This window comes from Flavobacterium crassostreae, assembly GCF_001831475.1.
In the GTDB taxonomy this organism is placed as follows: domain Bacteria; phylum Bacteroidota; class Bacteroidia; order Flavobacteriales; family Flavobacteriaceae; genus Flavobacterium; species Flavobacterium crassostreae.
Window position 1 is genome coordinate 2249184 of sequence record NZ_CP017688.1, and the last position, 230686, is coordinate 2479869.

Sequence of the window (230686 nt, forward strand, 5' to 3'; positions counted from 1 at the left end):
TAATTTCCTTTGACGAAAATACAGACGTCTCTATATTTAAAAAAGAATTATCTGATTTGGGATATGCAACAGATATTAAAATAGTTAAAAACATAGAAGAAGTTGAAGAATATTTATTTGAAGGTTTTTTTATAAAAACTCCGTTAGGAAATGAATTAAAAAATAGATATAAAAATTTTGTACGTAAACAACTTTTAAATTTACCAGAAAAAAGCCACTATAAATATATTGATAGTGATTTTGATTTTATTATGCAGAATAAACTTGGAGAAGTTACGGAGGCAAAATCATACTCTTCAAAAGATAAAAGCATTATAACAAAAATAAACGAATTATTTACTGAAACTAAAGGTGCATTATTTATTATTATTGAAGCACCTGCGGGCTTTGGTAAAACTTGTACAGCAAATGAAATATTAAATAGCATAACAGTTGAAAATTCTAAGAAATTACCGTTTTTTACAGAACTTTCAAGAAATAGAGAAGCAAGAGTTTTTAAACATATACTTTTAAATGAAATTGACGACCAATTTCCAAATGGAATAAAACAAAATGTTGTACTTGAACAAATTTACAAAGGGAGAATTCCTTTAATAATTGATGGTTTTGATGAATTAATTACCAAAGATAGTAACAAAAAAGATGTTGAAAGTATGCTTTCAACAATAGTAGATTTACTTCAAAATGACGCAAAAATTGTAATCACTTCAAGAAAAACTGCAATTTTAAATAGTGAGGAATTTATAGAAACAATTAATTCTTCTATAGAAGATTTTTCATTAGCGAGATTTGAAATAAAAGAACCAACTATTGAAAATTGGTTACATTCAGAAAGAATGAAATTTATTGAAGATAATGGCTTTCCAATAAATCAAATTTCTAATCCTGTTCTTCTTTCATATTTAAGAAATATTCCATTGGAAAAATTAAAAGAATTTCTAACATCAAAAGAAAGTACTTTAATTGATAAATACTTTGATTATCTATTGACTAGAGAAAGGACTAGACAAAATTTAAAACTAGATAATCAAACACAGTTCAGAATCTTTAGAAAGTTAAATAGATTTATGTCTGAATATAACTTTACAGCAGAAACAAAAGAAACTATCAAAGACTTTATTAAGGATTACAATCCAAAAATATTACAAGAAAGTTTAAAAAAATATAAACCTGAAGAAAAACCATCCATAGAAGAATTAACTGAAACATTGTCTAATCACGTATTTTTAGATAGAAAATCAGATGGAAATGTTGGTTTTATTAATGATTTTATTTTTGGTTTTTTAATAAGCGAGAATTTAATCTTGAATAAATTTCAAGAACATTATAAAGATAATTTCACGAAAATTATCCCTCAAGATTTTGCTCAAAAATCAATTGAAGCATCAAGAATTCAAAGCAAAGAAAATAAAATAAAATTATGGACAGTTTATAACAATCATAATTTTGGTTATGATTCTGAATTTTATTTTGATTCTGATTATTTGTTAATGAATAAGATATCTCGTAATTATAATCAATTATTCTTGTCAGATAGAATTATAAAAGATTTAAAATTTGAAAAATATAATTTTGAAAACTGCGTTTTTGCAGGTGTAACTTTTGAAAATTGTATTTTTTCAATTACTTCTTTTCAAAAATCCTCTTTTCAAAATTGTAAATTTTACAATTGCAATTTACTAAACAAAACATCAATAATTTATGATGATTTTGGTATTTACGTTTGTCAAGATAATAATGATTTCATTAAGGATATTAATTCATTATATTCTAAAGATAATGATATAGATGAAGTTTTAGATAAAAAAGTATTAACAGAACAACAAGTATTACAACAATTTTTACAAGTAGATATTAAAAGACCTAAGCCAAGAAAATTTTCAGTTATTAAAATGCGTTTAAATGAATATTCTGACAGAGAGATTAATGCTGTAATTGATTCTCTAATTAGAAAAGAGTTTCTTCACTTCAAAGATGACGTTGGATTTATTACAAGAGAAGCAATGAACTATTTAAACCACAATAATAACTAATGAATAGAGATTTACAACTTATAGAAAAAGATATTTGTTCTAAAATATATGAAAGACTTGATAAAGTAGGTCTATTATATAGAACATTCAGTCGTGTTAAAGATAATAACTCTATAACTGAAAAAATTGAAAGAAAAAAGGAAGAAGGAAAACCATATTCAGTAAATGGAAAAAAAATACAAGATATTATTGGAATTAGAATTGTAACTTACTTTCACGATGATGTAAATCTAGTTAAAGAAATTCTTTCAAGTGTTTTTAAATTCATTGATGAAGAAATTGATGAAATAGAATTAACAGTATTTAAACCCAAAAGAACAAACATTATTTGCTCATTTGATGAAAAACAAAAGGAAATTTTTGAAGATATAATTAATGTAACTAACAGTGAAACACTCTGTTTGTCAGATAATACTTTTGAACTTCAGTTAAGAACTATACTATCTGAAGGTTGGCACGAAATTGATCATAGTTTAAGGTATAAAACTAAAGAAGAATGGTCTAAACATTCTGAAAAAGAACGATTACTAAATGGTATTTATGCAAATTTAGAAGTAAATGACTTAGCTATGAAATCATTATTTAGTGAGCTAGCTTATCAACACTTTAAAGAAAAAAATTGGGAAGCAATGCTCCGAAATAAATATAGACTGAAGTTTCAATTAAGTCCTTTAAAAGATGAATTAAGGCAATTGCTTAATGAAGATTCAAATCTAGCAAAACAATTATTAAAAGCAGATAGAAGTCTTATTTTGGACAAACTTTCAAAGATTGACATACCATTACCAATAAATTTTAATAATATTATTTTTTTCATAAATCAAGTTGAAATTAAAAATGAAAAAATAAGTGATTTAACACCGAGCTTCATAAAAAACAACACCTAACAGCCGTTTGTAGCAATTGGGGTTTTTGGCTTAATTTAAAGATAGTTTTGTATTTGGAAAATTTGTGTTTAATGGAGAAAACTCGCATCTTTATTCCCCAACTGCTACAAGCGCCAGAACGTTACCTGTAACCTTACCAGAAATAATCATATAACAAGAAAATAAATGGCAATATTCAATATTTCAAAAGATGGAATTTATGAAGTCAATGAAACTAGTTTTCATGCAAATGGAATACTTGAAAGAACTCATTTGCAAAATTATCTGAGAGATAAAATTCACATACTTTGTCCAAATACTTTAATTATTTCCGAAGAGTTTTCAGATTGGGATGAAAGTAGAAGAAGAATTGATTTGCTTGGAATTGATAAAGACGCAAATCTCATAGTAATCGAACTAAAAAGAACTGATACAGGAGATCATATGGAACTCCAAGCGTTACGATATGCATCAATGATTTCAACTTTGAATTTTGAAAAATGTGTTTCTATATATCAAAATTATATCGACAAAAGAGATTTCCAAACAAATGCAAAAGATGAATTGATGAATTTTTTGGAATGGGAAACTCCTTTAGAAAATGAATTTGCTTCAAATGTAAAAATAGTTCTTGCATCAAGAGACTTTTCAAAAGAACTAACGACTTCAGTTATGTGGTTAATAAGCAAAGGAATTGATATTACTTGCGTAAAATTAACTCCATATAATTTTAAAGATGATTTACTATTAGATATTAACCAAATTATTCCTCTTCCAGAAGCCGAAAGTTATCTAATTAAAATCAAAGAAAAAACAATCGAAAGACAGATTGCAATTCAGAATTCAAGAGATAATACTAAGTATTTGTTTAATGAAATGAAACTTGGAAAAGGGCGATTAGTTTATGAGGTTGTTAAAGCATACTTGAAAAGAAATCCAAACTCAACTTTTGAAGAATTATATAAAAAATTCCCTCCAAATATGCAAGGCTCAACAGGTGTTATAAATACTTTGGATCATATTAAAACTAAATATGAAAACGCTCCAAAAAAACGTCATTTTGTTGAAAATGATTATATTTTGATAAGTGGAGATAACATTCCATTCGCAGTTTCAACAGAATGGGGAATAGGAAATATTCACAATTTACTTGAATTAGCAAAAAAGGAAAATTTTCAGATAGAAGAAGTTTAAGAATATTAATCAAAAGGCTACAGGTAACAGCTAGTAAGCAATAGTCGGGAATTAGGCTTAATGGAAAAATGGTTTTGTATTTGGGAAATTTGTGATTATCCGAAAATAATTGCTTTATTTAGCCCGACCATCGCCTACTAGCGGGACGTTATGGGCTATTTTTGCCCATTTTGCGCAGATAAAGCCGTTTTTATAAGAAAAAACTGTTTATAATTTTAAGGTTTAGAGTTCTTAATTCCTAAAAAAACGCAAAAAAATGGATTCTTAAAATCAAAAAAAAAAAGATTTTGTTGTTTAAAGAATATTATTTCCAACCTGAAAATAATTCAAAACAAAATAATGACATAAAACAGCGTGATTTGCGGTTTACAGAGTGATTTTTCAAACAAGAAAATCCCAAAAGTTGAAGCGCAAACGGCATTTTACCCACTTGACGAAAAATTAAATGAGTGTAATTTGTGTTTTACAAAGTGATTTTACAAATAAGAAAAATCTCGGATTTAAATCTTAAAACAGGATTTTACCAGCGTTACGAGAAAAATTAAAAAAGAGTGATTTGTTCTTTAGAAAGTGAAAATCTAAATAAAAAAAATCTCGAATTTAAAGCCAAAAATATTTGCGTTTTTAGGTTTGTGAAGAAAAAACCAGCCCATAACAATCGTCTTAACTAATTTGCAGATTCTGTGGAATTACCGTTTTTAATTGTATATTGGTTATGAAGAAAAACATCCGAATCCAAAGCCTGCAAACTAGTTAAGGCGGGAACGTTATGTGGCATAGCTCCGAAAATTCGTTTTTTAAATAGAAAATTAACGTTTTTAAGTATATATTTTTTTAAAAGTAATGTAAGTCAAAACTCCCCTCCTTTTCTCTTAGAAACGGCTTTTTATCACCGAAAAATCGGGCGAATTAGTATAATTTTTCACCAAATAATATTTAAGGAAAATAAAGTATAAAAGGAATAAATGTTGCAATTTAAAACAGAAAAAATCAATCAAAATAAGTTGCATAAAAGAGAGTGAACAGAAATTTAAGCCCAAAAGCGAAAAAGGTTAAACGGAATTGAAACGGATTTTTTTTGCGACGTCAAAAGTGTGTAATGGTATTTTCAGAGTGTTTATTTTACAAAATAAAACCTTTAATTTTATAAGGAAAACCACTCAATAATGTATTTTTTAAATGGAAAATGTTTATCTTTTTAAAGAGAATTTCCGCCAATAAAAGCTAGATAGAAGTACTTTGTGGCTATTGCTACGCCACATAACACACGTCTCAAGCAATTTGCAGATTCTGTGGAATTACCGTTTTTAATTGTATATTCGTAATGAAGAAAATAATCGCATCCAAAAGCTGCAAACTGCATGAGGCGCGAGGACGTTGTGCGTCAGTTTGAAGCGCCCAGAAATCCGAAATAAACCTGAAATTTTACAGAAAGAAAAGTGAATATAAAAATTGAGACTGAAAGATTTATTTTAAGAGAAATAACTGAAAATGATGAAAATGGTTTATTTGAACTAGATAGCAACCATTTAGTTCATAGATATTTAGGAAAGGAACCCGTAAAAAATATTACAGAAGTTCAAAAAAATATTAAAATAATCAAACAACAATATGTTGAAAACGGAATTGGGCGTTGGGCAATAATTGATAAAGTTACTGGCGAATTTATCGGTTGGTCAGGAATCAAACTTATAAAAGAAACAATGAATAATCATATTAATTTTTATGAAATTGGATATAGATTAATAGAAAAATATTGGGGAAAAGGAATTGCAACTGAAACAAGTATTGCGTTGGTGAAATATGCATTTGAAAACTTAAAAACGGAAAAGATTTATGCAATTTGTGACATAGAAAATTCCGACTCAAAAAATGTGCTTTTGAAAAGTGGTTTAAAATTAGTTGAAACATTTGATTACAACGGAATTGAACACAATTGGTTTGAATTAAATAAAAGTGATTGGAATAATTAATAATAATAAAAAACCGAACGCACAACAGCGGTTTGCAAAAATGGCGAAATATGTGGTAAATTCACGTTTATCTTTCGTAAGAAATTTTATCTTAACGGAAAATAATCGGTTCCGAAGTTCGCCACTTCTGCAAGCCGCAAGACGTTATGCCTCAGTTTAAACCGAAACACAGAAAATATGACAGAAACAGAATTTGAAAAATCATTCCAAAAATCTAAACAAATTTTGTTTTTTAAAGCGGAAGATTATAGCATTGAACCACCAGTAGTATCTATTGTATTTGATAAATATACCGACGGAATGGAAGCTTACGAATATTTACTTAAAAACTTAACTAAAGACGAAATAAGTCTTGTGTTTAGAGTTATTAGTAATACCAAAATCAGCCTAACTTTAATCGACAAAAAAGAATCAAAAGTTTATAATATAGATAATTTAAACTTCAATAAAACCGAATATGATGATTTTAGAAATAATGGCGATTTTGGAAAATATTGCGTATTCTGTATTTCTGAAATAGTTAAAAATCAAGTTGTGTTTAGGTTGACTGAAGGAACTTCGCCATTAATGGTTTCTGAACTTAATTTCTCGCAATAAGATTGATATTCTTCTTCCGAGACTATTTTGACTTCTGTTTTTTCTTCATTCGCCCAAATAATTCGAGGTCTTAAATATGAAACATCCATAATGATTATTTTTAAAAATACTTCCGACTTGAACGGTGCGGAAGCGAAACCGAAAATTGAAACTTGAATATTGGAATAAATAAAAAACCGAAGGCATAACAGCCAGTTTGATATAGCCGGAGTTTAGTGGAATTACCGTATCGCATCAAGTTTTCGTTAAGCAGAAAATTGAGAGATTACGAACTTCCAGCCATCTCAAACTGGCAGGACGTTATGTGGCATAGCTCCGAAAATTCGTTTTTAAAATAGAAAATTAACGTTTTTAAGCATATATTTTTTAAAAGTAATGTAAGTTAAAACCTCCCTCCTTTTCTCTTAGAAACGGCTTTTTATTGCCGAAAAATCGGGCGAATTAGTATAATTTTTCACCAAATAATATATTTAAGGAAAATAAAGTATAAAAGGAATAAATGTTGCGATTTAAAACCGAAAAAATCAATCAAAATAAGTTGCATAAAAGAGAGTGACCAGAAATTTAAGCCCAAAAGGGAAAAAGGTTTGATGGAATTGAAACGGATTTTTTTTGCGACTTCAAAAGTGTGTAATGATATTTTCAGAGTGTTTATTTTATAAAAGACAATCTTTAATTTTATAAGAAAAACTACTTAATAATGTGTTTTTTAAATGGAAAATGTTTCTGTTTTTAAAGAGAATTCGTGCCAAAAAAAGCAAGATAGAAGTACTTTGTGGCTATTGCTACGCCACATAACACACGTCTCAAGCAATTTGCAGATTCGGTGGAATTACCGTTTTTAATTGTATATTCGTTACGCAGAAAATAATCGCATCCAAAAGCTGCAAACTGCATGAGGCGCGAGGACGTTAGTGGCAACCGCTTCTGTTTGCGATTAAATCAGCGTTATCAAAAATATTTCCTACAACTTCAAATGTATGTTTGGCAGTTGAAAAAGTATGATGCGATTCAAATCGAGAACACTTAAAATGAAATCCATTTTGCCAAAAATCAACAATATGCAGCTTAAAATAATTGGCATTACAAATATCATTTTCATAAATGTCAACTCCGTTTTTGTCAATTTTCCCTGTAAACTGCGATACCGTTTTTGGAATTACAAAATAGTGATTCATAAAATCTCCAATAATATCTTTTCCCATTAAATAACCATAAACCCATTCGTTTGTATCAGTTGTTTTTCCTTTAAATTTTATTAGTCTTGTCATAATAGTTAAGTATTCGTGGTGTGCCGCTAACAACCGCTATATTTCAGCGTTGTTTTAGTGGAATTACCGTTTATAATTGTTTTTTGTTTTTTAAATCTAGTTCAGTTTTCACAATTCCACGCCGAAATTATAGCGGTGAACCGTTATGGGCTAGTTTTGCCCATTTTGCGCAGATAAAGCCGTTTTTATAAGAAAAAACTGTTTAAAATTTTAAGGTTTGGAGTTCTAAATTCCTAAAAAAAAGCGCAAAAAAACTGGATTCTTAAAAGCCAAAAAAAATATTTTGTTGTTTAAAGAGTATTACTAAAAAACAGAAAATAATCCAAAACAAAATAATGACATAAACAGCGTGATTTGTGGTTTGCAGAGTGATTTTTCAAACAATAAAATCCCCAAGTTGAAGCGCAAACGGCATTTTATCAGCTTGACGGGAAAGAATAAATGAGTATAATTTGTTCCTTACAAAGTGATTATCCAAATAAGAAAAATCTCGGATTTAAATCTTAAAACGGGATTTTATCAGCGTTACGTGAAAAATTAAAAAAGAGTGATTTGTTCTTTAGAAAGTGAAAATCTAAATAAAAAAAATCTCGAATTTAAAGCCAAAAATATTTGCGTTTTTAGGTTTGGGGAGAAAAAACCAGCCCATAACAATCGTCTTAACTAATTTGCAGATTCTGTGGAATTACCGTTTTTAATTGTATATTCGTTATAAAGAAAAACACCCGTATCCAAAACCTGCAAACTAGTTAAGGCGGGAACGTTGGCGGTCAGTTTGGAGAACCGAAACAGAAAGTATAACCAAACTAAATATTATAGTAAATGAAAATAACTAATTTTATAGATTTAGAATATGGTTTGTTGAAATATCTGCTCAAAAATGGCGGGAGGCCAGACGAAATAGATATATCTCCTTTTTTAAAAAAAAATATAAAAACAGATTTTCAATTTGTTTATTCCAGATTAGAGCATAATCTAAATACTTCGGGTCTTGCTAAAATTAGAGTTTTTCAGAAAAAAGATGAAAAAAATTTACCTTATTCGATGTTTCTAGGAACTCTAACAGAAAATGGAAAGATTTATTTATATAGAAGCTTTGAAAACATAGAAAATAGATGGATTAAAATTGGAACATTTGCTACCGTAATTATAAGTGTTTTTATTTCTGCATTATCACTTTATGTTTCTTACCGCATTTCCGACAATAATACTGATTTGGAAAATAGAGTGTATCAATTAGAGAAGAATGCCAAAGATTTGAATGATAATAAAGATTCTTTAATTTTTCACAGTCAGAATTCATCTTATTTTGTCTATCCAAAAGAGCATAGTGGTTTTTCAGTACAAGTAAAAAACAAATTATTGAAAATAAAAGACCACAAAGAGAAATGAAAAATAATGTTTTTGTTTTTAGAAATGATATTCGCATAATTTTTAAGTATTATTAATTAGAATTGAAAGTTGAACCGCCCATAAAACCGAACCGCCAACACACAGTTGTGGTTATTGCTGGCATTTTTGGAATTAATTTTTTAGTTTATGTTTTGTGGTTACAGATAATTTACGCTTTTCAAATCCGCAACAACCACAACTGCGGGAACGTTATGGGCAAGGCTAACAAAAGACAACGATGAAACTAAAAGACATTTTTTCTGATATTAATACAAAGGTTTTTGTTGTAACAGACCAAAACGATGAGAACGAACTTAATTGGACTATTGAGCCAACAAACTTTCATTTATTACCAGAAGAAGATAATTATTATTTCGTAAAAGCAAAGCAAGTTTCTACCAATAAAACAACCGACTGTTTCATTGGAATAATGACACCTGAAAGAATTGCAGAAATAATAATAAAAAGAAATATAATTAGACAGACAAAAGTTGAGAGTATTTATGACCAAAAACAGACAATAATTCCAGCAGTTGCATCTGAATGTTATGGTAATTATGAATTGTTTTACGCAAAAGAAAACCCTCAAATTGGCATTGACATATTGAAAGACGGGCTTACCAAATCGACAAATAAAAACGTTGTTTCAGAAGACCTTGGTTATATTCTTCGTGACGAAAAACGAACAGAAGAAGCTATTGAAGCATTTAAAATAAGTGAAGAATTTGGACCTTCTTCTGAATATACTTTTTGGGAACTATCTGAACTATATGCCGAAATAGGACTAATTGAAAAGCAAAGTGAATACAAACAAAAGTTTAAAGACAGCGGTGGAATTGAACTTTAGGCGAATAAGCCCTGCCCATAACACACGCTACAAGCAAGCTGGGCAATTGGCTTAATTTGAAGATGGTTTTGTATTTGAAAAATTAGTTTTAAACCGAAAGATTACGCATTTTTAATCCCAGCCTGCATGTAGCGCGGGAACGTTATGGGCTAGTTTTGCCCATTTTGTGCAGATAAAGCCGTTTTTATAAGAAAAAACTGTTTATAATTTTAAGGTTTAGGGTTCTTAATTCCTAAAAAAGCGTAAAAAAACTGGATTCTTAAAAGCCAAAAAAAACATTTTGTTGTTTAAAGAATATATTTCTAACCTGAAAATAATCCAAAACAAAATAATGACATAAAACAGCGTGATTTGTAGTTTACAGAGTGATTTTTTAAAATAAGAAAACCCCCAAGTTGAAGCGCAAACGGCATTTTATCAGCTTGACTAAAAAAATAAATAAGTGTAGTTTGTGTTTTACAAAGTGATTTTACAAATAAGAAAAATCTCGGATTTAAATCTTAAAACGGGATTTTATCAGCGAAAATTAAAAACTAAAATAGAGTGATTTGTTCTTTAGAAAGTGAGAATCTAAATAAAAAAATCTCGAATTTAAAACCAAAAAATATTTGCGTTTTTAGGTTTGTGAAGAAAAAACCAGCCCATAACAATCGTCTTAACTAATTTGCAGATTCTGTGGAATTATCGTTTTTAATTGTATATTCGTTACAGCAAAGGTAATCGTATCCAAAGCCTGCAAACTAGTTAAGGCGGGAACGTTGTAGGCAAGTTGCGCCCAAATCGCGCATAATTAACCTTTTAATTAAGAAAAAACTGTTTATAATTTTAAAGTTTAGGTTTCTTAATTCCTAAAAAAACGCAAAAAAATGTATTCTTAAAATACAAAAAAAAGATTTTGTTGTTTAAAGAATATTATTTCCAACCTGAAAATAATTCAAAACAAAATAATGACCTAAAACAGCGTGATTTGTGGTTTACAGAGTGATTTTTCAAACAAGAAAATCCCAAAGTTGAAGCGCAAACGGCATTTTATCAGCGTGACGGAAAAAATTAAATGAGTGTGATTTGTGTTTTACAAAGTGATTTAGCAAATAAGAAAAATCTCGGATTTAAATCTTAAAAAAAATCAACAACGAAAATAAAAAAACTGAAATAGAGTGATTTGTTCTTTAGAAAGTGAGAATCTAAATAAAAAAATCTCGAATTTAAAGTAGGAATTTGTTTGTGTTTTTAGGTTTATGAAGAAAACAACCAGCCTACAACAATCGCCTTAACTAATTTGCAGATTCTGTGGAATTATCGTTTTTAATTGTATATTCGTTATGAAGAAAAACATCCGTATCCAAAGCCTGCAAACTAGTTAAGGCGGGAACGTTAGTGCCAATGCTAAAAGACAACCCTAACACGGTGGGCATATTTTTAAAAAATGACCCCAATAAGCTCCTTCGACAAAACTCTGAGACAGGCTCGCCACGACATTTTGCAATTTATTTGAATTTTTAGCCGACAGTAATTCATTTATATTCAGTATGTTAAAAAATAATTTAAAAAAACATTTTGTGGTTCAATTAAATAATTAGACATTTGTCTAAATATTTAATTATCGTATTCAACAAACAAACAAAAAAATGAACGATGTATTTAAAGCCCTGAACGACCCTACACGAAGGGAAATTCTAAAAATGTTACGCAAACGAGACATGACAGCAGGAGACATTGCTGCCAAGTTTGACATGACTGCACCTAGTATTTCGCATCATCTTGAGAAGCTAAAACGTGCTGGACTTGTAACAACCGTAAAACAAGGACAATACGTACTTTATTCAATTAACACAACAATTGTGGACGACTTACTTCAATATGTATTAACACTTAAAAAAAAAATATGAACAAGTATCTTAAAGAATCAATATTATGGGCTTTTGTAGCATTGCCCTATGTTTACCTTACAACAATCTGGAACAAATTGCCAGAACAAGTACCAACGCATTTTAACATCGAAGGCATTGCGAACGATTGGTCAAGTAAAACCACTTTGTTATTTATTCCAGGAGCGTTAGGAATTGGGATTTACTTTTTAATGCTTATTATTCCAATTCTTGACCCAAAAAAGAAAATTCAGCAAATGGGAGACAAGTATTACACCTTGCGTTTTATGCTAACAATTTTCTTTTCACTCTTAGCAACCTATCTTTTATATGCAAGTGACACAGGTAGTTTAAAAAACCCAAATATGTTATTTGCTTTAATTGGTGTTTTGTTTGCTATGCTTGGCAATTACTTCCAAACCGTAAGACCAAATTATTTCATTGGAATTCGCACTCCATGGACACTTGAAAATGAGCAAGTCTGGAAAAGCACACATCGTTTAGGTGGTCGAATTTGGATAGTAGGTGGTGTCCTTATAGCCATTCTTGCTTTTTTTATTAACAACAACCATCTGTTCGCTATTATATTCGGTGTAATAATATCCCTAATCATAATTGTACCAGTGGTTTTTTCCTACACTGAATTCAAAAAAGAAAAGAACACTCTAGATCAATAAATAATTACAAAAACAAAAAAATAATCCACATGAAAAAAATAAACATATTTATAGCACTTTTATTGTTTGCAACGCTAACAGTAAAGGCTTCAATAATTAAAGACACTATATCTATTGAATCAAAAATCATATTACAAACTAAAACAGGAGAAATCTACGGGACTTTAACAACCCCCGAAAAGTTTGACAAAATTCCTGTTGCATTAATCATTGCAGGGTCTGGGCCGACAGACAGAGACGGAAATAACCCAATGATGAAAAATAATTCGTTGAAAATATTAGCATCTGAATTATCAAAAAATGGCATCGCAACATTGAGGTATGATAAAAGAGGCATTGCAGAAAGTAAGGGCGCAGGAAAAAGTGAATCAGACCTTCGTTTTGACGACTATGTTAACGATGCAAAAGAATGGATACAATTATTAAAAAAAGATAAACGGTTTTCAATAGTTATTGTCATCGGACACAGCGAAGGTTCGCTAATCGGAATGATTGCAGGAACATCAGTAGACAAATTTATTTCTATTGCAGGTGCAGGTCAATCAGCTGACAAAATTATAAAAGAGCAATTGAGTTCTCAACCAAAAGTAGTTCAGGACTTATCATTCCCAATTATTGACAGCTTAAAAAGCGGAAAAACTATTGATAATGTTCCTCCAATGCTTAACTCACTTTTCAGACCGACTGTTCAACCTTATATGATTTCATGGTTTAAATATGATCCTCAAAATGAAATTAAGAAACTATTCATTCCGACACTTGTTTTACAAGGCACGAATGATATTCAAGTATCAATTGAAGATGCCAAACGGCTTTCAAATGCAAACCCCAAAGCCGAACTGGTGCTTATTAATAACATGAATCACATATTCAGAATTATAGACGGAGACAAACAAGCAAACATAGCAACGTATAATAAGGGTGATTTACCGATTTCAAATGAATTAGTAAAAAGTATTACTACCTTTATTCTCAAGGACTGACCGAATGTTATACAAAATCATAATTGGGAAGAGACGGACGAATAGCACTGGCACTAACACGGGTTTGGCAAAAGTGGCGGTTCAGTGCTCCGCAGACACATTTGTGGTTAATCAAAGTTTGGTTCTCCGCATCAACATTTGTGGTGAAAATCGCCACCTTCGCCAAGCCCGAAACCGTTATGGGCTAGTTTTGCCCATTTTGCGCAGATAAAGCCGTTTTTATAAGAAAAAGCTGTTTATAATTTTAAAGTTTAGAGTTCTTAATTCTTAAAAAAACGCAAAAAAAATGGATTCTTAAAAGCCAAAAAAAATATTTTGTTGTTTAAAGAGTATTACTAAAAAACTGAAAATAATCCAAAACAAAATAATGACATAAAACAGCGTGATTTGTTGTTTAAAGAGTAAATCCGATAATAAGAAAACTCCCAAAGTTGAATCGCAAACGGCATTTTATCAGCTTTACGGAAAAAATTAAATGAGTGTAATTTGTGTTTTACAAAGTGATTATTCAAATAAGAAAAATCTCGGATTTAAATTTTAAAACGGGATTTTATCAGCGTTACGGGAAAAATTAAAAAAGAGTGATTTGTTCTTTAGAAAGTGAAAATCTAAATAAAAAAAATCTCGAATTTAAAGCCAAAAATATTTGCGTTTTTAGGTTTGGGGAGAAAAAACCAGCCCATAACAATCGTCTTAACTAATTTGCAGATTCTGTGGAATTACCGTTTTTAATTGTATATTCGTTATGAAGAAAAACATCCGTATCCAAAGTCTGCAAACTAGTTAAGGCGGGAACGTTGTGCACAAGCTTAACCCAAAAAGGAAGAAAATGTCATTTATAAATAATTTAGCAAAAGGATTTGTTCGTTCAGCCGTTAACCAAGTTGGTCGTGATGGTGGAAAAGTAATAAAGTTTATGGAAGTTCTCATTCAACTCCAATAAACATTACAGAAAATAATAATATAAATGTTTCCGAAAATCTAATTGAGGAGAAAGAATATGTTTTTATAAAATTTTTATGGGCAATTTTATTATCCGCATTAATTCCTTTAATTGGAAGTTTAATAGTTATATATCGTGGTTATGTAAATATCAAAAAAAACAATATTAAAATGTATAAAATTGAGAAACAACCTGTCTATTCAATTGACCGAAGATACACAACAGGAAAAAGATTCGACGGTTATAAAGAAATAAAAGTACCCGTTTATATTGAAATAGATGAAAAACAAAAAGCTAAAAACAAATTTAAATCAATTGGTTATTTTACAATCGGTTTTTTAATTTTAATTATATATATCATTTCCCAAAATAAATATTTTAACAACTAAATTAAAAAAAATGAAAAAAGTCCTTATTGCAATTTTTTGCTTCGCTACATTGGTTTCTTGTGAGAAAAAAGAAGATAAAATGAAAGAGAATATTACTTTAAAATTAAAAGAACAGCTAAAAAATCCAGATAGTTTTGAATTTGTTAGTATGAATATATCAAAAACTTTTACCGTTAAAGAAAGAAAGCAAACTACAACATTAAAAAGTTTGAATGAAATAAAAGAGATAAATAAACAACTTCCATCAGAAGATTTATTAAAACATATTGAAACTGAATATAATTTTTTAGAAAAACAAACTGATGAAAATAAAGAAGCTGTTTATTATGTTGATTTTGTTGCAAAAGGAACAAACAGTTTTGGTGGAATCATACAATCGAAATATTCAGCAACTGTTCTAAATGATGAAAATCTAACAGTTTTAAGTATCAGTAAAAACGACTAAAAAGCCAGTGCACAACAGCTGTTTTGAGCTAGCTGGAGTTTAGTGGAATTACCGCTTCGCATCAAGTTTTCGTTAAGCCGTAAATTGAGCGATTACGAACTTCCAGCCATCTCAAAGCAGCAAAACGTTGTGCGTCACTTTGGAGCAACAGAAGTAGAAAAGAGAACATAAAATAACAAGAAATAAACTATAGTGATTTCAGAGAACATAATTGCAGAAAAATTTTATGGATTAGATCATCTAAGAGCATTAGCAATTTTGTTAGTTTTCTTTTTTCATTATTTCATATTAAGCGGAGGAGAACCTAAATGGTTACCAGATTATGCGAAATTTGGTTGGACAGGAGTTGATTTATTTTTCGTGTTAAGTGGTTTTTTAATTTCATCCCAATTGTTTTTAAAAATTAAACAAGAAAAGAAAATTTCATACAAAGAATTCTTTTTAAAAAGATTTTTTAGAATTATTCCAGCATATCTAGTTGTTGTTGGAATTTATTTTATTGTTCCTCTTTTTCGAGAAAAAGAAAGTTTACCACCAGTTTGGAAATTTCTGACGTTTACTCAAAACTTTGGAACTAACTTGAAAGATTTTGGAACATTTTCTCACGCTTGGTCGTTATGTGTAGAAGAGCATTTTTACTTTTTCTTACCAATTATCTTAATAATATTGAAAGCCAAAAATCTTTTTAAAAAATCATATTGGTTATTAGTGATTCTCTTTTTAATCGGTTTTATAGTTAGATTTTATAGTTGGAATAACTTTTACATTCCAAAAATAAACGATGAAAACTCATGGCTATATTGGTACAAATTTATTTATTATCCAACTTACAATAGACTTGACGGACTTTTAGTTGGAGTTTCAATTGCAGGTATTTATCAGTTTCTTCCAAATTTATGGGACAAAATTTCAAAATTTGGAAATCTGAACCTAATTGTGAGCTTCTTGATTTTGACTTGTGCATATTTCTTGTGTTATGAAGAACGAACGTTTTACGCTTCCATTTTTGGCTTTCCATTGGTTGCAATTGGTTACGGATTTTTAGTAATTGGAGCAATTAGCCCAAATAGTTTTCTTTTTAAATGGAAATCAAAAACAACAACATTTATTGCATCATTATCATTTGCAATTTACTTAACTCACAAAGGAATAATTCACATAACTCAAAATTTATTTGAAAATATAAACGTAGAAAGTAATTTAATGATGTTTATTTGTATTGTAACTTGCATAATTGGAGCATATTTTCTGAATTTAGCAATCGAAAAACCATTTATGAAATTGCGAAACCGAATAATTAAAAATAAAAAAAGCGAACGCACAACAACCATTTTGAGCTAGCTGGAGTTTAGTGGAATTACCGTTTCGCATCAAGTTTTCATTAAGCCGAAAATTGAGCGGTTACGAACTTCCAGCCATCTCAAAGTGGCATAACGTTGGCAGTAATACTAAAAATCCGAGGAGAATTCAATAACCTAGCGCAACAAATGATAAATTTTATCTTTGTTGAATTATGGAAAAAAAGTACAAGCGATTATCCTTAGAAGAACGTATTATAATTGAGACATTACTTAAGGAAAACAGGACCGAAAACTACATTGGAAAGCAATTAAATCGAAATCGATCTACCATAACCCGAGAAGTAAATCTTTGGGTAAGAAACCCAACCGATATTTACAAGGCTGATTTAGCACATTGGTATGCTTTAGAAACCAATAAAAACAAAAGAACTCAAGACAAAATAAATTCATATCCTAAACTTAAGATATTCGTTTACAGAAGCTTATTAAAAGGAACGAGCCCTGAATTAATGGCTGGACAAATCAAGTTATTATATCCAAATGACCCTATCATGTCTATTTCTTATGAATCTATATATAAACATATTTATAGGTCTAGGCAGTCTACTTTAGGCAAAAAACTAATCAAACTCCTCCCCTATCATCATCACAAAAGACGAGACAAAAGAAAATTTGGTAAAAAAAGAACACGGATCAAAGACCAAGTCAGTATTGACCTAAGACCTATTGAAATTGAAAAACGTCTGGAAGCAGGGCACTTAGAAGGTGATTTGATGATTGGTGTCGGACACAAAAGTGCCATTGGAACCATCGTAGATAGAAAAACTAGATATGTTATTATTGTACCAATCAGCAACAGAAAATCAAAAACAGTAACTCATGAATTTGCAAAGCTGTTAAATAAACATCCTCAATACCTCAGAAAAACAATGACTTACGATAACGGAATGGAAATGGCTAATCATAAATGGCTCTCTGAAAAGACTGGAATGGATATTTATTTTGCACATCCTTACTCCTCATGGGAAAGAGGCACAAATGAAAATACTAATGGACTAATTAGAAGGTTTTTACCCAAAGGAACCGACTTTAACACAATAACTACTGAAGAGCTGAAACGAATAGAAAACAACCTAAATAACAGACCTAGAAAGGTTTTAGGTTTCAAAACACCTAATGAAATGAGGAACCAAGAAATTAATAAAATCAGTAACACACAGGCTTAATTTTGGAAATAACTTTTGGCTCCTTAAAAAGCCAAAAAAGTTATTCTAAAATTAAGCACATTATCTAAGAAAAATACTAAATTTGATTTATTAAAAATAACTAACGATGTTGCGCTAGACCCTTGAATCCGCCCGAAATAGAAATGACGAAAGTAGTTTTTAAAGAAATTGAAATTAATAATTGGATTGAATATATCGAACTTAAATTTGCTGACAAAAATTACTTCGAAATTGAAAAAAACACAAAAGAAGAACAAGAAGAGTTTATAAAAATTAACAGTAAAACAAATAAAACGAAAATATGGTTTAATGGACTTCATGGTGAAAATTTAATACTTTATGATTGTCAATATTCAAGTGAAGAAACTCAAAGTTGGAGCGGAGAAAGTTGTGCTGCCGACCCAGAAAAGTATGGGGTTTTTAATCAAGAAAACTTAAATAAAATAAATGACATTTTAGAAATTCCAATTTACAAAGGTTGGTATTGTTTTGACCCCTATAAAACAAGAGTATTATTGTAAATTTCGATTATTATTTATGCGGTTAATTTTTTCATCAAAATTAGATGCTTATCCTGGTTCCATTTCTCTATTGGGGTAATGCGTCCTAAAAGTCCATGTAGCCTAGTATTATTATAGAAAATCACATATCTTTTTAGTATTAGTTCAATTTCTCCAAAAGTTCTATAATCAACTCTTTGGAACACTTCTTTTTTTAGTATTCCATGATAGGCTTCAATATGTGCATTTTCTTCTGGTGTTGCTACATGGGTAAATTCTTGCTGAACTCCAATGAGTCCAAGGTATTCCCGAACTCTTTTGGCAATAAATTGACTTCCATTATCACTTCTTATCACAACATTTTCAGGGTATTGGTATTCTAAAAATAAATCAGAAAGCAAAGCGATTACTTTGTTTTGTTTTATAGAAAAAGAGAAAAAATCCTTTAATATTCTGCGAGTATGAACGTCTATTATAGATAGTAAATAAGCGTTTTTACCTACCTTTGGGATCCAAACCATCTTAATATCCATTTCTAAACATTCAAAAGGTTTAGTGGTTTTAACTTTTCTATATTTTACAAATTTACGACCAGAACCACTCCTGTTTATTCGGTTTTCTAGTTTCAACAAACCCTCTTCTCTCATAATTCGATACAACTTTTTAGGATTAATTAAGTACCCCTCTCGTTGTAAATAGGAAGTCATTAAACGGTAACCGCAGTCAATAAACTCATTACTTAAAACATCTTTAACAGATTCAACAACAGTATCTTGACTTACATATCCTTGATGTTTATTAAAGGTAAATTCACTAGGTTTAATACCTTTCTTACCTGAGCTTGGTCTTCTATAATAACTACTTTGAACCATGCCTACCATAGCAATAATTTTAGTTTTACTAATCTTATGTTTACTATAAAAACTATCTACTAAATCTTTCTTGGATCGGATGTCCCAAACTTTTTTTTTAAAAGTTCACGCCCGATTTCTAATTCGATTTCCTTGTTAGCTAATAATTTGCGTAGAATTCTGTTTTCTTCCTCAGCTTGCTTTAGCTCTTTACTACTAGTGTCATAAGTTACTTTTAAACCTGCTTCTCCCTGCTTCTCGTGTTTCTTCTTCCAGCTATACAAAGTGCCAGTGCTAAGGCTGTATTTACGGCAGGTTTCAACGGCTCCTAATTCTTCTGAAAAGGATAGGATTTCTAGCTTTTCTTCTAAACTCCATTTCTTGTATTTCATATCTCAAATGTACTATTTGAAATTTAAAATATCACTCCGAACTATTAAGGGGCTAAAATAGGTATTCCGAAGAATACTATTTATTTGGTGATTTTTACAAAGCAATTAGTTACAAAGACAAAACTAAAAAAGAAAAAATTCTAACTTATTATGGTTCAAATTATGGTTGTATATCAATAATCTTATTTCCTATTTTTATCCTTATTAACTTACTAACGAGATTTGGATTATTTGGAAATAAGATTGTGAAAAATATAAAACCAATAATTGAAATCTAAAAAGTACTACTGCCAACAGCCGTTTCTCGCAATTGCGAATTTTGTGGTAAGTTCACGTTTTCGTTTCGCAAGAATTTTTATCTTTAACAGAAAATATAAAGTTCCGAAGTTCGCAACTGACGAGAAGCGGCGGAACGTTGGTGGCAAGCTCAAAACAGAAGAAACTCAAACGATTGAAAAACAGTAATTTAAATTAAATTTTACATTCAAAATGTGACTTTCAGTTATGAAGCTTTGAAATTAAAAATATTAAAATAGATGTTTATCTATAGAGATTTGAGAAGCGAAACTTGACAAACAAACTGAAGAAAAAAGCTGAATAAACGAAACTTGAAAAGCAAAACTTGAGAAACAAAACTGACGAAAAAGCTGAATAAATGAAACTTGAAAAGTATAAACGTAAAAATTGGAATGAATAAAGAGCCAGCCACCAACACACGTCTGCAACAATTTGCGAATTTATTGGAATTAGCGTTTTTTATCATATCTTCGTTCAGCCGAAAATACTCGTCTTCGTAAATCGCAAACTGCGCGGGGCGCGAGAACGCTGTAACCAATTAAACCGAACCACTAAATAATGATAGATTTTAAGAAAAACATCCATTCTGAAAGGGTTATTTTAAGACCAATGGAACTGAATGATTTTGAGCAAATGAAAAATTTGACAAAAAATTCACAAATGTGGTATTATTTCACATCTGACCTTTCAAATGAAGAAACCTTAAAAAAATGGATTGAAAGTGCTGTAATGGATTTAAAAGAACATAAATCTTTACCATTTACAATCACTAACGCAGTAAATAACGAAATTATTGGTACAACTCGAATAGGAAATCTATCCGAAGTAGATAATCGAGTTGAGATTGGTTGGACTTGGATTTCTGAAAAGTATCAAGGAACTGGAATTAATGGACACGTGAAAAATTTATTATTTGAGTTTTTATTTAAGGAAACAAAAATTTTGAGAATTGAATTCAAAACTGATGTACTGAATATTCCTGCAAAAAAAGGAATGGAAAAAGTAGGACTTGTTGAAGAAGGAGTTTTAAGAAGTCATACATTAATGACTAATAATCGTAGACGTGATACTGTTTATTATAGTATTTTAAGAAATGAATGGAAAAACAAATAACTGGTTACAACACCGTATAAAAATAATTCCGGTTTTAGTGCTTAATCAAAGGGCGTTGCGTGTTTGTAATGTCTGATTTTCCGAAGGAAAATCAGACATTACAAAGCATAGCTCCTTAGATTCACGAGAATTCAAGAATCTAACGTAATTTTTAACTTACATTATTTTATAATTTTATGGCAAACATATTTGAATATTATTTAGTTGACTGGCTCGGAATATCGCTTAGTCTTTTATCAGTTTATCTGTTAGGTAATAAAAATAAATGGGGATTTATAATTTTTGCTATTTCAAATGTGGTATGGATTTTTCTAGGATTTGTTTTAATGAACAGTTTAGGTACAGCAATTGGAAATGCCGTATTTCTAGTAATCAATATTCGTGGATACATAAACTGGAAAAATTTACCCGAAGAAAAAAGTTGTTGATTATTAGACATAGCTGATGAATTCGGATTTTAGCAGAAGATATTCTTTAATGAATTTTAGAATTTCATCTAAAATCTTCTCCAATATTTTGAAATGTAGAAATCTTAAAATAAAAATTGAGTTGAATTTACATTGCCGAAAAAAAGAAACTTTAACTGAACTATTGATGCAAAAAAGTTTTGTCAAAAATTAAATTTAACTTTGATAAAAGTCAAAAAAGAAGCTGTTTTAAAAGTAGAAAACACTAAAATAAATCTTTGTCTAAATTAAAATACAGACCAAAATTAACACAAACTGACAAGTTTGAGACATATTGCTACGCGCTGTAACACACGTTTCTAAACATTTGCGAATTTAGTGGAATTAGCGTTTTTTATCATATCTTTGTTCAGCCGAAAATACTCGTCTTCGTAAATCGCAAACTGCTGCAAGCGCGAAAACGTTGGTGGCAAACTCAAAACAGAAAAACTCAAAATACTGAAAAACAGTAATTTAAATTAAATTTTACATTCAAAATGTGACTTTGAATTGCGAAGCTGTGAAATTTGAAAAAATATTAAAGTTGATGTTTATCTGTAGAAACTTGACAAACAAACTTGAGAAAAGAAACTTGAGAAAAGAAACTTGAAAAGCGAAACTTGAAAAGCGAAACTTGAAAAGCGAAACTTGAAAAGTATAAACGTAAAAATTAGAATGAATAAAGAGCCAGCCACCAACACACGTCTTGCACCATTTGCGAATTTAGTGGAATTAGCGTTTTTTATCGTATTTTCGTTCAGCCGAAAATACTCGTCTTCTTAAGTCGCAAACGGCGCAAGGCGCGAGAACGTTAGCACCAATTTTAGAAAACCGAAAAATGACGAAAATAACAACACTTTTTTTAATATTTTTTATTTCATTTTGCACATTCGGACAATCAATTGATGAGCGGTTTACCCAGAAGAAAATGAAACAAGATTTTGAAATTTTTAAACAAATATCAAAGCAAACAAATTCAGGGCTTTATAAATACCGAACCAAACAACAGATTGATAGTATTTATAATTGGGGAAATCTTCAAATTGAAAAGTTAATAACTTACAGAGATTTTTATAATCTAATTTGCACAATTTCAAATTTTGAAGGAAGTGTACACAATAATGTTTCTTTGCCTAAAAAATATGCCGAAAATTTGAAAAATGAAATTTACGGCTATTTTCCATATCCTATTAAATGGATTGATGACAAGTGGCTTATAAATATTGATAGTGAACAAATTCCTTTGGGTGCAGAAATTATTGAACTAAACGACACAAAAATAGAAAAAATTATTCCTGAACTTTATAAATATTATTCGACCGATGGAAATAATCTAACAGGTAAAAGAATAGGTTTAATGACTAGTTTTTCAAAGTATTACAGACTTCATTTTGGCTTAACTCAAAACTTCAAAATAAATTATGTAAATCCAATTTCAAAACAGTTAGAAACAAAAAATGTAGAAGGTGTTGATTACAAAACATATATAGAAAACTTTCGTAAAATGCATTCAATGTCTGTTGACCAATATTATTATGCAGATTTAAAAGAAAATCAAAAGTATAAATACAAACAGTTGGATTCAATTACTGGAATTCTAACTATTCAAACTTTCGATATGGGAAATGAAACAACAAAAGAACATTTAAAATACAATCAATTTTTAGACAGTATTTTTGCAGATATTAAAACAGAAGGATTGAAAAACTTAATCGTTGATGTTCGTAACAATGGTGGCGGAACAGACCCAAATGATTTGATAACATATTCATATTTAACAAATAGAAAATTTCAAGAAAATATTCAAGCGTGGATAAGCTTTAACAAAATTCCAATGTTAAAATACATCGACCATAAAGTTCCGAGTTTTATAAGACCTTTATTCATTGGTAAATTTAATAAAGAATTTCAACAAATTTTCCCACAAGAAAAAAATGGTAAGTTTTATCAAGATGAAAATTCGGACGACCATAAAATTAGAACCCCAAATCAAAATGCCTTTACAGGCAATGTTTATCTTTTAACAAGTCCAAGAATTGCATCAGCAGGAAGTCTTTTTGCAGCAATGCTAGCGGGTAATGAAAATACAACAACAATTGGAGAAGAAACAATGGGAGGTTATTACGGACACAACGGACATACATCATTAGAATATAAATTACCAAAATCAAAAATCATTATACAATTTTCAGTAGTAAATTTAGAACAAGATGTTCCGAAAAAAGAAAATCAAAAATACAACAGAGGTATTATTCCAGATTATAATATTACTCAAACTTTTAGTGACTTCCTAAATAATACAGACACGCAAATTAATTTTACTTTGAAACTAATTAAGAAAAAATAAAAACTGGTGCTAACAGCAGTTTGGCAAAATGGCGGGTTCGGTGCTATATTGAACATTTGGTTTTCAAATAAACATTAGTGCTAAAATGAAAGTAAGTGCTTCTAAATCCGCCACTTCGCCAAGCAGCGAAACGTTGCAAGAAACCTTATGACAACAAAACGTAAAATTAATAACAAAAAAACAATTATGAAAAAAACAATTATTTTGACTATCATTATTTTATTTTCAATCAATTTGCATTCACAGAATGTTAAAGCCACATTAGAAATGAAAAATAATATTACACAAACAGGTTATGTTAGTTTAGTAAGTATGTTTGATAAAACAGTTTTATTTAAAAAAAATGAAGATTCAAAAAAGGAAAAAATAAATTCCGAAGATGTTTTGAAAATTATATATGAAATTGATGGAACAAAAATAACTGCTGAGAAAAAAAATATAATTGATTTGAAAAAAAATGGCGAAAAGAAAATTATTACAAAACTGCATTGGTTATATAAAGTTTATGATAAAGGATTGGTTGTATATACAACTTCTTTATCTTGGGGTGATGTAAATAAACATGTTGGATACATAAATGAAACTGACCAGTTTTTTTATTTAAGTAAAAAAGATAGTGATGAAATTTTTTACATATATTACAAATCGGGTATGCAAAGTATTAGTTTGACAAGTTTAGAAGGATATATTAATAAAGTATCAAAATATTTATTTAATGAAAGTTGTAACTCATTTTGTCAAAATATTGAAAAAAATGATTTTAAAAGAAAAAATGCAATTTTTGAAATTGTAAAAATATACGAAGAAAGTTGTAAATAGAAAGGCTTCTTGCAACAGCAGTTTGCAGAAATGGCGGGTTTTGGGCTTAATTTAAAGTTGGTTTTATAATTGCAAAATCAATGTTTAACCGAAAGTTTAGGCTTACTTAATCCGCCACTTCTGCAAGCTGCAAAACGTTGTAGGCAAGTTGCGCCCAAATCGCACATAATTAACCTTTTAATTAAGAAAAAACTGTTTATAATTTTAAAGTTTAGAGTTCTTAATTCCTAAAAAAGCGTATAAAAATGGATTCTTAAAATCCAAAAAAAAGGTTCTGTTGTAGTATTGCTTAAAAACAGAAAATAATCCAAAACAAAATAATGACATAAACAGCTTGATTTGCGGTTTACAGAGTGATTTTTAAAACAAGAAAATCCCAAATTTGAAACGCAAACGGCATTTTACCAGCTTGACGGAAAGATTAAATGAGTATAATTTGTTCCTTACAAAGTGATTATTCAAATAAGAAAAACCTCGGATTTAAATCTTAAAAAAAAATCAACAACGAAAATTAAAAAACTGAAATAGAGTAATTTGCTCTTTAAATAGTGAGAATCTAAATAAAAAAATATCGAATTTAAAACCAAAAAATGTTAGCGTTTTTAGGTTTGGGAAGAAAACAACCAGCCTACAACAATCGTCTTAACTAATTTGCAGATTCTCTGGAATTACCGTTTTTAATTGTATATTCGTTTCGAAGAAAAACACCCGTATCCAAAGCCTGCAAACTAGTTAAGGCGGGAACGTTAACTGTTATCTTACAAAAAAAAAGTTCCGCTATGAAACGATATTTAACCTTACTTCTATTCTTATTGACTCTCAATTTATTTTCACAGACTGAAAATAAAATCTTTATGGGTGCTGAAACAGGAATTAATATAAATCAATCGGACTATGTTAATGACACTCAAAATATCACGATGCAAATAGGAATTTTAGGCGAATATCTTTTAAATAAAAATTTTAGCATAATGGGAAAATTAAAATATTATGAAAGTACCGTAAAGTTTAATTATTCACGAATTACAGGAACTAATTGGTTGGGGAATCAATATCAATTTATTGATGCGGAATATAACGGGAAGATACTAAGTATTCCATTAACTTTAAATTACAATTTTAAAATTCACAATAAGTTATCGGGCAGTTTAAGAATTGGACCTTCGTTAAATTATGAATTATCAAGTAATTACAATTATCCAACAGAAGTGAATAAAGATTATAGTACAACTTTTATAGGATTAAACGGTGGTTTTAACCTCAATTATGACATTGGGAAATCTATCATTTTTTTTGGATTTGAACCATATTTTGGAGCAAAAAGAGGTTCAACTTCAGGAACAGATTTTAACGCAGTTATGCAAACTCAAAACTATAAAATGGAAAATATTCTATTAAATATTGGAATAAAATATAAACTCAAATAAAGACAACAGTTAACCGCCGTTTAGCAATATGGCGGGTTTAGGCTTAATTTAAAGATGGTTTTGTACTTGATAAATTAGTCATTAACCGAAAGTTTAGGCTTCCTTAATCCGCCACATCGCCAAGCGGCCAAACGTTAGCGGTAATGCGTAGAAAAATGAGAAAATTCAGCTATTAAAAAGTTAATAATCCAGTTGGAATTGTGAAAACATTAATGCAAAAAAAATTAAGAATATATACTCCAAACAGTTCATTTAAAGTTGATAGACGCTTATTAAGTCTATTGCTTTTATGGACAATTGTGTTTATACTTTATACAGTGAAATCAAAATTTCCTTCATCTGAAGAGAACTTGGAAACTCTGGGACTTTTCTTTGTAATAATTGCTTTTCTATATTCTCTTTTTTTTATTACAAGTAACTTTTTTTTACGTGAAACTACAAATGGAAAATTTGAGGGCTATTTAATAATAGATTCTGAAAAAATTATTTGTAATCTTGATGTTTATACACTTTACGAAATTGAAAAAATAAGTATTTTAAGTGATTATTTTTACGGAAAATTTAACGGCAACACTATAGCTTGGCAACGCAAAAAATCAAATGGAGTTAAAAATTATATTGAGATACATAAAAAAGATGGAAAATATAAGAAATACTTTTTCCTTCAAACAAAGACAGAAAATATAGAAATGTTTACAGATGAACTTAGAACTTATTATCGATTTGGAAAACTAGGAGAACAAAATTATAAAAATATAGTAGAATAAAGCACTACCGCTAACACACGTCTCAAGCAATTTGCAGATTCTGTGGAATTACCGTTTTTAATTGTATATTCGTTATGAAGAAAATAATCGCATCTAAAAGCTGCAAACTGCATGAGGCGCGAGGACGTTAGCAAATATTAAAAATAAACTATGAAAATATTCAAAATTTTATTCTTTTTTTTATTAAGTTTTAACCTTCATTCCCAATGTTGGTTTAATAATATGTTAGTAGATGTTGCGAATGGTTCTAATGATTTTAAGCTTTTTTTTAAAGATGCTACAACTAGTCATTATGATGCTTACAAATATTTATACAATGGGAATTTAGAAAAAACAAAAGTTGATTTATTAACTTCCTTAGTTAATGATTTAAACAATACTAAATACGAGCTAAAAAAAATATTTGATAGCGACATTTCTGAGATTGAAATATGGAAAAAAATTAAAGACGACCCTTTTTATGCTGGTGAATTCATAAAAGAATCAACAGACACTAGATGGCTAAAATGGAAAGACCGAGAATTTTTTAAGGTAGTCACTAAAAAAGGAAACTATTTTGAAATAGCTATGCTAAACAAAGTTAAAACAAAAACTGGTCCAGAATATGAAAAACTTCTAAAAGAAATTCCAGATATTGGAGAACGAAAACTTATTAGTCAAATGCAGTTTTGTTTACCAGGTTTTAAAATTCCATGCAAAAAAAAAGGAGAATATTTTATAGCTGACCAAGTTTGGATAAAATATGATAATCGTGGTAGAATTCAAGATATGGTTGTTGTCGATGCTAAACTAAGCGAAGGTACTGCATTAACAAGTGGACAAACTGCTGCAAAGAATCAATCTGGAAAAGGAAGTTTGGCTTATAAACCAATAGATTCAAAAATTAAAGATGAAACTTCAAATCTAGACCTTCCTGATGAAATAAATCAAGGAATTCTTATTGAAATAAAGAGTTTTTATAAATTATTTGGAGATGGAAACAGTAATTTTGTAGGTTTAAAAAAGTTATAAATATGGAACTAAGCAAAAAATTCCTTAAAAGCTTAATTTTAGGTAAAATAAAGCAAAAATATAATGTTAGTTATGGAGACACAGACTATTTAATTTATAATTTTAAAGATAAGTTTTATTCTGTTGAATTTAGATTTAGAATTCAATATAGAAGGTTACTAACTTTTGAAGGGTTTTCGATTTTCTCGTCAAAAGAAATTGAGAATGAAGTATCAAATATTATAATTGAAGAATTGAAAAAATATTATATTCAATATTTCTATTTTAACTCTAAGAAATTCTACAAAACTGACTATGATTTTTCTCAAGAAATTTTATCCGAAATACATCTAGAAGAATTTTTAAACGAATTCGTAAAATGCTTAGAATATCACGAACAAAAAGTCTTCCCAAAACTTTTAGATATTAATTTTTTAGCAGAATATGTTGGTTCCGTTTCATTTGAAAATCAATTAGATATTCCTGTTGGTGGTCAATATCCAGTTAGTGTTTTTAAAAAACTTGCTATTTTAAAATGGGGAAATCAAGATGAAAAATATTTAGAATATAAAAAAGGTCTATATGATTTCATTTTAGAAGATTTAGAAAACCCTAAATACAAAGGAGAAGCAAAATTTTACTTAACAGGTTTTAATAAATTAGTTAATCATTTAGAAAATGAAAAAAATCCATTTATAGAAAATAACATTTGCTAACACCGTATATAATTTATTGCTAGTTCCAACTTACTTACGAAAATTATCACGGATTTTCTATTCGGTTTTTATTTACTAAATTAGGTACTTAAACCACGCAACAAACCATATACAAACACGTTATGGGCTAGTTTTGCCCATTTTGCGCAGATAAAGCCGTTTTTATAAGAAAAAACTGTTTATAATTTTAAGGTTTAGAGTTCTAAATTCTTTAAAAAGCGTAAAAAAACTGGATTCTTAAAAGCCAAAAAAAATATTTTGTTGTTTAAAGAGTGTTATTTAAAAACAGAAAATTATCCAAAACAAAATAATGACATAAAACAGCGTGATTTGCGGTTTACAGAGTGATTTTTAAAACAAGAAAATCCCCAAGTTGAAGCGCAAACGGCATTTTATCCACTTGACGAAAAATTAAACGAGTGTAATTTGTTCCTTACAAAGTGATTTTGCAAATAAGAAAAATCTCGGATTTAAATCTTAAAAAGGGATTTTATCAGCGTCACTTAAAAATTAAAAAAGAGTGATTTGTTCTTTACAAAGTGAGAATCTAAATAAAAATAATTTCGAATTTAAAGCCAAAAAATATTTGCGTTTTTAGGTTTGTGAAGAAAAAACCAGCCCATAACAATCGTCTTAACTAATTTGCAGATTCTGTGGAATTACCGTTTTTAATTGTATATTCGTTATGAAGAAAAACATCCGTATCCAAAGCCTGCAAACTAGTTAAGGCGGGAACGTTATGGGCTAGTTTTGCCCATTTTGCGCAGATAAAGCCGTTTTTATAAGAAAAAGCTGTTTATAATTTTAAAGTTTAGAGTTCTTAATTCTTAAAAAAACGCAAAAAAAATGGATTCTTAAAAGCCAAAAAAAATATTTTGTTGTTTAAAGAGTATTACTAAAAAACTGAAAATAATCCAAAACAAAATAATGACATAAAACAGCGTGATTTGTTGTTTAAAGAGTAAATCCGATAATAAGAAAACTCCCAAAGTTGAATCGCAAACGGCATTTTGTTTTGACCCCTATAAAACAAGAGTATTATTGTAAATTTCGATTATTATTTATGCGGTTAATTTTTTCATCAAAATTAGATGCTTATCCTGGTTCCATTTCTCTATTGGGGTAATGCGTCCTAAAAGTCCATGTAGCCTAGTATTATTATAGAAAATCACATATCTTTTTAGTATTAGTTCAATTTCTCCAAAAGTTCTATAATCAACTCTTTGGAACACTTCTTTTTTTAGTATTCCATGATAGGCTTCAATATGTGCATTTTCTTCTGGTGTTGCTACATGGGTAAATTCTTGCTGAACTCCAATGAGTCCAAGGTATTCCCGAACTCTTTTGGCAATAAATTGACTTCCATTATCACTTCTTATCACAACATTTTCAGGGTATTGGTATTCTAAAAATAAATCAGAAAGCAAAGCGATTACTTTGTTTTGTTTTATAGAAAAAGAGAAAAAATCCTTTAATATTCTGCGAGTATGAACGTCTATTATAGATAGTAAATAAGCGTTTTTACCTACCTTTGGGATCCAAACCATCTTAATATCCATTTCTAAACATTCAAAAGGTTTAGTGGTTTTAACTTTTCTATATTTTACAAATTTACGACCAGAACCACTCCTGTTTATTCGGTTTTCTAGTTTCAACAAACCCTCTTCTCTCATAATTCGATACAACTTTTTAGGATTAATTAAGTACCCCTCTCGTTGTAAATAGGAAGTCATTAAACGGTAACCGCAGTCAATAAACTCATTACTTAAAACATCTTTAACAGATTCAACAACAGTATCTTGACTTACATATCCTTGATGTTTATTAAAGGTAAATTCACTAGGTTTAATACCTTTCTTACCTGAGCTTGGTCTTCTATAATAACTACTTTGAACCATGCCTACCATAGCAATAATTTTAGTTTTACTAATCTTATGTTTACTATAAAAACTATCTACTAAATCTTTCTTGGATCGGATGTCCCAAACTTTTTTTTTAAAAGTTCACGCCCGATTTCTAATTCGATTTCCTTGTTAGCTAATAATTTGCGTAGAATTCTGTTTTCTTCCTCAGCTTGCTTTAGCTCTTTACTACTAGTGTCATAAGTTACTTTTAAACCTGCTTCTCCCTGCTTCTCGTGTTTCTTCTTCCAGCTATACAAAGTGCCAGTGCTAAGGCTGTATTTACGGCAGGTTTCAACGGCTCCTAATTCTTCTGAAAAGGATAGGATTTCTAGCTTTTCTTCTAAACTCCATTTCTTGTATTTCATATCTCAAATGTACTATTTGAAATTTAAAATATCACTCCGAACTATTAAGGGGCTAAAATACATTTTATCCGCTTTACGGAAAAAATTAAATGAGTGTAATTTGTGTTTTACAAAGTGATTATTCAAATAAGAAAAATCTCGGATTTAAATCTTAAAAAAAATCAATAAGGAAAATTAAAAAGCTGAAATAGAGTGATTTGTTTTTTAAAGAGTGAGAATCTAAATAAAAAAATCTCGAATTTAAAGTAGGAATTTGTTTGTGTTTTTAGGTTTATGAAGAAAACAACCAGCCTACAACAATCGCCTTAACTAATTTGCAGATTCTGTGGTATTATCGTTTTTAATTGTATATTCGTTATGAAGAAAAACATCCGTATCCAAAGCCTGCAAACTAGTTAAGGCGGGAACGTTATGGGCTAGTTTTGCCCATTTTGCGCAGATAAAGCCGTTTTTATAAGAAAAAACTGTTTATAATTTTAAAGTTTAGGGTTCTTAATTCCTAAAAAAACGCAAAAAAATGGATTCTTAAAATCCAAAAAAAAAGATTTTGTTGTTTAAAGAATATTATTTCCAACCTGAAAATAATTCAAAACAAAATAATGACATAAAACAGCGTGATTTGCGGTTTACAGAGTGATTTTTCAAACAAGAAAATCCCAAAAGTTGAAGCGCAAACGGCATTTTATCAGCTTTACGAAAAAATTAAATGAGTGTAATTTGTGTTTTACAAAGTGATTATCCAAATAAGAAAAATCTCGGATTTAAATCTTAAAAAAAATCAATAAGGAAAATTAAAAAGCTGAAATTGAGCGATTTGTTGTTTAAATAGTAAGTCAAAAAAATAAAAAATCTCGAATTTAAACCTAAAAAATGTTTGCTTTTTTTAGGTTTGTGAAGAAAAAACCAGCCCATAACAATCGTCTTAACTAATTTGCAGATTCTGTGGAATTATCGTTTTTAATTGTATATTCGTTATGAAGAAAAACATCCGTATCTAAAGCCTGCAAACTAGTTAAGGCGGGAACGTTAGTGGCTATTTTACTGCAAAAAAAACACATAAAAATAAAATGGAAATAATAGATTTGAATAAAACGGTAGGAAAATCAATCCAAGAATTTTATGAAGAAAATGACTTTGGAGAAGACGGCGGAATTAATTCGAAATTCGCCTGGATAAAGTTTGGTTTCTTTTCAATTCCAATTCCAAACTTTGAAAGCAGAAAAAATAATGTCTATTTGCACGACATTCACCACATAATTACTGACAACAATACATCTTGGAAAGGCGAAAGTGCTGTATCTGCTTGGGAAATTGCCTCAGGAGGATGGGGTAACTTTTTAACACCTTGGCTTTTGACTCTTTGGGCAATGGGTCTAGGAATTTTATTTCACAGAAAATCTACCTTAAAAGCATTTGCAAATGGACTCACTATGAGAAATTCGATAACTTGTGGAATGACAAAAGCAGAAATAAGTAATTTAACCGTTGCAGAAATTAGAGTAAAAGTTAGCAATCAAAATAGTACTAACAAAAGTCCATTATTTTGGTCAATAATTAGTTTAATCATCTTTTTTCTACCATTTTTTCTTGGCGGAATATTATTAATTGGAATAATAAACTTATTTTAGAAGTAAAATTGAAACAAAAACTGAAACAGAAATAGAAAAAAACAGCCACTAACAGCGGTTTGCAAAAATGGCGAAATATGTGGTTAATTCACGTTTATCTTTCGCAAGAAATTTTATTTTAGCCGAAAGATCTCGGTTACGAAATTCGCCACTTCTGCAAGCCGCGACACGTTGCAAGAAACCTTATGACAACAAAACGTAAAATTAATAACAAAAAAACAATTATGAAAAAAACAATTATTTTGACTATCATTATTTTATTTTCAATCAATTTGCATTCACAGAATGTTAAAGCCACATTAGAAATGAAAAATAATATTACACAAACAGGTTATGTTAGTTTAGTAAGTATGTTTGATAAAACAGTTTTATTTAAAAAAAATGAAGATTCAAAAAAGGAAAAAATAAATTCCGAAGATGTTTTGAAAATTATATATGAAATTGATGGAACAAAAATAACTGCTGAGAAAAAAAATATAATTGATTTGAAAAAAAATGGCGAAAAGAAAATTATTACAAAACTGCATTGGTTATATAAAGTTTATGATAAAGGATTGGTTGTATATACAACTTCTTTATCTTGGGGTGATGTAAATAAACATGTTGGATACATAAATGAAACTGACCAGTTTTTTTATTTAAGTAAAAAAGATAGTGATGAAATTTTTTACATATATTACAAATCGGGTATGCAAAGTATTAGTTTGACAAGTTTAGAAGGATATATTAATAAAGTATCAAAATATTTATTTAATGAAAGTTGTAACTCATTTTGTCAAAATATTAAAAAAAATGATTTTAAAAGAAAAAATGCAATTTTTGAAATTGTAAAAATATACGAAGAAAGTTGTAAATAGAAAGGCTTCTTGCAACAGCAGTTTGCAGAAATGGCGGGTTTTGGGCTTAATTTAAAGTTGGTTTTATAATTGCAAAGTCAGTGTTTAACCGAAAGTTTAGGCTTACTTAATCCGCCACTTCTGCAAGCTGCAAAACGTTAGCTGTTATTTTAGAAAACCGAGATCATGAACTATAACGACAAAATATTTAGACCAATAAGTAATACTGAAAATGGGGAAACTTCAATCGAAACCATTTTTCATTACAAACAAATTGAAAATGTTTTGACTTCCGAATACTCGGGTGGAAAAATTAAATATGGACATCTAATTGGTTTGGTTGACAAAAACGGAAATATAGAAATGCGTTATCATCAAGTAAACGACAAATGCGAAATTATGACAGGAATTTGTTATTCAATACCAGAAATTCTTGAAAATGGGAAAATTAGACTTCACGAAAGTTGGGAATGGACTTCAGGTGACAAATCAAAAGGACAATCAATAATTGAAGAAATATGATTTTAGAAGTAGCTATATTAAATGTAAAAAGTGGACAAGAAGATAACTTTGAAAAAGACTTTTTGATAGCAGGACAATATATTAGTTCTATTAAAGGGTATTTGAGACACTCACTGCGAAAATGTTTGGAACAGAAAAATAAATACATTTTACTTGTAGATTGGGAAAATTTGGAGGACCATACAATTGGATTTAGACAATCAGCAGAATATTTGGAATGGAAAAAGATTTTACATCACTATTACGATCCGTTTCCGATAGTTGAACATTACGATATAATAATTGAAAACGAAAATAAAAACAACAGCTAACAGCCATTTTGAGCTAGCTGGAATTTAGTGGAATTACCGTTTCGCATCAAGTTTCGTTAAGCAGAAAATTGAGAGATTACGAACTTCCAGCCATCTCAAACTGGCGAAACGTTGGCGGATATTTTGAAAAAAAAAATCGTAAACACAAGAAAATCAATTAAATAATGAAAAGTTTATTATTAATATTATTAGTTTCTTTATCATTTACGAAATGTAAAAATATTTCAGATGAACCAGAGTTTAATTCTTCTAAAATTAAAGACATAAGTGAAATTGTCAAAACCGTGATTTTAGAAGACAGTTTAAATGTTTTAAAAAATGATAAAAAAACTAAAATGTTTTGCGAAGATTTAATTAAACTTGACATATATATTCCTGAAAAAAGAAAAGACAACGAACCCATTCCTCCTCCACCTCCGCCTTCTTTCAATAACATTTCAATTCAAAATTTATTGAATAATAAAATAGAAAATCAAATATTTTTTACATCTAAAGATTCCTTGTATTTACTTAAACAAAATCTAAATCCGCAAAAACTGAAAATAGAAAAAGAAATAGTTGAGAAAATTAATTTAACGTCAAAAGAAAAAGAGATTAATAAAAAGGGAAAAGGCGAATTTTATAATTTCTATGAAATGACAATACCAATTTTTTCATCTGATAACCAAAAAGCTTATGTAGAATTGAATCATTATTGTGGAAGATTATGCGGAAGTGGAAAATCTATATACTTGAAAAAAATAAATGGAAAATGGAAAATAGTAGATAAATGGAGAACTTGGATAAGTTAAAAAAACATCCGCCAACACACGTTTGTGGCTATTGCGGAATTTAGTGGAATTATCGTTTTTAAATCGTATTTTCGTTCAGCCGAAAATACTCGTCTTCGAAGTCCGCAACAGCCACAAGCGCGAGAACGTTGGCAGAAATGGCAAAAAAACGGGGAGAATTCAAATAATAAATACATTAAATGACAAAATTTAAATTTTCAATACTATTAATTTTATTTTCACTTTCATTAATGTATTCACAACATAAAATAAGAGAAACGTTTTCAGAAAAGTTCGTCCCATTTGTTGAAATTTATTCGGAAAAAGGTGATTTAATTGGTATCACTGATATAAAAGGTGTAATTTCTTCGGACTTAGAAGATAAAATTCGAACTTCCAAAACAACTAATCTATCTTTTGTAAATAGTTTGTACGTAACAACTGCGTTAAGTATTGAAGAATATAATAACACACAAATTATATCTTTGAACAAAGTTTCCATAGAATTAAGGGAAGTTGTAATAACTAAACCTAAAATCTATAAATATTTGAAATTAAAAGGATATTTTAGAAGTCTACAAATTAATGAAGATAGACCACATTATTTTATTGATGGAATTGCTGAAATATATATTTCATTGAAGTCAGGAAAAGCAAAATTGAAAATTATTTCTAATCGTTCATTTGAGAACAAGTCAGTAAAGCAATTAAGTAAGACTTTCTTTTTTATGGTTGCAGGTGTTCCAACATTTAATAAATTTTCAAATTTTGAAAATCTAAACGCTGAATATAATATAAAAACAGTAAACAATTTACAAACAAATATTTTAGACCAAGAAACAAGCCTTAAAAAAGGAACAATTGCAACAGAAAATAATAAATCTAACTTACAATTAGAAATCATTTCACAATCAAAACCTAAAATAATGAAAGCATTGGGAATGGAAACGGATTATAATAATTACACCATAAATTCGATTTATGAAAACAATGAAGTCAAAAAAATAAATTTAGAAAATATTATTTACTATAAAGAAATGAGAAGTTATAATATTAAAAGAAAGAAAAATGACAAATTTCAAAAAGTAGAAGCGACACACGAATTTTTCTTAATTGAAAAAGAAAACGTAAATGAATTAGGAACAAAACAGTTTGATAACTTTTACTATTTTAAAAGACCAAGTAAATTTGAAGAAAATTATTGGGAGAAAGTCGATAATCCGTATTTTCAATCTTTACCGAAATCAATAGAGAAATATATTGAAGAAAATTTAATGCTAATTGAAAAGTAAATAAAGCCACTATCTGCCAACAGCCATTTTGAGCTAGCTGGAATTTAGTGGAATTACCGTTTCGCATCAAGTTTTTGTTAAGCAGAAAATTGAGCAGTTACAAATTTCCAGCCATCTCAAAGTGGCGAAACGTTGGTGGCAAGTGTAAAAAAAAATGGAGAATTCAATAACCTAGCGCAACAAATGATAAATTTTATCTTTGTTGAATTATGGAAAAAAAGTACAAGCGATTATCCTTAGAAGAACGTATTATAATTGAGACATTACTTAAGGAAAACAGGACCGAAAACTACATTGGAAAGCAATTAAATCGAAATCGATCTACCATAACCCGAGAAGTAAATCTTTGGGTAAGAAACCCAACCGATATTTACAAGGCTGATTTAGCACATTGGTATGCTTTAGAAACCAATAAAAACAAAAGAACTCAAGACAAAATAAATTCATATCCTAAACTTAAGATATTCGTTTACAGAAGCTTATTAAAAGGAACGAGCCCTGAATTAATGGCTGGACAAATCAAGTTATTATATCCAAATGACCCTATCATGTCTATTTCTTATGAATCTATATATAAACATATTTATAGGTCTAGGCAGTCTACTTTAGGCAAAAAACTAATCAAACTCCTCCCCTATCATCATCACAAAAGACGAGACAAAAGAAAATTTGGTAAAAAAAGAACACGGATCAAAGACCAAGTCAGTATTGACCTAAGACCTATTGAAATTGAAAAACGTCTGGAAGCAGGGCACTTAGAAGGTGATTTGATGATTGGTGTCGGACACAAAAGTGCCATTGGAACCATCGTAGATAGAAAAACTAGATATGTTATTATTGTACCAATCAGCAACAGAAAATCAAAAACAGTAACTCATGAATTTGCAAAGCTGTTAAATAAACATCCTCAATACCTCAGAAAAACAATGACTTACGATAACGGAATGGAAATGGCTAATCATAAATGGCTCTCTGAAAAGACTGGAATGGATATTTATTTTGCACATCCTTACTCCTCATGGGAAAGAGGCACAAATGAAAATACTAATGGACTAATTAGAAGGTTTTTACCCAAAGGAACCGACTTTAACACAATAACTACTGAAGAGCTGAAACGAATAGAAAACAACCTAAATAACAGACCTAGAAAGGTTTTAGGTTTCAAAACACCTAATGAAATGAGGAACCAAGAAATTAATAAAATCAGTAACACACAGGCTTAATTTTGGAAATAACTTTTGGCTCCTTAAAAAGCCAAAAAAGTTATTCTAAAATTAAGCACATTATCTAAGAAAAATACTAAATTTGATTTATTAAAAATAACTAACGATGTTGCGCTAGACCCTTGAATCCGCCTAATTCAGAAATTTTAAAAGGTCTTTCAATTGAAGAATTGCAAGAAAGAAATGAATTTACAGCAGCAGGTGCAGCAGGTGCTGAAGGCGCTGCTTGTGTAATTTGTTCTTGCTAAGAAATTAGTGATTTTACACAAAAATTTAAGGGCGAGAATACTCTCGTCCTTATTTTATAAATTTACAATAATTAAAATGTACAGTAAAATAGAAATATATGATACCGATTTTAAAGATAAATATCTTCTAAAGCTAGAAGATAAAACAATGTATGTTGGATTTTTAATAAAAGAGATTGTTGAACTTCTAAAAGAAAGCAAAACAATAAACCAAATAATTAATATACTAAATAAGAAGTATCAAATAACATTAAATGAAGAAGACATAAATGAAATCATTACAAATAAAATCAATAATTTTCTTTCACAGAAGCAACCAACAACATTAGTAAAACTTTTTAAAATACTTGAACCAAGTAAATTTATATTTCCTTCATTTGTAACCACAATTTTTGATAAAAAAATATTTTATTCTTTTTTTTCTATAGTCTTACTCATAAATTTATTCTTTTTCTTTACAAAAAAAAACCAACCACTTACAACTACAATAGATTGGTTAATTTGGAGTTTTTTGTTAATCATTGTCTTGATACTTCACGAATTAGGACATACAGTTTCTGCTCAAAAATTCAATGTAAAAGTTCACGAACTTGGTTTTGGTATTTATTCCATTTTTCCTGTTTTTTATGTAGATTTAGGAGAGTCTTGGAAATTAAACATTGAAAAAAGAACAATTATTAATTTTTCAGGGATTTTTATTCAATTAATTTTAGGGTGTTTTTTCTACATATTATATCTTATCCAACCTGAAGATCCAATTTTTACACACATATTTCACGCAAATTTTTTCATAATTATATTAAATCTAAATCCATTTCTAAAATTTGATGGATATTGGATAATTTCAGATTTATTAAATGAGAAAAATTTGATGGAGAAATCAAATAATATTCTAAAAAAAATTATTGCTTTTAAAAAAGTAAAAGAAAAACAAACAGTAATTTTTTATTCAGTATTTAGATTATTATTTATAATTTGGTTAATATATATTATCGCAAATAGCACGTTCAAATTTATACTTAAACTGATAAACAACGATAGCATAAAATGGAATGACTTTATTCCAATTGTATTATTAACATATTTCATTTATAGAATGCTAAAAAATAAATTTAAAAAATCATAATGAACTTACTAAACGAAAAAATAATAATAAAAGAAAAAATTCATAATCCAAGTAAACAAGAAATAGATGATAAAACATATGGTTTCTCATTGTTTTCTGCAAATATTAACAAGTTTATACCTAATATAAAACGAGAGAATTATAAAATTCTATTTGAAAAATTCATATACCATAAGGCATTATCTGGTTTAGAACAATATTGTATGGATTATTTAAAATCTGTAAATATTGTAAATCACAGTAACATCTCGCTTTCTGAAATTACACAAAGCTCGCCATTAATTTTTGCTTCTTTTCATTTTGGTTCATTCAGATTATATAATTCAATTTTATATGAATTAGGTCATAAAATTGTTATAATTATTGATGAAACAATAATGAATTTGCAAAAAGATGATTTATTATTCAAAGTTAAACCTCTTTTAAAATCAAAGAAGAGTTCTGATTTCATTATTTTGAGTGTTCATGATAAAACTTCTATTTTTAAATTAAAACAATTAATTTCAGATGGTTATATAATGAGTGTCTATCTTGATGGAAATACTGGAATTAATGTTAAAAGTCAAAATTTTGACAAAAGCTTTATTTCAATAAAATTTTTAAATCAAAAAATTTATGTTAAAAATGGCATTTCAAAATTAGCATTATTACTTGGTGCACATATTATTCCTGTAATTTCATATAGAGATAATAATGAAAATAGTTTTATTGAATTTCACAACGAAATTAAAATTGAAAATTTTAAAAATAAAGAAGAATTTATATCAAAATCTATTGAAATTTCATATAAATATTTAGAAAATAAAATTTATCAATTCCCTGAACAATGGACTTCTTGGCTAACTATTCATAATTTGTTCATGAGGAATATAACAACACCATATACAAAAAATGAAAAAGACAGAAATGAATTTAATGCTAATAGGTTTACAATATTTGTTGTGAAAAGTTCTTATTTCATTTTTGATTTATTTGATTATCAATCATATCCTATAACTCTGGAATTATCAAAAGCATTAGAAAATAATAATTTTTCAGAGATTGATGGAACATTGTTAGAAGAACTAAAAAATAAAACTATCATTCATTGAAAAACATATTCTTTACATTATTCGTCTTATTTTCTATAAAATCATTTTCACAAAACAATATTGTAATTGGTTCTAAAATTAGAACCGAGAGTGCTTGCGATACTGAAAATACCGAAAAAATAGTTTTACTTGAAATGAAAACAGGTGATAATTACAGAACCGTAAAAAAGTTTGTAATAAAAAATTGCTTAAATTATTATACTTTTTCCAAATTTTTAGGAAGTTTTAAAGTTACAATCAATTCCGAAAATTACCAATCTAAATCTTTAGCCTTTGAAATTCAAGCCACTTCTAAAGATACATTAATGCTAGACGAAGTCGTATTACAAAAACAAGTTGTAACAAATTTAGAGGAAGTTACAATTATGGGAATACGAAAAGATTTTATTAAAGTAGAAGCAGACAAAACAACCATTGCAGTAAAAGACAATGTTATGCTTTCAGAAGGTAGTGCATACGATGCAATGCTCAAACTTCCAAGCGTATTACTTGACCCAAATGGGAATGTTATGTTAAATGGCAAAGCAACAACAATATGGATTGACGGACAACCAAGTGGATTGTCAGGACAAGATTTGGTTAATTTTCTAAATAATCTACCCGCAAATATTATCGAAAAAATAGAAATTATATCCAATCCCGGAGCTTCGTATGATGCCGATACATCTGGAGGGATTATAAATATTATTACATCTGCAAAATCAATGAAAGGTTTAAGTGGAACTATAAATACTTATTACAGTAGAAGCAGATATAATAAATTTGGAACTTCAATTACCTTAAACGGAAGAGTAAAAAAAATAGGTTGGCAACTTTCTAGTGGCATTAGTGGAAACAATAGTGATGAGAATAAAAAAATGACAAATCAATTTTTAGATTACAATCCTAATGTAATTTTAAATCAAAATTATTTTACCAAAAGTAATAACAAACCATTTTTTTTAAGAACATCCTTTGATTACAATATGAATAAAAAAACTACTATTGGATTTAAATACAACTTAAACACCAATAAAAATAATCCACAAACTACAGGAGATTTAACAAGTAACAATGTCGTACCAAATTTTAATTTCAACAGTTATAGTATTCCGTCTGAAAAAAATAATCAAAATGAAATAATACTTTACTACAAACAGAAATTAGACACATTGGGTCGAGAATTAAATATTTCAACTAACTGGACACGATTTGAAAAAAGCAAATTCAATGCGGTAACACAAACTACAACAATATTACCGTCAACAAATTCAAATTCATATAGCATTAATAATAATGATTTGAATATAGAAACTAAATATTTAAAAGCAGACTTAACCTTACCATATATTAAAAGTAACTTCACATTAAATACAGGTGTGAAATTATCACATAGTAAAGTTAATTCAAATGGGGTGTACAATCTAAATAACACAAATAGTAGTATTTTAAACAATCCCATTTATAATGATGAACTGCGTTTTAATTTCAATCAATCTAATTATGCAGTGTATGTCGAAGCAAGAAAAAAAATAAATAAATTAAGTTTAAATGCTGGCTTGCGTTTTGAAAATTATGTTATAAAAAGTGAAATCGAAGACAAGAATTCAAATTATGACAGAACTTTTACAAATTTATTTCCAAGTGCAAGTTTGTTATATGAAGTTAATAAAGCAACCGATTTTACACTCTCGTATACTAGAAAAATAGAACAGCCAGGTTATACAGAACTTGACCCAAATTTGAATGGTTTTTTTGATAATTTTACAAGTATTCAAGGTAATCCAAACTTGCAACCTAATTTTTATAATAATTTTGAAACAAAATTATCACTCTTAAAATACGCATATATAGGTTATAATTATAGTTATGCAAAAACAGAAAATTTATTAATTGTAGAAAATATAGGAAATCTTAAAACAACACAAACTTATAAAAGCTTTGAAGGATTAAGAAACTCCAATTTATCAATTGGATTACCCATTCCGTATGCTATTTTTACCGAGGGTACTAAATTCTTCAAAAAAAGAATAAACATTGATAAAACAAGTTTTTTATATCTAACAACAGGATACAATTTTTATAAAATCAATAATGCTGAAGAATATATAAGCGAATTTAAACCCAACTTTTATTTTATGAGTTATTCGCAAATAATATTACCGTTTGAAGTTAAACTAGGTCTTAATTATTCCTATGTATCAAAAGGGACATATCAAATTTATCAAATAAACAATCCTATTCAAAAATTAGATTTAACACTGAATAAATCATTTTTTAATAACGCATTGAAAGTTACATTTAGTGCAAGAGATGTTTTCAATACTTTCAAAACAAATGCACTTACCCAGTCAAAAAACATCAATGTTGATTATTTATTAACTAGAGATAATCAAAATTTTAGAATTGGTTTAAGTTACAATTTTGGAAAATTTTCTGCATTACATAAACAAAAAGAAACACAAGATGAAGAAGAGTTGAAAAGAATTGAAAAGAAAATTGATATTGGACCAAAAAATAATTAATAAAATAAAAAATAGAAGTGCTGAAAACAGATAATCGAAAACAAAAGAAAAATAAAGGCATCACATAACCGCCCTTTGGCAATATGGCGGGTTTAGTGGAATTGCCATTTTAAATAACGTTTACGTTCAACCGAAAGTACTCGTTTTCAAAAGTCCATAACCTCGCTAAGTGGTATTACGTTAGCAACAATTAAAACCTCGCGTCCTAAAATAGGTTGACTAAAACTTAAACACCTTTAGCAACCAATGGAAACACCCGAAAATCAGCCCGTCCGAAGAAGAAACGGAAAACAAGTAAGTTTTGAATACAAACTTTCTGTAATTCAACAAATCAACAATGGACAAATTTCTTTAAATTACGCTTCTAAAAAATACGCTATTTCTAAAAGCACAATCGAATACTGGATGAAGAAACTAACCAATTACGAGCAAACCAATAAATCTATTAGTAAAGACGATGAAATTCGTTTGCTAAAAAATAAAATCGAAGATTTAGAGGGAATTAAAGCATTTCAACAAGAGGTAATCATTGAATTTGAGTCTGTTACTGGGGAGGAACTTTCAAAAAAGTACTTGCCCGATTGGTTAGCAAACGAAATTCAGAAAAAGAAGAAAAAGCTTTTAAAATAAAATGGATTTACGAATCAATCGGGATAAGTAAACAAGCTTATTATCAAAGAATTGAATCCTATAAAATCAAAGAAATACGCAATAACATTGTGATTGATTTTGTGTTGGAAATACGCGAAAGAATGCCAGGAACAGGAACAAGAAAGCTCTTAGATCACTTACAAGAAAAGTTTGTTCAAAACGACATAAAAATGGGAAGAGATGCGCTATTTGACTTGCTTAGAGTTAGAGGATTATTCATAAAGAGAACCAAACGTTTTCATATCACAACGGACTCTAAACACTATTTTTACAAGTCTCCTAACCTACTCTATAACTTAGCAATAACACACGCTGAACAAGTTTTTGTTGCAGATATAACTTATGTTAAAACCGATGTAGGACATGCTTATTTAGCCTTGGTAACAGATGCCTATTCTAGAAAAATAATGGGCTGGGCATTAGAGAACAATATGCGGGTAGAAATGGTTAAAAACGCACTTAATATGGCTTATAAAAATTGTGTTTTTAACCATAAAAACATCATTCATCATAGCGATAGAGGCATACAATATTGCTGTCCTGACCATAGTGAATTTGCTGAAAATAAAGGTTTTATATTAAGTACAACGCAAAAATATGACCCTTACGAAAATGCAATTGCAGAACGTATTAACGGAATTTTAAAATATGAATTTGGATTAAAAAAAACAATTAAATCGATTCAAATAGCAAAAGCAATGACCAAAGAAGCTGTAGAAATATACAATAACGAAAGGACTCATTGGAGTTTAGACTTAAAAACACCACAATCTGTTCATTTACAATACAATAAACAGAAAAATAAATCTTATAAAAAGACAAAAAAAATTGCTATTTAAACACCGATTTACTACTATTGTAATGCTATGTGAGGATGGAAACGAGCAATGCTGAGGAGCAACTCGAAGAGTGCCAAAACCATAGTCAAAGAAAATGAAGATGGCATTTTCAAAATGACACTTCTTTAATCTTCATTTTTTTTGAAGAAAAAACTAAAAAAACCTAAACCAAAATTGGCAAACCGATTTGGTCATTTTTAACCTAATTTTTAACAAAAAAAAGGTCAACATAGGCTAGGACAAGACAAAAAAACAGAAGAAACAGAAATTATAAATCAACAACTTAACAAATTAATTAACAACAAAAATGAGATTATTAAAATTAACTGTCGGAATCTTTTTAGCATTAACTTTAACAAGTTGCGTAACAACATTACCATTAAATCAACAATTCTATAACACCAAAAAAGTTGGTGTAATTTTACAAGTTGACAGTATCGGAATGGCAAAAGCTGGCGGACAAGGATTATTAGATATGGCTTTGACACCAGGAAATAGATTTACAGAACCTTTAAAAAAAGTTGAACCAAAATTAAAAATGAACGAAACAATTCAAACTGAAATTACAAACATTCTCAAAAGTAAAAACAAAACATTTGAATTTATTACAGAAAAGTTTGATTATTCAACTCTGAATAAATTTGAAAAGCCAAACTCAAATAAAAAGTATAGCAAAAAAGACTTTCGAAACTTTAAATCGAAAAATAATGTTGACGAAATAATGTTCGTGAAAGTGAAATACGGTATATTAGTAAGTTATTACGGAATGATTGAATTGGATAAACAAGGCTATGTAAATATTGGAACTGAAGTTATTGACTTAACTGATAATTCTCTTTTACAACAAGAAACTTTTCAAACTGCTGCAAAAATGAATGGAAATTGGAAAAAAGGTGATGATTATGGAAATCTAACAAATTCAATTCAAGAAGCAATAAATAGTTCAATTACAACATTGAAAACAAAATTCTAAAAAAAACAACGATCTGCCAACAGCGGTTTTGCAAGATTGCGAATTTTGTGGTTTTATCACGTTTTCGTTTCGCAAGAAATTTTATCTTAGCCGAAAGTTCTCGTTTACGAAGTTCGCAACCTCGCAAAGCCGCGAGACGTTGTGAGCAATTAAAACAAACATAGGGAGAATTTAATAACTTAATATAACAAATGAGAATACTTATTCTACTTTTATTTTTCATAAATTTTTTATTTTCACAAGAAATTGATGAAAACAAATATTATGCTGAAACCAAAACTGTGTATCTAAATTCTTTAGTTTTTAATAAATCAAGAGAGTTACAAATATTTTTGCCTGACGAATACTTTAAGCAACCAGAGAAAAAATTTAAAACTATATATTTATTTGACTCACAGAACCAACGAATTTTTAATTATGTAAAAGGTAATATTGAATTATTATCAATGAATCATATTGAACCTTTGATAATTGTTGGTATAGTAACAGAAGATAGATGGTTTGAATTTTTGCCTGTGAATAATAATCCTGAAACGTTAAAAGAATACGAACCACCAATAGGTGGAGCTGATACTTTAATTATTCATATTAAAAATGAAGTTGAACCATATTTAAAAGAAAAATATAGAATTGAAAATTCAAAACTTGGAATTGGTCATTCATTAGGCGGAACTTTTTTGATGTATTTTAACATAAAAGAACCCTCTTTTTTTGAATCAAATATACTATTAAGTCCCAACTTCACTTATGATAACGAACAACTAATTAAACATACAAAAAAATTCTATATTAAAAATAGAACAGTAAGTAAAGAGTTTTTTGTTTTTAGTGGCTATAAAGATAGTTATGAAGAAAAATTTAATAAATCTTTATTTAAAATAAACAATTGGATTAGAAAAAATGAAAATGAAAACATAAAATGGGAATATGAAAAACTAAAGATTGATAATCATGGTAAAATATGGTTAGAAGGAATTTATAAAGGATTATTAAAAATAAAAAGTATAAAAACCTAACAGCCAACAGCGGTTTACAAAAATGGCGAAATATGTGGTAAATTAAGGTTTATCTTTAGTAAGAAATTTTATCTTAGCTGAAAGATCTCGGTCACGAAGTTCGCCACTTCTGCAAGCCGCGAGACGTTGGGCGATATTTTGACCGAAAAAGGAGAATTCAATAACCTAGCGCAACAAATGATAAATTTTATCTTTGTTGAATTATGGAAAAAAAGTACAAGCGATTATCCTTAGAAGAACGTATTATAATTGAGACATTACTTAAGGAAAATAGGACCGAAAACTACATTGGAAAGCAATTAAATCGAAATCGATCTACCATAACCCGAGAAGTAAATCTTTGGGTAAGAAACCCAACCGATATTTACAAGGCTGATTTAGCACATTGGTATGCTTTAGAAACCAATAAAAACAAAAGAACTCAAGACAAAATAAATTCATATCCTAAACTTAAGATATTCGTTTACAGAAGCTTATTAAAAGGAACGAGCCCTGAATTAATGGCTGGCCAAATCAAGTTATTATATCCAAATGACCCTATCATGTCTATTTCTTATGAATCTATATATAAGCATATTTATAGGTCTAGGCAGTCTACTTTAGGCAAAAAACTAATCAAACTTCTCCCCTATCATCATCACAAAAGACGAGACAAAAGAAAATTTGGTAAAAAAAGAACACGGATCAAAGACCAAGTCAGTATTGACCTAAGACCTATTGAAATTGAAAAACGTCTGGAAGCAGGGCACTTAGAAGGTGATTTGATGATTGGTGTCGGACACAAAAGTGCCATTGGAACCATCGTAGATAGGAAAACTAGATATGTTATTATTGTACCAATCAGCAACAGAAAATCAAAAACAGTAACTCATGAATTTGCAAAGCTGTTAAATAAACATCCTCAATACCTCAGAAAACCAATGACTTACGATAACGGAATGGAAATGGCTAATCATAAATGGCTCTCTGAAAAGACTGGAATGGATATTTATTTTGCACATCCTTACTCCTCATGGGAAAGAGGCACAAATGAAAATACTAATGGACTAATTAGAAGGTTTTTACCCAAAGGAACCGACTTTAACACAATAACTACTGAAGAGCTGAAACGAATAGAAAACAACCTAAATAACAGACCTAGAAAGGTTTTAGGTTTCAAAACACCTAATGAAATGAGGAACCAAGAAATTAATAAAATCAGTAACACACAGACTTAATTTTGGAAATAACTTTTGGCTCCTTAAAAAGCCAAAAAAGTTATTCTAAAATTAAGTACATTATCTAAGAAAAATACTAAATTTGATTTATTAAAAATAACTAACGATGTTGCGCTAGACCCTTGAATCCGCCAAAATGAGAAATATGAAAATAATTTATTTGATGTTACTTTTTGCATTTATTAGTTGCGGAAAATCAACTTATCAAAATCAAGCATTAAAAGAACAAAGAGTTGAACTTGATTCTGAAAATAAATATTGGGATTCGATTTGCAAAGTAGAAACTAAAAATGCTGAAAAAGATATTAAACAAAATAAGTTAACGTATTTTCATTCTTTCGGAATGGTAGTTCAATATCGAAGTAATGAGGAAATGAATAAGTTGCTTTCAAAATACAATATTAGAATCGATTCTGCTTTGTATTATTGTACAGTTCCAGGTGAATTACAGAATTGTTACGCAAATAAAATGGCACAAGAAATAGACAAACGATTTGGAAAAAATTTTATCGACTCATTGCGTATTGTTGCGGAAAAACAATTTGTAAAAAATAATCCGAATAAAATCTATGACTTTGAGGAATGCGATACATTATCCAGATATCCAAATGATAAAAGTTATTCAGACTTTTTTAAAAATTATAAAAATGACTTTTTTAAAATTGCTGAATATCCGAAAGATTTTGAGTTTAGAAAGGAAAAGGATTCTTATTCTTGGATTTCAGCTGATTTCATTTTGCACAAAGACGGAACTGTTACAGACATAGATATTGAATTAACTTTTCAAAATAAAAAAAATTATAAATATTCTTCATACTTTACGAGTAAGTTAAAAGAATTTATATTAAAAACTAAATGGATTCCTGCTAAAAGTATGGGAGAAATTGTCAATAGCAAAGTACCGTTAACAATTCATTTTAAATAAAAACTTATGAAAAAATTATTATTAATTGCTTTTTTTGGAATAATGGCCATTTCAAATGCACAAGAAAAAGATTCTAAAGTTAACAAACTAGACAATAAAATGTTTGGTAGTTGGAAAGGATCAGAAAATGACAATCAAAGAAAAGGTCTCGTAAAATATTGGATTCAGCATAGATTTGAGGATGGCACGTTTTTACTTTTATTTACAGCAATTGAAAATGGTGAAGTTGAAAGCTTTGTTGAAAAAGGTCAATGGTGGGTTGAAAACGGAGAATTTCACGAATTGCATTTTGATTCAGGGAAAACTGATGTTTACACCTATACTTTTATAGATGAAAACCACGTTAAATTTAAAGCAAAACAAATTGGAATAAGTTTTGAAAATTCTGAATATGAATTTATTGATACAAAAATAGAAGACGAATAAAAAACATCGCCCAACAGCAGTTTGGCAATATGGCGGGTTTTGGGCTTAATTTGAAATTGGTTTTATACTTGAAAGTCAGTGCTTAACCGAAAGTTTATGCTTCCTTAATCCGCCACATCGCCAAGCCACGAGACGTTAGCAGATAGCTTAAAAAATGTCGAGTCCTAAAATAGGTTGACTAAAACTTAAACACCTTTAGCAACCAATGGAAACACCCGAAAATCAGCCCGTCCGAAGAAGAAACGGAAAACAAGTAAGTTTTGAATACAAACTTTCTGTAATTCAACAAATCAATAATGGACAAATTTCTTTAAATTACGCTTCTAAAAAATACGCTATTTCAAAAAGCACAATCGAATACTGGATGAAGAAACTAACCAATTACGAGCAAACCAATAAATCTATAAGTAAAGACGATGAAATTCGTTTGCTAAAAAATAAAATAGAAGATTTAGAGGGAATTAAAGCATTTCAACAAGAGGTAATCATTGAATTTGAGTCTGTTACTGGGGAGGAACTTTCAAAAAAGTACTTGCCCGATTGGTTAGCAAACGAAATTCAGAAAAAGAAGAAAAAGCTTTTAAAATAAAATGGATTTACGAATCAATCGGGATTAGTAAACAAGCTTATTATCAAAGAATTGAATCCTATAAAATCAAAGAAATACGCAATAACATTGTGATTGATTTGGTCTTGGAAATACGCGAAAGAATGCCAGGAACAGGAACAAGAAAACTCTTAAATCACTTAAAAGAAAAGTTTGTTCAACATAACATAAAAATGGGCAGAGATGCGCTGTTTGATTTGCTCAGAGTTAGAGGTTTATTCATAAAGAGAACCAAACGTTTTCACATCACAACGGACTCTAAACACTATTTTTACAAGTCTCCTAACCTACTCTATAACTTAGCAATAACACACGCTGAACAAGTTTTTGTTGCAGATATAACTTATGTAAAAACCGATGCAGGACACGCTTATTTAGCCTTGGTAACAGATGCCTATTCTCGAAAAATAATGGGTTGGTCATTAGAGAACAATATGCGGGTAGAAATGGTTAAAAACGCACTTAATATGGCTTATAAAAATTGTATTTTTAACCATAAAAACATAATTCATCGTTTTTGGGCTTGGCGAAGGTGGGGGTTAAAAAGTACTAAAGTTCAAATTTAGCACAAAAGTTAATAGAAAGCACAAATGCTCAATTTAGCACAAAAGCCCCACTTTTGCCAAACCCATGTTGTGCGTTCGCTTTTTTATTTTTCGTAATACATTTTAATTTCACTGTCTGTCTTTTCATTTAAACCGTATAATTTATTTCTGAGATATGAAATTAGTTCATTTTCGTTGGAAATTTCAAATCCGTTTAAGTTAGCTTTTCCAATCTTTAAACTTTCAAGAATTTCTCCAATAGAATTTTTAAACCAAGTTTCACCTGAACTTATATCTGCTGCAAAAATCATATATAGTATAAATTGAAAATCAAAAAAAGTAAAATTGTAATTTAATTCTTTTTTAAGTTTTTCATTTAATTCTTGACTTTTTAAAGAGTCTACAAGAAAATCAATTCCTACAGATACAATTTTATCTTCAAACTCTACGGCATACATAATCTCCGATTTAAAATCATAACTTGTTCCTTCAGTTTTACCTTTGTCAAGTTTTCTAAATTCTAATTTTTTGGTAGCATTATACTTAAAGTCGGTTTTGGATTTTAAAGAGTTTATTGCCTCGGCTAATAAATCGTTTTTTATTGTTTTGACCCCTATAAAACAAGAGTATTATTGTAAATTTCGATTATTATTTATGCGGTTAATTTTTTCATCAAAATTAGATGCTTATCCTGGTTCCATTTCTCTATTGGGGTAATGCGTCCTAAAAGTCCATGTAGCCTAGTATTATTATAGAAAATCACATATCTTTTTAGTATTAGTTCAATTTCTCCAAAAGTTCTATAATCAACTCTTTGGAACACTTCTTTTTTTAGTATTCCATGATAGGCTTCAATATGTGCATTTTCTTCTGGTGTTGCTACATGGGTAAATTCTTGCTGAACTCCAATGAGTCCAAGGTATTCCCGAACTCTTTTGGCAATAAATTGACTTCCATTATCACTTCTTATCACAACATTTTCAGGGTATTGGTATTCTAAAAATAAATCAGAAAGCAAAGCGATTACTTTGTTTTGTTTTATAGAAAAAGAGAAAAAATCCTTTAATATTCTGCGAGTATGAACGTCTATTATAGATAGTAAATAAGCGTTTTTACCTACCTTTGGGATCCAAACCATCTTAATATCCATTTCTAAACATTCAAAAGGTTTAGTGGTTTTAACTTTTCTATATTTTACAAATTTACGACCAGAACCACTCCTGTTTATTCGGTTTTCTAGTTTCAACAAACCCTCTTCTCTCATAATTCGATACAACTTTTTAGGATTAATTAAGTACCCCTCTCGTTGTAAATAGGAAGTCATTAAACGGTAACCGCAGTCAATAAACTCATTACTTAAAACATCTTTAACAGATTCAACAACAGTATCTTGACTTACATATCCTTGATGTTTATTAAAGGTAAATTCACTAGGTTTAATACCTTTCTTACCTGAGCTTGGTCTTCTATAATAACTACTTTGAACCATGCCTACCATAGCAATAATTTTAGTTTTACTAATCTTATGTTTACTATAAAAACTATCTACTAAATCTTTCTTGGATCGGATGTCCCAAACTTTTTTTTTAAAAGTTCACGCCCGATTTCTAATTCGATTTCCTTGTTAGCTAATAATTTGCGTAGAATTCTGTTTTCTTCCTCAGCTTGCTTTAGCTCTTTACTACTAGTGTCATAAGTTACTTTTAAACCTGCTTCTCCCTGCTTCTCGTGTTTCTTCTTCCAGCTATACAAAGTGCCAGTGCTAAGGCTGTATTTACGGCAGGTTTCAACGGCTCCTAATTCTTCTGAAAAGGATAGGATTTCTAGCTTTTCTTCTAAACTCCATTTCTTGTATTTCATATCTCAAATGTACTATTTGAAATTTAAAATATCACTCCGAACTATTAAGGGGCTAAAATATATCAGCGTGACGTAAAAAATTAAATGAGTGTAATTTGTTCCTTACAAAGTGATTATCCAAATAAGAAAAATCTCGGATTTAAATCTTAAAAAAAATCAATAAGGAAAATTAAAAAGCTGAAATAGAGTGATTTGTTTTTTAAAGAGTGAGTATCTAAATAAAAAAAATCTCGTATTTAAAGCCAAAAAATGTTTGCATTTTTAGGTTTGGGGAGAAAAAACCAGCCCATAACAATCGTCTTAACTAATTTGCAGATTCTGTGGAATTACCGTTTTTAATTGTATATTCGTTATGAAGAAAAACATCCGTATCCAAAGCCTGCAAACTAGTTAAGGCGAGAACGTTGGTGGCAATTTTAGACCGCGTCGCATCAACAAACAAAATTTTACATTAAAAGATGAAACATTTTTTTCTAATACTTTTTTCATTTCTGACAACCCTTTCATTTGGACAAATTCCAAACAAACTAACACCAACAGACAAAGTTTTTGGCCTTTCAAAATTTTGGCAAGAAGTGAATTATAACTTTGTTTATCTTGATAAAGTTGATAGAACAATGTGGGACAATCGCTATCGTGAACTAATTCCTATTGTGCAAAACACCAAAAATGATTATGAATATTATCGTGAACTTCAAAAATTCTGTGCTTTATTGAAAGATGGACACACGAATGTGTACTTTCCAAAGGGTATTGAACAAATGAATACAATGTTTGGAGAGTATCGTATTTTTATTGAAAACATTGATGGAAAAGCAATTATAGTAAGAACAAATTTTAGTAAAAAAGATGAAATCCCTTTTGGAAGTGAAGTAATAGAAGTTAACGGAATAGCAACCAAAAAATATATTGAGGAAAATTTAGCACCTTATATTTCTTCTTCAACAGACTATGTATTAAAAGATTGGAGTATCGGAAGATTACTAACGGGTTTAGATGGAGAAACTTTCAAGATAAAAATAAAAAAGCCAAACAATAAAATCTTAGAACTTAATCTTACCCATAAAAAGACAGAAGAAAAAGAAGTTTATCCAGCATTTGAACCTGACAGACAACTTTTAGACTTTAAATGGATTAATAATCAAATTGCTTATATGTCTTTAAATTCTTTTGAGGAAGTGAAAATTGACAGTTTATTTATTCAAAAATTACCTGAACTCTATAAAGCAAAAGCTCTTATAGTTGATTTAAGATATAATGGTGGCGGAAATACAGATATTGGAGGTATCATTTTACAATACTTAACAAATGACAAAGTCCTTTATGGTTCTAAAAGCTCAAGCAGACTTCATATTCCAACATTCAAAGCTTGGGGAAAGTTTGTAGAACCCAAAGACAGTTTAAAAAATGATTGGAATAAAAAAACATATTTAAATTTCAAAGATAAATTTATGTATAACTTTGACTATAAGGCAGATACAATAAAATTAGATGCGAAAAGAATTGTTGTCCCAACTGTTTTATTAATGGGACACAATACTGCTTCAGCTGCAGAAGATTTTTTGATTTATGCAGACAATCAAAAACATATGACAAAAATTGGAGAAAATTCATTCGGAAGCACAGGACAACCATTTGTTTTTGATTTACCAGGTGGTGGCTCGGCTCGTATTTGCACAAAGAAAGACACTTATCCAGACGGGAGAGAATTTGTGGGATATGGAATAAAGCCAGACATAATCGTAAAAAGAACACTCAACGATTATTTATCAAAAAAAGACCCAGTTATGGAAAAAGCAATTGAACATTTAAAACAGAAGCTAAAATAAAAACTGCCACCAACAGCGGTTTCAAAAAATGGCAAGTTTTGTGGTAAATTCACGTTCTCGTTCCGCAAGAAATATTTTCTTTAACAGAAAATAATCAGTTCCGAAGTTCGCAACTGATGCCAAGCGTGGGAACGTTGGTGGCAATTTTAGACCGCGTCGCATCAACAAACAAAATTTTACATTAAAAGATGAAACATTTTTTTCTAATACTTTTTTTATTTCTGACAACCCTTTCATTTGGACAAATTCCAAACAAACTAACACCAACAGACAAAGTTTTTGGCCTTTCAAAATTTTGGCAAGAAGTGAATTACAACTTTGTTTATCTTGATAAAGTTGATAGAACAATGTGGGACAATCGCTATCGTGAACTAATTCCTATTGTGCAAAACACCAAAAACGATTATGAATATTATCGTGAACTTCAAAAATTCTGTGCTTTATTGAAAGATGGACACACGAATGTGTACTTTCCAAAGGGTATTGAACAAATGAATACAATGTTTGGAGAGTATCGTATTTTTATTGAAAACATTGATGGAAAAGCAATTATAGTAAGAACAAATTTTAGTAAAAAAGATGAAATCCCTTTTGGAAGTGAAGTAATAGAAGTTAACGGAATAGCAACCAAACAATATATTGAGGAAAATTTAGCACCTTATATTTCTTCTTCAACAGACTATGTATTAAAAGATTGGAGTATCGGAAGATTACTAACGGGTTTAGATGGAGAAACTTTCAAGATAAAAATAAAAAAGCCAAACAATAAAATCTTAGAACTTAATCTTACCCATAAAAAGACAGAAGAAAAAGAAGTTTATCCAGCATTTGAACCTGACAGACAACTTTTAGACTTTAAATGGATTAATAACCAAATTGCTTATATGTCTTTAAATTCTTTTGAGGAAGTAAAAATTGACAGTTTATTTATTCAAAAATTACCTGAACTCTATAAAGCAAAAGCACTTATAGTTGATTTAAGATATAATGGTGGCGGAAATACAGATATTGGAGGTATCATTTTACAATACTTAACAAATGACAAAGTCCTTTATGGTTCTAAAAGCTCAAGCAGACTTCATATTCCAACATTCAAAGCTTGGGGAAAGTTTGTAGAACCCAAAGACAGTTTAAAAAATGATTGGAATAAAAAAACATATTTAAATTTCAAAGATAAATTTATGTATAACTTTGACTATAAGGTAGATACAATAGAATTAGATGCAAAAAGAATTGTTGTCCCAACTGTTTTATTAATGGGACACAATACTGCTTCAGCTGCAGAAGATTTTTTGATTTATGCAGACAATCAAAAACATATGACAAAAATTGGAGAAAATTCATTCGGAAGCACAGGACAACCATTTGTTTTTGATTTACCAGGTGGTGGCTCGGCTCGTATTTGCACAAAGAAAGACACTTATCCAGACGGGAGAGAATTTGTGGGATATGGAATAAAGCCAGACATAATCGTAAAAAGAACACTCAACGATTATTTATCAAAAAAAGACCCAGTTATGGAAAAAGCAATTGAACATTTAAAACAGAAGCTAAAATAAAAACTGCCACCAACAGCGGTTTCAAAAAATGGCAAGTTTTGTGGTAAATTCACGTTCTCGTTCCGCAAGAAATTTTATCTTAGTCGAAAGTTCGCAGTTACGAAATTCGCCACTTCTTGAAGCCGCGAAACGTTATGGGCTAGTTTTGCCCATTTTGCGCAGATAAAGCCGTTTTTATAAGAAAAAACTGTTTATAATTTTAAGGTTTAGAGTTCTAAATTCTTAAAAAAACGCAAAAAAAATGGATTCTTAAAAGCCAAAAAAAAATATTTTGTTGTTTAAAGAGTGTTATTTAAAAACAGAAAATACTGAAAAACAAAATAATGACATAAAACAGCGTGATTTGTGGTTTACAGAGTGATTTTTCAAACAATAAAATCCCCAAGTTGAAGCGCAAACGGCATTTTATTAGCTTGACGGGAAAGAATAAATGAGTATAATTTGTTCCTTACAAAGTGATTATCCAAATAAGAAAAATCTCGAATTTAAATCTTAAAACAGGATTTTATCAGCGTTACGAGAAAAATTAAAAAAGAGTGATTTGTTCTTTAGAAAGTGAAAATCTAAATAAAAAAATCTCGAATTTAAAACCAAAAAATGTTTGCGTTTTTAGGTTTGTGAAGAAAAAACCAGCCCATAACAATCGTCTTAACTAATTTGCAGATTCTGTGGAATTATCGTTTTTAATTGTATATTCGTTATGAAGAAAAACATCCATATCCAAAGCCTGCAAACTAGTTAAGGCGGGAACGTTATGGGCTAGTTTTGCCCATTTTGCGCAGATAAAGCCGTTTTTATAAGAAAAAACTGTTTATAATTTTAAGGTTTAGGGTTCTTAATTCCTAAAAAAGCGTAAAAAAACTGGATTCTTAAAAGCCAAAAAAAACATTTTGTTGTTTAAAGAATATATTTCTAACCTGAAAATAATCCAAAACAAAATAATGACATAAAACAGCGTGATTTGTAGTTTACAGAGTGATTTTTTAAAATAAGAAAACCCCCAAGTTGAAGCGCAAACGGCATTTTACCAGCTTGACGGAAAAAATTAAATGAGTGTAATTTGTATTTTACAAAGTGATTTTGCAAATAAGAAAAATCTCGGTTTTAAATCTTAAAACAGGATTTTATCAGCGTTACGAGAAAAATTAAAAAAGTGTGATTTGTTCTTTACAAAATGAGAATCTAAATAAAAAAATCTCGAATTTAAAACCAAAAAATGTTTGCGTTTTTAGGTTTGGGGAGAAAAAACCAGCCCATAACAATCGTCTTAACTAATTTGCAGATTCTGTGGAATTATCGTTTTTAATTGTATATTCGTTACAGCGAAGGTAATCGTATCCAAAGCCTGCAAACTAGTTAAGGCGGGAACGTTGTAGGCAAGTTGCGCCCAAATCGCGCATAATTAACCTTTTAATTAAGAAAAAACTGTTTATAATTTTAAAGTTTAGGGTTCTTAATTCCTAAAAAAACGCAAAAAAATGGATTCTTAAAATCCAAAAAAAAAGATTTTGTTGTTTAAAGAATATTATTTCCAACCTGAAAATAATTCAAAACAAAATAATGACCTAAAACAGCGTGATTTGTAGTTTACAGAGTGATTTTTTAAAACAATAAAATCCCCAAGTTGAAGCGCAAACGGCATTTTATCAGCTTTACGGAAAAAATTAAATGAGTGTAATTTGTTCCTTACAAAGTGATTATTCAAATAAGAAAAATCTCGGATTTAAATCTTAAAAAAAATCAACAACGAAAATTAAAAAACTGAAATAGAGTAATTTTTTCTTTAAATAGTGAGAATCTAAATAAAAAAATATCGAATTTAAAGTAGGAATTTGTTTGTGTTCTTAGGTTTATAAAGAAAACAACCAGCCTACAACAATCGTCTTAACTAATTTGCAGATTCTGTGGAATTACCGTTTTTAATTGTATATTCGTTATGAAGAAAAACACCCGTATCCAAAGCCTGCAAACTAGTTAAGGCGGGAACGTTATGGGCTAGTTTTGCCCATTTTGCGCAGATAAAGCCGTTTTTATAAGAAAAAACTGTCTATAATTTTAAGGTTTAGCGTTCTAAATTCTTAAAAAAGCGCAATAAAAATGGACTCTTAAAAGCCAAAAAAAAAGATTTTGTTGTTTAAAGAATATTATTTCCAACCTGAAAATAATTCAAAACAAAATAATGACATAAAACAGCGTGATTTGTTGTTTAAAGAGTAAATTCGATAATAAGAAAACCCCCAAGTTGAAGCGCAAACGGCATTTTACCAGCTTGACGAAGAAATTAAATGAGTGTTATTTGTGTTTTACAAAGTGATTATTCAAATAAGAAAAATCTCGGTTTTAAATCTTAAAACGGGATTTTATCAGCGTTACGGGAAAAATTAAAAAAGAGTGATTTATTCTTTACAAAGTGAGAATCTAAATAAAAAAATCTCGAATTTAAAGCCAAAAAATGTTTGCTTTTTTTAGGTTTGTGAAGAAAAAACCAGCCCATAACAATCGTCTTAACTAATTTGCAGATTCTCTGGAATTACCGTTTTTAATTGTATATTCGTTATGAAGAAAAACACCCGTATCCAAAACCTGCAAACTAGTTAAGGCGGGAACGTTAGGCGTCAGTTGACCGCAAAACTGAAAAAAAACTAAAATGATATGATAGAAAATTTACCTGATTTTATTTCTATAAGTTTTGCAATTATTACAATTGTAACTCTATATTTTTTTTACGATATATTGAAAAAACCTAATTCAGAAAATATTCGAAATAAATCAAATTTAATTTTATTTGGGTTATTTATTTGGCTAATAATCCAGGGAATTTTAACTTTAAAAAATATTTATAATTCCGACGGTAATTCAATTCCACCTAAAATTTTAATTTTTGGAATTGCTCCACCTATTTTTACAATTATGTTACTTTTTATCACAAAGAATGGAAGAGATTTTATTGACTCTTTAGATTTGGCAAAAATAACCTATTTAAATATAGTAAGAATTCCTGTCGAAATAGTCCTATTTTATTTATCTGTATATAATCTTATTCCTGAGCTTATGACTTTTGAAGGGAGAAATTATGACATATTAGCAGGAATTTCAGCTCCGTTCATTGCTTATTATGGAATTAAAACCCAAAAATTAAGTCGAAATGGAATTTTAATTTGGAATTTTATTTGTCTCGGTCTTTTAATTAATATAATTATAAATGCATTACTATCTACTCCTTCCCCGTTTCAAAAATTTGCATTTGAGCAACCAAATATTGCAATATTAAATTTTCCATTCAGTTGGCTACCAACTTTTATAGTTCCTATTATTATATTTGGCCATTTAGTATCAATAAGAAAACTAACTAAAAAATAAAAATCTTAAGTAATAATAAATAAACAACCGAACGCCTAACACACGTTTGTGGCTATTGCGGAATTTGGTGGAATTATCGTTTTTAAATTGTATTTTCGTTTAACCAAAAAAACTCGTCTTTGAAGTCCGCAACAGCCACAAGCGTGGGAACGTTGTGCGACAGTCAAAACCAAAATGGAGAATTCAATAACCTAGCGCAACAAATGATAAATTTTATCTTTGTTGAATTATGGAAAAAAAGTACAAGCGATTATCCTTAGAAGAACGTATTATAATTGAGACATTACTTAAGGAAAACAGGACCGAAAACTACATTGGAAAGCAATTAAATCGAAATCGATCTACCATAACCCGAGAAGTAAATCTTTGGGTAAGAAACCCAACCGATATTTACAAGGCTGATTTAGCACATTGGTATGCTTTAGAAACCAATAAAAACAAAAGAACTCAAGACAAAATAAATTCATATCCTAAACTTAAGATATTCGTTTACAGAAGCTTATTAAAAGGAACGAGCCCTGAATTAATGGCTGGACAAATCAAGTTATTATATCCAAATGACCCTATCATGTCTATTTCTTATGAATCTATTTATAAGCATATTTATAGGTCTAGGCAGTCTACTTTAGGCAAAAAACTAATCAAACTCCTCCCCTATCATCATCACAAAAGACGTGACAAAAGAAAATTTGGTAACAAAAGAACACGGATCAAAGACCAAGTCAGTATTGACCTAAGACCTATTGAAATTGAAAAACGTCTGGAAGCAGGGCACTTAGAAGGAGATTTGATGATTGGTGTCGGACACAAAAGTGCCATTGGAACCATCGTAGATAGAAAAACTAGATATGTTATTATTGTACCAATCAGCAACAGAAAATCAAAAACAGTAACTCATGAATTTGCAAAGCTGTTAAATAAACATCCTCAATACCTCAGAAAAACAATGACTTACGATAACGGAATGGAAATGGCTAATCATAAATGGCTCTCTGAAAAGACTGGAATGGATATTTATTTTGCACATCCTTACTCCTCATGGGAAAGAGGCACAAATGAAAATACTAATGGACTAATTAGAAGGTTTTTACCCAAAGGAACCGACTTTAACACAATAACTACTGAAGAGCTGAAACGAATAGAAAACAACCTAAATAACAGACCTAGAAAGGTTTTAGGTTTCAAAACACCTAATGAAATGAGGAACCAAGAAATTAATAAAATCAGTAACACACAGGCTTAATTTTGGAAATAACTTTTGGCTCCTTAAAAAGCCAAAAAAGTTATTCTAAAATTAAGCACATTATCTAAGAAAAATACTAAATTTGATGTTTTGACCCCTATAAAACAAGAGTATTATTGTAAATTTCGATTATTATTTATGCGGTTAATTTTTTCATCAAAATTAGATGCTTATCCTGGTTCCATTTCTCTATTGGGGTAATGCGTCCTAAAAGTCCATGTAGCCTAGTATTATTATAGAAAATCACATATCTTTTTAGTATTAGTTCAATTTCTCCAAAAGTTCTATAATCAACTCTTTGGAACACTTCTTTTTTTAGTATTCCATGATAGGCTTCAATATGTGCATTTTCTTCTGGTGTTGCTACATGGGTAAATTCTTGCTGAACTCCAATGAGTCCAAGGTATTCCCGAACTCTTTTGGCAATAAATTGACTTCCATTATCACTTCTTATCACAACATTTTCAGGGTATTGGTATTCTAAAAATAAATCAGAAAGCAAAGCGATTACTTTGTTTTGTTTTATAGAAAAAGAGAAAAAATCCTTTAATATTCTGCGAGTATGAACGTCTATTATAGATAGTAAATAAGCGTTTTTACCTACCTTTGGGATCCAAACCATCTTAATATCCATTTCTAAACATTCAAAAGGTTTAGTGGTTTTAACTTTTCTATATTTTACAAATTTACGACCAGAACCACTCCTGTTTATTCGGTTTTCTAGTTTCAACAAACCCTCTTCTCTCATAATTCGATACAACTTTTTAGGATTAATTAAGTACCCCTCTCGTTGTAAATAGGAAGTCATTAAACGGTAACCGCAGTCAATAAACTCATTACTTAAAACATCTTTAACAGATTCAACAACAGTATCTTGACTTACATATCCTTGATGTTTATTAAAGGTAAATTCACTAGGTTTAATACCTTTCTTACCTGAGCTTGGTCTTCTATAATAACTACTTTGAACCATGCCTACCATAGCAATAATTTTAGTTTTACTAATCTTATGTTTACTATAAAAACTATCTACTAAATCTTTCTTGGATCGGATGTCCCAAACTTTTTTTTTAAAAGTTCACGCCCGATTTCTAATTCGATTTCCTTGTTAGCTAATAATTTGCGTAGAATTCTGTTTTCTTCCTCAGCTTGCTTTAGCTCTTTACTACTAGTGTCATAAGTTACTTTTAAACCTGCTTCTCCCTGCTTCTCGTGTTTCTTCTTCCAGCTATACAAAGTGCCAGTGCTAAGGCTGTATTTACGGCAGGTTTCAACGGCTCCTAATTCTTCTGAAAAGGATAGGATTTCTAGCTTTTCTTCTAAACTCCATTTCTTGTATTTCATATCTCAAATGTACTATTTGAAATTTAAAATATCACTCCGAACTATTAAGGGGCTAAAATATTTGATTTATTAAAAATAACTAACGATGTTGCGCTAGACCCTTGAATCCGCCGGAATAAATGTTGCAATTTAAAACCGAAAAAATCAATCAAAATAAGTTGCATAAAAGAGAGTGACCAGAAATTTAAGCCCAAAAGGGAAAAAGGTTAGACGGAATTGAAACGGATTTTTTTTGCGACGTCAAAAGTGTATAATGGTATTTTCAGAAAGTTTATTTTACAAAAGAAAATTTTTTAATTTTATAAGGAAAACCACTCAATAATGTATTTTTTAAATGGAAAATGTTTCTCTTTTTAAAGAGAATTCCCGCCAAAAAAAGCAAGATGGAAATGTTTTGTGGCTATTGCTACGCCCTGTAACACACGTCTCAAGCAATTTGCAGATTCTGTGGAATTACCGTTTTTAATTGTATATTCGTAATGAAGAAAATAATCGCATCCAAAAGCTGCAAACTGCATGAGGCGCGAGGACGTTATGGGCTAGTTTTGCCCATTTTGCGCAGATAAAGTCGTTTTTGTAAGAAAAAACTGTTTGTAATTTTAAGGTTTAGAGTTCTAAATTCTTAAAAAAACGCAAAAAAACTGGATTCTTAAAATCTAAAAAAACAGGCTTTGTTGTTTTAAAGAGTATTATTTAAAAACAGAAAATACTGAAAAACAAAATAATGACATAAAACAGCGTGATTTGTGGTTTACAGAGTGATTTTTCAAACAAGAAAATCCTCAAGTTGAAGCGCAAACGGCATTTTATCAGCTTGACGGGAAAGAATAAATGAGTATAATTTGTGTTTTACAAAGTGATTTTGCAAATAAGAAAAATCTCGGATTTAAATCTTAAAACGGGATTTTATCAGCGTTACGTGAAAAATTAAAAAAGTGTGATTTGTTCTTTACAAAGTGAGTATCTAAATACAAAAATCTCGAATTTGAAGCAGAAATTTGTTTGTGTTTTTAGGTTTGTGAAGAAAAAACCAGCCCATAACAATCGTCTTAACTAATTTGCAGATTCTGTGGAATTACCGTTTTTAATTGTATATTCGTTTCGAAGAAAAATATCCGTATCTAAAGCCTGCAAACTGCATGAGGCGCGAAGACGTTGTATGCTATAATAATTCACAGGATGAAAATACTGCGAAATAATATAGTATTTATTTGTTATTTGTTAACTTTTAAGATAACTTTGTGCAATGGGCAGACAAATTATATTTTACGAAAATCATTTTATTAATTTCTTCCAAAAACAAGATGGAAAAGTCCAAGAGAAAATAAAATATGTTCTAGAGTTAATTAAACAAGTTGAAAAGGTTCCTGAGAAATTTTTAAAACATTTAACTGGAACAAATGGGCTTTATGAAATTAGAATTGAATATCAGTCAAATATTTATAGAATATTTTGCTGTTTTGACAAAGGAAAATTGGTTGTGCTTTTTAATGGTTTTCAAAAGAAAACTCAAAAAACGCCAAAAAATGAATTGGATAAAGCATTGATTTTAATGAATGAATATTTTCAACATAAAAACTAACAAAATGGAAAAATATAAAGGAATAACAACTTTTGACCAACTTATTGAGGTTGAACACGGAAAAATCGGAACTGAAAGTAGAAATAGTTACGAAGAAAAAACGCAGATGTTTATTATCAGTGAAATGCTGAAAGATGCTAGAAAAGAAGCAAAAATAACTCAAGAGCAATTAGCAGAAAAAACAGGAACTAAAAAAAGTTACATCTCGAGAATTGAAAACGGAAAAGGTAATATTCAACTTTCTACTTTAATTAGAATTTTTGAATTAGGACTAAATAAACGTATTGGGCTGACTTTTTTATAAATAAAATTACAGCATACAACAGCCATTTTGATATAGCTGGAATTTAGTGGAATTACCGTTTCGCATAAAATTTTCGTTAGGCATAAAATTTAGCGGTTACGAATTTCCAACCATCTCAAACTGGCGAAACGTTAGCCGTCAGTTTACCCAACGTCGCGTCCTAAAATAGGTTGACTAAAACTTAAACACCTTTAGCAACCAATGGAAACACCCGAAAATCAGCCCGTCCGAAGAAGAAACGGAAAACAAGTAAGTTTTGAATACAAACTTTCTGTAATTCAACAAATCAACAATGGACAAATTTCTTTAAATTACGCTTCTAAAAAATACGCTATTTCAAAAAGCACAATCGAATACTGGATGAAGAAACTAACCAATTACGAGCAAACCAATAAATCTATTAGCAAAGACGATGAAATTCGTTTGCTAAAAAATAAAATAGAAGATTTAGAGGGAATTAAAGCATTTCAACAAGAGGTAATCATTGAATTTGAGTCTGTTACTGGGGAGGAACTTTCAAAAAAGTACTTGCCCGATTGGTTAGCAAACGAAATTCAGAAAAAGAAGAAAAAGCTTTTAAAATAAAATGGATTTACGAATCAATCGGGATTAGTAAACAAGCTTATTATCAAAGAATTGAATCCTATAAAATCAAAGAAATACGCAATAACATTGTGATTGATTTGGTCTTGGAAATACGCGAAAGAATGCCAGGAACAGGAACAAGAAAACTCTTAGATCACTTAAAAGAAAAGTTTGTTCAACATAACATAAAAATGGGCAGAGATGCGCTGTTTGATTTGCTCAGAGTTAGAGGTTTATTCATAAAGAGAACCAAACGTTTTCACATCACAACGGACTCTAAACACTATTTTTACAAGTCTCCTAACCTACTCTATAACTTAGCAATAACACACGCTGAACAAGTTTTTGTTGCAGATATAACTTATGTAAAAACCGATGCAGGACATGCTTATTTAGCCTTGGTTACAGATGCCTATTCTCGAAAAATAATGGGTTGGTCATTAGAGAACAATATGCGGGTAGAAATGGTTAAAAACGCACTTAATATGGCTTATAAAAATTGTATTTTTAATCCTAAAAACATCATTCATCATAGCGATAGAGGCATACAATATTGCTGTCCAGACCATAGTGAATTTGCTGAAAACAAGGGGTTTATATTAAGTACAACGCACAAATATGACCCTTACGAAAATGCAATTGCAGAGCGTATTAACGGAATTTTAAAATATGAATTTGGACTAAAAAAAACAATTAAATCCATTCAAATAGCAAAAGCAATGACCAAAGAAGCTGTAGAAATTTACAATAACGAAAGAACTCATTGGAGTTTAGACTTAAAAACACCACAATCTGTTCATTTACAATACAATAAACAGAAAAATAAATCTTATAAAAAGACAAAAAAAATTGCTATTTAAACACCGATTTACTACTATTGTAATGCTATGTGAGGATGGAAACGAGCAATGCTGAGGAGCAACTCGAAGAGTGCCAAAACCATAGTCCAAGAAAATGAAGATGGCATTTTCAAAATGCCACTTCTTTAATCTTCATTTTTTTTGAAGAAAAAACTAAAAAAGTTATTCTAAAATTAAGCACATTATCTATGAAAAATACTAAATTTGATTTATTAAAAATAACTAACGATGTTGCGCTAGACCCTTGAATCCGCCTAAAAAGTTGATGAAATATACAATTAAAATCCCTAAACCTTGTAATGAAAATTGGAGTAAAATGACTCCAACAGAACGAGGTATGTTTTGTTTAAATTGTAGAAAAGAAGTAATCAATTACCAATATTATTCCGACAATCAACTTTTAAAAAGTTTAAATGAAAATGAAAAAATTTGTGGAAGGTTTTCACCCAATCAGATTGATAAAGAGTTAAGCTCATTACAAACAAATCGTTTTCGTCGAATTGGATTACTACTTGGTTTTTCATCTTTGTTTTTATCAATACCTGTTTATTCACAAAATGAAAAGTCAAAAACAGAAATTGTTGAAAATAAAACAGATGATGAACCGAAACAAAAAAGCTCAGACGAATATATTGAGTTTTACGGTAAAATAATGGATAAACCTAGAAATGACAATGAGAATAGCTACCCTATTCCAGGAGTTAACATTGTTCAAAAAGGCACAAAAAATATTGTACAATCAAATTTTGATGGAGACTTTAAAATCAAAATTCCAATTGAAGATTTTAAAGATAAAGTTGTTCTTGTCTTTAGTTATATTGGAATGGAAACAAAAGAAGAAGAAGTTTTTAAAACAAAAAACAACTTAAAAATAGAAATGATTTTAAGTGATGCTTTAATGGGAGAAGTTGTAATTTTCAAATATAAAAAAAGAAATATTTTTACAAGAATTGAAAATCTATTCAAGAAGAATACCAGCCACTAACACACGCTACAAGCAATTTGGGTATTAGGCTTAATTTGAAATTGGTTTTGTATTTGGAAGATTTGGCAAATCCGAATAATGGGCTTAATTTAGTCCCAAACTACTTGTAGCGCGGGGACGTTAGCGGCAACCTTAAGAAATGTAGCGTCCTAAAATAGGTTGCCTAAAATTTAAACACCTTTAGTAAACTATCAAACCCACCAAAAAAGAAAATGAAAAAAAACATTAAAATTCTATTATTAATTTTAGTAATGACAAAAGGGTTTAGTCAAAAAACGGAACTGAAAATTTGTCTGAATTCTGGATTGTTTCATTTTAGCGGAGAATCCGCCGAAGCGATTTCTCAATTTAATCTATCTAGTGATTCAAATTTAGGGTATACAAACAATCCATATGGAACAAAAAGTGGATTTAGTTATGGTTTATCGTTAAATTTACAAAGAGTAAATAAAATAAATTTAATTTTTGGAGTTAATACTGGCTTTCAGGCGAATAAGAGTAAAATAATAATAAATTCAGTATTTGGTTATGATGGGACTAATGCCTATAATAAATCTGTTATTGGACAAACATTTATTATAAATAGGTCGCTATTTACCAATCCATTTATTGGATATAGGTTTGAAATAAACAAAATTCCAATCGATATTGTAGGTGGAATAAATTTTGATTATATATTAAATACAAAAGAAATTGGAAATGCTAGAGATTCAAATAATATAAAATATTCAACATCAATCGACAGAAAAACAATAACTATTGACGTAAGTCCAAAAATTCAATTAGCAACCGAATTTAAAAAATTTGGGTTCATAATTGGTTATTCGACTGGTTTAGTTAATTATAGAGAAGGATTTGTTGGTGGAACCAATAATGTACATTCCAAAAATAGTAATTTTGGGATTACATACAAATTAAAATAAAAAGCCGCAAATAACAGCAATATGCAAGGTTTTGGGCTTAAAGCCAAAAAAACAAAACCCATGAAAAAATACATCCATTTTATAGTAGTACTAATTACAATAACGGCTTGTAATGCCCAAAGTCCGGTGTATGATATATCAGAACCTAGAAGAGGTAAGCCTCAAGGAACATATTACAAAGATATTAGTAGTGTACTCAATGGTTATGATGGTACTTACTTATACACCAACGGAAATACTTCTTTGAAAATCATTTTAAAAGAAAAAATAAAATCCTATGGCTACTATTATGAAGACCTTATAGTAGGAGAATTTCAATTTATAAAAAATGGTGTAGAACTCAACAATACACTGGCTAATATGAATGTAAACTATACTGACGAAGATGCAAATCATCTGATTACAGGTAATATGATTCTAACAGGAACTGAACTAGGATGTCCAGATTGTTCTCCTACAGAAAAACGACTTAGACTTAGTTTTGTAGATAACAAATCACCTAATATTGCGAGTATAGATATAAGAAAAACAATTGTAAATGGTAAAGAGGCTCTAAAAGTAGAAATTTGGTGGGACGGTATTGGTTCTCGCAAAGAGGGAGAAACACCTATTCCGGCAAGTTTGCACGCAGGTACCTATCTTATGATAAAACAATAATTTTGTAAAAGCCTACAAAAAAAATTAAAACTCATGACAAATAAAATAGCAGTATTCCTTTTTAATGGGTTTTCGGACTGGGAGATTTCCTATTTAACACCAGAGATTACAAAAAGTAAAAAATTAGAATTAATTTATTTTTCTAAAGATGGAAATCCAGTAACCTCCATGGGAGGGTTACAAATTATACCAACCACATCCTTAGGCGAATTAAAAAGCAAAGAGATTGGTATGTTAATTCTACCAGGCGGAATGGCTTGGGAAAAAGCAGAAAATAATGAACTAGAGAAATTAACGCTTGAATTTTTTAACGCAGGCAAATCCATTGCGGCAATTTGCGCAGCAACAACTTTTTTAGGACAGCTAGGCATATTGAATCACTTAAAACATACCAGTAATGATTTAAGCTATTTAAAAGCTATTTCTCCTAAATACAAAGGAAGCGATAAGTATCAGAATGTATTAGCCCAAACAGATCTTAATATTATTACTGCAAATGGCATTGCACCCATTGAATTTGCAGCGGCAATCTTCAAGAAAACACAACTAAAATCCGAAAATGAAATAGAAAAATGGTTCCAATTGTTTAAAAATGGAATCTGGAGCCAATAATTAAAGTTACCCAAAACTTAAATACAATTGGATCTAATGCCGTTTTTCAATACTACTTTAAGTGTTATACCCATTAGTAACTATGCTAGACACTCTAAAAACACCATTAAATGACACTAGAAAATATCGTTAAACAAATTAAAACCTATTATACGTTTTCAGAAACTGAGCTAGAAATTATCCAATCAAAGTTTCAGTACAATATCTTTAAAACAAAAGAATTTATACTTAACAAAGGACAAGTAGCAACTCATATACACTTTATTGAAGTAGGTCTAGTAAGGGTTTTTTATCTAAAGAATGCTAAAGAAATAACAACCTACCTATCTAGTGATAATGGCTTTGTTTCATCCTACTCAAGTTTTATAAATCAAAAAAAATCATATGAGAGTATCCAGTGTTTAGAAAGTACAGAAACATTCTCTATCAGTTACAAAGATATGCAGGAACTATACAAGATTGTTCCTCAATGGCAAAGAATAGGACGCTATTTAGCAGAGCAAAACGTAATTTGCTTGGCGGATAGGCTTTTAAGTTTACAATCCATATCTGCAAAGGAAAAATATGATAACTTTTTAAAAACTGCACCTAGCAAAATTGTAAAACGGACTCCCTTAATTCATGTTGCTTCTTATTTAGGAATTACCCCAGAATCACTTAGTCGATTACGAAAATTAAAATATTAACATTTGTCAAGAGTAAATTAATTATCAATCAGCAACTTTGTTATCTAAAATAGATAAAAATGAAAGAAATAACAAAAAATGTATTCCAAATTCCGCTGATGCCCAGAAATAGTATTAATTGCTATGTTATTGATGATATACTTGTTGATTCAGGAATTAAAAGTTCGGCAAATAAAATACTAAATTCAATAAAAAATATTGATATTACCAAACATGTTTTAACGCATGCCCATGCCGACCATCAAGGAAGTAGTGAGTTTATATGTACTACCTTAAATATACCTCTTTGGACCTCTGCCCTTGAAAAAGACAATGCAGAAACCGGAAACGTTACTTCAGAATATGCTAACAAAGAGCATCCAATAGCACGATTTCAACAGCACTTTTGGGCAGGAAAAGGTCATAAAGTTTCTCGTATTCTTAAAGAAGGGGACAGTGTAGGTAGCTTTACTGTTATTGAAACTCCAGGTCACTCCATGGGGCATATTTCTTTTTTCAGAGAAAGAGATAAAGTCTTAATTATTGGAGACACCCTAGTAAACATGAATTTAGTAACCACAATTGTTGGGTTAAAACAACCTCCAAGTCTATTTACAACAAATAAAAAGATTAATAGAGAATCTATTCAAAAAATACATGACTTAAAACCAAAGATTATTTGTTTTGGACACGGGCCAGTTTTATACAACAAAGGAGAGTTAGATACATTTATGCATACACTAAATGCAACAACTCCTTGAAAAATTTAGGTAAAAAAAGCTCTATTCTGGTACTAATTCAGCAATAATAAGGCCATTAAAGCATTTTATACATCATAAAAATACCCCCAAAAAAGCTTAACTTCTTGGGGGTATATATATCGAAATAACTATTTTAAATAGCCGTACTACGTAGCCAAGTTACGCATCCAAATCAACTTTAGTTTTGGCTGCAATTTCTTTATAAGTACCATTCTCTAATTTTTCACGAATCGCTTCAAAAGCAACAAGAGTTTCCTCAATATCCGATAAAGTATGAGAAGCCGTAGGAATCATTCGTAACAAAATTATTCCCTTAGGGATCACAGGATAAATCACAATAGACAAGAAAATACCATAGTTTTCTCTCAAATCATTCACCATAACCATAGCCTCAGGCACACTTCCCTCTAAATAAACAGGAGTAATACACGTATTGGTGTCTCCAATATTAAAATTTCTAGAACGCAAACCATTTTGCAATGCATTCACATTTTCCCATAATTTTTGTTTCAATTCTGGGTGGTTACGCAACAATTCCAAACGCTTTAAAGAACCAATAGTTTGGATCATTGGCAACGCCTTAGCAAACATTTGCGAACGCAAGTTGTATTTCAAATAATCAATAATTTCTTTATCTGCCGCCACAAAAGCACCAATATTGGCCATAGACTTAGCAAACGTAGAAAAATAAACATCAATATCATCTTGTACATCCTGCTCCTCACCTGCTCCAGCTCCAGTTTTACCCAAAGTACCAAAACCATGTGCATCATCCACCAACAAACGGAAATTGTATTTTTGCTTCATAGCAACTATCTCTTTCAATTTTCCTTGTTGGCCACGCATACCAAAAACCCCTTCGGTAATAAACAAAATACCACCCCCTGTTTCGGTAGCCATTTTAGTGGCACGTTGCAGGTTTTTTTCCATACTCTCTAAATCATTGTGTTTATACGTAAAACGTTTACCCATATGCAAACGCACCCCGTCAATAATACACGCATGCGAGTCCACATCATAAACAATAATATCATTTTTAGTAACCAAAGCATCAATAATAGACACCATCCCTTGGTAACCAAAATTCAATAAATAAGCAGATTCTTTCATCACAAAAGCAGCCAATTCTTGCTCCAATTGCTCATGGTATTTGGTGTGCCCACTCATCATACGAGCACCCATTGGGTAAGCAGCTCCAAACTGAATCGCTGCATCCGTATCGGCTTGTCTCACCTCAGGATGATTTGCCAAACCTAAATAGTCATTCAAACTCCAGTTCAAAATATTTTTTCCGCCAAACTGCATTCTTGGTCCCAATTCTCCTTCTAATTTAGGAAAAACAAAATACCCTTCTGCCTGCGAAGCCCATTTTCCTAGAGGACCTTTATTGTTTTGAATTCTTTCGAATAAATCCTTTACCATAATATATTTAAGTAATAATTTTAATTTTAAGACGTTGCAAAAATAAATATTTATATTTTATAAAAGTCTTGAAACTACAATTATTTTTTTGTAGCCACTCCCGCTATCCACTATATCTTTTGCTTTTTTAAAGAAAAAAAGCAAAAGGATGCCGTTCCTATCGGGGCTAAAACCATATTCCTAAATAAACTTTGTATCTTTGAACCATCATACCAAGCAACCCAATTACTATGTCACAACACAGCAAAGAACTCAAACTAGCAGTCTTAATTGATGCCGATAACGTACCCTACAGCAACGTCAAAGGCATGATGGAAGAAATAACCAAATACGGCACCCCAACCACCAAACGTATCTACGCAGATTGGACCCGCCCCAACGCCAGCGGATGGAAAGCCGTATTATTAGAACACGCCATCACACCAATCCAGCAATACAGCTACACCTCAGGCAAAAACTCCTCCGACTCCGCCTTGATTATAGACGCCATGGACCTATTATACTCCGGCAAACTAGATGGTTTTTGCATCGTATCTAGCGATAGCGATTTTACCCGCTTGGCCATCCGATTGCGAGAATCCGGCATGAAAGTAATTGGTATCGGCGAACAAAAAACCCCAAAACCATTTATCAGCGCCTGTGACCGTTTTGTGTTTATAGAAGTTCTAGACGGAGCCATCAAGAAAAACGCCCCAAAAAGAACCACCGCTACCACCACAACCGAAACCAAAAAAGCCGTAGAAAAAACCATCGGAAAAACACCCGAAAAAACCATACAAAAGCCTCTCAATAAAATTGACGAACCAACAATTGACCTAATCGAAGACTCCATAGATGACATAGCAGATGACAGCGGATGGGCATTTTTAGGAGATGTAGGCAACCTAATCGTAAAGAAAAAACCAGAATTTGACCCCCGGAATTATGGCTTTACAAAACTAACACCCATGCTAAAATCCCTATCTGACATACTCGAAATTGACGAAAGAGACTCAGACAAAAAAGGCATCAAACACGTATATGTACGCCTGCGTTTTAGTTAATCCGCCAGCAATAAATCAAAACCAATACTGGACGTACTAACTTAGCTATCCAGAAAGATTAAGTAATAATCTTAATTCTAAACTATCAAACAAGTCCGCAAAATTTATGACATAGCTTTTAAATAAAAAATGAAAATTTTCAATATATTTAAGTTTACTACAACAACAAAAAAAGACATTCGGCTTTAAATTATGCAACTATTGAAGAATTTAATAATCCAATTAATTACAAAAATGTAGCTTAACTTAATATGTAGTTTTTATTTGCATATCCAAAAATTAGAAGTAAATCCCTGATGGGAACGTATAAGAAAAACGAGAATAGTGTAAAAAATCATCCCATAATCACAAGCAACAACAAAGCGTATAAAATACAAGCCGAAACCATTGATGGCAAAAACAAAATACCATACTTTGCCATTCATTTTATTTCCAATGCAGGACGAATAAATTTTGTCTGAATTGGTCTAAAATAGTGTTTAAAGATATTTAAATAGTGTTTTTTGTAGCTTAAAATGACACAATACGCCCGCACGGGAGAACAAACTAAAAGTTTATTATGACTCTATTTTAAACTACTTCGATAACAGAAGTACAAATGCTTCAGCAGAATCTTTTAATGCTAAAATAAAAACTTTTAGAAATCAATTTAGAGGAGTAAGAAAAGTAGATTTCTTCCTGTTTAGATTAACTAAATTATTTGCATAGTCCCCAAATTTTGCACTTGATCCCTCAACAACCCTAAAAGACAACTAAATTGGGATCAAGTCTAAATGTTGTGGGGAAATATTAAATTTAGATATTTGCATTTTAAAATTTAATACAAATGCAAGATTCTTTTGTCGACCTTCTCAAGTTGTTACTTCCTGAAATTATAGTTGAATACTTTGAACTGACTTCCTATAAAAAAGAGGAAGAGATACTTCATCTTTACTTAAAGGAGATTAATTCAATTCCTAAAGAACATCGACAATCAAAATTGAGCTCAAAAGGATTCTTTGATGAAATAACAGTTCAGGATTTCCCTATTCGTGGGCATCAGGTATATCTTCATATCACTCGAAGAAGATGGCTGAATGAAGATACTGGAAAAGTAGTTTTTAGAGATTGGAATTTAGTAGCAGACGGAACTCGGGTGACACAGGAGTTTGCGTCTTTTTTAAAAGAGATCCATAGATTCCAAGCCTAATGATTGCAATGCTATCGCCTCTTTCTATGGCGTTAGCGGTAAGAATCTACAACATCAATACAAAGATTTCTTAAGTGATTTCAAAATATGGGATCAAAAACTACACGCAAAACAATGGCTTATATTTCCAGAAAACATAGGCAAACGCTTATCAATTGACGAAACCTCCTTGTCCAATGGCGAACTCTATACTATTTTGACCAACAAAGCTGGAAAGGGAAAGAAAGGAACTATAGTCGCTATGATTGCTGGAACCAAAGCAGAAACAGTAATTGCTATTATCGAAAAAATACCGCTTAAACTACGAAATTCTGTTACCGAAATAACTCTTGACATGGCGGCAAACATGGGATTGATTGCTAAAAAATGTTTCCCTAATGCTACTCGCGTCATCGACCGGTTCCATGTTCAAAAATTGGCGACAGAAGCTTTACAGGAAATAAGAATTAAATACCGTTGGCAAGCTATAGACCAAGAAAATCAGGCAATAGAAAAAGCGAAGAAAAACAAGAAAAGGTTTGAGCCTGAAGTATTGACTAATGGAGATACTATTAAGCAGTTACTTGCTAGAAGTAGGTATTTCTTATACAAGAATAAATCAAAATGGACGGCGAATCAATTACAACGAGCATTATTGTTGTTTGAATTATATCCCGACATAAAAGAAGCTTACAATCTATCTCAAGGATTACGGAACATTTTTGAAAACACAACTGACAAAATCATTGGTTTTGCCAGGCTAGCTAAATGGCATGAAAAAGTAAATCAATCAGGATTTAAGTCTTTCAATACAATATCTCGAACCATAATCAATCATTATCAAAGCATATTAAACTATTTTGATAACAGAAGTACTAATGCATCAGCAGAATCCTTTAACGCCAAAATAAAAGCTTTTAGATCTCAGTTTAGAGGTGTTAGAAACATTGAGTTTTTCCTTTTTAGGCTAACTAATATTTATGCCTAATTCTTGTCGCTCCACAGGTTTTGGGATTGATCCCTAAATTGGCAATGGTAAACAAAAAAACCCTCATAATCAAAAGATTATAAGGGTTTTTGTGAAGGCAGAAGGATTCGAACCTTCGACCGCCTGCTTAGAAGGCAGGTGCTCTATCCAGCTGAGCTATGCCTCCATTGCTCCATAAAAAAGTCGGGGTGGCAGGATTCGAACCTGCGGCCTCCTGCTCCCAAAGCAGGCGCGATAACCGAGCTACGCTACACCCCGAGGCAAAAAATAAGCGGAGGGACAGGGACTCGAACCCTGGCACCGATTACTCGGTGACAGTTTAGCAAACTGCTCCATTACCACTCTGGCACCCCTCCAAGCTCAGAGAAACTTGTCTCGTTTTGCGGTTGCAAATTTAAGACATCTTCACGTTTCCCACAAGTATTTTTGAGTTTATTTTTATTTTTTTTTGAAGATTTTTTCAAATAGCTTCACTATCAAATAAATAGCTTCATTCTTTTTTTATGACTTAATATAAAATGCTCGTTAAAATTAAAAACTGTTTAAAAAACCTTAGATTTGCTATACAAACCAACAGTATACGTATCATGAATAAAAAAGTTGTCATTGTTTCTGGAGTTAGAACGCCTATTGGTAGTTTTATGGGAGGATTATCTACTGTTTCTGCACCAAGATTAGGTGCTGTTGCTATTAAAGGAGCTTTAGATAAAGTACATTTAGACCCTAAATTAGTAGATGAAGTATTCATGGGTAATGTAGTTTCTGCAGCAACAGGACAAGCGCCTGCGCGTCAAGCAGCTCTATATGCAGGCTTACCAGAGAGCATACCGTGTACCACTGTAAATAAAGTTTGTGCCTCCGGAATGAAGGCCGTAATGCTTGCCGCACAAGCCATACAGTGTGGAGATGCAAATATCGTAATTGCCGGAGGAATGGAAAACATGAGTTTAATACCCCATTATATACACTTAAGGACTGCTACTAAATTTGGTCCCGCCACGATGGTAGATGGCATGCAGATAGACGGCCTTGTGGACGCTTATGACCATAATGCGATGGGAGTTTGTGCAGATTTGTGCGCCAGCACCTACAAATTTACCCGAGAAGACCAAGATAATTACGCCATAGAATCGTACCGTCGTTCTGCCCAAGCATGGGATTCTGGCAAATTTGATTCCGAAATAGTTCCAGTGGCTGTACCCCAAAGAAAAGGAGATCCAATTATTATTTCCAAAGATGAGGAGTACACTAATGTAAAAATAGATAAAATTCCGACGCTGAATCCTGCTTTTACAAAAGAAGGAACCGTAACTGCCGCAAATGCCTCTACCATTAATGATGGTGCAGCAGCACTACTATTGATGAGTGAAGAAAAAGCTTTAGAATTGGGTTTAAAACCCCTAGCCTACATCAAAGGCTATGCAGATGCGGCCCAAGAACCCAAATGGTTTACCACAAGCCCTGCAAAAGCATTACCAAAAGCGCTAGATAAAGCAGGAATTAGTTTGGAAGATGTAGATTATTTTGAATTTAATGAAGCCTTTGCGGTTGTAGGATTAGCTAATGCTAAAATTTTAGAGCTAGACACTACTAAAATCAATGTTAATGGAGGTGCCGTTTCATTAGGGCATCCATTGGGTTGTTCTGGAGCAAGAATATTGGTAACTTTGCTGCATGTATTAGAACAAAACAAAAGTAATATAGGTGCCGCAGCAATATGCAATGGCGGTGGTGGCGCTTCGGCCGTAGTTATAGAACGAATGTAGTTTTACAAAAAGTAAAAAACAGCAGCTAAATTTAAGGAGAAATCTCCTTTTTAGACTGTATAAATAATAAACCATAATAGCATATAAATGTTCGGAATTTGCAATCTGGCTATCATCCCCCTTCGTTTAGAACCAAGTGACAAGAGCGAAATTGTTTCGCAATTGTTGTTTGGTGAACATTTTGAAATTTTAGAATCTGATAAACAATGGAGCAAAATCAAAGTGCATTATGATGGGTACGAAGGTTGGGTAGATACCAAACAATACCAATCCATTACAGAAGCTGATTTTGAACAACTAGGCAACCAAAAACGTATTTTGAGTGCCGATTTGATTGAATACATCACGGGCCCACACAATTTATTGATGCCCGTTCCGCTCGGTTGTTCGTTATCGTTTTTAGAAAAAGACCAAATTAATACCGCCGCATATCGGTATGAAGGCAATACCATAGACCACGTTAAAGCCAAAAAACACCTAATTGAAACCTCTTTTTTATACCTTAACGCACCTTATTTATGGGGCGGAAAAACACCTTTTGGGATTGATTGCTCTGGTTTTACACAAATGGTTTACAAGCTAAATGGCTACAAATTATTAAGAGATGCTTCACAACAAGCCACACAAGGAGAGGCTTTAAGTTTTATTGAAGAAAGCGAACCTGGTGATTTGGCTTTTTTTGACAACGAAGAAGGAAACATCATTCATGTTGGAATCATAATGGAAAACAACTATATCATTCACGCTAGTGGCAAAGTACGTATAGATAGATTGGACCACCTAGGGATATACAACGCCGAGGCAAACAGACACACACACAAATTACGAGTTATCAAAAAAATTATATAACTCCTTTTTTTGGGGATCAACAAATTCCATATAACTCCTAAGCATATAGAATATTATTTGTTTTTACTTAAGTGTTTTTAAATGGTATGTGGTTTACACAAAAGGTTTTAAAATCAACTAAAAAAATCAGAACTAAAAAATTTCAGAATCCTGGTTGGGTGCATTTAATTAAAGAAAAAAAGAAAGAAATAATCTAATTTAAAACAGTAGTCACAATTCTATTCAAGATCCATCGATAATAAAGGACTGTATTCCTGGCTACCAATTTATAATGAAAATAAATAATTGTCACAATTCGTTTCTAAATTGATCCTAAGTGCTATTTTTAATTTGTATTTTCGTTTGGCTAAAAACTAATTTTAGTTACTATTTTATAAATTAGAACAATGAAAAAAAAAATATTACTGACCGTAATTTTACATCTTTTATTTGTGGGTACCGCTAAGAGTCAAACTAATGTAACCATTTCTGGAATTTTAAAAGATCAAAACACCAAAACAGTAGTACCTTTTGTAAATGTAGTTTTAAAAACCGAAAAAGACAGTAGCTTTGTAACTGGGACCATTACCAATGATAAAGGTGCTTTTTCTGTATCTAAAATAAAACCCGGAAATTACTACTTAGAATTTTCGTACCTGGGGTATACCACCAAAAAACAAGCTTTGTTTGTAGGCAATTTAACCCAATATTTAGACCTCAATACCATCGAAATAGAAGAAAAATCTACCGCACTAAATGAAGTAGTGATACTCCAGAAAGCACAGACCATCTCTTCCAAAATGGATAAAAAAACATTTTCTTTAAAAGACAATAGTAGCCAAAGTGGTGGTTCTGTACTGCAAGCCATGCAAAATTTGCCTAGTGTTACGGTTCAAGATGGCAAAGTACAACTTCGTGGTAGCGAAAAAGTAACCGTGCTAATTGATGGCAAACAAACCGCCTTAACTGGTTTTGGCAATCAGACAGGTTTAGACAACATCCCTGCTTCTGCCATCGAAAAAATTGAAATCATCAACAATCCCTCTGCAAAATACGATGCTAATGGTACTGCCGGAATTATCAATATTATTTATAAAAAAAACAAGCAAAATAGCTTTAACGGCAAGGCTGGATTCACCACTGGTCTGGGTTCTCTCTGGGTCCGAAAAGAAAATCTACCCAATATAAGGCCACAATACACCCTTACGCCCAAAATAAATCCGAGTATTTCTCTTAATTATAAAAAAAACAAAGCAAATATTTTTTTTCAAGGAGATTATCTATACACCGAAACACTAAATAAAAATGAATTTGTAACCCGAACCTATACCCCATCTACGGTTATTAACTCGCAACTAAAACGCAACCGAAATACCCATTTTACCACCCTAAAAACGGGAGTGGATTATACCCTGGACGAACAAAATTCGTGGACAATTTCTGGACTTTTTGGAACAGAGAAAATTATAGATCGAGGAGACCAACCTTTTTTTAACGGCGATTTATCCCAACAAAAAAGACTTTGGCAGTTTTTAGAAGACGAACTAAAAACAACCATCATGGCATCTGCCAGTTACCAACACAAGTTTTCGCAAGCGGGTCATTTATTAAATTTTGGGTTTAACTACACGTTTCATAGAGAAGACGAAAAATATTTTTATACTAATTATTTACCTAATACTACCGGGTCTGACGCTTTTAAATTGCTGTCTGATGAGCAAGTCTATGATTTTAATCTAGATTATATCAAGCCGCTCCAATACGGAAGAATAGAAGTCGGAATTAAATTTAGAAACCGAGACATTCCAACCAATATGCAATTTATGCCTGGTGCAAACTCTGTTTTAGACTATAATGCAGGAGGCTGGGCAACCTATAAAGAATTAATTCCTGCACTGTATGAAAACTATATTTTTGAAAACAAAAAATGGGAAGCAGAATTAGGTCTCCGAGTCGAATACGTCAAAATACAATACGACGTAAATCCAAATCATGTTGTTTACAAGAGTGATGGCTATAACTACACCCAACCCTTTCCAAATTTGCGTTTGGCATACAAAATAAATGACAACAACAAGCTTTCTGTTTTTTATAACCGAAGAGTAGACAGACCCAACGAAGTGGATATTCGTATATTTCCAAAATACGACGATGCCGAAATTATTAAAGTAGGAAACCCTGCTTTGCGGCCACAATTTACTAACACGCTAGAGATGGGTTACAAAAAAAACTGGGAAAAAGCAAGCCTCTACACTGCACTCTACCACCGATTTGCTAATGGTACCATTACCAGAATATCCAGCACCGTATCACCTAGCAAACTAATTTATGCTACATTTCAGAACGTAGACAAAAGCTTTAATACCGGATTAGAGACCGTTATAACACAAGAAGTGTCCAAAAAATATTCTTTTAATGTCAATCTAAACGCTTATAGAAATCAAATTGATGCCTTTAGAGTAGAAAACAAATACCCAACTACGCATTTGTTTTCGGCAGAGCAACAAACTATTTTCTCCGGAAATGTAAAATTGAATAACAATTTTCATTTTTCTAAAAATATAGAAGCCCAACTAACGGCTATTTATTTGGCACCTGATATTATTCCGCAAGGAAAAATACAATCGCGTTTTTCATTAGATGCAGGGGTCAAAAAAACAATTCAAAAAGGCAAAGGAGAACTCTTTTGTAACGCCACAGATTTATTGCATTCTATGGTTATCCAAAAAGAAATCCATGGACAAGATTTTAACTACACCAGCAGAGATTATTACGAGACGCAGCTCATTCGACTTGGATATAACTACAAATTTTAAATCCCAAACAGGAGTATTGGTATGTTATCAGTAAAATCGTACGCTATAGTGCTCCTAATTTAGGATTTTGTAAAATAAAAGTATCGTATAACTCCCAATTTTTTCAAAAAAGAATTACTTTAGTATCTTACGGATTTAGGGGCAATCGTTTTTTTTGTTTTGTACTCCAAAAAACCTGTAAACACCGCCATGGCTATAAAAACAACCATTTAAAAACAAACAATAAATGAGATTAGAAGATTTTGATAATGACGAAGAAAAAGTAATTCATGACCGATTAAAACAAAAAACTTGGAACGAAATTAGAACCAATGACAGTTGGGCTATTTTTAAGATTATGGCCGAGTTTGTAAATGGCTACGAAACCATGGGCCGTATTGGTCCTTGTGTCACCATTTTTGGGTCTGCTAGAACCAAAGCAGATCATGAATTTTATTTATTGGCCGAAAAAATTGCTTATAAAATCAGTAAAGCGGGTTATGGGATTATCACTGGTGGAGGCCCCGGAATTATGGAAGCCGGAAACAAAGGTGCACATTTAGGTGGTGGTAACTCTGTAGGTTTAAATATTGTTTTGCCTTTTGAACAACATTTTAACCCCTATATTGATAGCGATAAGAATTTAAATTTTGACTATTTTTTTGTTAGAAAAGTAATCTTTGTCAAATATTCGCAAGGGTTTGTAGTAATGCCTGGAGGTTTTGGTACTTTAGATGAATTATTTGAGGCAATAACCCTCATTCAAACCAAAAAAATCGCCAAATTTCCTATTATATTAGTGGGTAGTAGTTTTTGGAATGGCTTAATAGAATGGATCAAAACCGAATTAATTGAGCTCCACCAAACCGTTAGTCCTGAAGATTTAGATTTGATTAAAATTGTAGATCATGAAGACGAAGTAGTTACAATATTGGATAACTTTTATAGAAAATACAATTTAAAACCTAATTTTTAAAAACAAAAGAGCTGTCTTGGTGCAGCTCTTTTATTTTTAAAAATGTACCCTACAAGGATGCCAGTATCTTGAGAAAATGCTATTAATCTACGCTGAGTTTGAAATCAAATTACTTCTTTTTGCTTTGCCTTTTTGTTTTAATGATTCCGCTAAAACAACACGCCCAACACCAATCTAATATGGTAGTTGTGTTGCATACCGATACCAAAACACTCGATGTTCAACAAAAACTCACCTTTGTAAATAATTCCGAAGAGGTGCTAACCACTCTGGTTTTGAACGACTGGAACACTGCCTACTCAAGTGTGCAAACACCACTATCAAAACGCTTTTCGGATGAATTTTATCGTGGTTTTCATTTGGCGAAAGCCTACCAAAGAGGCAAAACCACACTAGAGAGCATGGTAGATACGGATGGTTTTTTTTTAAATTGGAGCAGGTCAGAGAACCATCCGGACTTAGTGTGCATAAAATTGAGAGAATCCTTAGCGGCACACCAAAAAATAACACTAAATCTTAAGTATACCGTCAAAATCCCTAGTGCCGAATTTACTAAATATGGTTTTGAAGCTGGTGGTTCTTTCTTGCTGAAAGACTGGTTTCTAACTCCTTCCCGCTTTGCTAATGGTGCTTTTGTAAGGTATAGCAATGAAAATTTAGACGATATTGTAAATGCAACCTCTGATTTTAACATAGAGCTCCAAATACCTTCTGGATATGCGGTAACCTCAGACTTAACAACACAATGCCTTGCCACCGATTCTGTTTCTTCGGTTTGGAAACTCACCGGAAAAAACCACACCAATTGGACGCTATTTGTAGAGCCTAAACTTTCTTTTTATAGTTTTAAAAAAGACAGCCTCACGGTACTAACCAATCTTAAAGATGAAAAAATTAGTTTGGAACAACAAAAACGCAGTATCGATTGCGTAGTAGATTTTGTAACCCAAAAAATAGGCCACTACCCTCACCAACAGATCGTGGTTTCGCAAACGGATTATGAGCGCAATCCTTTTTATGGATTAAATCAATTGCCTGCTTTTATAAGTCCTTTTACTAATGCGTTTAGTTATGAAATTCGGTTTTTAAAAACCTATCTAAATGCTTATTTAAAAAACAGTTTGGGTTTAGACCACCGTAAAGATGCTTGGATTTATGATGCTATACAAGTATTTACGATGATGCAATACATAGAGACCAACCACCCTAAAACCAAAATGCTGGGTAGTGCCTCTAGTTTTAAACTCCTAAAGAGCTACCATCTGACTACTCTGGATTTTAATGAGCAATACAGTTATTTTTATATGCTTATGGCTCGCAGAAATCTAGACCAAGCCTTAATAAATCCCAAAAACACCTTAATTAAATTTAACGAACAAATTGCCAGCAAGTATAGAGCCGGATTAAGTTTGCGTTTTTTAGATACTTATTTGGCAAATAATCGTGTTTCTAAGGCAGTCGCCTCTTTTTATAAATCCAGTCAATTGCAACAACAAACCAGTGCCGACTTTGAAACCCTATTAAAATCTAGCTCCCAAAAAAATATAGATTGGTTTTTTGAAACCATTATTAACTCCAGAGATTTGGTAGACTATAAATTTGGATCGGCTACTAAAACCAAAGACAGTGTGTCTTTTAGTATAAAAAACAAAACAGGCGTTGCGGTTCCAGTTCCGGTTTACGGAATTTATAAAAATGAGATTGTTTTTAAAAAATGGTTGGAACCCAAAACAAACGATAGTGTTTTTAGGCTAGCCAGAAATGGTGCCAACAAATTAGTACTCAACTACAAAAATGAAGTGCCAGAATACAATTTGAGAAACAACTGGAAAGCTTTGAATGGGTTTTTTCCAAACAACAGACCCATAAAATTTGCTTTTATGAAAGATCTTGAGGATCCGTATTACAATCAAATACTCTATGTGCCAACCTTGGACTACAATTTATACGATGGCTTGTTGCCCGGAATGCGTTTACACAACAAAACCCTCTTAGAAAAACCATTTGTATTTGATGTTAACCCAGCCTACGCCATCAATACAAAAACCTTCTCTGGGTCTGGATCCGTTGTAGTGAATCAAAATTATAGACACGGCGCACTTTATAACGTGCGATACTCCTGCAATGGCTCCTATTTTCATTATGCACCAGATGCGGCGTATTTAAAAATCAATCCCATGGTGCAATTTCGCTTTAGAGAAAATGATTTTAGAGACAACAAGAAACAACTGCTCTTGTTAAGGCAAGTATTGGTCAATAAAGAACAAAGTACGCTTTTGGCCAACACTACAGCCGAGAAGTATACGGTATTTAATGCCAAATATTTTAATAGCAAAACCGAGGTTACAAATCATTTTAGTTTTGTAACAGACCTACAAATATCTGGAAAATTTGGCAAATTAGCCACAGAGTTAGAGTACAATCATTTGTTTTTAAACAACCAACGAATCAATTTGCGCTGGTATGCAGGACGTTTTTTGTACAACAAAACCCAGTCCGATTATTTTAGCTTTGCCCTGGACCGCCCAACAGATTATTTATTTGACTACAATTATTACGGAAGATCCGAGAGCACCGGTTTTTTTAGCCAACAATTGATCATTGCCGAAGGAGGTTTTAAGTCCAAGCTATCCACTGCGTATGCCAACCAATGGATTACTACATTAAATGCCGGTTGTTCCCTATACAAATGGATAGAGGTCTACGGGGATGTGGGGTTTATAAAAAATCACTTCCAACCACATCGCTTGGTGTTCGACACCGGAATTAGACTCAATATTGTGCCCGATTATTTTGAAATGTATCTACCGGTTTATTCCTCCAATAATTGGGAAATAACCCAAAATAATTACTCCGAGAAAATTCGTTTTATTGTTATTTTGTCCCCCAGAGGATTTATAAACTTATTTAACCGAAAATGGTTTTGAAATATAGTTTTAAAAGCTATTAAATTATATTATAAATAATTAAAAGGAATTAAAATTACATATAATTTAATTATATAAAAAATTACTGAAAATTATACACCAAAAATTAATTTGTATTTCTTTTATACAATTATGAAAAGTAGTAGTTTTTGAGTAAATTTGTCCACTTAAGTTATACCTTTGAATTATGATAAAAGAAAACCCACATACTACCTTGACCTTTGAAGACTTCAAAATAGAAGTTTTGGAAGATTACAAGACCGCTATGATTAGCCGAGAGTGTAGTTTGTTAGGCCGAAGAGAGGTTTTGACAGGAAAAGCAAAGTTTGGAATTTTTGGAGATGGTAAAGAGGTGCCTCAATTGGCAATGGCTAAATTTTTCAAAGATGGAGACTTTCGTTCTGGTTATTATAGAGACCAAACCTTTATGATGGCTATAGGCAAATTGTCGGCAAGAGAGTTTTTTGCTGGATTATATGGTACTACAGATATTATACAAGAACCCATGTCTGCTGGCAGGCAAATGGGAGGACACTTTGCTACCCATAGTTTAGACCAAAATGGACAATGGAATGTGTTGACCAAACAAAAAAACTCTAGTGCAGATATCTCACCTACTGCTGGGCAAATGCCCCGTTTGTTAGGATTAGCACAAGCTTCTAAAATGTATAGAGAAGTGCCTGGACTTCAGGATAAAACTAATTTTTCTGTAGGTGGTAACGAAATTGCTTGGGGCACAATAGGGAATGCCAGTACCTCTGAAGGTTTGTTTTTTGAAACTATAAATGCCGCTGGAGTACTACAAGTACCCATGCTTATAAGTGTTTGGGATGATGAATACGGAATTTCAGTCCATGCCAAACACCAAACCACCAAAGAAAACATATCCGAAATACTCCAAGGATACCAACGAGACGAAAAAGCAAATGGCTTAGAAATACTACGTGTAAAAGGCTGGGACTACACCGATTTAATTGCCACCTACGAAAAAGCATCGATTATAGCCCGCAAAGAACACGTTCCTGTTTTGGTACATGTAAATGAATTAACCCAGCCACAAGGCCACTCTACCTCCGGATCACATGAGAGGTACAAAAGTGCCGAGCGTTTGGCTTGGGAAAAAGAGTTTGATTGTATTCGTCAAATGCGTTTGTGGATGCTTGCCATAAATATAGCTTCTGCAGAAGAACTTGCCATAATTGATGCCAACGCCAAAAAAGAAGTACTAGAAGCCAAAAAAGCCGCTTGGGCTGATTTTATTAACCCAATAACACAAGAGCAAAAAGAACTTGTTGTTTTATTGGAACAAGTAGCCCAGGATAGCGCTAACAAAGAAGCCGTTTTGAAACAAGCTGTAGAGCTCCAAAAAAATAGCGATCCACTAAAAAGACAAGTTTTAGTAGTAGCCCGCAAAGCATTGCGATGGGTACATCAGGAACCTGGACAAGCCAAATTATCGCAGTGGATTACTGCTTATTTGGCCAAAAACCAACCTAATTTTAGCAGTCATTTACACTCCCAATCTAGCAGCAATATTAGTAGCATAAAAGAGGTTTTGCCAACCTATTCTCAAGATACTAAAGCCGTAACGGATGGTAGAATGATCCTTAGAGACAATTTTGATGCTATTTTTACCAAACATCCCGAAGCATTGATTTTTGGCGAAGACTCCGGAAATATTGGCGATGTTAATCAAGGCCTAGAAGGAATGCAAGAAAAATACGGTGCTCTTAGAGTAGCCGATGTCGGAATTAGAGAAGCCACCATTATAGGTCAGGGTATTGGTATGGCTATGCGTGGCTTGCGTCCCATTGCCGAAATTCAATACTTAGATTATTTATTGTACGCCATTCAGATTTTAAGCGATGATTTGGCAACGTTACATTACAGAACCTTAGGCAGACAAAAAGCGCCTTTAATCATTCGTACACGGGGCCATCGTTTAGAAGGTATCTGGCACTCTGGATCGCCTATGGGTATGATTATCAATGCCATTAGAGGAATCCATGTATTGGTGCCTAGAAACATGACCAAAGCCGCTGGATTTTATAACAGCTTGCTAGAATGTGACGAGCCTGCTCTGGTAATAGAATGCCTAAATGGCTACCGCCTAAAAGAAAGTATACCCACCAATTACGGAGAATTTAAAACACCAATTGGTGTGGTCGAGACCATAAAACAAGGTACCGATATCACCCTAGTCTCTTACGGTTCTACTTTACGATTGGTGCAACAAGCTGCTACAGAGCTTTTGGAGGTTGGTATTGATTGCGAGATAATAGATATACAATCTCTATTACCTTTTGATATTACCAAAGATATTGTCAAGAGTTTGCACAAAACCAATCGGTTATTAATTATTGACGAAGACGTTCCGGGTGGTGCTTCGGCTTACATTTTACAACAAATTATTGAAGTCCAAGATAGCTACCTGCACTTGGATAGCAAACCACAAACCCTAACAGCCAAAGCACACCGACCAGCTTATGGTTCTGACGGGGATTATTTTTCGAAACCCTCTACAGAGGATATTTATGAAAAAGTATACGAAATAATGCACGAAGTAAATCCTAAGAAGTTTCCTAGTTTGTACTAAAAAATTGTATTTTCGATGTTTTATAAAGGTTGCTTTTTGTCAAAATAAATAGCAACCTTTTTTATTTGCTTCTTTTCTAAGTTTTGGAAAGTAGGTATTTTTGGAAAGATTACCACCATCTTTAAAACAAATTTTTTGGAAAGCAATCTCTAAATTACCATTAAATATTTCGTCCCAATAGGATTTGTATCGTATTTGTAGTAGCTTTAAATTTTATATTAAAATAGCTATAATTTAAATACTGTCATGAACCGTTTAGAAACCTTATTGAGCCAAACCAAAAATGTTTTTGTACTTCCGGAATCTATCCCTTTGGATCAGTACACGCCATTAAATTTAGCTACATCCAATCCTAAATTGCATAATCTGGCAATTAATAATGCTGCTGAATTTGAAAATTTCATAGAAAAACATATCGCAGATCATCATGCAAAAGTGGCCTATGGCGGCTATAACGAAGAGCGAAATATATACCAACGTAGCACTATTTTTAAGACCAACGACCAGTTAGAACGCAACATACATATTGGTATGGATTTCTGGATAAATGCAAGTACTCCTATCCTATCTGCTCTGGATGGTGTGGTACACAGTTTTAAAAACAATTCAGAACTAGGAGATTATGGCCCTACCATAATATTACAGCACCAACTAGAAGAGCGGTCATTTTATACCTTATACGGGCATTTATCTCTAGAAAGCTTAGAGAATCTCCATGTGGGCACTTTTTTTAAAAAAGGACAACAGTTAGGCACCTTAGGTTGTGCTGCAGTAAATGGAGATTATGCCCCGCATTTGCATTTTCAGATTATAAAAGATATTGCAAATCATGAAGGAGACTATCCCGGAGTTTGTAACAAAGAGACATTAAATTACTATTTAGAAAATTGTCCTGATCCTAATTTATTATTAAAAATCAAAACCTAAATAAAAATGAAAAAAAGTACCATTATCCTAATTTTATTAGTGTTCGCATCCTGTAACACCACCAAAAAAGCAACCAACCAACCTAGTATAGCAAAAGAAGGCATTCAAAAATTAGCAATAACCGACGTAAATGCAAAGAATAAAATGCGCGCCTATGATTTAGGTAAACGGATTTTAATGACCTGTAATACCTCTAAATTTCAACCATTTACTCCCGAGGAAGCCACCCAAAGTGTAATTAACAACATTACTCTAGAAAAACTATCTGCTACCTGCAACCGATACCGACAATTTTACGGTGATTTTAAAGATCTAGAATTAACCGAAATCTATAAAGATGATGCGGATACCACTACCATATTCCGATACAAAGCATTGTACACAAAAGAAGTAGCCAACAAAGAGCTTCGGGTTTATATGAACTCGGATAACAAAGTCTCCGGAATTAAATCAATGGATTGGGAACCTAATTTTGAAAGAAAAAAATAAGTAAATTAGCGGCTATATTTAAAATTATTTAGCCTACCAACAACAATATACTGCATCCAAGGCCAATTACCTATACTATCATTAGGGGTAATTGGCCTTTATTATTTTATATAAAAAACGAAATAGTAACTGCTTAGATAAGCAGTAACACGGTAATTGGATAGCAAAACTGAAAATGCTATAACATAACACGGCAATTCCATAAAACATGCTCTAACAGAAGTACATAAATTTGCATAGTGATTCGTTACTAAAGCAGAGACAATAGCAATTGTCCATTATGTACTGCTTGTTACACGCAAAGTAGTAAGTTCTATTTATAAATCTAACCAAAAAACTATGAAAACAATAGGAATTGTAACCATTGTAGTGGGAGCTTTAATGGTATTTTATACCGGATTTAATTATGTAACCAAAGAAAAAGTAGTAGACTTAGGACCCATAGAAATCAATAAAGAACAAAACAACCCCGTACAGTGGTCTCCGATAGTAGCCGTTGTGTTGGTTATTGGCGGAGTGGTATTGGTAGCTGCAGACAAAAGAAAATAAGTATTTAATAATTAAAATAAAAAAAGATGAAACCAACAATTGGAATTACAGACAAAAACCTCAAAAACAACATTACGATACTCGAATCAACCCTTGCAGATGCAGTAACTCTGTATACTAAAACAAGAAAATTTCATTGGAATGTTTCTGGACAAAGTTTTATGGAAATTCATAAATTGTTTGAAAATCAATACAAAGAACTAGAAGCAAACATTGATGAAATTGCCGAGAGAATCAATAAATTGGGTGGTAAAACCATAGGAACTATGGCAGAGTTTAAAGAATTAACCCGATTAAAAGAATCTCCAAATGTATATCCAGATCAAAAAGAAATGCTAAAAGAATTGTTAGCAGACAACGAGACTATAGTGGTCCAATTACGCAAAGATATTGAAACCATTGAAGATGAAACTAAAGATATTGGAACTGCAGATTTCATGACTGGCTTATTGCAAGATCACGAAACAACTGCTTGGATTTTAAGAAGATACTTGAGCTAAAATCCAATTACAAGTACCTGTGCGTTGTGTTACAGTCCAAGGTAGCTTGTACTCGTTTTTTAGTATACTGGAAGGGTTGTTTTTAAGTAAACAGCCCTTTTTTTATAAAAAAAACTATGTTGTTACTAAACAAACAGTTATATACATAATAGTACCTTTAAAAACTGCCATTTATTGCAAACATGAAAATCCCGTAACTTTTGACGAAAGTACCATAACACAAAACCTCTCAAATATATAGACCTTTGAATTGTTAAGTAAATCATTAATATTTAAAAAAAAACAAAATGAAAAAATCAAGAAAAATAGTTTTAGCAAGTTTCTTATTTAGCTGTCTGGCTTTTACTACCGCAAAGGCACAATATACATCCTCAGACCAACCAAAAATTGGTTTCAAAGGAGGTGTAAACTTCTCTAATATGTATGCCGAAGACGTAGATGACCAAAATGTGCTCACGGGTTTTAATGCAGGACTTTTTGCCAAGTTGCCTATTGCTAAATCTCTTGCAATACAACCAGAGGTGTATTATACTACCAAAGGTGCAGAGGTGACTTATGACAATGCTTTTATAAAAGGAAATTCTAAATTTAAAGTAAATTATGTAGAAGTTCCGGTATTGTTGGTGGTAAATCTGACCGAAAAATTTAATATTCATGCTGGACCTTATGCGGCTTATATGGTAAGCGGTAAAGCAACAACCGAATCTTCTGTTTTAGACGTAGATCAAGACTTAGATACCAATGACTTTAATAAATTTGATGCAGGTATAGCCGCTGGAGTTGGTATTGACTTAGAATTATTGAGTTTTGGTGTACGTTACAACTATGGTTTGACCAAAGTGGGTAAAGAAAGAAGTTTTGCGGGTACCAACTACACTTTTCCAGATGCAAAAAACAGTGTCTTAAATGTATACGTAGGACTTAATTTAAACTAATTGTAGTTTCTATTTTTAATAATCTTTAAAAACCAAAATCATGAGCAACTTATTATATACTATAGCCGTAATTTTAATTATTTTTTGGGCAATCGGGTTTTTTGCATATAGCGCAGGAGCCATCATACATATCTTATTGGTTATAGCCATTATCGCTATCCTTTTAAGATTAATTCAAGGAAAAAGTTTGTAATAAATAAACCATAAAGTACTAATAACATATAAAAAAAACATGAAAACAGATAACGTAATTTTAGGAGTTTTAGGCGGTTTAGCTGCAGGAGCAATTTTAGGAATATTATACGCTCCAGACAAAGGCGAAAAAACCAGAAAAAGAATTAAGGATAAGAGCATGGATTGTGCAGACGATCTGAAATGCAAGTTGGATGCTGTAGTAGAAAATATTTCAGAAAAATACAACGACTTAAAAAAAGAGAGTAAAGAAATGTATGCGGAAGGAAAATCCAAAATAGAGCAAGCGCACCAAGATTTAGAGAACCAAGCCAAAAATTTGAAAGCATAAATTAAAAAAGGGAATTATGGACAGCAAAACAACCTCAATAGAACTTCTTATTGAAAAATTTGAAACCTATGCTAAAACCACTATAGAACTAACAAAGTTGACTACTATTGCAAAATCTGCAGATGTTTTATCTTCTTTCCTATCCAGAATAGTTGTTTCTATTGCTGTTGTTGCGTTTGTTCTATTTTTTAGTTTTGGAGCTTCTTTTATGATTGGAGAACAATTGGGTAACGTGTACTGGGGTTTCTTTATAGTAGCATTGTTTTATTTGCTGTTATCTTTGTTTTTATATCTCTACAGAACACCATGGATTAAAACACCTATAAGCGACAAAATCATCACCAAAATTTTAAAAAAATAAATAAGGTATGAAAAATAAAACCCAAACAGCTGCTTTGCATGATTCTATAGCTATTTTAAAACAGCAACAATCTCAAGAGTTGGCACTGCTTAAAGAAGACTTTCAGGAACTTTATCAAAGTGTTAAGCCTGCTAATTTGCTCCAAACGGTAGTGAACCAAATTGTAAAAATTCCAGACTTAAAAAACAATTTATTAAATAGTTTTATAGGTCTCTCTACAGGCTATTTGTCCAAAAAAATAATGTTTGGTACAACCAAAGGACCGATCAAAAAAATAGTAGGAACAGTAGTACAATTTTTAGTAACCAATTTTGTCTCTAAACAAACAGACACGGTACTGCACAAAACCAAAAGGACTTAATTATCCTGCTAAACGATCCAATTTTGGATAACTATCTTAAAATCGAGAAAGCAATTTCTCGATTTTTTTTGTGCTTATTTACCTAAAAAAATAAGGCTGTTCTACTTATAAATGTTACGATTCTATTTTTTGATACTCTATCTGTAGTGAGAATATTAAATACCTATTTTGAACTCAAAATACTACCCCCAAAGAGTAAAAAACGAGTAGGTTTTTCAATGTAAACGGAATGCCTTGTTGAAAATAAGTATATAAATGTAATACAAATAGGATATAATTATAAACTACTGTCCAAATTTTAAAAAGAAAAATTGTAAATAAGTTATTGCTATTCAAATCCTTAAAAAGCATTCGTTTGTATCCTCAAAAATAATCCATAAATGGTAAGGATATAAAAAACAACGGTATTTTGTAATTCTGTTTTTGAATTGCTATCTTGCAATCCTAAAAAAATGTTAAAAAAAATATAAAGCAAGCAATCAAAATGAAAGAAATTGTACACAAAAAACTGAATGAATTACAAGCAACAGCAATTTGCGGAAACGATATTAGTTCTTCCTGTTTGTATGTTTCTGCACTTACGATTATGTATGCAGGACAATATGCTTGGATTTCCTTATTATTTGTTGCAATAGTACTGTTTTTATTTAGAAAAATATACGGCGAAGTAGTTGGTGCGCTTCCATTAAATGGAGGTGCTTATAATGTACTATTGAACACCTCTTCTAAAAGACTTGCGTCAATAGCAGCCACTTTGACGGTTTTATCCTATATGGCAACTGCCGTAATTTCGGCCTCAGAAGGAATGCATTACTTACATAATATAGCTCCTGGGATTAACATACCGATTGCAACGATAATTGTATTGTTAATCTTTACGGCATTAGCCATTGTAGGTATCGGCGAATCTGCTATTGTGGCAGTAGGTATTTTTATAACCCATTTAACCACATTAAGTTTATTGGTTATAGCCTCGGTTTGGTTTATTTTCAGGAATGGACTTGAGGTATTTGACCTAAATTGGAGTCTACCCATTAGTTCTGGAACTATTGTGAACGCCTTGTTTTTAGGATTCTCTGCAGCAATGTTAGGAATATCGGGTTTTGAAAGTTCGGCAAATTTTGTAGAAGAGCAAGAAGCCGGTGTTTTTCCAAAAACACTACGTAATATGTGGGCAATTGTTAGTTTTTTCAATCCCGTAATCGCTTTATTACTGATATGTATCATACCACTAGCTCAAGTTGGCGAACACCAAGAATCTTTGCTTGCCTTTTTGGGCCAGACTACAGGTGGTTCATGGTTGGCTTACTTAATTTCTATAGATGCTGTTTTAGTACTCTGTGGTGCAGTATTAACCTCTTTTGTTGGGGTTTCTGGTTTATTAAACCGCATGACTTTGGATCGAATTTTGCCAAACTACTTTTTGAAACAAAATAAAAGAGGCTCTAATTATAGAATTATTATTAGTTTTTTAATACTCTGTATTTCGGTATTGCTTGTTACCAAAGGAAACATTATTGCCCTTGCAGGGGTATATACTTTTTCGTTTTTGGCAGTAATGGGCTTATTCGGGATTGGAAATTTATTATTAAAATTTAAAAGAAAAAAATTACCAAGACCAGAGAAAGCCCGTGGTATCTCTGTTGTAGTAGCCGTTACATTTATCATTGTAGCATTTATTGGCAATATGAAGTTAAACATTGATTCGTTTTATACTTTTTTACAATACCTAATTCCAGCATTTGGTTTTGTAGCCATTATGCTCAACCGCTCTCTTTTAATCCGACTTTTAATTGAAGCTTTAGAGTATTTTTATAAACCTTTACGCAAGATGGTTATTTTTAGTAACCGATACTTATTGAAGATGCATCTAAAGATAAACTCACAAGAATTTGTGTTTTTTACAAAAGGAGATGACGTTGCAATTATTAACAAAGTAATGCAATACGTTCAGAATAACGAGACCACCAAAAAATTAAAAATTGTAAACATCAATAAAGATCATGATGATAATGAATTATTGATAAAAGACCTTAGAGTACTGGATCGTGCCTATCCAGATATTGATATTGAGTTTATTGAACTAGACGGCGTTTTTGGGCCTGAAATTATTGATACCCTATCCAAAGAATGGAATATTCCCAAAAACTTTATGTTTATTGGTTCTCCTGGAGACCGTTTTTCTTATCGTGTTTCAGAGCTTGGTGGCGTACGTCTAATTATGTAATCCATTGGATTATTTTACCCAAAAATCATGAAAGAAATTTTAGAGTACACGCTATTTCAGATAGGAAATTATGACCTAAAAATTATAACTATATTTAAACTTATTGCTTTTATATTAATTGTTCTTATTTTTCTAAAAGTAGTTCGAAAAACTATTTATAAAATAGATAAAATAGATATTGGCAAAAAATATTCTATTTATAATTTAGTCAAATACCTAATTATTGTTATTGCCATAATTGTAGGTTTAGAAATGTTTGGTTTTAACCTATCGGTACTCGTGGCAGGATCTGCGGCATTATTGGTAGGTGTTGGTTTGGGTTTACAAAACTTGTTTAGTGATTTTGTTTCCGGAATCATTTTATTGGTAGACTCATCCGTAAAAGTAAATGATGTTTTAGAATCCAATGGTCTTGTTTGTACCGTTAAAGAAATCAATTTAAGAACCACTACCGTACTAACCAGAGATGACAAATACATCATTTTACCAAATTCGGATCTTACCAAAAACCAATTAATCAACTGGACTCACAGTGATTTGACCTCTAGATTTGACGTTTCTGTTGGAGTAGATTATAGCTCCAACGTAAACCAAGTAATGCAATTACTACACCAAGCCGTTACCGAACAAGAAGGCATTCTGCAAGACCCTAAACCCTTTGTTCGGTTTAATGAATTTGGAGATTCTTCCTTAAATTTTGCTATTTATTTTTGGTCTGAAGATGTTTTTAGAGTAGAAAATCGTAAAAGCGAACTCCGCATCAGAATTTTTGAATTATTCCAACAAAACAACATCACCATTCCGTTTCCGCAACGAGTGGTACACTTAAACCAATAAAAAATGGAAGAACAAATTCAGGAATACCTCTACAATCCAACCGTTGGAAAAATAGTAACACTTAGTGTCGGTGTAGCTCTAATTTGGTCTTTTATCAAAATAATTCAAAAAAGACTGCTCACAAAAATAAAAGATAACAGCAACCATTACAAAGCAAAAAAAATTAGTAGTTTTATTGGATATGTATTATCCATACTGTTACTCACCATTGTTTTTAGTGATAAATTAGGAGGCGTTACCGTTGCCCTAGGAGTTGCAGGAGCTGGAGTAGCCTTTGCTTTACAAGAAGTTATAGCTTCTTTTGCCGGTTGGCTAGCTATAATGCTTGGCGGATTTTATGACACTGGAGATCGGGTACAATTGGGTGGTATCAAAGGAGATGTAATGGATATTGGGGTATTAAGAACTACCATTATGGAAACCGGACAATGGGTTGATGGAGATCTCTACAATGGCCGTATTGTACTTATTGCCAATAGTTACGTATTCAAAGAGCCTGTTTTTAACTACTCTGGAGAATTCCCTTTTTTGTGGGACGAAATAAAAATTCCTATTCAGTACGGAAGTAATTACAAAAAAGCACAAGAAATAATTTTAAATGCAGGCAAAGCAGTTGCAGAAGAACTCCCAGCAACCTCTAAAGAAAAATGGCACTCTTTACAGAACAAATACCGCCTAGAAGAAGCTCAGACAAAACCAATGGTATCTTTGGTAGCCAATGATAATTGGGCAGAATATACTCTACGTTACGTGGTGGATTACAAAAAAAGAAGAGTTACCAAAACTATTTTATTTACCAAAATAATGACCGAGATAGACGCAACCAATGGGTTGGTAAAAATGGCCTCAGCAACCTTTCAGCTGGTTCAAGCACCCGATTTCAATATTAACATTAAAAAATAACTAATGGATTTTTTTCATCTTTTCTCAATACTTATTGTACTATCGGCAGGCTTTGCCTACATTAATTTTAGAGTTTTAAAATTACCCAATGCCATTGGACTGATGTTTGTTTCCTTAATTTTTTCTTTTTTTATACTACTTATTGGGTATTATTTTCCTGGCTTTAAAGAAAATGTTGCTTCCAAAATGAATAACATTAATTTTAGTGAATTATTACTCGAAGGCATGCTAAGTTTTATGCTTTTTGCGGGAGCAATACATATTAAATTTAAAGATTTAAATAATGAAAAACTCAGCATATTATTGTTCTCTACCATAAGTGTATTGATTAGTACCTTTGTTATTGGCTTTGCAAGTTATTATATACTAAACCTAATCGGAATTCCGGTAGAATTGATCCATGCCATGCTATTTGGAGCGTTAATATCTCCTACAGATCCCATTGCAGTACTAAGTATTTTAAAGAGCGCAGGAGTCAGTAAATCATTAGAGACCAAAATCGCTGGAGAATCTTTATTCAATGATGGTGTAGCGGTAGTGGTTTTTATAACCATCCTAAAGTTAGCCAAACCAGGAACTAATCTAGATATCAGTAGCATCTTACTGTTGTTTGGGCAAGAAGCCATAGGTGGTCTAATTTTAGGTATTGCCATTGGTTATATTGGATACAAACTCATAGCCAGTATTGATAACTACCAGGTAGAAGTACTAATCACCCTTGCCATTGTTATGGGTGGATACACTCTAGCACATTATACCCATGTTTCTGGACCATTAGCCATGGTTGCGGCAGGATTAATAACCGGTAATCAAGGTAAAAGTTTAGGAATGTCTGATGTAACTAGTGAATATATTGATAAATTCTGGGAATTAATTGACGAGATATTAAATGCTGTCTTATTTGTTTTAATAGGTTTAGAGCTGTTAATTATACAAACCAATCCAAAAATATTTATTGCTGCCGTAATCCTATTATTTGTAACCCTAATTACAAGATACATTTCTGTTTATATTCCTTCTATTGCAGTACGTCTAAAAGAACGAATCCACCAAAAAACATTGCTTATTTTGACTTGGGGTGGTTTAAGAGGCGGAATTTCTATTGCATTAGCCTTATCTATAGCGCCGGAATATAACAAAGATATATGGGTTACGATTACCTATGTGATTGTATGTTTTTCAATATTAGTACAAGGAATGACCATAGGAAAATTTGCCAAAAAAATGCAGTAAATTCTGTCTCAGAATAGCCAATTAAAACCAAAGCCTCTTTTTTACTTTCTATAAAAAAGGGGCTTATTTGTATCTAAATATCAAAGTGAATTTTAGTATTATTTTTGGTGTATCCAACCATGTAACACAAGTAGAGATTCAAAAATTAGTACAGAAAGGAATCCCAATCCAAATGCCAATCTATAGAGGAATCATACCACAATTGCCCGTTGCTAACCACCAATGGACTGTCCAAATTATTGGTATAAAGGGCGCCAGTTCCTAAACCTTGGGGCAATAAATTTTGTTTTAAAAAGGTCCATTGCGCAATAGCATTTAAACCAATATTGCTCTCTAAAGCAGAAGTAATCCACCACCCTATTTGGTGTTTTTCGGCTAAGGTTATCCACTCTTGTGTGCCTCTAAAACCACCTACAAAACTAGGTTTTAAAATAAGATATTGGGGCTTTATTTTGAGCAATAAAGCCTCCTTATCTTGGATCGTAAATACTCCAATTAGCTCTTCGTCTAAGGCTATAGGCAAAGGAGTGTTTTTGCACAACTCTGCCATAGTGTCAGTATGATTTTTAGCAATAGGCTGCTCTATACTATGTAGTTCTAAACCAGATAATTGTTCTAATTTACTTAAAGCATCACTAGTATCGAATGCACCGTTTGCATCTACTCTTATTTCTATCTGATTTGCCGTAAAGTTTTCTCGGATAAAGGCTATTAACTCCAGTTCTTTATCAAAATCTAGGGCACCAATTTTTAGTTTGATACAACGGAATCCATCTGCTAGTTTTTGTTGTATTTGTTGTTTCATAAATTGGGTATCTCCCATCCAAACCAATCCGTTGATTGCAATGGATTGGGTACCTTGCGAAAAGGCAGAAGGAAACAATAAAAAAGGCGTGTTGCTGGACCAGGATCGAAATGCCATTTCTACACCAAATTGTATGGATGGAAACTCTATCAAGGCTTCCCAAAGTGCTTTTTCGCCTAGGTGTATGTTTTGGCAGGTCCACGCTAATTTGGCTTCATAATCTGGTCTGTCATCGATACTCAAACCGCGTAACAAGCCACACTCGCCTATGGCTCTTTTGCCGTCTTTTTGTAGTTGTATAAACCAGGTTTCTTTTTGGACTAAAACTCCTCTGGAGGTTCCAGAGGGTTGTTTAAAATTTAGTATGTATTGGTGGTAGGTTGCTTTCACTATTTTTTTATTTAAACCTATGTGGCGGTGTGGTAAAATAGCATTTTGAGCGGTTGATTGTGTTAAACTAAAAACACCCAAAATACCATTGTGGGTTATTTTAGTAGTTTTAAAATTCTGTCAAAATCTTCGGTTGGTAATCCTGCATTTTTAAATATTTTAAAATCATTTTGGGTTTGTTCTGCCCAGCTTTGGGTACTGGTTACGTTTTGGTATTGGTAGGTTTTATGTAGCGCTTTGGCATTTTGGTATTGGTTGTTTAACAAGTAGGCATGGGCAAGACGTAGCTGAATTAGGAGTTCTGTGGGGTCTGCTTGCTGTCCTTGGTTTAAAAACTGGATGGCTTTGGCGTATTGTTTGGTCAAGATGTAATTGTAGCCTATGGCGCTATAATCTGATGTGTTTGCTTTTTGGGTGGCTATAATTTGGTGGTATTGGGCAATTGCGTTGCTGTAGTCTGCGTTTTTTTCAAAACGTTGTGCTGCTGCTCTAAGGGCATCGTTTTGGGTTTTGAGTGCACCGGTTTCTATAAAACAGTTCTCGCCAAAGGTTTTGTAATTTTTGGCTTGCTCGATGGGTAGTAGTTTTTGAAATTCTTGAAATTTGTATTTTTTTTCTATTTTTTCTTCGATGCAAATACAAAAATCATCCGAGTTTTGCATTTTTCTGGCCATTACCGAGGTTTTGCAGGATTGGATTATTGTTTTTCGGTTTTCTAAGGTCCAGCCTCGACTGGATTTGGTGTCTACCCAGGGTACTATTTCTAGAACTATTTTTTGGGACATAAACCAGTTGGAGCTTTCAAAGCCAAACCACAAATTGTTTTTGTTTGCTTGTATGCAACTGGATTGGTCCAAAACCAGACGCTTGGCATCTTTGCTTACGGGGGTTTCTTGGTGGTAGCAGGATTGGTCTGTGTTGCCGGTTTTTTGGTAGGATGTTGCTTGTTCTTTTTGAGTAAATAGAGCGTATTTGCATTTGTCTTGACCTGAAATTTTGGACATTAAAAATACGGCTCCTGCGGATCCTTGGCTGATGCCAGTGGGATCGGGTATGGCTTTTAGTAACGAAACTAAACTACTGGCTAGTTGTTGTTTGTCATCCAAAATGGTGATTCTGTAGAGGAGTTCTGTGGTTCCTACAGGAAGGTCTTCTACTTTAAAAAGTGCTCTCTCTCGGGCGGTGACTTGGATTTCTTGGGTGATGGACCGCTCTTTGTCCCAGTAGCCGTCTTGTTGTGCTTGTAGGGATTGCTGGAGCAAAAAAAGCCATAATAGGTAGTATATTTTTTTCACTTGGATGCTTTTGTTTAAATGGGTGGTTTAGCCCAGATGGTAGTGAAAATCCTTTGCTGCCAGGGTTTGGCAGTAAAGATTGTAACGTACAGCTGGAAATGGCTTCTAAATAATGAAATTGGTTTTTTGAGGATTTTTGTATTGGTTTTGGGGTGTTGCCACTGGGTTTATAGGCTGATGCTCTGCCCGATATCTAGCAGCATGAGGTCTTTTTGGGCGTCAAAAAAGGCTTTGATGGCTTGCTGGTGGTTGATTTTGATGTAATCAAAGGTGTCGTAATGGTATCCGAGAATTTTGTCACAGCCTACAAAATTGGAGGCTATTATGGCGTCTTGGATGTCCATGGTAAAGTTGTTGCCTATGGGTAGAACGGCTAGGTCTAACTTGGTGCGCATGGGGATTAATTGCATGTCCATGCTTAGGGCGGTATCTCCGGCTAGGTAGATGTTTTTGTGTTCACCTTCGATAACAAAACCGCCTGGATTGCCTCCGTAGGTTCCGTCTGGAAAGGAGCTGGAGTGGATGGCGTTGACAAATTTTAGTTTTCCGAAATCAAAATCCCAACTTCCTCCGTGGTTCATGGGGTGGGTTGTATATCCTTTGGCGCTATAATAGGCGGCTATTTCGGCATTGGATACTATAGTGGCATTGGTACGCTTGGCAATGGTTTCGACGTCTTGAATGTGGTCTGCGTGGGCATGGGTCAGTAATATATAGTCTGCTTTTATTGCGGCTATATCTATGGATGCTGCTAAGGGATTTTGGGATATAAAGGGATCTACTAGTAGGTGTTTTTGGCCTACTTCTATGCCTAAGGAGGCGTGTCCGTAATAGGTGATTTTCATGTGGTATGGTTTTATATGGGATTTATCTGCCTCCTAAGAAGGTGTTTACTATAATGTCTGAAATAAAATACACCATGCTCAAGGCAAGTAGTATGGAGAGTGCAAAGGTGCTTAGGGCTAGTTTTTTTAATTCTGGGTCTAATGCTTTTGGATCTTGGTTTTTATAGACGGTTATCAGGTGCTTGGTTAGTGGCAAGTAGGCTAGTAAAAACAGATACTGATCTAACTGAAAATGGCTTAATAGGGCAAAAAGCAATACCAATACCATGGCAGTGCTTATTAAGAAATAGTGGTATATTTTGGCTTTTTGACCGCCCATTTGTACCACTAAGGTATTTTTTGCTGCAGCTCTATCCGAGGCTTCGTCTCGCATGTTGTTTAGGTTTAGAACTCCTACACTCAATAAACCTATGGCGGTTGCGGGCATAAAAAGTGCTGGATCTAGTTGTTGGGCATACAAAAAATGTACTCCAAGGGTGCTCACTAGTCCAAAAAACACAAATACAAATAGGTCTCCAAATCCTTTGTAGCCATAAGCAGACGTACCAACTGTGTACCGAATTGCAGAGCCTATAGCCAACACGGTCAAAAACAGGTAAAATAGAGAGTAATAGAACTGGCTGTTTCCGAAGGCATAATAGATCAGCAATACTGCCGAGAGTAAGGTTAGTGCCGCGGTGAGTACAATGGCGCGTTTCATGGCTGCTGGCGTTATAACACCACTCTGTATGGCGCGCGCTGGTCCTACTCTACTGGCGTTATCTGTGCCTTTAATTCCGTCTCCGTAATCATTTGCAAAATTGGATAGTATTTGTAATCCAAGGGTGGTGAGTAGTGCAAAACCAAAGATGTTCCAGTTAAAAACTTCTGTGGGGGTTAATATAGTATCTGTGGGGTGCGCTAGGGCATAAATGCTCCCTACGATAATGCCAGAAACAGATAAGGGTAAGGTTCTTAATCGTGCTGCTTCAATCCAATGTTTCATTTTAAGGTATTTATTGATTAGTATTCTGCTTTTTTTGTTTTACATCCAATTGCTATTTGTTGTTTCAACGGTATACAACCAAAGGTTAACTTGTGCTTGTATGGTGCTGAAATTGCCTAATTGAAAAGACAATGTACCTCCTGCGGTATGTATCGTTATGGATCCAATATTTGCTTTTTTGTGCCAAAAAAACTGGGTGGTGGTTATGGCTTGTATTTTTTTGGGCTCTAGGATGGTGGTAGCCACATCCCAAGCGCCGCTTTGTTTGATTATAAAAGCATCTGTTATATAAAGTCTGTTGTTTTTAAATCCAAAAAACAACAGAATACTGCCTAGTACAGCAAAACCTACTGCAGCAAACCAGTATCTCGAAAATGTGGGATCGATGTAGGTTATCCATACTAAATAACCCATAAGAGGTACCAACAAGTAGACAAAAACAGAAAAAACTAATTTTCGGTAATTGGGTCTTAAAACCAATCCTTTGGTAGGCAAGGTATTGTATATTAGTTCTAGAACTGTTTGTTTTTCGGTTTCGTTACAGCCCGGAATTTCGATATGGTCCTTTTTTTGTTGATTTTGCGTACTGCTGGCTTGTTTAATTTTAAGCTCCAGAATATGCATTTTTTTCTGAAAATAATTTCTGGTGATGGTGACCAACTGTACTTTTTCTGGTTGGATAAGGGTACTTTTGGTGTTCCATAATCCATAGGAGAGCAACAAAGAATCTTTCTGTTTGGTTATGGTATACCGGTAATATTGAAAAACTACTCGTAGGGTATTGATTAGTAAAACTAAAACAAAAAGCAGTACCAATCCGGTAATAAGCATAGAACTTTGTGTAAACCAAGTGTTAATCTGTTGGTTTTGTGCCTCCAAATCGGATTCCGAAATCACGTTGCGGAGCGTGTCATAGACGGATACCAAAAAAGCCAAAATTAAACCAAAGGTTCGTACATAATTAGAGGTGATCCCAACTTTTAATAAACTCCAGAAACTAATTTTTAGAAACCATTTTGAGGCTATGGCTTCTTCTGGATTGGGATCCAAAGCATCTTCAGGGGAGGCAATAGTTAGCTCTTTTTTGTTTTTTAATAATTTTGCTCTTAGTGCGGTTGCTACTTCATGAGAGATGGCTTTTATCTGGACTTCTTTTTGGGCGCTTCCGGCGGTATCTACATTAATTTCATATACCTGAACCAAACGTTGCAAAAAGGATTGGTTGATGGTTACTTGCTGTATTTTATCTAATTGAATGCTTGTTTTGGTTTTGTTAAAAACACCCTCCTGGACTACAAATGCGTTATTGGGGGTGTCTAAAAAAAAACTAAAGTGCAGGTACCTCAAATATGCCGTTAGTGCTATAACCATCAAAACCAAAAAAAAGCCTAACCAGAGGTAGGTTTTATTTAAGGTATTGGTTTTAAAAAGATAGAGTACTATTACTGGCCCCAAAGCTCTTAGCCAACGTTGTAGACTATTTAGGAACAAGATCAAAATACCCAATGCGGACTGCCGCTGTGGTTGGCTAAATGGTGGTTCCATTAGAGTTTGTTTTGAATTTTGCCCATCAGTAATTGTTTAATACCCGCAGCTTGTTCTTTGGCAATACCCGGAATTGCAATATCACTAGAGCTTCCGCCAGCGGTATAGAGCGCAACGGTAGCCAAGCCAAAAAAACGAGCTATAAAACCTTCTTGCAACGCCACATGCTGGACTCGGTTGTACGGAATTACAATGGTATTGGTAGCCAAAATACCGTTTTTAAAAATCACGTCATGGGTTCTAAATGCAAATGCTTTTTTTTGAGCGCTTAGGTTTGAAATTCCCAGTACCAATACGCACAACAAGCCATAAAGTAGAGCAATAGTTGTGCTATAAATCTGTAATTCTGGTTGGTAATATAGCAAACACCCCAATCCGAGACCCAAAACCAAAAACGTTATAATAATAGAAATGGTAACTACTTTCCAATATTGTGGGTCCAATTTAGATAACACAACGGTTTCTAATTTAGGTAATTCTGTTTTGTCTATTACTTCATTGGTAAAATGCATCTTTTTTTTATTTAATTTTTAAGGCAACCATTTTTTTTCAAAATTAGGCTTGCGTTTTTCTAAAAAGGCATTCCTTCCTTCTTTGGCTTCTTCGGTCATGTAAGCCAAACGAGTTGCTTCGCCAGCAAAAACTTGTTGTCCTACCATACCATCATCGGTAAGGTTCATGGCAAATTTTAGCATTTTTATAGCCATCGGAGATTTGCCCAAAATTTCTTGCGCCCATGCATAAGCAGTGTCTTCTAATTCAGCATGCGGAATAACTGCATTTACCATACCCATATCCATGGCTTCTTGAGCAGAATAGTTCCTTCCTAAAAAGAAAATTTCTCTGGCTTTTTTTTGACCTACCATTTTAGCCAAATACGCGGAGCCATAACCGCCATCAAAGCTAGTTACGTCTGCATCCGTTTGCTTAAAGATCGCGTGTTCTTTGCTGGCCAAGGTCATATCACAAACTACATGCAAACTATGCCCACCACCAACTGCCCAACCCGGAACTACGGCAATAACAACTTTGGGCATAAACCGAATAAGACGTTGTACCTCTAATATATTCAAACGGTGCTGGCCATCATCGCCCACATATCCTTGGTGGCCTCGTGCATTTTGATCCCCACCGCTACAAAAAGAATAGATCCCGTCTTTTGAGGAAGGCCCCTCCGCAGATAGCAAAACAACCCCAATAGAAGTATCCTCTTGGGCATCATAAAAAGCTTGGTACAATTCGGCGGTAGTTTTGGGTCTAAATGCATTACGTACCTCGGGTCTGTTAAAAGCAATACGCGCAACTCCATTGCATTTTTTGTAGGTTATATCTTCAAATTCTCGAGCAGTTATCCAATCCATGATAGGTATTTTAAATTTATAGCGTAAAAATAAATCATTTTTTAGACTTTATACCATTTCGGCATACCCAAACCAAAAGTATTGTAGTTATTATGGGATTTAGTTGGTATGTAGTTCCGTAATTTTAAATATATCTTAAGGTATTTTTAGCATATAAATCTTTGGGCAAAACAAGTCCCAAAAAACGTTATTAAGAACATTACAAACCAAAAGAAGACTAACCCCAGCAGGATTAGTCTTCTTTTTTTATAGGTACTACAACGCTATAACTACTCCTTAATTAAGTAAATACCGTCTTCTTTGATTTCAATAATTTTTTCTCGGTACAAGGCACCAACAGCCTTTTTAAAGGTTTTTTTGCTCATTTTTAAAACCGTTTTAATATCCTCGGGATGCGAATTATCAGTAAGACGCAAAAAACCACGGCTGGCACGTAATTCTGCCAAAATCTTCTCTGCATTAGGCTCAATACTTTGATAGCCTTGTATTTGTAACGAAACATCAATCTTGTTATCCGGACGAATATTTTTAATATACCCACGCATACGGTCTCCGGTGCGTATGGCATCATCATAAACCTCATCTTTGTATAACAATCCTTTATGGCACTCATTGACAATCACATTAATCCCTAAGTCAGTAATGTGAGATACGATCAACGCAACTTCTTCCCCTTGCTCCACGGTAAGGGCATCATTTTTTAAAAACTGATTCGTCTTGCTTGATGCCACCAAACGATTGGTTTTTTCATCCATGTATAGATAAACCAAGTAACGCTTTCCTTTTTCCATAGGGCGGGCTTGTTCCTTAAAGGGAACCAAAATATCTTTTTCCATACCCCAATCCATAAAAGCACCTATTTGATTGGTATAATTAACACGCAAAAGCGCAAATTCATTCAATAAAATATAAGGCTCTAAAGTAGTTGCAACTGGACGTTCCTCATGATCTAGATACACAAAAACAACCAACTCCTCTCCTATTTCAAAGGCATTAGGAACGTATTTATTAGGCAACAAAATATCCTGAATTCCTTCTGGATCTTCATCTGGATTTCCTAAAAACAACCCAACTTTGGTGTCTCTTAAAATGGTGAGCGTATTGTATTTTCCTATTTCAATCATATTCTTTCAATTTCTAAGGCACAAAGGTACGAACTTTGAAAATAAGAATCCCACACTACCTTATAATTACTAGCTATTTTGTTTTACAATTATTGCAAGCATTTTATTATATAGCGCTACAATTATCTACCTTGCCTAAAATTTAAAGCCTATTTGATGAGTAGAATGTCGTATTTAAAATTGATATTAATTTTAGGATCCCTTACTGCACTTGGTCCCTTTTCAATAGATATGTATTTGCCCGGTTTTTCGAGCATTGCCAAAGATTTAAACACCACCGTTGCCAAGGTCGCCATGACCTTATCTAGCTATTTTATAGGGATTTCGGCTGGACAATTACTTTATGGCCCATTATTGGATCGTTTTGGAAGAAAAAAACCGTTGTTTTTAGGTCTTGTGGTCTATATATTGGCTTCTTTAGGCTGTGTTTTTGTGACAGATATTGATACTTTTATAGGATTGCGCTTTATACAAGCTGTGGGCAGTTGTGCTGCAACAGTTGCCTCTGTTGCAATGGTAAGAGATTTATTTGCCGTAAGAGAAATACCCAAAGTACTCTCATTATTGATGTTGGTAGTTGGGTTGTCTCCAATGCTTGCTCCAGCGGTTGGAGGATATGTAACTGCTTATTACAGCTGGCATACGGTGTTTTTTATTTTAATGTGTATTGGCATATTGGTTTTAATTGCTGCTCAGTTTGGTTTGCCCAGCACCTATGCTCCAGATGATTCTATTTCGTTAAAACCAAAGCCTATAATTGCTAATTTTTTGACGGTTCTCAAAGAGCCTCAATTTTATACCTATGCTTTAACGGGTGCTATTTCTTTTTCGGGACTTTTTACGTATGTAGCGGCTTCTCCGGTGTTGTTTATGACTATTTTTAGGGTAGATCCCAAAACCTATGGTTGGATATTTGCATTCATGTCTCTGAGTTTTATACTCGCTAGTCAGCTTAATTCTGTATTGCTTAAACGCTTTAGCAGCGAAAAATTAATTTATGGCGCTTTGCTTACTCAATCCATAATTGTTATTGTGTTTTTGATTGCCGCCATGAATGATCTTTTAGAACTTTACGAAACCATACTTTTGTTATTTTTGTTTTTGGCTTGTTTAGGAATTTCTAATCCCAATACCGCTGGATTAACGCTGGCTCCCTTTGTCAAAAATGCCGGAAGTGCATCGGCACTCATGGGAGCTATACAATTGGGCTTAGGCGCACTTGCTTCTTTTGCTGTGGGTGTTTTTTTAAAAGATACTGTATTGCCTATGGTGGTACTTCTTTTTGTATCCACTCTAACGGCTTTTTTGGTATTGAATATTGCAAAACCAAAAATAAAAACAAAATATTAAGCCTCTGGATTATTGGGCGTACGGGTGTTTTTATTCTTTTTTTCGGGCCTTATAATCATCCGTAAGGATTGGTCTTTGGCAAAATAAGCAATAGTCCAATTATAAAAAGTTTGAAAGCGATTTCGATAAGTAATCAACGAAATAAGGTGTACAAACAACCATATAGCCCAGGCAATAAAACCTTTAAAATGCATTTTGGGTTTAGGCAAATCTACTACCGCTTTATTTTTGCCAATTATGGCCATTGCACCTTTGTCCTTGTATTTAAAAGGTAGTAGAGGTTTGTTGTTTTGCAAGAGTTTAAAATTTTTGGCCAAATTAAGACCTTGCTGAATGGCTACTTGTGCTACTTGTGGATGTCCTTGCGGAAAAGCGGTATCATTGCGTTGCAAACAGGTATCTCCAATGGCATAAATACAATCTGTTGCGTTTACTTTATTGTAGGGATCGGTTAGCATTCTTTTGCCTTGGGCATAACTCTCAGCCGGAATTCCTTCAAAGGTTATTGCCGAAACTCCTGCCGCCCATATTAGATTTTTGGTCTGAATGGTTTGTCCATTGGATAAAAATACGGTATCCTGTTCGTAGTTTACTACTCTGTTGTTTAGTTTAACCACTACTCCCAAACTAGTCAAGGCCTCTAAGGTATCTTTTTGAGAATCTTTGCTCATGGGGGCTAATAATACTGGTCCTCCATCTACCAAATAAATATTACTGGCTGCTGTGGCTAACTCTGGATATTCTTTGAGAATGATACTTTTTTTCATCTCGGCAAACATTCCGGATACTTCTACTCCTGTAGGGCCGCCTCCAGCAACTACAATGGTCAATAGTTTGCGTCTCTCTCTGGTATCTTTGCAAATTGCCGCTTTTTCTAAGTTTTTTAGAATGGTATTTCGCATTGCAATAGCATCATTGAGCGTTTTCATCGGAATGGCATTTTTTTTGACATTCTCCATACCAAAATAACTTGTTTCTGCTCCGGTTGCAAAAACCAAGTAATCGTAATGCAACGTACCGTTATCAAGAATAATTTTTTTTTGCTCCGGAATTACTTTTTTTAATTCTCCTAATCTAAATTGTAAGTTTTTTTTTCCGGCAAAAAATTTCCTAAACGGATAGCTAATACTCGAGGGCTCCAAATAAGCTGTGGCCACTTGGTAAATTAATGGTGGAAAAAAATTGTAATTATTCTTGTCTACTAAAGTAACTTGAATGCCTTTTTGATTCAATAATTCTTTTGCGAGGTTCAAACCGGCAAACCCACCCCCTATGATAACAATATCCATATAGTTCTGATTTAATTTTTGAAATGCGAACTATAAATGTACCGCAATTATATGGGCTGCTGAAATAGAAATTATTAAAAAAGGGTTAAAAGTTTTCTTATAAAAATAGTTGTAAAAAATTGGTTGCAGTTATTCAGAAATTCAGCCAGCAACCATATACAAACAAAAAACCATTGCTTTGCTGTTAGTACTTACAATGCAATGGTTTTATTTTGTAAAAACAGTGTTTTATTACTGTTTTTTTTGTCTTTTTACCGGTTTTTCTGTGGGTTCGTTTTTGTTTTGTAACAGGTAGTTGGCCAATAGCTTTTCGATCAATTCGTCTTTGGTTAGGTGATGAAATACCGTTTTTATTTTGGTTTTCAATTCGGCATCTACATCGTGGTTGGGCTTGGTTTTGAATATTTGTTTAGCCCACAATAAGGTATTGTTATCTTCTATGCTGGATGTGCTTGGTTTTTTGAATTGGGTAAATTTAATCCCTAATTCTTTCTCAAAATCAGCTATTTCTTTTTCTTCTTCGGGTTGTAAAACAGTCAAAGATAGTCCCTTTGCTCCTGCTCTGGCTGTTCTACCAGAACGGTGTACATAAGCTTCATAGGCATCGGGTAAATGGTAGTTTACTACATACGAGATTTCTTTTACATCAATACCTCTAGCTGCAAGATCTGTAGCGACTAATATATTGATGTGTCCTTCGCGAAATTGCTCCATGATACGGTCCCGGATTCCTTGTGATAAACTCCCGTGTAGGGCTCCAGAAGAAAAACGGTTGATGGCCAAGTTTTTGGCTAGTTTGTTTACAGCTGCTTTGGTCTTGCAAAAGAGGATTCCGCGTTCGCCTTCTCTGGAGTTCAAGAAATGCATTAAAACATCTAATTTTTCGATAGGATCCACTACAATATATTGGTGATCGATGCCTTGATTTCCTACTGTTTCCATGTTGGCGCTTACTTGCACTACATTTTTGTTCAGGTAGTTTTGTACTAGTTGCTTGATGGTTCCGGGCAAGGTTGCCGAGAATAAAAAAGTACGGTGTTCTTTGGGTAGTTCGGCTACGATTTGGTCTAGGCTTTCTTTTAAGATAGAAACCATTTCATCGGCTTCGTCTAGAATTAGAAAGTTCGTTTGTTTTAGGTGGATTGCTTTGCGTTGTATCAAATCAATCAAACGTCCTGGTGTTGCCACTACGATATGTGTAGGGTCTGCTAGGCGCTCTATTTGTGGTTTGATGGGAATTCCGCCACAGCTTGCTGCAATGGAAACTTGGGGTACATACTTGGCAAAATCGTTTAGGTTTTTAAATATCTGCTGTCCGAGTTCTCTGGTTGGAACCAAAATTATGGCTTGGACATGCGTTGCATCGGTGTCTATTAGTTGCAAAAGTGGCAATCCAAAAGCAGCGGTCTTTCCGGTTCCTGTTTTGGCAAGTCCTACTAAATCGGTGTTGTTGGCTATTAATAGCGGAATTGCTTTTTGTTGGATTTCTGTGGGCGTAACAATTTTCAAATCGGTGAGCGCTTTTAAAATTGGGGCCGAGATTCCTAAGTCTGAGAATTGTTGGGACATGGTTTTGGAGGTGTTATTTTATAAAAAATAGTGTAGTATGTGGATTTTTTAGCCCTGATGGAAACGATATCCTCTTGTGGCGGGGTTCGCCACAAGAGATAAAGTGTACAGCAGGAAAGGGCTCCTTGTTTTACTCTTCGTCATCGGGTTCGTTCATGATTTTTTCACGATATTTTTTGCCGATTAGTAGGGTCATTTTTAATTTGTAATCGTCTATTAGCCATTCGCGGTAGTTTTTGCTGCACTGGCTCAGGCATTTGGAGTACCGTTTGATGCGGCAATCAATATCGTCGTCTAGTTCTTTGGATAACGATTTTGCTTCTTGCAGGGTTTCGGTATTGTCTACGCACATGGCGGCGTGTTGTTCTAGTGATTTTTCTAGAACTACTTTGGAGCGTAGGTTTTGGGCAATGGCTAGTTTGTGTTCTTCATCTACGTCAAAGGCTACTTCGGCTGTTTTGCTGAATTTGGCTCGTAGTTCTGGTGGCATGCTGTATTTAAAATACAGTTCGATCTCGGTGTCGTCTCTTAGGTTTTCTAAATAAAACTCTGGAGATTTAAAGATGTGTTGCCAGTTTACGGGTTCGCTCCATAGTCCAAATCTAGCGGCATTGTTCCCTAGATCAATTACGGTAAATAGATCTTTGTTGGGTAGTTTTCTGGACCCACGACCAATCATTTGGTAGTAGAGTGTCAGGGATTTGGTGGCTCGGTTTAGTATAATGGTTTCTACGGTGGGCTCATCAAATCCTGTGGTAAGTATTCCTACGGAGGTTAGAATGGCGTCTTGGGTATGTTTGAACCAGTGCAGGATTTCTTTTCTTTCTTCGGTGCTACTGGTGTTGTCTAAATGCCGAATGGGGTATCCTGCTTCTCTAAAGGTTTCGTAAACGTATAGAGAGGTGTTGATTCCGTTGTTAAAAATTAGGGTTTTTTTGCCTAAGGATTTCTCGGTGTAGGCATGCAATAGTTTTTCTTGCATGGCCATGTTGGTGTACAAATCATCGGATGATTTTACGGTATAATCTCCATTGATCCCTACCTTTAATGAGGTTAAACCTACGTCATAGCTATAGGTGACGGCTTTGGCCAAAAAACCATTGTCGATCAAAGAACTAATGGTATCTCCTACTATTAATTCGTCATAACTCTGATGCATGGGTAGTTTTATATTGGAGCTCAAAGGGGTTGCGGTAACTCCTAATATAAAGGCGTTCTTGAAGGAACTCAATAGTTTTCTAAAAGAGTTGTAATGGGCCTCATCAATGATCACTAAACCAATGTTGTCTAGGTGCAGTTTTTCGTCATTGATACGGTTTTTGAGGGTTTCTACCATGGCTACAAAACAAGAATATTCGTTTTGATCTGGGAGTTCTTTGACCTTGCTGTTGATGATTTTATTTTTTACATCAAACCCTTTTAGCATTTTGGAGGTTTGTTTGCATAACTCAATCCTATGGGTTAAGACTACTACTTTTTTATCGTTTTGGGATAAGTAGCGGCGTACAATTTCAGAAAAAATCACAGTTTTACCCCCACCTGTAGGAAGCTGGTATAATAAATGATGTTGTTTGGGGGCATTGTCTATACGTTCAAAAATGGCGTCAATATCCTGTTGTTGGTACGTATAAAGTTGTTTTTTGGCTTCTTTTTTGTCTTCTTTTTCTATTTCTATAGTATTTTCAAACATTTTTTTTGTTGGGTTTTTGCAAAAATACACCTAAAAAACAGTTTTTCTATAAAAATTTTGACAAAATATAATAGGATGTTTAAATAAATTTGATTTATGGCTTTTTTGTAGGTTAAATCCTTTCCATAATGGCTTCTAACTGGAATTGGTTTTGCCATTTTTGGGCAACAACCTCTTGAAAAATGGTATTAATCCTTGATTCAAAGTCTTTTAGAACACCATTTGCAACGGCATAATGCACGGCTTGCTCAAAGGAGTTGCCCATACTTTTGTAAAAAAGGGGCTGTTTGATGGGATTCTCTGAGGCAAAGGTTTGGGCTATCTCTAGGTTATAAAGCATAATATCCATCACTATATAGGGGTCTACGCCTAATAAAAGGAAGTGCTTGATGGTGTTTTGAGCTACTGAACGCCGCATTTTGGGCTTTTTTTTTCTGGAACTGGTTTGCAATGGGTAGTATTCTTGGCTGATTTTGAGCTTGGCTTGTTGCAATAAACTGGCTTCTTTGGGATCAAAAACAAAGTCATAGTATACCTTAACGGGACCAAATTTTTCATACAAGGCTATTATTTGGTCTTTTAGTTGGTCTTGGTTTAGTTGGTCTAAATATTTTTTTAAATCGCGTTTGCTCATAATTTTGTTTTTATGCGTGTACAAAAGTAAATTACTTTGCTCAAGAATACGGTTATAATCAAGGATAATACTTAATTTTGTGTTTTTTGAACCTTAAAAAATTACCATGCTCCGAATTTTTAAAATTACCGCTATTCTGGAAGGAATTTCCTATCTAGCCTTGTTCTGTAACATGCTTTTTATTAAACCATCGTATTTTGAATTGTACCACAGTTTATTGTATCCCATTGGTATGAGTCATGGGGTGTTGTTTATAGGGTATGTACTGTTGGCCTTTTTGTTGAAAAATAAAATGCGATGGTCATTATCTACTTTTGGGATTATTTTATTGGCCTCTTTGGTTCCTCTAGGGACTTTTTATGTAGACTATAAATATTTAAGAAATGTTTAAATTTATCGAAAAAGTATTTGGTTTTTTGTATCCTATATTTAGGAAATGGGGAATGGGATACAATTTTTCGTCTTATTTGAGTTTAATCCTAAACATTGCCTTGTTGTGCTTGCTGGCATACAGTATTTATGTGGTTTTTAGACTTGTTTTGGTCACTATCATTGTATTTGTTGCACAGCGTACCCACACCCAGTTTGATGATTTTTTGGTGAGTAATAAAACCGCCAAATATATTGCGCATTTAATTCCGCTGCTTTTTATTTATAAATCCGTGCCCGTTATTCTGGATAAATTTGAATATTGGGAAGGTGTTTTTGGCAAACTAGTTGGTATTTATATTGTATTTCTGGTTTTGTGGATTATCCGAACGGTATTTAATGCCCTACGGGATTATTTGAAACAAAAGCCACGATATAGTGACAAACCTATTGATAGCTTTATTCAGGTAATCATGATCGTGCTCTGGATAGTGGGTGTAATCGTTATTATATCCAAGCTATTTGATTTTGAGTTTAAAGAATTATTAACCACCTTAGGAGCCGTATCTGCTTTAATTATTTTGATATTTAGAGATATTATTCTGGGTTTTGTGGCCAGCGTACAGGTTTCTATCAATGATATGATCCGTATTGGAGACTGGATCACTATGGACAAATTTGGTGCCGATGGAGACGTTATCGAAATCAATTTGACCACCGTAAAGGTGCGTAACTTTGACAACACTACCACTACAATTCCAACCTATAGTTTGAGTTCGGATTCTTTTCAAAACTGGAGAGGCATGCTCAAATCAGACGGCAGACGAATCAAGAGACATGTTTTAATTAAAAGCAGTACTATTCGTTTTTTGACCGATACGGAACTAAATAATCTCAAAAAAATTAACCTTATAAGTGCCTATATTAGTACCCGAAAAACGGAAATTGACAAATACAATACAGACCACAAAATAGACAAATCCTTGGCCATAAATGGACGCAACATGACCAATTTAGGATTGTTTAGAAAATACATTACACAATATTTGCGCAATCATCCGGCATTAAATCAAGAAATGCTCCTAATGTGCAGGCAATTACAATCTACTTCCCATGGGGTGCCTATTGAGATTTATGTTTTTTCTAGCGATAAAAGATGGGAAAACTATGAGTATGTAATGTCGGATATTTTTGACCATATCTTTGCTTGTGTAGCTTATTTTGATTTAGAAATTTTTGAGCTCCCCTCTAAAGGCAACTTGGTAGACTAAAACAGTACTAAATAAAGGTATTAAATTTGCAAACCGAATATTTTTTTTTAGAATTTAATACCCCGAAAAAGAGGTTAGCAAGTATAATTTCTTTAATTTTAAAGAAAAAAAGATGACCAATCGAGCTGCTTTTATAAAAGAATTTAGAACTGAAACCATTGGGTCCGTTAGCGATCAATCGTCCAAAGAAGAACAATTTCAAAATCAAGTTCTTCGGCCTATCTTAAAACTACAGAACGAATTATTTATAGCTTCATTTGCTAATTATATTGCCAAAAACAAAGCCGATTTTGCTAATTATACTTTAGATAAAAAAAATAATTTTATAGAAAACAGCATTCAAAAAGACACCAAATACCGCAACACGCTAAAAGGAATGGTTGTGGGATGGTTCACTCTAGAAGAGTACCAAATATACGCCAACAACTCCTCTAACATTAACAAACGCATGATGCGCATGTTACAGGAGCGTCTAAAAAGTCAAATAGAGCTGTTGTAATAAACTACTTACCTAAAATAAAAAACGGTTTGCATTAATTTTGAACTAATGCAAACCGTTTTTGTTATTTATCGTGTTGCAGCCACAAATTTGCATACAAAACAGGACAAATTTGCTGCATGGTTTGTGGGTTTTCAATATTCCAAGAAAATTTTAAAATAGGATAATTTTCGTCATTTGTGGTAAAAGTCTCGTAATCAATAAAATTAAATAATTCTTTTTGGGTAGTGTTTTTAAAAGCATTTACAGCAACATACCAAAACCCTTCAAATTCGTATTCTTTTTTTTCTTTATCGAGCACTGCAAGCAAAGAGTCTGGGTTGGCTTTGGCATCATAAAAAACTTTTTTTCCTCTGGATAGCAACCAACATCTAAAATATTCAAAACCTCCATCCGAACATCCATGATTTATAATATAAGCCGCACACCACAACTCTGAATTATAGGTATCATAAAGCAATTGATCGGTTCTTAATCTAAATCCGATAATTTCTTCAGGAGTTAGTTTTTCAAGTTGGGATACCAAAAACAATTCTTGATCTTCTTGGTTGGATGTTTCTTTTAAGGAAGCAGCAATTATATTCCAATAGTGCGCTTCTTCTAACATTTTATTGGTTTTAGACACCGTCAAGGAATCTGGCTCAAAACAAGGGTCTGTAGCAATTGCATTACTGCTATAGAGGGCATTATTCGTTGCTGGGACTGCTTTTTTTTGTGCTAAAGTAGTGGTGTTTATTGCCAGAATACACCCCACTAAAATGGGAATTATTTTTTTCATAAGTCAACTAATCTATACCCTAATTTGGTCGTATTACGAAACAAAAGTAGCGCAAATTATTCGGTAATTTCGTGCCCTTTTATATAAAAATTAGAATCTATTTGTAATTTAAAGTTCTGGGTTGAATGGGCTACTTTGTTCCAGTTAGTAGTCGGATACAACCATTTTTCTTGATCCTGGAGCGTTATTTTTACAGGCATATTAAAATTGGTCACACAATTGGACCAGCGGTAATTTAATTGGTTTTGTTTCCAAAAGTATTCTAGAACTGGAATTTTAATTCCTCTTAAATATTGGTCAAAAACTGGAGTCAAATCTATGGCAGCAGCGGTACTGATATAATCCTCAATTTGTTTGCTGGTTACGGTTTGGTGGTAAAAGCTACGGTTTAATCCTCTTAAAATAGTACGCCACTTTTGGTCATTATTGACTAGTTGTCTAATGGTATGCAGCATATTAGCTCCTTTAAAATACATATCTCCAGATCCTTCGTGATTGACGTTCAGTTGTCCAATAATGGGTTTGTCATTGGCTATGTTTTTTCTGAGACCACGCACGTATTGATAACCGGCTTCTTTGCCATAGTGGTACTCTACAAAAAGGCTCTCTGAATAATTGGTAAAACTCTCATGGATCCACATATCGGCAATATCTTTGTAAGTAATGCTGTTAGCAAACCACTCGTGTCCAGACTCATGAATAATAATAAAATCAAAGGTAAGCCCCCAACCGCTGCCGCTCAAATCCCGACCGAGATAGCCGTTCTTGTAGCCATTTCCATAAGTTACAGCGCTTTGGTGTTCCATGCCTAGATAGGGCGCCTCTACCAATTTATAACTATCTTCGTAAAAAGGATACGGCCCAAACCAATATTCAAAGGCTTTTAGCATTCTAGAGACATCTTTGAATTGTTTTATGGCTTTGGTCAAATTATCTCTCAAAACATAGTAGTTGCAATCCAAAATCCCTTTTTCGCCTTGGTATTTTTCTGAAAACAAAACATAATCCCCTATGTTTATAGCAACGCCATAATTATTAATCGGATTGGTTACAACCCAAGTATAGGTCTTGGTTGCGTCTTTTAGTTTTTGAACGCTTTGCAAGCGACCGTTAGAAACATTCATTACATCCTCAGGAACATTTACACGTATAGTCATGTTTTCAACTTCATCATACATATGGTCTTTGTTAGGCCACCAAACACTAGCCCCCAGACCTTGACAAGAAGACGCAATAAACGGCTTTCCGTTGGCATCTTTTTTCCAAGTAATTCCGCCATCCCAAGGTGGGTTTACGGCTACTTTTGGTTTTCCGGTATAAAAAACAACTAATTCTCTAATGCTACCAACTTGCTGTAGCGAAGCTAGGTTTACCCAAAAAACATTTCCTTCTCTGGTATACTCCAAAGACACACCATCTTGCGTGATTTTGGTAATTTCCATTGGATACTGCAAATCTATTTGCATTTTGTGGTGTGCCGTTAGTACTTGGTACACTATCGTATTGGAACCAGTGATGGTACTATCTGCAGGATGTACTTTTATATCTAGATGGTACTTTTTTACATCCCACCAAGCACGTTCTTTGGTAATGCTCCCTCTAAGGGTATCTTGCCTGGTAAATGCTACTTGGGATGTTTTTAGTAACCCCTGTGCCAATACAACATTAGCAGTCAAAAAGGCAATCAAAAAGAAGTATCGGTTGTTTTTCATGGATTACAATCTTAAACTATTTTGTTTTTAATGGGTTTGACGCTTTAAAAACACTATAGATTTTCTGCAAATTTAGTCAGCAAATGGACTCCATATGCCGTGGCGTGCTTGCTTTTGGCAAATTCATCATTTCCGTATGCAACTCCTGCAATATCCAAATGAGCCCAAGCAGGGTGTTTTTGAGTAAAATATTCTAAAAACTTTGCTGCTGTAATAGCTCCTGCCATTGGTTTGCCACTATAGTTGCGTACATCTGCAATTTCGCTGGTTATATCTGTATCATAGGCCTCCCACAATGGCAACGGCCACATGCGCTCCCCAATGCTGTCTCCTGCTTGTTGCAGGCTTGCCGAAACTAAAGAATTGTTTGTAAACAAGGCGGCACATTCGTGCCCAAATGTACCTATGCTGCTTCCGGTTAGTGTGGCAATGTCTACCACATAATCCGGATGGAAGTTTTTAATCAAATACGATAATCCATCAGCCAACAGCAATCGGCCTTCAGCATCTGTATCTATAATTTCGATAGAATTACCGCTGTAGCTCTTGATAACATCACTAGGCAAAAAAGACGTGCTACTCACTGCGTTTTCTGCACAAGGCACAACAGCTGTAACGCGTATTGGTACTTGCAAATCTGCAATTAGTTGCATGGCACCAAAAACAGCAGCAGCACCAGCCATATCACTCTTCATGTCTAGCATTCCAGCAGTTTTAATATTCAAGCCACCAGTGTCAAAGGTTACCCCTTTGCCTACAAGTCCTAGGTGTTGGAGGTTTGGAGCTGCTGTTTTGGGAGCATAGGTCATAATGACAAACTGAGGTTCATTTTGACTGCCTTTGCCTACCGCCAGAAAAGCTCCCAATTGTTCTATTTCACAGGCTTCTTTGCCCAAAACTGTAGTACTAAAACCATATTTATTGCCAGTTGCTGTTGCCCATTCTGCTAAATATTTTGGAGTAATCTTATTAGGTGGCAAGTCTACTAGTCGTAGCGTTTCTAATTGTGCACGAGCAATTTTTAGGGCTTTCTCTATACTTGCAGTATATTGGTTTGAAGAGACTATTTCTAATACAAAATCCGATTTCAAAAAAGGATGTGTTTTTTCCTTTTTATAATGACCCAAGCTATAGGTTGCCAAAAACAAACCTAAAATTAGTGCTTCTACTTGGTGATCTACCAATTCTTTAGGCAAAACTAAGGCAATTGTTTTTGCAAAAAAATCTTTCTCTTTGGAGGCAATTCTACGAAAACTATTTTTTAGTGATTTGTATTCCGTTTCTTTACCTAATCCTATAAAAACATACGTGGTACCGTTTTTCTCGGCAAGATAATAGGTGTCTTTTTTACCAAAAAACACTTTAGAAGAGATCTCTAGTCCCTCAAATTGAATCGGAATTAAATTCTGGGCAGTGGTTTCAAATACCGGAACCAAAACGGTTCCTGAAAAATCTTTTAAACTAGCGGTGTGTTTTGTTTTCATGTTTAGTATGTTAAGATATGGGTATATTCCGTTTTTTGTAGGTGTATACCAAAGGTAGACCTAGTGTAATCAAGATAGTAAATATAGCTTATTGCTATTAAACCCAAAACAAAAACCCTGTAATAAATCCAGTAGAACCAAAAACGCCCCAAAAAGCAGCTAACTCTTTGGGGCATCTGGTGTGTGACTGGCATTTAAAAACCAAATAACAGCTTTTTATTTCTGACGGCTTTTTAAAACCGTAACAACATCTTCCAATGTAAATCCTTTGGCTTGAAGCAAAATCAAATAATGAAATAACAAATCTGCACTCTCACTCAAGAACAAATCATCGTTATCATCTTTGGCCTCAATAACTACCTCTACGGCTTCTTCGCCTACTTTTTGAGCAATTTTATTTATTCCTAATTGGAACAAAGAAGCTACATAACTCTTCTCAGAATCTGCATTTTCTCTTCTGGTTTGGATGGTTTGTTCCAAATCAGAGATAAAGCCATAATCCGCTTTGTTTTGGGTTTGCCAGCAGGTGTCCGCACCAGTATGGCATGTTGGTCCAACTGGTTGGGCTTGGATCAATAAGGTATCGCCATCACAATCGTTTTTTATATCCACCAAGTTCAAAAAATTACCACTCTCCTCGCCTTTGGTCCAAAGTCGTTGTTTGGAACGGCTAAAAAAGGTTACTTTTTGTGTGTCTATTGTCTTTTGATACGCCTCTGCATTCATGTACCCTAACATTAAAACTGCTTTTGTTTGGCTGTCTTGTATTATCGCCGGAAGTAATCCGTGTGCACTTTTTGAAAAATCGATATTCATTTTCTGTTTTTTTTTAAGGATTAAAAGATTTCAATAGGGAAAGATTTTCCAATCTAACCTCTTGGCTCTTTTTTTGGGTGTTTTATAATCGCACTGCGATAGTATGGTTTCTTAATTCTTGTTTCAAGGTCTTGATTTCAATTTCTTTAAAATGAAATACACTTGCTGCCAATGCCGCGTCTGCCTTTCCTTCTATAAAAGTATCTACAAAATGCTGCATATTGCCTGCTCCACCCGAAGCGATTATCGGAATATTAATTAAAGTTGCTAATTTGGCCAAAGCGGCATTAGCAAAACCGTTTTTGGTGCCGTCATTGTCCATAGAGGTAAACAAGATTTCTCCTGCTCCTCTTTTGGCTACTTCTACAGCCCAATCAAATAAATTTCGTTCGGTAGGTACTTTTCCGCCAACTAAATGCACCATCCACTGCCCGTCTATTTGTTTGGCATCAATGGCTACTACCACACATTGGCTTCCAAATTTATTGGCCAAATCCGTAATTAACTGTGGGTTTTTGACGGCAGAAGAGTTAATAGAAACTTTATCCGCTCCATTTTGCAATAAGATCTCCACATCTTCTACCGAAGAGATACCACCCCCAACTGTAAACGGAATATTGATCGTAGCGGCTACTTTACGCACCAAATCCACTAAGGTTTTGCGGCGTTCTTCGGTGGCAGATATATCCAAAAAAACCAACTCGTCGGCTCCTTCCTCCGAATATTTTTTGGCTAATTCTACCGGATCACCCGCATCTCGCAAATCTACAAAATTTACGCCTTTTACGGTACGCCCATTTTTTATATCCAAACAGGGGATTATTCTTTTTGTTAACATGTATAGTAAATATTAATTAATACGATCGTTATATAAGCCTTCTGATTTTTTTTAGCAAATAGATTTTGTTGCTTGTAAAAGTTCTGATCAGTTACTACTTAAAATATAACGCTCCAATTGTTTCATCGAAATCCTTGCTTCATAAATCGCTTTTCCAATAATGGTTCCCTCACAACCTAACTCGGCCAATTTAGGCAATTCATCAAAGGTCGAAATACCACCAGAGGCAATTAATTTAATACCTGGAGCTTCTGCCAAAATTTTTGCATACAGATCAAAACTGGGGCCTTCTAGCATACCGTCTTTTGCAATATCGGTACAAATCACGTACTGAATTCCATTGGCTTGATAATCCTGAATAAATGGAACCAAATCTTCCTTAGATTCTTCTAACCATCCTGAAACGGCAACTTTTTCGTTGTTTGCATCCGCACCCAAAATAATTTTATCTGCACCATACTGCGCAATCCATTTTTCAAAAATAGCTCTGTTTTTTACGGCAATACTCCCACCAGTAATTTGGTTGGCACCACTTTCAAAAGCAATTTTTAGATCCGCATCCGATTTTAAGCCGCCACCAAAATCTATTTTCAAGCTGGTTTGAGAAGCAAGTTGTTCTAGTATTTTATAATTAACAATTTTACTTGATTTGGCACCATCTAAGTCCACTAAATGCAAGTATTCCATTCCGTGTGCTTCAAATTCTTTGGCAACTTCAAGCGGGTTTTCGTTGTATATAATTTTGGTGTTGTAATCTCCTTTGGATAAGCGCACACACTTTCCGTCAATGATGTCTATAGCTGGTATTATTCTCATGGTAAACCCCTTACCCCCGAGGGGAAAATTCCTATTAGGGGCAATAGGCTTTTTTAGTTATTTTTAAATTTTCGACTCCTGTGAGTCCTTACTTTGGTGGTTAGAGAGCTAAAAAATTGCTCAGAATTTTTTCTCCCACATCACCACTCTTTTCGGGATGAAATTGAGTTCCGTAAAAATTGTTTTTTTGTAATGCCGAAGCATATTCAACATCATAATTTGTTGTTGCAATAGCTGCAGCACAAGCAGGCGCATAAAAACTATGTACCAAATACATGTACTCCTGCTCTGCAATGCCCTTAAATAAATCCGATTGCAAATTATAAATCGTATTCCAACCCATTTGAGGCACTTTTACTTTATCCGAAAATTTAAGCACATCCACCTCAAATATTCCCAATCCTTTTGTATTTCCCTCTTCGGTTTTAGTACACATCAATTGCATCCCCAAACAAATCCCCAATACAGGCTGGGTCAAGGTAGGGATCAACGTATCCAAACCACTAGCCAAAAGCATTTTCATGGCAGAACTCGCCTCACCCACACCCGGAAAAATCACTTTATCTGCCGCTTTTATCTCGGCTGGATCCTTACTCAAAACCGCCTTATATCCCAATCTTTCCAAAGCAAACATAATACTCTGAATATTTCCTGCTCCGTAGTCTATTATTACTAGTTTCATTGTTTTAGTCTTAATGTTGTAAAGTCAAAAGTCATAAAGCAGGCCATCAATAGCCTCTTTGAGGATATTGGACTTTATAACTCTCGTCTTTATAACTTATTACAGCATTCCTTTAGTTGAAGGCAAAATCATCTTTTCGGTATCGCGTTTTACAGCCACCTTTATCGCTTTGGCAAAAGCCTTAAAAATAGCCTCAATCTTATGGTGTTCATTATCCCCTTCGGCTTTGATGTTGATGTTTGCTTTAGCACCATCCGAAAACGATTTAAAAAAATGCAAAAACATCTCCGTAGGCATTTTTCCTACCATTTCGCGTTTAAATTCGGTTTCCCAAACCAACCAATTTCTACCCCCAAAATCAATAGCCACCTGCGCCAAACAATCGTCCATTGGCAGGCAAAACCCATATCTTTCAATCCCAAGTTTGTTTCCTAACGCTTTTGCAAAAACTTCTCCAAGGGCAATGGCAGTATCTTCAATGGTGTGGTGTTCATCCACTTCTAAATCTCCTCTAACCAAAATCTCCAAATCCATTTGCCCATGACGCGCAATTTGATCTAACATATGATCAAAAAATGCAATCCCGGTTTCAATTTTACTTTTTCCGGTTCCATCCAAGTTCAAGTTAATATAAATATCGGTTTCGTTCGTTTTTCGAGCAATTGTAGCCGATCTAGCCTCGAGTTTCAAAAACTCATAAATAACTTTCCAATCGGTAGATTGCAATGCAATAACCGCATCCAACTCCTCTCTTTTGGAGGCTATTTCAGTACTTCCAGCACCTTCAGACGCATTCATAAACACCGCTTTGGCTCCCAAATTTTTGGCCAACTCTACATCCGTCAAACGGTCACCTAAAACCAAAGAGTTTGCCAAATCATACGCCGGATTGTCTATATATTGAGTCAACATACCTGTTCTAGGCTTGCGAGTAGGCGCATTATCTTCCGGAAAAGAACGGTCCACAAAAACCGCATCAAACAACACCCCTTCGTTTTCAAACGCTTTTAGAATAAAATTTTGCGTCGGCCAGAACGTATCCTCCGGAAAACTAGCCGTACCCAACCCATCCTGATTAGTTACCATCACCAATTCGTAGTCTAATTCTGAGGCAATTTTAGCCAAATACTGAAACGCCTTAGGATAAAATTCTAATTTTTCAAGACTATCCAACTGATAACCATCTGGTTCCAAAACAATCGTTCCATCCCGATCTATAAAAAGTACTTTTTTCATTTATATACATGCTTTTAGCGGCTAGCTTTTGGCCATCAGCTCGTTGTTTTTATTATTTTTAATTACTTATTGCCCATTTAAATAGCATTATTAGGGCGTGTCCCTGCGGGTCGGGCTATACGTTCCCGCTTTTTTTATCTAGACCAAAAAGTCCAGATAAAAAAGAGCTCCACTACTATCCCTCACGCAACAATTGTATAATTTTGAACTGTAAATATATCAATACATTTTATTTATTAACTCAATCAACTTTGTTTCAATTTCAGGTTCTGAATCGGAGTGTCCTCCTTCGACAACATACAACTCACAATTTTTTAATCTTGACTTTAACTCAATTGCAACACTCACAGGGCAAATAGTATCGTCTTTTCCATGAACAATTTTCATTGGAATTGCATCAATCACGTGCAGATTATCCAAAATGTAATTGTCCTTTATAAAACAACCTTTAGATAAATAGTGTGTTTCCATAATTGATAGCGACTCGTAGGGAAATTGATTTAAAATCAAATCAACTTCCTCACTTGTAATTCCCTTTTTAAAAATGGATATTTCATAAAAAGCCCATTCATAAGCAAAATGTTTTTTTTCTTCAGTATTACCATTTTGCATTTTATCTAAATAGTAATCTATAATTGACGAGTTACTTTCTTTAGGTACGTTTTGACTAAATCTTTTCCAAACCTCTGGAAATTCTTTAGCTACACCACCTTCAAGAAAATGTTCTGTAGATTCTTTATCCACAATATATACACCTCGCAACAATAACTCTTTAACCTTGTCTGGAAATTGAATTGCATATATGAGTGCTAATGCGGTACCCCATGATCCTCCAAACATTGTTACTTTGTCAAGATTTAAAAAGTCAAGCAATTTGTTTATGTCTTCAACTAAATGTTGTGTTGTATTTTCTACAATACTCCCAAAAGGCAAACTTCTTGAAGCTCCTCTTTGATCATAAAACACAACTTGTTGTTTCTCAAAATTAAAAAACCTTTTGTCTCTATCTGCGAAACCGGCACCTGGACCACCATGTAAAAACAAAATAGTCTCTCCATTAGGATTGCCACAAACTTCATAATATAACTTATGAATAGCACTTACTTCTAAAAAACCAGATTTTGTAATTTCTTTGAAATCCATGACTAACTTATGCTTTATATTGATTTCAATACTTCCATCAACAGTTTATTTTCTTCAGTAGTTCCAATAGTCAAACGTAAGGTGTTCTCGCAAAGCGGTTGGGTGGTTCTGTTTCTAATAACAATTCCTTTGGCAATTAATTGATTGTATCTTTTTGTGGCATCATCAACTTTTATTAATACAAAATTAGCTTCAGTAGGGTAAATTTTAGAAACAAAAGCTACTTCTTGCACTACCTTAAGCAAATCCTCTCTTTGAATAATAATAGAATCTATCTCAAGTTGTATTTTTTCTGTGTCCGCCAACCGTTCTAATGCCCTTTGTTGGGTCAATTCGTTAACATTGTAGGGTGGTTTTATTTTATTTAAAACCGCAATAATAGCCCCAGAAGCATACCCTATTCCCAAACGAATTCCTGCTAAACCATACGCTTTTGAAAGTGTTTGTGTGATAATCAAATTAGGATATTCGTCTAATTCATTGAGCCAACTTGGTTTATTCGAAAAATCGATATACGCCTCATCAACAACCACTAAACCCTTAAAATTTTGCAATAGCGTAACCACACTTTGGTCTGTAAAAGAGTTTCCGGTTGGATTGTTTGGCGAACACAAAAAAATTATTTTAGTATGCGCATCTACCGCTGCAAGTATGGCATCTACCTCTGGCTGAAAATCTGCAGAAAGTAGTATTTCTCTATTCTCAACAGCGTTAATATTTGCCAAAACCCCATACATACCATAAGTAGGCGGCAAGGTGATTACGTTATCTACTTTGGGCTCACAAAAAGCCCGAAACAATAAATCCAACACCTCATCGCTACCATTACCAAGCAAAACCTGATCTGTTTTTAGGTTTCTTTGTTGGGCCAAAACGGCCTTTACACTATTTTGTTGAGGATCTGGATACCGGTTTACCCCGTTGGGATACGGATTTTCGTTGGCATCCAAAAAAATCATTTGAGCCACATCAAAATCTTTAAACTCATCCCGAGCCGAAGAATACGGCTTCATGGTTTGGACATTCGCCCGAACTAAATTATTTAAATCAAAATTTTTCATTTTCTTATGTTTTTAGAGAAAAAAATTAGAATCCAGAACCAAGAGAAAAAACTTTTATACCACATCTCTTGCTTCTTGCTTCTTGCCTCTTGCTTCTTGCCTCTTGCTTCTTGCTTCTTGCCTCTTTCTTCTTGCTTCTTGCCTCTTGCTTCTTGCCTCTTGCTTCTTGCTTCTTGCTTCTTGCTTCTTGCTTCTTGCCTCTTGCTTCTTGCTTCTTGCTTCTTGCTTCTTGCCTCTTATTCTAAACTCTTCAATCTCAAAGTTACTGCATTTTTGTGCGCTTGCAATCCTTCAGCTTCAGCCATGATTTCGATAGCATTTCCAATGTTCTGAATTCCTTTTTCAGAAATCTTTTGGAAAGTCATGGATTTCATAAAACTATCTAAGTTAACCCCGCTATAATTCTTAGCGTAACCGTTTGTTGGCAAAGTATGATTGGTTCCAGAAGCATAGTCTCCAGCACTCTCTGGGGTATAATTCCCTATAAAAACGGAGCCTGCATTTTCGATTCCGTTGGTATAAAAAGCCTCGTTGGCAGCACATACAATAAAATGCTCTGGGCCATATTCGTTGATTAAATCCAAGGCAATGGTATCGTTTTCGACAAAGATTAATTTGGAGTTGGCTATGGCTTTTTCGGCTATGGCTTTGCGGGGCAATAATTCTAATTGCATTTGAATTTCTTCTTCGACGGCATCCATCATTTTTTTTGAGGTCGAAACCAAGATTACTTGGCTATCCATGCCGTGTTCTGCCTGAGATAATAAATCCGAAGCTACAAAAGCCGGAACCGCAGTAGCATCTGCCATCACTAACAATTCTGAAGGTCCAGCTGGCATATCAATGGCAACTCCAAATTGCGTTGCCAATTGTTTTGCAACGGTAACATATTGGTTTCCTGGTCCAAATATTTTGTATACTTTGGGTATGGTTTGGGTTCCAAAGGTCATCCCTGCAATGGCTTGAATTCCGCCAACTTTTAGTATTTTAGTAACGCCACAGAGTTGTGCCGCATACAAAATTGCCGAGTTAATGGATCCATTTTTGTCCGGAGGAGAGCACAAAACAATCTCTTTGCAACCCGCAATAGTTGCTGGTACTGCTAGCATCAAAACTGTAGAGAACAAGGGTGCGGTACCACCCGGAATGTACAGACCAATTTTTTGGATGGGTCTTTTTTCTTGCCAACATTGCACGCCTGCAACTGTTTCTACTTCTATTTTGGCTGTTTTTTGGGCAACATGAAATTTCTCGATATTGCTTTTTGCCAACTGTATCGCCTCTTTTAATTGGGTTGGGACAGCAGCAACGGCACTTTTAATTTCTTGTTCTGAAACCTCTAAATTTTCAACAAGCACTCCGTCAAAAACCGATGTATATTTTGCTACAGCTTCGTCCCCTTTTTTTTGAACTTCCTTAAAGATTTCTTTTACGGTAAGTTCGATATCGTCAACTGTTTTAGTAGGTCGCTCTAAAATAGCTGCCCATGTATTGGGTTTTGGTTCGTATATTTTGTTCATTTAAATTTGATTTAAAGTTTAGCAGGTCAAAGTTGGTCAAAGCACCATAAATATCCAAATGCTCATTACGGACAACTAACTAGCTAAAACGTAATTACAGTACCATTTTTTCAATTGGACAAATTAAAATCCCTTCGGCTCCAGCCTCTTTTAATTGGTCAATTACTTCCCAAAAAGTATCTTTATCAATTACAGAGTGTACACTACTCCATCCTTCTTGGGCTAACGGCAATACGGTTAGACTACGCAATACTGGCAAAATTTTACCTACTTCTTCAATTTTATCATTGGGTACATTCATCAAGATGTACTTGGATTTTCTGGCTCTTAGTACGGATTCTATCCGGAATTTTAAAGTATCAATTAATTTTTGCACCTCTGGAGTTACCTTTGGTGAAACTGCCAAAACGGCTTCGCTTTTTAATATAATTTCTACTTCTTTCAAATTGTTCTTGAATAGGGTGCTTCCGCTAGAAACAATATCTACAATAGCATCTGCAAGACCAATATTAGGTGCAATTTCTACAGAACCAGATATTTGGTGAATATCTACCGTAACACCAAAAGAGTTAAAATATTCTATAACGGTATTAGGATAAGACGTCGCAATGCGCAATCCGTTTAAATCTTGGATAGAATTGTACTGAAATGTTTTGGGTACTGCTACCGAGACTTTACATTTTGAAAAACCCAGTTTTTGAACCACCTGAATTCCTTTTCCTTTTTCTACCAATAAATTATCGCCTACAATAGCAATATCTACTACGCCATCAATTAAATATTGTGGGATATCTGAGTTTCGCAAATACAAAACCTCTAACGGAAAGTTGGATGCTTCGGCTTTTAATTGGTCTATACCGTTGTTGATAGAAATACCACAGTCTTTTAGAATTTGGATACTGTCTTCGTTTAAACGTCCGGATTTTTGGATGGCAATTTTTAATGTACTCATTTTTCTTGTTGTTTTAGTTTAGATTGCTAAAGTGTCCGAGTACAAAAGTTAGGCAATAAAAAACCCGTTTGATGTACTCAAACGGGTTTTTAAATATGATGACTTACATACATATCATTAACACATCGCTTGAGAGCAATAATGAAAATGATGGTGATGCATTGGTGTTGTAAACATGACTTGTTGTTGTTATTTGATATTGCAAATATAAAAGCTTTTTTGCTTATACACCAACTTTAACTTTAACTTAATGTTGCTATTTTGTTAAAAAAACAAATTGCCATCTGTTTTGTATGCAAAAGCCTCTCTGAAATTCTAAGAGGCTTTTGGATGTTCTTAAAATTACGTTATTGTATTAGTACTTTTAAAACCGATTCTTTTTGGTTGGATTGTACGGTAACCAAATAAAGTCCTTTGGGTTGAGCTTGTAGGTTTATCTTGTGTTCAGAAACCGAAATTTCTGTAAAGCTAGTTGCAAAGATTTGTTGTCCGGCTAAGTTGTATATTTTAACTTGGTAGTCTTTTCCTAATTCCGGGAAGTTTAGATTAAATATTCCTGTTGAAGGACTAGGATATAAAGACACCTCAGAACTATAATTTAAAGAATGGGTCCCCAATATAGAGCCATTTTCTATCAATAAATTGTCTATCCAAATACGGGTACCATAGCCCGAAGTATTTAAAAAACGTATAGAAACACTTTCTTTTCCGTCATAGTCACTTAAATCAATGGTTTCTTTGCGCCAGTCTGAAGCTTTAGTAGGGATCCAAGCATTAGAATCTGCTGTTGGAACCACAACGGTTTCTAGTTGGGTGTGTGTTTTGGAGTACACGTCGGTCCAGTTGGTACCACAATTTTCGGATACTTGCACTTTTAAAACATCTGCACTCGAAGCATCAAATTGCGTATAGGCAATGTCAAAAAATAATTTTCCTGATTTTAAAGAGGTAAAGTTATAATAAGGCAATCTAATAATGTCTTGTTCTCCAATGGTTGGATTGTCTGCATTATTCATGATCATACATGCTTTGTCTCCGTTGCCAACATCCGAACGTTTTTCCCAAGTAAGTCCATTGTCCGGATTAGAAATACTCCAATTTTGGGGAGGAAATACACCTCCAAAGTTTTCGTTTGGCATCACAGAGCTGGTTTGCCCAACATTAATATATCCAATCGATTGCTTGGTATTGGTTCCTTGTGCATTAGTTACTTTTAGGGTTACGGTATACGTTCCTGAATTTGAATAGGTTACAACAGGATTTTGGGTAGTGGCTGTAGCAGGAGTTCCTCCCTGAAAAGTCCATGCCCAAGAGGTTGGAGATCCGGTAGAGGTATCTTTGAATTTTACTGATTTGCCTAAACAAATTGCAGTAGCATCTGCGCTAAAAGCTGCCGTTGGACTAACCGGAGTAGTTACACAACTAGAGCTTAAACAGTTGGATCTGTTAACTGCATTTTGTATTGCAGTACGGGGTTGTGCTCCAAAACCATTAGCAAAAGAAATTCCTACAGAGCTAACGCCATGGCAATAACTCATAATGGTTCCTTTTTCTTGATACGGTAGTGTGGGTGGATTGGTTAAACATTCATCACCGCCATAACCCGGAAACCCTACAGGCCCACAATTGTCAATTGCCGTGTTGTTTCCGTTCCAAACACAAGCATGGGTGTGGGGCGAACCCAATACATGCCCGAGTTCGTGGGCAACTACCCCCACGGTCCAAGAATAGGTAGGAAATTGATTGTAATTTACATCCACATCTGCGTATGCGTAAGAATTTGGCGTACACATAGTACCAATACCCAAAGCCACACCTCCGAGTCCTCCTGGATCATTTGCAATTAATAAAGCAACATCTCCAACAAAAGAGGTATTGTAACTACGGAAAGATTGTACGTTTTGAACCGAAGAAGTTCCTTGGTATGGATCCGAAGTATCCCAAATCTTTATTGCCTGTAGGCGAATACTAATTCCGTCGTTTTCGTATAATGTCTGCGAATTATTAAAAACCGATAAGGCCCAATTGGTGGTTTGGGTAACATTATTGCCATTTTGTTTGTAAATATCGTAATCTACTTCCACATAAACAGAAACGCATTTTGTTGCTGCAGATCGATCTATTTTTTGTAATGCAGACAAAGGCAACGGTTTAGAATTACCTGGAGTTTGACAAGGAGCGGCAATAGGTTGGTTTAGATTTGCATCCGAATACACAACATAATTAGATTTATTTTGTAGCCCCGTACTTTTGCCCAAAACTAAGTTTCCAAAACCGTGTTCCTTGGACGAGATCAAACCATTTATTTGGTCATCAAAGATATTTATAGAAACCACAGAAGTTAGATCTCCTTTTATAATCCCTTTATAAAAAACGCCCGAAGTTTTAGTGCTTGCGGTTTTAGATGTTGCAATAATTTGTGTAAATCCATCTGCAAAAATAGTTTCTTTATAGAGCTGTAAAATTAGATTTTTGCCGTTATAAGGCACCGTAAGTTCTATATTTGGTTTACTCTGCGTATATAATTCCTGAAAACTAGCATCGGAGAGTGTCAAATACGTGGCTCCAATTTGTGCTTCTGCACTGGATTTAGAAGTTACATTTTTAGAATAATCAAAAATTTGATACGCACTAATTCCTTTCTGTGCTTGGTGGTTTTTTAGTACTTTTTCGGCTATTTTTCCTTGAGAAAAAGCATTAAAAACGCTTAAAAAAGAGCAAATAATTAAAATTTTTTTCATGTATTTATACATTTAAAGTTATGTAAAAAACATTTTAATCCTCATTTAATAATCCACTTTAAATCAATGGCATACCAAGATAAAAATGTTTTTACGACTGTAAATATATTTTATTTTTTAAGAATAGGAAAAATAATTTAACGTATTATTTACTTTTTGTTAAAATAAAATCTTTACTGTTTAATTTTATTTTAACAAAAACCCGTATATACTCTACCATAAATAAGGCGTTCTAACGGATTTCGGTATGTCGGATTTCTCCACCTGAAGTACCTACTTTTTGCGCCAGAAAAATACTACTAACAGCCAAAACCAATACAATAAAAGAAATTAATGTTTCTTTGCTATTTTTTTTGAAATTTAAATAAAGTCCTAACACAGAAAAACCGCCTAAAGCATACAGCAGAATTGCCAATTTTTCTGCCAATTCTTCGTGTTCATGAATAATCTGGTGTCCAATTGCAGGCAGCTCTTCTACTACTTCTTCGGCTCCTTCTCCTGTTGCCATGCTTAATGCGCCAAAAATAGCCACCAATACAAACAAAACATACGCTACGTTTTTGATGGTAGTATTCTTTAAGAGCATTGCAGTGGCCAAAATCCCGAAGGCAAATATGGTTCCAATAATTGGGAAATGGTTTACTAGTAGGTGTAAATGTGCATCATTCATAGTTTTATAATTTTAATGGTATAATTAATAGATAACAAACTTAATCAATTTATCCTGCTAATGAAACACCAATTAAGGATCCGATTCCATAAGTTATAGCTGCAGCTGCTAATCCAAATGACACCTGTCTCATGCCAGAAAACAACACGCTTCTCCCTGTTAATAAAGTAATCGCTGCTCCTATTCCAAAAAGCCCTAGTACACTACTACCAACACTTAAATATATAGCGTTTTTTCCTGTTAAAAAAATAAAAGGATACAAAGGTATAATTGCTCCTATAGCAAATAGAATAAATGAGGCAATTGCAGCTTCCCAAGCCGAGCCTCCCAATTCTTTCTTGTCAATACCTAATTCTTCCGTAATTATTGCATCAATAGCTGTTTCAGGGCTTTCAAATGCTTTATCTGCTAATTTTTGTGCTTCAACTGCATTCATTCCTTTTGCCTGATATAACAAGACTAACTCCTTTTTTTCTTCTTCAGGAGAAGCCTCTAATTCCTCGGTTTCTAGTTCTATTTGGCGTTGATTTAATTCTCTTGAACTTTGTACAGAAAGCCATTCGCCTAACGCCATCGAAATAGCTCCCGCCAAAAGACCAGCGGATCCTGTCAATAAAATAGTATTATTAGAAACGGCTGCTCCTGCAACTCCCATTACCAAACTCATATTAGAGACCAATCCGTCATTCGAGCCTAAAACAGCAGCTCTAAGTGCATTCCCCCCTACTGATTTATGGCGACTTTCGAATTTAGAAAGAAATCCTCCAGAAACATTTAAAGCGGCATTATTGTTTACAGCCTCAATTATTTTAAGATGATTATGTTCAAAACCTGTTGGTTTTTCTCCACTTTCAATTTTATTTTTTATGGCGTTGGCTGCAAATTGTTTTTCAACACTTGATAAACTGCTGATTATTGAACCGTATCCAAAAATCTTCCCTAATTTCAACTGAAGTTTAGCTCTAGATGATGGTAATGGCATTTTGTAATTAGGTTCTAAACCTACTACTTTATCAAGCATATGTTTAGCATGTCCTTTTTCAATTTCACCTAAACTCTGTAGTACACGAACTAAATTATCATTCGTTTGTATGGCAGCAATACTATCATACAAAAAAGCGGTGTCAACTTCCGTTTGTAGTTGCCCTTTTAGTTTATTTAAATCCATATTTTTAGTATTAATTAACTAAATCAAAAACACCTTTGGTCAATATTTTTGAAGTAGAATTTATTTGATTACCTGGAATAAGTTCAACAAATTTTTCTGATTTCTCCCCAATTTTAACAGGTACTTTTTTAAAGAAAAAACTATTATTTTTTTCTTCACTCAATAAAAGTACGGAATATTTATTATTCTCTGTTATTAATGCTTCGGTTGGTATTGCCATGCCTTTTTTTGAATCTACCACAATGGCAGCTTCTACAAACATTCCGGTTAGTAATTGTTGTTTTATACTTTCATCCAAATGGCCGTGCACATTGATGGTTCTGTTGTTGCCTTCAATGGATTTTCCTACTAAATAAACCTCAGCATCAAACACATCTTTTGAAGCTTCTGGAACAGTAAAATTAATTTTCTGACCTTCTTTTATCTTCAGAATATCTTTTTCGAATATATCTAATTCAAGATGCAAATGGTCTGTCTGAATAATTTCTAGCAGCACATCTGTAGCGGCCACATATGCTCCAACATTGGCATTCATTACAACAATATCTCCAGATATGGGAGAAAAAATAGTAATTACCGAGGTCAATTTGCCTTGTTCTACATTTGCAGGACTAATGTTTAGCATCTTTAATTTTGCTTTGAGACTTTGGTACATTCCTTTGGTTTTACGATAATCACTCTCGGCTTTCAGATAGTTTTTTTGAGAAGTGATTTTTTCGTCAAATAAGGTTTTCTGACGTTCGTATTCGGATTTTAAATAATTAATCTGTTCAGCCACCTCAAGATACTCTTTTTGAATATCCAGAAATTCTGTATTTTCTAATGTTAACAAAGCTTGTCCTTTTGTCACTTTATCACCAACTAACAATCTAGTTGATTTTACATTACCTCCAACAAATGTGGTTACTTTAGCTCTGTTTTGTGGCGGAACATCAATCTTACCGGATGTTCTTACGGTTACTTCAAAATCTTGTTCGGTTGGATTGGCAATTTCCATTGCCGAAGATTTAAATTGTGTTGTGGTAACCGAAATTACAGTATCTTCTTTAACAGCTGTTTCTTCTGTTTTGGTTTCCTTACACGAAAATAAAACGACAGACAAGGCTAGTATATATATTGATTTTTTCATTTTTTACTTTATTAGAAATTAAGGTATTGTGTATCTAATTGAATTTGATTGAATTGAAGTACATTGTCTAAATATTCTACTTGGATAGCAGTTGCATTCTCTAGACTTTGTATGTATTGAAAAAAATCAATTTCGCCATGTTTATAACTTCTATCTGCTACTTTAATTATTTCGTCCGATAATTTTTTTCCGTATTGGTTATAATAATTGATAGCTTGCTGATATTTTGCTAATTCGTTCTTTTTTTGGTTAACAAACTGTTCCCGTTTTTGCTCTTCATTCTGTTTTTGTTGTTCCCAACTTTGCAACTCCAGTTGTGCCGCTTTTGATTTTGAAACATTCCCTGAAAATAAAATAGGGACACCTATTCCAATTTGAAAACCATTCAATGATTGTGATAATCCTTTATTAGATCCTCTAAAATATTCCATATTCAAATCAGGTAACCAATGTTGTTTTTGAAGTCTAACTTGGCTCTTATAATTATTAGTGACACTCTCTAAATATGCTGTATGAATATTTTTACTTAATTCTTCCGTTAGAACTATTACTGGTGTTATTGAATTATTTTTAATTACATTTTTTTTATCTGTTTGAATTAATGAATACAATACATCATACTGTGCATTTTTATCATTTTCAATTTGAGAAAGCTTTGTTTTTATTTGTCTAAACTTGGCTTCTGCAGTAATTTTTTCGAGATAATTTGTTTCGCCTAGTTCAAAACGGCGGTCACTTGCTTTAGAAAAGTTTTGATACAAGCTATCCAAATAAAAGTAGCGTTTTTCTTGATTTTGTAAATATACAATCTGATAATAGGTTTTAGAAATTTCTAGGGCTACAGCATTTTTTTGCAATGCATAATTTGCTTTCACTTGTTGGTATTCGGCTTGATTTACTCTTTTTTGGGCTCCATAAACGGTCGGAAAAGCAATACGCTGTTGTATGCCAAAAACCTTTAATGGAGAATCATTATTGGCTAAATTATTAGCATCATAATTGTAATAAACGGTCGCTTTTTCGAAGGTATATGCGCTTGGAATATGGGCTTGGTACTTGTCTACTTGCAACTGCTGCGCCTTTAGTGCTTTGTTATTTTGTACTCCAATGGCTATCAAACTATCCAATTCTGAGTTGGGTTTTTGCGCAAAGGCAAAAGGACTACATAAAAGCAATAAAAGCAATGCAATGGCACTATTTGATTGGTTAGGTTTTGGTTTTTTAAATTCTTTTTGATTCAATACCTTAAACAAAACTGGCAATACGATCATGGTCAAAATTGTGGCGGTAAATAATCCTCCAATAACTACTGTTGCCAAGGGTCTTTGTACTTCCGCACCTGCAGAAGAGGAAATGGCCATAGGTAAAAAACCAAGCGCAGCCGCAGCAGCCGTAAGTAATACCGGACGTAACCGGTCTGTGGTTCCTTTTAATATGAGTTCATCAATGTTTTTCATTCCTTGATGTTTTAATTCTTTAAAATGTTCAATCAATACAATCCCGTTTAAAACGGCAATACCAAAGAGCGCTATAAACCCTACTCCTGCTGATATACTGAAAGGCAAACCTCGCATCCATAAAAACAACACGCCTCCCACGGCCGAAAGTGGTATGGCAGAATAAACCATTAAGGCTTCTTTGATGGAACCAAAAGCAAAATACAGCAAGATAAAAATTAAAAGCAATGCGATTGGAACAGCAATCATTAATCTGGCCTTGGCACTCTGTAGGTTTTCAAATTGTCCTCCATATTGCACATAATAGCCCGTAGGCAAGCTTACTTTGGTGGCAATACTTTTTTGAATGTCTGTAACAACGCTTTGTAGGTCTCTATTTCTAACGTTGATCCCTACCACAACTCTGCGGTTGGTATTGTCTCTAGATATTTTTGCAGGACCTTCGGAGTAAGTAATCGTTGCCAGTTCTTGCAACGGAATTTGCTGTGCTGTTGGTGTGGTTATGTACAGGTTTTTTAAATCCTCAATAGTGCGTCGGTTTTTGGAATCCAGACGGACAACCATATCAAACCGTTTTTCTCCTTCAAAAACATTTCCTACCGTTTTTCCGGCAAACCCAAGCGCTATCATGTTGTTCAAATCCGATATATTCAAACCATATCGGGCTATTTTTGATCGATCATACCGAACTATCATTTGCGGCAAGCCTTCTGTTTTTTCGATAATGACATCGGAGGCACCTTCAATGTGTTGAATGGCTGTTTTAATTTCTTGTGCTTTCTGGGCTAAAATATCCAAATCTTCGCCAAATATTTTGACCGCAACATCCGATCGGGTTCCAGAAATCAATTCGTTGAAACGCATTTCTATAGGTTGTGTAAATTCTATTTCCATATTTGGAATTTGTTTTACGATAGCTGCTTTTATTTTATCGGCCAATTCGTCTTTACTGGACGCAGAAACCCATTCCGATTTTGGCTTTAGCTTCACAATAACATCGCTCTCTTCCATACTCATGGGATCTGTTGGTACCTCTGCAGCGCCTATCCTACTGACCACTTGTTCTACTTCTGGAAAGTTTTTAAGTATTATTTGCTCTATTTTAGTAGTTGTTGCAATGGTTTTAGTCAATGAAGTTCCTGTTTTTAAAACAGGTTGAATTACAAAATCACCTTCATCTAATGTTGGTATAAACTCTCCTCCCATAGTGGCAAATAGTGCTACTGCCGCAACTAATAATACTGCCGCACCGTACAATACTTTTTTGGTATATTTTAAAGACCAAGTAATTAGAGGTAAATATCCAGAATTCAATTTATGTAGTAATTTTGCCGAAAAAGAATTAGGATTTTGTTCTTTGGGTTTTAAAAACAACGAAGCAACTACTGGCACATACGTAAAACAAAAAAGCATTGCTCCTACTAAAGCAAAACTAAACGTCATTGCCATTGGTTTGAACATTTTACCTTCAATGCCAGAAAGAGATAGAATTGGGATAAATACAATCAGAATAATTAGTTGTCCAAAAATAGCCGAATTCATCATTTTTGAAGCACTTTTATAAGTAATCTGATCTATTTCATTTTGCTTATCTTCTTTAGAAAGAGTTCCTAATTGTGCTGATTTACTGGCTATTTGAAAAGCGATAAACTCAACAATAATAACGGCTCCATCAATGATGATTCCAAAATCAATGGCTCCTAGACTCATTAAATTGGCATCTATTCCAAAAATATTCATTAGTGAAATGGCAAAAAGTAAACATAGCGGTATTACAGAAGCAACCACTAATCCAGAACGCCAGTTTCCTAATAATAGCACTACTACAAAAATAACAATCAAACAACCCAAAATAAGGTTTTCGGCCACGGTAAAAGTGGTTTTTGCCACTAATTCGCTTCGTTCTAGAAAGCCGTTAATATAGACACCCTCGGGCAAGGTTTTTTCTATATTGGCAATTCGAGCTTTAACATCATTAATAACCTGCTTTGAGTTGGCACCTTTAAGCATCATCACTTGACCCAATACTTTTTCGCCTTCGCCGTTTCCGGTTATTGCTCCAAAACGATTGGCGTGACCAAAGCGTACTTGGGCAACATTTTTAATATAAATTGGGGTGCCGTTGGTGTTTTCTACAACAATATTTTCTATATCTTGTAACGAGTGTACTTTTCCTTCGCCACGTATAAAATAACTTTGATTTACTTTTTCGATATACGCACCACCTGCAATACTATTGTTGTTTTCAAGTGCCTCAAAAACTGCTTGTGTACTCACATGCATGGCATTTAACTTGGATGGATTAATGGCAATCTCGTATTGCTTTAAATACCCACCCCAAGTATTTATTTCTACCACTCCTTTTATACCAGAGAGCTGCCGTTTAATAACCCAATCCTGAATTGTTCGTAAATCGGTTGCGGTATATTGGTTTTTAAACTCGGGTTTTACCTCTAAGGTATATTGGTAAATCTCTCCTAGTCCTGTGGTTATAGGGCCCATTTCTGGTGTTCCAAAACCAGCCGGAATTTTGTCTGAAGCAGATTTAATTTTTTCGGCAATTAACTGTCTAGGCAAAAAAGTACCCATATTGTCTTCAAAAACAAGTGTTACAACAGACAAACCAAATTTAGAAACAGATCTAATTTCTTTAATTCCGGGCAAATTGGCCATTTCAATTTCTACCGGATAAGTGATGTATTGTTCCATATCTTGGGTAGAAAGATTCTCTGAGGTAGTAATGACTTGTACCTGATTATTGGTAACATCTGGAACTGCACCAATAGAAATTTGAAAAACGGAATACAATCCAAATCCAAAAATCCCTAAGGTAAATAACAAAACAATAAATTTGTTTCTTAAACTAAAGGCGATAATTTTTTCAAGCATGTTTACTTTATTTTACATTTCAAAAATACAGTAACTATTTAATAAAAGCCTTAAGAATTACTTAAGTTCTGATGTGCTTAGTTTTAAAATCACTGTGGTGCCTTGGTTTAATTTGCTGGTAACCGCAAGACTAATGTCTAATAGTAAGGCTATTTTTTTTACAATAGACAAGCCCAGACCAGTACCCTTGACTTCTGGATGCGCTGTAGCATGGGATCTAAAAAAAGGATGAAATACGTTATCCAAATCTTGGGAGGCAATACCAATACCGGTATCTGTAATGTGGCATTCTGTGGTGCCGGCTTGCTGGTGTATACTAATGCGCAGCATACCGTTGGGATTAGAGTATTTTACTGCATTAGAAAGCAAATTACTAACTAATATGGTGAATAAATCTCTATCGGTATAGATATAATAGTCTTGCGTAAAATTGGTCTGTAATTGAAGGTTTTTTTGCGTAATATCTTCGGAATAGTGCGCAATACCATCCAAAAAAAGGGCGTTTAAGGATACCTTTTCTGACAAGAGGGGTTTGTTTTGGTTTTCAAACCGCGCCAATAATAATAATTGATCCACTAGATCGTTCAGGCGGTCTACCTCTGTGATACAAAAACGTATTTTTTGGTGGTATTCTTCTGGTTCTCTGGTTTTTCGGATCAGTACCTCTAAGGTGCCTTTGAGTACTGTTAAAGGGGTTCTTAATTCATGAGAAGCATCGGAGGTAAATTGTTTTTCTCTGGCAATGGCATATTCTATACGGTCTAATAGTTGATTAATTGTTTTGGAAAGGGTGTACAATTCGTCTTTATTTTGTGGCAACGCAATTCTAGCTGTTAGGTGGTCTTTGGTAATAACATTAGAGGTTTTAATGATGGCACTGATGGGTTTTATGCTACGGCCAGCTATAAATCGAGCTATAAAAAATAACAAAACCAGAATTAATGGATACGCAATTAGGAGTACTTGAGCTAATTTTTTGAGTACCACGGATGCTCCTTCAAGAGACATGGCTACTATAATATATCCTACCTTCACTCCTTGTTCAGAAAGTATGGGCACTTGTACTTGTCGTATTTTGTCTCCAGATAAGGTGGTGTCAAATAGTTGGGTATCTTTTACGGCAGTGTGCAAATGCAAAAGATCCATTTTGAGGTTGGGCGATTTTTCTAAAACGCGCCCTTTTGGATCCATAAAAGTAATAAAAACAGGGTTTACATCTACAGTATTGTGTTCTCTTTCTTTCCATTCTTCTTTGTGAGAAAGACAGTACGTTCTGGCATTTATTTTAATTTCACTCAAGTGGTTGCTAACTTCGATGCCAATATTGGCATCAATATCATTATAAAAAGTAAGGCGCACCAAAGAATACAACACCCCAAAAACGCCAAAAATCAATAATGCGGTGGTTAGTATATAATTGAAAGCAATTCGGTTTTTAAAAGAAAGTTGTTGCATAACTAATCATTGGCTAAATATCCTACACCACGTATGGTTTTAATGTAGTCTTGTTCTATTTTTAAATTTAATTTTTTACGTATTGCATTGATAAAAACATCTATAACTCCTGTATCATAATTAAAATGAATATTCCAAACATCTTCTATTATTTGATTTCGGGTACATACTTTTGCTTTATTACGCACCAAATAAGTGAGTAACTCAAATTCTCTTTGAGTGAGTGCTACCTCTTGTCCGCTTGCGGTAACGGTGTGTTTGTTGGTGTCTATTTGTATGCTCCCCAAGGTGAGTATGGGGTTTTGAGTGGGATTTCTAAAATGTATTTTGATGCGTGCTACTAACTCCTCAAAACTAAATGGTTTTTTGATATAATCATTGGCTCCTGCTTGTAGCCCTGCAATGGTTTCTTGAACGGTATCCTTGGCTGTCAAAAAAATAATTGGCGTTTTGAAGTCGGTCTCTCGGATTGTTTGGCATAACTCCAAACCACTTATCTCCGGAAGCATCCAATCTAGCAAAATAAGATCAAAAGGGTTTTGTTGAATGAGCTCAAGAGCCCTACTGCCGTGGGTAGCACTGCTAATTGAGTAGCCTTCTTCTTCTAAGCCTTGTTGCAAAAATTGCAAAATTCCTGCTTCGTCCTCTACAATTAAAATATGCATTTTACTTTTTTTATTCCATTTCTAATTTAAAACCTATCCTAGCACTATTTTAATGCTAAAATAACGTATAGTTAGATATATTTGTACCAAATTTAAACTAAAAGAATTTCCTGAAATTGTTTTGGCTACCGTATTAAGCAAAACTTAAGAATTCTATTTTTAGAAACTTGAGTTAGTTAACTATCCAATACCGTAGCTTTGCTACCAAAAAAAACCTATGGCATTATTTAAAAAATTAGCTCCCTTTTACAACCTTACCTTATTTTATATTTCGGTAAGTTTTATACTAAGAATAGTATTGTTGTTTCATCCCATAACCCAAGCCAATTTTAGGCTCCTTGAGGTTCTAAAAATAGTTGGTGTAGGGATCGTTTCGGATTTCTTTGTAATAATTCTTGCGAGTGGCTTTTTGTGGTTGTACTTAATTTTTATATCCAATAGCAAATACTACAAGCCTTATGGATATATTGTTTTGGGGCTGTTTATTGCTTTATTTTTATACCTTGCCTCAGGCAAATCCATACTTAATGAATACGGTGGAGCTTTGCCCAAAATTGGATTGCTATTTGTTGGAATCAAAACTTTTTTGTTTGGTTTACTGCTATTTGTTCCTAAATACCGAGACAAAATTAGATTTTGGCTTTTTAGCTTTGTAATGTTCTTGTTTGTGGTTTTAATTTTACAAAACGCCATTAGTGAGTATTTTTTCTGGAATGAATTTGGAGTAAAATACAATTTTATTGCCGTAAATTATTTAGTGTACACCAACGAAGTTATTGGCAATATTATGGAGTCTTATCCAGTGATTCCTTTGTTTTCAACCTTATTTTTGCTTGCTGGGGTGGTTTCGTATTTTATAATTAGAGCCTCCAAAAGTTATCTAGAAAACATTCCTACTTTTGTAGAAAAAATACAACTCTCTGCTATTTACTTTGCGTTGTTTGCGTTGTCTTTGTTTGCAATTCCTAAATTGGCACTAATGGAAAATTCGCCAAATACCTTTAGCAAGGAACTACAAGCCAACGGAATTTACCGTTTTTATCTGGCTTTTGTCAATAGCGAATTGGATTATTTTACGTTTTATAAATTGCTACCCGAGAAAGATGCTTATGCCACATTAGGCACTCAAATAAATGGTATTAAAGGCCAATATACACTACAAGACATTAAAAACAGCGCTGCAGAAATGCATAAAAATGTGGTTTTGATTACCATTGAAAGCTACAGTGCCGATTTCATGAAAATGTATGGCAACAACCAAAACATCACCCATTTTTTGGATCAATTGGCAACAGAGAGTTTGTTGTTCACCAATTTGTATGCCTCTGGTAATAGAACCGTACGGGGTCTAGAAGCAGTAACGCTATGCTTGCCTCCTACTGCCGGTGAGAGTGTCGTAAAACGAAAAGACAATAAAAACAAATTTACAACTGGTGCTGTTTTTAAAAACAAAGGTTATACAGTAAAATACCTCTATGGAGGGGATGCTTTTTTTGATAATATGGAAGATTTCTTTTCCGGAAACGGCTATGATATTGTAGACAAAAAGACCCTAACTCCACAAGAAATTACTTTCTCAAACGTGTGGGGAGTTTGTGATGAAGATATGGCCAACAAAGCCATTACAATAATGAACGCTGAGGCAAAAACCGGAAAACCTTTTTTTAACCACTGGATGACGGTAAGCAACCACAGACCATTTACCTATCCTGACCACAAAATTGATATTCCGGCAGATACTAAATCTAGAGAAGGTGGCGTAAAATATACCGATTATGCTTTGAAAACGTTTTTTGACATGGCCAAAAAACAACCTTGGTTTGCCAATACCGTTTTTGTTATTCTGTCCGATCATTGTGCATCTAGTGCCGGCAAAACAGAGCTTCCGGTAGATAAATACCGAATTCCGGCTATGGTTTATAGCCCTGGATTTATTGCACCACAGCACTACCCCAACTTAATGTCTCAAATTGATATTATGCCTACCGTTTTGGGTTTACTTAACTTTAAGTACCAAAGTAAATTTTTTGGTCAAGATGTTCTTAAATCCACCTACAAACCAAGAGCTTTGATAGCTACTTATCAGGATTTAGGTCTGATTAAAGACAATGTTTTAACCATACTCTCACCAAAACAAAAAGTAAAACAATTTCAATTAACCTTATTGCCCAAAGAAGGAGTTGCAGCTAATTTTCAATTGTATTATGATCAAAAACCAATACAAATACCTCGTGAGGATTTAATCCAAGAAACCATTGCTTACTACCAAACTGCTTCGGATATATTAAAGAAAAAGAAATACCAAAAATAAACACCACTCGCAACCTGCCAAAAAGCCCATTTTACTGCATAAAATGGGCTTTTGCGTTGGTATATACTATGTAGCAATCAAAATTTTATTATAGATACAACTACTTACATTTTATAGTGCAAAGAATCAATTATTTCCTTTTCGTGTTCTGTGGCTATAAAACCTGAAAAATCCCAGTAATTGGTAAGGATGTTGTTTTTTTTGTTAAAAAGGGTTTTTTCTTTAAAAACATCGCTCTCTTTGTACGTAAAATTTTGTTTATTAAAGTGGGTGGTAATAAAACTATTTTGTACCTCAATATTTTTAACGGTGTCTTTTAGTTGTACATCATAAGCTATATTCTCGTTAGCATTTAACAAAAAATACCCTTGATCATCGAGTCTATAATTTACTTTTACAAAAGAATTGGTGATTTGCTTAGTGGTACCAAAAATAATATCCTTGTGGGCTGCTGTTGCTTTTGGGGTTCTTTTGATGGTAAATTCTTTAATTATTTTTTTTTCGGTATCGTAAATTATTTCAAAGGTATCCAAAAAATTCTCGGAAGAATCTTGCGGCGTTATGGTCATGATATTGTTTTTTTTGTTGTTCTGAGGGGCTGTAATCAAAAAATCCAATTCGTGGGCATTTTTTACCTCCAAAATAGGGTCTAAATACCTAAAACTACAGTATTTTTCCATAATATCATTCAGATTGTAGCCCAAAAGATCTTCGGTGATGTCTTGATCCAACAAACCAAACGATCTGTTTTGTTCTACCAATAGAGTGGTACTTAATTTATCCTGGTCTTTTGAAAACTGAAAATTAACCAAGCCATCATTATAATAGGCATATTGCTGGTTTAGTTTAAAAAATTCTCTAACGTAGACCTTTAATCGAGCTGGTACCGTTATTTTTTGGATCGAATTGGCTACAATTTTTTTGAGGATTTTTTGAGGATTTTCTGTAGTCAAAATAATCTCGTCTAGCGCATTTCTGGTACTTTTTAGATACACAGTATAGTTATTTTGCTGTAACTCACTCCATCTAAGATTTAAAGTCTCGTATGTAGCCTCAGAGACCTGAATGCTAGAAGATCCTTTTAGTTCAAAAGATACTATCCCTTGGGAGTTGCTCAACAAAATTTGTTTGGTTTTGACAACCGATAAAGTAGCATTTTCAATTGGCAACTGTGTTTCAATATCTTTGATCTGCACAGAATATGCCTCTGCTTGGCTGTAAATACGAGCACTATAGAGTATCCATAAAAAGAAAAAACATTTTTTCATACTATAAAATTATAAAAAATTATAAACCCAAACAGTCCAATAGTCTGTTTTAATTCTGTCCATAAAAAAAACCTGAACAATATCCAGGTTTTCTTAGTAGTATTTGATTTACAAAATTATTCATTGTGTAAAAAAGCTTGTCTATTCAGCAAGGTTTCTTCGGTCTCTACGTGGTTATCATCTGGTATACAACAATCTACCGGACAAACCGCAGCACATTGTGGCTCATCATGAAAACCTTTGCATTCCGTACATTTGCCCGGAACAATATAATATACTTCGTCTGAGATTGGCGTTTGTGCATCCTCTGCATCTACTTCGGTACCATCTGGCAAAACCACTTTACCGCTTAATTTTGTTCCATCTTTGTATCTCCAATCATCTGCGCCTTCATAAATTGCAGTGTTTGGACATTCTGGTTCGCATGCACCACAGTTAATGCATTCATCCGTTATAATTATTGCCATTTTTTTTTATCTTAAAAATTGATGTATCTTAAATTTCAATTCGCTAATTGATTTACAAAGACATTACATCTTTTGAGGTATTGCCTTTTGACTTTAGAATTAAATATGCTTATTTTTGTGCAAAATTACAATCAAAACAATTCATAAACAAACATTATGACATTAGAAGTTAAAAAAAACATTTTCATTGAATTAGGGCGTTTTTTAAATCAATTCACTGACAATGAAAGCATTAAAAACAAAAATGTTCTCCAAAATGATTTGTTTTTTGATGAATTTAACAAATTAATTAAATTATCACAATCCCATAACGGTTGGTATACTCCGGAGCAAGTTTATTTTTCCATTCAATCTTGGGCAACTGCGTTGTCTGAAGACAACCTCAATCAATGGTTATCGAACTACAATTTTGAGTCCGTAACTCCCAAAAAAGTTGCTTTGATCCTTGCCGGAAATATTCCATTGGTGGGGTTTCATGATTTTTTGTGTGTACTCCTAGCAGGACATAGTGTGGTGGTCAAAACATCTTCTAATGACCAGCATTTGCTGCCTTTTTTGGCAAAATATTTGAGTACTATTGCTCCTCCAATTGCAGATAAAATTACTTTTGTAGAAGGAAAATTAGAAAATTTTGATACCGTAATTGCTACCGGAAGCAACAATACGGCACGCTATTTTGAATATTATTTTAAAGACAAACCTGCTATTATCCGAAAAAATAGAAATTCTGTCGCGGTACTAAACGGATCCGAAACCAAAGAAGAATTGGTAGCATTAGGAGCAGATATTTTTAGATATTTTGGGTTGGGTTGCCGTAATGTTTCTAAACTTTTTGTGCCAAAGGGCTATTCTTTTGATGCTTTTTTTGAAGCTATTTTTGAATACCAAGACGTAATTCATTACGAAAAATACGCCAACAATTACGACTACAATAAGGCGGTGTTTTTGATGAGTAATTTTAAGTTATTAGACAACGGCTTTTTGACCTTAAAAGAAGATCCAAGTTATGCCTCTCCGATATCTAGTGTTTTTTATGAATATTACGATACTATTGCAGCGCTGCAAACCAAATTAAGTACTGAACAAGACCAAATACAGTGTATTGTTAGCAAAGATTTAATTGCAGGAAGCATTGCCTTTGGCCAGACACAACAACCTAAATTATGGGATTATGCAGATAATAGAGATACCTTGTTGTTTTTGTTGGAATAAATAATTGTTTTTTTGGATGCAAATGGTATTCATAAACTAACACTACTTTGTGTTCCAATACCGAAATTTGCTTTATAACTTTTTTGGACATCTCTTATACTATGAAAAAACACAATTACAGTGCAGGACCTTGCATACTCGCTCAAGAAGTTTTTGAAAAAGCAGCACAGGCTGTTTTAGACTACAACAATTCTGGACTCTCTATTCTAGAAATTTCGCACCGAAGTAAGGATTTTGTTGCCATCATAGAACAAGCAAGAGCACTTGTTTTAGAATTACTGAAGCTAGACCCTAAGGAGTATACGGCATTATTTTTATCGGGTGGTGCTAGCCATCAATTTATGATGGTTCCGTATAATTTGATGCAAACCTCTGGCAAGGCGGCGTATCTGGACTCTGGAACTTGGGCAAATGGCGCAATTAAAGAGGCTGCGTTTTTTGGCGAAACCGTTGTGGTTGGATCCTCGAAGGACCAAAACTACAACTACATCCCTAAGGGCTACACGGTTCCGGAAGCGGTAGATTATTTTCATTGTACCAGCAATAACACCATTTATGGAACACAAATGAAAGAATTTCCTGCTGCAAAGGTGCCTGTTGTGTGCGATATGAGTTCGGATATTTTTTCGAGGGTACTGGATTTTTCTAAATTTGATCTGATTTATGCCGGAGCACAAAAAAATTTAGGGCCTGCGGGAACGACTCTGGTGGTTATTAAAAACCGAATTTTGGGCAAATCCACTAGGGCTATTCCTAGTATTTTAGATTACGAAAAACAGATTAAAGCCCAGAGTATGTACAATACGCCTGCTGTTTTTGCGATCTATACGTCTTTGCTTACGCTACAATGGCTAAAAAAACAAGGCGGAATTGCGGCTATTGAAAAAATAAACAACCAAAAAGCGGAATTACTTTACCACGAAATTGACCGAAATCCGTTGTTTGAAGGCACGGTACGGCCGGAGGATAGATCCACTATGAATGCTACTTTTTTGTTGCGCAACATGGCACATGCTCCAATTTTTGAGGCTCTTTGTGAGGCTGCAGGAATTTCGGGCATAAAAGGGCATCGTTCGGTGGGAGGCTATAGGGCTTCGATGTATAATGCGCTGCCTATTGCGAGTGTGCTGGTACTGGTTGCGGTGATGCAAGAATTAGAATCTAAGGTATAAATCAATACGGGATTTGTAGCCCCGATAGCAGTGAAAATCCTTTTTTATCCTGATTTTTTTCAGGATAAAAAAGATTGTAACGTATAGCGGGAAATAGCTCCTAAAGAAATCAATTTAAGAACCCATTTTTTGGATTCTGACTAAATTATAAATACAATAAAGAATGAAAATATTAGCTAATGATGGCATTTCAAAAAATGGCGTTACGATTCTAGAAAAAAATGGATTTGAGGTAATAACGACCAAAGTTGCTCAAGAACAAGTTGCCAATTATATTAACCAAAACGGGATTGGTGTGGTATTGGTACGGAGTGCTACCAAAATTACTAAAGATATTATTGATGCGTGCCCAGATCTTAAAATTATTGGTCGTGGTGGGGTTGGAATGGATAATATTGAGGTGGAGTATGCCACTAGTAGAGGGATTAGGGTGATTAATACTCCTGCGGCTTCGTCGGAGTCTGTGGCAGAATTGGTTTTTGCACATTTATTCTCTGGGGTTCGTTTTTTGCATGACTCGAACAGAAACATGCCTCTGGAGGGAGATACGCACTTTGATGGTTTGAAAAAAGCCTATGCAAATGGGTTAGAATTGAGAGGTAAAACATTAGGTATTGTGGGTATGGGACGCATTGGTCAAGCTACTGCCAAGATTGCATTGGCTTTGGGCATGCGTGTTATTGCTACGGATACTATCTTGTCTGAGGTGGCTATTGAACTGCACTTTTTTGATGGACAAAGCGTTACTACCACTCTAACTAGCCAATCTTTAGAGTCTGTATGGAAAGAATCGGATTTTATTAGTCTACATGTTCCGGCTCAAAACGGATATTTAATTAGTGATCCTGAATTGGCACTTATGAAAGAAGGGGTTGGTATTGTTAATTGTGCTCGTGGTGGTATTATTGATGAGGTGGCACTTATAAAAGCATTAGATAGCGGTAAAGTACTCTTTGCTGGATTAGATGTATTTGAGAGCGAACCTAATCCAGAGATAACCATCTTGATGCATCCTAAAATTTCATTAACGCCGCATATTGGTGCTGCTACTGCAGAGGCACAAGACAGAATAAGTACGGAATTAGCTACGCAAATTATAGAAATACTGGGATAATTGGTTATTTTGGAGCAGTAAAATAGGTAATTTAGTAAATTTGGTTACAAATTATATTTTAATTTAGTAAATTGGAGCACAAACCAAAAAAATAAAGATAAAATGTTTGAACAATTAACGCAATTAGCACAACAATTTGGAGAGAACGCTGTAGTTAAAAACGAGGCTATTCCTAACGAAAAAAATGAAGCTGTTATTAATGAAGCAAGTAATTCTGTTGTTTCGGGTTTACAAAAAATTATTGCCGATGGTGGTGTAGCGCAATTAGCTGGGCTTTTTCAGGGCAATAACGCTAACGACGCTTCTAACCCTGTGGTGCAACAACTCACCGAGCAACTTACAGGCAATTTAAGTCAAAAATTAGGGATCAATAGTAGTGCTGCATCTGGAGTAGCTGCTAGTTTGATTCCTCAAATACTGGGATCCTTGGTAGGTAAGGCAAAAGATCCTAAGGATTCAAGCTTTGAAATAGCAGATATAATCCGTGCGGTTTCTGGAAATTCTGAAAACAATTCTGGAATCATGGATGCCATCACAAAATACGGAGGACAATTTGGTCTAGACCAAAACGGAGACGGAAAAGTAGATATTAGTGATGCCATGGATGCCGTTACCAAAAAAGGTGGTGGAATTGGTGGTATGTTAGGTGGATTATTTGGAAAATAATTTTATCCGCTGGTACAAAAATACACCCAAAAAGCACTTACGTTGTAGGTGCTTTTTTTTGGATATAACAAAGCAGCAAACAATCCTTTATTTTTTTGTAATTTTAGGCTAAACAAAACCTTTTGGATGTGTTTGGATACAATAATCTTAGTATATTTGTAATCATTATAAATAAAAAATGAAGAAATTAAAAGAACGCTGGGGCATTACCTCTACCTTACAACTCACCATTGTATTTATTGTTTTTGCCATAACAGGTTCTAGCGCTGCATGGTTATCTAAGCCACTGTGTGCTATGCTAGGCATCCGTCCAAACGATTTGGGTATCTGGTTTACTCCAGTTAGGTTGCTGCTTATTTTTCCTATTTATCAGATTCTTTTAGTGGCCATTGGTTTTCTTTTTGGTCAGTTTGCCTTTTTTTGGGCATTCGAAAAAAAAATGCTGCAACGCTTAGGACTTGGCTTTTTGTTCCAAAAATAACTATTGTTTTTTAAACACATAGGTATAGAGCCACGTCAAAGTAAACGTAGGCAATATATCTGTAAATGGCAGTAACTCTTCCAAAAAAACAAGCCATCCGCCTACCCTACCGGTGGTTCCTTTATACATTTTGGTCATCAAAAAACCAGCAAGTGGCGCCCAAACAACATCCGAAAACTCGCCAATCATGGGGATTGAAAAAGACAGCATCCCTATAGCGTCAAAAATAATTCCGAGAATTAAATTGCGATATTTGCTACTATTTTTGTCTTGATGGTTTTGTATGTACTTCATTTTATGTGGTGTATTTTAGTTCTGTTTTGGGTACCAATACAAAAGTAATGCCATTAGGTTTTTAGTTTGTCCTTAAAGTATTTTTGTAGCTTTTGTAGCTTAGGAGTAATCACATAAGCACAATAGCCTTGGGAGCTATTTTGGTTGTAATAATTGTTATGGTATGCCTCGGCAGCATAAAAATGTGTTGCAGGACCAATGGTGGTTACAACCGGATTTTCAAAAACAGCAGCAGCCTCCAAACTAGCGATATACTGCGTAGCATCTTGTTTTTGAGCCATTGAAAAATAAAAAATAGCACTGCGGTATTGCGTACCCACATCATTGCCTTGCCTATTTAAAGTAGTAGGATCGTGGGTGGCAAAAAACACCTGCAACAACTCTAAATAACTAATTTGATGGCTATCAAAAGTAATTTCAATTGCCTCCACATGTCCGGTATCTCCTTTACAAACCGCCTCATAAGTGGGGTTTTCTGTATGTCCATCAATATAGCCCGAAACCACTTTCTGAACCCCTTTCAAGGCCAAAAAAACCGCCTCAGTACACCAAAAACAACCGCCTCCAAAAATGGCAACTTCAGGATTCAAAACTGCGTCTTGTGATACATTCATTATACCTTAATTTAAATTATTAGTACGCCTCAAAACAGCTTTTGCAGAAGCAATACTTCCAAATTTAGCTCCTTTTAAAACAAATTGCCCAACTACTTAACTAAAATTTATACTTTGTCAAGCCAATATTGTTCAATTAATTATTAAAATCTTTGTTTCTTTGTCAAAACAGATTAAAAATGATACAGGCCAAAAACATACACAAATACTACGACCAATTACAGGTACTAAAAGGAGTAGATTTGCACATCCATAAAGGAGAAATCGTTTCTATAGTAGGAGCATCTGGTGCCGGCAAAACCACCCTATTGCAAATCCTAGGCACCTTAGATAGACCCCATAACCAACCAGAAGTTTCGTTGGTAATCCATGGCGAAGATGTTTTAAAAATGAACGACAAAAACCTCTCCAAGTTTCGAAATTTAAATTTAGGATTTATCTTTCAGTTCCACCAATTGCTGCCCGAATTTACCGCCCTAGAAAACGTATGTATCCCCGCTTTTATAGCCAATAAAAACAAAAAAGACACCGAAACAGAAGCCAAAAAACTCCTCGACTACTTAGGTCTTTCGCACAGAATACACCACAAACCCAACGCACTATCCGGCGGAGAACAACAACGAGTAGCCGTTGCAAGAGCCCTAATCAACCAACCCGCAATTATTTTTGCAGACGAACCCTCCGGAAACTTAGACACCGCCTCTGCCGAAAATTTGCACCAATTATTTTTTAAACTCCGAGAAGAATTAGGCCAAACCTTTGTGATTGTAACCCACAACGAAGAACTAGCCAACATGGCCGATAGAAAACTAGTCATGGTAGACGGTCTAATTAGTAGTTAGGAGCTATTTCCAGCTATACGTTACAATCTTTTTTATCCTGAAAAAATCAGGATAAAAAAGGATTTTCACTGCTATCTGGGCTAAAAAATCCTTTAGAGTCTATTTAGAATTCAAAACATACCAAACACATCCCCACAAGCAACAAAGCCTATATTTGCCTAAATTTAAAGCCTCAAAACCAACCCAACATGGCCCTTCCTGAAAATGAATTAAAAGACTTCCTAGATACCAAAGTTCTTCAGTACAACACCATAGCCTTTATCGAACCAGATCCCATTAGTGTACCACATCGGTATACATCAAAAGAAGATATCGAAATAGCCGGTTTTTTGGCAGCAACTATCGCCTGGGGCAACCGAACCATGATTACTAAAAACGGGCACCGTATGATGGACTTACTAGGAGATTCGCCCTATGATTTTGTTATGAGTCATGATGCGTTACAGTTAGAAAGACTCGATGGTTTTGTACACCGAACCTTTAACTCCCAAGATTTTAAACATTTTATAAAAGCGTTACAACACATCTATTCCAATAGAGGAGGTTTACACCAAATCTTTATGGAACACCAAACCGATACGTCGCTGCAGCCAGCTATACATGCCCTTAATGAGGCTTTCTTTGAAATCCCACACGAACCCCGAACCAGAAAACATGTAGCAGACCCCAACAAAGGATCCGTGGCAAAGAGAATCAACATGTGTTTGCGATGGTTTGTTAGAAAAGATACCTCTGGAGTAGATTTAGGCATTTGGGACACCCTATCTCCATCCAAACTTTCTTGCCCATTGGATGTACATTCTGGCAATGTGGCCCGCAAATTAGGCTTACTCACTCGAAAACAAAACGATACAAAAGCGTTATTAGAGTTGGATACTAAGCTACGATTGCTCGACCCTGATGACCCCGTAAAATATGATTTTGCATTGTTTGGACTAGGTATATTTGAAGGCTTTTAGCATTAAAGATTTTATAGCAAACCCAACTATCCTTATAAAAACGTATCTTTGCACAAAATACACGTTTTATGAGCACTTTTGAGCAATTTAATCTTCCTAAATCCGTACAAAAAGCAATTGATGATCTGGGCTTTAGCGCACCTACTCCTATTCAACAAAAAACTTTTTCCGTAATCATGTCCGGAAGAGACATGATGGGAATTGCCCAAACCGGTACTGGTAAAACATTTGCTTACCTATTGCCTTTATTAAAATTATATAAATTTACACCTGGCCATACCCCTAAAATTGTAATTTTGGTACCCACTCGAGAGCTTGTTGTACAGGTTGTTGAAGAGGTCGAAAAATTAACCAAATACATGTCTGTTAGGACCATTGGTATTTTTGGTGGCGTAAATATCAATACACAAAAAACGGCTGTTTATACCGGTTGTGATATTCTGGTAGGAACCCCTGGTAGAATCATGGATCTAACCCTAGACAACGTGATCCGATTTGAGGAAATGCAAAAATTAGTTATTGATGAATTTGACGAAATGCTAAATTTAGGGTTCCGAGTACAACTAACGTCTATTTTGGCCATGATGCCCAAAAAACGTCAGAACATTCTCTTTTCGGCAACCATGACAGACGATGTAGATGCCATCCTAAACGATTACTTTGATTACCCACAAGAAGTAACTCTTTCGGCCTCTGGTACACCACTCGAAAACATCCAACAAATAGCCTACAGCGTACCCAACTTTAACACCAAAATAAACCTACTAAAATACTTGTTAGAAAACAATCCTGAGATGAGTCGGGTTTTGGTTTTTGTAAACAACAAGAAAATTTCGGACATGGTTCAGGAACGCATTGAGGAAGATTTTGAGAGTCAATTTGGAGTGATACACTCTAATAAATCCCAAAATTACCGTTTAACCACAATGGCAGAATTTCAACAAGGAAATTTAAGAGGATTAATTACCACCGATATTATGGCCCGAGGTCTGGATATTTCTAATATTACCCATGTAATTAATTTTGAAATGCCCGAAATGCCCGAATTATACATGCACCGTATTGGTAGAACAGGGCGTGCAGATGCCTCTGGTACCGCTATCAGTTTTATTACCGCTCGGGAAGAAGAAGCCAGAGTAGAAGTTGAAGTATTGATGAATATGGAATTGCAATTAAGCCCATTTCCAGAAGCTGTAGAGATTTCTTCAAAATTAATCGAACCTGAAAAAGACAGGCAACCGATGAAATTTATGATGAAAAAAGTAAAACTAGCTGGCGATGGCGCATTTCAGGAAAAAAGTAAAAAAAATAAAAAAGTCAATCTTGGAGGCCCTGGAGTAACCAAGAAAAAAACCCATGGATCTGTTAACCGAAACATGCTAAAAATACAAGCTCAGAAAAAGAAAAAGAAAAAATAATTTAGAAACCTACCTCCTATTCTGTCCGCACCATAATAGCGCAATTACGACACAAAGACTACCCTAACCATTGTTTAAATACATTCTTTACGTAAAAAATTGTCCTACTTGATTTAAAACTGTTTTCAAATTTGTATTTTTGAGACACCAATCCAAATTTGGAAACAGAAAAAACACCTTCCGAAAAGTAAAATAACTATTGCAATGCAATTTAAAAATCCCGAAATTTTATATTTTCTCTTCGCATTAGTGCTGCCAATTTTGGTTCATTTATTTCAATTAAGACGTTTTAAAACACATTATTTCACTAATGTACGTTTTTTAAAAACCGTTTCTATTGCGTCCCGAAAAAGCGCTACCCTCAAAAAATGGCTTTTACTGGCTTGCCGATTGCTTTTAGTAACCACACTGGTTATTGCTTTTGCCCAGCCTTATTTTGTTGCCAAAGATGCTAAAAACGCTTCTAATGAGTTGTATATTATCTTAGACAATTCTTTTAGTATGCAAGCAAAAGGCAAACACGGCCCACTGCTAAAACGCGCCGTGCAAGAACTATTAGAGAACATTCCCGAAAATACCCGTTTTTCTTTACTTACCAACACAGATACCTACTGGGACACCTCTATTGGTAGCATAAAAAGCAGCTTACAAAATTTAAATTATAGTGCCCTAGCGTTCGATCTAGAGCGGCAACTCACTAAAATAAAACTCCACAAAACGCCCCACAACAAGGATATTGTAATTATAACCGACGCTTTAGGGCTTCAAAACAACGCACTACAGAATAGCAATCCGGAGGACGCCCTGTATTTTATTATTCCAGAACCCGAACAAAAGAACAACAGTGCCATTGATAGTGTGTATATACACAAAGAGGTAGATCGTTTTTATGAAATAAACGTTAGTTTGTCCAATTATGGTACTAATACAGATCCGCTTGCAGTTGCTATTTACAACCAAAACCAATTGCTTGCCAAAAGGCAAGTTCGCTTGGATTCCAACCCAAAAACCGTTACGTTTTCTATTCCAAAAGCAGCATTTCATGGATACGTAAGCATTCAAGATAGTGGCTTAACCTATGATAATACCTATTATTTTACGATTTCTGAGCCCAAAAAAAACAATATAATTGCTCTTGGGGATCCAGCAAAAAGTAATTTTTTAAAACGAATCTACACCCCCGAAGAATTTGTGTTCCAAGCCATCCCTTTGGCGGCTTTGGATTATAACCTTTTACAGGCCCAAGATGTCCTTATTTTGAATGAATTAGAAGATCTACCTCAAGCCTTGCAAACCACCTTAGTATCTTTTGTTACTAAAGGAGGCACCCTGATTTTTATCCCCTCAGACAAGAGTAGTGTGGCGACTAACAATTTGTTTTTGAAAAATTTTGGGAATTTGCAATTTTTAAAAAAAGAAACAACCGAAAAAAAAGTAACTCAAATTCATTTTAACCATCCGCTGTTTAAAGACGTGTTCCAAAGCAAGGTGAAGAATTTTCAGTATCCTAGTTTAAAAAGCTCTTTTGTACTCTCTGCTGCCGGAACCACTGCCTTGTCAAACAACGACCAAAGTTCTTTTTTGACAACCATAACCCAAAAAACAGCAAAGGTGTACGTTTTTGCAGGAGCTCTAAATCCTCAAAACTCCAATTTCCAACAATCGCCACTAATTGTCCCTACTTTTTACAAAATGGGAATCAGCAACTCCAACCAGGCCTTAAAAGCATTTACCGTAGGTGCAACCAACCAATATACCGTAACTACAACCAGTGCTAAAGATGCCGTACTAACCGTAAAAAACAAAAATGAGCAAAGCATCCCCATACAACAAATCGGCAGCAATAAAGTACAGTTATTCTTTACGGAATATCCGCAACAGGCCGGTAATTTTGATGTTTTAAAACAAAACAAAAAAATAGATGCCCTTAGTTTTAATTACGCCAGATCCGAGAGTGATTTAAGCCCCAATAATGCAAATCCTCTTAGGGATTACAAAACAAGTAGCACCATTGAAGCCATTTATGACCGCTTGCAAAGCGATAGAACCGACACCCAAATTTGGAAATGGTTTGTTATCTTTGCCTTGCTACTTTTGCTATGCGAAACGGCAATTATTAGATTCTTAAAATAGCGTAATTCTTTTTTTAAAATACCGCAACTAATACAACATACCTATGAAATTTATCCTTAGAGAAGCAACAATTATTGACACACAAAGTCCTTTTCATAACAAGACTGTAGATATTTTAATTGCAGATGGTTTTATAAAAAAAATAGGCCCCAAATTAGCCAAGCCCGAAAACTGTGATGAAATAAAACTAGAAAATCTCCATGTATCTACAGGTTGGTTTGATAGTAGTGTTTCGTTAGGAGAGCCTGGTTATGAGGAGCGCGAAACTATTGCAAACGGACTACAAGTTGCCGCCAAAAGTGGTTTCACAGCAATAGCATTGCAACCCAACAGCTTTCCGGTTATAGACAACCAATCCCAAATTTTATTTGTCAAAAGCAAAGCCCGCCAAAGTGCTACCGAGTTGTTCCCTATAGGCGCTCTGACCAAAGAGAGCAAAGGAGAAGATATGGCCGAATTATTTGACATGAAAAATGCAGGTGCAATAGCCTTTGGAGACTATAATAAAAGCATCGCTAATGCCAATTTGTTAAAAATAGCCTTGCAGTATGTACACGATTTTGATGGATTAGTGATTGCCTACTCACAAGATGAAAAAATAAAAGGAAATGGGGTTGCAAATGAAGGCATTGTTTCTACCCGATTAGGCCTCAAAGGAATTCCAAATCTAGCCGAAGAATTGCAAATAGCCCGCAACCTATTTTTACTAGAATACACCGGTGGAAAATTGCATATTCCGACCATCTCTACAGCCAAATCCGTACAACTCCTACGCGAAGCCAAAGCCAAAGGATTAGCAGTGAGTTGTAGCGTAAGCGTGCACCATCTTGTTATGACCGATGAAAAACTAGAAGAGTTTGATACCCGTTACAAAGTTAGTCCTCCATTACGAAACGACACAGACAGAAAAGCATTACTTCAAGGAGTTCTTAATGGAACCATAGACATGATTACATCCGATCATAACCCTATTGATATAGAATACAAAAAAATGGAATTTGATGCAGCCAAGAATGGTACTATAGGTCTCGAAAGCGCCTTTGGAGCCCTAATGAGCGTATTGCCATTAGAGACCGTAATTGCCAAATTAACAGCAGGAAGAAATCTTTTTGGGATAGCCACTACGGTTATTGACGAAGGACAAAAAGCCAATTTAACGTTGTTTAATCCTGAAGGAGAAAAAATATTTACAAAAGATTCTATAGGGTCTAAATCCAAAAATTCCGCCTTTTTAGGAATGCCATTAAAAGGAAAGGCTTACGGAATTATTAATCAAGAACAACTAATTTTAGTATAAAACATGGACAAAAACACCATTGATAACGGAAGAACAGCAGCAATAACAAGTTATATATTAGGCATTGGCGTTTTTATTGCAATGTCCATGAATGCCGACTCCAAAAACAGTTTTGCTTCTTTTCATATTCGTCAAGGATTAGGATTAACATTGACTTTTTTTTCGCTAGGATTACTTATTAGTAATTTTGACAACATTATGATTGCAATCCCCATGTGGATTTTTATTTCTATTTTATGGTCTTACGGAATTTTTAGTGCCATAAAAGGAGAAACCAAACCAATGCCGTTGTTAGGCAATTTATATCAAAAATGGTTTCAAAGCATCTCTTAAAAACAAAAATAAAATGAATTTATCTCTAGAATACCTACTAAAAGAGCCCAAAATAAAAAAAGACAAAAACCCTCTACTACTTTTGTTACATGGTCATGGCAGCAACGAACAAGATTTATTTTCGTTTGCATCCGAGCTACCCGACACCTACTATATTGTATCGGCTCGAGCACCTTATGACATGCAATTTGGTAGTTATACCTGGTACGCTATTGATTATGATGCGGATCAAAATAAATTTTCGAATGACGAACAAGCGAAAACATCTCGGGATCTAATTTTGCAATTTATTGAAGAATTAATTGCAAACTATTCTATAGACCCCAATCAAGTTGTGCTTACAGGGTTTAGTCAAGGAGCTATTTTGAGCTATGCAGTGGCGCTATCAAATCCTGAAAAAATAAGCAAAGTAGTGGCCTTAAGCGGCTATCTTAACCCCGAAATACTAAAAGAAAATTATTGCGATAATGATTTTTCTAAGCTAAAAATATTTCATTCCCACGGAACGGCAGACCAAGTAATCCCTATAGAGTGGGCCCGAAAAACAACGCCATTTTTGGCAAAATTAAACCTTGCAGCAACCTATAAAGAATATCCAATTGGCCATGGTGTTTCGCCTCAAAATTTTTATGATTTTAGAAAATGGTTAGTAGACTAAAAAAAAGGTTCTTCAGAAGAAGAACCTTTTTAAGTTATATTTTTTAAGTTACCTTATTTTTGATACAATAAGGATTGATTGACTTCAAATGAAATAGTTTGGTCCTCATTTACAAAATATTTTAAAAGTACTTCGCCCCAAAGAGAACCATCACTGAAGTCTGCAATAATCCAACGATGGTTAAGGATCTTCACCTTATTGATTATAAACTTACTGACTCCTATTTGATCTTGTCCTGTATAGGGATTTCCTTTAGGATTTGCATTATAGTCTAACAATCTCTCGGTCACAAAGGGGATTAATTTTTGGTGTTGTATGATTTGAGAGCCATCTTCAGATTCAAAATAATTTTGAGCATTTTCGTTGTTTTCTAAAGTAAAATAAGACGCATCTACCAATTTTGATTCGGTTGTTTGTATTTTTTCTTTTAGTTTTTTGGTAACTCTTTGGTATCTATCTTGCTCAAAGGCTACTTGTTTGCTATAAAATGTATACGTAAAAACGTTTAATAAAATTAAAATAATAAAAGCATAGAGTAAAAATGATTTTTTCATGGGGTAAATTATAGGGTTATTTCTAAATTATCATACGCCAAAAAAACATTTTCTGGCAATTTTTTTTGAATCTCTTCATGAAAACCTAACAAATGACTAATGTGCGTAAGATAGGCTTTTTGAGGTTGCACCAAAGCTATAAAATCTAAGGCTTCTTGCAAATTAAAATGCGTAGTATGTGGCGCCTCCCGCAAGGCGTTTATAACCAAAACTTGCACTCCTTGGAGTTTGTCTATTTCAGATTTTTCGATAGTTTTTACATCCGTTAAATATGCAAAAGCATCCAATCTATACCCAAACACCTGCAAATCACCGTGCATAACATTGATCGGCACAATGGTTTTGCCTCCCAAGACCAATGGTTGGTTATTGCACACCGGAATTGCCAGCACCGATGGTGCTCCAGGATACCTGTTTTGGGTTTCAAAAACATAACCAAAACGTGTTTTAAGATTATCCAACACCCGTTGGTGGGCATAAATAGGCATTTCGCCTTGTTTAAAATTAAACGGCCTAATATCGTCTAAACCGGCGGTATGGTCTGCGTGTTCGTGGGTAAAAAGAATACCATCTACGCTCTGGCATTGTGCCGCAAGCATTTGTTGTCTAAAATCTGGACCACAATCTATAACATATGAACCAGTCTCCCAAGTGATCCAGATAGAAACACGGAGTCTTTTATCTTTAAAATCAACACTTTGACAAACCGGATGTGCACTACCAATTACCGGAATGCCCTGTGAGGTGCCAGTACCTAAAAAATATACTTTCAATGCGCTTTATTTTTTTTTACAAAAATAGGATTAATTCTCTTTCATTAGAAACCTATTTAATTAACTTTGTAACATATTAGCCCTATTTAAAATAAAAATGGATACGCAAATAAAACTAAAAGGTGATAAAATCATCACGCAAATACCCTCTATAAAAGACAAAGCACTACGTATAAATTTGAACGAAAATATATACGGAACTTTTGCCGAAATAGGTGCAGGACAAGAAACAGTAAGACATTTTTTTAGAGCTGGTGGCTCTTCGGGAACTATTGCAAAAGCCATGTCTGCCTACGACAAAGATTTTAGTGATGCCATTTATGGAGTAGAGCAAGACGGTAGGTATGTAACCGAAAGTAGGCTTAAAAAAATGCTTGACTCTGAAGGAAAACTTATCGAAGAGCGTTTGAGCCGTGAAAAACATCCCAATAAAATGTTTTTTAGCTATGCCAACACTATTGCTACTATTGATTTTGCTAAACAATTTAAAGGCCATGGTTGGGTAGGTATTCGGTATCAAATTGAGCCAGATGAAGATTATAACGAAATTATTCTTCATATTCGGTTTAAAGAGACCGATGCTAGATTACAACAAGAAACCCTTGGTGTTTTGGGAGTAAACTTGATCTATGGTGCTTTTTATAAATACAATGACCCCAAGCGTTTGTTGCGTTATTTGTACGATCATTTAGACAAAGACCAATTAGAGATTGATACTATCAATTTTTCAGGGCCTCGTTTTGCTGAAGTAGACAACCGCTTGATGAGTTTACAATTAGTCAAAAATGGCATGACCGATGCAGTAATGTTTGACCCTAATGGCAAAAACATTCTTCCGGCGGCTATCCTTTACAAAAAAAATATTCTTGCACTCAGAGGAAGCTTTCGTCCGGTTACTAAAGTAAACATGGACATGTATGAAAAATCCTTAGAAATGTTCATTGAAGAAAACAAGGTTGAAAAAGAAAATACCTTGGTAGTTTTTGAAATCACCCTCTCTAACCTAAGATCGGATGGCGAAATTGATGAGAGAGATTTTATGGATCGTGCCGAATTGCTTTGTTCTTTAGGCCAAACAGTGATGATTTCTAATTTTCAAGAATACTATAAAGTAGTAGAATATTTCTCTAATTATACTAAGGCCAGAATGGGATTGGCTATGGGGGTAAACAATTTAGTAGATATTTTTGACGAGAAATACTACCGTCATTTAAGTGGCGGAATATTGGAAGCTTTTGGAAAATTATTCTATAGAGACATGAAGGTATTTTTATATCCAATGTCGGATGAAAATGGCCAGATTATTAACTCTAATAATTTAAAAGTACACCCACGAATGAAAGAATTATATAAATTCTTCAAATTTAATGGCAAGGTGATCAACATTGACAATTATGATCCAGAAACATTAGAGGTTTTTTCTCGTGAGGTTTTAAAAATGATTAGCAACGGAAAACCAGGTTGGGAACCAATGCTACCTTCTGGTATTGCCGAAATCATCAAAGAACACAAACTATTTGGTTATAATCCAGACAAAATAGTCCAACAATTAAATTAATTATTTTATACAGACATTTTCAAAAAAACATTTTAATTCATTCTTCCCCTAAATGAACTGTTACATTATTAGCTTTATTAGTATGTTATTTCACTGCAACAACACAAGTGAAATAACAACTGCTAATAATGGTTTTTCACCAAAGAATACAACTCTAGTTTATGCCACAACACCTAAAACAGGCAACATAACTAACGCATTATACTCTAATTATTTTGAGCCAAGGCAACTTGTTTTTGAAAAAAAAACAGATACACTAAAGCCTAAATCCTTAAAAATTACTGCTTCCGCAAAAAAAGAAACAACCACCCCAAATACAAAACCAACCAGCGGTACTAGTCCAGCAATGGTTGTTTACAAAATATTTTTTGATGGAAGGATTGAAAAACACCTACCTAAGAGCATCAAAAAAGGCTACGAAAACAAATACCAATATGTGTATCTAGATAAATTTGGTCAGAAATATGTTTTGGGTATTTTTACTGTTTATAAAACGCCTACTTATAGAGGAACCGAAGGATCGTTTGTAAACCTAATCAACTTAGAAGAAGTCCCAAAATATTTTAAAAAAAACCAGCTCCAGTATTTATTTAAACTAGATTCTAAAAGATCGTTTGTAAACGAACAAACATTGGCTAGTTTTTTGGGTGCTATGCTGGAGGTTAATTATTTAGATATCGGTTGTAACGGATTTAGCCATAGTGATGGCTCCTCAAGACCAAGTCGGAGTCATATTAATGGCAATAATGGGGATTTTAAATATCTCAGAACAGACAAAGAGGTGCAATGCGGATCGGGAACTAGTCTAAATTTAATAAAGGAGCCCCAAGCTCTAGATTTTGTGAGACAAAACAAATGGAATAATGCGCTCTATAAATTTGGTTGGAAAAATTTTCTGGGCTGGTCGTATACCTCCAAAGGAAAAAGACGCTATTTAGACCACATTCCTAAAAATACAGCAAACCACTTTCATCATCTGCATGTGCAGGGTTATGAACCCAATTTTAAAGAAATAAGACCATGAAAAAAATACTATTTTTAGCGTTAATGGTAACTCTAATTTGTTGCAAAAAAGAGGTAGAAAGCGAAAACAAAAGCAACCAAAAGGAAATTGCTAAAAGCAAGGATACAACAAATATTAGCTCTAAAGATCTAAACCCGTATTTAAAACTAAACCCCGAGTTATTTGAATACGAAATAATCGGAATCCCTGAGATGCATCGGTTTACAGATGCCGAAATTTTGTTTCCGTTGAAAGAAAATGATTTTGATTATACCAAATCCAAAGATTTTAATTATTACACTGCCAAAGAATTTGTAGTAGAGGGAAACCAATTAAAAATCATTATTTTTAATACGTATGGCGAGAATGATTCTAAAGTTTTGAATGTACAATTAAACAGCTACCGTGCTAACCAATTAAAAGATGCTCTGCTACTGGATTGTAGGTTTACTTTTGAAACGGAATACTACCGAAATTTTAGCATTAAAAACGATCGTATTGAGATTACCAAAATTAGTGTAGAGTCTTTATTGTTTAATGAAGATGGGGATATTGTTGGTGAGAAAAAAACCAAGGATACTTTGTCTTCTGTTGTTAGATACAAACTGGACTCTAAGGGAATGTTTGTAACGCAATAAGGTAATGGATTATAAAAAAATAAATAGGGGAATCCCCTATTTATTTTAAAATTTGATCCGCATGGGCTTTGGTTTTTACTTTTTCAATAATGTCTTCGATGTAGCCTTTTTCGTCTATGATAAAGGTAGTTCTATGGATTCCGTCGTACTCTTTGCCCATAAATTTTTTGGGTCCCCAGACACCAAAAGCTTCTATTACGGATTTGTCTTCGTCTGCTAGTAGCGCATACGGAAGGTTGTTTTTTTCTTTAAATTTGGCTTGTCTGGCTTGTGAATCTGCACTGACTCCTAATATGGCGTAGTTCTGGGCTTGAAAACGGGCTATGTTGTCTCTTAAATCACAGGCTTCGGCGGTGCAACCCGGTGTGCTGGCTTTTGGATAGAAAAACACTACTAGCTTTTTTCCGGTATAGTCTGCTAGTTTGTGGGGGTTTCCGTCTTGGTCTACTGCCGAAAAGTTGGGTGCGGCATCTCCTTTTTTTAATAGTATCATGGTGTTGGTTTTTATTGGTTTGCTATTCTTTACAGTGTTTTTTATGCTATTCTTTATGGTGTTCTGCCCCAGATGGTAGTGAAAAGCCCGGACTGTAAAAAGCAATTTTTTCTGGGCTATAAAGAGCGACCAAAGGAAGCTCCTTTAGGGACCTTAGAAAAAAAGCTTTTTGAGGGAGGACTTGTAACGTACAGCTGGAAGAGGCACATCCTAAAAAAATTATGCTATTTTTGTAGGATATAAATTTACAAAAATGACCAAACAAGAGCGGGTAACATTTGTTATAAATACGTTAAAAGAATTGTATCCAACTATTCCGATTCCTTTGGATCATAAGGATCCGTTTACGTTGTTGGTTGCTGTGCTGCTTTCGGCCCAATGTACGGATGTGCGTGTGAATCAGATTACGCCTTTGTTGTTTGCTAGGGCGGATAATCCGTATGATATGGTAAAAATGTCTGTGGAGGAAATTAGAGAAATTATTCGGCCTTGTGGGCTTTCGCCGATGAAGTCTAAGGGAATACATGGGTTGTCTCAGATTTTGATTGACAAACACCAAGGCCTGGTGCCGCAGAGTTTTGCGGATTTGGAAGAGCTGCCTGCCGTGGGTCATAAAACTGCTAGTGTGGTGATGTCGCAAGCTTTTGGAGTGCCGGCTTTTCCGGTGGATACGCACATACATAGGTTGCTGTACCGATGGAATTTGACTAATGGAAAAAATGTGGTACAGACAGAAAAGGATGCGAAACGCCTTTTTCCGGAAGCTATCTGGAATGATTTGCACTTGCAGATTATTTGGTATGGTAGAGAATATTCGCCAGCTAGGGGTTGGGATTTGGATAAGGATATTATTACTAAAACTATTGGCAGAAAGCGTGTTTTGATGGATTATGACACCAAAAAGAAGTCTAAAAAGAAGTGATTTTTGAACCTAAAGGACGTTGGAATGGTTGCTGGATTCGGTCTTAAATAATTGCTTACGAATTTATTGGCATAGTAATTGGATATTTAGTAAATACTAATTCTAAATTTTGTTATTATGAAAAATAAATTACTTTTTTGGAGTCTTGCTGCTTGCGTTGTTTCTTTGCAAATAGTGGCACAACATACTACCCAAGTAAGGGCTACAAGTTATGAAATTAGTGCTAATTTAGATCTTAGAGCCGTAGCGTCTATTTTTGGAAACTCTAGGGATATTGCGGATTTTGAAAGAAGATTGAACGATCCTGAGGTTCCAATTTCTAATTTGGATTTGAATCAGGATAATCAAGTAGATTACCTTAGGGTGATGGAAACGGTTGCCCAAAAAACCCACTTAATTAGTATTCAGGCGGTGTTGGGTCCAGATATATATCAGGATGTGGCTACTATTGATCTGGAGATAGATCGGTATAATCGGGTTCAAATTCAATTTGTAGGCAATACGTTTATGTTTGGTTCTAATTATATTTATGAGCCAGTTTACTACACTACTCCTGTTATTTATGGTGCTATATGGCACCACAATTACCGTCCTTATGCCTCTAGGTATTATTGGAACTACTACCCTACGCATTATAATGCTTGGAATCCGTATCCGGTGTATCGGTACAAAAAAAATGTGTACAGGAACATTAATGCCAAAAACAAGTACCATTATGTAAATTCTAGACGAAGCCATCAGGCTGCATTGCTTCATAAAAACAAGTATGCTAATGGGTACGAAAGGCAACATCCCGAGCATGCTTTCTATAAAAGAAATGCTACCGCTATCAATAGGTATGAATTGGATCGATCCCGAAGAAATCCTAACCAAATGAAGTCCAGAAATGAGGTGGATTACAACCGTAATAATACTGCCTATACTCCAAGAGTAGCTGCACCAAAAGACATAGAAAGCCATGACAATAGAAGCAATAGGGTGCGCAACAACACTACCGATAGAGAATCAAACCAACGTGGGCATTCTCCCAGAATAGATCCCCAATACAGACCCGAAGCTACGGCTCCGCAAAGGCTATCTACGACTACAAATACTGCTGTTAAGCCGCAAAACAACCAAAACAAAAGATCCTCTGAAACCAGAAACCCAAATACAATGCAAAGAACCCGTACTTTAAAGCCTCAATCCGATAGTGTTAGGGGTTCTAGAGAGTTTAACAACATGAGTACTCGGTCCGGAAACAGACGTTCTTAATACCTCATAATCAAGCTACAAACACGGTTTAAATGTACCGTGTTTTTTTTTGGTTTTTTTTTAAATAAATACGCTTAATTATATTTTATAAAGACTAAATTTGACGAGTTTTATTAAAAATAAGAAATGAGCACATCGCAAAAAAACTTGCATTCTAAATTAACCTTAGGTGGTTTATTAATTACACTAGGCATAATATACGGAGATATTGGTACCTCCCCTTTATATGTAATGAAAGCCATTCTTGGGCAACACGTGATTGATGCCAATATTGTTCTGGGAGGAATATCTTGCGTATTCTGGACCCTTACTCTACAAACTACCATAAAATATGTAATGATTACTCTAAGTGCAGACAACCACGGAGAAGGTGGTATTTTTGCACTGTATGCCTTAGTCAAAAAAACTAAAATTAAATGGCTTATTGTTCCTGCAATTATAGGAGGAAGCGCCTTACTTGCCGATGGTATTATTACGCCCCCTATATCAGTGTCTTCTGCCGTTGAAGGGATTAAAACCTATTATCCAAGTATCAATACGGTACCTATTGTTATTGGTATTTTATTTGTACTCTTTACTATACAACAATTTGGAACTAAATTGGTCGGCAAATTTTTTGCCCCTATGATGCTGGTTTGGTTTAGTATGCTTGGTACCCTTGGAGTTATTCAAATTGCAAAATACCCCGAGGTATTCAAGGCTTTCAATCCGTATTATGCATACCAGTTATTATCCATTCATCCGGAGGGATTTTTTGTATTGGGATTTGTATTTTTGTGTACCACTGGTGCCGAAGCATTATACTCCGATATGGGGCATTGTGGCCGAAAAAACATTCGTATTAGTTGGATTTTTGTAAAATCTGCTCTGGTGCTTAATTATTTTGGTCAAGCAGCTTATTTGATACAACACGAAGGAGAAACGCTACAATCTTTGGGTGGATCTAACGGAAATCCGTTTTATTTAATTATGGCAGACTGGTTCCAACCCATCGGGATTATTATTGCCACTCTAGCGGCAGTTATTGCTTCGCAGGCGCTTATTAGTGGTTCTTTTACATTGATTAATGAGGCCATGCGATTGAATTTTTGGCCAAAAGTAAAAATAAAATACCCAACAGAGCTAAAAGGTCAATTGTACATCCCTTCGATTAATTGGTTGTTGTTTTTTGGTTGTGTTGGTATCGTATTGCATTTTGAAGAATCCAGCAATATGGAACATGCTTACGGTTTGGCTATTATACTTTGTATGATAATGACCACTATTTTACTTAATTTTTATTTAATTATGAAAAGAGTAAAATTGTATTTTATAATTCCTTTGATTACGGTGTATCTTTTGATAGAGTTTAGTTTTCTGGCAGCCAATATCACTAAGTTTGCTGATGGAGGTTATGTAACTTTAATAATAGCGGCAATGCTAATATCTGTGATGACAACCTGGTATTTGGCCAAAAAAATAAGCAAGAACTATACTAAAATTGTTAAAATTGCAGATTACAAAAAAGTACTAATGGAGCTCAGTGCAGATTTAAGTATCCCAAAATATGCCACCCATTTAGTGTACATGACCAATGCCAACCGAGTAGACGAAATTGAAGAAAAAGTAATGTATTCTATTTTGCAAAAAAGACCAAAACGAGCCGATATTTATTGGTTTGTGCATGTTAACATTTTGAGCGAACCTTATAAAACGGAGTATAAAGTAACCGAAATTCTTAAAGATGACCTGTACCGTGTAGATTTTAATTTGGGTTTTAGAGAACCTACAAAAATAAACCTCATGTTTAAAGAGGTAATTAAAGATATGGTTAAAAAAGGCGAAGTAGATATTACCAGTAGGTACGAATCGTTGAATAAAAACAACATTATTGGAGATTTTAAATTTGTACTTTCAGAAAAATTTCTGTCTAACGATAGCGATATGAGATGGCATGAAAAACTGGTTATGAACTCCTATTTTTTAATTAAAAAATTAAGTCTTTCTGAAGAAAGTGCCTTTGGATTAGATAGTAGTTCTGTTAAAATTGAGAAATTTCCGATGGTATTGCACGCACCCGAAAACATTGGACTAACCAGAATTAAATAACAATCCTATTCTATGAAATTTAAAAAAACACGATAAAATATCGTGTTTTTTTTTATAATGAAAATATAAAACGAACATTCATTATTAAAAATTTATCTTTCAATCAATTAATACTACCTTTGCAACTCAATTATTAAAAATGAGATTACACAGAAATTTAGTTTATACTACCATTGACTCTCTCAATGCAATATTTAACGAGGGAGAATATGCCGATAAAATGGTCGCTAGAGCCTTAAAAAAAGACAAACGTTGGGGAAGCTCTGACAGAAAGTTTGTTGCCGAAACAATCTACGAAATTGTTCGATGGAAAAGATTGTATGCCGAAATTGCCGAAGTAAAAGAACCATTTGATAGAGACAATCTTTGGAGAATATTTTCGGTATGGGCAGTACTTAGAGGTTACCCAATACCGGATTGGAGACAATTAGAAGGAACGCCAGAGAGAAAAATAAAAGGCCGTTTTGATGAATTATCTAAAACAAGAACCCTAAAAGAGTCTATACCAGATTGGATGGACGAAATTGGAGTTCAAGAATTAGGAGAAGAAGTTTGGTCCAAAGAAATTGCCGCTCAAAACCAACCTGCAAAAGTAATTTTAAGAGTCAACACACTTAAAACTACCAAAGAAAAATTGAGAGCCATTTTGATGGATTTAGACATTCCTACGGATACTTTAGCAGACCAACCCGATGCGCTTGTATTGCAAGAAAGAGCCAATGTTTTTATGACAGATGCCTTTAAACAAGGATATTTTGAGGTACAAGATGCAAATTCACAACTCGTGGCTGCTTTTTTGGATGTCAAACCAGGCATGCGTGTTGTTGATACTTGTGCTGGTGCTGGTGGAAAAACATTACACATTGCTGCTTTGATGGAAAACAAAGGACAATTAATTGCAATGGATTTATACGAAAGTAAATTAAAGCAACTAAAAATAAGAGCAAAACGAGATGGCGCTTTTAATATCCAATACCGCATTATTGATACTACAAAAGTAATCAAGAAACTACACCAGAGAGCAGACCGTGTTCTAATTGATGCTCCTTGTAGTGGTTTAGGTGTTTTAAAAAGAAATCCGGATGCCAAATGGAAATTGAGACCCGAGTTTATAGATAACATCCGTAAAGTGCAAGCCGAAGTTCTCGAAAGCTATTCTAAAATTGTAAAACCAGGAGGCAAATTAGTGTATGCAACCTGCTCTGTCTTACCTTCAGAAAATCAAGAACAGGTAGCTCGATTTTTGAAAACCGAAATTGGAAAACAATTTAATTTTATTAAAGATCAAAAAATTCTGGCTTCAGAATCTGGTTTTGATGGGTTTTATATGGCTCTTTTAGAACGAAAAGATGAAGAAGCAAAACCTAAAGAACAAAAAGAAATAAAAGCATAAGTATTGTTTAGAACCCAATTTTCTTACTTACACAAAAAAAGTCCTCGAAATATCGAGGACTTTTTTTGTATATGTAGTTTTCGTGAAAAACTGGTTTATTATAAATTTTAAAACCCAGTGGTGCTATTAGTCATTCATAGAGATTAAAAACTCTTCATTATTTTTTGTTTTTCTAAACCTATCATTGATAAAACTCATGGCTTCAACAGGATTCATATCCGAAAGGTATTTTCTCATAATCCACATTCTTTGCAAGGTATTTTCGTCAAGCAATAAATCATCTCTACGAGTGCTGGAAGAAGTCAAATCAATAGCTGGAAAAATACGTTTATTAGCAATTTTTCTATCCAACTGTAGTTCCATGTTACCGGTTCCTTTAAATTCTTCAAAAATAACCTCGTCCATTTTAGATCCAGTTTCGGTCAATGCAGTAGCTATGATACTTAGAGACCCTCCGTTTTCTACATTACGAGCTGCTCCAAAAAAACGTTTTGGTTTCTGTAATGCATTGGCATCTACTCCTCCACTAAGCACTTTACCAGATGCTGGTTGCACTGTATTGTATGCTCTTGCTAAACGGGTGATCGAGTCTAATAAAATCACTACATCGTGCCCACATTCTACCAAGCGTTTTGCTTTTTCTAAAACAATATTAGCAATTTTAACGTGTTCTTGTGGCTCTCTATCAAATGTAGAAGCAATTACCTCTCCACGTACACTACGCTGCATATCGGTTACCTCTTCAGGACGCTCATCAATCAATAAAACTAGTAAATAAACCTCTGGATGATTTGCTGCAATTGCATTTGCAATCTCCTTGAGTAGCATGGTTTTACCGGTTTTAGGTTGGGCTACAATCATGCCTCGCTGCCCTTTTCCTAGGGGCGAAAACAAATCTATAATTCGGGTTGAAATAGTACTTTGTCTATCGGCAAGATTGAATTTTTCGGAAGGAAATACTGGGGTCAAATGTTCAAAAGAAACCCTATCTCGTACTACTTGTGGGTCATGACCGTTAATTTTTAATACCCGCACCAATGGAAAAAATTTCTCTCCTTCTTTTGGGGGTCTGACCACGCCCTTTACTGTATCTCCCGTTTTTAATCCAAACAAACGAATTTGAGAGGTAGATAAATAAATATCATCTGGTGAGGCTAAATAATTATAATCTGAGGAGCGCAAAAAACCATAACCATCGGCCATCATTTCCAGAACACCTTCACTTTCTATAATGCCATCAAACTCAAAATCTGCATCTCTAAAATTATTTTTTTTATTCTTAAAATTAGGATTTTGGTTTGGGTTTTGGTTTGGATTTTGTTTATTTGTTTGGTTGGGATTCGCTTTTTTGACTGCTGGCGCATTAGTAGTCTTAGCCTTGGGCGTAGCAATAGCATCATTTACTAGAGTTTTGCTTACCGGAATTTCATTTGCCAGAATTTCGGTCTCTTTTGTTGTATCTGTAGCAAGTTCTTTGCTCTTTTTTAAAGCAATTTTATTCTGATAGGCAGTTTTACTAAATTTAACCGTTTTGGTTGGCTTGTTTTCTGGAACTGTATTATCCTTTTCGGGCGCAAGTGTCGTATTTGTATCTAACTCCTCCATTGTATCCAAAACAGCAGACTCTTTGAGGATACTTTCTGCTGGATCTTGAGTGTTATTTTGTATGTTGTTTTTAGCCCTATTGGGTTGTATTCTAGGTTTTTGCACTATTGGTTTTTCGGAGGGAGCAACAACTGTTTTTTGGGGTTTAGCCTCTACAACTGCATCTTTTACAGAATTATCAGAGGTTGGGTCCGCAGAGTTTTTTTGATATTCTAGGATGTGCCCTATTAAAATTTCTTTTTTAACTCCATTAAATTTTATGGATTTTGTAGCTTTAGCTATTTGTTGGAGCTCCGTAAGCTTCATTTCTTTTAATGCCGAAATATCAAACATGAATGTTATTTGAATTTAATTAATTTGGAATAGTGTAAAGTATAGGTAAAACTATTTTATCTTGAATTGTCCGCAGTATGAAGTGCTTACGGAATTGTCCTGCAATAATACGAATAAAATCTAACGATACAATAGTATTTTTCAAAAAGAAAATATATTTTTGTAAAACAAATTTTAAAAAATGATACAAAGAATTCAAACCATATATTTATTACTTACCTTTGTTGTAATAGCTGTTTTGCCATTTGTGTTTCCGTTATGGAAATTAAATAACGACCAAGATTATTATTTTATGCAGAATCAGGTATATGTAGTACTTTTGGGTTTACTTACTGCAATAACTGTAATGAGTATTCTTTCCTATAAAAAAAGACAAAATCAATTTGTGATGAACCGATTGAGTATGATATTAAATTTAATTTTATTAGGATTATTTGTTTTTCATTCACTAAATTTATCTGGAGAAGCCCTAGTGGTTTCTGAGAAAGGTATTGGGATGTTTCTTCCTATTGTTGCTATCGTGTTATTAGTTTTAGCTAATAAGGCCATCAAAAAGGACGAAGATCTTGTGAAATCTGTGGATCGATTGAGATAAACCTATAAACTTAGTTTATTAGTGCGAAGAAAGCCCGAATGATACCATTCGGGTTTTTTTGTGATAAAAGGTCAATAAATTGTAATTAATCCCCGTATTCATGGGCATAGTAACATTTTTTTTATAAATTTGGATAGACTTAATCACAAAATGAAAGATAAAATTAGAATACATCTAGCTGATGACCACCAGGTGTTAATTGATGGAATGAAAACCTTACTTGGTACGGTTGCAAATTTTGAGGTGGTTGGTTTTTCTTTGAATGGAAGTACTCTTTTTGAGGATGTTACAAATAACAAGACCGATATTTTGGTTCTAGATATTAGCATGCCAGAAAAAGATGGTATTGCAGTAATCAAAGAATTTAAAACCAAAGGATTTCCTTGCAGAGTGATTATTCTTTCTAGTTATGATGAGCTAAAAATTATACAAGAGGTCATGAAATTAGGCGCTAGTGGTTACCTCACCAAACAATGTGCTGGAGAACACATTGTAGAGGCTATACAATTTGTTAGTGAAGGCGAAGAATATTTTTGTAAATCCGTGAGAGAAAAAATTTTTAATACTGCCACACAAAACAACCTTAAATTAAATAAATACAAACCCAATGTTGCAGCTTTATTAACCGAGCGAGAAATTGAAGTGATTACCTTAATTGCCTTAGAGTATAGCGGTAAAGAAATTAGCGAACATTTATTTATTAGCAATAATACCGTAGAGACACACCGCAAGAATATCATGAAAAAGCTAAACGCTAAAAACACTATTAGCCTAGTTAAATATGCCCTTAAAAATAAATTAATAAAATCGTAAAGAGCTAGTAATCTATTTTTTTTATGGGATACAAACACGCCCCTTTATTTCTGTTTTTACTTTTTTTGTATACCAATATAGCTGTTTCACAGGCCTTAATAAGTCCTAAAGAAGAAGTCATTAAACTATCTAATGAAGCTACAGAGTTAATGAAAAATGAAAAATACGAAAAATCATTAATTTTATCCAGAAAAGCACTAACCAAAGCCATAAAAATCCACGAGGATGTACTCATTGCTAGGTGTTACAACATTATAGCTGCAAATTTTGATGGCATTGCAGAATTTGAAAAAGCCTATTTTTACTACAGAAAAGGATTGATATATGCCAATAGAACCCAAGATGACGAATTAAAAAATTGGCTCTACAATAATTTGGGCAACATTTATTGTTTTGATAAAAAAGAATACCAAAAAGGAATTTATTATTACAAAAAATCTCTGGATTACAGCACCAAAATAAACGACTTTCCACAGCTAGTTTTTACTAATTTAAATATTGCCTGGGCTTATTTTGACATAGGAGAATACCAAGCCGGACAGCCTTATTTAGATTACATCAACAAGCACCATCAAAAACATGGCGACGAAAGCACCATTGTGGCTTTAAATTTGCTAAACGGAATGTATTGTGGCTACAAAAAAGACACCAAAAAGGCTGTTGCTTATTTTGAAAAAGCGATACAATTAGGGGAAGAAGGAAGTGAAAAATCCGATTTATCGTTTTCTTACCAAGAATATTCTCGTTTTTTGGTACAAATTGGTGCTTACAAAAAAGCCTACGAAAACCTAGCCAAATACAACGCTCTAACAACCATTATTAATAATGAAGAAAAAGTACAAAAAGCAAACATAGCGGGTATTAATCTAGAAATTGATGAGTACAAGAGAGAAATTGATACTATTGAACTCAAATACAAAACCAAAGAGGAGGTTTTGCTAGAAAAACAATCTAAAAACAAACAAATTAGCGTTATTATTATTTCTATACTGTTATTAATTATCATTTTGTTTTATTTTTTCTTCCAAAACATAAAGCTAAAGCAGAAAAACAAATTGAAAGATGTACAAACAAAAATCCAGCAAAATATTTACAACGCCTCTGTGAATGGGCAAGAATTAGAAAGAAAAAAAATAGCTTCGTTTTTGCACGACGATATTAGTGCTCTGTTATCTTCGGCGGGCTTGCATCTGAGTGTGTTTAGTGCCAAAAACCCAATCCAAACCGAAGAAATAACAAAAACAAAATCCATATTAAAAGAGGCTCATGATAGGGTCCGAGATGTATCCCACCAACTTATCCCCTCACTACTGACTCGTTTTGGGTTGTTTTTTTCTTTAAAGGATCTGTGTGAGAAAAACTCTAACTCTAGTATTCGTTTTGAATATATTAGCACCATTGAGGACAAAACACGCTATAATGAAGAATTTGAAATGAAAATGTATTTTATAATTACCGAATTATTTAATAACATCCTGAAACACAGCAAAGCAAGTCTAGCAAAAATAACTATTACAGAGAGTCAAGACAAATTACTTATTATAATTGAAGACAACGGGATGGGCTTTGCTACGGACAAATACCGCTCTAAGGAAGGTTTTGGCCTAACGCAAATACGAGCACGAATAAGCAATATTGATGGCGTATTCAAAATAATTTCAGGCGAAAAAACAGGAACACAAATTATAATAAAAACCCCTATTTTATACAAATAATAGCTTGTTATACTCGTTTTTCAATTTCAATTATTTCTAAATCTCGGATCGCTTGGCCATCAATCACAAAACGCATCATGGTGCGCAACGGATGAAAACCGCTCTTCCCACAAGCTCCAGGATTAAGGTGCAAAAGGTTGTTTTTTTTGTCAAACTGCACTTTTAGGATATGTGAATGACCACAAATAAATAATTTTGGAGGATTCTTTGCCATTTCCTCTTTAATACTTGGGTTGTATTTACCCGGATATCCTCCGATATGGGTGATCCAAACCGAAACTTCTTCGCAGTCAAAACGATGGTGCAAAGGAAATTCTAAACGTGCTTTATTATCGTCAATGTTGCCATATACAGCGCGTAGGGGCTTTATTTTTTGCAAGGCATCTGTAACCAACAAGTCTCCAATATCTCCTGCATGCCACACCTCGTCTGCTTGTGCTGCATATTTTAGTATGGTAGCGTCTATGTGGCTATGGGTATCGGAGAGCAATAGTATTTTTTTCATTTTGAAGTACTTATTTTACTATTTTTAGTAGCTACAAAGGTACTTGATTTGCGTAGTAAATAAAAATCTATAGGAGTGACTATATCTTATAGATTTAACCTTTTCTCAACCTAAAAACTTTGTACCTTTGTTTCTTTTGAACTTTGTGCACCATTATTTTGAGATATTTTATAAAATTAGCTTACAACGGAACGTTATACCATGGGTGGCAATGCCAGCCAAATGCCTCTTCGGTACAAGAAACTTTAAATAAAGCCTTGTCTGTGCTACTAAACTGCTCTATGAGCATTATGGGAGCTGGACGCACCGATACGGGTGTGCACGCCAAAGTGATGTATGCGCATTTTGATTTTGAATCTCCAATAGATACTGCTAAGTTGGTACATAAACTCAACTCGTATTTGCCCAAAGATATTGTGGTTTATGCTATTATTTTGGTTGCAGAGCATGCTCATGCCCGATTTGATGCTACTAAAAGAACCTATGAATACCGTATCCATTCTTTTAAAGATGCCTTTTTGCAGGAACAGAGTTGGTATTTTTTTCAGAAGTTAGATGTTGATTTGATGAATAAGGCTGCCAAAATACTATTGAAACATACTAATTTTCAGTGTTTCTCTAAGGTCAATACGGATGTAAACACTTTTGATTGTACGATTTATGAAGCGTATTGGGAGCAAGATAAAAACAATTTGGTATTTACCATTAGTGCCAACCGATTTTTACGAAATATGGTTCGGGCTATTGTGGGAACACTGGTAAATGTTGGGTTGCATAAAATAACTTTAGAAACTTTTAATACCATTATTGAAAGCAAAAATAGGGATCTGGCGGGGTTTTCGGTACCGGCACATGGTTTGTATTTGACCGAAATTGATTATGATTATATAACTAAATAGCCCTGATTGAAGTGGAAATCATTTTTATTTTTTTTCTTTAAAAAAATAAAAATATTGCAGCGAAAAGCAGGAAATAGCTCCAAAAAAATGGCCTAATTTTAGGTAATAAAAATGAAAGCAAAAGCATTTGATACCCGTTTATTTAAAAGAATACTACAGTACACAAAACCCTATCAGTGGCGTTTTAATGGGGTTATTGTGTTTGCAATTTCGTTATCCTTGTTTGCTGCGTTGCGTCCGTATTTGCTCAAACAAACGGTGGATGACTATATACAGACGCAAGATGCGCAGGGGTTGTTGTTCTATATATCTTTGATGGGAATGGTGCTGTTGAGTGAGGTTTTTTCGCAATTTTATTTTGTGTACTGGTCTAATTGGCTTGGTCAGGATATTGTAAAAGACATACGCATTAGGTTATTTAAGCATATTTTGAGTTTTAGAATGAAATATTTTGACTTGGTGCCGGTGGGGCAACTTGTGACGCGTTCTGTATCGGATATTGAGTCTATTGCGCGTATTTTTAGTCAAGGTTTGTTTATGATTATCAGTGATTTGATGAAAATGATGGTGGTGCTTATTTTTATGTTTTACATGAACTGGAAATTGACCTGGATTGTTATTGTGGCGATGCCTATTTTGGTTTTTATCACGCGTATTTTTCAGCGCAAAATGCAAGTTGCATTTGAGGAGGTGCGCAATCAAATTGCTAACATGAACTCTTTTGTGCAAGAGCGGGTTACTGGAATGAAAATTGTCCAGTTGTTTAACAGAGAGACTATTGAGGCGGATAAATTTATGCAAATTAATGAAAAACACAAAAAGGCTTGGGTCAAAACTATATTGTATAACTCTATCTTTTTTCCTATTGCAGATATTATTTCTTCTTTGACTCTTGGTTTTATTGTTTTGTATGGAGGGCTCAAAATTTTAAATGGAGATAATTTTACCACTTTTGGGGATTTGTTTTCTTATACCATGTTTATTGGGATGTTGTTTAATCCGTTGCGTCAAATTGCGGATAAATTTAATGAAATGCAATTGGGAATGATTGCTGCCAATAGGGTTTTTGGTATTATTGATACCCAGGATCAAATACAAGATACTGGTACTATTGAGGCGCCTCTATTTAAGGGCAAAATTAATTTTGAAAAGGTTCGGTTTAGCTACATACCCGACGAGGAGGTGATTAAAGGAATTAATTTGGAGGTCAAACCGGGACAAACGGTGGCTATTGTTGGCTCTACTGGTGCCGGAAAATCTACTATTATTAATTTATTGAACCGGTTTTATGAAATCAATAGTGGTACCATTTTTATTGATAATCATAATATTGAAGCGTATACACTTGGTTCTCTGCGCAAACAAATTGCGGTAGTTTTGCAGGATGTTTTTTTGTTTGCAGATACTATTTATAATAACATTACTCTAGAGGACCCTAGCATTACGCCTGATGTTGTGGTGGCTGCGGCCAAAGAAATTGGGGTTCATGAATTTATTATGAGCCTTCCAGATAACTACAACTTTGATGTTAAAGAACGTGGCGTAATGCTGTCTTCGGGCCAACGCCAATTGATTGCTTTTTTGCGAGCTTATGTGAGCAACCCGAGTATTTTAATTCTGGACGAAGCCACATCCTCCATAGACTCTTACTCCGAGGAGTTAATGCAACGCGCTACCGAAACGGTAACCAAAGGCAGAACTTCTATTGTAATTGCACACCGATTAGCAACCATTGTAAACGCAGATAAAATTGTGGTAATGGACAAAGGCATCATTGTAGAGCAAGGCACTCATACTGAATTAATAAAACTAGAGAATGGTTTTTATAAAAATTTATACCACTCGCAATTTTCGGTATCGCAGTAAGAAGAGAGTATTTATTCTAAAAAAATAACCAAAAAGAACCACTCACTCAAAAGGCGCGTATAATAGGTTTTTAATTCAAAGTAACTGGTAAAAAAAAAGGATCTGGTTTTAACGCAAAACCAAGCGGAAGCCTAGATTATTTTAGACCACTACCCTAGCATGCTTTAAAAAACAAATTATTTATTAAAGTTTGTATTTATTAAAACTATAATGTTTCCAAAAACAGAATAAATCCTTAAATTCGCCAAATCAATTAATTTAGAAAACTTATAAAAATGAAATACGATATCATTGTTTTAGGAAGTGGTCCAGGTGGATACGTTACTGCCATCAGAGCATCACAATTAGGGTTTAAAGTAGCCGTAATTGAAAAAGAAAACCTAGGTGGGGTATGTTTAAACTGGGGATGTATTCCTACTAAAGCATTACTTAAATCTGCGCAAGTTTTTGATTATTTAAAACATGCTTCGGATTATGGTTTGACTATTTCTTCCTTTGATAAAGATTTTCCTGCTGTAGTACAACGCAGCCGTAATGTTGCGGATGGAATGAGCAAAGGAGTACAATTTTTGATGAAAAAAAATAAAATTGACGTTATCGAAGGTTTTGGTAAACTAAAACCAGGTAAAAAAATAGATGTTACAGACAAAGATAATAAAGTAACCGAGTATAACGCGGATCATATTATTGTTGCCACTGGAGCCCGCTCTCGCGAATTACCTAACTTACCGCAAGACGGCGTTAAAGTAATTGGATACAGACAAGCAATGACACTACCAAAACAACCAAAATCCATGATTATTGTAGGTTCTGGAGCTATTGGTGTTGAATTTGCACATTTTTATAACGCAATGGGCACCGAGGTAACCATTGTAGAATTTATGCCTAATATAGTTCCCGTTGAAGATATTGATATTTCTAAACAAATGGAACGTTCTTTAAAAAAGGCTGGTATTAAAATCATGACCGATGCCTCTGTAGAAAGAATAGACACTTCTGGAGATGGGGTTACTGCTTTTGTAAAAACTGCTAAAGGAGAAGTAGAATTACAGGCCGAAATTTTGTTATCTGCTGTAGGAATCAAAACCAACATTGAAAATATTGGCCTAGAGGAAGTAGGAATTGCTACCGATAGAGATAAAATACTTGTAAATGACTACAATGCAACCAACATTCCTGGATACTACGCCATTGGTGATGTAACCCCAGGACAAGCACTAGCACATGTAGCTTCTGCCGAAGGGATTAATTGTGTAGAAAAAATTGCAGGATTGCACGTAGAACCTATTGATTACGGAAATGTTCCGGGTTGTACGTATGCTACTCCCGAAATTGCTTCGGTAGGTTTGACTGAAAAACAAGCCATCGAAAAAGGATACGAATTAAAAATTGGTAAATTTCCATTTTCGGCCTCCGGAAAAGCAAAAGCAGCAGGAACTCCCGATGGTTTTGTAAAAGTAATCTTTGATGCAAAATATGGTGAATGGTTAGGCTGCCACATGATTGGTGCAGGAGTTACTGATATGATTGCTGAGGCAGTAGTGGCTCGTAAATTAGAAACTACTGGACACGAAATACTAAAATCCATACACCCACACCCTACCATGAGTGAAGCCGTTATGGAAGCCGTTGCAGCTGCTTATGATGAAGTAATACACTTGTAAACTTTAACTTTAATAAAAAAAGAGGTTGTTCTATATTCAGAACAACCTCTTTTTTTATTAATCCACAGCTACTTTGTAAGTAGGATCTTCTATAATATTGATATCAATTACACTATCGGCATTTTGTAACAATCTTCTGCAATCACTACTCAAATGTCTCAGATGTACTTTTTTGCCCAATTTGGCATACCTTTCTGTAATTTTATTTACGGCATCAATAGCGCTCATATCTGCAATTTTACTTTCTCTAAAATCAATAATAACTTCGTTTGGATCTTCAAAAACATCAAATTTTTCGGCAAATGCTGTAGTAGATGCAAAAAACAATGGCCCGTATATTTCATAATGTTTTACTCCATTGGCATCCAAATATTTCTTTGCACGAATTCTTTTGGCACTCTCCCATGCAAACACCAAAGCCGAAATAATAACGCCTATTAACACCGCCAGGGCTAGGTTGTGTAACAAAACCGTTATTACTGCTACCAAAACACCCACAAAAATATCTTGCCTTGGCATTTTATTAATAATCCGAATACTAATCCATTCAAAGGTGCCTATTGCAACCATTACCATAACCCCTACTAAGGCTGCCATAGGTACTTGTTCAATTATAGGAGCTCCAAATAAAATGATAACCAAAATGGTCAAAGCAGCAATTATTCCAGACAATCTAACCCTGGATCCAGCTGATAAGTTTACTAAAGTTTGGGCAATCATGGGGCAACCTCCCATTCCGAAGAAAAAGCCATTTAAAATATTGGCGCTTCCTTGAGCAATGCATTCTTTATTCCCGTTTCCTTTGGTTCCAGTCATTTCATCTACTAAATTTAAGGTTAACAAACCTTCGGTTAATCCTACCGAAGCCATAATTAAGGCATACGGAAATATTAATTTTAAGGTAGCTAAACTCAGCGTTATATTTGGGATATGAAATGGAGGAAACCCACCACTTACTGAAGCAATATCGGCTACAGTTTTTGTTTCAATCCCTAAGCCCAGAACCAAACCAAAAACAACAATAATGGCCACCAATGAAGCAGGAACAGCCTTGGTTATTTTTGGAAAAAAAAGCACAATCCCAATGGTCAACATTACTAGTGCTAGCATTATATACAACGGACTGCCCGAAAGCCAAACAAGTTTTCCATTTACCATGGTTTTGAACTGTTCTAATTGAGACATAAAAATAATAATTGCCAAACCGTTTACAAAACCAAACATTACGGGCTGCGGAACCAACCGAATAAATTTACCTAGTTTAAACACCCCGACCAAAATTTGCAAAACTCCTGCTAATGCAACTGCTGCAAAAACGTATTCTAGACCACTAGACTGCATTAACGCAATCAATACTATCACAGTAGCTCCTGCCCCACCAGAAACCATTCCGGGTCTGCCACCAAAAACTGCTGTTACTAATCCCATGATAAAAGCAGCATACAACCCTACCAAAGGCGGAAAACCTGCCAAAATAGCAAAAGACAACGATTCTGGGATCATAGTCATCGCTACAGTTAGGCCAGCTAAAACTTCTGTTTTATAATTCACTTTTTGGGTGAAATCAAATAATCTCAAGTACTGTTTCATTCTTTTATAAAATAATTTTAAATACTCTTTTTTTTAAATAAAAAAATGCATTCCCAAAATGGAGAAAACCAATAAAAATAGAGGAAATAAATGGTTTGTTGCCTTAGGTTAAGACTTGTTTTTTGAATTAAAGAAATAAATCTCTTTTAAATTTTAGTTTGCAAATGTAAATATTTTTGGAGCAGATACCAATAGATTCTATAAAGTATTAAAGAAATCTTACTAAGCAATAGTAGGCTAAGCCACGATATCACTGTAAAATCTATTTATAATTTAAATCGGTGGGGTTTGGTTATTTAATTGTTTAAAATGGATCGCTTTTGCAATGCACTACTTTAGTTTTCGGTCCGAAACGGCAAAATAGTATTGGTTATAACAACTATGTTTTTAGAACCCGTAGAAACCTTCAAATAAAACTCCAAATTTGGATCTATCTGACTAAAATTGACTAAATTTGAGAGAGCAATTTCTGTATTTAAAACACCAATATCATTAAGAAAAAGCCGTAAAAAAAGCACCAAAAACAACCACAAGTATGGCATTTATAGACTATTATAAGACTCTTGAAATAGATAAAAAGGCAACAGAGGCCGAAATAAAAAAAGCCTACAGAAAAATGGCTCGCAAATACCATCCGGACCTTAACCCTAATGACAAAGAAGCTGAGGCAAAATTCAAGCAAGCTAACGAAGCGCATGAAGTGCTCAGTAACCCAGAAAAAAGAAAAAAATACGACCAATACGGTCAAAACTGGGAGCAACCACAACAGCAAGGTTCCAGACAACAGCAGCAAAACCACCGCCAACAAAACCAAAATAATGGTTCTGACGCACAGGATTATTCCGAATTTTTTGAATCCATGTTTGGCAATACTTCCTTTGGTGGTAGTGCTCGAAACAACCGTGGCACAGCATTTAAAGGACAAGATTTTAATGCCGAGCTCCATCTAGAACTACAGGATGTTTATACCACCCACCAAAGAACACTAACCATTAATGACCAAAAGATACGCCTTACTATTCCTGCGGGTGTAGAAAATGGCCAAGTAATAAAAATAACCGGATATGGTGGTCTTGGCACTGGAGGTGGTCCCAAAGGAGATCTCTACCTTAGCTTTTTGGTTCAAAACCATACCCTTTTTAAGAGAGACAAAAACAACTTATACACCACTGTAAATTTAGACTTATATACGGCCATACTTGGCGGAGAAATTACAGTACCTACTTTTGATGGAAAAGTAAAACTAACCGTAAAACCCGGAACCCAAAACGACACCAAAGTAAAATTAAAAGGCAAAGGATTTCCGGTCTACAAAAAAGAAAAGGAGTTTGGGGATTTCTATATTACTTACCACATACCACTCCCTACTAATCTTACCGAAAAAGAAACCCAGTTATTTATAGAACTAGCTAAACTTAGAACAACATGAGTACCGAAAATTTAATTACCCTAAATACATTATGCCAACACTACAACCTAGAAATAACTTTCTTCACCGATTTAAAGGACCTTGGCTTGATTGCTATTCAAAACATAGAACAAACCCTGTATGTACATCAAGATGCTATCTATAAAGTAGAAAAAATAGTACGCATACACCAAGATCTAGAAGTCAATGTAGCAGGCATTGACGTTATTTTAAATCTTTTGAATAAAATAGAACTCTTGCAGAAAGAATTGACAGAAACTCAAAACAGCTTGCGTTTGTATCAATAAAGTAGCAATGCCCAAAGACACTGTCTAGATGGTATTGGTATTTAAAATATACGGATTAACAAGCTAAATTATACAAAATAGAAGAAAGAATCCCATACAAAATAAAAAACTTTTGTATTTTAACCGCCAAAAATACTACCTTACATCGCCACAATATTCAAAATAACATTGTGGTCAATAATGTAAAAAAATTAAACCCTCTTGTATGACAATTATAATTTCGCTTTGTCTTTTACTTTTAGTTGCTTATTTATTTGATCTTACAGCATCCAGAACCAAAATACCTTCTGTAATCCTCCTGCTTTTATTGGGATGGGTAGTTAGAGAAATCACTTTGCTATTTGATATAGAAATACCAGACCTAACCGCTACACTGCCCATCTTAGGAACAATAGGTTTGATACTTATTGTACTGGAAGGTTCCTTAGAACTAGAACTCAACAAATCTAAAATAGGCTTAATCAAAAAATCTTCTTTGGGAGCATTTTTACCCTTAATGGTATTGGCATTTTCGTTGGCTTATTTATTACATTATTACGGTAATTATTCTTTCAAAGATAGCTTAGCCAATGCCATCCCATTCTGTGTTATTAGTAGTGCAATTGCTATTCCAAGTGTACGAAACTTAAGTTCCAATCAAAAAGAATTTATTATCTACGAAAGTAGTCTATCGGATATCTTTGGGGTGATTTTTTTCAATTTTATTGCTTTCAACACTAGTTTTGGACTAGAAACCTTTGGGTATTTTTGTCTAGAAATACTACTAATTATTGCCATTTCATTTGTAGCAACCATACTACTTTCCTTTTTACTCAATAAAATTGACCACCACATTAAATTTGTGCCTATTGTATTGCTAATAATTTTGATTTATGAAGTTTCTAAAATATACCACCTACCTGCTTTAATATTTATTTTAGTTTTTGGACTCTCCATTGGCAACCTTGATGAATTAAATCATTATAAGTGGGCACAACGATTTAGACTAGACTTATTGAACAAAGAAGTTGCAAAATTCAAAGAATTGATCATTGAAGCTACTTTTTTAGTAAGAGCATTATTCTTCTTGTTATTTGGATATTTAATCAAAACCTCCGAAATAATAAATACCGAAACTCTAGTATGGGCTGTCGGAATTGTACTAATTTTATTCTTACTACGTCTGATCCAACTAAAAATATCTAAAATCCCGTTGTTTCCTTTACTGTTCGTAGCTCCAAGAGGGCTAATAACCATTCTTCTTTTTTTATCCATAGCACCCGAAAACACCATTGCTATAGTAAATAAATCGCTGATTATTCAGGTAATTCTTTTGACTGCATTTATTATGATGTTAGGTTTGATGGTGACTGCAAAACAACAAGAAACCATACTAGAAGAAAAAAGAAAAGCCAAAGAAAAGGTCCTAAAAGAAACACCACTGACTTAGTGTATCTAAAATTGCACCAAAGCCAAGCTGTTTTTAAGACTCACTCTGCTTATCAACAAGTCCTTTTTCTGTTAGATTTAAATATTTTAATTTCATAGAATCATTCTGCAAGACTAATAGCTTCTGTTATTGAAAAATTAGAGATTCCAGATATTATTTCTCATTATAAAGGAGGAAGCACTTGGGCTTACCATCCTAAAATGCTAATCAAGATAGTATTTTATGGCTATTTGAACCACACTTATTCTTGTCGAAAGATAGCCAAATCGGTAAAGGAAAACATTTACTTTATGTGGCTTTCAGGCGAGCTCCCAAAGACAAACCCAGTACCCAAATAGCATGAAAACACTTCTTGAACATTGCCATCAAACCCTAACCATAGAACGAAACCAATTTCTAAAAACCCCCGGAAGTATCGATACCAACCTGTATTACATCCAAAGCGGTAGCCTAAAAGTTTTTAGTACCCACGATACCGAAGAACAAATAATTCGATTAGGATATAAAGAAAATTTCATTGTTTGCCTGGACTCTTTTTTGACCCAAAATCCTTCCCAACTGGGTATACAAGCAATTAAAAAAACAACCCTAAAAGTATTTCCTAAAACCCAAATTGAGGATTTTCTAAAAACCCAAGCCAACCGCATTTTATGGATTAGCATTTTAGAAAACCTAGCCCTACAACAAATGGAGCGCGAAATAGACCTTCTCACAAATTCACCCCATCAAAGATACCTAAGAGTGCTCCACAGAAGCCCGCAGCTATTTCAAGAAATCCCAAACAAACACATTGCTAATTATTTAAGGATGACACCCGAAACCCTATCCAGATTAAAAAAATCTTGATTACAATCAAGATGAGCCTAAATTATTTTATGGAGCTTTGTACCAAAAAAAGCCATGATGGAATCCCAAAAACTAATTCAATTGTTAGTCGAGCAAACCAACCAAATTTGCCACCAAGCAGAAAACCTAAAACACCAAGACCTGCATCTACTAACCTGGAGAGAACACCAAAACTCTTGGAGTATTTTAGAATGCTTAGAACACCTAAACCGCTACGGCAATTTTTACTTACCCGAAATAGAACGCAGTATAAACCACTCCAAAGCCTCCAAAGAATCTATTTTTAAAAGTGGTTTGTTTGGTAATTATTTTGCAAACAGCATGTTACCCAAAAAAAATTTTCGTAAAATAAAGACCTTTAAAGACAAAAATCCCTTAAATGCAAAACTGGACAAAACCGTTATAGAACAATTTATTGCCCAACAAAAACAACTTTTAGAACTGCTAAACCAATCCAAAAACGTGAGTTTAAACCAAACCAAGGTAAAAATCTCTATTTCTAGCTTAATAAAACTCCAATTAGGAGACTGTTTTCGTTTTTACATCAACCACATGATCCGACATCTAAGCCAAATACAAAACACACACAATACCTACAAACAAATGGTTTTAAACCCGCCCCAGACACCCTGATTTTTTAACTAAACCTAGTCTGGATAGCTCTACAACAAAGTGTATTGGGGATTTGCTAGAATGTCTTGGTTTTTTTTTGTTATTTTTGCCCTATGATTAAAGTTATTATTATAGGATCCGGAAATGTTGCACAACATTTAATAAACGCTTTTCAAACCACACAAAACAGCGGCCACCCGATAGAACTGGTGCAGGTCTATGCCCGCAACAAAGAAACGCTATTGCATTTGGTAGCTCCTAACAAAATCACCACTAATTATTCGGATTTACAAGAGGCCCATTTGTATATTCTGGCTGTTTCGGACGATGCATTGCCAGAGGTTTCTAACGCATTGCCATTTAGCAATCGGTTGGTGGCGCATACTTCGGGTAGTGCGCCAATAACGGTTTTAAATGACCGCAACAAGAGAGCGGTTTTTTACCCATTACAAACCTTTACCAAAAACAAAGCCATTACTTTTAAAACCATACCAATTTGTTTAGAGACCGAGAATAGTGCGGATTTTGAAACAGTAAAACAAATAGCAAGCCTACTATCTGACCAAGCCATCGCAATAAACTCCCAACAACGCAAAGCACTGCATGTGGCGGCCGTTTTTGCAAATAATTTTACCAATCATTTGTACCAACTAGCTAATGCTATTTGCCAAGAGCACCAAGTTCCTTTTGGTATTTTAGAGCCTTTAATTCAAGAAACTGCTCAAAAAATCCAGCATATAACACCTCAACAAGCACAAACAGGACCCGCAAAACGCAAGGATGCAACCACCATTGAGGCGCATTTGGAATTTTTGACAGATCAAAACCAACAAAATATATATACACTACTAACACAATCAATACAAAAAAATGGCAAAAAGTTATAAAGAATTAATGAATGACATCACTACCTTTATCTTTGATATAGATGGCGTACTTACAGACAGTGCCGTATTTATAACCACCCAAGGAGAAATGCTACGCACCATGAATGTCCGAGACGGCTATGCCATGAAAGCAGCCATAGAAAACGGCTACAACGTATGTGTTATTTCTGGAGGTAGCAACGAAGGAGTTCGGGTACGTTTGCGCAATTTGGGCATTACAGACATTCATTTAGGCACTCCAGATAAGGTAGCAACCTTCAAAGAATATATAGAACTGTACCACATCAATCCAGAATCGGTTTTGTATATGGGAGATGATATTCCGGATTATCATGTAATGCAACTTGTTGGGCTACCAAGCTGTCCGCAAGATGCCGCAGCAGAGATAAAAAACATTGCCACCTACATCTCGCACAAAAACGGTGGCAAAGGCGCAGCTCGGGATGTGATCGAACAAGTGATGAAAGTGCAAGGAAAATGGATGACCCATTTTGATGGCCAACACGATTAAACTTTTAAATAAGGCAACAACAACCTCTTTATCTCCCCTTAAAGGATCCTTTAAAATGAATTTTTTACAACTCATCCGATACAAAAACCTTCTAATGCTTGCTTTTATGCAATTGCTTTTTAGGTATGGTTTTTTAAACTTACAAAACATTCCTTTGGCATTAACAACCTTACAATACCTACTATTGGTACTCTCAACGGTATTGCTTGCTGCAGCTGGATATGTGATTAACAATATTTTTGATCAAGATACAGACCTAACCAACAAACCACAGGAGGTTATTGTAGGCCAAAAAATTTCAGAAACCAATGCCTATACTATCTATATGGTTCTCAACAGTATTGGGGTTGCAATTGGTTTTTATCTCTCTAATGTTATAAACAAACCTAGCTTTGCGGTTTTGTTTATTTTAATTGCAGCTACACTGTACCTATATGCCTCTAGTTTAAAACAAATGGCTGTAATTGGCAACTTAGTGGTAGCTATATTGCTGTCTTTTAGCATTCTTATAATAGGAATTTTTGATCTATTTCCGGCTATTAACCCACAGAACCAAACTGCAATGGCTAGTTTTTTTGCCATTTTGATAGATTATGCCGTATTTGCATTTATGATTAATTTTATTAGAGAAATAGTCAAAGATCTTGAAGACCACAACGGAGATTACCAACAAGCAATGCGCACCTTACCGATTGTTTTAGGTATCCAGCGAACCCAAAAGATTGTCTTTGTTTTGAGTTGCATACCCATTATTTGCCTCTTGGTATATAGCTACAATTATCTTGTGAATAACCATCTTTTTGTTGCTACGGCCTATAGTTTTGTAGCACTAATAGGACCAATGGCTGTTTTTAGTATCAAAATACTAACGGCCAAAACCCAAAAAGACTTTAATGAATTAAGTACTTTATTAAAATGGATTTTATTTTTCGGAATTGTATCTATTGCTGTAATCACCTTTAATATCCAACACCATGCTTAGAAACAAACTTCAGAATTACAACCTAATCTTGGCTTCGGGATCTCCCAGAAGACAACAGTTTTTTAGAGATCTAGATCTGGACTTTGAAATACGCTTGAAAGAAATAGAAGAGGTTTATCCTCCAGAATTAAAAGGGGCCGAAATCACCGATTTTTTGGCAAAATTAAAATCCAATGCCTTTGAAGGAACCTTAAAAGAAAAGGATATTTTGATTACCAGCGATACCATAGTTTGGCACAACGGTAAGGCTTTGGGCAAACCAAAAGACAAAGAAGATGCTTTTGGTATTTTAAAATCATTAGCCAATGCCACACATGAAGTAATTACATCGGTTTGCTTTAAAACTGTAAACCAAACCACTGTATTGCATGAAACCACCAAGGTAACCTTTAGTTCCATCTCAGACGAAGCTATTTTGTATTATATAGAAAACTACCAACCCTATGACAAAGCCGGCGCTTACGGAATTCAAGAATGGATTGGTTGGGTAGCGGTTTCTAAAATTGAAGGTTCTTATGCCAACGTTATGGGGATGCCTCTAGATAAAGTATATGCCTATTTATTAAACCTAGCTTAAAATGGCTACCAATTTTATAACCCATTACAGCCATGAAGTTTTAGGGACTGGTTGTACCGTAATTAGTTACCTATTTTTGCGCATACTGGTAGCCATAGTAGCGTAACGTTAGTACTCAAGCCACGGAGAGTAAAATAGTATTTTATAATAATGACAATACCGTTATTGATCCAGACCATCCACAATAACAGAGTTAAAATACTGGTTAGTAACCAAAATAAATTATTACGCTAGAGCAAATGGGCTTACAAAATATAAAAATACTTTTTGGGCTCTTTTTTTTCTTATGCTATCAATGCGTTTTTTCTCAAGATAAAACCCTTCAAAAAAAGGTAACACCAAAAGACAGCACCGAAATTTACAAAGACATTCATCACTATTCCAAAAAAAACAAAATCACTACCGCTTTATACAAATTAGTTTTTAGACCTATAAAATCACACCGAAAAACACCCGAAACCAACCAACCCGAGAAACAAAACCTAGCCCAAGGCAAAATAATTCGAAAAATAACGGTAGTAACCCTAGATCCCTTTGGTTATTCGGACTCAGACAGCACCCAAACACACAACAATTGGTACGAAAACCTCGGAAATAGATTGCATCTAAAATCCAAGAAATTTGCCATAAAGAACTTGCTTCTCTTTAAAAAAAACACCCCTTATAACTCCTTAAAAATAGAAGAAACTGCACGTATCCTACGTTCTCAAAAATTTGTAAACCGAGTGACCATATCCGAAAAAATAACTGGTCCAACAGCAGATTCTGTAGATATAACCATCCGAGTGTTAGACTCATGGACCACCCAACCCCGATTTGCGATTTCGAGTTCTACATTGCGCCTGGGATTAAACGAGAGAAGTTTTTTGGGTACCGGACAGCAGTTTAATTACCGACTTACAAATCGTTTTGAAGACCAAAAAAAAGCACACCAATTTGCCTATACCATCCCTAATATTCGGAACAGTTTTGTGCATACAGCACTAAAATACCAAGTAGATTTAAATGGCTTTTATAATAAAGAAATTGCTATGGAACGGCCTTTTTATTCCCCATTTGCTAAATGGGCAGGAGGTTTTTATTTAGGACAACGGTTCAAAAAAGATTCTCTACAAACTGTTAATTCTGGCTCGTTACTACAAAATTTTAAATACAGCACGCAAAATTTTTGGACCGCCAAAGCGGTATCTATTTTTAATAAAAATACGCCAGATAACCTAACAAGTCGCCTTATTTTATCGGCACGTTATTTAAACATTAAGTATAACCAAAGCCCTATTGCAATAGCAGATCCACTACATTTTTATGGCTCAGAACAACAAATATTAGTCGGTATAGGGATCAATACTCGAAAATTTGTAAAAGAAAGATACCTATTTAAAAACGGAATTATTGAAGATGTTCCAATTGGCAGAATATACGGCATCACCACTGGATATCAATATAAAAACAACCAATGGAGACCTTATTTAGGCGCACAAATTTCGTTTGGCAATTACCATCCTTGGGGCTTTTTGAGCACTAATTTAGAAGCTGGTAGTTTTTTTAGTAATTCCAAAACAGAACAAACCGCATTTACTTTTCAGGCACACTACTTTACGAACCTTTTCACAATTGGAAAATGGCATTTGAGGCAGTTTATCAAACCTCAAATTACAATTGGTTTACACCGAAAAGACATCCTTGGCGATTTGCTTAATATAAATGAAGATAACGGTATTCTTGGTTTCTATAGTCCATTATATGGCAACAAAAAAGCCGTCATTACCTTACAAACCCAAACCTATGCTCCTAGAGAGATTATTGGTTTTAGACTAAACCCGTATTTTAATTACACCCTAGCTGCTTTGGGTGGTGCTACAACTAAAACAAAAGCCTATTCTAAATTAGGTATTGGCATTCTACTAACTAATGATTATTTGGTTTTTAGCTCTTTGCAACTATCGTTTTCGTATTATCCCAAAATTCCTTTAGAAGGAACTAATATATTTAAAACCAATACTTTTGAAAGTACGGATTTTGGACTACAAAGTTTTGAACTAGCAGAGCCAAAAACCGTTAGCTACAAATAGCATTTCTTTTTGTTAAAAAAAACAACTAATCGTTCGGATTTATAAAATAAAAAAAACAGAATATATTGCTTAAAAAAATTATTACTACATTTGATTTTATTGCCAATTAATTTTAAAAAAATGCCTCAAAATAACCTCAAATACTTACTAATTTTAGTACTTTTCTCGGGTATTCTAACCGCACAAAAGCCCCTAAAACCCAATGCGGTTAGTATTTACAACCAAATTCAGAAATTAAATTTTTTAGGCTCTGTACTATACATCGCCGCCCACCCCGATGACGAAAACACCCGTTTAATTTCTTATTTTGCAAACCAAACAAAAGCGCAAACAGCCTATTTATCCCTTACCAGAGGAGATGGTGGCCAAAACCTAATAGGCGCTCAATTAAGAGAATCCTTAGGTGTGATTAGAACCCAAGAACTCCTAGAAGCCCGAAAAATTGACGGAGGCGAACAGTATTTTTCGCGTGCCAATGATTTTGGCTATTCCAAAAACCCTACAGAAACTCTGGCTATTTGGAACCAACAACAAGTAACGGCAGATGTAGTTTGGGCCATCCGAAAATTTCAGCCCGATATAATCATTAACCGTTTTGACCACCGCACCCCCGGAACAACCCATGGACATCATACCTCCTCGGCTATTTTGAGCACCCAAGGTTTTGCTCTTGCCAAAGATCCTACTGCCTATCCAGAACAATTACAATTTGTAAGTCCATGGCAAACCAAAAGGCAATTTTTTAATACCTCTTGGTGGTTTTATGGAAGCCACGAAAAATTTGCAGCTGCAGACAAAACCAACATGACCGCTATCCAAACCGGGGTTTATTATGCCAATTTAGGCAAATCAAACCAAGAGATTGCTGCCTGTAGCAGAAGCAGCCACCAATCCCAAGGTTTTGGTACAACCGGAAGCCGTGGAGAAGATACAGAATACCTAGAACTTATAAACGGAACTCCAGCCAAAGACAAAAATTCTATTTTTGAAGGAATCAATACCCGTTGGGATCGCGTGAAGGGCGGCAAACCAATTGGTGCTTTACTTACCAAAATTATTGGCCGCTATGATTTTAACAACCCCGCTGCAAGCATTCCAGATTTATTAAAAATCTATAAAAAAATTCAAGATTTAGAAGATACCCATTGGAAAGCCATTAAAACAAAGGAGCTAAAAACCATTTTAGCAGGATGTAGTGGTTTGTATCTAGAGGCTGTTAGCCTAACCCCCGAAGCCAATCCTGGTAGTTTAATATCGCTCCAATTAGAAGCAATCAACCGAAGTAAAACTACCCTAAAACTGCTAAGTGTAACTAGCCAACCAGACAACAAAACAACCCCAATTAACGCCGCTTTATCTTTTAATAAAGATACCATTATACCCCTAAATTTGCAATTGCCACCTACCCTAGACTACACACAACCCTATTGGTTAAAAGAGAAAGCAACGGTCGGAATGTATGTGGTTTCGGACCAAAAAAAAATTGGTGTTCCGGATATTATAAGAGAAGTAACGGTTTTATTTAACATCCAGATAAACAATACCATTATTCCGTTTGAACGCACCGTGGTTTACAAATACAATGATAACGTAAAAGGAGAAAAGTACCAATATCTAGATATTGTACCCGAGGTAACCACTAGTATGGTAGATAAAGTATCCCTATTTTGTAACAACCAAAGCAAATCTGTTGCCGTAAAAATAAAAGCAGGTAGAGATAGCATTCAGGGCAATCTGACTCTAGATTTGCCTAAAGATTGGACTGTTACACCCGCCGCAATTGCTTTTGAATTACTTAAAAAAGGTGCAGAACAAACGGCACATTTTATGGTGACGCCACCCTCCCAACCCACCGAAGTGTATGCCAAAAGTAGTGTTACCATTGGCACACAAAAATACAGCAAAGAACAAATTACTATTGCTTATGAGCACATAGCCAAACAACAACTCCTACCAGATGCCGAAGCCAAATTTATCCGATTGGATTTAAAAATAAACCAACAAAAAATAGCCTATATCATGGGCGCTGGAGACGAAGTTCCGCAGAGCTTAACTCAAATGGGCTATGCAGTAAGCCTACTAACCCCCGAAGAAATCAGTCCTGAAAAACTCACTGCCTTTGATGTAGTAATCACTGGTATTCGGGCCTACAACACCCTTCCGGAATTAGCTACAAAACAATCTATTTTGTTGGATTTTGTACAATCCGGCAAAAACATGTTGGTGCAATACAACACCCCTACGGCCATAGACTTAGCTCCTTATCCGCTACACATATCCAGAGATAGAGTTACAGACGAAACGGCCGAAGTACACTTTTTGGCACCCAACCATCCTGTTTTAAATTATCCCAATAAAATTACAGCACAAGATTTTAAGGGTTGGAAACAAGAACAAGGTTTGTATTATCCCGATCAATTTGATGCTTCCTATACGGCCATAGTATCTTCTGCAGACCCAGGCGAAAGCCCCAAAAAAGGAGCACTACTAATTGCCCCTTACGGAAAAGGCTATTATAGCTACACGGGCTTGAGTTTTTTTAGAGAATTGCCCGAAGGAGTCTCTGGAGCTTACCGTTTGTTAGCAAATATTATATCCTTAAAAAATCCTGCAACAAACCCAACTCAAGAACCTAAAAAAACGAATCATGAAGCCACCAAAAATTAGAAACTGGAAAAAAGAATACAGCTGGGTGCTGCTAGCTAATGCCGTTTATATTTTAGTGTTTTATTTAATAATGACCTTATATTCATAACAACATGCAACTATTTGATTGGATTGTATTAATAGTCACTCTATTATTTATTGTAATTTACGGCGCCTGGAAAACCAAAGGAAGCAAAACTGTAAATGATTTTATACTTGGCAATAACGAAACCCCTTGGTACACCGTAGGATTATCCGTAATGGCTACCCAAGCAAGTGCCATTACCTTTTTGTCTACCCCAGGCCAAGCCTATCATGATGGTATGGGATTTGTTCAGTTTTATTTTGGACTGCCTATTGCTATGATTGTAATTTGCATCACTTTTATCCCAATTTATCATAAATATAAGGTATATACTGCCTATGAATATCTAGAAAAACGTTTTGACCTAAAAACACGTTCTCTGGCAGCCATATTGTTTTTATTCCAAAGGGGTTTAGGCACAGGATTAACCATTTATGCCCCAGCCATCATTTTGTCTGCTATATTGGGTTGGAACCTCACTTATATGAATATTGTTATTGGTCTATTAGTAATTGTATATACTTTTTCGGGAGGTACAAAAGCAGTAAATGTTACCCAAAAACAGCAAATGTTTGTAATTATGTCCGGAATGTTTATCACGTTTTTTTTAATACTCCGTTTTTTACCCAATGACATGAACTTTATAAATGCATTGCATATTGCTGGGGCAAATGATAAAATGAATATTGTAAGCTTTGCTACAGATCCCGAAGAAAAATACACCTTTTGGAGCGGAATCACGGGTGGATTTTTTTTGGCCTTAGCCTATTTTGGAACAGATCAATCCCAAGTTGGGCGTTATTTATCCGGAAAATCGGTTCGAGAAAGCCAAATGGGATTAATAATGAATGGCTTACTAAAAGTACCCATGCAGTTTTTTATTCTACTCACCGGAGTAATGGTTTTTGTTTTTTTTCAATTCAATCCAGTGCCGTTAAATTTTAATCCTAACAATAAAATTACAATAGAAAAATCCGTCTATAAAGAAGAATACCATAAGTTAGAAGAAAAATTAAACCTGCTCTCCGAAGACAAAAAAGTAATCAATTTACTATACATAGATCAACTCAACCAAGATTATGACAACCCAATACTCCGTAAAGAATTAATAGCCTTATCGGCAAAAGAAAAAGACTTGCGGGATCATGCCAAAGAAATTATTTTAAAAGCAGACAGCAATAGCGAAACCAATGATAAGGACTATGTTTTTTTTCATTTTATTCTTAATTATTTACCTAAGGGTCTAATCGGACTATTACTTGCCGTAATTCTCTCTGCCGCCATGTCATCTACGGCTTCGGGACTAAACGCCTTAGCCTCTACCACTGCAATTGACATTTACAAACGCAATGTTAAAACACAAAAATCAGACAAGCATTACTTAAATATAACTAAATTTTTTACGCTATTCTGGGGTATTATTGCCATACTGTTTGCTTGTATTGGAACCCTATTCGAAAATTTAATACAACTAGTTAACATCATTGGTTCTATTTTTTATGGAACCGTATTAGGGATCTTTTTGGTAGGTTTTTACATCCAATTTATCCAAGCCAAAGCAATTTTTTATAGTGCACTAGTGAGCCAAAGTACTATTTTTGTGATTTACTATTATGCCATTGCAATCTACCCAAGTGGTCAAGAAAAACTAGGCTATTTGTGGCTCAATTTCATTGGAGCACTACTAACTATGGTGCTTGCCTTAATCTTACAAGCTACCATATTCCGTAAAGAAAAGCCTACTCTGGCGGCTTAAAACACTATCAAAAACAACAAAAAACCCGTTTTACTAAATCTATAGTAAAACGGGTTTTGCGCATGGAATAAGAGCCAATTTTATCTGCTCCACTCCAAAATACTGTCTTTATTCATCTTTACGTAATCTTGATTACCTGCAGTTTCAGAAGCTTTTAAAGATAATTTTGCGGTCTCAACAGCCCCTTTTTTATCACCTTGTTTTGCTTGTATTAACGATTTTAGACGCAAATAGTAAAACGGTTTTTCTTTACTAAGTTCTAAGGATTTATCAATATACGTTCTTGCTTTATTTATATCCGCATTAGTTTGGTAAAAAAACTGTGCCGAAGAAAAATAATCACTAGCCGAAGGACCTGCAAGGGTTTTTTCGATACTAGCAATGGCCATTTTTTCGGTAGGAACTTCAAATTTTAGTTTTGCATACGAACTTTCCCAATAGATTTCTAAAAAAGCATAATTGGTATCTATACCATTAATCCCTATGGTCAAGGTCTCGACTGCCGTTGGCAAGGTGGTTTCTTTAACGGTAGTTTTAAGAGCTACATTAGCCTCACTATAGTCCTGTGGCACGCCCCAATTGTCTGTAGATTTATAAAAAATAATATCCCAGCTCTGCGCATTCGGAATGGTGTACAAAGCATATTTTCCTTTGGCCAATGTTTTGCCATCTATAACCACATCATCACTAAAAGAGATGGTCGTATTTTCGTTGGCTCCAGTACGCCATAATTTTCCAAAAGGAACCAAATTACCAAAAACGGCTCTCCCTCTTGCAGAAGGTCTTGAGTACTCAATCTCTACATCGGTTAATCCTACCACTTGTTTTATCTCCGATTTAGGGCTAGGTTGGGGTGTTTTTACCTGTGCCTCAATGGTAAATTGCGTAATTATAACAGCCAGAGCAATCAGTATTTTTTTCATGTTTTATAAAATTAAGAGTTTTTTCAAAATTACAAATTATGCCTAGCATAAGTGTTAATAATTACTTAAACAGTGTTTATAATTTTCTTACAATTTCATAATTTAATTCGTCAAAATGACCAATAATTTTATCTGCCTGAGATAAATCTTGTAGTTTAGAATGAAAACTAGTATAACCAACACAAAAAATACCAGCCGCTTTTGCTGCTTTTATTCCGTTGGTACTGTCTTCAATCACAATACACTCGTGTTTGGGAGCCACAGACAAAGATGCTGCATACTCAAAAATTGCAGGATGTGGTTTGGATTCCGGAAAATCCTCTCCGCTAACAAGGTGCGAAAAATAAGCATGCAGATTAAACCTATTAAAAACCCGCTCAATGGTTACCTTAGAGGCCGAAGATGCTAGGATTAATTGCATTCCTTTTTGGTGCAAGTCTTTAATCAAATTTTCGACTCCTTCTAAGAGTTCTAAATCTTTTTTGGTATCAAAGGCATCATTAAAAATACTGCGTTTTCTTTGGATTAAATCTTCTACATCTTGTTCTAGGTTAAACAAATCTTTCATTTTTTGAAAAATATTTCGGGTCGAGTTACCCGTATAAGAAGTAAACATCGCCTCGGTAACCGGAATATTTAATTCTTTAAAATGTTCAAAATAAGCATAACGGTGTACTGGTTCCGTATCTACAATTACCCCATCCATATCAAAAATTACCGTTTGTATCATTTTTTTTTGTTTATAAGTATTTAAAATTAGTTGTGTTCGTTTGCTCCCTTAGAAGGTTCTTTTTTAAGCAGATAGCGGATTACGGTTTCGGCAGCATACAATCCAAATAAACCAGGCATATAGCTGTTGGTGCCATAAAACGATTTTTTAAAATTGGATCCATCGGTTCTCTTTAGGCTGTCTTGATCTTGAATTTCGGAAGAAAAAACCACTTTTAACTTATCAATTTGGTGTTCTTTTAATCTTCTTCGGATGGTTTTGGCCAAAAAACAATTTTCGGTGTTATGGATGTCTGCCACTTTTACTTTGGCAGCTTCCATTTTTCCACCTGCTCCCATACTCGAGATGATTTTTACTCGCTTGCGTTTAGCAGCAATAATTAAATTTAATTTGGGCGTTATGCTATCGATACAATCTACTACATAATCAAACTCTGGAGTCACTATCTCTAAGGCACGCTCTGGCAAAAGAAACTCTTGCACCCGAGTGAGTTGCAACTCTGGATTAATATCCAGCAACCGATCTCCAACTATAGCTATTTTGGGCTGACCTACTGTAGAGTGCAAGGCAGGCAATTGTCTGTTTATATTTGTAATATCTACCACATCTCCATCTACAATGGTCATCTTGCCTACTCCTGCTCTGGCCAAAAATTCTGCCGCAAAAGAGCCTACACCACCTAGTCCTACTACAAGTACATTTGCATTTTGTAATTTTTTTAATCCTTCTTCTTTAAATAAAAGTGCTGCTCTTTCTGTCCATTCTGCCATAATAAAGTATATTGGTTAATAGGGTAATTTATTTTTTGTGTGTTTTAAAAACGGTGTCAAAATTATTCCAGATCTTTTCTTGCAATTGCGCAAGAGGTATTTTTTTATATTTTGCCGCCAAGGCATATAGCTGTTCTATAGTGTGGGTTGCAGTATCTGTTTCTAAAAAAAAACGATCTTCGGGTATGCTGGCAAAAACGGTTTCTAAGGCTGGGTTTTGGAACAACCATTTTCCAAAAGACAAATAAAACCCGTTATGGAGTAACTCTTGCGCTACTTGAGCGTTTTTTGAAAACCCATGGATAACCATAGGAACGGTACATTTTAGCCGTTTTTTGATAGCAATTATTTCTGAGTATGCGCCAACACAATGTAGGATTACTGGTTTATGATACTCTTGTGCCAAGAGTAATTGCTGCTCCAAAACCTTTTGTTGCAACTCCAACGCAACAGAAATCCGCTTGTCTAGGCCACACTCTCCAACTGCCAGACAATGGATACTAGACAACGTATCTTTAATAGTCTGTAAATCTTTGGTCAAACTATCTTCCTGAACATACCAAGGATGTATCCCTATAGAATAATTCGGAATCCCGCTCTGGTAGCTTGCAGGATATTGGTTAACGAGCTCTAAAACCTGCGGGTTTTGCGTATATTGGTGGGTATGTAAATTAAAATACTGCATTAGTGCTTAAAATTTTTTACACCCGCCAAAATAGCAATATCCAAACGGTTCTCTAAGGGCACTTTGGGGCAAGAATACTGATAATTATAAGCACAATAAGGATTATAGGAGGTATTAAAATCTATGGCAATGGTGGTGCCTTCTGGAATTTTTAGATCCAAATACTTCCCGCCAATATAACTCTCTTTGCCAGAGCTTAGATCCGAAAATGGCAAAAACAAGTGGTTGTCCGTAGGCTTGTTTTTGGCATGTTCTACATTTTGGTACACATTGAGTTTAAAGCTTTTTTGATCCATTACAAAGCTAATTTCTCCGTATTTTATATATAATGGTTTTCTGGCGGTAGAGGTTTTCATTTTGAAAGGCTTTTCGTTCTGGGTTCTGGTAAATTGCGCTATGACAAAAAACCTAGGATTGCTCGGAAAAAAATCTAAACCTTCAAAATGTGCCAAATCCGAAGCAGTCAAAGGGCTAGTCTTAGGGTTTGCGTAGTGTGCATTTAAATCTTCTTGAAATTTTTGGACCGCAAGAGCCTCAAATTTTTCTTGGCTGTAGCCGAAAGTAAAAAATAACAGAAATAGCAGTGCAAAAGAAGGTTTCATGGCTTTAATTTTAGCAAAAATAGTTTAAAAGTTACAAAATGGCAAAGTCTAAAACTTAGAAACTTAGTTACCTTTGCTATAAACACCTTCTATTTCATGTTAGTAAACGCTTTTAGACGCTATTTAAATAATTTTAAAGGATTTTCAAGAGAGATTTGGATCCTAACCCTTATTACCTTTATAAACAGAGCTGGTACCATGGTATTGCCTTTTTTATCCAAATATTTAAAAGAAAACTTACAATTTTCTTATAGCGAAGTAGGTTGGATTATGGTTGCTTTTGGTCTAGGATCCATGTTGGGATCTTGGTTGGGAGGCAAATTATCCGACAAAATAGGTTTTTATAAAGTAATGGTTTTTAGTTTGCTCAGCAGCGGTATTTTCTTTTTTGTATTGCAATACATCACCAGTTTCTGGGGGCTTTGCTTGGGTATGTTTACTATAATGACCCTAGCGGATATGTTTAGACCCGCCATGTTTGTGTCTTTGGGCGCTTATGCCAAACCCGAAAACAGAACCCGCTCCCTAACCCTAGTGCGTCTTGCGGTCAACTTAGGTTTTGCAGCAGGCCCAGCACTTGGAGGTTTAATCATTATGGGGATTGGCTATAAGGGTTTGTTTTGGGTAGATGGTACTTCGTGCGTGGTGGCAATACTAATCTTTGCTTTGTTAGTTAAAGAAAAAAAGAAAACCGCTATTGCAGATGCCCATCAAACCGTGCTGGAAGCTAGCTCGGTGTTTAAGGACAAAATATTTTGGGTTTTTCTGTTTGTGAGTTTTGTTACGGCAATGATTTTCTTTCAATTATTCTCGGCATTGCCGCTTTACCATAGTGAAAAATTTGGACTCTCTGAATTTCAGACTGGATTATTAATGACCTTAAACGGATTGTTAATTTTTGCTCTCGAAATGCCTATTGTAAGTTATTTTGAACGTCAAAAAACCAACCGTCTCTCCATAATATTTTGGGGTGCTTTGCTAATGGGGATTAGTTTTTATGTTTTATTAATTCCGGACTGGGCAGGCATATTAATCCTTAGTATGGTTTTAATCTCTGTGGGAGAAATATTTGCTTTTCCGTTTTCAAACACTTTTGCCATGAGCAGAGCTACTGTTGGGCACGAAGGCAGGTATATGGCCTTGTATACCATGAGTTTTAGCGTAGCACATATAGCTAGCTCCAAGGCTGGTTTTGAAATTATTGCCAATCTAGGCTATCAAATCAACTGGATCGTTATGGGAACTTTAGGTATCGCTGCTGCGCTGTGTTGCATCTGGATCCAAAAATTACTCGCCTTAGAGCGCACCACAACCTAGTTCGGTTTTTATAGGTTTTGTAGTATTCCAAAAATAGTTTCACCATCAAAAAGAATTTCTATATGTTTAAAATTTTAGCCCAACTCAACCAATTTATTTTACCAAGCTTTACGAAACAGCATTTGGATTTAGCCAAAGCAAAAAAATGGCAATTAGCCCTTATTAGCTACCGATATTATGTAACCTCAAGGGCATTGGACTGATATTTTGGAGCTAGTACTAAAAAACGAACATGTGGTGCAGGGTCTAGTTTGTCTTTTGTGGGTGTAATTCTGACCTTAAAAACCTCCAATACGTTGGCCGTGGCTGGATTGTTTGCCACAAAAGGATTTTTATTTTAAAAATTAAAGTGTTGATTATCAATAAAATGGTTTTTAAACACTACTTATTTTAATTTTTATTGCAATTAACGCTTGTTAATTACACATTTATACCTATCTTTGCACCCGCAATCACGTTACACAGAGCAAGTCTTTATAACGCTTATTTGCAAACAACGGCCTCGTGGCGCAACTGAATAGCGCACTTGATTACGGCTCAAGAGGTTACTGGTTTGAATCCAGTCGAGGTCACAAAAGCCCAACTTATACAAGTTGGGCTTTTTTTATTGGTATTCTGTTTTTTTTAACAAGTATAATCTTATTTAATACAAAAAACAAACTAACGCTACGCCGCTTCCTTATTTCAGTAAAATATATCTTTTGATTTGAGTGCATATATTACACTTTTTACACAAATTAAAAACCCGACCACATTTCTGTAATCAGGTTTTTAATTTGACGTAAAAAAAAATCTCGTTTATTGATTTATTATTTCTTTAACTATTTTTGTGTTATCCTTGTTTGAAAATACCTTACTTGAAATATTTTGTTTAACCTTTAAAAGAGGATTGTCGATAAAATATTTAACCGCATATTCTTTTGCCAAAATCTCTTTACTGTTTTTAGAATAATTCTCGCTTTCCCTTTTCCAAGATTCTAAATATACTTTTTGTTTTATTAACTCGTTTCTTTGTTCTTTACTCTCATAATTTTCATAACTTCTACCTGCTTTAGCCCTAAGCAATATTAACTCTTGAGTTAAAGTAATCAATTTATCAACTTCTTTAATTGCAAAATCATAAGTAAGAGTATCTTTTTCATTTTCTTCAGGTTTAAAGACCTCCACAAGTTTATCGTGCAAATATTTAATACTATCAGAAGCTTTTATCTCTTTTACCTCTTCAATTAATTCAATTTTAAAATTCAACTCTTCAGGTGTTGTTTTTAAAGATGTTTGCAATTCTTTACTTTTAAATTCAGTAAACAGTTTTTCTTCATTACTTTTTCCACAAGAAACAATAAGAAATCCTACAACAAACACTGCTAAAGTTTTTTTTTTCATAATTATATTTTTTTATTTTCTCAAATATAGCAAAATCATAGGCGTTTATGCGTGCATCTAAAAAATAAATCTTGTGAATTTTGGAAAATGGATATTTCAGAAGAAACTTTTATTGCAAATCTTGGCGTTCACATAAGACAATTACGTGAAAAGAAAAATATGTCTCAACAAGATTTGGCAAATGATTGTGTAATTCCTAAATCTCAAGTTGCAAGGATAGAAAAAGCAAAAGTAAATACAACTGTACGTACTTTAATAAAAATCGCAAATGCTTTAGAAATTGAACCTAAAGAATTATTGGATAACAATCCTTGCACATTTGGTGTATTTGCAGCCAATAATGCATCTGGTTTGCAACCGTCAATACCTATAATTAGTAGTTTTTGGGTGGCGGTAGTAGCCCGAACGATGCTCCCTTTTGCGGCAGCGGTTTTTAGCACCAATTGGTCTTCCAAAAAAGGCTCTTTGGTGCAGGATACGGCTAACAAAACAATAGCCACAAAACCAATATAATTGAATTTAAAATTTTTTTTCATTGCACGTAATGGTTTACAAATTAGGATAGCATTTGTTGTTGTATATCGGGCGGTGTTTTTTGCGCAAAATAGGGTGGTTGCTCTAGAGACTAACAGAACCACCAACCCTACTTTTTGCAACTCAATTAGAGGGTATATTTGATCCCTAAATTAAATTTAACTCCATAATATTCTACTTGTTTGGGTCTGTTGGGTGTTTTTCCAAAATGGTATAACAAGGGTTCGTTTAGCAGGTTATTAACATCACTAAAAATCATAAAATGTTCTCCAATTCTGTAAGAGGCAGACAAATCTAAGGAGTTGTATTTTCCGTAATAAATATCGTTAACATCGGTATTCTGGGCATTAGCATCAAAACCAATGGCATAAGCTCCTTTGTGATTAAAGGCTGCACGAGCATTAAAACCAGCTTTTTCATAAAACAATTGTACGTTATAGAGCTCATCCGCTTGGTATGGTGTAGATACTTTACGACCGTTTGGATTGTTTTTGTTTTTTGCCAAAGTCATCCCAGAATCCATTAGAGTAGCATTGATTTGTGTTCCAAAATATTTCAAGAATCCTGGCAAAAAGCTAAATCGTTTGGTGATACCTAATTCTACGCCGCCAATCCAAGCATTGCCACCATTTGTGGGAGCGCTAATTTCAATATTCGAAATTCCGTTGATACTCCCTTGGTAGGTATCTTCAAAAATAGGGTCTGTGATGGATTTATAAAATACCCCCACGTTGATAATCCCTACTTCGTCCAAAAAATATTCTCCCAATAAATCCATGTTCCAAGAATAGGTTGGATTTAAGTTTGGGTTGCCTCCTGCGTACTCTCCATCTATGGTGTTTAGAGAACCTGCTGGCGATATGTCTCCAAAGTTTGGCCTGGCAAACGTTCTGGTGGTAGCAAAACGAAGGTTCATATTGTCTGTTGGAGTATATTTTAGATGCAACATTGGCAGCACAGAGGTATAGCTTTTGCTATTATTTGCATCTACTACTTGGTCGTTTTTTAGGGTTTTGCCAGATACTGCAGTAATGGTATTGGTTACACGCACACCTCCCAGAACAGTCCATTTGTCACCCAAGGTATAGGTAGACATAGCATAGGCAGAAGAGGTAGTTTCGGCAACATTAAAGTTTCGGCCTAAGCCTTTGCCTAATTCGGGCAATTGCGAATCGTCGGTATTTAGAACCAAATTAGCCTTCGAGGAGTGGAACAAATTAGTCATTCCATCGGCAGATAACACACTCCCAAAACTAGAACCAATGTTGGTGCCTAATTCTTTCTTAAAATAATCCGTTCCTCCGGGTTGGTCAATCAAATCCTTACTAAAACTGGACAAATACGGCGTTGGAGATCCGGTCCAATTATAATATTCGTCTCTAAAGGTGGCAATACGCTCTTTGTCGGTAATTTTTACACCAAATTTAAATTTAAGTTCGTCCTTAAATACGTGTTCATAATTTAGGGTAGCAATGATATTGTCTCGTTCGGTAATTTCAATTTTATACAACTCTAAGGTCGAAAATTTCATTTTGTTTGGATCGGTCTTAAAGTTAGGGTCCGAATAGAAATCAAATACCGATTTTGGATTTTTGGGATCCATCATTCCGCCATCTGCAGCCCAATATGCTCTAGGGCTTCCTGCGCCACCATTGGCTAAGGCTTTGTTGTTTATATATTCTGGTCTTACTCCTACTCCACTTTGATTAAACTGAATCAAAAAATAGCTATTATCTTGCTTGTCCGGAACGTTTCCGTAGGCAAAACTATTGCGATAATTGGCCAAACTCCAGTCTAGTTTTCCGTTGGCTAATTGGTGTTTTCCGCCCAAATCTAGTCCAATATATTGCGTAATTAATTCGTTATGAATATTTTGTTGCTCAACCGTTGCGGTATTGGTTGTGGTATTAAATTTGTCAAACCGTATGCGGTGTTTGTAATGGGTCTCTTGGTCCGAAAGCCCGCCGTAGGTTGCTTTTACAAAAATTTTATCTTTCACAGAAGCATTAAACTCCATGGCACCATTTAGTCCCATTGTTTTTCGGACACCAGTATAATCTCTTAATTCCAGACGATAAATCCCTTGATCACCCTTTCTTCTGGCTTCATAGTTGTCTGTTGCCCAATTTCGGTTCCAATAGGTTCCGTTAACAATATAGCCCCATTTTTTGTTTTTACTTTTGTTACCCATAGTTACAGAACCACTATAAATACCTTTGTCTGCCTTTTGGTTGTAGCCACTAAACACGCTTGCTTTAAATGTTTTTTGGCTAGGTGCCGTTTGTGTAATAAAATTAACACTTCCGCCAATAGCATCTCCATCCATATCGGGTGTGATGGCTTTGGTAGCCTCTACGTAGGCAATTAGATCCGACGGAAAAAAATCAAATGCTGTGGCTCTTGAGGTAGTTTCTTCTTCGGCAGTAGGTATTCGGTTGCCATTGATGGTTGTCGAAGACCAAAAAGGAGGCAAACCTCTCACGGACACAAAACGCCCTTCGCCTTGGTCTTTTTCGATAGATACTCCTGAGATACGTTGCACGGTTTCGGCAGCATTGCGGTCTGGTAGTTTACCAATACCATCTGCAGCAATAACATTTACAATACTCATGGCTTTTTTTTGCATATTTAGAGCTCGAGCTTCACTATTGCGCAAACTACCCGTAATCACAATTTCGTTTAATTCTTTGGAGTTGGTCGTTAAATAAACCATCCCTAAGTTTAGTCGTTGGTTTGGTTTGAGAGTAATATCGAGTACTTTTAGGGCATATCCAATATACGAAATCTGCAATTGGTATGCACCTGGTTTTATATCGTTAATCACAAACTCGCCCGTAAAATCTGTGGTGGTGCTATGATTAGTAGACAAAACCACGGTGGCTCCAGGCAACGGAGATTGTGCATCTGCCACCGTGGCGGTTACGGTAGCGTTTTGTGCGGATACTTTTTGCGCAAGCATCGCAATTCCAAAAATAACAAGTATTTTGTATACTGTTCTCATAATTCAAATGTTTACAAATATTAAATTTTTACAGTACAAATGACTATAATAATTTACAATTAGTAAAAAATACAACTTTATATAATTGTTAAAAAAAAGCCAACTAAAAGCTACCCAAATACCTAACCCCAACAAATACTGCTGTATCTGCAAACCAATGCCGCTAGATTATTTTTTTTATACTAAAAAAAATTACAAATAGTAAACAATCTAACCCAATTAGGCAAGTCTGCAAACAGCCTCAAAACTTACCTATATATATATATATATATATATATACCAAAAAAAATAGCAAACCCAAAATCCAGAAAACCAAGCCAAGCCAACCAGAGCAGCAGTGCACCCAAACCCATAAATGGCTACAAATTGCAAAAATTAAATTTGCAGTATTCGCAGTGCCTACTGCTGTGGTTAGGTATAAAATGCAAGCCAAACAAGCAAAGTGGTGCTAATAGTATATAAATAGTTAATGCAAATTAAACCGCCAAAAAGAGCGTAAACAGGCATTAATGCTAGTAAAAATTAAGTTAAATGTAATATAAACGTTAATTAAGTACAAAATTTTGTTAATATAAAATCATTATTTACAAAAATAAAAACTAAATTTGTAGATCGAGTACATAATACCACCATATTATTAACCTACATTTTTATACCATGAACAAAGTATACCTACTGCTGCTGCTTACGTTTTTTTCGTTTGCCGTTACAGCCCAAGTACAATTGCCAGCTACCAACTCCAAAACCATGGGTTGTAGACCAGCAAATGTACCCCCACCAGCCCCTATTGTCCCAAACAAACAAGGCAAAATTAAAGCCATTGCCGCTACAGGAGTAGTAGGCAGAGTGGAGAGCATACACAGTGCCTACGTAAACTGGACTGGCGGCGGCTTTGATAGTTTTTCTATTGGAACTGACCCAACACCCAATGGAGCCGGTAGACAAAACATTAGATGGGGCCAAGGGTTAAACACTACAGACAAAACCACCTATGGGTATAGCTATGAGGAGTTGCGCTTGGCAGCTTTGAATAACCCTGGACCTGGTCCTATTGTGAACTTAGCTCTAGGTCAAAACTTTTATTTTCACTTATACTTGGGAGGCGTGGATACCGTAGTAGGGCCTTTAAACTTTACTTGGCAAAATTTAGGTACTGCTGGCAATACGCTAGCTATAAATATTGAACAAAATTTTGGTGTAAACGGTCTAGGAGGTTTTGCTGCTTGGCAAGCCACAGACATGATGGATTTTTATAGCAAAGTACTGCCTATAATAGCGCAGGTATATGGACCATCTTCGCATGCGTATACCGTTAATGTAATTAATGATGGGAATGCCGTGGGTACCAATACGTTTTATAACGGTCCCAACTGGATCTCTACCCAATATACCTCCGATGGTACTCGCAAAATGACACAACCCCGCCTGATGGTGCACGAACTAATGCACGCTTGGCGGGATAACGTATGTTTATCTTCTAATAATCTGTGGCATTACGAAACTACTCTAAGTGGTTTTGAAGAAGGAATGGCAGAGGCTGCAGCAGTAATTGTTATGGACAAATTTGCAGCAGCCTACCCTAATTATTTTACGGGAGCAAACGACTTTCTAAACAAACACTGGGGGCACGAAGGTGGTTATGCCTTTGACTGGGATTATGATTTTCAGAACCACTCGCAACTAACCACTACCGATTGGTGGTCTAGTGATCAAGGTATGGGAGCGCAATTTGAGCGTTACGGTACTGGATCTGCTGCTTTTTATAAAATGTATGTAGAGGATAATGATTTTTTTAAGAAATTTAATGCCGAATATTACAGAAGGCTTAATGCCGATAACACCTTAATTACTTCGCGCCCACTAATGGTGGATGTTTGTAAAACCGTATTGGCAAAAGTAGAAGAAGACCCAACAGACGTTTGGATCAACAAACAACGTATTTTAGATTGTAAGGTTGTGCCAGGCAAAAAAGTACACATGCTTAGCTACCAAGGTGCTGATGGCAATAGAGACATGGGGCACGATAACAGAATACACCTTTATGAAACCCAAAACCTTCCAGGTGGTAACGAATGGTCTTGGGATGTATTTGACGCTACAGGAAATTTAACGCAAAGATGGTTCCATCAACTGAATAATTTTGCCGGAAGGTTAGAAATTACAAACTACACCACAGGAGCCATATCCAACACCCTTAATTTTAGAAATGATCAAATGGGTTATGGTGGCCCTAATCAAGGCCCTTGTGGCCCTCCTAACTTTACGGGTAATCCTTGTTTTCCTACGGGTATTGATGTACATAGTGTGTACACTACCTCTGCGGATCCTGCTATTACTAATGGCGGCATAAACGACGGTACTTGGTACAGTAATCAAGGTCTTGCCGCAAACCGCTATATTTATAGAATGCAAACCGATGGCTTGTATATCTATAATATTAACTTTACGGGTCAAGCCACCGGTAAATACTACCGACTACACGGTAACGGATTTATTGGTAAAGATGGTTTGTACTCCGGTGTACGCAACAATGCAGACACTCCGGTTACAGGAAGAATGTATGTAGAGCAAAAAAACACCGCAACTCCTGCATTGGGCGAAGAGGTGGCTATCACCATAAACAACGGTACGCTTATTGCTCCGCGCAAATGGACCTCTGTGCCAGAGACGGATCCTAAGTTTCAAGGAGGAAGAGCGGATACTCGATATTCTAAACCCGGAAAAGTACATGCCATTTATGTAAGTAATGATTGTACTGAATCCCAAAAAATTGATTTTAGAAACATTGCTTATGGCGCAAGGCTATCAGGTGTACAAATGTTTTTGTTTAATGTAGATGAATTTGAAAATATAGTTTATACCGAAACCATGCCTACGCTCTTATGCCAAGGCAAAGCTGCCAATTTTAGCGTTGTTAATAATTTTCCGGCCTATTTAGATACCGATAGCCGTATTAAATACCAATGGAAAAAAGGCGGCGTGAACATAGCTGGCGCTACTAACAAAACCTATACCATAGCCGCAGTTACTGCTGCAGATGCTGGGGTATACACTCTTGAGATTAATTCTTTTGGTTGTGTTATTACCAGAACCCAAACACTTGTAGTAACTCCTGCAATTGTTCTGGCTCCTACGGTGGTTACTCCTAGCAATGTATGTACTAATGGTACGATCAATCTGGATGTAAACGGTACTTTGCCACCCGGAACAACCTATGCTTGGACTGGACCAAATGGCTATACTAACGCAACCAAAAACCCAAGTATTACTACTGCGCAAGCAATAAATAGTGGTACGTATGAAGTGACGTGTACCGTAAAGGATTGTGATGGCGTAACAGATATTGTCGAAAAAAGACAAATTCAGGTTACGGTTAATCCTATCTTAAAACCTACTATTACTTGTGGAACTCCTACTCAAAACGCCGTAACATTTAATTGGACTGCTGTTACTGGAGCTACAGATTATACGGTTTCGTATCAAATAAACACCAATCCAATTCAAAATATAGGTGCCGTGGGTAATGTGCTTACGTACCAAGTAAACGCTTTGCAACCTTCGGATAATGTAGTGATTTCTGTGACACCAATTGGTGCAACTGGTACTTGTTTTGCCCTCGAAAATGCAACCTGCCAGGCTAGTGCTGCTGCAGTTTGTACGATACCAACTGCTCAAGTTGTGGCTACGGCTGCTATCACTTGTGCGAGTCCTACGGCAACATTAGATGGTTCTGCATCTACTGCCGGAATGACGTATGCTTGGACTGCTACCAATGGTGGGGTTATTGATAGTGGTGCTACTACCTTGGCTCCTATCGTTAGCGCTGCCGGAACCTATACTCTGATTGTAACTAATACTGCTGGTGGGGGTTGTTCTTCTACTCCTGCAACGGTTACCGTAACGGCAACAGCTATTAATACGGTAACAGCAGCTTCGGCTACGCCTACCTTGTGTAACAACACCGCATTAACCAACATCACACACACTACTACTGGCGCTACCGCAATAGGTACTGCTACTGGATTACCTGCTGGAGTAACGGCGGCGTTTGCCTCGAACACCATCACAATTAGTGGAACACCAACAGCGGCGGGTGTATTTAATTACAACATTCCGTTAACGGGTGGTTGTGGTACTGTATCTGCTACAGGTACGATCACGGTAACTACCAACAATACGGTAACGGCAGCTTCGGCTACGCCTACCTTGTGTAACAATACGGCATTAACCAACATCACACACACCACTACTGGTGCCACCGCAATAGGTACTACTACTGGATTACCTGCTGGAGTTACGGCGGCGTTTGCCTCGAACACCATCACAATTAGTGGGACACCAACGGCGGCGGGTGTATTTAATTATAACATTCCGTTAACGGGTGGTTGTGGTACTGTATCTGCTACAGGTACGATCACGGTAACTACCAACAATACGGTAACGGCAGCTTCGGCTACGCCTACCTTGTGTAACAACACCGCATTAACCAACATCACACACACCACTACTGGTGCAACGGCAATAGGTACTGCTACAGGATTACCTGCTGGAGTAACGGCGGCGTTTGCCTCCAACACCATCACAATTAGTGGGACACCAACGGCAGCGGGAGTGTTTAATTATAACATTCCGTTAACGGGTGGTTGTGGTACTGCAGTAATGGCTACAGGAACAATCACGGTAACTACCAACAATACGGTAACAGCAGCTTCGGCTACGCCTACCTTGTGTAACAACACCGCATTAACCAACATCACACACACCACTACTGGTGCAACCGCAATAGGTACTGCTACTGGATTACCTGCTGGAGTAACCGCGGCGTTTGCCTCCAACACCATCACAATTAGTGGGACACCAACAGCAGCGGGTGTATTTAATTACAACATTCCGTTAACGGGTGGTTGTGGTACTGCAGTAATGGCTACAGGAACAATCACGGTAACTACCAACAATACGGTAACGGCAGCTTCGGCTACGCCTACCTTGTGTAACAACACCGCATTAACCAATATCACACACACCACTACTGGTGCAACGGCAATAGGTACTGCTACTGGATTACCTGCTGGAGTAACGGCGGCGTTTGCCTCCAACACCATCACAATTAGTGGAACCCCAACAGCGGCGGGTGTATTTAATTACAGCATTCCGTTAACGGGTGGTTGTGGTACTGCAGTAATGGCTACAGGAACAATCACGGTAACCACAAACAATACGGTAACAGCAGCTTCGGCTACGCCTACCCTATGTAACAACACCGCATTAACCAACATCACACACACCACTACTGGTGCGACGGCAATAGGTACTGCTACAGGATTACCTGCTGGAGTAACGGCGGCGTTTGCCTCCAACACCATCACAATTAGTGGGACACCAACAGCGGCGGGTGTATTTAATTACAGCATTCCGTTAACGGGTGGTTGTGGTACTGCAGTAATGGCTACAGGAACAATCACGGTAACTACGAACAATACGGTAACAGCAGCTTCGGCTACGCCTACCTTGTGTAACAACACCGCATTAACCAACATCACACACACCACTACTGGTGCCACTGGGATCGGTACTGCTACTGGATTACCTGCTGGAGTAACGGCGGCGTTTGCATCAAACACCATCACAATTAGTGGAACACCAACAGCAGCGGGTGTATTTAATTATAATATTCCTTTAACGGGTGGTTGTGGTACTGCAGTAATGGCTACAGGAACAATCACGGTAACTACAAACAATACGGTAACAGCAGCTTCGGCTACGCCTACCTTGTGTAACAACACCGCATTAACCAACATCACACACACCACTACTGGTGCCACTGGGATCGGTACTGCTACTGGATTACCTGCTGGAGTTACGGCGGCGTTTGCCTCCAACACCATCACAATTAGTGGAACACCAACAGCGGCAGGAGTGTTTAATTATAACATTCCGTTAACGGGTGGTTGTGGTACTGCAGTAATGGCTACAGGAACAATCACGGTAACTACAAACAATACGGTAACAGCAGCTTCGGCTACACCTACCTTGTGTAACAATACGGCATTAACCAACATCACACACACCACTACTGGTGCTACCGCAATAGGTACTGCTACTGGATTACCTGCTGGAGTAACGGCGGCGTTTGCCTCCAACACCATCACAATTAGTGGAACACCAACAGCGGCGGGTGTATTTAATTACAGCATTCCGTTAACGGGTGGTTGTGGAGCTATTCTTGCTACAGGAACAATCACGGTAACTACCAACAATACGGTAACGGCAGCTTCGGCTACGCCTACCCTATGTAACAACACCGCATTAACCAACATCACACACACCACTACTGGTGCCACTGGGATCGGTACTGCTACTGGATTACCTGCTGGAGTAACGGCGGCTTTTACCTCGAACACCATCACAATTAGTGGGACACCAACAGCGGCGGGTGTATTTAATTATAACATTCCGTTAACGGGTGGTTGTGGTACTGCAGTAATGGCTACAGGAACAATCACGGTAACTACCAACAATACGGTAACGGCAGCTTCGGCTACGCCTACCTTGTGTAACAATACGGCATTAACCAACATCACACACACCACTACTGGTGCAACGGCAATAGGTACTGCTACAGGATTACCTGCTGGAGTAACAGCGGCTTTTGCCTCGAACACCATCACAATTAGTGGGACACCAACGGCAGCGGGTGTATTTAATTACAACATTCCGTTAACGGGTGGTTGTGGTACTGCAGTAATGGCTACAGGAACAATCACGGTAACCACAAACAATACGGTAACGGCAGCTTCGGCTACGCCTACCTTGTGTAACAACACCGCATTAACCAACATCACACACACCACTACTGGCGCTACCGCAATAGGTACTGCTACTGGATTACCTGCTGGAGTTACGGCGGCTTTTGCCTCTAACACCATCACAATTAGTGGAACACCAACAGCGGCGGGTGTATTTAATTACAACATTCCGTTAACGGGTGGTTGTGGTACTGTATCTGCTACAGGAACAATCACGGTAACTACCAACAATACGGTAACGGCAGCTTCGGCTACGCCTACCTTGTGTAACAACACCGCATTAACCAACATCACACACACCACTACTGGTGCAACCGCAATAGGTACTGCTACTGGATTACCTGCTGGAGTTACGGCGGCGTTTGCCTCGAACACCATCACAATTAGTGGGACACCAACAGCGGCGGGTGTATTTAATTATAACATTCCGTTAACGGGTGGTTGTGGTACTGCAGTAATGGCTACAGGAACAATCACGGTAACTACCAACAATACGGTAACGGCAGCTTCGGCTACGCCTACCTTGTGTAACAATACGGCATTAACCAACATCACACACACCACTACTGGTGCAACGGCAATAGGTACTGCTACTGGATTACCTGCTGGAGTAACAGCGGCTTTTGCCTCGAACACCATCACAATTAGTGGGACACCAACGGCAGCGGGTGTATTTAATTACAACATTCCGTTAACGGGTGGTTGTGATACTGCAGTAATGGCTACAGGAACAATCACGGTAACCACAAACAATACGGTAACGGCAGCTTCGGCTACGCCTACCTTGTGTAACAACACCGCATTAACCAACATCACACACACCACTACTGGCGCTACCGCAATAGGTACTGCTACTGGATTACCTGCTGGAGTTACGGCGGCTTTTGCCTCTAACACCATCACAATTAGTGGAACACCAACAGCGGCGGGTGTATTTAATTACAACATTCCGTTAACGGGTGGTTGTGGTACTGTATCTGCTACAGGAACAATCACGGTAACTACCAACAATACGGTAACGGCAGCTTCGGCTACGCCTACCTTGTGTAACAACACCGCATTAACCAACATCACACACACCACTACTGGTGCAACCGCAATAGGTACTGCTACTGGATTACCTGCTGGAGTTACGGCGGCGTTTGCCTCTAACACCATCACAATTAGTGGAACACCAACAGCGGCGGGTGTATTTAATTACAACATTCCGTTAACGGGTGGTTGTGGTACTGTATCTGCTACAGGTACGATCACGGTATCAGCAGCTCCGAACGCAGGTATTCTGTCTGGAATGCAGTCTATTTGCATTGGAAGCACAACTACTTTTTCTTCTACGGGAGGCCTAGGAAATTGGATTACTAACGCTCCTTCAATAGCAACAATAAATACTACAACTGGAGTGGTAACCGGACTTGCAGCCGGAACAGCTACAATGACGTATCGAGTTGCTAGCACTACAGGATGTCCAGACGCAATTGCAACAAGAACCGTAACGGTAACAGCTGCTCCTAATGCAGGAACAAATGGAGTCTTAGAGCTCTGCACCAGAGTTACTCCTACTACCAACCAATTGTTCAATCAATTAGGAGGAAGACCAGATACTGGAGGAACTTGGTCTAATGTGGGAGATATTTATACCTATAGCGTAAATGCTACGGCACCATGTTATTTGGCAGCTACGGCAACAGTAACTTTGAATGTGTTAACTGCTCCTCTTGCAGAGGCTGGTAATACCGCAGTAATTACTTGTGGGTCTCCTAGAGTTACTCTAAATGGATTTGGATCTGAGGTTACTAATGCTACCTACTCTTGGTCTGGAGGTACAATTGTAAGTGGGTCTAACACCTTGAACCCAGTGGTAAGTGCACCAGGTATTTATACCATAGTAGTGACCAATAACACAACTGGGTGTACTGCAAACGACACCGTTATAGTTACACAAAATACCGATGCACCTAGGTTTACCTTCTCAGAGACGGGACTAAACCAATACACCATTGCAGCATCATTAGGTCAAGCACCGTATCAGTACAGCTTTGATAATGACAATAACTATGGTACGAATCCAGTCTTTAAAATAGAGCGTACGGATTATTATACTCTTTATGTAAAAGATGCTAAAGGATGTATTTATAGCGAAACTGTTTACTTGGTTTATAAAGGAATTGAGTTTCCTAAATTCTTTTCTCCAGACGGAAACGGATCTAATGACTTCTGGTACCCTACTCAAATACAAGATTACCCTAATTTAGAGGTTAGTATTTATGATAGATACCAAAGATTGATTGCCACTTTTAAAGGAAACTCCTCTCTAGGTTGGGATGGTAATTATAAAGGAAAACCATTGCCATACGGTGATTATTGGTATGTTATTAGAACCAATAATGAGAATGACAAAAAAGAATATATCGGAGGAATGACCTTATTTAGATAAAATGAAAAAAATGAAAAAATTAATCTGGGTTTTTATTATAGTACTACATCTTCCCACTGTTTATGGGCAAGAATTACAACTAGCCCCAACAAGTCAATATTTAGCAGACAATCCATTTGTTATAGCTGGAGCATACGCAGGTATTGGAGAATTTTATAAATTACGTTTAACTGGAGAAAGACAATGGGTGGGAGTGAAAGACGCTCCCCAAACCCAATCCGCATCTTTTGATGTTCGTATAGCAGATCGTTCCGGACTGGGAGTTATTTTGTTTAATGACAAAAACCGAAACACCTATCAAAAAGGAGGGCAATTAACGTATGCACATCACCTTACTCTTTCGGAGTATAACGACCAATTTTTATCCTTTGGTCTTTCGTATAAGTTTACTAATTTTAACATTGACATATCGGATATAATCACTGCAGACCCAAGTGTGCAGTCGTATAATTCTAATAACTCTAATTTTGATTTAAGTTTTTTGTATCGCTATGAAAATTTCTTTGCTAGTTTTAATGCCGTTAATATTTTAAACAAAAAGATTAAACCTACCATCTTAAAAGAGCCAGAAAACATTCGAAATTATTTTTTGTATAGCGGATTTGTGATCAAAAATAAATTTACAGATATTGAACTCGAACCTTCTGTTTTTTATCAAATGTACGAAAGCGATGGCCGATCTAGTTTAGATCTTAATTTCAAGGTTCGAAAAATGACTGGTAAAAATTACCTCTTTGCTGGTATGAGTCTTAGATTGTTAGCAGACCAATCTTTTAAACCAAATACAATAGCTCCTTTAGTAGGATTCAAAAAAAACAAATTCTATGCTGCCTATTCCTATAATTCTAGTTTAGAAAAACTACAAGGATATAACTCCGGAACGCACATGGTAACCATTGGTTTGGATTTTGAAAACAGATCTAGTGATTGTAGATGTGTAGATTAAATCTAAAGACATAACCTGAATTTGGTATTACGTATTATAAAAGCAAAAGCCTCTAAATATATATTTAGAGGCTTTTGCTTTTGTGGGTATAATTGATGGCAAGCTCTCACAATACCAAAATATATTTTTACAAAAAAAACCTGTTGCCTAGACATTTTTAAATTTTAGATAGTCTATTTAAAATTAGCTAAATTTGTATAATTCCAAAAGTTTTTAATTATAAATAAAACGTACTATTCTAATCCAGAATATTAAAATCCTAATCATGAAATTACTTCTACTTTTTTTAAGCCTAATTTATTACCATGCAGAAGCGCAATCTACACAACTGCACGTAACAATAAATAATATACAAACAAAAACAGGAATGATCAACTTAGCTGTTTTTAACAACGGAAGTAATTATTTAAAAGAAGGCGCTGCCTACAAAAACTATTTTATTGCTGTCAAAAGCACCACAGAAAGCATTACCATTACCGATTTGCCTAAAGGAGAATATGCTGTATCTATGTATCATGATGTAAACGCCGATTATAAGTTAAACAAAAACGTTCTGGGCATCCCTACCGAACCTTTTGGATTTTCTAATAATGTGGTACTAAAACACGCACCTCCTACTTACAACCAATGTAAATTTTATTTAAAAGATACCAAACATATACTTATAAAACTAAGCTCCATTTAATGGCGAATCCAGCACCAAATTAAAAACGGCTGTAGTTACCCACAGCCGTTTAACCAATAGCCTTCTTTTTTATATGCGCGATTTATCACGCATTTTAAATCCTAGATTTTCTCTTTTTCGCTTTTTTGTCCTCTAGTTTTTTAATTATTTTTTCTTGTTTCTTTTGGTTAGCTTCTGTTTTCGTTAGCTTTTTTCTAAGTATAGCCATCATTAATTATTTAAATTATAAATTAAATAAAGACATCCACGCACTCTAAAGGCATACCCTATTTCATAAACGAGTTAGGCATCCCATAAATAAAATGGAATAGCCCTATAATACTAAAAATAGTCCTTAAGAGTTTTTCAGGCACACTCGCCATGCCTGATTAATACAGGAAGATAATTTTACGTTTTAAAGAAGTTTGGATATAAAAACAACCAAACCAAACGTTAGTCTGTATCTTTAAGAAATCACAAATAAGTATTGCAATCAAGGTATTCATTGGATCAATAGTATAATTTAGTAAAGCCCGAAGCAAGTAAATATAGTACTATTTTTTGAATTTAAAAAACCCAAAAAAATTCCTGATTTTTGACCCATTACATTAATAACGCTCTTGATTAAAAAGAACCCATATTATAAACAAATAAATCATTTACTTCAAAGTATTCGCAAAGATTTTATTCGTGCTTTAAAACACCTATTAGCATTCGTGTTTTTGAACAAACCCATAAACTCTAAAAAAAAGGATTTATGTTGTCTGCCTGTCTGCCTATTTGGTGTAAACAAACAATTTTTGGAATAGTAGTAACATTATAAAATAATGGGTAACTACTTTAAAATATAAAAGGCTTTTTTATTTAGATGCCACCAAGGATTGGAATTAGTTTATTTTATTATTCCAAAAAAAAACTCCTCCTTTAGCTATATTAAAAGGAAGAGTTTAAAAAAAAAATAATTTAATCTTAAAAGTCTTTATATAATTAATCTCAGAGAAAGCCTCCAAAGATTAGTTACTAGTATTTTTAATGCCGCTATTTTAAAAGAAACGAGGCGAAGTAATTCCTTTGTTAGATTTAAAAAGTTCAAATCGTAAAAAAATCTCATGGGATCCAGAATTGTAGTTGCTTAATTTTGTAGTATCGTGATCATAACCATACCCTATATACCATCCTTCTGAAGCCTGAAATCCTGCCATAGCACTCAAGGCAGCACTCCATCTATAGGCTGCACCTAAAACAAATTTATCATTAAACATAAAGTTAGCCGAAACATCTAACTGCAAAGGAGCACCTCCAACCATTTTGGTTAATATAGCGGGTTTAAACTTTACAGAATCGGAGTTATTCAAACTAAAAACATGTCCAGCTATGAGATAATAATTAATTTTTTCTTTAAAAATAGCTATCTCATTATCATCGTATCTATTGGATTCTATAAAATTAGGCACCGAAAAACCTATATAGGATTTGTCCGAATGCCAATAAACCCCCGCCCCTACATTGGGTGTGAATGTACCGTTTAGATTTTGAAATCTAGTATCTCCTAGGTCTTTTACGGCTAATTTATTAACATCTAGATTGAAAATATTGGCGGTAGCTTTTATACCAAAAGATAGCTTGAATTTTTCTGAAGTAGGTATAGAATAAGATACATCCGTAGAAAATGTATTTTCATTAGTAGGACCTATTTTATCGTTTATCAAAGAAAATCCTAATCCCAATCTACTTTCATTCAGTGGTGTATTAACAGAAACCGTATTGGTTACTGGAGCACCATCCAAACCGACCCATTGCGTGCGGTGAAGAGCAAAAATACTCATCACCCCTCTAGAACCTGCATAAGCCGGATTAATAGTAACGGTATTATACATGTATTGTGTAAACTGTGTGTCTTGTTGTGCGTAACTGACAGCTACTGAAAACAAGAAAATCACTACAAATTTTTTCATATTTATTATTTTTAAAAACACGCTAATTTCAAACTATAGCCTTGCTATAATTATCTGTTTATATATAAATATCCTGCTTTTTGATTGCCATTGCCTTTGGCATCTTTATAGTTTAAAATATAATAGTACGTTCCTGTTGGTAAACCAACGGAATTGGATACTGTAACCCGTCCTTCAGAATCTCCTCGGAAGACCACATCGGCATTATTATAGTTATTGCGTTCAAATACTAAAACACCCCATCTGTTGTAAATTGCTACAGTATTGTTTGGATAGCACTCTATTCCTTGTATATAAAACACATCATTTTCGTTATCGCCGTTTGGAGAAAGAGCATTGAAAATTTTAATTTCACAAGAGTTATCATCAGTTATAGATAACACAGCATTAAACAATGTAGGATGTACACCTACTAAAGTATTGGATGTTCCTGTTAGCAATACGGATACGGTTTCCATTCCTTCTATACTGGTATCACTTAAAGTATTAACCGAAATAACAACACTAGTGGCATTAGCTGGTATAATTACGGTTCCAGTTAAGGTAACATAATCCGTTCCTGCTGTAGCTGTTCCACTTACCGTATAGGTAACGGTTGTTGGTGTGCTTACTGGATTGTTTAAACTTACCGTAAATATTCCTGCGACGTCTGGCTCTGCGGCATCTTTGGTCTTAACAATACTAACATTTGTCAACAATAATGGATCATCACTAATGGTTACTGTTGCACCAGAAGAACCAGAATCAATAGAAACAAATGTATTAGAAGTATTGATTAGTAAAACCTCTACTGTCTCTAAACCCTCTACAATAGTATCATCTAAAACATTAACTGGGATACCTATCGTGGTTGTATTTGCAGGAATAGTAATTGTACCAGTTAAAGTAACGTAGTCTTTTCCTGCTGTTGCTGTTCCGCTTACCGTATAGGTAACTGTTGTTGGCGTGCTTACTGGATTGTTCAAACTTACCGTAAACAAACCATTTGTACTTGGTTCCGCAGCGTCTTTGGTCTTAAAAATACCAACTTTAGAACCAGAAAATAAAGGATCGTCGCTAATGGTTACCGTAGCACTTGAGGCGCTTGGGTTCACACTAACGGAAGCATTAGATGTATTGGTTACTAAAACCGCTACCGTTTCGATTCCTTCTACAATGGTATCTCCCATAACTACAACCGGAATAGTAACACTGGTTGTATTGGCTGGTATAACTACCGTTCCGGTTAAAGTAACGTAGTCCGTTCCTGCTGTTGCTGTTCCGCTTACCGTATAGGTAACTGTTGTTGGCGTGCTTACTGGATTGTTCAAACTTACCGTAAACAAACCGTCTGTAGCTGGCTCTACGCCATCGGTGGTCTTTACAATACTAACTGTAGCATTGGAGAATAAAGGATCGTCGCTAATGGTTACTGTAGCACTTGAGGCGCTTGGGTTCACACTAACTGAAGTATTAGATGTATTGGTTACTAAAACCGCTACCGTTTCGATTCCTTCTACAATGGTATCTCCCATAACTACAACCGGAATAGTAACACTGGTTGTATTAGCTGGTATAACTACTGTTCCGGTTAAAGTAACGTAATCCGTTCCTGCTGTTGCTGTTCCGCTTACCGTATAGGTAACTGTTGTTGGCGTACTTACTGGATTGTTCAAACTTACCGTAAACAAACCGTCTGTAGCTGGCTCTACGCCATCGGTGGTCTTTACAATACTAACTGTAGCATTGGAGAATAAAGGATCGTCGCTAATGGTTACTGTAGCACTTGAGGCGCTTGGGTTCACACTAACTGAAGTATTAGATGTATTGGTTACTAAAACCGCTACCGTTTCGATTCCTTCTACAATGGTATCTCCCATAACTACAACCGGAATAGTAACACTGGTTGTATTAGCTGGTATAACTACTGTTCCGGTTAAAGTAACGTAATCCGTTCCTGCTGTTGCTGTTCCGCTTACCGTATAGGTAACTGTTGTTGGCGTGCTTACTGGATTGTTCAAACTTACTGTAAACAAACCGTCTGTTGCTGGCTCTACGCCATCGGTGGTCTTTACGATACTAACTGTAGCATTGGAGAATAAAGGATCGTCGCTAATGGTTACTGTAGCACTTGAGGCGCTTGGGTTCACACTAACGGAAGTATTAGACGTATTGGTTACTAAAACCGCTACCGTCTCGATTCCTTCTACAATGGTATCTCCCATAACTACAACTGGAATAGTAATACTGGTTGTATTGGCTGGTATAACTACCGTTCCGGCTAAAGTAACGTAATCCGTTCCTGCTGTTGCTGTTCCGCTTACCGTATAGGTAACTGTTGTTGGCGTGCTTACTGGATTGTTCAAACTTACTGTAAACAAACCGTCTGTTGCTGGCTCTACGCCATCGGTGGTCTTTACAATACTAACTGTAGCATTGGAGAATAAAGGATCGTCGCTAATGGTTACTGTAGCACTTGAGGCGCTTGGGTTCACACTAACGGAAGCATTAGACGTATTGGTTACTAAAACCGCTACCGTCTCGATTCCTTCTACAATGGTATCTCCCATAACTACAACCGGAATAGTAACACTGGTTGTATTGGCTGGTATAACTACTGTTCCGGTTAAAGTAACGTAATCTGTTCCTGCTGTTGCTGTTCCGCTTACCGTATAGGTAACTGTTGTTGGCGTGCTTACTGGATTGTTCAAACTTACTGTAAACAAACCGTCTGTTGCTGGCTCTACGCCATCGGTGGTCTTTACGATACTAACTGTAGCATTGGAGAATAAAGGATCGTCGCTAATGGTTACTGTAGCACTTGAGGCGCTTGGGTTCACACTAACGGAAGCATTAGACGTATTGGTTACTAAAACCGCTACCGTTTCGATTCCTTCTACAATGGTATCTCCCATAACTACAACTGGAATAGTAATACTGGTTGTATTGGCTGGTATAACTACCGTTCCGGCTAAAGTAACGTAGTCTTTTCCTGCTGTTGCTGTTCCGCTTACCGTATAGGTAACTGTTGTTGGCGTGCTTACTGGATTGTTCAAACTTACTGTAAACAAACCGTCTGTTGCTGGCTCTACGCCATCGGTGGTCTTTACGATACTAACTGTAGCATTGGAGAATAAAGGATCGTCGCTAATGGTTACTGTAGCACTTGAGGCGCTTGGGTTCACACTAACGGAAGCATTAGACGTATTGGTTACTAAAACCGCTACCGTTTCGATTCCTTCTACAATGGTATCTCCCATAACTACAACTGGAATAGTAATACTGGTTGTATTGGCTGGTATAACTACCGTTCCGGCTAAAGTAACGTAGTCTTTTCCTGCTGTTGCTGTTCCGCTTACCGTATAGGTAACTGTTGTTGGCGTGCTTACTGGATTGTTCAAACTTACTGTAAACAAACCGTCTGTTGCTGGCTCTACGCCATCGGTGGTCTTTACAATACTAACTGTAGCATTGGAGAATAAAGGATCGTCGCTAATGGTTACTGTAGCACTTGAGGCGCTTGGGTTCACACTAACGGAAGCATTAGATGTATTGGTTACTAAAACCGCTACCGTTTCGATTCCTTCTACAATGGTGTCTCCCATAACTACAACCGGAATAGTAACACTGGTTGTATTGGCTGGTATAACTACCGTTCCGGTTAAAGTAACGTAATCCGTTCCTGCTGTTGCTGTTCCGCTTACCGTATAGGTAACTGTTGTTGGCGTGCTTACTGGATTGTTCAAACTTACTGTAAACAAACCGTCTGTTGCTGGCTCTACGCCATCGGTGGTCTTTACGATACTAACTGTAGCATTGGAGAATAAAGGATCGTCGCTAATGGTTACTGTAGCACTTGAGGCGCTTGGGTTCACACTAACGGAAGCATTAGACGTATTGGTTACTAAAACCGCTACCGTCTCGATTCCTTCTACAATGGTATCTCCCATAACTACAACTGGAATAGTAATACTGGTTGTATTGGCTGGTATAACTACCGTTCCGGCTAAAGTAACGTAATCCGTTCCTGCTGTTGCTGTTCCGCTTACCGTATAGGTAACTGTTGTTGGCGTGCTTACTGGATTGTTCAAACTTACTGTAAACAAACCGTCTGTTGCTGGCTCTACGCCATCGGTGGTCTTTACGATACTAACTGTAGCATTGGAGAATAAAGGATCGTCGCTAATGGTTACTGTAGCACTTGAGGCGCTTGGGTTCACACTAACGGAAGCATTAGACGTATTGGTTACTAAAACCGCTACCGTTTCGATTCCTTCTACAATGGTATCTCCCATAACTACAACTGGAATAGTAATACTGGTTGTATTGGCTGGTATAACTACCGTTCCGGCTAAAGTAACGTAGTCTTTTCCTGCTGTTGCTGTTCCGCTTACCGTATAGGTAACTGTTGTTGGCGTGCTTACTGGATTGTTCAAACTTACTGTAAACAAACCGTCTGTTGCTGGCTCTACGCCATCGGTGGTCTTTACGATACTAACTGTAGCATTGGAGAATAAAGGATCGTCGCTAATGGTTACTGTAGCACTTGAGGCGCTTGGGTTCACACTAACGGAAGCATTAGACGTATTGGTTACTAAAACCGCTACCGTTTCGATTCCTTCTACAATGGTATCTCCCATAACTACAACTGGAATAGTAATACTGGTTGTATTGGCTGGTATAACTACCGTTCCGGCTAAAGTAACGTAGTCTTTTCCTGCTGTTGCTGTTCCGCTTACCGTATAGGTAACTGTTGTTGGCGTGCTTACTGGATTGTTCAAACTTACTGTAAACAAACCGTCTGTTGCTGGCTCTACGCCATCGGTGGTCTTTACAATACTAACTGTAGCATTGGAGAATAAAGGATCGTCGCTAATGGTTACTGTAGCACTTGAGGCGCTTGGGTTCACACTAACGGAAGCATTAGATGTATTGGTTACTAAAACCGCTACCGTTTCGATTCCTTCTACAATGGTGTCTCCCATAACTACAACCGGAATAGTAACACTGGTTGTATTGGCTGGTATAACTACCGTTCCGGTTAAAGTAACGTAATCCGTTCCTGCTGTTGCTGTTCCGCTTACCGTATAGGTAACTGTTGTTGGCGTGCTTACTGGATTGTTCAAACTTACTGTAAACAAACCGTCTGTTGCTGGCTCTACGCCATCGGTGGTCTTTACAATACTAACTGTAGCATTTGAAGATGGGTTTTCATTAATAATACCCTTTCCATCTGAATCTAAAATTGTAGCATTCGTAGCTGAAGAAATATTTACAATATAATCCTCATCTCCTTCTAAAACATTATCAGACAATATTGGTACAGATACCTGAATAAAAGTATCCCCTGGAGGAATTATATAGGTCACATTATTTATAGCTGTAAAGTCAATCGGTGATGTAGCCGTACCATTAATAGTACTAACCACAAAACTAACAGGACAACTCACTGCGTTGTTCAATGAAACGGTAAAGTTTGCATTTACATTTGCTTCAGAAACAGTTACATCATCAATTGATAGTGTAGGCAGAGCCGTGACCGTAATAGTACCTGTGGCAACAATAGCTCCACAACCTCCCGTTAACGGAATGCTATAATTAAAGACTCCTGCAGCTGTTGGTGTACCACTAATGGTAATCGTATTTGATGCAAAAGAAGCAGTAACCCCTGTTGGTAAGCCTGTGGCAGTACCGATACCAGTGGCACCAGTTGTGCTGTGAGTAATGCTCGTTAATGCCGTATTGATACACAATGTAGGTGTTGTAGATGGCGTAGTAACCGTATTGTTTGCCGTGACCGTAATAGTACCTGTGGCAACAATAGCTCCACAACCTCCCGTTAACGGAATGCTATAATTAAAGACTCCTGCAGCTGTTGGTGTACCACTAATGGTAATCGTATTTGATGCAAAAGAAGCCGTAACCCCTGTTGGTAAGCCAGTGGCAGTACCGATCCCTGTGGCACCAGTTGTGCTGTGAGTAATGCTCGTTAATGCTGTATTGATACACAATGTAGGTGTTGTAGATGGCGTAGTAACCGTATTGTTTGCCGTGACCGTAATAGTACCTGTGGCAACAATAGCTCCACAACCTCCCGTTAACGGAATGCTATAATTAAAGACTCCTGCAGCTGTTGGTGTACCACTAATGGTAATCGTATTTGATGCAAAAGAAGCCGTAACCCCTGTTGGTAAGCCTGTGGCAGTACCGATACCAGTGGCACCAGTTGTGCTGTGAGTAATGCTCGTTAATGCCGTATTGATACACAATGTAGGTGTTGTAGATGGCGTAGTAACCGTATTGTTTGCCGTGACCGTAATAGTACCTGTGGCAACAATAGCTCCACAACCTCCCGTTAACGGAATGCTATAATTAAAGACTCCTGCCGCTGTTGGTGTACCGCTAATGGTAATCGTATTTGATGCAAAAGAAGCAGTAATCCCTGTTGGTAAGCCTGTGGCAGTACCGATACCAGTGGCACCAGTTGTGCTGTGAGTAATGCTCGTTAATGCCGTATTGATACACAATGTAGGTGTTGTAGATGGCGTAGTAACCGTATTGTTTGCCGTGACCGTAATAGTACCTGTGGCAACAATAGCTCCACAACCTCCCGTTAACGGAATACTATAATTAAAGACTCCTGACGCTGTTGGTGTACCACTAATGGTAATCGTATTTGATGCAAAAGAAGCCGTAATCCCTGTTGGTAAGCCTGTGGCAGTACCGATACCAGTGGCACCAGTTGTGCTGTGAGTAATGCTCGTTAATGCCGTATTGATACACAATGTAGGTGTTGTAGATGGCGTAGTAACCGTATTGTTTGCCGTGACCGTAATAGTACCTGTGGCAACAATAGCTCCACAACCTCCCGTTAACGGAATGCTATAATTAAAGACTCCTGCAGCTGTTGGTGTACCGCTAATGGTAATCGTATTTGATGCAAAAGAAGCCGTAACCCCTGTTGGTAAGCCTGTGGCAGTACCGATACCAGTGGCACCAGTTGTGCTGTGAGTAATGCTCGTTAATGCCGTATTGATACACAATGTAGGTGTTGTAGATGGCGTAGTAACCGTATTGTTTGCCGTGACCGTAATAGTACCTGTGGCCGTGGCAGTTCCGCAGTCACCTATTAAAGGAATGCTATAGTTGAAGACTCCTGAAGCCGTTGGTGTACCACTAATAGTAATCGTATTTGACGCAAAAGAGGCTGTTACGCCTGTTGGTAAGCCTGTGGCAGTACCGATACCGGTGACACCAGTTGTGCTGTGAGTAATGCTCGTTAATGCCGTATTAATACACAATGTAGGCGTTGTGGATGGAGTTGCAGCCAGACTATTGGGAACAACGGTAAATGTTTTTAAAACTTCATTAGTTCCATTACAAAGAGAAGCAACAACATATTTTACAGTCACGCTACCAGCGCCAGTAAAACTAAGTGTATTTGCAGCTAAAGTAGCTGGACCACTAACTAAAGACAAGGTACCTCCTGCCGGTGTAGTCTCCAACTCAATAGATGGAACAGAACAGTAATTTGAATACGACCCATTGATTCCAGGGATTTTAGGTTGTATCGTAAGTCCAGATTCTACTCCGCAAATTTCTAACGCTGCAGTATTAAAGGTATATGCAGGTTCGTAAGCATCATTGGTCGTTCCGTCAGCCATACTTCCGTTTATTCGGTGCCCAACATATCCAAATTTTGCATTACATTGTTTTACAACCATACTGGTATGCCCTCCTGTTTCCACACTTAATATTAAGTCTGCAGTAGTCAACCCATTAGGGATCACAGGGTCTGTATAAAGAGTAGGACCTCCAATCATGTTCTCTTTGTTGGATCCAAAAGCAAATAAATTATAATTGGCATTAATAACATTGATAGCTGGAAAACTCTCGTCATGCTCTTGAGGACTAATCCACAAAATGTTATCCATAAAAGGCCCAGCAGAAGAGTTGTATCTAGGTCTAACCCAAGTGAACGATTCTGTGGCAGACCAGTTACCTAATTGATGGTTGGTATTTCTACCTAAAGCAAATAATTTACCATCTGTTGCTAAAACATAAAATGTTGCTCCGCTATCAGTAGTAGCATTGGTAGACCCTATCATTTTTGGAGCTACACCTACAGGCAGAACCATCTGAGTAGCTCTAGACTGTACATAAACTGCAGCCGTATTATCACCTAAATAAACATTTCTACCCCAAACATACACAGAACCATCGCTTCGTAAAGCCATTAAATTCCCTGCACTACCTCTACAAGCAACAACATTTGTTAAATACGGATTACCTACAGCCGTAGTTGTCACCCGATACCAAGTTGTAGCGTTACCAGTACTTCCTAAGTAACTATCTCCCATACCTCTAGCAGTATCGTCTTGAGACAACACCCAAACAGCACCACTGCAAGTGGTTAATGCAAGAGTACGACTTGTAGCAAATAACATCTTAATATCAGCAGGAGTTATTCCAATAGGCAAACCTGTAGCATTACCGCCAATGGTGATTTTTTGAAACGTACTACTAGAGGTAATTGAGGCATCTAGCACAATACCTCCTACTCCCCAAGCATACAAACCATCCGTACTTAATACAATACCTTGAATATTACCATTAAAAGAACTCCCTAAAGCGCCTTTTAATGGAATTGAAGTACCTAAAGCTGGAAAATTAGTTGCATTAATAGACAATGGAGATAATACAGCTGTAACTCCGTCGTTGGCCATTTTTTCTCCCCAAACTTTAAGACCTGTAGTCGATCGAACTAATGAAGAGTGAAAACTAGATATATAGTTATCGTACTCAATGGTTGCTGCGTTTGTATTTGAGTTAGATCCAAAATTAGATAAATCTGTAGTAGCACAACCTACCGGAACAGAACATTGAGAATAGCCTTTCAAACTAAATAAGAGCATTAAAACAACAGCATATAAAAAACTATCAAAACCTAACTTATAATAGTTCTTACAAAACACCTCTTTTTTCATAACAATTAATTTATTTTATTCTTTTTAATTTGTGAACCAAAATACAGCTAACAACACCTTACAATTTGGTGTCATTATGTGCTGTTTTGAGTCTTTTATTTTTGGATTTAATCTTATTTTACTTACAAAACATAATATATAATTAACACTTTCTTAACCAGTGTAAGAATAATTTAATTAGTTGTTACAGCAAAAAAAAATCGATGAACAGCAAATTTTAAACGTTCAATAACCTTATTTTAGATATTTTTCACTATAATAAACACCTCATTACACTAAAAATCAAAAAGATACCTATTCTTTTTCTTTATTTTAGACCAAAAAAAGTAGGATTTAAATTGTTAATTCGAGCGTTTTTAAGGAAAATTAAAAACATAACAAAAGAAATACAATGTGTGTTATTTTTTTTAAGAAGCAATACTTTTAATTAGTATATTCGTAATAAATGTAAAAAACAAATGGACGATTATTTGATAGGTATTGGTAAACGGATCAAAAAAATTAGGAAAGAAAACAAAAAAACCATCCATGCTATTGCAAATATTGCACAGGTTAGTAATGGTTTAATTTCAAGAATTGAAAACGGAAGAACAATCCCTTCACTTCCTGTTTTGATAAATATCATTAATGCGTTAGAAATTGAGGTTGCGGTGTTTTTTGAGGGAATGTCCAATCCTTCTGGACAAAATTATATTGTATCTCGAGCCAATGAAAATGCACTTATAGAAAAAGAAGACGATGCGGAGGGATTTATATACCAATATATTTTTGGAAAACAACTTAACTCCATCGGATTTGAGGCCGTTTTGTTGGAAGTAAAACCAAATTCAAAAAGAGAAAAAGTAGAAACGGATGCTTACGAATATAAGTACATGCTTTCTGGTGAATGTAGCTACATAATAGGCGACGAAGAAGTACTCCTTAAAGAGGGGGATTCTATATTTTTTGATGGCCGAATTCCGCATGTACCTGTAAATAGAACGACACAATCCGCCAAAATGTTAGTAGTCTATTTCTTTTTTAGTACCTCTAGAGACTAACTAAAAACTATTTGGTTTATTATAGTTGCCACTTAAAACAAAACCCCTTCCTAATTATGTAAAACATAACGGAAAGGGTTTTAAAAAAAATAAACAAAACTATCTTTATAAGAGTAAGGCTCTTAATTCATTTAAGGTTTCAAAAATATACGTTGGCTTGGCTTCTTGAATTTGCAAACGCGTTTGCGCTCCAGTCAAAACCCCTACAGTGATGCCGCAATTGGCATTTTTTCCTTCTTCAATATCAATTGCAGAATCTCCAACTTTGAGTACTTTTTGAGCATCCGTGACTCCAACAATTTGCATGGCTTTAAAAATCATATCTGCCTCTGGCCTTCCGTTTTGAACATCATCAGCGGTCACTAATGCATCAATGGTTTTGCCTACGCTCCAGCCCAGCTTATCCAGAAGCTCTTTTGCAGTAGCGGTATTGTAGCCCGTGTTTAAGACTACTTTTATGTTATTGGATCGTAAATCTCTAAACAAATCTTCTGTGCCAGCAAAGGAACTAATTTGAAGATCTTTATAGGCTTTTTGTAAACTAATCTTAAAGTTATTAAAAATTGTATTGGCTATTTCTGTTACGTCTTCCAAAGGAGCGATTTGTTTTAAAACATCTGTAATGGCTTGGTGTTTTTCTTTACCAGCGCCATATTGCAAAACGGTTTCTAGAGAAACATTAAATCCTGCTTCGTGGATTCCTTTTTGTACTGTTTTGTATACTACATTGTCTTCATTGACTGTTGTTCCGGCCATATCAAAAACCACCAATTCTATTGCTTGCTTCATTATTATAGGTTAAAAATTTTAGTAATATTTTGTTTTGAAAACCCTGCACTTCCGGTCATTCCTTTGCCACCAATTCCGGTAATGATATGGATATTTTGTCCAACGTTGTGTTCAAAAACATCTTTATTTTTGCATTGAGAATAGGTACCAAACCATCTGCTTTGAATGGTATAGTCTGGTAGATCTATAATTTTTTTGGCTTCTTGAATCATAAAATTATCAATATCCATGTCTAGATTGCCACCCAAATCATCGCTATTTTTGGCAGAAGCATATTGATGGGAATCTCCTAGAATAACAGAACCATCTAATGCTTGTTTAAACAAAATGTGCACACCCCATTTTTTTTCTGAAGATGTGGCGTCTTCCTTTGCTTTAATTTCTTTAAAGGATGGGCATTCATAAAAGGCTTCGTATCTTCGGATGGATAATCCTGTTAGGATAGACCCCTGGAGTTTGTAGTTTGGATTTTGAGGTTTTGTTTGCATCATTTGTAATTTTGAAACTTCAAGATCACTATTAAAAAACAATTCTGGATACAAGGTTTTAAATTCGTTACCATTACATATAATTACTTTTTTGGCCACAAAAACCTCTCTCGAAGCGCTCTCCAAAACTACTCCTGTATCGGTGTTTTGACAACTTAATATGGGCGTATTGGTAATCAATTGTAGCCCTAAATGTTGTTGCATGTACTGCTGAAGCCGGTAGATCATTGTTCTAGGCTCTACGGTTACCTCTTGAGGAAAAAACAATCCTGCTACAACATAATCTGAACGCAAACCAGGATACTTATTCAGACATTGGTCTTTGGTCAGTAAATGCGATTGGTACTCGTTGGATTTGTTAATCTGTGCTAATTCTTCTAAAAGCTGTACTTCTTCTTGATTTGAGGCCAAATAAACCGTTCCGTTTTGTCGGATTGAAAGGTCAAATTGCTCCTGAATTTCTTTATAAATCTGCAAGCTTTCTCTACCATAAGCTTGCCACTTGCTATCCATTCCGGAAGGAACCACTTGCCCAAAATTTTGTATGGTAGCACTTTTGGGCATTTTATCTTTTTCAATAATGGCAACTTTTAAACCTTTTTTTAAGGCGTGAAAAGCGTGAAATGTACCTAGAACGCCTCCGCCCACAACAATTAAATCATATGGTGTATTCATGTTAAACTAATTGATAATTAATATTTTTATTTTGTTTTTTCTTTTTGGTTAAATACACTATTGAACTAGTGGTTACTACAACTCCCATAAAAGCTACTATATAGGCGCCATTTATAAAAAAATCTAACCAAGACAGGCTGGATTGCCCAAAGTTTTTATACAGCAAAACCGAAACGCTTCCTAAATATCCAAAAGCATCTGCTAGGTAAATCAAAAAACCCGCGTTTCCTTTGATTTTAAAAGCGCCTATAAAGCGATCAAAAAACAGGCAATTAAAAGGTACATAACAAATGTATAACCCAAACCCCGAAATTACCATCCAAGCATACGGACTGCATAAACCAGATTGAAATACATAGGTAGAAACACCTATGGCCAACGCTCCAAGCAGGAGTAATAATTGATAAAAAACCAAGGCCTTCATGTTGTCTTTAAAATAAAATGCAGTGGCTAACACCAACAACACAATCAAGGCTACAAAGACCTCTGAGCTAGCAAATACAGATACATCGTTTTTATAGCCTACGCTTTCCCATAGTTCACGAGCAAAATTATCTCTAAAATCTCTAAAAGCAGTTAGATAGGTATAGAACAAAACCCAGAGTGTTATTGGAAACAAAAATTTTAGCAATACTTTTTTGCGGTCTTTACTACTCATGGGGATACGCTCGGAACGCAAGGCAATATCTTCGGGAGTTGGTTTTGGAATGCGCTCTAACATCCAACTAAAAAATACTAAAGGGATTACAAATAATAATCCTGTGATTGCAGGCATCCAAAATTGAGAAAAACCCCAGGAATCCATTACATAAAGTCCTGCTGATTTTACCACTCCACTAGAGACTATAAAGCTAGTACTTAGGGCTACTCCCAAAATTTCGGTAAATTTTCTTCCTTCTAAGTACGAAAAAACAATTCCCCAAATCATCCCAAGTGGAATTCCGTTTAAAAACATGCACAAAATATTGTAGGGCTGCGGAATAATTGCAAACAAAACTAAAGCAATCTCTGCAATTGCAATTAACCCCAAAAGATACCACACGCGCTGGCTAGACCTAAGCTCCGATATTATTTTGATCCCTATAAATTTTGAAATTACATAGCCAAAAACTTGGGCAATAATCAATAGTATTTTGTAATCCATATGCAACACCTCTAAGCCCTCAAAGGTTGCTACACTAAAGGGTTTTCTAAAAGCGTACATACAAAAGTAAGCTCCAAATGCAGCCAATGACGCATTGCACACAAAAATTATATCCGTTTTTTTACTGCTCATTTTTCCTTATTTAATTTGTATTAAAAATTGAATTCGATTGCTCAAAATCGTAGTTTAGATCCAGATCTAGAATATAGATATTGGGAGAAGTTGGCTGGTGATGGCGCTTGTTTCTTTTTTTTTAGATAAAAAGCCACGCTTTAAATTAACCAATCCTGAAAAATATATTAGAGACCAACAAAGAGTTATGTTGTAACTTTACAGCAAAGGGTTTATCAAAGTAGGTTTTTGCGACCATTACAACCCCTGTAACAAAGGTAAATACTCCCAAAAAAACAAACTTGAGTTGTAGGATTTTAGGAAATTTAAATGCCCCATTTTGCACGGATGCTGCTAAGGTTAAAAAAACCTTAAACGAGGTAGTTATTTTTTTTAAATTTTTCATGACAGCAATAAATAATTACTAATAGTAAACTTTTGAGAGACAAAGGTCTTTAAAATTTACTATTAGTTAACTTTATTTGCTTTAAGAAATTCTTAAGTAGTGGTTAATTTATTGTAAGTTTAAGGTAAATTTAATGGTTTTGCTAACCTAAAAACTACTTACAAATAAATGGAAAATAAAAATATAGGTATCTAGATTTCAGATTGGTTTACAAAAACAGCATTTTGTTTATGAGGTATTTTTAGTTCCTTATATAATCAAGGTACACCAATTATACTGGTAAGTTTTTTTCGAAGGCAGAACCAAAAGAAATAAAAGAATCCGTCCCTCCTACTCCTTCAATCTGATGTATTTGCTCGTACAATATTTTACGTAATTCTTCATTATTGGGAGCCACAATTTTAATAAATAAAGCATACTTACCCGAAACCCAATGGCATTCAACTACCTCCGGAATCATTTTTAGTTTCTCCGATATCAAATAAGAATAATGTGCCTCTTTGGTGGTAATCCCAGTATATGTAATGGTTTCAAAACCAATTTCTTTTGGGTTTAGTTTTACTGAAAAACCAGTAATTATACCCAATTCTTGCATTTTTCTAACTCGCAAGTGCACCAAAGAATTAGAGATCTGAAGTTCTTTTGCAATTTCCGAGAAAGGAATTCTACCATTTTCATCTAATTTTCTAATAATTTCTTGGTCTAAATAATCCGTGTTTTCGTTGTGTTTTATCTGAGACATATTCGTGTTTAGTTATACATTCTATAATTTTGACAATTCTAAGGGGTGTTCTATTTTTTAAAATGTCAAATTTACATAAAAAATAGCTTTTTTGACGCTATATTAATAATAAACAGGTTACAGTAATATTATGACATTAATCTAGCTATATTTGTGTCATAGTAACATTTTAATACGGGTACAAATGAACAAGTCTCAATTACTTTCAAAATTATGGGAGCAATACGCTGCAATTACTCCTTCTGCCAAAAAAATTCACGACCTTTTAGAACAAAAAGGAGAAAAAATAGAAAACGACCATATAGCCATCAGAACCTTTAATGATCCAAGAGTCAGTATTGCTGTACTAGAAAAACTTTTTGTACAATTGGGCTACGAAGAAAAAGGAGACTATATTTTTGAGTCCAAAAAATTATTTGCCAAACATTACGAACATACTACAGATAAAAATGCTCCTAGAATTTTTATCTCTGAGTTAGAACTCGAAAAATGTTCTTCTGAATTGCAACAAACGGTCAAACAAATTCTAGATAGCTGTGATCCTGCGGTATTTGAAAACCCAGAACTTGTAATTAGCGGCACGGTTTGGGAGGCCAACTCGCAAGAAATTTATCAAAAATTATTAGCCGAGTCCGAATATGCTGCTTGGATGTATGTATATGGTTTCCGTGCCAATCATTTTACGATAAACACCAATGCGCTAGAAGGGTTTAAAACCTTACAGGATTTGAACCAATTTTTGGAAAATAATGGTTGGAAATTAAACGCTTCTGGCGGAAAAATAAAAGGTACTCCAGAACAATTATTAGAACAATCTAGCACCTTGGCAGATTTACAAACCATTCATTTTAAAGAAGGAGAACAACAAATTCCGTCTTGTTATTATGAATTTGCTTTGCGATACCCAATGGCCAACGGAGCGTTATACCAAGGTTTTATTGCGGCATCAGCAGATAAAATTTTTGAAAGCACAGATGTAAAATTACAAAAATAATTGCACCAAAGTTGTCTATTTAGTCAACTCCCATCCCTGCACAGCCTATTTATATCTGTATAGGGATGGGTTCGCTATACATACTGTAGCAATACTAATTTTAGACAACCTATTTGTTTTTTTTAAGGTTTTAAAACTGTCGTAGCACTGTTTTTTTTAGTCCAAAGTTTCCTTGGGTGTTTTATGTTATTCCGTTAACCCTTGTATAAAACGACTCAGAGCAACCATTAGTTGCCAAGGACTGTTGTTTTGTTAAAAAAGAAATTCTGTAACCAGAATAGAATTGGTACCCTACTATATCCTAAATTAATTAGAAGATATAGCCAACACCCTTTTTGCCCCCTAAACAAAAATCTTTAGTACCAAAAATATCTTTTAACAAAAATACAACGTAACAAAACTACCCGTTTTGGAATGCAAAAGAATAGCTCATTTCTGTTTTGAGCTATTCTTTTTTAATATAAAAAAGATACCTTTAGAGATTAAAATCATTTAAGAAATAAAAACCAATTTGTTTCGTAAAAACTGCTCCAATAAACCAATAGATATGCACCCAAAAAAATACTTTTATATTTTAGTAGCCTTAGTAATAACACAAGCAAATTTTGCTCAAGAAAAATATAAAATTTTAGAACTAAGTAAAAACAATTTAAACTACACCGGCAACCCAACAGAGGCATCCTACAAAGAAGCATTGGCATTTTCAGACAAAGGCGCTTGGTTTGCTTATGGTTTATTAGCTCCCTCAGAGGTTCAAGCCGGGTTTGCAGGCCCTTTTTTAATGACCCAACAAAATGGGGTTTGGTTAAGTACTTCTTTTGTTTCTATGCATCTGATAAATGAACAACAACAAGAAGTAATGGACTGGAAAAAATCTTTGGTTACCCAAACGAGCTACAATAGCCATCTGGAACAAAAATTTCAGGATAATACCTTACGTGTGGAGCAGCAATTGGTCTTTTTATCCGGACATACCGCTATCCAAAAAACAAGCATTACCAATATTTCGTCCAAACCTATTGTCTTTACTCCTACCTATTATTCTAAGATACATCTTACGGATTTACAACTCTCTGTAGAACAAAATGCCTTAAAAATAGTTTCCACAAAAAGTAATGCCGTTGGGTATTTGCAATTTATAAAAGAACAATCCAGCAACATTCAAGTTACAAATAAAGGTTTTAAGGCCACCACAAACAAGGTGGTATTAAAACCAAACGAAACTAAAGAAATGGTAATTTCTCAAACCTTTATTTTTCCGCAATACAATTGGAAAACAGAGCAAGAAGAAATAACAAACGCTAATTTTGCTACTGTTTTAGACCAAACCAAACAAGTAAAAGAAAACCAATTAGCACATCTAAAGGCACAAATGAAACCCATATACCAAACGGATCCCTATACCATTTTTATGTCTAAGCTAGTACTCACTCTACAAAACAATACTCGGATTGCTGCTGAAGGCTTACAACATGACGGCTTATTTCCTAGCTACCACTACCAAGGATTTCATGGATTTTGGGCTTGGGACAGCTGGAAACACGCCGCAGCAATAGC

Annotated in this window: 197 protein-coding genes, 4 tRNA genes and 2 pseudogenes (2 of these 203 only partly in view); 133 read left to right on the top strand and 70 right to left on the bottom strand. The window is 34.6% G+C overall.

Features of this window, described 5'->3' with window-relative positions; all coding sequences use genetic code 11:
• The 5 genes from LB076_RS10055 to LB076_RS10075 form a co-directional block, all read left to right on the top strand.
• A protein-coding gene (locus LB076_RS10055; RefSeq protein WP_066336444.1) for an NACHT domain-containing protein crosses the window boundary here: on the top strand, positions 1-2033 show its 3' portion. 124 nt of this gene lie to the left of the window's left edge; 2033 of the gene's 2157 nt are visible here — the last part of the coding sequence; the start codon falls outside the window, past its left edge; its stop codon occupies positions 2031-2033.
• A complete protein-coding gene (locus LB076_RS10060) occupies positions 2033-2920 on the top strand; it encodes a nucleotidyltransferase family protein (RefSeq protein WP_078055305.1) in 888 nt (295 codons plus the stop codon). Before LB076_RS10055 ends, LB076_RS10060 begins: the two co-directional genes overlap by 1 nt.
• Positions 2921-3085: 165 nt before the next feature.
• Entirely contained in the window at positions 3086-4093 is a 1008-nt protein-coding gene (locus LB076_RS10065) for a PDDEXK family nuclease (protein ID WP_066336447.1), read from the top strand.
• A 1439-nt stretch (positions 4094-5532) separates the two neighbouring features.
• Entirely contained in the window at positions 5533-6066 is a 534-nt protein-coding gene (locus LB076_RS10070) for a GNAT family N-acetyltransferase (RefSeq protein ID WP_066335164.1), read from the top strand.
• A gap of 177 nt (positions 6067-6243) precedes the next feature.
• Positions 6244-6663 carry a hypothetical protein gene (locus LB076_RS10075; protein ID WP_066335161.1) on the top strand — a complete coding sequence of 140 codons (420 nt, stop codon included), beginning with the start codon at positions 6244-6246 and terminating at the stop codon, positions 6661-6663.
• Positions 6664-7574: 911 nt separating this feature from the next.
• On the opposite strand, the gene LB076_RS10080 is transcribed toward LB076_RS10075, so the two are convergent.
• Positions 7575-7934, bottom strand: a complete 360-nt coding sequence (locus LB076_RS10080; protein WP_070786779.1) for a YopX family protein — start codon at positions 7932-7934, stop codon at positions 7575-7577.
• A gap of 822 nt (positions 7935-8756) precedes the next feature.
• Here LB076_RS10080 and LB076_RS10085 point away from each other — a divergent pair.
• Positions 8757-9326 carry a hypothetical protein gene (locus LB076_RS10085; RefSeq protein WP_066332773.1) on the top strand — a complete coding sequence of 190 codons (570 nt, stop codon included), beginning with the start codon at positions 8757-8759 and terminating at the stop codon, positions 9324-9326.
• Between the two features lie 238 nt (positions 9327-9564).
• The gene (locus LB076_RS10095) at positions 9565-10173 is read left to right on the top strand and encodes a tetratricopeptide repeat protein (RefSeq protein ID WP_066332778.1); all 609 of its coding nucleotides are present in this window, start codon (positions 9565-9567) and stop codon (positions 10171-10173) included.
• Positions 10174-11447: 1274 nt separating this feature from the next.
• On the opposite strand, the gene LB076_RS14075 is transcribed toward LB076_RS10095, so the two are convergent.
• Positions 11448-11588, bottom strand: coding sequence for a hypothetical protein (locus LB076_RS14075; RefSeq protein WP_157776683.1), 141 nt, complete (start codon positions 11586-11588; stop codon positions 11448-11450).
• A 213-nt stretch (positions 11589-11801) separates the two neighbouring features.
• On the opposite strand from LB076_RS14075, the gene LB076_RS10100 reads away from it, so the two are divergent.
• The 8 genes from LB076_RS10100 (at position 11802) to LB076_RS10135 (ending at position 18526) form a co-directional block, all read left to right on the top strand.
• Positions 11802-12062: an autorepressor SdpR family transcription factor gene (locus LB076_RS10100; RefSeq protein ID WP_066331934.1), complete on the top strand. Its 261-nt coding sequence runs from the start codon at positions 11802-11804 to the stop codon at positions 12060-12062.
• Positions 12059-12718 (top strand): SdpI family protein, encoded by a 660-nt coding sequence (locus tag LB076_RS10105; RefSeq protein WP_066331935.1) that lies wholly within the window; start codon positions 12059-12061, stop codon positions 12716-12718. Before LB076_RS10100 ends, LB076_RS10105 begins: the two co-directional genes overlap by 4 nt.
• A 29-nt stretch (positions 12719-12747) precedes the next feature.
• Complete coding sequence (locus LB076_RS10110) at positions 12748-13701, top strand: alpha/beta hydrolase (protein WP_176699268.1); 954 nt, start codon at positions 12748-12750, stop codon at positions 13699-13701.
• A 1113-nt stretch (positions 13702-14814) separates the two neighbouring features.
• The gene (locus LB076_RS10115) at positions 14815-15033 is read left to right on the top strand and encodes a hypothetical protein (protein ID WP_070786780.1); all 219 of its coding nucleotides are present in this window, start codon (positions 14815-14817) and stop codon (positions 15031-15033) included.
• A 10-nt stretch (positions 15034-15043) separates the two neighbouring features.
• Positions 15044-15478 (top strand): hypothetical protein, encoded by a 435-nt coding sequence (locus LB076_RS10120; RefSeq protein ID WP_070786781.1) that lies wholly within the window; start codon positions 15044-15046, stop codon positions 15476-15478.
• A 192-nt stretch (positions 15479-15670) separates the two neighbouring features.
• Positions 15671-16819 (top strand): acyltransferase family protein, encoded by a 1149-nt coding sequence (locus tag LB076_RS10125; protein WP_066333454.1) that lies wholly within the window; start codon positions 15671-15673, stop codon positions 16817-16819.
• A 172-nt stretch (positions 16820-16991) separates the two neighbouring features.
• The gene (locus tag LB076_RS10130; RefSeq protein WP_070786782.1) at positions 16992-18005 is read left to right on the top strand and encodes an IS30 family transposase; all 1014 of its coding nucleotides are present in this window, start codon (positions 16992-16994) and stop codon (positions 18003-18005) included.
• A gap of 143 nt (positions 18006-18148) precedes the next feature.
• Positions 18149-18526 (top strand): hypothetical protein, encoded by a 378-nt coding sequence (locus LB076_RS10135; protein WP_070786783.1) that lies wholly within the window; start codon positions 18149-18151, stop codon positions 18524-18526.
• A 14-nt stretch (positions 18527-18540) separates the two neighbouring features.
• On the opposite strand, the gene LB076_RS10140 is transcribed toward LB076_RS10135, so the two are convergent.
• Both LB076_RS10140 and LB076_RS10145 read right to left on the bottom strand, forming a co-directional pair.
• Positions 18541-19386, bottom strand: a complete 846-nt coding sequence (locus tag LB076_RS10140; protein ID WP_099092434.1) for an IS3 family transposase — start codon at positions 19384-19386, stop codon at positions 18541-18543.
• Positions 19387-19436: 50 nt separating this feature from the next.
• Positions 19437-19748 carry a transposase gene (locus LB076_RS10145; RefSeq protein ID WP_066337192.1) on the bottom strand — a complete coding sequence of 104 codons (312 nt, stop codon included), beginning with the start codon at positions 19746-19748 and terminating at the stop codon, positions 19437-19439.
• An 855-nt stretch (positions 19749-20603) separates the two neighbouring features.
• Between LB076_RS10145 and LB076_RS10150 the strand changes: the two genes are divergently transcribed.
• From LB076_RS10150 to LB076_RS10185, 8 genes are all read left to right on the top strand, one after another.
• Positions 20604-21158, top strand: a complete 555-nt coding sequence (locus LB076_RS10150) for a GNAT family N-acetyltransferase (RefSeq protein WP_066337151.1) — start codon at positions 20604-20606, stop codon at positions 21156-21158.
• A gap of 176 nt (positions 21159-21334) precedes the next feature.
• Positions 21335-21586 (top strand): nicotinamide mononucleotide transporter, encoded by a 252-nt coding sequence (locus LB076_RS10155; protein WP_066337153.1) that lies wholly within the window; start codon positions 21335-21337, stop codon positions 21584-21586.
• Positions 21587-22442: 856 nt separating this feature from the next.
• Positions 22443-23951 carry a S41 family peptidase gene (locus LB076_RS10160; RefSeq protein ID WP_070786784.1) on the top strand — a complete coding sequence of 503 codons (1509 nt, stop codon included), beginning with the start codon at positions 22443-22445 and terminating at the stop codon, positions 23949-23951.
• Positions 23952-24137: 186 nt separating this feature from the next.
• On the top strand, positions 24138-24770 hold the full coding sequence (locus LB076_RS10165) for a hypothetical protein (RefSeq protein WP_157776684.1): 633 nt from the start codon (positions 24138-24140) through the stop codon (positions 24768-24770).
• Positions 24771-25549: 779 nt separating this feature from the next.
• On the top strand, positions 25550-26197 hold the full coding sequence (locus tag LB076_RS10170; RefSeq protein ID WP_078055309.1) for an outer membrane beta-barrel protein: 648 nt from the start codon (positions 25550-25552) through the stop codon (positions 26195-26197).
• Positions 26198-26397: 200 nt separating this feature from the next.
• Positions 26398-26964 (top strand): hypothetical protein, encoded by a 567-nt coding sequence (locus LB076_RS10175; protein WP_141672839.1) that lies wholly within the window; start codon positions 26398-26400, stop codon positions 26962-26964.
• A 150-nt stretch (positions 26965-27114) separates the two neighbouring features.
• Positions 27115-27975, top strand: coding sequence for a hypothetical protein (locus LB076_RS14080; protein WP_232505648.1), 861 nt, complete (start codon positions 27115-27117; stop codon positions 27973-27975).
• A gap of 2 nt (positions 27976-27977) precedes the next feature.
• Entirely contained in the window at positions 27978-28670 is a 693-nt protein-coding gene (locus LB076_RS10185; RefSeq protein ID WP_066336531.1) for a hypothetical protein, read from the top strand.
• Between the two features lie 1061 nt (positions 28671-29731).
• Here the strand turns inward: LB076_RS10185 and LB076_RS10190 are convergent.
• Complete coding sequence (locus LB076_RS10190; RefSeq protein WP_099092434.1) at positions 29732-30577, bottom strand: IS3 family transposase; 846 nt, start codon at positions 30575-30577, stop codon at positions 29732-29734.
• 50 nt (positions 30578-30627) lie between these two features.
• Entirely contained in the window at positions 30628-30939 is a 312-nt protein-coding gene (locus LB076_RS10195) for a transposase (RefSeq protein ID WP_066337192.1), read from the bottom strand.
• Positions 30940-32006: 1067 nt separating this feature from the next.
• On the opposite strand from LB076_RS10195, the gene LB076_RS10200 reads away from it, so the two are divergent.
• The 20 genes from LB076_RS10200 (at position 32007) to LB076_RS10290 (ending at position 49710) form a co-directional block, all read left to right on the top strand.
• Positions 32007-32567 carry a hypothetical protein gene (locus tag LB076_RS10200; RefSeq protein WP_070786786.1) on the top strand — a complete coding sequence of 187 codons (561 nt, stop codon included), beginning with the start codon at positions 32007-32009 and terminating at the stop codon, positions 32565-32567.
• 224 nt (positions 32568-32791) lie between these two features.
• Entirely contained in the window at positions 32792-33424 is a 633-nt protein-coding gene (locus LB076_RS10205) for a hypothetical protein (protein WP_141672843.1), read from the top strand.
• A 165-nt stretch (positions 33425-33589) separates the two neighbouring features.
• Positions 33590-33925, top strand: a complete 336-nt coding sequence (locus LB076_RS10210) for an avidin-fold protein (RefSeq protein WP_176699290.1) — start codon at positions 33590-33592, stop codon at positions 33923-33925.
• The gene (locus LB076_RS10215; RefSeq protein WP_066336624.1) at positions 33922-34236 is read left to right on the top strand and encodes an antibiotic biosynthesis monooxygenase family protein; all 315 of its coding nucleotides are present in this window, start codon (positions 33922-33924) and stop codon (positions 34234-34236) included. The genes LB076_RS10210 and LB076_RS10215 overlap by 4 nt, the downstream gene beginning before the upstream one ends.
• A 164-nt stretch (positions 34237-34400) precedes the next feature.
• Positions 34401-35027 carry a hypothetical protein gene (locus LB076_RS10220; protein ID WP_066336626.1) on the top strand — a complete coding sequence of 209 codons (627 nt, stop codon included), beginning with the start codon at positions 34401-34403 and terminating at the stop codon, positions 35025-35027.
• Between the two features lie 179 nt (positions 35028-35206).
• Positions 35207-36298, top strand: a complete 1092-nt coding sequence (locus LB076_RS10225) for a hypothetical protein (protein WP_141672844.1) — start codon at positions 35207-35209, stop codon at positions 36296-36298.
• 209 nt (positions 36299-36507) lie between these two features.
• Positions 36508-37521: an IS30 family transposase gene (locus tag LB076_RS10230; RefSeq protein ID WP_070786782.1), complete on the top strand. Its 1014-nt coding sequence runs from the start codon at positions 36508-36510 to the stop codon at positions 37519-37521.
• A 122-nt stretch (positions 37522-37643) separates the two neighbouring features.
• Positions 37644-37769 carry a hypothetical protein gene (locus tag LB076_RS14135; RefSeq protein ID WP_257785931.1) on the top strand — a complete coding sequence of 42 codons (126 nt, stop codon included), beginning with the start codon at positions 37644-37646 and terminating at the stop codon, positions 37767-37769.
• 76 nt (positions 37770-37845) lie between these two features.
• Complete coding sequence (locus tag LB076_RS10235; RefSeq protein ID WP_066331926.1) at positions 37846-38895, top strand: site-2 protease family protein; 1050 nt, start codon at positions 37846-37848, stop codon at positions 38893-38895.
• Positions 38895-39986, top strand: coding sequence for a lysophospholipid acyltransferase family protein (locus LB076_RS10240; RefSeq protein ID WP_066331929.1), 1092 nt, complete (start codon positions 38895-38897; stop codon positions 39984-39986). Before LB076_RS10235 ends, LB076_RS10240 begins: the two co-directional genes overlap by 1 nt.
• The gene (locus tag LB076_RS10245) at positions 39983-42490 is read left to right on the top strand and encodes a TonB-dependent receptor domain-containing protein (protein ID WP_066331931.1); all 2508 of its coding nucleotides are present in this window, start codon (positions 39983-39985) and stop codon (positions 42488-42490) included. Before LB076_RS10240 ends, LB076_RS10245 begins: the two co-directional genes overlap by 4 nt.
• A gap of 246 nt (positions 42491-42736) precedes the next feature.
• A complete protein-coding gene (locus tag LB076_RS10250) occupies positions 42737-43120 on the top strand; it encodes a helix-turn-helix domain-containing protein (RefSeq protein ID WP_070786770.1) in 384 nt (127 codons plus the stop codon).
• Positions 43072-43980: an IS3 family transposase gene (locus tag LB076_RS10255; protein WP_083319329.1), complete on the top strand. Its 909-nt coding sequence runs from the start codon at positions 43072-43074 to the stop codon at positions 43978-43980. Before LB076_RS10250 ends, LB076_RS10255 begins: the two co-directional genes overlap by 49 nt.
• Positions 43981-44287: 307 nt before the next feature.
• Positions 44288-44953 carry a hypothetical protein gene (locus tag LB076_RS10260; protein WP_066336542.1) on the top strand — a complete coding sequence of 222 codons (666 nt, stop codon included), beginning with the start codon at positions 44288-44290 and terminating at the stop codon, positions 44951-44953.
• A 191-nt stretch (positions 44954-45144) separates the two neighbouring features.
• The gene (locus tag LB076_RS10265; RefSeq protein WP_066336548.1) at positions 45145-45969 is read left to right on the top strand and encodes an alpha/beta hydrolase; all 825 of its coding nucleotides are present in this window, start codon (positions 45145-45147) and stop codon (positions 45967-45969) included.
• A 203-nt stretch (positions 45970-46172) separates the two neighbouring features.
• The gene (locus LB076_RS10270) at positions 46173-47186 is read left to right on the top strand and encodes an IS30 family transposase (RefSeq protein WP_070786787.1); all 1014 of its coding nucleotides are present in this window, start codon (positions 46173-46175) and stop codon (positions 47184-47186) included.
• Positions 47187-47331: 145 nt separating this feature from the next.
• The gene (locus LB076_RS10275; RefSeq protein WP_232505649.1) at positions 47332-48111 is read left to right on the top strand and encodes a hypothetical protein; all 780 of its coding nucleotides are present in this window, start codon (positions 47332-47334) and stop codon (positions 48109-48111) included.
• A gap of 6 nt (positions 48112-48117) precedes the next feature.
• A complete protein-coding gene (locus tag LB076_RS10280) occupies positions 48118-48537 on the top strand; it encodes a hypothetical protein (protein WP_066331828.1) in 420 nt (139 codons plus the stop codon).
• A 205-nt stretch (positions 48538-48742) separates the two neighbouring features.
• Positions 48743-49126, top strand: coding sequence for a helix-turn-helix domain-containing protein (locus LB076_RS10285; RefSeq protein ID WP_070786770.1), 384 nt, complete (start codon positions 48743-48745; stop codon positions 49124-49126).
• Positions 49078-49710 carry a DDE-type integrase/transposase/recombinase gene (locus LB076_RS10290; RefSeq protein ID WP_070786788.1) on the top strand — a complete coding sequence of 211 codons (633 nt, stop codon included), beginning with the start codon at positions 49078-49080 and terminating at the stop codon, positions 49708-49710. The genes LB076_RS10285 and LB076_RS10290 overlap by 49 nt, the downstream gene beginning before the upstream one ends.
• 83 nt (positions 49711-49793) lie before the next feature.
• Here LB076_RS10290 and LB076_RS10295 read toward each other — a convergent pair whose 3' ends face one another.
• The 3 genes from LB076_RS10295 to LB076_RS10305 all read right to left on the bottom strand — a co-directional run bounded on the left by LB076_RS10295 (position 49794) and on the right by LB076_RS10305 (position 51549).
• Positions 49794-50147, bottom strand: coding sequence for a hypothetical protein (locus LB076_RS10295; RefSeq protein WP_070786789.1), 354 nt, complete (start codon positions 50145-50147; stop codon positions 49794-49796).
• 194 nt (positions 50148-50341) lie between these two features.
• Positions 50342-51187, bottom strand: coding sequence for an IS3 family transposase (locus tag LB076_RS10300; RefSeq protein ID WP_099092434.1), 846 nt, complete (start codon positions 51185-51187; stop codon positions 50342-50344).
• A 50-nt stretch (positions 51188-51237) separates the two neighbouring features.
• Positions 51238-51549 (bottom strand): transposase, encoded by a 312-nt coding sequence (locus LB076_RS10305; RefSeq protein WP_066337192.1) that lies wholly within the window; start codon positions 51547-51549, stop codon positions 51238-51240.
• 458 nt (positions 51550-52007) lie between these two features.
• Between LB076_RS10305 and LB076_RS10310 the strand changes: the two genes are divergently transcribed.
• The 4 genes from LB076_RS10310 to LB076_RS10330 all read left to right on the top strand — a co-directional run bounded on the left by LB076_RS10310 (position 52008) and on the right by LB076_RS10330 (position 59540).
• Positions 52008-53378, top strand: coding sequence for a S41 family peptidase (locus LB076_RS10310; RefSeq protein WP_066337183.1), 1371 nt, complete (start codon positions 52008-52010; stop codon positions 53376-53378).
• Between the two features lie 188 nt (positions 53379-53566).
• A complete protein-coding gene (locus LB076_RS10320) occupies positions 53567-54937 on the top strand; it encodes a S41 family peptidase (protein ID WP_066337187.1) in 1371 nt (456 codons plus the stop codon).
• A 2652-nt stretch (positions 54938-57589) separates the two neighbouring features.
• On the top strand, positions 57590-58297 hold the full coding sequence (locus LB076_RS10325; protein ID WP_070786790.1) for a hypothetical protein: 708 nt from the start codon (positions 57590-57592) through the stop codon (positions 58295-58297).
• A 229-nt stretch (positions 58298-58526) separates the two neighbouring features.
• Entirely contained in the window at positions 58527-59540 is a 1014-nt protein-coding gene (locus LB076_RS10330) for an IS30 family transposase (RefSeq protein ID WP_070786791.1), read from the top strand.
• A gap of 136 nt (positions 59541-59676) precedes the next feature.
• Here LB076_RS10330 and LB076_RS10335 read toward each other — a convergent pair whose 3' ends face one another.
• Together LB076_RS10335 and LB076_RS10340 are read right to left on the bottom strand one after the other, a co-directional pair.
• Entirely contained in the window at positions 59677-60522 is an 846-nt protein-coding gene (locus tag LB076_RS10335) for an IS3 family transposase (protein ID WP_099092434.1), read from the bottom strand.
• 50 nt (positions 60523-60572) lie between these two features.
• On the bottom strand, positions 60573-60884 hold the full coding sequence (locus LB076_RS10340) for a transposase (protein ID WP_066337192.1): 312 nt from the start codon (positions 60882-60884) through the stop codon (positions 60573-60575).
• Positions 60885-62130: 1246 nt separating this feature from the next.
• Here LB076_RS10340 and LB076_RS10345 point away from each other — a divergent pair.
• The 10 genes from LB076_RS10345 (at position 62131) to LB076_RS10390 (ending at position 68818) form a co-directional block, all read left to right on the top strand.
• Positions 62131-62466: a type II toxin-antitoxin system RelE/ParE family toxin gene (locus LB076_RS10345; protein ID WP_070786792.1), complete on the top strand. Its 336-nt coding sequence runs from the start codon at positions 62131-62133 to the stop codon at positions 62464-62466.
• 4 nt (positions 62467-62470) lie between these two features.
• Complete coding sequence (locus LB076_RS10350; RefSeq protein ID WP_070786819.1) at positions 62471-62770, top strand: helix-turn-helix domain-containing protein; 300 nt, start codon at positions 62471-62473, stop codon at positions 62768-62770.
• A gap of 201 nt (positions 62771-62971) precedes the next feature.
• Positions 62972-63355 carry a helix-turn-helix domain-containing protein gene (locus LB076_RS10355; protein WP_070786770.1) on the top strand — a complete coding sequence of 128 codons (384 nt, stop codon included), beginning with the start codon at positions 62972-62974 and terminating at the stop codon, positions 63353-63355.
• Positions 63307-64215, top strand: coding sequence for an IS3 family transposase (locus LB076_RS10360; protein ID WP_083319330.1), 909 nt, complete (start codon positions 63307-63309; stop codon positions 64213-64215). Before LB076_RS10355 ends, LB076_RS10360 begins: the two co-directional genes overlap by 49 nt.
• Positions 64216-64480: 265 nt before the next feature.
• Complete coding sequence (locus tag LB076_RS10365) at positions 64481-65200, top strand: carboxypeptidase-like regulatory domain-containing protein (RefSeq protein ID WP_066336580.1); 720 nt, start codon at positions 64481-64483, stop codon at positions 65198-65200.
• 212 nt (positions 65201-65412) lie between these two features.
• Positions 65413-66123, top strand: coding sequence for a hypothetical protein (locus LB076_RS10370; RefSeq protein WP_066336583.1), 711 nt, complete (start codon positions 65413-65415; stop codon positions 66121-66123).
• Positions 66124-66183: 60 nt separating this feature from the next.
• Entirely contained in the window at positions 66184-66780 is a 597-nt protein-coding gene (locus LB076_RS10375) for a DUF6705 family protein (protein WP_078055313.1), read from the top strand.
• Positions 66781-66813: 33 nt separating this feature from the next.
• Entirely contained in the window at positions 66814-67392 is a 579-nt protein-coding gene (locus tag LB076_RS10380; RefSeq protein ID WP_066336587.1) for a type 1 glutamine amidotransferase family protein, read from the top strand.
• 110 nt (positions 67393-67502) lie between these two features.
• Positions 67503-68078, top strand: coding sequence for a Crp/Fnr family transcriptional regulator (locus LB076_RS10385; RefSeq protein WP_066336590.1), 576 nt, complete (start codon positions 67503-67505; stop codon positions 68076-68078).
• A gap of 59 nt (positions 68079-68137) precedes the next feature.
• A complete protein-coding gene (locus tag LB076_RS10390; RefSeq protein WP_066336593.1) occupies positions 68138-68818 on the top strand; it encodes an MBL fold metallo-hydrolase in 681 nt (226 codons plus the stop codon).
• 159 nt (positions 68819-68977) lie between these two features.
• Here the strand turns inward: LB076_RS10390 and capB are convergent, their stop codons facing one another.
• Positions 68978-70240, bottom strand: coding sequence for a cysteate-C-fatty acyltransferase (gene capB / locus LB076_RS10395; protein ID WP_066336596.1), 1263 nt, complete (start codon positions 70238-70240; stop codon positions 68978-68980).
• A 230-nt stretch (positions 70241-70470) separates the two neighbouring features.
• Between capB and LB076_RS10400 the strand changes: the two genes are divergently transcribed.
• The 5 genes and pseudogenes from LB076_RS10400 (at position 70471) to LB076_RS10410 (ending at position 73439) form a co-directional block, all read left to right on the top strand.
• Positions 70471-71283 (top strand): NYN domain-containing protein, encoded by an 813-nt coding sequence (locus LB076_RS10400; RefSeq protein ID WP_066336598.1) that lies wholly within the window; start codon positions 70471-70473, stop codon positions 71281-71283.
• A gap of 296 nt (positions 71284-71579) precedes the next feature.
• Complete coding sequence (locus LB076_RS13900) at positions 71580-71744, top strand: hypothetical protein (protein WP_157776685.1); 165 nt, start codon at positions 71580-71582, stop codon at positions 71742-71744.
• 91 nt (positions 71745-71835) lie between these two features.
• Positions 71836-71991 (top strand): annotated as a pseudogene (locus LB076_RS13655) (transposase); the annotation flags it as partial.
• 118 nt (positions 71992-72109) lie between these two features.
• Positions 72110-72472, top strand: coding sequence for an ISAon1 family transposase N-terminal region protein (locus tag LB076_RS10405; RefSeq protein ID WP_070786662.1), 363 nt, complete (start codon positions 72110-72112; stop codon positions 72470-72472).
• Between the two features lie 13 nt (positions 72473-72485).
• Positions 72486-73439 carry an ISAon1 family transposase gene (locus tag LB076_RS10410; RefSeq protein ID WP_198402058.1) on the top strand — a complete coding sequence of 318 codons (954 nt, stop codon included), beginning with the start codon at positions 72486-72488 and terminating at the stop codon, positions 73437-73439.
• Between the two features lie 92 nt (positions 73440-73531).
• Here LB076_RS10410 and LB076_RS10415 read toward each other — a convergent pair.
• From LB076_RS10415 to LB076_RS10425, 3 genes are all read right to left on the bottom strand, one after another.
• Positions 73532-73605, bottom strand: a tRNA-Arg gene (locus LB076_RS10415).
• Positions 73606-73622: 17 nt separating this feature from the next.
• Positions 73623-73697 (bottom strand) — tRNA-Pro (locus LB076_RS10420).
• Between the two features lie 14 nt (positions 73698-73711).
• A tRNA-Ser gene (locus LB076_RS10425) sits at positions 73712-73795 on the bottom strand.
• A 231-nt stretch (positions 73796-74026) separates the two neighbouring features.
• On the opposite strand from LB076_RS10425, the gene LB076_RS10430 reads away from it, so the two are divergent.
• The 19 genes from LB076_RS10430 (at position 74027) to LB076_RS10515 (ending at position 95172) form a co-directional block, all read left to right on the top strand.
• Entirely contained in the window at positions 74027-75205 is a 1179-nt protein-coding gene (locus LB076_RS10430) for an acetyl-CoA C-acyltransferase (protein WP_066334554.1), read from the top strand.
• A gap of 87 nt (positions 75206-75292) precedes the next feature.
• Positions 75293-76054 carry a C40 family peptidase gene (locus LB076_RS10435; RefSeq protein WP_066334261.1) on the top strand — a complete coding sequence of 254 codons (762 nt, stop codon included), beginning with the start codon at positions 75293-75295 and terminating at the stop codon, positions 76052-76054.
• A gap of 386 nt (positions 76055-76440) precedes the next feature.
• Positions 76441-78849 (top strand): TonB-dependent receptor, encoded by a 2409-nt coding sequence (locus tag LB076_RS10440; RefSeq protein WP_066334262.1) that lies wholly within the window; start codon positions 76441-76443, stop codon positions 78847-78849.
• Positions 78850-79075: 226 nt separating this feature from the next.
• Positions 79076-79804, top strand: a complete 729-nt coding sequence (locus LB076_RS10445) for an LOG family protein (protein WP_066334264.1) — start codon at positions 79076-79078, stop codon at positions 79802-79804.
• 98 nt (positions 79805-79902) lie between these two features.
• On the top strand, positions 79903-82731 hold the full coding sequence (locus LB076_RS10450; RefSeq protein WP_335583356.1) for an aminopeptidase: 2829 nt from the start codon (positions 79903-79905) through the stop codon (positions 82729-82731).
• Positions 82732-82918: 187 nt separating this feature from the next.
• Positions 82919-85327, top strand: coding sequence for an alpha-ketoacid dehydrogenase subunit alpha/beta (locus tag LB076_RS10455; protein ID WP_066334266.1), 2409 nt, complete (start codon positions 82919-82921; stop codon positions 85325-85327).
• 246 nt (positions 85328-85573) lie between these two features.
• Complete coding sequence (locus LB076_RS10460) at positions 85574-86254, top strand: peptidoglycan DD-metalloendopeptidase family protein (protein ID WP_066334268.1); 681 nt, start codon at positions 85574-85576, stop codon at positions 86252-86254.
• Between the two features lie 6 nt (positions 86255-86260).
• Positions 86261-86743: a hypothetical protein gene (locus tag LB076_RS10465; protein WP_066334270.1), complete on the top strand. Its 483-nt coding sequence runs from the start codon at positions 86261-86263 to the stop codon at positions 86741-86743.
• A gap of 339 nt (positions 86744-87082) precedes the next feature.
• Entirely contained in the window at positions 87083-87292 is a 210-nt protein-coding gene (locus LB076_RS10470; RefSeq protein WP_066334272.1) for a hypothetical protein, read from the top strand.
• A gap of 26 nt (positions 87293-87318) precedes the next feature.
• Complete coding sequence (locus LB076_RS10475) at positions 87319-87792, top strand: Dps family protein (RefSeq protein WP_066334274.1); 474 nt, start codon at positions 87319-87321, stop codon at positions 87790-87792.
• 287 nt (positions 87793-88079) lie between these two features.
• Positions 88080-88727: a porin family protein gene (locus LB076_RS10480; RefSeq protein ID WP_066334275.1), complete on the top strand. Its 648-nt coding sequence runs from the start codon at positions 88080-88082 to the stop codon at positions 88725-88727.
• Between the two features lie 40 nt (positions 88728-88767).
• The gene (locus LB076_RS13905) at positions 88768-88920 is read left to right on the top strand and encodes a lmo0937 family membrane protein (protein WP_141672827.1); all 153 of its coding nucleotides are present in this window, start codon (positions 88768-88770) and stop codon (positions 88918-88920) included.
• Positions 88921-88959: 39 nt separating this feature from the next.
• Positions 88960-89250 (top strand): YtxH domain-containing protein, encoded by a 291-nt coding sequence (locus LB076_RS10485; RefSeq protein WP_066334276.1) that lies wholly within the window; start codon positions 88960-88962, stop codon positions 89248-89250.
• A gap of 16 nt (positions 89251-89266) precedes the next feature.
• On the top strand, positions 89267-89611 hold the full coding sequence (locus tag LB076_RS10490; RefSeq protein WP_066334278.1) for a hypothetical protein: 345 nt from the start codon (positions 89267-89269) through the stop codon (positions 89609-89611).
• A gap of 7 nt (positions 89612-89618) precedes the next feature.
• The gene (locus LB076_RS10495; RefSeq protein WP_066334280.1) at positions 89619-89972 is read left to right on the top strand and encodes a hypothetical protein; all 354 of its coding nucleotides are present in this window, start codon (positions 89619-89621) and stop codon (positions 89970-89972) included.
• A gap of 484 nt (positions 89973-90456) precedes the next feature.
• Positions 90457-92199 carry an APC family permease gene (locus tag LB076_RS10500; protein ID WP_066334282.1) on the top strand — a complete coding sequence of 581 codons (1743 nt, stop codon included), beginning with the start codon at positions 90457-90459 and terminating at the stop codon, positions 92197-92199.
• Positions 92200-92226: 27 nt separating this feature from the next.
• Positions 92227-93036 (top strand): mechanosensitive ion channel family protein, encoded by an 810-nt coding sequence (locus LB076_RS10505; RefSeq protein WP_066334283.1) that lies wholly within the window; start codon positions 92227-92229, stop codon positions 93034-93036.
• A 3-nt stretch (positions 93037-93039) separates the two neighbouring features.
• The gene (locus tag LB076_RS10510) at positions 93040-93939 is read left to right on the top strand and encodes a mechanosensitive ion channel family protein (protein ID WP_066334294.1); all 900 of its coding nucleotides are present in this window, start codon (positions 93040-93042) and stop codon (positions 93937-93939) included.
• A 3-nt stretch (positions 93940-93942) separates the two neighbouring features.
• The gene (locus LB076_RS10515; protein ID WP_066334297.1) at positions 93943-95172 is read left to right on the top strand and encodes a cation:proton antiporter; all 1230 of its coding nucleotides are present in this window, start codon (positions 93943-93945) and stop codon (positions 95170-95172) included.
• A gap of 145 nt (positions 95173-95317) precedes the next feature.
• Here the strand turns inward: LB076_RS10515 and LB076_RS10520 are convergent, their stop codons facing one another.
• The 8 genes from LB076_RS10520 to LB076_RS10555 form a co-directional block, all read right to left on the bottom strand.
• Positions 95318-96367, bottom strand: coding sequence for an o-succinylbenzoate synthase (locus LB076_RS10520; RefSeq protein ID WP_066334558.1), 1050 nt, complete (start codon positions 96365-96367; stop codon positions 95318-95320).
• 95 nt (positions 96368-96462) lie between these two features.
• Positions 96463-97662, bottom strand: a complete 1200-nt coding sequence (locus LB076_RS10525; RefSeq protein WP_099092436.1) for a tetratricopeptide repeat protein — start codon at positions 97660-97662, stop codon at positions 96463-96465.
• A 167-nt stretch (positions 97663-97829) separates the two neighbouring features.
• On the bottom strand, positions 97830-98507 hold the full coding sequence (locus tag LB076_RS10530) for a metal-dependent hydrolase (RefSeq protein WP_066334307.1): 678 nt from the start codon (positions 98505-98507) through the stop codon (positions 97830-97832).
• Positions 98508-98529: 22 nt separating this feature from the next.
• Complete coding sequence (gene menA / locus LB076_RS10535) at positions 98530-99492, bottom strand: 1,4-dihydroxy-2-naphthoate octaprenyltransferase (RefSeq protein ID WP_066334310.1); 963 nt, start codon at positions 99490-99492, stop codon at positions 98530-98532.
• Positions 99493-99531: 39 nt separating this feature from the next.
• Complete coding sequence (locus LB076_RS10540; protein WP_066334312.1) at positions 99532-101037, bottom strand: PH domain-containing protein; 1506 nt, start codon at positions 101035-101037, stop codon at positions 99532-99534.
• Entirely contained in the window at positions 101037-101549 is a 513-nt protein-coding gene (locus tag LB076_RS10545; protein WP_066334315.1) for a PH domain-containing protein, read from the bottom strand. The genes LB076_RS10540 and LB076_RS10545 overlap by 1 nt, the downstream gene beginning before the upstream one ends.
• A gap of 18 nt (positions 101550-101567) precedes the next feature.
• Complete coding sequence (locus LB076_RS10550) at positions 101568-102398, bottom strand: 1,4-dihydroxy-2-naphthoyl-CoA synthase (RefSeq protein ID WP_066334318.1); 831 nt, start codon at positions 102396-102398, stop codon at positions 101568-101570.
• A 269-nt stretch (positions 102399-102667) separates the two neighbouring features.
• The gene (locus LB076_RS10555) at positions 102668-103522 is read right to left on the bottom strand and encodes a CvfB family protein (RefSeq protein WP_066334320.1); all 855 of its coding nucleotides are present in this window, start codon (positions 103520-103522) and stop codon (positions 102668-102670) included.
• Positions 103523-103678: 156 nt separating this feature from the next.
• On the opposite strand from LB076_RS10555, the gene LB076_RS10560 reads away from it, so the two are divergent.
• The gene (locus LB076_RS10560; protein ID WP_066334330.1) at positions 103679-104872 is read left to right on the top strand and encodes a multidrug effflux MFS transporter; all 1194 of its coding nucleotides are present in this window, start codon (positions 103679-103681) and stop codon (positions 104870-104872) included.
• Here LB076_RS10560 and LB076_RS10565 read toward each other — a convergent pair.
• The 4 genes from LB076_RS10565 to LB076_RS10580 all read right to left on the bottom strand — a co-directional run bounded on the left by LB076_RS10565 (position 104869) and on the right by LB076_RS10580 (position 110054).
• Positions 104869-106161 carry an NAD(P)/FAD-dependent oxidoreductase gene (locus LB076_RS10565; protein WP_066334331.1) on the bottom strand — a complete coding sequence of 431 codons (1293 nt, stop codon included), beginning with the start codon at positions 106159-106161 and terminating at the stop codon, positions 104869-104871. The genes LB076_RS10560 and LB076_RS10565 overlap by 4 nt on opposite strands.
• Before the next feature lie 231 nt (positions 106162-106392).
• Positions 106393-107730, bottom strand: coding sequence for a DEAD/DEAH box helicase (locus tag LB076_RS10570; protein ID WP_066334333.1), 1338 nt, complete (start codon positions 107728-107730; stop codon positions 106393-106395).
• A 130-nt stretch (positions 107731-107860) separates the two neighbouring features.
• Entirely contained in the window at positions 107861-109420 is a 1560-nt protein-coding gene (locus LB076_RS10575) for a DEAD/DEAH box helicase (RefSeq protein WP_066334336.1), read from the bottom strand.
• A 112-nt stretch (positions 109421-109532) separates the two neighbouring features.
• Positions 109533-110054, bottom strand: coding sequence for a DUF6155 family protein (locus tag LB076_RS10580; RefSeq protein WP_066334338.1), 522 nt, complete (start codon positions 110052-110054; stop codon positions 109533-109535).
• Between the two features lie 106 nt (positions 110055-110160).
• Here LB076_RS10580 and LB076_RS10585 point away from each other — a divergent pair, with 106 nt between their 5' ends.
• From LB076_RS10585 to LB076_RS10595, 3 genes are all read left to right on the top strand, one after another.
• Positions 110161-110445, top strand: a complete 285-nt coding sequence (locus tag LB076_RS10585) for a DUF3817 domain-containing protein (protein ID WP_066334345.1) — start codon at positions 110161-110163, stop codon at positions 110443-110445.
• On the top strand, positions 110438-111694 hold the full coding sequence (locus LB076_RS10590; RefSeq protein ID WP_066334348.1) for a mechanosensitive ion channel family protein: 1257 nt from the start codon (positions 110438-110440) through the stop codon (positions 111692-111694). Before LB076_RS10585 ends, LB076_RS10590 begins: the two co-directional genes overlap by 8 nt.
• 112 nt (positions 111695-111806) lie before the next feature.
• Positions 111807-112193, top strand: a complete 387-nt coding sequence (locus tag LB076_RS10595) for a glyoxalase (RefSeq protein ID WP_066334350.1) — start codon at positions 111807-111809, stop codon at positions 112191-112193.
• Between the two features lie 64 nt (positions 112194-112257).
• On the opposite strand, the gene LB076_RS10600 is transcribed toward LB076_RS10595, so the two are convergent.
• The 19 genes from LB076_RS10600 to LB076_RS10690 form a co-directional block, all read right to left on the bottom strand.
• Positions 112258-112971 carry a DUF4240 domain-containing protein gene (locus LB076_RS10600; protein WP_176699279.1) on the bottom strand — a complete coding sequence of 238 codons (714 nt, stop codon included), beginning with the start codon at positions 112969-112971 and terminating at the stop codon, positions 112258-112260.
• Positions 112972-113027: 56 nt separating this feature from the next.
• Positions 113028-114683 carry a M1 family metallopeptidase gene (locus LB076_RS10605; RefSeq protein ID WP_066334353.1) on the bottom strand — a complete coding sequence of 552 codons (1656 nt, stop codon included), beginning with the start codon at positions 114681-114683 and terminating at the stop codon, positions 113028-113030.
• A gap of 53 nt (positions 114684-114736) precedes the next feature.
• Positions 114737-116167, bottom strand: coding sequence for a leucyl aminopeptidase family protein (locus LB076_RS10610; RefSeq protein WP_066334354.1), 1431 nt, complete (start codon positions 116165-116167; stop codon positions 114737-114739).
• A 216-nt stretch (positions 116168-116383) separates the two neighbouring features.
• Positions 116384-116983 carry a bifunctional phosphoribosyl-AMP cyclohydrolase/phosphoribosyl-ATP diphosphatase HisIE gene (gene hisIE / locus LB076_RS10615; protein ID WP_066334355.1) on the bottom strand — a complete coding sequence of 200 codons (600 nt, stop codon included), beginning with the start codon at positions 116981-116983 and terminating at the stop codon, positions 116384-116386.
• A gap of 82 nt (positions 116984-117065) precedes the next feature.
• Positions 117066-117821, bottom strand: coding sequence for an imidazole glycerol phosphate synthase subunit HisF (gene hisF, locus LB076_RS10620; RefSeq protein WP_066334358.1), 756 nt, complete (start codon positions 117819-117821; stop codon positions 117066-117068).
• An 87-nt stretch (positions 117822-117908) separates the two neighbouring features.
• Positions 117909-118637, bottom strand: a complete 729-nt coding sequence (gene hisA, locus LB076_RS10625) for a 1-(5-phosphoribosyl)-5-[(5-phosphoribosylamino)methylideneamino]imidazole-4-carboxamide isomerase (RefSeq protein ID WP_066334360.1) — start codon at positions 118635-118637, stop codon at positions 117909-117911.
• A gap of 100 nt (positions 118638-118737) precedes the next feature.
• Positions 118738-119319: an imidazole glycerol phosphate synthase subunit HisH gene (gene hisH, locus LB076_RS10630; RefSeq protein WP_066334362.1), complete on the bottom strand. Its 582-nt coding sequence runs from the start codon at positions 119317-119319 to the stop codon at positions 118738-118740.
• Positions 119320-119418: 99 nt separating this feature from the next.
• Entirely contained in the window at positions 119419-120555 is a 1137-nt protein-coding gene (gene hisB, locus LB076_RS10635) for a bifunctional histidinol-phosphatase/imidazoleglycerol-phosphate dehydratase HisB (protein ID WP_066334364.1), read from the bottom strand.
• Positions 120556-120774: 219 nt separating this feature from the next.
• Positions 120775-121698, bottom strand: a complete 924-nt coding sequence (pip, locus tag LB076_RS10640; RefSeq protein WP_066334368.1) for a prolyl aminopeptidase — start codon at positions 121696-121698, stop codon at positions 120775-120777.
• A 14-nt stretch (positions 121699-121712) separates the two neighbouring features.
• Entirely contained in the window at positions 121713-122759 is a 1047-nt protein-coding gene (gene hisC / locus LB076_RS10645) for a histidinol-phosphate transaminase (protein WP_066334370.1), read from the bottom strand.
• 236 nt (positions 122760-122995) lie between these two features.
• Complete coding sequence (hisD, locus tag LB076_RS10650; protein ID WP_066334373.1) at positions 122996-124279, bottom strand: histidinol dehydrogenase; 1284 nt, start codon at positions 124277-124279, stop codon at positions 122996-122998.
• Between the two features lie 94 nt (positions 124280-124373).
• The gene (gene hisG, locus LB076_RS10655; protein WP_066334375.1) at positions 124374-125231 is read right to left on the bottom strand and encodes an ATP phosphoribosyltransferase; all 858 of its coding nucleotides are present in this window, start codon (positions 125229-125231) and stop codon (positions 124374-124376) included.
• A 347-nt stretch (positions 125232-125578) separates the two neighbouring features.
• A complete protein-coding gene (locus LB076_RS10660) occupies positions 125579-127972 on the bottom strand; it encodes a M12 family metallo-peptidase (RefSeq protein ID WP_066334377.1) in 2394 nt (797 codons plus the stop codon).
• Between the two features lie 232 nt (positions 127973-128204).
• Positions 128205-128642, bottom strand: a complete 438-nt coding sequence (locus tag LB076_RS10665; protein WP_066334382.1) for a hypothetical protein — start codon at positions 128640-128642, stop codon at positions 128205-128207.
• A gap of 49 nt (positions 128643-128691) precedes the next feature.
• A complete protein-coding gene (locus LB076_RS10670; protein ID WP_066334386.1) occupies positions 128692-129810 on the bottom strand; it encodes a VIT1/CCC1 transporter family protein in 1119 nt (372 codons plus the stop codon).
• 10 nt (positions 129811-129820) lie between these two features.
• Positions 129821-130939 (bottom strand): efflux RND transporter periplasmic adaptor subunit, encoded by a 1119-nt coding sequence (locus LB076_RS10675; protein WP_066334388.1) that lies wholly within the window; start codon positions 130937-130939, stop codon positions 129821-129823.
• Between the two features lie 11 nt (positions 130940-130950).
• Positions 130951-135285, bottom strand: coding sequence for a CusA/CzcA family heavy metal efflux RND transporter (locus LB076_RS10680; RefSeq protein WP_066334389.1), 4335 nt, complete (start codon positions 135283-135285; stop codon positions 130951-130953).
• Positions 135286-135342: 57 nt separating this feature from the next.
• Positions 135343-136740, bottom strand: coding sequence for a sensor histidine kinase (locus LB076_RS10685; protein WP_066334393.1), 1398 nt, complete (start codon positions 136738-136740; stop codon positions 135343-135345).
• A 2-nt stretch (positions 136741-136742) separates the two neighbouring features.
• Complete coding sequence (locus LB076_RS10690) at positions 136743-137405, bottom strand: response regulator transcription factor (protein ID WP_066334395.1); 663 nt, start codon at positions 137403-137405, stop codon at positions 136743-136745.
• A 217-nt stretch (positions 137406-137622) separates the two neighbouring features.
• On the opposite strand from LB076_RS10690, the gene LB076_RS10695 reads away from it, so the two are divergent.
• A complete protein-coding gene (locus LB076_RS10695; protein WP_066334401.1) occupies positions 137623-139716 on the top strand; it encodes an LTA synthase family protein in 2094 nt (697 codons plus the stop codon).
• A 104-nt stretch (positions 139717-139820) separates the two neighbouring features.
• Here the strand turns inward: LB076_RS10695 and LB076_RS10700 are convergent, their stop codons facing one another.
• Both LB076_RS10700 and LB076_RS10705 read right to left on the bottom strand, forming a co-directional pair.
• Positions 139821-140984, bottom strand: a complete 1164-nt coding sequence (locus LB076_RS10700) for a hypothetical protein (RefSeq protein WP_066334404.1) — start codon at positions 140982-140984, stop codon at positions 139821-139823.
• Positions 140985-141100: 116 nt separating this feature from the next.
• Complete coding sequence (locus LB076_RS10705; RefSeq protein WP_066334407.1) at positions 141101-141451, bottom strand: 4Fe-4S dicluster domain-containing protein; 351 nt, start codon at positions 141449-141451, stop codon at positions 141101-141103.
• Positions 141452-141607: 156 nt separating this feature from the next.
• Here LB076_RS10705 and LB076_RS10710 point away from each other — a divergent pair, with 156 nt between their 5' ends.
• The 5 genes from LB076_RS10710 to LB076_RS10730 all read left to right on the top strand — a co-directional run bounded on the left by LB076_RS10710 (position 141608) and on the right by LB076_RS10730 (position 146096).
• Positions 141608-142663 carry an acyl-CoA reductase gene (locus LB076_RS10710; RefSeq protein WP_066334409.1) on the top strand — a complete coding sequence of 352 codons (1056 nt, stop codon included), beginning with the start codon at positions 141608-141610 and terminating at the stop codon, positions 142661-142663.
• 101 nt (positions 142664-142764) lie between these two features.
• Positions 142765-143835 carry a 3-phosphoserine/phosphohydroxythreonine transaminase gene (gene serC / locus LB076_RS10715; RefSeq protein WP_066334411.1) on the top strand — a complete coding sequence of 357 codons (1071 nt, stop codon included), beginning with the start codon at positions 142765-142767 and terminating at the stop codon, positions 143833-143835.
• Positions 143836-143998: 163 nt separating this feature from the next.
• Entirely contained in the window at positions 143999-144949 is a 951-nt protein-coding gene (locus LB076_RS10720) for a D-2-hydroxyacid dehydrogenase (RefSeq protein WP_066334414.1), read from the top strand.
• 102 nt (positions 144950-145051) lie between these two features.
• Positions 145052-145615 carry a DUF937 domain-containing protein gene (locus LB076_RS10725; RefSeq protein ID WP_066334416.1) on the top strand — a complete coding sequence of 188 codons (564 nt, stop codon included), beginning with the start codon at positions 145052-145054 and terminating at the stop codon, positions 145613-145615.
• 178 nt (positions 145616-145793) lie between these two features.
• The gene (locus LB076_RS10730; RefSeq protein WP_066334418.1) at positions 145794-146096 is read left to right on the top strand and encodes a DUF6787 family protein; all 303 of its coding nucleotides are present in this window, start codon (positions 145794-145796) and stop codon (positions 146094-146096) included.
• On the opposite strand, the gene LB076_RS10735 is transcribed toward LB076_RS10730, so the two are convergent.
• Together LB076_RS10735 and msrA are read right to left on the bottom strand one after the other, a co-directional pair.
• Positions 146097-146390, bottom strand: coding sequence for a hypothetical protein (locus tag LB076_RS10735; RefSeq protein WP_066334420.1), 294 nt, complete (start codon positions 146388-146390; stop codon positions 146097-146099).
• A gap of 53 nt (positions 146391-146443) precedes the next feature.
• Positions 146444-147004, bottom strand: coding sequence for a peptide-methionine (S)-S-oxide reductase MsrA (msrA, locus tag LB076_RS10740; RefSeq protein ID WP_066334423.1), 561 nt, complete (start codon positions 147002-147004; stop codon positions 146444-146446).
• A 179-nt stretch (positions 147005-147183) separates the two neighbouring features.
• Between msrA and LB076_RS10745 the strand changes: the two genes are divergently transcribed.
• The 7 genes from LB076_RS10745 to LB076_RS10775 all read left to right on the top strand — a co-directional run bounded on the left by LB076_RS10745 (position 147184) and on the right by LB076_RS10775 (position 154644).
• The gene (locus tag LB076_RS10745) at positions 147184-147846 is read left to right on the top strand and encodes an ABC transporter ATP-binding protein (protein ID WP_066334426.1); all 663 of its coding nucleotides are present in this window, start codon (positions 147184-147186) and stop codon (positions 147844-147846) included.
• Between the two features lie 188 nt (positions 147847-148034).
• On the top strand, positions 148035-148805 hold the full coding sequence (locus tag LB076_RS10750; RefSeq protein ID WP_066334431.1) for a TIGR02757 family protein: 771 nt from the start codon (positions 148035-148037) through the stop codon (positions 148803-148805).
• A 68-nt stretch (positions 148806-148873) separates the two neighbouring features.
• The gene (locus LB076_RS10755; protein WP_066334433.1) at positions 148874-150223 is read left to right on the top strand and encodes a DEAD/DEAH box helicase; all 1350 of its coding nucleotides are present in this window, start codon (positions 148874-148876) and stop codon (positions 150221-150223) included.
• Between the two features lie 204 nt (positions 150224-150427).
• Positions 150428-152356: a BatA domain-containing protein gene (locus LB076_RS10760; protein WP_066334435.1), complete on the top strand. Its 1929-nt coding sequence runs from the start codon at positions 150428-150430 to the stop codon at positions 152354-152356.
• 43 nt (positions 152357-152399) lie between these two features.
• Positions 152400-153653 carry a dihydroorotase gene (locus LB076_RS10765; protein ID WP_066334438.1) on the top strand — a complete coding sequence of 418 codons (1254 nt, stop codon included), beginning with the start codon at positions 152400-152402 and terminating at the stop codon, positions 153651-153653.
• Between the two features lie 3 nt (positions 153654-153656).
• Positions 153657-153986, top strand: a complete 330-nt coding sequence (locus tag LB076_RS10770; RefSeq protein WP_066334441.1) for a hypothetical protein — start codon at positions 153657-153659, stop codon at positions 153984-153986.
• Between the two features lie 13 nt (positions 153987-153999).
• Positions 154000-154644 carry an alpha/beta hydrolase gene (locus tag LB076_RS10775; protein WP_066334444.1) on the top strand — a complete coding sequence of 215 codons (645 nt, stop codon included), beginning with the start codon at positions 154000-154002 and terminating at the stop codon, positions 154642-154644.
• A 53-nt stretch (positions 154645-154697) separates the two neighbouring features.
• On the opposite strand, the gene LB076_RS10780 is transcribed toward LB076_RS10775, so the two are convergent.
• Positions 154698-155198, bottom strand: coding sequence for a hypothetical protein (locus tag LB076_RS10780; RefSeq protein ID WP_066334447.1), 501 nt, complete (start codon positions 155196-155198; stop codon positions 154698-154700).
• Between the two features lie 8 nt (positions 155199-155206).
• Entirely contained in the window at positions 155207-155971 is a 765-nt protein-coding gene (locus tag LB076_RS10785) for an MBL fold metallo-hydrolase (protein ID WP_066334449.1), read from the bottom strand.
• Positions 155972-156068: 97 nt separating this feature from the next.
• Here LB076_RS10785 and LB076_RS10790 point away from each other — a divergent pair, with 97 nt between their 5' ends.
• The 3 genes from LB076_RS10790 to LB076_RS10800 are packed head-to-tail and all read left to right on the top strand — an operon-like array spanning position 156069 to position 159170.
• Entirely contained in the window at positions 156069-157529 is a 1461-nt protein-coding gene (locus LB076_RS10790; protein WP_066334451.1) for a nicotinate-nucleotide adenylyltransferase, read from the top strand.
• Between the two features lie 52 nt (positions 157530-157581).
• A complete protein-coding gene (locus LB076_RS10795) occupies positions 157582-158553 on the top strand; it encodes a hypothetical protein (RefSeq protein WP_066334458.1) in 972 nt (323 codons plus the stop codon).
• Complete coding sequence (locus LB076_RS10800; protein WP_066334462.1) at positions 158550-159170, top strand: hypothetical protein; 621 nt, start codon at positions 158550-158552, stop codon at positions 159168-159170. The genes LB076_RS10795 and LB076_RS10800 overlap by 4 nt, the downstream gene beginning before the upstream one ends.
• 40 nt (positions 159171-159210) lie before the next feature.
• Here LB076_RS10800 and bcp read toward each other — a convergent pair whose 3' ends face one another.
• On the bottom strand, positions 159211-159663 hold the full coding sequence (bcp, locus tag LB076_RS10805) for a thioredoxin-dependent thiol peroxidase (RefSeq protein WP_066334567.1): 453 nt from the start codon (positions 159661-159663) through the stop codon (positions 159211-159213).
• A 253-nt stretch (positions 159664-159916) separates the two neighbouring features.
• On the opposite strand from bcp, the gene LB076_RS10810 reads away from it, so the two are divergent.
• The 4 genes from LB076_RS10810 to LB076_RS10825 all read left to right on the top strand — a co-directional run bounded on the left by LB076_RS10810 (position 159917) and on the right by LB076_RS10825 (position 165320).
• Positions 159917-160585, top strand: a complete 669-nt coding sequence (locus tag LB076_RS10810; protein ID WP_066334464.1) for an endonuclease III domain-containing protein — start codon at positions 159917-159919, stop codon at positions 160583-160585.
• Positions 160586-160702: 117 nt separating this feature from the next.
• Positions 160703-161839, top strand: coding sequence for a hypothetical protein (locus tag LB076_RS10815; RefSeq protein WP_066334470.1), 1137 nt, complete (start codon positions 160703-160705; stop codon positions 161837-161839).
• A gap of 126 nt (positions 161840-161965) precedes the next feature.
• Positions 161966-163927, top strand: a complete 1962-nt coding sequence (locus tag LB076_RS10820) for a KUP/HAK/KT family potassium transporter (protein WP_066334471.1) — start codon at positions 161966-161968, stop codon at positions 163925-163927.
• A 139-nt stretch (positions 163928-164066) separates the two neighbouring features.
• A complete protein-coding gene (locus tag LB076_RS10825; protein ID WP_066334473.1) occupies positions 164067-165320 on the top strand; it encodes an RsmB/NOP family class I SAM-dependent RNA methyltransferase in 1254 nt (417 codons plus the stop codon).
• 126 nt (positions 165321-165446) lie between these two features.
• On the opposite strand, the gene rho is transcribed toward LB076_RS10825, so the two are convergent.
• Entirely contained in the window at positions 165447-167258 is a 1812-nt protein-coding gene (rho, locus tag LB076_RS10830) for a transcription termination factor Rho (RefSeq protein WP_066334474.1), read from the bottom strand.
• Between the two features lie 181 nt (positions 167259-167439).
• On the opposite strand from rho, the gene LB076_RS10835 reads away from it, so the two are divergent.
• The 3 genes from LB076_RS10835 (at position 167440) to LB076_RS10845 (ending at position 170381) form a co-directional block, all read left to right on the top strand.
• A complete protein-coding gene (locus LB076_RS10835) occupies positions 167440-167853 on the top strand; it encodes a DUF4293 domain-containing protein (protein WP_066334475.1) in 414 nt (137 codons plus the stop codon).
• A 150-nt stretch (positions 167854-168003) separates the two neighbouring features.
• Positions 168004-168666, top strand: coding sequence for a response regulator (locus tag LB076_RS10840; protein WP_066334477.1), 663 nt, complete (start codon positions 168004-168006; stop codon positions 168664-168666).
• Between the two features lie 23 nt (positions 168667-168689).
• Positions 168690-170381, top strand: a complete 1692-nt coding sequence (locus tag LB076_RS10845; protein WP_066334479.1) for a tetratricopeptide repeat-containing sensor histidine kinase — start codon at positions 168690-168692, stop codon at positions 170379-170381.
• 7 nt (positions 170382-170388) lie between these two features.
• Here LB076_RS10845 and LB076_RS10850 read toward each other — a convergent pair whose 3' ends face one another.
• The gene (locus LB076_RS10850; RefSeq protein WP_066334488.1) at positions 170389-170886 is read right to left on the bottom strand and encodes a metallophosphoesterase family protein; all 498 of its coding nucleotides are present in this window, start codon (positions 170884-170886) and stop codon (positions 170389-170391) included.
• 158 nt (positions 170887-171044) lie between these two features.
• On the opposite strand from LB076_RS10850, the gene truA reads away from it, so the two are divergent.
• The 3 genes from truA to lpdA all read left to right on the top strand — a co-directional run bounded on the left by truA (position 171045) and on the right by lpdA (position 175315).
• Positions 171045-171785, top strand: a complete 741-nt coding sequence (gene truA, locus LB076_RS10855; RefSeq protein WP_066334574.1) for a tRNA pseudouridine(38-40) synthase TruA — start codon at positions 171045-171047, stop codon at positions 171783-171785.
• A gap of 111 nt (positions 171786-171896) precedes the next feature.
• Positions 171897-173651 (top strand): ABC transporter ATP-binding protein, encoded by a 1755-nt coding sequence (locus LB076_RS10860; protein ID WP_066334492.1) that lies wholly within the window; start codon positions 171897-171899, stop codon positions 173649-173651.
• A gap of 275 nt (positions 173652-173926) precedes the next feature.
• A complete protein-coding gene (gene lpdA / locus LB076_RS10865; protein ID WP_066334495.1) occupies positions 173927-175315 on the top strand; it encodes a dihydrolipoyl dehydrogenase in 1389 nt (462 codons plus the stop codon).
• A gap of 57 nt (positions 175316-175372) precedes the next feature.
• Here lpdA and LB076_RS10870 read toward each other — a convergent pair whose 3' ends face one another.
• Positions 175373-176905 carry a SulP family inorganic anion transporter gene (locus LB076_RS10870; protein WP_066334502.1) on the bottom strand — a complete coding sequence of 511 codons (1533 nt, stop codon included), beginning with the start codon at positions 176903-176905 and terminating at the stop codon, positions 175373-175375.
• A gap of 535 nt (positions 176906-177440) precedes the next feature.
• On the opposite strand from LB076_RS10870, the gene LB076_RS10880 reads away from it, so the two are divergent.
• The 13 genes and pseudogenes from LB076_RS10880 (at position 177441) to LB076_RS10935 (ending at position 191024) form a co-directional block, all read left to right on the top strand.
• The gene (locus LB076_RS10880) at positions 177441-178334 is read left to right on the top strand and encodes a DnaJ C-terminal domain-containing protein (protein WP_066334507.1); all 894 of its coding nucleotides are present in this window, start codon (positions 177441-177443) and stop codon (positions 178332-178334) included.
• Positions 178331-178621, top strand: coding sequence for a chaperone modulator CbpM (locus LB076_RS10885; protein WP_066334508.1), 291 nt, complete (start codon positions 178331-178333; stop codon positions 178619-178621). The genes LB076_RS10880 and LB076_RS10885 overlap by 4 nt, the downstream gene beginning before the upstream one ends.
• Before the next feature lie 205 nt (positions 178622-178826).
• On the top strand, positions 178827-180050 hold the full coding sequence (locus LB076_RS10890; protein WP_066334516.1) for a cation:proton antiporter: 1224 nt from the start codon (positions 178827-178829) through the stop codon (positions 180048-180050).
• Positions 180051-180160: 110 nt separating this feature from the next.
• Positions 180161-180388, top strand: a pseudogene (locus tag LB076_RS14210) (transposase); the annotation flags it as partial.
• Position 180389: 1 nt separating this feature from the next.
• Positions 180390-180896, top strand: coding sequence for a Crp/Fnr family transcriptional regulator (locus LB076_RS10895; protein WP_066334518.1), 507 nt, complete (start codon positions 180390-180392; stop codon positions 180894-180896).
• Positions 180897-180950: 54 nt separating this feature from the next.
• The gene (locus tag LB076_RS10900) at positions 180951-181529 is read left to right on the top strand and encodes a DinB family protein (RefSeq protein WP_335583357.1); all 579 of its coding nucleotides are present in this window, start codon (positions 180951-180953) and stop codon (positions 181527-181529) included.
• Positions 181530-181621: 92 nt separating this feature from the next.
• Positions 181622-182395: a Rossmann-like and DUF2520 domain-containing protein gene (locus tag LB076_RS10905; RefSeq protein ID WP_066334521.1), complete on the top strand. Its 774-nt coding sequence runs from the start codon at positions 181622-181624 to the stop codon at positions 182393-182395.
• On the top strand, positions 182379-182906 hold the full coding sequence (locus LB076_RS10910; protein ID WP_066334526.1) for a KdsC family phosphatase: 528 nt from the start codon (positions 182379-182381) through the stop codon (positions 182904-182906). Before LB076_RS10905 ends, LB076_RS10910 begins: the two co-directional genes overlap by 17 nt.
• A 55-nt stretch (positions 182907-182961) precedes the next feature.
• Positions 182962-183888: a geranylgeranylglycerol-phosphate geranylgeranyltransferase gene (locus LB076_RS10915; RefSeq protein WP_078055278.1), complete on the top strand. Its 927-nt coding sequence runs from the start codon at positions 182962-182964 to the stop codon at positions 183886-183888.
• Positions 183881-184465 carry a Maf-like protein gene (locus LB076_RS10920; protein ID WP_066334527.1) on the top strand — a complete coding sequence of 195 codons (585 nt, stop codon included), beginning with the start codon at positions 183881-183883 and terminating at the stop codon, positions 184463-184465. Before LB076_RS10915 ends, LB076_RS10920 begins: the two co-directional genes overlap by 8 nt.
• A 239-nt stretch (positions 184466-184704) precedes the next feature.
• Complete coding sequence (locus LB076_RS10925; protein ID WP_066334530.1) at positions 184705-186537, top strand: BamA/TamA family outer membrane protein; 1833 nt, start codon at positions 184705-184707, stop codon at positions 186535-186537.
• Between the two features lie 120 nt (positions 186538-186657).
• A complete protein-coding gene (locus LB076_RS10930; protein WP_066334532.1) occupies positions 186658-189204 on the top strand; it encodes a PIG-L family deacetylase in 2547 nt (848 codons plus the stop codon).
• Between the two features lie 92 nt (positions 189205-189296).
• Entirely contained in the window at positions 189297-191024 is a 1728-nt protein-coding gene (locus tag LB076_RS10935) for a sodium:solute symporter family protein (protein ID WP_066334535.1), read from the top strand.
• Between the two features lie 80 nt (positions 191025-191104).
• On the opposite strand, the gene LB076_RS10940 is transcribed toward LB076_RS10935, so the two are convergent.
• The 5 genes from LB076_RS10940 to LB076_RS10960 all read right to left on the bottom strand — a co-directional run bounded on the left by LB076_RS10940 (position 191105) and on the right by LB076_RS10960 (position 194734).
• The gene (locus LB076_RS10940; RefSeq protein ID WP_066334536.1) at positions 191105-191947 is read right to left on the bottom strand and encodes a DUF2911 domain-containing protein; all 843 of its coding nucleotides are present in this window, start codon (positions 191945-191947) and stop codon (positions 191105-191107) included.
• A gap of 76 nt (positions 191948-192023) precedes the next feature.
• Positions 192024-192677 (bottom strand): HAD family hydrolase, encoded by a 654-nt coding sequence (locus tag LB076_RS10945; RefSeq protein ID WP_066334539.1) that lies wholly within the window; start codon positions 192675-192677, stop codon positions 192024-192026.
• A gap of 26 nt (positions 192678-192703) precedes the next feature.
• The gene (locus tag LB076_RS10950) at positions 192704-193447 is read right to left on the bottom strand and encodes a tRNA threonylcarbamoyladenosine dehydratase (RefSeq protein WP_066334542.1); all 744 of its coding nucleotides are present in this window, start codon (positions 193445-193447) and stop codon (positions 192704-192706) included.
• A 28-nt stretch (positions 193448-193475) separates the two neighbouring features.
• The gene (locus tag LB076_RS10955; RefSeq protein ID WP_066334543.1) at positions 193476-194132 is read right to left on the bottom strand and encodes a TatD family hydrolase; all 657 of its coding nucleotides are present in this window, start codon (positions 194130-194132) and stop codon (positions 193476-193478) included.
• Positions 194132-194734 carry a DUF1684 domain-containing protein gene (locus LB076_RS10960; protein WP_066334545.1) on the bottom strand — a complete coding sequence of 201 codons (603 nt, stop codon included), beginning with the start codon at positions 194732-194734 and terminating at the stop codon, positions 194132-194134. The genes LB076_RS10955 and LB076_RS10960 overlap by 1 nt, the downstream gene beginning before the upstream one ends.
• A gap of 96 nt (positions 194735-194830) precedes the next feature.
• Between LB076_RS10960 and LB076_RS10965 the strand changes: the two genes are divergently transcribed.
• The gene (locus LB076_RS10965) at positions 194831-196051 is read left to right on the top strand and encodes an MDR family MFS transporter (RefSeq protein WP_066334546.1); all 1221 of its coding nucleotides are present in this window, start codon (positions 194831-194833) and stop codon (positions 196049-196051) included.
• A 175-nt stretch (positions 196052-196226) separates the two neighbouring features.
• Here the strand turns inward: LB076_RS10965 and LB076_RS13910 are convergent, their stop codons facing one another.
• Complete coding sequence (locus tag LB076_RS13910; RefSeq protein ID WP_157776686.1) at positions 196227-196373, bottom strand: hypothetical protein; 147 nt, start codon at positions 196371-196373, stop codon at positions 196227-196229.
• A 176-nt stretch (positions 196374-196549) separates the two neighbouring features.
• Here LB076_RS13910 and LB076_RS10975 point away from each other — a divergent pair.
• Positions 196550-196623: transfer RNA gene (locus tag LB076_RS10975), tRNA-Arg, on the top strand.
• 226 nt (positions 196624-196849) lie between these two features.
• Here the strand turns inward: LB076_RS10975 and LB076_RS10980 are convergent.
• On the bottom strand, positions 196850-197434 hold the full coding sequence (locus tag LB076_RS10980) for a hypothetical protein (RefSeq protein WP_066334550.1): 585 nt from the start codon (positions 197432-197434) through the stop codon (positions 196850-196852).
• A 159-nt stretch (positions 197435-197593) separates the two neighbouring features.
• Here LB076_RS10980 and LB076_RS14090 point away from each other — a divergent pair, with 159 nt between their 5' ends.
• Positions 197594-197947, top strand: coding sequence for a helix-turn-helix domain-containing protein (locus LB076_RS14090; RefSeq protein ID WP_232505650.1), 354 nt, complete (start codon positions 197594-197596; stop codon positions 197945-197947).
• 148 nt (positions 197948-198095) lie between these two features.
• Here the strand turns inward: LB076_RS14090 and LB076_RS10990 are convergent, their stop codons facing one another.
• Positions 198096-200969 carry a TonB-dependent receptor gene (locus tag LB076_RS10990; protein ID WP_066334552.1) on the bottom strand — a complete coding sequence of 958 codons (2874 nt, stop codon included), beginning with the start codon at positions 200967-200969 and terminating at the stop codon, positions 198096-198098.
• A gap of 657 nt (positions 200970-201626) precedes the next feature.
• On the opposite strand from LB076_RS10990, the gene LB076_RS10995 reads away from it, so the two are divergent.
• From LB076_RS10995 to LB076_RS11005, 3 genes are all read left to right on the top strand, one after another.
• Positions 201627-210209 (top strand): T9SS type B sorting domain-containing protein, encoded by an 8583-nt coding sequence (locus LB076_RS10995; RefSeq protein ID WP_070786794.1) that lies wholly within the window; start codon positions 201627-201629, stop codon positions 210207-210209.
• Between the two features lie 10 nt (positions 210210-210219).
• Positions 210220-211155: a PorP/SprF family type IX secretion system membrane protein gene (locus tag LB076_RS11000; protein WP_066336541.1), complete on the top strand. Its 936-nt coding sequence runs from the start codon at positions 210220-210222 to the stop codon at positions 211153-211155.
• Positions 211156-211420: 265 nt separating this feature from the next.
• Positions 211421-211840 carry a DUF2141 domain-containing protein gene (locus LB076_RS11005; protein ID WP_066336537.1) on the top strand — a complete coding sequence of 140 codons (420 nt, stop codon included), beginning with the start codon at positions 211421-211423 and terminating at the stop codon, positions 211838-211840.
• 1022 nt (positions 211841-212862) lie between these two features.
• On the opposite strand, the gene LB076_RS11010 is transcribed toward LB076_RS11005, so the two are convergent.
• Together LB076_RS11010 and LB076_RS11015 are read right to left on the bottom strand one after the other, a co-directional pair.
• Complete coding sequence (locus tag LB076_RS11010; protein ID WP_066336535.1) at positions 212863-213774, bottom strand: PorP/SprF family type IX secretion system membrane protein; 912 nt, start codon at positions 213772-213774, stop codon at positions 212863-212865.
• 50 nt (positions 213775-213824) lie between these two features.
• Positions 213825-222740: a Calx-beta domain-containing protein gene (locus LB076_RS11015; RefSeq protein WP_070786795.1), complete on the bottom strand. Its 8916-nt coding sequence runs from the start codon at positions 222738-222740 to the stop codon at positions 213825-213827.
• A gap of 458 nt (positions 222741-223198) precedes the next feature.
• On the opposite strand from LB076_RS11015, the gene LB076_RS11020 reads away from it, so the two are divergent.
• Entirely contained in the window at positions 223199-223780 is a 582-nt protein-coding gene (locus LB076_RS11020; RefSeq protein WP_066335494.1) for a helix-turn-helix domain-containing protein, read from the top strand.
• 105 nt (positions 223781-223885) lie between these two features.
• On the opposite strand, the gene LB076_RS11025 is transcribed toward LB076_RS11020, so the two are convergent.
• From LB076_RS11025 to LB076_RS11045, 4 genes are all read right to left on the bottom strand, one after another.
• Positions 223886-224569 carry a phosphonatase-like hydrolase gene (locus LB076_RS11025; RefSeq protein ID WP_066335496.1) on the bottom strand — a complete coding sequence of 228 codons (684 nt, stop codon included), beginning with the start codon at positions 224567-224569 and terminating at the stop codon, positions 223886-223888.
• Positions 224570-224571: 2 nt separating this feature from the next.
• Positions 224572-225732, bottom strand: coding sequence for a TIGR03364 family FAD-dependent oxidoreductase (locus LB076_RS11030; protein ID WP_066335498.1), 1161 nt, complete (start codon positions 225730-225732; stop codon positions 224572-224574).
• A 1-nt stretch (position 225733) separates the two neighbouring features.
• Positions 225734-227008 (bottom strand): DUF5690 family protein, encoded by a 1275-nt coding sequence (locus tag LB076_RS11035; protein ID WP_078055295.1) that lies wholly within the window; start codon positions 227006-227008, stop codon positions 225734-225736.
• Positions 227009-227664: 656 nt separating this feature from the next.
• Positions 227665-228135, bottom strand: coding sequence for an Lrp/AsnC family transcriptional regulator (locus LB076_RS11045; protein WP_066335504.1), 471 nt, complete (start codon positions 228133-228135; stop codon positions 227665-227667).
• Between the two features lie 184 nt (positions 228136-228319).
• Between LB076_RS11045 and LB076_RS11050 the strand changes: the two genes are divergently transcribed.
• Together LB076_RS11050 and LB076_RS11055 are read left to right on the top strand one after the other, a co-directional pair.
• Positions 228320-229129 (top strand): DUF1338 domain-containing protein, encoded by an 810-nt coding sequence (locus tag LB076_RS11050; protein WP_066335506.1) that lies wholly within the window; start codon positions 228320-228322, stop codon positions 229127-229129.
• Positions 229130-229676: 547 nt separating this feature from the next.
• Positions 229677-230686 carry the 5' portion of an MGH1-like glycoside hydrolase domain-containing protein gene (locus LB076_RS11055; RefSeq protein WP_066335507.1) on the top strand. 997 nt of this gene lie beyond the right edge of the window, so the window shows 1010 of its 2007 coding nt (coding positions 1-1010); the start codon lies at positions 229677-229679; its stop codon lies off the right edge, out of view.

Coding starts and splice junctions, on each gene's coding strand:
- LB076_RS10775 (WP_066334444.1), top strand. CDS start 154,000: ATGAATTTATCTCTAGAATACCTACTAAAAGAGCCCAAAATAAAAAAA.
- LB076_RS10405 (WP_070786662.1), top strand. CDS start 72,110: ATGCAAGATTCTTTTGTCGACCTTCTCAAGTTGTTACTTCCTGAAATT.
- LB076_RS10200 (WP_070786786.1), top strand. CDS start 32,007: ATGGAAATAATAGATTTGAATAAAACGGTAGGAAAATCAATCCAAGAA.
- LB076_RS10880 (WP_066334507.1), top strand. CDS start 177,441: ATGGCATTTATAGACTATTATAAGACTCTTGAAATAGATAAAAAGGCA.
- LB076_RS10380 (WP_066336587.1), top strand. CDS start 66,814: ATGACAAATAAAATAGCAGTATTCCTTTTTAATGGGTTTTCGGACTGG.
- LB076_RS10900 (WP_335583357.1), top strand. CDS start 180,951: ATGATGGAATCCCAAAAACTAATTCAATTGTTAGTCGAGCAAACCAAC.
- LB076_RS10140 (WP_099092434.1), bottom strand. CDS start 19,386: ATGGTAGGCATGGTTCAAAGTAGTTATTATAGAAGACCAAGCTCAGGT.
- LB076_RS13905 (WP_141672827.1), top strand. CDS start 88,768: ATGAGCAACTTATTATATACTATAGCCGTAATTTTAATTATTTTTTGG.
- LB076_RS10530 (WP_066334307.1), bottom strand. CDS start 98,507: ATGAAAATCACCTATTACGGACACGCCTCCTTAGGCATAGAAGTAGGC.
- LB076_RS10130 (WP_070786782.1), top strand. CDS start 16,992: ATGGAAAAAAAGTACAAGCGATTATCCTTAGAAGAACGTATTATAATT.
- LB076_RS10710 (WP_066334409.1), top strand. CDS start 141,608: ATGACATTAGAAGTTAAAAAAAACATTTTCATTGAATTAGGGCGTTTT.
- LB076_RS10755 (WP_066334433.1), top strand. CDS start 148,874: ATGAGCACTTTTGAGCAATTTAATCTTCCTAAATCCGTACAAAAAGCA.
- LB076_RS10515 (WP_066334297.1), top strand. CDS start 93,943: ATGGATTTTTTTCATCTTTTCTCAATACTTATTGTACTATCGGCAGGC.
- hisB (WP_066334364.1), bottom strand. CDS start 120,555: ATGAAAAAAGTACTTTTTATAGATCGGGATGGAACGATTGTTTTGGAA.
- LB076_RS10370 (WP_066336583.1), top strand. CDS start 65,413: ATGAAAAAAAACATTAAAATTCTATTATTAATTTTAGTAATGACAAAA.
- LB076_RS11005 (WP_066336537.1), top strand. CDS start 211,421: ATGAAATTACTTCTACTTTTTTTAAGCCTAATTTATTACCATGCAGAA.
- LB076_RS10960 (WP_066334545.1), bottom strand. CDS start 194,734: ATGAAACCTTCTTTTGCACTGCTATTTCTGTTATTTTTTACTTTCGGC.
- LB076_RS10160 (WP_070786784.1), top strand. CDS start 22,443: ATGACGAAAATAACAACACTTTTTTTAATATTTTTTATTTCATTTTGC.
- LB076_RS10145 (WP_066337192.1), bottom strand. CDS start 19,748: ATGAAATACAAGAAATGGAGTTTAGAAGAAAAGCTAGAAATCCTATCC.
- LB076_RS10340 (WP_066337192.1), bottom strand. CDS start 60,884: ATGAAATACAAGAAATGGAGTTTAGAAGAAAAGCTAGAAATCCTATCC.
- LB076_RS10680 (WP_066334389.1), bottom strand. CDS start 135,285: ATGCTTGAAAAAATTATCGCCTTTAGTTTAAGAAACAAATTTATTGTT.
- LB076_RS10300 (WP_099092434.1), bottom strand. CDS start 51,187: ATGGTAGGCATGGTTCAAAGTAGTTATTATAGAAGACCAAGCTCAGGT.
- LB076_RS14075 (WP_157776683.1), bottom strand. CDS start 11,588: ATGCCCACCGTGTTAGGGTTGTCTTTTAGCATTGGCACTAACGTTCCC.
- LB076_RS11035 (WP_078055295.1), bottom strand. CDS start 227,008: ATGAGCAGTAAAAAAACGGATATAATTTTTGTGTGCAATGCGTCATTG.
- LB076_RS10810 (WP_066334464.1), top strand. CDS start 159,917: ATGACCAAACAAGAGCGGGTAACATTTGTTATAAATACGTTAAAAGAA.
- LB076_RS10670 (WP_066334386.1), bottom strand. CDS start 129,810: ATGGATTTAAATAAACTAAAAGGGCAACTACAAACGGAAGTTGACACC.
- LB076_RS10075 (WP_066335161.1), top strand. CDS start 6,244: ATGACAGAAACAGAATTTGAAAAATCATTCCAAAAATCTAAACAAATT.
- LB076_RS10095 (WP_066332778.1), top strand. CDS start 9,565: ATGAAACTAAAAGACATTTTTTCTGATATTAATACAAAGGTTTTTGTT.
- LB076_RS10225 (WP_141672844.1), top strand. CDS start 35,207: ATGACAAAATTTAAATTTTCAATACTATTAATTTTATTTTCACTTTCA.
- msrA (WP_066334423.1), bottom strand. CDS start 147,004: ATGAATGTATCACAAGACGCAGTTTTGAATCCTGAAGTTGCCATTTTT.
- capB (WP_066336596.1), bottom strand. CDS start 70,240: ATGGTAAAGGATTTATTCGAAAGAATTCAAAACAATAAAGGTCCTCTA.
- LB076_RS10375 (WP_078055313.1), top strand. CDS start 66,184: ATGAAAAAATACATCCATTTTATAGTAGTACTAATTACAATAACGGCT.
- LB076_RS10915 (WP_078055278.1), top strand. CDS start 182,962: ATGAATTTTTTACAACTCATCCGATACAAAAACCTTCTAATGCTTGCT.
- LB076_RS10470 (WP_066334272.1), top strand. CDS start 87,083: ATGAAAACAATAGGAATTGTAACCATTGTAGTGGGAGCTTTAATGGTA.
- LB076_RS10575 (WP_066334336.1), bottom strand. CDS start 109,420: ATGTTTGAAAATACTATAGAAATAGAAAAAGAAGACAAAAAAGAAGCC.
- LB076_RS10770 (WP_066334441.1), top strand. CDS start 153,657: ATGGACAAAAACACCATTGATAACGGAAGAACAGCAGCAATAACAAGT.
- LB076_RS10825 (WP_066334473.1), top strand. CDS start 164,067: ATGAGATTACACAGAAATTTAGTTTATACTACCATTGACTCTCTCAAT.
- LB076_RS10835 (WP_066334475.1), top strand. CDS start 167,440: ATGATACAAAGAATTCAAACCATATATTTATTACTTACCTTTGTTGTA.
- LB076_RS10435 (WP_066334261.1), top strand. CDS start 75,293: ATGTTCGGAATTTGCAATCTGGCTATCATCCCCCTTCGTTTAGAACCA.
- LB076_RS10065 (WP_066336447.1), top strand. CDS start 3,086: ATGGCAATATTCAATATTTCAAAAGATGGAATTTATGAAGTCAATGAA.
- LB076_RS10155 (WP_066337153.1), top strand. CDS start 21,335: ATGGCAAACATATTTGAATATTATTTAGTTGACTGGCTCGGAATATCG.
- LB076_RS10565 (WP_066334331.1), bottom strand. CDS start 106,161: ATGGATATTGTTATCATAGGGGGTGGGTTTGCCGGTTTGAACCTCGCA.
- LB076_RS10820 (WP_066334471.1), top strand. CDS start 161,966: ATGAGCACATCGCAAAAAAACTTGCATTCTAAATTAACCTTAGGTGGT.
- LB076_RS10780 (WP_066334447.1), bottom strand. CDS start 155,198: ATGAAAAAATCATTTTTACTCTATGCTTTTATTATTTTAATTTTATTA.
- LB076_RS10940 (WP_066334536.1), bottom strand. CDS start 191,947: ATGAAAAAAATACTGATTGCTCTGGCTGTTATAATTACGCAATTTACC.
- LB076_RS10500 (WP_066334282.1), top strand. CDS start 90,457: ATGAAAGAAATTGTACACAAAAAACTGAATGAATTACAAGCAACAGCA.
- LB076_RS10215 (WP_066336624.1), top strand. CDS start 33,922: ATGATTTTAGAAGTAGCTATATTAAATGTAAAAAGTGGACAAGAAGAT.
- LB076_RS10885 (WP_066334508.1), top strand. CDS start 178,331: ATGAGTACCGAAAATTTAATTACCCTAAATACATTATGCCAACACTAC.
- LB076_RS10700 (WP_066334404.1), bottom strand. CDS start 140,984: ATGAAAAAATGTTTTTTCTTTTTATGGATACTCTATAGTGCTCGTATT.
- LB076_RS10850 (WP_066334488.1), bottom strand. CDS start 170,886: ATGAAAAAAATACTATTGCTCTCCGATACCCATAGCCACATAGACGCT.
- LB076_RS10260 (WP_066336542.1), top strand. CDS start 44,288: ATGAGATTATTAAAATTAACTGTCGGAATCTTTTTAGCATTAACTTTA.
- LB076_RS10115 (WP_070786780.1), top strand. CDS start 14,815: ATGTATAAAATTGAGAAACAACCTGTCTATTCAATTGACCGAAGATAC.
- LB076_RS10480 (WP_066334275.1), top strand. CDS start 88,080: ATGAAAAAATCAAGAAAAATAGTTTTAGCAAGTTTCTTATTTAGCTGT.
- LB076_RS10280 (WP_066331828.1), top strand. CDS start 48,118: ATGAAAAAATTATTATTAATTGCTTTTTTTGGAATAATGGCCATTTCA.
- LB076_RS10210 (WP_176699290.1), top strand. CDS start 33,590: ATGAACTATAACGACAAAATATTTAGACCAATAAGTAATACTGAAAAT.
- LB076_RS14090 (WP_232505650.1), top strand. CDS start 197,594: ATGTCTCAACAAGATTTGGCAAATGATTGTGTAATTCCTAAATCTCAA.
- LB076_RS10455 (WP_066334266.1), top strand. CDS start 82,919: ATGATAAAAGAAAACCCACATACTACCTTGACCTTTGAAGACTTCAAA.
- LB076_RS10965 (WP_066334546.1), top strand. CDS start 194,831: ATGTTAGTAAACGCTTTTAGACGCTATTTAAATAATTTTAAAGGATTT.
- LB076_RS10745 (WP_066334426.1), top strand. CDS start 147,184: ATGATACAGGCCAAAAACATACACAAATACTACGACCAATTACAGGTA.
- LB076_RS10445 (WP_066334264.1), top strand. CDS start 79,076: ATGAGATTAGAAGATTTTGATAATGACGAAGAAAAAGTAATTCATGAC.
- LB076_RS10730 (WP_066334418.1), top strand. CDS start 145,794: ATGAAGAAATTAAAAGAACGCTGGGGCATTACCTCTACCTTACAACTC.
- serC (WP_066334411.1), top strand. CDS start 142,765: ATGAAAAAACACAATTACAGTGCAGGACCTTGCATACTCGCTCAAGAA.
- LB076_RS11030 (WP_066335498.1), bottom strand. CDS start 225,732: ATGAATACACCATATGATTTAATTGTTGTGGGCGGAGGCGTTCTAGGT.
- LB076_RS10920 (WP_066334527.1), top strand. CDS start 183,881: ATGCTTAGAAACAAACTTCAGAATTACAACCTAATCTTGGCTTCGGGA.
- LB076_RS10385 (WP_066336590.1), top strand. CDS start 67,503: ATGACACTAGAAAATATCGTTAAACAAATTAAAACCTATTATACGTTT.
- LB076_RS10475 (WP_066334274.1), top strand. CDS start 87,319: ATGAAACCAACAATTGGAATTACAGACAAAAACCTCAAAAACAACATT.
- LB076_RS10910 (WP_066334526.1), top strand. CDS start 182,379: ATGGCAAAAAGTTATAAAGAATTAATGAATGACATCACTACCTTTATC.
- LB076_RS10310 (WP_066337183.1), top strand. CDS start 52,008: ATGAAACATTTTTTTCTAATACTTTTTTCATTTCTGACAACCCTTTCA.
- LB076_RS10135 (WP_070786783.1), top strand. CDS start 18,149: ATGACGAAAGTAGTTTTTAAAGAAATTGAAATTAATAATTGGATTGAA.
- LB076_RS10955 (WP_066334543.1), bottom strand. CDS start 194,132: ATGCAGTATTTTAATTTACATACCCACCAATATACGCAAAACCCGCAG.
- LB076_RS10320 (WP_066337187.1), top strand. CDS start 53,567: ATGAAACATTTTTTTCTAATACTTTTTTTATTTCTGACAACCCTTTCA.
- LB076_RS10270 (WP_070786787.1), top strand. CDS start 46,173: ATGGAAAAAAAGTACAAGCGATTATCCTTAGAAGAACGTATTATAATT.
- LB076_RS10165 (WP_157776684.1), top strand. CDS start 24,138: ATGAAAAAAACAATTATTTTGACTATCATTATTTTATTTTCAATCAAT.
- LB076_RS10935 (WP_066334535.1), top strand. CDS start 189,297: ATGCAACTATTTGATTGGATTGTATTAATAGTCACTCTATTATTTATT.
- LB076_RS10220 (WP_066336626.1), top strand. CDS start 34,401: ATGAAAAGTTTATTATTAATATTATTAGTTTCTTTATCATTTACGAAA.
- LB076_RS10705 (WP_066334407.1), bottom strand. CDS start 141,451: ATGGCAATAATTATAACGGATGAATGCATTAACTGTGGTGCATGCGAA.
- LB076_RS10120 (WP_070786781.1), top strand. CDS start 15,044: ATGAAAAAAGTCCTTATTGCAATTTTTTGCTTCGCTACATTGGTTTCT.
- LB076_RS10390 (WP_066336593.1), top strand. CDS start 68,138: ATGAAAGAAATAACAAAAAATGTATTCCAAATTCCGCTGATGCCCAGA.
- LB076_RS10815 (WP_066334470.1), top strand. CDS start 160,703: ATGAAAAATAAATTACTTTTTTGGAGTCTTGCTGCTTGCGTTGTTTCT.
- LB076_RS10335 (WP_099092434.1), bottom strand. CDS start 60,522: ATGGTAGGCATGGTTCAAAGTAGTTATTATAGAAGACCAAGCTCAGGT.
- LB076_RS10080 (WP_070786779.1), bottom strand. CDS start 7,934: ATGACAAGACTAATAAAATTTAAAGGAAAAACAACTGATACAAACGAA.
- LB076_RS10205 (WP_141672843.1), top strand. CDS start 32,792: ATGAAAAAAACAATTATTTTGACTATCATTATTTTATTTTCAATCAAT.
- LB076_RS10510 (WP_066334294.1), top strand. CDS start 93,040: ATGGAAGAACAAATTCAGGAATACCTCTACAATCCAACCGTTGGAAAA.
- LB076_RS10195 (WP_066337192.1), bottom strand. CDS start 30,939: ATGAAATACAAGAAATGGAGTTTAGAAGAAAAGCTAGAAATCCTATCC.
- LB076_RS10725 (WP_066334416.1), top strand. CDS start 145,052: ATGTTTGAACAATTAACGCAATTAGCACAACAATTTGGAGAGAACGCT.
- LB076_RS10235 (WP_066331926.1), top strand. CDS start 37,846: ATGTACAGTAAAATAGAAATATATGATACCGATTTTAAAGATAAATAT.
- LB076_RS10795 (WP_066334458.1), top strand. CDS start 157,582: ATGAACTGTTACATTATTAGCTTTATTAGTATGTTATTTCACTGCAAC.
- LB076_RS10365 (WP_066336580.1), top strand. CDS start 64,481: ATGAAATATACAATTAAAATCCCTAAACCTTGTAATGAAAATTGGAGT.
- LB076_RS10285 (WP_070786770.1), top strand. CDS start 48,743: ATGGAAACACCCGAAAATCAGCCCGTCCGAAGAAGAAACGGAAAACAA.
- LB076_RS10345 (WP_070786792.1), top strand. CDS start 62,131: ATGGGCAGACAAATTATATTTTACGAAAATCATTTTATTAATTTCTTC.
- hisH (WP_066334362.1), bottom strand. CDS start 119,319: ATGAAACTAGTAATAATAGACTACGGAGCAGGAAATATTCAGAGTATT.
- LB076_RS11010 (WP_066336535.1), bottom strand. CDS start 213,774: ATGAAAAAATTTGTAGTGATTTTCTTGTTTTCAGTAGCTGTCAGTTAC.
- LB076_RS10995 (WP_070786794.1), top strand. CDS start 201,627: ATGAACAAAGTATACCTACTGCTGCTGCTTACGTTTTTTTCGTTTGCC.
- LB076_RS10110 (WP_176699268.1), top strand. CDS start 12,748: ATGAAAAAAATAAACATATTTATAGCACTTTTATTGTTTGCAACGCTA.
- LB076_RS10895 (WP_066334518.1), top strand. CDS start 180,390: ATGAAAACACTTCTTGAACATTGCCATCAAACCCTAACCATAGAACGA.
- LB076_RS10925 (WP_066334530.1), top strand. CDS start 184,705: ATGGGCTTACAAAATATAAAAATACTTTTTGGGCTCTTTTTTTTCTTA.
- LB076_RS10840 (WP_066334477.1), top strand. CDS start 168,004: ATGAAAGATAAAATTAGAATACATCTAGCTGATGACCACCAGGTGTTA.
- LB076_RS10060 (WP_078055305.1), top strand. CDS start 2,033: ATGAATAGAGATTTACAACTTATAGAAAAAGATATTTGTTCTAAAATA.
- LB076_RS10950 (WP_066334542.1), bottom strand. CDS start 193,447: ATGGCAGAATGGACAGAAAGAGCAGCACTTTTATTTAAAGAAGAAGGA.
- LB076_RS10190 (WP_099092434.1), bottom strand. CDS start 30,577: ATGGTAGGCATGGTTCAAAGTAGTTATTATAGAAGACCAAGCTCAGGT.
- LB076_RS10690 (WP_066334395.1), bottom strand. CDS start 137,405: ATGCATATTTTAATTGTAGAGGACGAAGCAGGAATTTTGCAATTTTTG.
- LB076_RS10790 (WP_066334451.1), top strand. CDS start 156,069: ATGGATACGCAAATAAAACTAAAAGGTGATAAAATCATCACGCAAATA.
- hisD (WP_066334373.1), bottom strand. CDS start 124,279: ATGAACAAAATATACGAACCAAAACCCAATACATGGGCAGCTATTTTA.
- LB076_RS11045 (WP_066335504.1), bottom strand. CDS start 228,135: ATGTCTCAGATAAAACACAACGAAAACACGGATTATTTAGACCAAGAA.
- LB076_RS11000 (WP_066336541.1), top strand. CDS start 210,220: ATGAAAAAATTAATCTGGGTTTTTATTATAGTACTACATCTTCCCACT.
- LB076_RS10600 (WP_176699279.1), bottom strand. CDS start 112,971: ATGAAAAAAATAATTCCCATTTTAGTGGGGTGTATTCTGGCAATAAAC.
- LB076_RS10460 (WP_066334268.1), top strand. CDS start 85,574: ATGAACCGTTTAGAAACCTTATTGAGCCAAACCAAAAATGTTTTTGTA.
- LB076_RS10295 (WP_070786789.1), bottom strand. CDS start 50,147: ATGTATGCCGTAGAGTTTGAAGATAAAATTGTATCTGTAGGAATTGAT.
- rho (WP_066334474.1), bottom strand. CDS start 167,258: ATGTTTGATATTTCGGCATTAAAAGAAATGAAGCTTACGGAGCTCCAA.
- LB076_RS10330 (WP_070786791.1), top strand. CDS start 58,527: ATGGAAAAAAAGTACAAGCGATTATCCTTAGAAGAACGTATTATAATT.
- LB076_RS10505 (WP_066334283.1), top strand. CDS start 92,227: ATGAAAGAAATTTTAGAGTACACGCTATTTCAGATAGGAAATTATGAC.
- hisA (WP_066334360.1), bottom strand. CDS start 118,637: ATGAGAATAATACCAGCTATAGACATCATTGACGGAAAGTGTGTGCGC.
- LB076_RS10890 (WP_066334516.1), top strand. CDS start 178,827: ATGACAATTATAATTTCGCTTTGTCTTTTACTTTTAGTTGCTTATTTA.
- LB076_RS10980 (WP_066334550.1), bottom strand. CDS start 197,434: ATGAAAAAAAAAACTTTAGCAGTGTTTGTTGTAGGATTTCTTATTGTT.
- LB076_RS10430 (WP_066334554.1), top strand. CDS start 74,027: ATGAATAAAAAAGTTGTCATTGTTTCTGGAGTTAGAACGCCTATTGGT.
- LB076_RS10545 (WP_066334315.1), bottom strand. CDS start 101,549: ATGCATTTTACCAATGAAGTAATAGACAAAACAGAATTACCTAAATTA.
- hisIE (WP_066334355.1), bottom strand. CDS start 116,983: ATGAATATCGATTTTTCAAAAAGTGCACACGGATTACTTCCGGCGATA.
- LB076_RS10860 (WP_066334492.1), top strand. CDS start 171,897: ATGAAAGCAAAAGCATTTGATACCCGTTTATTTAAAAGAATACTACAG.
- LB076_RS10665 (WP_066334382.1), bottom strand. CDS start 128,642: ATGAATGATGCACATTTACACCTACTAGTAAACCATTTCCCAATTATT.
- LB076_RS10305 (WP_066337192.1), bottom strand. CDS start 51,549: ATGAAATACAAGAAATGGAGTTTAGAAGAAAAGCTAGAAATCCTATCC.
- LB076_RS10595 (WP_066334350.1), top strand. CDS start 111,807: ATGACCAATCGAGCTGCTTTTATAAAAGAATTTAGAACTGAAACCATT.
- hisC (WP_066334370.1), bottom strand. CDS start 122,759: ATGAAAAATTTTGATTTAAATAATTTAGTTCGGGCGAATGTCCAAACC.
- LB076_RS10945 (WP_066334539.1), bottom strand. CDS start 192,677: ATGATACAAACGGTAATTTTTGATATGGATGGGGTAATTGTAGATACG.
- LB076_RS10250 (WP_070786770.1), top strand. CDS start 42,737: ATGGAAACACCCGAAAATCAGCCCGTCCGAAGAAGAAACGGAAAACAA.
- LB076_RS10580 (WP_066334338.1), bottom strand. CDS start 110,054: ATGAGCAAACGCGATTTAAAAAAATATTTAGACCAACTAAACCAAGAC.
- LB076_RS10440 (WP_066334262.1), top strand. CDS start 76,441: ATGAAAAAAAAAATATTACTGACCGTAATTTTACATCTTTTATTTGTG.
- hisF (WP_066334358.1), bottom strand. CDS start 117,821: ATGTTAACAAAAAGAATAATCCCCTGTTTGGATATAAAAAATGGGCGT.
- LB076_RS10570 (WP_066334333.1), bottom strand. CDS start 107,730: ATGTCCCAACAATTCTCAGACTTAGGAATCTCGGCCCCAATTTTAAAA.
- LB076_RS11050 (WP_066335506.1), top strand. CDS start 228,320: ATGAACAAGTCTCAATTACTTTCAAAATTATGGGAGCAATACGCTGCA.
- LB076_RS10100 (WP_066331934.1), top strand. CDS start 11,802: ATGAACGATGTATTTAAAGCCCTGAACGACCCTACACGAAGGGAAATT.
- LB076_RS10800 (WP_066334462.1), top strand. CDS start 158,550: ATGAAAAAAATACTATTTTTAGCGTTAATGGTAACTCTAATTTGTTGC.
- LB076_RS10905 (WP_066334521.1), top strand. CDS start 181,622: ATGATTAAAGTTATTATTATAGGATCCGGAAATGTTGCACAACATTTA.
- LB076_RS10550 (WP_066334318.1), bottom strand. CDS start 102,398: ATGGATTGGATAACTGCTCGAGAATTTGAAGATATAACCTACAAAAAA.
- LB076_RS10930 (WP_066334532.1), top strand. CDS start 186,658: ATGCCTCAAAATAACCTCAAATACTTACTAATTTTAGTACTTTTCTCG.
- LB076_RS10560 (WP_066334330.1), top strand. CDS start 103,679: ATGAGTAGAATGTCGTATTTAAAATTGATATTAATTTTAGGATCCCTT.
- LB076_RS10490 (WP_066334278.1), top strand. CDS start 89,267: ATGGACAGCAAAACAACCTCAATAGAACTTCTTATTGAAAAATTTGAA.
- LB076_RS10495 (WP_066334280.1), top strand. CDS start 89,619: ATGAAAAATAAAACCCAAACAGCTGCTTTGCATGATTCTATAGCTATT.
- LB076_RS10845 (WP_066334479.1), top strand. CDS start 168,690: ATGGGATACAAACACGCCCCTTTATTTCTGTTTTTACTTTTTTTGTAT.
- LB076_RS10325 (WP_070786790.1), top strand. CDS start 57,590: ATGATAGAAAATTTACCTGATTTTATTTCTATAAGTTTTGCAATTATT.
- LB076_RS10605 (WP_066334353.1), bottom strand. CDS start 114,683: ATGAAAAACAACCGATACTTCTTTTTGATTGCCTTTTTGACTGCTAAT.
- LB076_RS10085 (WP_066332773.1), top strand. CDS start 8,757: ATGAAAATAACTAATTTTATAGATTTAGAATATGGTTTGTTGAAATAT.
- LB076_RS10240 (WP_066331929.1), top strand. CDS start 38,895: ATGAACTTACTAAACGAAAAAATAATAATAAAAGAAAAAATTCATAAT.
- LB076_RS10675 (WP_066334388.1), bottom strand. CDS start 130,939: ATGAAAAAATCAATATATATACTAGCCTTGTCTGTCGTTTTATTTTCG.
- LB076_RS10275 (WP_232505649.1), top strand. CDS start 47,332: ATGAAAATAATTTATTTGATGTTACTTTTTGCATTTATTAGTTGCGGA.
- bcp (WP_066334567.1), bottom strand. CDS start 159,663: ATGATACTATTAAAAAAAGGAGATGCCGCACCCAACTTTTCGGCAGTA.
- LB076_RS10760 (WP_066334435.1), top strand. CDS start 150,428: ATGCAATTTAAAAATCCCGAAATTTTATATTTTCTCTTCGCATTAGTG.
- LB076_RS10465 (WP_066334270.1), top strand. CDS start 86,261: ATGAAAAAAAGTACCATTATCCTAATTTTATTAGTGTTCGCATCCTGT.
- LB076_RS10750 (WP_066334431.1), top strand. CDS start 148,035: ATGGCCCTTCCTGAAAATGAATTAAAAGACTTCCTAGATACCAAAGTT.
- LB076_RS10660 (WP_066334377.1), bottom strand. CDS start 127,972: ATGAAAAAAATTTTAATTATTTGCTCTTTTTTAAGCGTTTTTAATGCT.
- LB076_RS10350 (WP_070786819.1), top strand. CDS start 62,471: ATGGAAAAATATAAAGGAATAACAACTTTTGACCAACTTATTGAGGTT.
- LB076_RS10585 (WP_066334345.1), top strand. CDS start 110,161: ATGCTCCGAATTTTTAAAATTACCGCTATTCTGGAAGGAATTTCCTAT.
- lpdA (WP_066334495.1), top strand. CDS start 173,927: ATGAAATACGATATCATTGTTTTAGGAAGTGGTCCAGGTGGATACGTT.
- LB076_RS11025 (WP_066335496.1), bottom strand. CDS start 224,569: ATGAAGCAAGCAATAGAATTGGTGGTTTTTGATATGGCCGGAACAACA.
- LB076_RS14080 (WP_232505648.1), top strand. CDS start 27,115: ATGAAAATATTCAAAATTTTATTCTTTTTTTTATTAAGTTTTAACCTT.
- LB076_RS10685 (WP_066334393.1), bottom strand. CDS start 136,740: ATGCAACAACTTTCTTTTAAAAACCGAATTGCTTTCAATTATATACTA.
- hisG (WP_066334375.1), bottom strand. CDS start 125,231: ATGAGTACATTAAAAATTGCCATCCAAAAATCCGGACGTTTAAACGAA.
- LB076_RS10230 (WP_070786782.1), top strand. CDS start 36,508: ATGGAAAAAAAGTACAAGCGATTATCCTTAGAAGAACGTATTATAATT.
- LB076_RS10870 (WP_066334502.1), bottom strand. CDS start 176,905: ATGAAACAGTACTTGAGATTATTTGATTTCACCCAAAAAGTGAATTAT.
- LB076_RS13900 (WP_157776685.1), top strand. CDS start 71,580: ATGGGAACGTATAAGAAAAACGAGAATAGTGTAAAAAATCATCCCATA.
- LB076_RS10590 (WP_066334348.1), top strand. CDS start 110,438: ATGTTTAAATTTATCGAAAAAGTATTTGGTTTTTTGTATCCTATATTT.
- LB076_RS10355 (WP_070786770.1), top strand. CDS start 62,972: ATGGAAACACCCGAAAATCAGCCCGTCCGAAGAAGAAACGGAAAACAA.
- LB076_RS10765 (WP_066334438.1), top strand. CDS start 152,400: ATGAAATTTATCCTTAGAGAAGCAACAATTATTGACACACAAAGTCCT.
- LB076_RS10540 (WP_066334312.1), bottom strand. CDS start 101,037: ATGGAACCACCATTTAGCCAACCACAGCGGCAGTCCGCATTGGGTATT.
- pip (WP_066334368.1), bottom strand. CDS start 121,698: ATGGATTTCAAAGAAATTACAAAATCTGGTTTTTTAGAAGTAAGTGCT.
- LB076_RS11015 (WP_070786795.1), bottom strand. CDS start 222,740: ATGAAAAAAGAGGTGTTTTGTAAGAACTATTATAAGTTAGGTTTTGAT.
- menA (WP_066334310.1), bottom strand. CDS start 99,492: ATGAAACATTGGATTGAAGCAGCACGATTAAGAACCTTACCCTTATCT.
- LB076_RS10185 (WP_066336531.1), top strand. CDS start 27,978: ATGGAACTAAGCAAAAAATTCCTTAAAAGCTTAATTTTAGGTAAAATA.
- LB076_RS10400 (WP_066336598.1), top strand. CDS start 70,471: ATGTCACAACACAGCAAAGAACTCAAACTAGCAGTCTTAATTGATGCC.
- LB076_RS10990 (WP_066334552.1), bottom strand. CDS start 200,969: ATGAGAACAGTATACAAAATACTTGTTATTTTTGGAATTGCGATGCTT.
- LB076_RS10485 (WP_066334276.1), top strand. CDS start 88,960: ATGAAAACAGATAACGTAATTTTAGGAGTTTTAGGCGGTTTAGCTGCA.
- LB076_RS10170 (WP_078055309.1), top strand. CDS start 25,550: ATGAAACGATATTTAACCTTACTTCTATTCTTATTGACTCTCAATTTA.
- LB076_RS10265 (WP_066336548.1), top strand. CDS start 45,145: ATGAGAATACTTATTCTACTTTTATTTTTCATAAATTTTTTATTTTCA.
- LB076_RS10720 (WP_066334414.1), top strand. CDS start 143,999: ATGAAAATATTAGCTAATGATGGCATTTCAAAAAATGGCGTTACGATT.
- LB076_RS10150 (WP_066337151.1), top strand. CDS start 20,604: ATGATAGATTTTAAGAAAAACATCCATTCTGAAAGGGTTATTTTAAGA.
- LB076_RS10695 (WP_066334401.1), top strand. CDS start 137,623: ATGGCATTATTTAAAAAATTAGCTCCCTTTTACAACCTTACCTTATTT.
- LB076_RS10735 (WP_066334420.1), bottom strand. CDS start 146,390: ATGAAGTACATACAAAACCATCAAGACAAAAATAGTAGCAAATATCGC.
- LB076_RS10555 (WP_066334320.1), bottom strand. CDS start 103,522: ATGATTGAAATAGGAAAATACAATACGCTCACCATTTTAAGAGACACC.
- LB076_RS11020 (WP_066335494.1), top strand. CDS start 223,199: ATGGACGATTATTTGATAGGTATTGGTAAACGGATCAAAAAAATTAGG.
- LB076_RS10105 (WP_066331935.1), top strand. CDS start 12,059: ATGAACAAGTATCTTAAAGAATCAATATTATGGGCTTTTGTAGCATTG.
- LB076_RS10610 (WP_066334354.1), bottom strand. CDS start 116,167: ATGAAAACAAAACACACCGCTAGTTTAAAAGATTTTTCAGGAACCGTT.